This is a genomic window from Streptomyces sp. NPDC096205 (assembly GCF_044763135.1).
In the GTDB taxonomy this organism is placed as follows: domain Bacteria; phylum Actinomycetota; class Actinomycetes; order Streptomycetales; family Streptomycetaceae; genus Streptomyces.
On record NZ_JBIWFS010000005.1, the window covers coordinates 400,090 to 616,343 of the forward strand.

Consider the following 216,254-nt stretch of genomic DNA (forward strand, 5'->3'; position numbering starts at 1 on the left):
GCTGGCGGCGACCGGCTGTGAGGGCACGCCGGACGCACAGCCGGAGCCGACCGCCGCGCACTCCACGTCCGTGGCCCGGGTGTGCGGCAAGCCCGCCGCCGGGCCGGTGAAGGCGCCGGCGGGCGCGGTGACGGTCGACCCCGCGGTGGTCGGGGACCTGGCGGCGAAGACCCGGAACAGCCCTCCGCACACCACGTTCTGGCTGCGGCCGGGCAGGCACACGCTCGCGCCGGACCGCTACGCCCAGGTCATCCCCAAGGAGGGGAACAGCTATCTCGGCGCGCCGGGCGCGGTGTTCGACGGCCGCAGGACCAACCAGTACGCGTTCGGCGGCACCGCCCGGGGCGTCACCGTCCGCCACCTGACCGTGCAGGGGTTCGTCGCCCCGCACGACGAGGGCGTGGTCAACCATGACTCGGCCGACGGGTGGGCGATCGAGCACACGACGATCCAGCAGAACTCCGGCGCCGGACTGATGGCCGGTGCCGGCCAGCAGGTGCGCGCCAACTGCCTGCGCGGCAACGGCCAGTACGGCATGAACGCGTACAAGGCCACCGGCCGTATCAGCGGTCTGGTGGTCGAGGGCAACGAGATCGTGGGCAACAACACGGACGACTGGGAGCGGCGGCGGCCGGGCTGCGGCTGCGCCGGAGGCGTCAAGTTCTGGGCCGTGGACGGCGCCGACGTACGCCGCAACTGGGTGCACGACAACCGCGGAGCGGGGTTGTGGGCGGACACCAACAACAACGACTTCCGCATCGAGGACAACCTGCTCGAGGACAACGACGGTGCCGCGCTGATCTACGAGACCAGCTACAACGCGGTCATCCGGAAGAACACGATCCGGCGGAACAACTGGGTCGAGGGCCGCAGGTACGCCGACAGCGGCGACACCTTCCCGTTCGCGACCATCTATGTGTCCGAGTCCGGCGGCGAACCGCGGATCCGGGCCCGTACGGACAAGATCGAGATCTACCGGAACGTGCTGGAGAACAACTGGTCCGGGATCACCCTGTGGGAGAACGCCGACCGGTTCTGCAACAGCCCGGCCAACACCTCCTCCGGCGCCTGCACGTTGCTGGTGAAGGACACCGGCCGCTGCGCCCGGCCGGCGATCGCCCGTGCCCCGCTGTACGCCGACTGCCGGTGGAAGACCCAGCGGGTGGACATCCACGACAACCGCTTCGTGCTGGACAAGTCCGTCCTCGACTGCACGGTGAAGTGCGACCGTATGGCGGTGCTGGCCAACTACGGCACCTATCCGGACTGGTCGCCGTACCAGGGCGAGCGGGTGGCCGAGGCGATCACGCGGGCGCAGCACAACCGCTGGCACGACAACGTCTACCTCGGACCGTGGAGCTTCGTCGCCCACGACCCGGGCCGGCTGCTCGACTCCTGGCAGTGGCAGGGCGCGCCGTACCGGCAGGACGCGGGCAGTGTCTTCCGCGCACGGGACGGTGGTTGAGATGGGCGAGGACCGCACGCCGAAGAGCGTCGGGACGGTCTGGGGGCTGCTGGTCCTCAACACGCTCGGCTCCGCCGGGGCGAAGACCATCGTCCCGCTGCCCCGTTCCCTCATCCAGATGGTCACCATGGGCGCGCTGGTCGCCGCGTTCGCGCTGGCGCTCGCGCTCAATCTGCGGCTGCGTATCCGGGCCAGCGCCTTTCTGCTGCTGCTCACTCTGCTGCTGGTGCCGAGCGTGATCTCCAGCGTGCATCTGGAGTCCGGGTTCGGCGCGCTGTTCCGCTGCGCCCGGCTGGCTCTCTTCGTCGGCACGCTGTGGCTGCTCAGCCGCTGGTGGGACGGCGGTGCGACGTTCGTCCGGCACCACATCCGGATGTACTTCGCGGTGCTCGGCTCGGTGGCCGCCGGTCTGGTCGTCTCCCCGGGCGCGGCCCTGCCCGACCTCTACGGCGGACGGCTGGTCGGCGCGTTGTGGCCGCTCACCCCGCCGCAGATCGGGCAGTACGCCGCGGTGATCATCGGGCTCACCGTGCTGCTTCTGATGGGCCGCCGCACCGACCGGGTGAGCGCGGCGGTGGTCGTCGTGCCGTCGCTCGTCCTGCTCGCGCTGACCCATACGCGGACGGCCACGCTCGGCCTGCTCGTCGGGCTGGTGCTGGCGATCGGCTCACTCATCCTGACGAGCGCCGCCGCCCGCCGGTTCTTCGCCTGGGCGGTGCTGTGCGCCGCCGTGGCCGCGGTGGGGCTGGGCTCCGCGCTCCAGGCGTGGTTCCTGCGCGGGCAGAGCAAGGAGAACTTCACCAGCCTCACCGGTCGGGCGAAGGTCTGGGACGCCCTGCTGGCGGCACCCCGGACGACCTCGGAGCAGTTGTTCGGCGTGGGCCTGGGCGACAAGTCGTTCGGGGGGCTGCCGATCGACAACAGCTGGCTGGCCGTCTACCACGAGCAGGGGATGACCGGCGTCGCGCTGGTGGCGGCGGTCGTCATCGTGCTGGGTGGTGTCGCGTTGCTGCGGCCGCCTTCGCTGTCCAGGGCCTGCGCAATCTTCCTGATCAGCTACTGCGCGATCGCGTCGTACACCGAGGCCGGACTCGGCGACGCCTCGCCCTATCTGCTGCATCTCGCCGTGGCGGCCTCGCTGCTGGCGGCACCTGCCGCGGCCCCTCCCCTTCCGGCGCCCGCTGTGCCTCGACGACGTGTCCCTCGATGGGCCAGAACGGAGGTGACCTGAGCATGCACGTCCTCGTGGTGCACAACCGCTACGCCTCGGCGCAGCCGAGCGGGGAGAACAAGGTCGTCGACCAGGAGGTGGCGCTGCTGCGTGCGGCCGGCCACCGGGTCGAGGTGTTCGAGCGGCGCAGCGACGACATCGCCGCCCGGTCCCTGCTCGGCAAGGTGGCCGTGCCTCTGCTCGTGCCGTGGAACCCTGCGGTCCGCACGGAGCTCGCCGCCCGGCTGCGCGCCGAGCGGCCGGACGTGGTGCACGTCCACAACGTGTTCCCGCTGCTGTCGCCCGCGGTGCTGGCCGCCTGCGCCGACGCCGGGGTGCCCGCCGTGGCCACGCTGCACAACTACACCCAGGTCTGCCCGCCCGGCACGCTGCAGCGGGACGGCCGGCCGTGCACCGAGTGCGTGGGGTCGACGCCGCTGCCCGCGGTCCGGCACGGCTGCTACCGCGGCTCCCGCCTGGCGTCGGTGCCGCTCGCGGTCAGCCTGTCGGTCAACCGGCGGCGGTGGTGGTCCGGCGTGGAGCGGTTCCTCTGCATCTCCGCGGCCCAGCGCGACGTCCTGGTGCGGTCCGGCATGCCGGCCGAACGCCTGGCGGTGAAGCACAACTTCGTGCCCGACCCGGACACTCGCCGAGTCGGCACGGGTGAGCAACTGCTCTACCTCGGCCGGCTCGCCGAGGCCAAGGGCGTACGGCTGCTCATGGCCGCGTGGGACGAGATCGCCGCCGACGGCGGTGTGGGCGTGCCGCTCGTGATCGCCGGCGCGGGGCCGTTGGAGCGAGAGGTGGCCGCCTGGGCGGACGGCCGGGACGACGTGCGCTGCGTCGGCCTGCTGGACCCGGCACAGTGCCGTGAGGCCATCGCGCGGTCGGTCGCCGTGGTGGCTCCCTCGACCTGGCTGGAGGCGTTCGGCCTGGTGGTCGTGGAGGCGATGGCGGCGGGGGTCCCGGCCGTCGCCGCCGGTCACGGGGCCTTCGTCGAGCTCGTCGAGGACGGGGTGACCGGGCTGCTGCACACGCCGGGCGATTCCGCCTCGCTCGCGTCCCGCATACGCCGGATCGCGGCCGAGCCGGACCTGGGCCGGGAGATGGGCCAGGCGGCCCGGCTCCGTTACGAACAGGGTTTCAGCCCGGCTGTCGGGCTGGAGCGCCTGGTGGAGGAGTACCGCACCGCGATCGCGGCTCGGACGGAATCAATGGGGGGCAGTAGATGACACGATGCCGACTCTGCGGCTCGGAGGCGATGGCGAGCGTCGTCGACCTCGGGGCGACACCGCCATGTGAGAGCTTTCTCGCCGCGGACCAACTGGACCGGCCGGAGCCGGCCTACCCGCTGCATCTGCGGGTCTGCACCGACTGCTGGCTCGCGCAGATCCCACCGCTGATCACGCCGGAGGAGACGTTCAAGGAGTACGCGTACTTCTCCTCCTTCTCGACCTCGTGGGTGGAGCACGCGCGCACGTTCGTCGCCGGCGCCGTGCGGCGCCTCGGGCTCGACAGCGACGCCTTCGTGGTCGAGGTCGCGAGCAACGACGGCTACCTGCTGAGGCATGTGGTGGACCGAGGGATCCGCTGCCTGGGCATCGAGCCGTCCGTGAACGTCGGCGCCGCCGCGCGGGACGCGGGTGTGCCCACGGTCACGGAGTTCCTGAGCCCGGACACCGGCGCGGCCGTCCGTGCCGAGCACGGTCCGGCGGACCTGGTCGTGGCCAACAACGTGTACGCGCACATCCCCGACGTGGTCGGGTTCACCCAGGGGCTGCGCGCCCTGGTCGCCGACGACGGCTGGGTCTCCATCGAGGTGCAGCACCTGCTGACGCTGATCGAGGAGAACCAGTACGACACGATCTACCACGAGCACTTCCAGTACTACACGGTCGCGTCCGCGATCCGGGCGCTGGCCAGCGGCGGACTCGCGCTCGTGGACGTCGAGCTGCTGCCCACGCACGGCGGCTCCATCCGGTTGTGGGCCCGGCCGGCCGAGGTGGCGGGCGAGCCGACGCAGCGGGTGGCCGACGTACTGGACCGGGAGAAGGCCGCCGGACTGCAGGAGCTGGCCGGGTACACCGAGTTCTCCGCCCGGGTGGCCAAGGTGCGCCGGGACCTGCTCAAGTTCCTCATCGAGGCGGCCGAGCGCGGCGAGACGGTCGTCGGCTACGGCGCCCCCGGCAAGGGCAACACCCTGCTCAACCACTGCGGCATCCGGCCCGACCTGCTCGCGTACACGGTCGACCGCAACCCGTACAAGCACGGCCGGTACACCCCGGGCACCCGCATCCCGATCCTGCCGCCCGAGCAGATCGCCGCCGACAAGCCGGACTACGTGCTCGTCCTGCCGTGGAACCTGCGGGCGGAGCTGGTCGAGCAGTTGTCCTTCGTGCACGACTGGGGCGGCCGGCTGGTCTTCCCCATTCCGGAACTGAGCATTGTCGAGGTCGAGTCGTGAAGGTCGTTCTGTTCTGCGGCGGTTACGGGATGCGGATGCGCAACGGCGCCTCCGACGACGTGCCCAAGCCGATGGCGATGGTCGGCCCGAGGCCGCTGATCTGGCACGTCATGCGCTACTACGCGCACTTCGGGCACACGGAGTTCATCCTGTGTCTCGGGTACGGGGCGCACCACATCAAGGACTTCTTCCTCAACTACGAGGAGACGACGTCCAACGACTTCGTGCTGCGGGGCGGGCGGACCGAGCTGTTGTCCACCGACATCGCCTCCTGGACGATCACGTTCGTGCAGACCGGCATCGAGTCGCCGATCGGTGAGCGGCTGCGCCGGGTGCGGCACCATCTGGACGGCGACGAGATGTTCCTCGCCAACTACGCCGACGTGCTCACCGACGCCCCGCTGCCGGAGATGATCGACCGGTTCGCCCGGCGCGACGCCGGTGCGTCGATGATGGTGGTGCCGCCGCAGTCGTCGTTCCACTGCGTGGACCTGGGCGACGACGGCCTGGTGGGGGGCATCACCGCGGTGAGCGAACTGCCGCTGTGGGAGAACGGCGGCTACTTCGTGCTGCGCCAGGAGATCTTCGACCACATCCCGGAGAACGGGGACCTGGTCGCCGACGGATGCGGCGAACTCGCCAAGCGCGGGCGGCTGGTGGCGTACCAGCACCGCGGCTTCTGGAAGCCGACCGACACCGTGAAGGAACGGGCCGCGCTCGACGACGCCTACGCGCGGGGCGACCGCCCGTGGGCCGTGTGGGAGCACGACCGTGCGGGAGCGAGGGCGTGATCCGGCTCGGCGCCGGGCGCCTGGACCGGGTCGTCGCGGTGGGCGCGCACTGCGACGACATCGCCATCGGCGCCGGCGGCACCCTGCTGACGCTGTGCCACGCGCGGCCGGGCATCCGCGTCGACGCGCTGGTGCTCTCCGGTGGCGGCAGCGAGCGGGAGCAGGAGGAGCAGGCCGCGCTCGACGCGTTCTGCCCGGGCGCCGACCTGCGGCTGACCGTGCTCAAGCTGCCGGACGGCCGGATGCCGGTGCACTGGGACGAGGCCAAGGCCGCCGTCGAGGAGCTGCGCGAGCGGACCGAGCCGGATCTGATCCTCGCCCCGCGCACCGACGACGCGCACCAGGACCACCGCGGCCTGGCGCAGCTGATACCCACCGCGTTCCGCGACCACCTCGTGCTCGGCTACGAGATCGTCAAGTGGGACGGAGATCTCGGCCGTCCGACCGCGTATCAACCGCTGTCGCCGGAGATCGCCGAGGAGAAGGTGCGGCTGCTGCAGGAGCACTACGCCTCGCAGCGGCACCGGCCCTGGTACGACCGGGAGGCCTTCCTCGGTCTCGCGCGGATCCGCGGCATCGAATGTCACGCGCGCTACGCCGAGGCGTTCGCCGTCACCAAACTCACGCTCACTCTGGGGGGATGAACCTTGCGCGTACTGCTGACCGGACACCAGGGCTACCTGGGCACCGTCATGGCCCCGGTCCTCAAGGCCGCCGGACACGAGGTCGTCGGTCTCGACGCCGGCCTGTTCGCCGACTGCGTGCTGGGCCCGCGGCCCGCGGACCCGCCCGGCCACCGGGTGGACCTGCGCGACGTCACGGCCGAACACGTGGCCGGGGTCGACGCCGTGATCCACCTGGCGGCGCTGTCCAACGACCCGCTGGGCTCACTCGCACCCGAGCTCACCTACGACATCAACCACCACGCGTCCGTACGGCTGGCCCGGCTGGCCCGCGACGCCGGAGTGCAGCGCTTCCTGTACGCCTCGACGTGCTCGGTCTACGGTGCCGCAGGCGGTGACGACCTGGTGACCGAGGACGCCCCGCTGCGCCCGGTGACGCCGTACGCGGAGTCCAAGGTGCGGGTGGAGGACGACCTGCACGCGCTGTCCGACGGCGACTTCAGCCCGGTGTACATGCGCAACGCCACCGCCTTCGGCTACTCGCCCCGGCTGCGCGCCGACATCGTGCTGAACAACCTGGTGGGTCACGCGCTGCTGTCCGGTGAGGTGCTGGTGCTCTCCGACGGCACGCCGTGGCGGCCGCTGGTGCACGCCGCCGACATCGCACGGGCCTTTGCGGCGGCGCTGGTCGCGCCGCGGGAAGCGGTGCACGACCGGGCGTTCAACATCGGCAGCGAGACCAACAACGTGACGGTCGCCGAGATCGCCGGGCAGGTCGCCGAGGCGGTGGCCGGCTCCGAGGTGGTGATCACCGGGGAGACGGGGGCCGATCCGCGGTCGTACCGGGTGGACTTCTCCCGGTTCCGCGCCGCGGTGCCCGGCTTCGACTGCGAGTGGACGGTGAAGCAGGGCGCGCTCGAACTCGCCGACGCCTACCGCGAACACGGGCTGACCCGCGAGGACTTCACACAGCGCTTCACCCGCCTCGCCGTGCTGCGCGCGGCGTCCGAGGCCGGCGCGGTCGATGACACCCTGCGGTGGCGCCGGTGACCACGGACGGCTTCGGCGGGCAGATGTACGCGCTGGTGGAGCGGCTGTACCCGCTGTGCCGCAGCATCACCGGCGACGGGGTGCGCGCCACCTTGGACATCGTCGGCGAGTACGTCCCGCTCCAGGTGCACGAGGTGCCCACCGGGACTCAGGTGCTCGACTGGACGGTGCCGCAGGAGTGGAACATCCGCGACGCGTACATCGCGGACTCCACCGGCCGCCGGGTCGTCGACTTCGCCGCGTCCAGCCTGCATGTGCTCGGCTACAGCGTGCCGGTGTCGGCGACCATGCCCCTGTCCGAGCTGCGCGCACACCTGCACACCCTGCCGGACCACCCGTCCTGGGTGCCGTACCGCACGAGCTACTACAAGCCCGAGTGGGGGTTCTGCCTGGCCCAGGAGACCCTGGGCGCGCTGCCGGACGGCGAGTACGAGGTGCGCATCGACTCCACGCTCGCCGACGGCCATCTCACCTACGCCGAGCACGTGGTCCCCGGGCAGGTCAGCGACGAGGTGATCGTCTCCTGCCATGTCTGCCACCCGTCGCTGGCCAACGACAACCTGGCCGGCATCGCAGTGGCGACCTTCCTGGCCCGGGCACTGGCGGAGCGGACGCCGTACTACACCTACCGGTTCCTGTTCGCGCCCGGCACCATCGGGGCGATCACCTGGCTGGCCCGCAACGCGGAGCGGGTGGAGCGGGTCAAGCACGGGCTTGTGCTGGCCTGCGCGGGCGACCCGGGCTCCTTGACGTACAAGCGCAGCAGGCGCGGCGACGCCGAGATCGACCAGGTGATGCGGCACGTGCTGACCGACTCCGAACGCCCGCACCGGATCACCGAGTTCACTCCGTACGGCTATGACGAGCGGCAGTTCTGCTCGCCGGGGTTCGACCTCGGCGTGGGCTCCCTCAGCCGGACCCCGTACGCCGGTTACCCCGAGTACCACACCTCGGCGGACGACCTGTACTTCGTCTCCCCCGAGGCGATGGCGGACACCCTCGCCGTCTGCCGCGAGGCGTTCGCCGTCCTCGACCGCAACCGGCGGTACGTCAACCTCAGCCCGTACGGCGAACCGCAGCTCGGCCGGCGCGGGCTGTACGACGCGCTCGGCGGGCGCAGCGACACCCAGCAGGCCCAGATGGCCATGCTCTGGGTGCTCAGCCTCTCCGACGGAGAGCACAGTCTGCTGGAGGTCGCCGAGCGGTCCGGGCTGCCGTTCGACACGGTCGCCGCGGCGGCCGACGCCCTGCGCGGCGCGGAACTGATCAAGGCCTGACGCCGATGACCACCGAGGAGGAGAAGCCGCCGGCAACGGCGCCACCGGCCGGGTCCGCCCAGCGGGCCCTCGTGGGCCGGCTGTCCTGGGGACTGGCCGACCAGGCGGTCTCCAGCATGACCAACTTCGCGGTGGGGATCTATGTGGCCCGCTCGCTCGGACTGGCCGCGTTCGGCGTGTTCAGCCTCGCCTGGGTGACCTACGGCGTGGTGCTCAACGTCTCCCGCGGGCTGGCCACCGACCCGCTCGTGGTGCGCTTCAGCGGCGTGCCGGACGCGTCCTGGCGCGGGGCGGTGGCCCGGTCCTCGGGTACCGCACTCGGTGTCGGGGTTGCCATCGGCGCGGCCTGCCTGGTGGCCGGGCCGGCCCTCGGCGGCCGGGTGGGGCCCGCGTTCGTCTGCCTCGGCGTCATGCTGCCGGGGCTGCTGCTCCAGGACGCCTGGCGGTTCTCGTTCTTCGCCGCCGGCGCCGGGCGGAAGGCGTTCGTCAACGACGTCGTGTGGGGCGTCGCGCTCGTCCCGGCCCTGGTCGTGGCGGCCCACGTGGGCAGCGTGGCCGCCTTCGTGCTCGCCTGGGGCGCGTCCGCCACGGTGGCCGCGGCGTACGGCTGCGTCCAGTCGGGCATCCGGCCCCGGCCGGCCGGGGCGCGCGGATGGCTGCGCGAACAGCGCGACCTCGGCTACCGGTACCTGGTCGAGAACACGTGCCTCAGCGGCGCGAGCCAGCTGCGGGCGTACGGGCTCGGTGCGATCGTCGGGGTCGGCGCCGTGGGCGCGGTGCGCGGCGCCGAGCTGCTGCTCGGCCCGTTCCTCGCCGTGCTGATGGGCCTTTCGCTGGTCACCGTCCCGGAGGCGGCAAGGGTGCTGCGGCAGGCCCCGCACCGCCTCGGCGCGTTCTGCCTCCTGCTGGGCGGCGGGCAGGCCGGCGCCGCGCTGCTCTGGGGCGGGGCGCTGCTGCTGATGCCGGACCGGCTCGGCGAGCTGGTGCTCGGCGGCGTCTGGCACTCCGCCTCGCAGCTCATCATGCCGGTCACCCTCGGTGTCGCGGGCGCCGGCCTCGGCACCGGCGCGGCGGCCGGGCTGCGCGCGCTGGGCGCGGCCCGGCGCAGTCTGCGCTCCCAACTGTTCGCCTCCGTCGCTTACGTCGGCGGCGGGCTCGGCGGGGCGGCCGTCGCCGGCACGGTCGGCTCGGCCTGGGGCGTCGCCGCCGCGACCGTCGGCGGCTCGGCCGTGTGGTGGCTGCAGTTGCGGTCCGCCCTGCGCGAGCACCGCCAGAACTCCATCCCCGAAGTGAGGACCCCATGACCGCCCATCCCAGGCTGAGCATCGGCCTGCCCGTGTACAACGGCGAGGAGTACCTGGCCGAGTCGCTCGACGCCCTGCTCGGCCAGACGTACGAGGACTTCGAGCTGGTCGTCTCCGACAACGCCTCGACCGACGGGACCGAGGAGATCTGCCGCAAGTACGCCGCGCAGGACGCGCGCATCCGGTACATCAGGCTGCCCCGCAACATCGGCGCCACCCCGAACCACAACTACGTGTTCACCGAGAGCCGCGGCGAGCTGTTCAAGTGGGCCTCGCACGACGACCTGTACGCCCGGGACCTGCTGCGGCGCTGCGTCGAGGCGCTGGACGAGCGGCCGGACGTGATCCTCGCGCACGCCGACCAGGCCGTCATCGACGGCGACGGCCAGGTGAAGGTGCCGTACGAGTACACGCTCGCCACCGGCTCGCCGCACGCGCCGGAGCGCTTCCGCAGCCTGCTGTTCGAGCCCGGCGGGGACGACTTCTACGGGGTGATCCGGGCCGACGTGCTGCGCCGGGTGAAGCCGATGGACAGCTACCACCACGCGGACCGCACGTACGTCGCCGAGATCGTCCTGCACGGGCCCTTCCACCAGGTGCCGGAGCTGCTGTACTTCCGCCGCGACCACCCGACCCGCGCCGAGCGCGCGAACCCGTCCAAGCGTTCCCGGTGCGTCAACCTGGACCCGCGCCGGGCGGGCGCGCTGCATCCGACGCCCCGGCTGCTCGCCGAGTACGTCTGGGGGTTCGTCTCGGCGGTCCGGCGGGCGCCGCTGTCCCCCGCCGACCGGCGCGCGTGCTACCGCCACCTGGCCGCGTGGATGACCAGCCGGGTCCGGCCGGGCGCCGGTGAGCGGGTCGAGGACCGCGCCCCGGTCGACCCGGCCGAGCTCACCGTCTCCGTCGACGCCCTGGTAGCCGGCCGTGAGGGGAGGCAGGCGTGAGCGGCGTCCGCGTCGGGGTGTTCGGGCTGCTGGGCTCGGGCAACCTCGGCAACGACGGGTCGCTCGAAGCCGTCCTCGGGTACCTCCGCGACGCCCACCCGGAGGCGGTCGTCGACGCGCTGTGCGGCGGACCCGAGGTCGTCACGGCCCGGTACGGCATCCCCGCGACACGGATGCACTGGTACCGCGGCGAGTACCGGACCGCCTCGCGAGCCGGCGCGATCGCGGGCAAGGGTCTGGGCAAACTCGTCGACGCGTTCCGCACCGCTGCCTGGGTGCGCCGGCACGACGTGGTGATCGTGCCGGGCATGGGCGTCCTGGAGGCCACGCTGCCGCTGCGGCCGTGGGGTTTCCCGTACGCGCTGTTCCTGCTGTGCGCGAGTGGCCGGCTGTTCGGCACGCGGGTCGCGCTGGTCGGTGTCGGCGCCGCCCCGATCGGCAACCGGCCGACCCGGGCCCTGGTGCGCTGGTCGGCGCGGCTGGCCGCGTACCGGTCGTACCGGGACGCCCCGTCCCGCGACGCGCTGCGGGAGATGGGCGTCGACACCGCGCGCGACGAGGTCTACCCGGACCTGGCGTTCTCCCTGCCGGCACCGCAGGCGAGCGCCCCCTCCGGGCCGCCGGGCCAGGTCTGCGTCGGCGTCATGGACTTCCACGGCGGCAACGACGACCGCGCGCGGGCCGAGGAGATCCACCGGCGCTACCTCGACGGGACGATCCGGTTCGTCCGCGCGCTGGTCGAGGACGGCCGGCCGGTCCGGCTGCTCACCGGCGACCAGGTCGACGCGGCGGTGGTCGCCGCGATCCTCGACGCGGTGGACTCAGCCCTGGTCACCGCCGCCGAGGCGGCCTCGCTGGCCGACCTGATGAAGGAGACGGCGGCGGCCGACACCGTGGTGGCGATCCGCTACCACAACCTGATCTGCGCGCTGAAGGCCGGCACTCCGACGCTCGCGGTCAGCTACGCGAGGAAGAGCGACGCGCTCATGGACCGGATGGGCCTCGGCGCATACTGCCACCCGGCCCGCGAGGTCGACGCCGACCGGCTGCTGGAGCAGTTCCGGGAGCTGGAGCGGCGATCGGCCGACCTGCGGCGGACCCTCACCGAGCGGAACCTGGCCGCTGTGCGGCAACTCCAGGACCAGTTCGCCGCGTTGACAGCCGTCCTGTATCCGGCGACCGACCGTACCCGAGCCCACGCCCTGCGGGAGACTCCATGAAAGCGACCGAAGTCCCGGAGATCGCCGGGGCGTACCTGTTCCGGCCGACGCCGTACGCCGACGAACGCGGCTTCTTCTGCCGCACCTTCGACGCCGACGTGGTCCGCTCGGTAGGCCTCGACCCGGACGCCTTCGTCCAGGACAGCGTCTCCCGCTCGGTCCGGGGCGTGCTGCGCGGCCTGCATCTGCGCTCCGGCGCAGGCGAGGCCAAGCTGGTGCGGTGCTCGTACGGGAAGATCTTCGACGTCGTCGTGGACCTGCGGCCGGACTCGCCGACCTACCTGGGCTGGGCCTCCTTCGAGCTGTCCGACGAGACGCAGCTGAGCCTCTACATCCCGGCGGGGTGCGCGCACGGCTTCCAGGCGCTGACCGACACCGCCGACACGTCGTACCGGATCGACCGCCCGCACGATCCGGCCGAGGACGTGACGATCGCCTTCGACGACCCGGAGCTCGCCATCGCCTGGCCGCTGCCGGTCACATCGATGTCCCAGCGGGACCGGGAGGCACCGGGCCTCGCTCAGGTTCTGAAGCAATTGGAGAGGTGAGTCGGCGTGGACTACTCAGGCGAAGAGTTCCAACTGCCCCGGTCCCGGCTGGCGAACGAGCGGCTGCACGCCCTGATCCCCGGGGGCGCGCACACCTACGCCAAGGGCGACGACCAGTACCCCGAGAACCTGGCCCCGGTCATCAGCCACGGCCGCGGCGCCCACGTCTGGGACGTCGACGGCAACCGCTACATCGAGTACGGCTCCGGCCTGCGCTCGGTCAGCCTCGGCCATGCCCACCCGCGCGTGACCGAGGCGGTGCGACGGGAGATCGACCGCGGCAGCAACTTCGTCCGGCCGTCCATCGTGGAGTTGGAAGCCGCGGAACGCTTCCTGGCCACCGTGCCGACCGCCGAGATGGTGAAGTTCGCGAAGAACGGCTCCGACGCCACGACGGCGGCGGTACGCCTGGCCCGCGCGGCCACGGGACGCACCCGGGTGGCGCTCTGCGCCGACCACCCGTTCTTCTCGGTCGACGACTGGTTCATCGGCACGACACCGATGTCGGCGGGAATCCCGGCCACGGACCTGACGGTGACGTTCCCGTACGGAGATCTGCCCGCCACGGAGGAGCTGCTCACCCGCTACCAGGGCGAGATCGCCTGCCTGATCCTCGAACCCGCCACCCACACCGAGCCGCCGCCCGGCTACCTCGCGGGGCTGCGCGAACTCGCGGACCAGCATGGCTGCGTCCTGGTCTTCGACGAGATGATCACCGGCTTCCGCTGGTCCGAGGCGGGCGCCCAGGGCCTGTACGGCGTCGTCCCCGACCTCTCCACGTTCGGCAAGGCGCTCGGCAACGGGTTCGCCGTCTCCGCGCTGGCGGGCCGCCGCGACCTGATGGAGCGGGGCGGGCTGCGTCACTCGGACGACCGGGTGTTCCTCCTCTCCACCACGCACGGCGCGGAGACGCACTCCCTGGCAGCCGCGATGGCCGTGCAGACCGCGTACGTCGAGGAGGGCATCACCGCCCGGCTGCACGCCCTCGGCGAGCGGTTGGCCGCCGGTGTCCGCGACGCCGCGGCGAGCATGGGCGTCGGCGACCATGTCGTCGTCCGGGGCCGGGCCAGCAACCTGGTCTTCGCCACCCTCGACGAGAACCTGCAGCCGTCGCAGGAGTACCGCACCCTGTTCCTGCGCCGGCTCCTCGCGGGCGGGGTGCTGGCCCCGTCGTTCGTGGTGAGCAGCGCCCTCGGCGACGCCGACATCGAGCTCACCGTCGACGTGGTCGCGCAGGCGTGTGCCGTGTACCGCAAGGCACTGGACGCCGGTGACCCGGCCCCTTGGCTGGCCGGACGCCCGGTGAAGCCGGTGTTCCGCCGCCTGGCATGAGGTGAGGTGAGGTGAGGTCAGCGGGGCTTGCGCAGACGGCCGTCGGCCACCCGGTCGACGAGCCAGGCCGTCACGGGAACCAACGCCAGCGCGGTACACCAGCCGCCCAGGACGTCGGTCGGATAGTGCGCGCCCAGAGCGACCTGCGCCCAGCCCATGGCGGCACCGGCAGCCACCGCCGCACCCAGCACGAGAAGCGTGCCGGCCGCCCTGCCGAGACCGAGCCGGCCGGTCGCGAGCAGCGCCACCACGAGGGCGAGCGCGGTGGCGAACGCGGTGTGCCCGCTTGGATAGGAGAGGTTGTCGTCGCCGTGGATGGTGCGTCCCACCAGGTGCTTGAGCACCGTGGTCGCCCCCACGGCCAGGCCTGGCCCGGCGACCCCTGACACCGCCGCTCGAGGCCACCGAAGCAGCAGACAGCCCATCACGACACCCGCGACCAGCACCGCCGCTCCCACGGGCTCCCCCAGGAAGTCCGTACCCAACGCGACACCCCGCCACGGCGGCCCCACACTGTCCGCCGTCGGCTCCTGGATCCACCTGTCCACCCTGCCGGGCTCGCCGTGGCCGGCGTACACGACGCCGAGTACCACGACCAGCAGTGCGGCGAGCGCCCCGATCAGGCCGAGGGACGCGCGCAGCGACCGGGGGAACACCGGGGGGACTTGCGGCTTGTGCCGGCGCCACTCCCCCAACGCGCCCCCGTCATATCGTCCGTCGCCCTGGTCACGGGCATCGAAATCAGTGTCTGCTCGCCAGCCTAACCAACAACGCGGTCGCCCGTCGTACAAGAAGGTCAACGGCAGCGGGGACCTGCCCGGCTACGCCGATGTGGCAGGCACCTGGCGGACAAAGGTGAACGTCATCCCACCACTGCCGCCGACTTCCCCTCCGCTCCCCAGGAGGCTCACGGTGCCCTTCGCGTTGATCTCCACCGCCACCTCGACCTGCTCCAGGCGGTAGTTCCCGATCCTTTCCTCGGCCCGTGAGAGCGTTTCCCCCAGGGCTTCCACAAACGCGTTGATCTGATCCCTCAGAACACTGACCGGGACTTTCTCCCGCACCAGTTCCACATCACCGCGCCACCTGAAGGACCGCTCTTCTCCGGCGGCACCGAGGACTGAGATGCCTTCTTCGTCGGTCACCCTGGGATCTCCTCCGACACTGGTTGGGCCACACGGATGTCACCGTCGGCATAGGCCACATAGATGAGCCCGAGCGGATTCTTGTACTGATACAGCAAGGCTCTCCTGCTGTTTCTGAGGGCCTCACCGAGTGACTGTCCCGCCAGGAAGCACCGGTAGAACTCCTTGGAGAAGGCCGCCGCCACCGCGTCGGGCACAGGTGCCTCCGTCCCGATGAAGCCGATGTATCCCTGGTCCTGGAAGAAGTTGGGGAGTGAGGCTCCGGTGAGGGGCTCCACGACGGCGCTGGAGCAGGCGTTGAGGAACACCAGGGGAAGGATCGGCGCTGCCGATGCCGCTCCTGCGTTTCGCATCAGGCTGAGGATCGCGGATCTCGCCTCAAGATTTCCGAGGGTCACCTCGATGCGGTCCGTCTGCGTGCCCCTCAGCCGGATCGTGATGTCCGCCGGGGATTCCACGTCGCTCATACAGTGGCAGGCGAAGTGCAGTACATGAGCATCCAACTGACCGGGCGGGCAGCTCTCCCTCAGGATCTCGGCAATGATCTTCTCCAGACTGCCGACGTCGCCGGACGGCCAGGGTCCGAGCAGACTCAGCCGGGACCCGTGGCGTTGCAGGTCCAGTTTCTCCGCCGCCGTTTCGGTCAGTGAGGCCTCGTGGAAGAGCGCCACCTTCAGACCTGACTCGTTCGGCAGGCAGCTGACCTTGAGGTCACCTCGCCGGCAAACCGGCGGGGCTGTGACGGGTGCGCCTCTGATGTGGCGGCGTACGTTCGTGGCGAACCCCAGGTATCTCCCGACGTTTTCGTCGAGCGACTGGTCGTTCACGATGGGCGGCCGCGGTTCCATGAGCCGGAAGACCGGAAGGAGTTCGATGGGAAACACAGCGTCTTTGTCGCAGTGGAATTGAATGCTGGGGACGTCCTCCAGGTCCACGCCGGCGGCCGGCATGAGTTGCTGCATGGTTGTCACGAACTCCGGCATCTGCCCACCGAACAAGGCGCCGAGGGCCCCCAGACCGGCCTCGTACAACCCGGACAGACCGGCTTCGACGTCGTCCCATCCGGGCTCCAGCGCGAACCGCAGGCTTCTGCGCAACCGATTCACGGCCACTTGGAGCCGCGTGCGTGTCTCCGGCAGCGCGCCGGGCCTCAGCAGAAATTCGCCGATCTCACGATATTCACCACCGAGACTGCTGCGCAGGAAGAGCATCGGTTCCGCCCTGGAGCGGACTTCCAGCGACACCGAGGGCCCGGTGGGCGCGGGCGCGCTCATGCCTCGGCGCCGATGAGGAGACGGAATCGAACGACGTGGACCAGTCGCGTGTGCTGGTAGACGGCCACCCACCCCGGACATGCGCGGGTTCCTCCGTGCTCACTCGAACGCGCAGGGTGTAGTCGCTGTCGGGTGCGAGCGTCGGCCCGGCGTGGCCGGCCTCCGCGCTCGACCCGTCCGGGTGGTGCAGGGTCACCTCGACGAAGCCACTGAACGCGATGATCTCCGGCCCCCGCAGGGAGCGCTGCACGCCGACGCCGACAGCGGTGGTGATGGCGCCCACGAGGGCCGCGGCTGCCGGCCCGCGCAGGTTCCGGCGAATCCTGTCCTGCACGAGATCGCCGACCGTCGCGGTGACATTCGCCTCCACCTCCCTCAGCCGCTGGTCCAGGAGGTCGTCCCACTGGTCGTCGAGGCGGCTTCTGTGCAGTGCTTCGTTGAACCGTTCCCGGCGTGGATCAGCGGGCGGAAGCTTGGTGCGCACCCGGTGAGCGATCTCGGGCAGGTAGTCGGCGAACTGCTCATCGCTGGCCACCCGAAGGAGCAGGACCTCCGCGGCATCCGTGTGCGCCGACGTCTCGGCCGCCGGCCGGCGCCCTGCCTCGACCACACCCTCGGCCTCGGCGAGATGCATGTGCGCCCGCGAGAGCAGCTCGCGGGCGTCCTTGCCTGCTGCTGGTTCTCCCTCGATCGCCGCAGCCAGATCCTTCAGCGCGGCGATCCTGCTCCGCGCCACCACCTGCCACACTTCAGCGGATCCTGGCATGCAGTGCCTGTCCCACTGCCACGAGTTGCGGAACCGCTTCCTGCGTGACGTACCACGATCGGCCGACAGCGGAAGGGTTCTGCCGATGGCTAAGTCCCGGCCCGACCGGGCTCGACCATCACTACAGTCCGGACGCATGACGAAGGTCACCACACGCACAGTCGCATACCCGGCAGACGGCCTCACGATGGTCGGGCACCTCGCGCTGCCCGCCGGTGACGACCGCCGGCCCGCCGTCCTGATCGGGCCCGAAGGTCCGGGCCTGAACGACTTCCAGCGCCGCAGGGCCGACGCCCTCGCCGAACTGGGATACGTCGCGCTGGCCTTCGACATCAACGGCGGGCGCTGGTTCACCGACCCACAGGAGATGCTGGCGTATGTGACTCCCCTGCTCGCCGACCCCGACCGGATGCGGGGCATCGGCCGTGCGGCGCTCGATGTGCTGCGCGCGCAACCGCGGACCGACCCGGACCGGATCGCCGGCATCGGCTACGGCACCGGGGGCGCGATCGTGCTCGAACTCGGCCGCGCCGGCGTCGATCTGCGCGCCATCGGGACGGTCAACGCACTCGCCACAGGGCGACCGGGCGAGGCGGCACGCATCCGCTGCCCTGTGTGGGCCGGGGTCGGATCGGAGGACCCGATCATGCCCGCCGAGCAACGGGACGCGTTCGCCACGGAGATGCAGACCGCCGGAGTCGACTGGCGCCTCACGGTCTACGGCGGAGCCCTGCACGCCTTCCATCACCCGTCGGTCGAGCACGCCGTGCTCCCCGGCGTCGGCCACCACCCGCAACACGCACAGCGGGCCTGGCGCGACATCGTCGACCTGCTCACGGAGTGCGTGCCTGTGACGGAGTGACGCGGAGCGTCAGGACCGCCCCTCACCATGTCTTGCCGGCCTTCCTGGCAGATCTCCCCCTCCCCCACCCAAAACCCCAGGTCAGCCCCCCATCCACCGCCCCGTCAAGTGGCGCAACACTCCAGCAACACCACTATCCCTACCGGATAGCTATGGTTCCAGCCATGCCACCCACCGACCGCATCCGGGACCACGCCGGACAAGGCGCGCCCACCGTCGCGGCGCAGCGCACGCGGCGTCGGCTGCGTGCGGACCAGGCACGGCAGCTCGCGGACCTGCTGCGTCACCAGGTACTGAGCGGGGGCTTTCCCGCCGGGGCGCTGCCGCACGAATCGGTCCTCGCCGCCGACTACCGGGCCTCTCGCAACACCGTGCGTCAGGCGCTGGACCTGCTGCGCGCGGAGGGGCTGGTGGAGCGTCTTCCCGGGGTCGGCACAGTGGTGGTGGCCGAGAAGTACCCGCACGGGCTCGACCGGCTGATGGGTCTCGCGGAGACGCTGCGCGAGCACGGCCGGGTCACCAATGAGGTGCGCACCATGGGACCGGCCCCGGCACCCGCTCCCGTGGCCGAGCGCCTCAGGGTCCCGCCCGGCGCCGACGTCCTGTACATCGAACGCCTGCGCCGCCTGAACGGCCTCCCCCTTTCCCTGGACCTGACCTACATCCCCCTCGACATCGGCACCGCTCTGCTCGGCGCCGACCTGGAGAACACCGATGTCTTCCGCCTGCTGGAGGCCGTCACCGGCAGGCGGCTGGGCCATGCCGAGATCACCTTGGAGGCGGTGAACGCGGACGCGCACTCCGCCGGCGTCCTGCAAGCCCCCCGCGGTGCGGCCGTCCTGATGCTGGAACGGCTCACGCACCTCGCGGACGGCCGCCCGGTCGACCTGGAGTTCATCCGGTTCCGCGGCGACCGCATCACGATGAGCGGACTGCTGCACCGCTCCCTGTAGACACCACCACCCGCTCCCCACCGCACGACCTTCCCGGAGACAGCCATGCCCTTGGTGCCCCAGCGTGCCGACGTGCCCGTGACCATCGACGAGTCGAAGTGCATCGACGGCTGCACGCTCTGTGTGGACATGTGCCCGCTGGACTCGCTCGCCATCGACGAGACCAACGGCAAGGCGTACATGCACGTCGACGAGTGCTGGTACTGCGGCCCGTGCGCGGCCCGCTGTCCCACCGGAGCCGTCACGGTCAACATGCCCTATCTGCTCCGCTGAGAGGCCCCAACTCCCATGAAACGCACGGCAGTCGCACTCGCCACGTCCACTCTGCTGCTCCCCCTGACCGCCTGCGGCGGCAGCGCCGAGGCGGGCGGCGGTTCCACGGTCACCGTCACCGTCGGATACCAGTCCAAGACCATCAACACCGTGACGGCCGGGACGCTGCTGCGCTCGCTCGGCTCCTTCGAGAAGCAGTTGAACGCCCTGCACGACGGCAGGACCTACAAGGTCGACTGGCAGGACTACGCCACCGGCGCGCCCATCACCGCGCAGATGACCGCCGGGAAGATCGACATCGGGTCGATGGGCGACTTCCCGCTGCTCATCAACGCGGCCCGCGGCAAGCAGTTGGGCAAGCCCACCCACCTGGTGTCGGTCACCGGCTACAACCTCAAGGGCGGGCTCAACACGATCGTCGTCGCTCCGGAGTCGAAGCTCGCCGACCTGAAGGACCTCAAGGGCAAGAAGGTCTCCACGAGCGTCGGCTCCGCCGCCGACGGCACTCTCGTACGGGCCCTGCAGCGAGCGGGCCTCGACCCGGACGAGGACGTCGAAAAGCTCAACCAGCAGCCCGCGGTGGGCGCTTCGGCCCTCTCGGCCGGCAGCGCGGACGCCCTGTCGCAGTTCGTCGCCTGGCCGGGCCTGCTCGCCCACCAGGGCAAGGCGAAGGCGCTGTACGACGGTGCCCAGCTGAACCTGCCGACATTCCACGGCGTCACCGTCCGCGAGGACTTCGCCGAGCAGCACCCCGCCGTACTGGAGGCGTTCCTGAAGGCCCAGGCCGAGGCGACCGACTACCTCGACGCCCATCCGGTCAAGGCCGCCGAGCAGGTCGCGGAGGCGACCGGGCTGCCGGCCGAGGTCGTCTACCTCTACAACGGCGCCCACGGTATCTCCACCTTCGACCCGGCGATCAAACCGCAGCTCGTCGCCGCGCTCGAGCAGGACGTGCCCGTCCTCGAGGCCGCCGGGCTGACCGGTGACATCGACGTGGACTCCTTCGTCGACGACCGGTACGTCAAGAAGGCCCTCGGCACCGGGTACGCGCGGCGGCTCGCCGCCTCCCCGCCCGCCACCGCGAGCGAGGTCTGGCCCAAGGGCAGCACGAAGACCCGGAGCTTCTCCTCCCCGAACCAGCTCCTCGCGTACGTCGCCGAGCACGAGGGCGGCATGCGCGCGGCCTACGTCCCCGACGCCACCACCGGCACCCTCTGGTTCGCCGACAAGGCCGTCTGGGTCGCGGACGGCAAGCAGTTGCTGCCCTTCGTCGCCCCGGCCACCGCACGGGCGTACGTGGCCGGTCACAGCGACGCCCGGGTGGTCACGTACGAGGACGCCCTGGGACGGGTCTCGTGAGCCGCTACCCCGGGCGGGCCGGCCGGCTCGCGCTGCGGGCCGGTTCGGCGGCCGCCGCTCTCGGGCTGTGGCAGGCGCTGACCGCCTTCGACGTGGACCTGTGGGTGCGCTTCTCCCAGTTCCCCACGGTGACCGACGTGGCGCGGGCCTTCACCGACCGGCTGTCAGGCCCCGACTACTGGACCGACCTCACCGACAGCCTCATCCGGATCGTGACCGGCTTCCTGCTCGCCGCCGTCCTGGGCGTGGCCACCGGCGTGCTCGTGGCCCGCTCGCGGCTCGCCGAGGACCTGCTCGGCCCGGTCCTGGAGGTGGTGCGGCCCATCCCCGCGATCGCCCTGGTCCCCGTCGCGATCCTGCTGTTCCCCTCCAACGAACAGGGCATCGTCTTCATCACCTTCACCGCCGCCTTCTTCCCCGTCCTGGTCTCCACCCGGCACGCGGTGCGCGCCCTGACCCCCGTGTGGGAGGAGGCGGTGCGCACCATGGGCGGCAACCGGTGGCGCATCCTCGGCTCGGTCGTCCTGCCGGGCGCGCTGCCCGGCATCTTCGGCGGCCTGTCGGTCGGCATCGGCGTGTCCTGGATCTGTGTGATCTCCGCCGAGATGATCTCCGGCCAGTACGGCGTCGGCTACCGCACCTGGCAGGACTACACGATCGTCGACTATCCGGGGGTCTTCGTCGGCATGGTCACCATCGGCCTGCTCGGCCGGCTGACCTCCACCGCCGTCGAACTGGCCGGCCGCCGCCTGACCCGCTGGCTGCCGCGTACGTCGTACGACCCCGCCCGGCCCCGGCCCCGGCCCGCACGACGCACCCCGGCGCCCACCGTCGAACCCGCCAAGGCCGAGGAGGCACGCGATGAGCACCTCGTCTGAGACCAGGCCGGCCGAGGCGAGGACCGCCGCCGCGGCCCCGCGCGGCACCCGCCTCACCCTGCGCGGCGCCACCCTCGGTCGGCCGGACGCCCCGGCCGTGGCGGACGTACACCTGGACGTCGCACCGGGCCAGATCCTCACCGTGGTCGGCGCCTCCGGCTGCGGCAAGTCGACCCTGCTGCGCACCTTCGCCGGTCTGCTGCCCGTGCTGGACGGGGCCGTGGAACAGGACGGCCGGCCGGTCACCGGCCCGGGAGCGGACCGTGCGCTGGTCTTCCAGGAGGACGCCCTGCTGCCCTGGCGCACCCTTCGCGCCAATGTCGAACTGCCCCTCGCCATCCAGGGACTGCCGCGCGCGCAGCGCAGGGAACAGGCCGAGGCCTGGCTGGAGCGGGTCGAACTCGCCGAACTGGCCGGGCAGTTGCCGCACCGGGTCTCCGGCGGGCAACGCCAACGCGCCCAACTGGCCCGGGTCCTGGCCGGCCGGCCGCGTGCCGTCCTCATGGACGAACCCTTCGGCGCGCTCGACGCCCAGACCCGCGCCGGCATGCAGGACCTGCTGGTGGAGGTGCTGCACGGCACCGGCGCGACCGTCGTCTTCGTCACCCACGACGTCGACGAGGCCCTGTTCCTCGGCGACCGGGTCGCCCTCCTCGGCTCCGGCCGGCTGACCGCCGTACGCGACGTACCGCGTCCGCGTGAACGCTCGGCGCACGACGATCCGGCGCGCCTCGCCCTGCGGCGCGAAGTCCTCACCTCACTCGGTTCTTGAAAGGCACCCTGGTGGACACCCCCCTGCAGATCCCGGCCCTGGCCGACGCGTCGGAACTGAGCTGTGACGTCCTCGTCATCGGCGGCGGCACCGCCGGCACCATGGCGGCCCTGACCGCCGCCGAGTGCGGTGCGGACGTCCTGCTGCTGGAGAAGGCCCACGTCCGCCACTCCGGCGCGCTCGCGATGGGCATGGACGGCGTCAACAACGCGGTGATCCCCGGCCGGGCCGAGCCCGACGACTACGTCGCCGAGATCACCCGTGCCAACGACGGCATCGTCGACCAGAGCACCGTCCGCCAGACCGCCACCCGCGGCTTCGCCATGGTGCAGCGCCTGGAGTCGTACGGAGTGAAGTTCGAGAAGGACGAGCACGGCGAGTACGCCGTACGCCAGGTCCACCGCTCGGGCTCGTACGTGCTGCCGATGCCGGAGGGCAAGGACGTCAAGAAGGTCCTGTACCGGCAGTTGCGGCGGCGCGAGATGCGCGAGCGGATCCGGATCGAGAACCGGGTGATGCCGGTGCGGGTGCTGACGGCCGAGGGGCGTGCCGTGGGGGCGGCCGGCTTCGACACCCGCACGGGGCGGTTCGTCACCGTCCGGGCGGGCGCGGTGATCCTGGCGACCGGCGCCTGCGGCCGGCTCGGCCTGCCCGCCTCCGGATACCTGTACGGCACGTACGAGAACCCGACCAACGCCGGTGACGGCTACGCCATGGCGTACCACGCGGGCGCCGAGCTCACCGGCATCGAGTGCTTCCAGATCAACCCGCTGATCAAGGACTACAACGGCCCTGCCTGCGCCTATGTCGCCAACCCCTTCGGCGGCTACCAGGTCAACCGGCACGGCGAACGCTTCGTCGACTCCGACTACTGGTCGGGGCAGATGATGGCCGAGTTCGCGGCGGAGGTGGCCGGCGACCGGGGTCCGGTGTACCTGAAGCTGAGCCATCTGCCGGAGGAGTCGATCTCGGCGCTGGAGACGATCCTGCACTCCACCGAGCGCCCGACGCGCGGCACCTTCCACGCGGGCCGCGGCCACGACTACCGCACCCACGACGTGGAGATGCACATCTCCGAGATCGGCCTGTGCGGCGGCCATTCCGCCTCGGGTGTACGGGTGGACGACCACGCCCGTACGACGGTCCCCCGGCTGTACGCCGCCGGAGACCTGGCCTGCGTCCCCCACAACTACATGATCGGCGCGTTCGTCTTCGGGGACCTGGCGGGCGCCGACGCCGCGCAGTTCCGGTCGTACGAAGGGGAGTTGCCGACCGATCAGCTTCGCGAGGCGCACGAGCTGATCTACCGGCCGCTGCGCCACCCCGAGGGTCCGCCGCAGCCCCAGGTCGAGTACAAGCTGCGCCGCTTCGTCAACGACTACGTCACCCCGCCGAAGTCCGGTGCCCGGCTCTCGCTGGCGCTGGAGGCGTTCGAGCGGATGCGCGCGGACATCGCGTCGATGGGTGCTCGCACCCCGCACGAGCTGATGCGCTGTGCGGAAGTGTCCTTCATCCGGGACTGCGCGGAGATGGCCGCGCGGGCTTCCCTGGCCCGTACGGAGTCCCGCTGGGGCCTCTACCACGAGCGTCTCGACCACCCTCGGCGCGACGACGCCTCCTGGTTCCACCACCTCGATCTGCGCAAGTCGCCCGCGGGCACCATGGAGTTCACGGCCCGTCCGGTGGCTCCCTATCTGGTCCCGGTCGACGGCTTCAACGCGGTCGGCGGCCCCTCCCGGCACCTCGGCGAGATCCGGCCGGAACAGGTGGCGACCGCCGGGGCCCGGGAAGCGGCACCCGTCGCGCTGCGGCAAGCGGCGCCCGCCTCGCGCGGCTCCGACACGGGCGCCGGCAGGGACGCTCCGGCCACGCCGCGCCTGCTGGAGCTGCTCGCCCTCGCGGAGGCCGAGCCGCCGCTCAGCGATCTCGCCGCCTACCTCACCGACCCCGACCCCGGCGTCCGCCGTACGGCCGTCACCGTCCTGACCGAGACCGTGCCCTCGGGCACCGGACCGGCCCTGGCGGCCGCGCTCACCGACACCGACGCCGGCGTCCGGGCCGCCGCGGCCGCCTCACTGCGGGAACTGGTCGAGACACTGACCCCGGAACCGGCCCTGCGGGAAAGCCTCGTCTCGGCCGTGTCCTCGGCCGACCCCGTCGCCCGCGCCACCGCGCTGGACGCCCTGCGCGTCCTGCGTCTCGGTGACACCGCGCTGTTCACGCGGTCCCTCAGGGACCCCGACACCGCCGTCCGGATCGCCGCGGTACGCGCCCTCGTGTCGGTCGACGCCACCGAAGAACTGGCTCGCGCGGCAACCGCCGACACCTCCCGCGAGGTCCGCGTCGCCCTCGCCAAGGCCTTGGCCACTGTGTCCGGGGGGCGGCTCGACGACACCGCGCCGGCCGGCCCCGACACAGTGCTCCCGGCCCTCGCCGAGCTCACCGCCGACCCGGACGCCCTGGTCCGCGCGGCGGCCTACGCGGCACTGGGCACCACCGGCTGCCCGCCCCCGCTGACCGCACGCGCCGAGGCCGCCCTGTCCGACCCGACCTGGCAGGTACGCGCCGGCGCCGCGACCGCCCTGTCCACCGCAGACCCCGGCCAGGCCGTACCGGCCCTCGCCAAGACGCTCGCCGACCCCAACGCCGACGTCCGGAAGGCCGCTGTGACGGCACTGACCCGCCACAGCGCCGTCGCCGAAGCCCGGCAGGCCCTGGCCACCGCGACGACGGACCCGGACGCGGACGTCAGGGCCTACGCGGCCCGGGCGCTGTGACGGGGGGGGCCGAGCAGTCGGCCCCGCCGACTCAAAGCGCTGTCGGCCGATGCCCAGTGCGCAGGGGTCACCTCGTGTCGTCGCGTGGGACGACCCGGAAATCGAAGGGAACAGTCCCGGGGTCCACGGCGGTCGCGCCTCCGTCCACGGTCAGTACGGCTCCGTTGACGAAGGACGCGGCCGGTGAGAGCAGCCAGGCGATGGCCTCGGCCACCTCCTGGGGTTGTCCGGGGCGGCGGGCCGGCAGCAGCCGGGTGGCCTCCTCGTACGCTTCGTCCAGCTCGCCGGAGACCAGTCCGGCGTCCTCGACGAAGCGGGCCATGCGGCGGTCGGCCATCTCGGTGCGCACCCAGCTGGGGCAGACGGTGTTGGCCCGCAGGCCCTGCGGGCCGTAGTCGACGGACAGGGACCGGCACAACTGCAGCAGTGCCGCCTTGGACGTGGCGTAGGCGGCGTTGCCCACTCCGTTGCGCAGAGCGGAGACCGAAGCGACGGCGACGACGGAGCCCCGGGCGCGGAGCAGGTGGGGCAGTGCCGCCCGCATCAGGAGGAACGGGCCGGTGAGATTGGTGCGGAGCACCAGCTCCCAGTCCTCGTCGGACAGTTCCCCGACTCCCCCGCCGCGGCCCACGCCCGCGTTGACGACCAGACCGTCGAGCCGGCCGAATCGCTCGACGGCGGTTTCCACCAGGCGGAGCACGTCATCCGGGTCAGTGGTGTCGGCCGGGCAGGCCAGCGCTCCGGTCTCCTCGGCGATGCGGTGCAGCGGTTCCGGCCGTCGGCCGGAGACGACGACATCGTGCCCGGCCGCCCGGAGCAGGCGTGCGGTCGCCGCGCCGATCCCCGTCCCTGCGCCGGTCACCACCACAACACGCTGATCCACCATGCGCGTTCGGCCTCCTGTCGCTCTCGGGTCCGGAGACGTGATCATATGCGCTGCGAACCGGCGACCAAGATCGGCGAAATCAACTCGCCGCGACGGCGGCGTGGCGGGGCAGTGGATCGTCCAGGCCGGCGAGCGCCGCCAGACCGGCGCGGGGTCCGTCCGCCTCCGCGACGGCGACCGCGCGGTTCAGCCGGATGACCGGACTATCGGTCAGGCGTTCGAGTTGCGTCACGCCACGAGCCCGGTGTCCTCGCTCCGTAAGGTCTGCTCGCAGGATCCGCGCGTAGCGTGGACATACGACGCAGCACTCACCCGGGTGTACCGGAGCCGCCCCGACGGAGGGAGCGATCATGTCGATCCCGGAGGCACAGCAGGTACCGCTGGACACGGCCAAACAGGAGGCGTTCGCGGGGAGGGTCGTCGGTGTGCTGAACGACGCCACACTGGCCCTGCTGATCAGCGTCGGGCATCAGTGCGGGCTGTTCGACCGGCTGGCGGCGCTTCCTCCTTCGACGAGCGCCGAGGTCGCCGAGGCGGCGGGCCTCGACGAGCGGTACGTCCGTGAGTGGCTGGGCGGCATGGTCGTCGGCGGGTTCCTGGAGTACGAGCCGGAGAGCCGGACCTACGTCCTGCCGCCCGAGCACGCGGCCTCGCTGACGACCGCCGCGGGCCCGGACAACCTCGCCGGCATGATGCCGTACATCGCTCTGCTGGGCGAGGTCGAACAGCAGATCGTGCGCTGCTTCCACGACGGCGGCGGAGTGCCGTACTCCGCCTATCCCCGGTTCCAGGCCCTGCAGGCGCAGGAGACCGCCCGCGTCTACGACGCCGCACTCGTGGACACGATCGTCCCGCTGGCGCCGGGACTGACCGAACGACTGCGTGCCGGCATCGACGCGCTCGACGTGGGAACCGGCCAGGGGCATGCCCCGCTGGTGCTGGCGAAGGCGTTCCCCGCCAGCCACTTCCGTGGTCTGGACCAGTCGGAGACCGGCATCGCGGCGGCCCGTGAGAAGGCCGAGCGCTCCGGTGTCGGCAACGTCGACTACGTCCTCGCCGACTCCACGGAGATCTCCGGCGAGTACGACCTGATCACCGCCTTCGACGTGATCCACGACCTTGCCCGCCCGGCCGAGACCCTCGCGGCCGTCGCCACGGCGTTGCGCGACGGCGGCACCTTCCTGATGGGAGACATCGCCGCCTCCAGCAGGCTGGAGGAGAACATCGGCCATCCGCTCGGGCCCGCCCTCTACGGCTTCTCCGTCTTCTACTGCATGACGACCTCGCTCAGCACCGGCGGCGCCGGCCTGGGCACCGTCTGGGGGCAGGAGACAGCCGAGCGGATGCTCCGGGAAGCGGGCTTCACGGACATCGAGGTCAAGTCCGTGGAGGGCGATCCGGTCAACGCCTACTACGTCGCGACCAAGGGCTGACCGTCCGGCTCGGCCGTCCAACGTGCCCAGCCGCACCCGCGATCGAGCAAGATCATCCCTTTGTTAGGGTGACCCAATGGCATCGGTCAAAAAGGTCCAGGTCACCTTCGACTGCGCAGAGCCTGAGCGCGTCGGTCGCTTCTGGTGCGAGGTGTTGGGGTATGTCGCACCGCCGCCGCCGGACGGGTTCGCCACGTGGGACGACTTCAATCGCTCGCTGCCCGCCGAGGAGCGGGGTTCGTGGTTCGCGTGCAGTGATCCCACGGGGGTGGGCCCGCGGCTGTACTTCCAGCGCGTCCCCGAGGGCAAGGTCGCCAAGAACCGGGTGCATCTCGATGTGCGGGTCGGTACCGGCCTCGTGGGTGACGAGCGCCTGGCCACGCTCCAGGCCGAAAGTGAGCGGCTGGTGGCACTCGGTGCGGTGCAGGTGCAGGTGCTCCTTGCCGACGAGGAGAACGAGTCCTGCATCGTGATGCAGGACGTCGAGGGCAACGAGTTCTGTCTCGACTGACCGCCCTCCGCTCAGGCGGCCCCCGCCTCGGCCAGACCCGCCAGGGCACGCGCCGTGATGTCCTCGACCGGCCCGACCGCGGGAACCGTGACCAGGATGCCCGCGTAGTGGGCGAGGAGGGGCGCGGTCTGGCTCTCGTACACCCGCTGCCGGTGTCGTACGACGTCCTCGGTGTCGTCCGGGCGGCCTCGGCTCAACAGCCGTTCCACCACGACGTCTTCGGGAGCCGTGAGCTCCAGCACCGCGTCCAGCGCGGCGCCGGTGGCGGCCAGTACGGTGGTGAGTTCCCGGGCCTGCGGCACCGTACGGGTGCGCTAGCCGATGAGGCGGCCCAGTTCGATGCGGTGGATGTCCGGGGCCCATGCGCTCGCGTTGCCAGGTTCGGTGCGAGCGCCTCGGCCTGCGGCTCGGCGGAGGGACGGCGGTCAGCCGTCGCTCTCCTCCGCACCCCCATGCAGGTCGAGGGTCCAGTTCTGGCCGACGAGATCATAGCCGAAGCTGTGGTGGCGTTCCTCGTCGGCGAGGGTGAAGCCGAAGCTCTGGTAGATCCTGCGCGCCGCCACCAGCACGTCGTTGGTCCACAGCGTGACCTGCTCGTAGCCCGCCTCACGGGCGAAGGCCAGGCACTCGGCGACCAGGCGCGTCCCGAGCCGGAGGCCCCTGCCCTCCGGAGTGACGAGCAGCAGCCGTAGCCTGGCCACTTTCGGCCGGTCGCCGGCGACCAGGAAGACGCAGCCCACGCGCCGGCCGTCGAACTCGGCGATCCAGGCCGCCTCGCGGGCCGGGTCGGGCCCGGCTGCGTAGTCGGCGACGATCTTGGCGACCAGGACCTCGAAGTCGGTGTCCCAGCCGAACTGCCGGTGATAGCTCTCGCCATGGGCCATCACCACCCACCCCAGGTCACCGGGACGGTCGGCGCGACGCACGACGGCTCGCTTCTGCTCCTGCTGCGACATGGCTGCCCTCCTGGCCCGCGATCGTCAGCCCCACTCAAACAGAGACGTGCGAAAACCGGTGGAACGGCGCCACCGTGTGCCCGTACCGTGCTGCCGGACCAAGTCGCCCAGGCAAGGACGTGCCGTTGTACACCGTGTGAGACACCCCGAGCGCTGATCGGTCGCGCGTCGCATCTGTGCGCCGCGCTGCTTTTTGCTGCGGACTTCTCACTGGAACCGGTGTACTTCTGTGCTCAATACCTGGGTGGTCGCACCCACCTGCCTCCCGCTCGTTCTCCGTCGCTGCCCCGCGTGCGCGTCCACGCGCTTCCGGGCGCCCGGCAAATTCCGCGTCAACGCGAACCACAAGGCCATCGACGCCTGGCTCCTCGTCCTCTGTACGGGTTGCGGGGACACGGCGAAGCTCACGGTCTTCGAGCGCAGGAACGTGCGCTCCGTACGACCTGAGCTGCTGGACCTGCTGCACGACAACGACCTCGGCCTGACGGCCGAGTTGCTCCAGGACCCGGTCCTGCAACGACGTAATCGCGTCGCTCTGGACTGGGCCGACGCCTGGCGTCTCGACACCGGCGGATCGGATCACCTGGACCAGGAGGTGATCGACGTCTCGGTCCGCTTCGCGGCGCGGATTCCGGTCCGGCCTGTACGGCTGATCGCCGAAGGGTGCGGTCTGTCGCGGGCCGAGGTGGAGAGGCTGGTCGAGGAAGGGAAACTCGTCTCGGCGGTCCGGCTGAGCGGCAAGCTCTCCGGGGACTTCACCTTCACGCTCAAGCGCTGAGGCCTCCTCGCGACCGGGGCCTGTCCGGGGCATTCGCCGGACAGGCCCCGGTGGCTCGTCCGAGTCGGGCGTCTCTCCGTCACTGCGTGCTGGTGCTGCATGAGACGACGCCTACGGCGCGCCCGGCAGCCGGACCGTGACGAGGAGACCGCCGGTGGGGCGGGGAGCGAGGTCGAGGGTCCCGCCGTGGGCTCGGACGACGCTGTGCACGATGGCCAGGCCGAGCCCGACGCCGGCGTGTTCGTCGGTGCGTGCGCGGTCCGTTCCGCGCTGGAAGGGTTCGGTGAGGGTCGGCAGCAGTTCCGGTGCCACGGGCGGCCCCGTGTTCTCGACCCGTAGCACGCTCGTGTCGCCGTACGCCTCCGTGTGGACCGTCACGGTGCCACCGACGGGGAGGTTGTGGACGACGGCGTTCTGGACGAGGTTCGCCGCCATCCGCAGCAGGAGTTCCGCGGAGCCGCTGGCCGGGGCCGGCCCGCCGGTGACGTCGAGCGTGATCCGGCGCTGTTCGGCGAGGGGAAGCAGCGTTTCGGCGGCTTCTTCGGCGACGAGGGAGAGGTCGACGCTCTCGCGGGTGAAGTGTCCGCGGTCGCTGCGGCTGAGCAGCAGGAGGGCCTCGGTGAGGCCGATCGCGCGCGTGTTGACACTCTGCAGGCGTGCGAGGAGTTCTTCGCGGTCCCGGGTGGGGTCCTTGCGGGCGACGTCGAGCAGTGTCTGCGAGATGGCCAGTGGGGTGCGCAGTTCGTGAGAGGCGTTCGCGGCGAACCTCTGCTGCTCGGCGACGTGCGACTCGAGTTGTCCGAGCATGGTGTCGAACGCGTCGGCGAGTTCACGGAATTCGTCCTGGCGGCCCTCCATGCGGATGCGGTGGGACAGCGATCCGTTGCCGACCGTCCGTGCCGCCGCCGTGATCTGTGTGAGCGGTGCGAGCATCCGGCCTGCGAGGAACCACCCTCCGACGAGGCCGAACACCAGCAGGAAGGCCATCGCCACGGCCGCGGCGGGGGCGAAGGTGTGCACGAGCAGGTAGCGGTTGGGCGAGATCCCGAGGAGGCCCTGCGAGTTGTCGGGGACGTAGCGCAGGATGAACCCCCACACCACGGCCAGCAGAAGAGCGCCGGCGACCGCGAGGAACCCGGCGTAGCTGAGGGTCAGTTTCAGTCGGGCGCTGAGCCCTGGGCGTCTATGCATGTGCGCTGCCCGGGCCGGTGTCGATGCGGTAGCCGACCCCCGGCACCGTGGCGATGACCCATGGCTCGCCGAGCCGTTTGCGCAGGGCGGAGACAGTGATGCGCACGGCGTTGGTGAGGGGATCGGCGTTCTCGTCCCAGGCCCGTTCCAGCAGCTCCTCGGCGCTGACGACCCCGCCCTCGGCGGCGACGAGGACCTCCAGCACGGCGAACTGCTTGCGGGTGAGCGCGACGTAGCGTCCGTCGCGGAAGACCTCCCGGCGGAAGGGGTCGACCCGCAGGCCCGCGATCTCGCGGACCGGGGGCCGGGCGTACGCGCGTCTGCGGTCGAGCGCCCGCAACCGCAGGACGAGCTCCCGCAGCTCGAACGGCTTGGTGAGATAGTCGTCGGCGCCGAGCTCGAACCCGGAGGCCTTGTCGTCGATCCGGTCGGCGGCGGTGAGCATGAGGATCGGGATGCCGCTGCCGGAGGCCACGATGCGCCGCGCGACCTCGTCGCCGGACGGGCCGGGGATGTCGCGGTCGAGGACCGCGAGGTCGTAGGAGTGGACACTGAGCAGTTCCAGGGCACAGTCGCCGTCGCCCGCGATGTCGGCGGCGATCGCCTCCAGCCGCAGACCGTCCCGGACGGCTTCGGCCAGGTAGGGCTCGTCCTCCACGATCAGTACGCGCATGTCCGAAGGGTAAGCAGCACCGCATATCGGCGACGTATGCGGTGAGGTGAGGCGTGAGCAGCGCCCCCTGGCTCCGACATGTGCGGACCGGTGTCCACACCGGCCCGCACCTCAGGCCACCGGAGCCGGCGCGGGTCAGGCCACCGGTGCCCGCGCGGGTCAGGCCACCGGTGCCGGCGCGGGGCGAGTCCGCTCCGGCGGCGCTTCTGCCGTGGTGCGCCACCAGCGGCGCGACGCCAGCGCGGCCAGCACGGCGCCGACGGCGTTGACCAGGACGTCGTCCACGGAGGACACCCGGTCCAGTTGCAGGACGTACTGCGCGGTCTCGACCAGGACCGAGCAGCCCGCTCCGAGGGCCAGGACGCGCGGCAAGGACGCCGCCGCCGCGAACCGTATCGGGGCGAAGAACCCCAGGGCCGCGAAGACCAGCAGGTTGCCGACGATCCCGAGCGACCCCATCGTGACCAGGTCCCGCAGCGGTACCAGGCTCACCCGGGCCGGGACGGTGCCGGCTCCGGCGCCCGGCATCAGGGTCAGCCACAGGAACGGCACCGTCCCGTGGACCATGCCCACCTCGGCCAGCGAGATCCGCCCCGCCGATGCGACACCGGCGGCCCGCCGACGGCGCGCCAGCGCCCACGCCACCAGCGCGGCCAGGGGCAGCGTGACCAGCGTCATGAGCACCACGCCGTTGAACGTGTCGAGGCAGCCGTGCCACCGCCCCGCCATGCACCGCGGGGCGGACATCATGAGCGGCCGGCGCATGACGTACGCGGCGTACGCCAGGCCGAGCGTCACCACGCCGAGGAGCACGATCCTGCGCGTGGGGCGGGGCGGTGCCGACTGGGATGCGTCGTGATTCATGCCTCCATGGGAGACGAAGGGCCGTTGCGGAGGCGTATCCGGTTTTCGATACGCCCTCGATACATGCGAGCCAAAGGCTTAAGTCAAGTTGAAAGGAAAGTGCGTCCATCGTCTTGACCGTGACATGACCTGAGGGCATGGTGTGGCTCGGAGAGCGCTCTCCCACAGAGGTTTCTCGGCAACGACCGGCAACGACTCCCTTCGCCCGCCCGCCCCGTCAGGAGCTCCCGTGCCCAGACCCCCCTCCCCGCCCCGCCCGGCCCCTCGCCGCGCGGGCGCGACTCTGCTCGCCCTCGGCGCCCTCCTCGCGTCCTCGCTCACCGTCGCCACCGCTCCGAACGCACAGGCGGCCGACACCCTCCTGTCACAGGGCAGGCCGGCCACCGCCTCCTCGCAGGAGGGCGACGGCTTCGCGCCCTCCGCGGCGGTGGACGGCAACCTGACCGGCACCCGGTGGGCCAGCCGGTGGAGCGACCAGCAGTGGCTCCAGGTCGACCTGGGCCAGGCGTCGAACATCAGCCGCGTCGTCCTGACCTGGGAGTCGGCCTACGGCAAGGACTACGAGATCCAGGCGTCCGACAACGGCACCGACTGGCGCCCCTTGAGGAAGGTGACCGGCGGCGACGGCGGCACCGACGACCTCACCGTGTCCGGAGCCGGCCGCTACGTCCGTATGCAGGGCCTGGCCCGGTCCGGCGGATACGGGTACTCGCTGTGGGAGTTCCAGGTCTACGGTTCCGCCGGTGACACCACGCCGCCCGCCTCGGGCGCCGTCAAGGTCCAGGGCACGCAGGGCGACTGGCGTCTGACCGTGGGCGGCCAGCCGTACACCGTCAAGGGCGTGACCTGGGGTCCGGCGATCTCCGAGGCGCCCAAGTACCTGCCGGATGTCAGGGCCATGGGCGCCAACACGATCCGCACCTGGGGAACCGACGCGTCGAGCAGGGCGCTGCTGGACAGCGCGGCGGCCAACGGCATCCGTGTGATCAACGGCTTCTGGCTGCAGCCGGGCGGCGGGCCGGGGGCCGGCGGCTGCGTCAACTATGTGACGGACACGGCCTACAAGAGCAACGCGCTCACCGAGTTCGCCAAGTGGGTGGACGCCTACAAAGGTCATCCGGCGACGCTGATGTGGAACGTCGGCAACGAGTCGGTCCTCGGACTGCAGAACTGCTACAGCGGCACCGAGCTGGAGGCCCAGCGCAACGCCTACACCGGCTTCGTCAACGACGTCGCCAGGAAGATCCACGGCATCGACCCGGACCACCCGGTCACCTCCACGGACGCGTGGACGGGGGCCTGGCCGTACTACAAGCGCAACGCGCCCGACCTCGACCTGTACGCGATGAACAGCTACAGCAACGTGTGCAAGGTCCGTCAGGACTGGATCGACGGGGGCTACACCAAGCCCTACATCGTCACCGAGACCGGGCCGCCCGGCGAGTGGGAAGTGCCCGACGACGCCAACGGCATCCCCGACGAGCCGACGGACGTGCAGAAGGCGGACGGGTACACCGCCGCATGGAACTGCGTGACCGGCCACCGGGGCGTGGCCCTGGGCGCCACCCTCTTCCACTACGGCACCGAGCACGACTTCGGCGGCGTCTGGTTCAACCTGGTGCCGGACGGGCTGAAGCGGCTGTCGTACTACGCGGTGAAGAGGGCGTACACCGGCTCCACGGGCGGTGCGAACACTCCCCCGGTCATCAGCGGCATGACCGTCTCCCCGGCCTCCTCCGCCGCGGCCGGCGGCGAGTTCACCGTGCGCGCCGACGTCCGCGACCCGGAGGGCGACCCGCTCAGGTACAAGGTCTTCCTCAGCGGCAACTACGCGAGCGGGGACAAGCGGCTCGTCGAGGCGCAGTGGCGCTCGACGGGCAACGGGACCTTCGCCGTCAGCGCGCCCCAGAAGCTCGGCGTGTGGAAGGTGTACCTCCAGGCGGAGGACGGCCACGGCAACGCCGGTATCGAGACGGAGTCCGTCAGAGTCGTAGCCCCGCCCGTGACTGGCACCAACCTGGCGTTGAACCGGCCCGCGACCGCCTCCTCCTTCCAGCAGTCCTACGGCGACTGCCCCTGCGCCCCCGGGCTGGCCGTCGACGGCCGCGCCGAGACCCGCTGGGCCAGCGACTGGAGCGACCCGCAGTGGCTCCAGGTGGACCTGGGCGCGCCGAAAGCCCTGCGCACGCTGCAACTGGTCTGGGATCCGGCCTATGCCCGGTCCTACGAGGTACGGGTCTCGGACGACGGCACCAACTGGCGTCCGGTGTACTCGACGGCCGCCGGGGACGGTGACGTCGACACCGTCGACGTCTCGGCCACAGCCCGCTATGTGCGCCTGCAGCTGACCCAGCGCGGCACGGGCTGGGGCTACTCCCTTCACGAGCTGGGGATCTACAGCTGACGCTGCGCCCCCTACGCGTGGCGGAACCCATGACGGGTCTCGCCGCCCCCGCACGATCCCACCGCACCTTCCCACCTCACGGGCAGGAGATCCCATGAGATCGAGTCCGAAACCGCTCTCCGCACTCCTCCTCTGCAGCGCGCTGCTGGCCAGTGCCCTCGGCGTCGGGACCATCGCCCACGCCGGCACCGACAGCGGTGTCGCGGCGCCCGCGGCGTCGGCCGTCGGGCACAGCGGGCACACGGCTGCCGCGTCCACCCTGGCATCGGGCGACGACCCGGACGGCGACGGCTACATCCCGGCGGTACCCCAGGTCACCGGCGTCACACCGTCCACGGCCACGCCGCCCACGCGCTACTTCCACGAATTCCAGGCCAACTGCTCGGTGACGCACACCGCCCCGGACGACCCGATCGTGTACCCCGGCCAGCCGGGCAAGTCCCACGACCACACCTTCATGGGCAACACCTCGACCCACGCCGGCAGCACCACCGCCTCCCTCTACGGCGGTGCCACGACCTGCAAGGCACCCGCCGACGCCTCCGGCTACTGGATGCCCTCGCTGTACAAGGGCGACCAGAAGATCCTGCCCGTCGGCCCGCAGACCATCTACTACAAGGCCGGTGTCACCGACTACACCAGCGTGCGGCCCTTCCCCAAGGGCCTGCGGTTCGTCGTGGGTGATCCGATGCAGAGCGCCGACGCGTTCCGCCGTCACCGCGGCTTCGTCGAGGGCTGGGAGTGCGGTGACAGCTACTTCAACACCGACTTCCCGGCGACCTGCCCGAACCGGCCCGACGTACAGCTCAACATCCGCTTCCAGGCGCCCAGTTGCTGGGACGGCAAGTACCTCGACACTCCCGACCACAAGAGCCACATGGCCTACCCGGTCGTCAAGCCCGGCACCAACGACAACATGTGCCCCGCCGACCACCCGGTCGCCCTGCCGATGATCGAGTTCAAGATGGCCTTCCCGGTCAACGGCGACATGAGCCAGGTGCGCCTGGCAAGTGGCCGCGGCTACTCCTTCCACTACGACTTCTTCAACGCGTGGGAGGAGCGCACGCTCAAGGCCCTGGTGGACCACTGTGTCGTGGGCGGGCTTCAGTGCGACGCCCGTGGCTACGACCAGACACACCCGGAGGCGGGCGCGGCCCTGAACACGGACTACCGACTGCCCTGACCGACGCCCTGATCCGTCAGCCCGGCCTCTCCCCCTCCATCGGGGAGCGGCCGGGCTCTCACCTGTCGATCAGGGCGTTCACCACGGCCTGGGCCACGCGGCGGGTGCGTTCCTCTGTCCAGTGGGCCGGCTCCTCCATGGTGGAGACGTAGTAGCCGCGGGTCAGCAGGGAGAGGACGTCCGCGGCGAGATCGGCGTCGGCCACCCCCGCGGCGATGGACGCGTCGAGGAACTCCTCGCGTGCCTCACGCGGTTCGTCGCGGTCGACGCCGTTGGGGTCGACGTGCGCCGACGAGAGCATCTCGACCCACAGGGCGCGCAGCAGCAGGTCCTCGGGTTCGGTGCTGAGGTGCCATTCCACCGTGGCCCGCAGCCGGTCGGCGCCGATCAGGTCGCCCAGGTGGGCTTCCAGGTCGGTCCGCCACCGCGATTCGGCGGCGCGGACGGCGTTGGTGATCAGCGCTGTCCGCGTCGGCACGTAGTTGGTGACCATCGCGGTGGATCCACCGAGTTCTTTGGCCACGGCACGGATGGTGATGGCGCGAGCCCCGTCCCGGGCGGCGACGGCGAGGGTCGCCTCGGCGATTGCCTTGCGGCGCTGGACTTCGTCGACGTCGATCGGCATGGAAGCAACCTAGCTCAGAGGGGGGTTGACGCTGAACTCGCGGAGATGCAACGCTGTTATATCACAGTGTTGTTTCTCGCGACTCGCCTCCGTGGAGGGCCCATGAGCCTTGCCGTCCGACGCGTCACACCGGAGCCCGTCCCTCCGCAAGCACAGGAACACAGGGTGCGCATGCGTGACGGCGTGCTGCTGGCCACCGATGTGTACGGCGCCGACCCGGGAGTGCCGGCGCCCACCGTGCTGGCCCGGGTGCCCTACGACAAGAACAGCCGGTACGTGTTCTTCGACCGGATCGCGGAGCGGTTCACGGCCCGCGGCTATGTGGTGGTGGTCCAGGACGTCCGCGGCAAGTTCCGCTCGCAGGGCCGGACGCTGGGCTGGACCGGAGAGGTGGACGACGGGTACGACACCATCGAGTGGATCACCCGTCAGCCCTGGTCCGACGGGATCGTGGGCATGTTCGGCGACTCGTACTACGGCTTCACCCAGTGGTCGGCGGTGGCCGCCCAGCACCCCGCCCTGCGCGCCATCGTCCCCCGGGTGACCTGCACCAACAACGGCCCGGGCATCGCGAGTTACGACCCCGGCTCCGGCCCGCAGCCCCCGTGGCTGGAGGGGACGACGTATCAGGCGCAGGTCTGGACGGACCACGACAGCTTCGAGTTCGACGTCGACCTGACCCGGCGGCCTGTCCTCGCGGCGTACGAGGAGGCGTTCACCGCGATCGGCAAGCGCTCGGCCGGCTTCGACCTCATCGTCGGTGGCATCCCGCTCGCCCCGTACAACGGCCCCCACCCCTACGACGCGCGGCCGGTACCCGTCCTGCACTGCGTCGGCTGGTTCGACAATCTCGGCATCGCCCATATGCGCGACGTCACCGAGCTGGCCCGGCGCCCCGGCTGGGCGGCCGTGCAGTATCTGATCGCCGACACGATCGACCACGAGAACTACTTCCTGGAGGACGCCCCGGTCCCGCCGGACGCCGACCACCAGCTCGACGACACCGCCCTGGAGCGCATGCTCGACTCCTACACGGGCCCCGCCGTCGAGTTCTTCGACGTCTTCCTCAAGGGCGTCGCACGGCCCGAGTCGCTGCCCCGGGTGCGGTGGAAGCTCGGCCACGTGGGCTGGCGCACGGCGTCCGCCTGGCCGCCGCCCGAGGCCACGCCGACCGAGCTGTACCTCGCTCAGGCGTCCGCCGCGGCCGGCCCGGTCCCCGGCGGAACGCTCGCCCGGCACCCGGCCGACGGCACGGAGTCGGTGCGATGGCGCTACGACCCGGACGATCTCGTGCCGTCCGCGGCGGCCGACACCTTCGCGCAACTGCGCGACCACGCCGACGAGCGCCGCACCCTCGACCGGGACGACGTCCTGGTGTTCACCGGCCCTGTCCCGGACGGGCCGCTCGACCTCGCCGGCCCGATCCACGCGATGCTGCACGTGGAGAGCACGACACCGACGTACGACGTCTTCGTCCGCCTCCTGGACCTGGCGCCGGACGGGACGGCGCGGCTGATCGTGCGCGGCTGCGCCCAGGCCGACAGGCCCGGGGAGGTGCGGATCGCCCTCGGCCACACCGGTTACCGCCTGCGACCGGGCCACCGTCTCGCGCTGATGATCGCGTCCAGCGACTTCCCCAACCACCTGCCCAACTCCGGCTCCACCCAGAGCCCATGGCTGACCACCACCCCGAAGGCCGGCCTGCAGACACTGCGGACCGGCTCCTCCCACCCCTCCCGTCTGAGTCTGACCGTGCTGCCCGCGAGCGGCGAAGAGCCGGGGAAGTGATCCGCGATGAGCCTTCGCTACGTCGCCACCCGGGCGGGCATGCTCGTCGTGACCGTGCTCATGTCCAGCCTGGCCATCTACGGCGCGATGTTCCTGACGCCCGGTGACCCCGCCACGCTGCTCGTCGGCGGCAGCCGCGACCCCGACCCCGCTGTACTGGCGCAGATCCACCGGGAGTACCACCTGGACGATCCGTTCGTGCAGGGCTACTGGCACTGGCTCGGCAACTGTCTGCGGGGCGACTTCGGGAAGTCGCTGGTCTACCGCGACTCCGTCGCCGGCCTCATCGGCGCCCGCGCGGGAGACACCCTCGCGCTCGTCGCCTACGCGGCCGTGCTCGTCCTCGCCGTCGGCACCGTCATCGGGACCGTCGCCGCTCTGCGCGGCGGCCGGATCGAGGCGCTGGCCACGACCGTGACCGCGGGGGCGATGGCGGTGCCGACCTTCGTCATGTCCGTGCTGCTCATCTGGCTCTTCGCCGTCAAGCTGCCCTGGTTCCCGGTCTACGGCTCAGGCGAGGGCTTCACCGGCACCCTGACGCATCTGACACTGCCCGCCGTCGCCCTGGCGATGACCTGGATCGGATACGTCGCCCAGGTGACCAGGACCGCGGTGCGAGCGGAGATGCGCTCGGAGCACGTGGAGACGGCACGCAGTCGCGGCGTACCCGAATGGACGGTGATCAGGAGGCATGTGCTGCACAACGCCTCAGGACCCGTCTTCGCGGTCTCCGGCGTCGGCATCGCGGGCCTCATCGCCACCGCGGCCGTTGCCGAGCAGGCGTTCGGCACGGGAGGGCTCGGCGCCCTGATGATCGAGGCCGCCGCCAAGCAGGACATGGCCGTGGTCCAGGCCGTGTCGCTGATCTTCGTGGTCGTGTTCGTCGTCATCAACACCACCGTCGACCTGGTCAGCGCCGTCCTCGACCCGCGAACCGCACAGAAGGGGGGCCTGCGATGACCGCCGCCCTGTTCTCCCGTTTCTCCCGTACCGCGCGCGAGCGGCGGACCACACGCCCCCGCGACCACCTGACGCTCGGTGCGGGTTGTGTCGTCGGCGTGTTCGTCCTGCTCGCCGTGCTCGGTCCGCTGCTCGCCCCGCACGACCCGCACGCCGTCGACCCGCTGAACGTGAACGCCGGGCCGACCGCCTCCCATCTCCTGGGGACGGACGACACGGGGCGCGACCTGCTGTCCCGGCTGATCGCCGGCACCCGTGCGAGCCTCGCCGCCCCCGCTGTGGTGATCGCCGTGTCCACCACGCTCGGCACCTTCCTGGCGCTGGCCGGGGCATGGTTCGGCGGCCGGCTCGACCGGCTGGTCTCGGGCGCCCTGGACATCGTGTTCGGCTTCCCCGGGCTGATCATGGCCGTCCTCGTCGCCGCCGTCTTCGGCGCCGGGCTCACCGCACCGGTCGTCGCCCTGTCGATCGCCTACCTCCCCCTGATCACCCGGGTCGTCCGCGCCGCCGCGGTCAAGGAACGGCACCTGCCCTACGTCTCCGCGCTCCAGCTCCTCGGCGCGCCCACCGCCCGCATCTGGCTCCGGCATCTGCTGCCGAACCTGCTGCCGCTCGTCCTCGTCCAGGCCACCATCGGCTTCGGATACGCCCTGCTCGACGTGGCCGCGATCTCGTTCCTCGGCCTCGGCAGTCAGCCTCCGGACCCGGAGTGGGGGCTGATGGTGGCCAACGGAGCCCCGTCCATCCTGGCCGGCCGGCCGCAGCAGTCGCTGTACGCGGGCCTCGCCGTCCTGACCGTCGTCGTCGCGTTCAACCTGCTCGGTACGGGACTGTCCCGACGTCTGCTCGGAGAGCACGCATGAGCCCGACTCCCCTGCTCCACATCGACGCACTGCGCATCGACCTGCCCCTCGACGGGGCCCTGCGGACCGTCGTCCACCGCGCCGACGTGAGCATCCCCGAGGGATCGGCAATCGCCCTGGTGGGCGAGTCCGGGTCCGGCAAGTCCCTGACGGCACGCTCCGTGATGGGCCTGCTGCCCGGCAGCGCCCGTATCGGCGGGGACGTGCTGTTCGCCGGGGAGTCCGTCCCGGCGATGCGGCCCGAACGCCTGCGTGCCTTCCGCGCCTCCGAGGTCGCCATGGTGTTCCAGGACCCCCGGGCCCACATCAATCCGGCCCGCAGCGTCGGGGACTTCCTCATCGAGGGGCTGACCACCGCACGCGGTGTCCCTGCCGCCGAGGCGACCCGGAAGGTCGTGGGCATCCTGCGGGAAGTCGGCATCCCCGACGCCGACCGGCGTATGCGGCAGCGGCCGCACGAACTGTCGGGCGGCCTGCTCCAACGCGTCATGATCGCCGCCGCGCTGGCCGCCGAGCCGCGCCTGCTGCTCGCCGACGAACCGACCACCGCGCTCGACGTGACCACGCAGGAGGAGGTGATGGCCATCATCACAGAAGCCCGCGAAGCCCGAGGGCTCGCCCTGCTGTTCATCACCCACGACCTGGAACTCGCGGCCGCCGTGTGCGACCGGGTGGCCGTGATGTACGCGGGCACGACCGTGGAGGAACTCCCCGCGGACCGACTGCGCCGAGGTGCCGCCCATCCGTACGCGCGCGCCCTGCTCGCCTCACGGCCTTCGCTCTCCGACAAGGGCGCGACGCTGCGGTCCATCCCCGGCAGGCCCCTGTCGGGATTCGAGGTGCCCGAGGGATGCGCGTTCGGCGACCGATGTCCCCGCGTCCAGGATCTGTGCCGCACCGACCGGCCGCAGCCGACTTCCACCGGTGACGCGACGGCGGCCTGTCACTTCCCCCATGCCGTCACCCCCGAGGAGGCCGGAAAGCATGCTTGAGATACGCAATCTGCGCAAGGAGTTCGGTGACTTCGTCGCCGTGGAGGACGTGACGTTCTCGCTGCCGGCGCGGGGATCCCTGGCGATCGTCGGGGAGTCGGGGTCCGGCAAGACGACCACCGCCCGCATGATCGCCGGACTGGAGAAGCCCAGCGGCGGACACATCGTCGTCGCGGGCGAAGAGCGCGGGCCCCGGCGGTCGAAGCCGGGCGAGCGCCGCGCCCGGGGCCAGCAGATCCAGATGGTCTTCCAGGACCCCTACTCCTCCCTCGACCGGCGTCAGCGCGTCGGTGACGCCGTCGCCGAGGCGGTCGCGCTGCACCGGCGACTGCCCGCGGACCGGCTCCGGGCCCGCGTGGCCGAACTGCTCGACATGGTGGGGCTGGACGACCGGCAGGCGCGTTCCCTGCCCAGGGCGCTGTCCGGCGGACAGCGCCAGCGCGTCGCCATCGCCCGCGCTCTGGCCACCGAACCGCGGGTGCTGATCCTCGACGAGGCCATCGCGGCCCTGGACGTGTCCATCCAGGCCCAGATCCTGGCCCTGCTCGCCCGCATCCGCGCGGACACCGGAACCGCCCTGCTGTTCATCACCCACGACCTCGGGGCCGTCCGGCACATCAGCGACGACGTGCTGGTGATGCGGGCCGGAAGAGTCGTCGAACACGGCCCGGTCGGGAGCGTCCTCGACGACCCCCAGGACCCCTACACCCAGCGCCTCATCGCCGCCATACCCAAGCCGGGGTGGACACCGCGCAGAAGGGCGAATACGGCTGCCGCCTGAGGCCCGTTGGGCGAAGCCGCCCCAGGCCGGGCAGAGCGAAACGGCGTGCCCCGGCAGTCTGTCGAGACTGCCGGGGCACGCCATCGATGCGTTCGGGAGCGGGTGGTCAGCCGGTGCGGGCCCAGGAGAGGGTCGGCCGGCTGCGCGGGGCGCGGGACTCGATCGCGGTGGCGACGTGCAGCAGCAGGTCCTCCTGGAAGCGTCCGCCGATCAGCTGCACGCCCGACGGCAGCCCGTCGCGCAGCCCGGTGGGCACGGAGACGGCCGGGAACCCGAGCACCGGGACCGCCTGCATCGGCCACTGCGCGGCCAACAGCTCACCGACACGGGTGTCGCCGGCGAGGTCCGCGTCCTGCTCGAACGGCGGCTCGGCGGTGACCGGCGTCAGCACGATCCGGTCATGGCCCAGGAACTGCTGGAGGCGGCTGATGAGGGTGCCACGGCGGGCGTAGCCGCGGATGTAGTCGGTGAGGGTGGGGTGTTCGCCCCAGATCTCCGCGGCGGCGGCGAAGGAGGAGGTGAGGGAGACGCGTACGCCGTCGTCACCGAACTGGTCGATCTCGGACATCATCGTCTTCAGCTCCTGGTAGAGCAGGAGCGACCACAGCCGGGCCGCCTCGCCGAGCAGGGGAAGCTCGACCTCCTCCACCTCGTGGCCGGCCTCGGCGAGCCAGCGGGCCGCGTCGTCGACGGCGGCGTCCACGGTGGGGTGGGGCTTGGCCGTTCCGGCGGCGCGCACGAGGGCGACCTTCACCCGGCGCGGCTCCCCCAGCGGCGGGCGCACCGGAAGGCCCACGGGGTCGGTCAGATCGGGCGTCACCATGGCGTGCAGACCGAGGCGTACGTCGTCGACGGTCCAGCCGATCGGTCCGTGGACCGCCATGGTCTGGAACGACAGGGGGCTGTCGAACTCGACGGCGCCGCGCGGTTCGACCCCGGAGACGAGGCCCATGGTGGGGCGGAGCCCCACGGCGCCGCAGCAGTAGGCCGGGAAGCGGACGGAACCGCCGATGTCGTTGCCCTGGGCGAGGGGGGTCATGCCGGCGGCGACGGCCGCGGCGGCACCGCCGGAGGAGCCGCCGGGCGTGTGGCCGGGATGCCACGGGTTGAGGGTCCTGCCGTGCAGGTCGTTGGCGGTGAACCAGCGCACGGCGAAGGCGGGGCTGTTGCTGCGGCCCATCAGGGTCGCTCCGGCCTCGCGCAGTGCGGCGACGCAGACGGCGTCCTCCTGGGCGACGGCGCCGGCCCAGGCCGGGACGCCGTGCGAGCTGGCGTATCCGCGCTGCGAGGTGTTGATCTTCGTGGAGACCGGGACGCCGAGCAGCGGCGGCAGGTCCCCGCCCGCGACGACCGCGGCGTCGGCGGCCGCGGCCTGGGCGAGGGCTTCCTCGGGCCGGATGTCCACGAGGGCGTTGAGCGCCGGGTTGGTCGCCTCGATGCGCGCGAGGAACGCCTCTGCGACCTCGGTCGCCGAGAAGGCTTTGGCGCGGATTCCGGCGGCCAGGTCGGCGGCCGGGCGGTCCCACAGCGGGGTGTCGGCCGGGGCGTCGGTCATCGTCGTCTCCTGATGCGAAGGGGTCGCGGTCACTTGTCGGTACCGCCGAGGTGGGCGGCCCACGGCATGCCCATGTAGGCGAAGGAGGCCGGGGCGCCGCTGAGGCGCTTGTTCATGAACATCCGCTCGTGCGTGGTGGCGAGGTACACCGCGGGGACGGTGGGGGTGAAGAGGGCCTGGGCCTCGCCGTACGCCTGGGCGGACGCCACGGGGTCGGAGGAGGTGCGGGCCCGGTCGAGCAGCCGGGTCACCTCGGGGTTGTCGTAGTGGGTCCAGTTGAAGATGCCACGCGGGTCGACCATCTCGGCGACGTAGGACGACGGGTCCGGCATGGTGACGTATCCGAAGGTGAGGATGAGGTCGAGTCCCTCGCGGACGGAGGGGTCGTAGAAGAGCGAGGACATCTCGGCGGGCTGGAGCTGCTTGATCTCGATGGCGACACCGATCCTGTCGGCCGCGGCCTGGATGAACGTCAGTGCCTGGAGTCCGCGCTGGTCACCGGCGGGGATGGCGGCCACCAGCGGACGCGGGACGGGACCGGCCTCGGCGACCAGTCGCTTCGCCTTCCGCTCGTCCGGCTCGGGGACGGCGGGCAGGGCCGCGTAGGCGGCGTCGAACTGGGCGGCGGCCCTGTCCCCGCGCCAGGTCAGCGGCGGGACGAGCGACTTCAGGGTGGTGGCGTCACCGCCGAAGACGTTCCTGATCAGGGCGTCGCGGTCGATGACCAGGGACAGGGCGTCCAGCAGTCTGCGGTCGGCGGCGGGCGAGTCGGCGTGGCCGGGGATCAGCAGAACGTTCTGCGTCGAGGGGCCGAGATACACGGTGCCGCTGTCGGCCTTGCCGAGCGCGGTCGCGCTGCTGGGCGGCAGTTCGTAGGTGCCGTCCACCTCACCGGACAGCAGCGCGCCGGTCAGTGTGTTGTTGTCGGTGATGAACCGGAACTCGACCTGGCGCGCCTTGGGCTTCAGCCCGGTGTCCCAGTAGGCGTCGTTGCGTTCCAGCGTGATGCTGCCGCCGGACTTCCATGACCCGAGCTTGAAGGGGCCCGTGCACATGAGGCCGCCCTTCGCCGTTCCGTAGGCGGGGCCGGCCTTCTCGGTGTACGTCTTCTCGCTGACCGCGCCGAACGACGTGGACAGGGCCTTGGTGAGTGTCTGGTCGTAGCCCTTGGTGCGCAGGGTGACCTGGTGGGGGCCGGTGGCCCGGATCGACGTCACGGAGGCCAGGTAGTTGCCGTACAGGGCCTGGGTTCTGGGGTTCCGCTGCCGCTCCAGGCTGTGGATCACGTCCTGGGGTGTCATGGGCTCGCCGTCCCAGAACTCGACGTCGGAGCGCAGGTCGAGCACGAGGGTGCGGTCGTCGGTCCAGGTGACCTTCCGGGCGAGCCCGGGGCTCAGGGAGAAGTCCGCGTTCATCCGGGTCAGGGTGTCGCAGAGGTTGGCCTCGACCGTCTGGGGCGAGTAGTCGCCGATCTTGGCGGGGTCCAGCGTCGTCGGCTCTCCGTAGGGCAGTGCCCAGGTCACGCGGTCCAGCTCGGAGCTGCCGGGGGTGGTGGAGGTGGTGAGACGGCCGGGCGTGGGTGCCCGGCCGCTGCCGTTCGACGAGCCGGTGCAGGCCGTGGCGGCCAGCAGTCCCACGCTCGTGAGCACCGTCAGCACCGATTTTTTCGCAGCCATGGCTGATGCTCCTTGCCGAGAGGAGTGAGAAGGAGGAGGGGTGGGGGTGGGGGACGCTCGACATGGGGGAACGCCTGAGAACGCCTGGGAGGCCTGAGAACGTCGACGAGCTGTCGTAAACGAACGTCATATAACGCTGTTGCATCTCACGCTGGCATCTGGTGAGCTAACGCGTCAAGAGCAAGACGTGACCGTCTCGCGCATCAACCCTCACCGAAGCGGAGAACCGCCATGCCTTTCACACCCGCCCTCGAGTTCGTCTTCGAGATCCGCGCCGAGGTGTCCGACACCCTGCACATCGGCCACGGTGACGGCGAGGTCACCGAGTTCACCCCCATCGTCGGGGGCAGCGTGGACGGCCCCCGGCTGCGCGGGACGGTCCTTCCCGGCGGAGGCGACTGGAGCAGCACCCGCGGGGAGGTCTGCGAGCTGGAGGCCCGCTATCTGATCCAGGCGGAGGACGGCGCCGTGATCGACATCGTCAACCGCGGCTACTACCGGCCCAGGCCGGACGCCCCGGACCAGTTCGACGGGGACGTGCAGGTCTCCGAGGCCGGTCACTACTACCGCACGTCCCCGGTCTTCCGCACGGACGCCCCCGCCCACCGCTGGCTCGCGGAGACGGTCTTCGTCGGCCTCGCCCGCCCGGACGGCGACGACGCCGTCGTCATCCGCATGTACGCGCTGAAGTAGCGCCCCCCGAACCGCCCACCTAGGACAGCGATCGCCACGCCGCGTTCAGCGCCTCGCGGAACGTGGCGATCTGCTCCGGGTTCAGGTCGGCGACCATCGACTCCTCGAGCCGGCGCGCCGGTTCGGCGTACTCGGCGAGCAGCCGCCGCCCCGGGGCGGCGAGCAGGATGAGGCGTTCGCGGCGATTGGCGGGGTTGGGCTCGCGGTGGATCAGGCCGCGGCTATCCAGCGCGCGGACCATGTCGGCCATGGACTGGGCGGTGACGAAGGAGTCCCGGGCGAGCTGCGCCGCGGAGATGCCGTCGTGCCGCTCCAGCACGGTGAGGGCGGTGTACTGCAGCGCCGTGATGCCGGCGGGCTTGAGCAGCTCGTCCAGGCGGGCGCGCACCGCCAGCTCCGTTCTCTTGACCAGGTAGAGCAGTGAGGCGCTCACGTTCAGCCTTTCGCGACGGCGGATGTCCGCAGGGTGCGTGACCCTGCGCCGGGCGCCGCCGGGTGGCGGCCCGGCCCACTCTAGGCCGTTGACAGGAATCCTGTTGATCCCCAGACTGCATTCATCAGGATTCCTGTCGATCCCGGCATGTGCCGGCCCGTCGACACCCCCTTTTCCCTCTTTCTCGCACCTACGAGAGGCACCTCTCATGGACCTTCAGGGCAAAGTCGCCGTCGTCACCGGCAGTGGACGCGGTCTCGGCCTTGCGTACGCCCGGGCCCTCGCCGCGGCCGGCGCGGCCGTCGTCGTCAACGACGTCGACCGGGCCGTCGTCGACGCCGCCGTCGACTCGATCACGTCGCTGGGCGGCACGGCGACCGGTGTGGTCGCGGCGGTGGGCGACAGCGAGACGGCCCAGCGGCTGGTGGACACGGCGGTGGGTGAGTTCGGGCGGCTGGACGTGCTCGTCACCAACGCGGGCATCCTGCGCGACCGTGTGCTGTGGAAGATGACCGACGACGACTTCGACGCCGTCGTCCGCGTCCATCTGCGCGGCACGTTCACCTGCGCCCGGGCGGCGGCCGTCCGTATGCGGGAGCAGGGCACGGGTGGCCGGCTCGTGCTGATCTCCTCGCCGGCCGGCCAGCGCGGCAACTTCGGCCAGACCAACTACGCCGCGGCCAAGGCGGGCATCGTCGCCATGGCCCGGACCTGGGCCATGGAGCTGGGCCGCGCGGGCATCACCGTCAACGCCGTCGTGCCCGTCGCAGCCACCGAGATGACCAAGACCATCCCGGCGTTCGCGCCCGTCATCGAGGAGGCCGAGCGCACCGGCAAGCCGCTGCCGGACTGGCTGCGCAAGGACGAGGGCCTCGGCACCGTCGAGGACGTCGCCTCCCTGATCACCTTCCTGGCCTCCGACGCCTCCGCATCGGTGACCGGCCAGGCGATCGGCATCGGCGGCGACAGGCTGGCGCTGTGGGCGCACCCGAAGGAGAAGGCGGTCGCCTTCGCCGACGGCGGCTGGAGCGCCGACGCGATCGCCGATCACTGGCCGGGTGGTGTCGGCGCCGAGCCCGAGACCTACGGCATCCCCGCGCCCAAGGCCCCGGAGGCGTGAGATGGGCGACCTCGCGCTCGACCTCGACCGGCTGACCGCCATCGACGTGCACACCCACGCGGAGATCTCCAAGGACGGTCACGGGGCGCTGAGCCCGGAGTTGTTCGGCGCCTCGGAGAAGTACTTCAAGGCCCACGGTCACCGGCAGCCGACCATCGACGAGATGGCCGACCACTACCGCGAACGCCGCATGGCGGCCGTGGTGTTCACCGTCGACGCCGAACACGCCACCGGGCACCCGCGGATCTCCAACGAGGAGATAGCGGAGAACTGCGCGGCCCACGCCGACGTCCTGATCCCGTTCGCCGGCATCGACCCGCACAAGGGACGCGCGGGGGTCCGGGAGGCCCGGCGCCTGGTAGCGGACCACGGCGTACGCGGGTTCAAGTTCCACCCCAGCATCCAGGCGTTCTCCCCCGACGACCGGCTCGCCTATCCGCTGTACGAGGCCATCGAGGAACTCGGCGTCCCCGCGCTGTTCCACACCGGCCAGACCGGCATCGGCGCAGGTGTCCCGGGCGGCGGCGGCATCCGGCTGAAGTACTCCGACCCCATGCTGGTCGACGACGTCGCCGTCGACTTCCCCGAGCTGCGGATCATCCTCGCCCACCCGTCCTTCCCCTGGCAGGACGAGGCCCTGGCGGTGGCCACGCACAAACCGCACGTGTACATCGACCTGTCCGGCTGGTCGCCGAAGTACTTCCCGCCGCAGCTCGTGCGCTACGCCAACACCCTGCTCAAGGACAAGGTCCTCTTCGGCTCCGACTACCCCGTCATCACGCCCGACCGGTGGCTGGCGGACTTCGACGGGCTCGACATCAAGCCCGAGGTCCGGCCGAAGATCCTCAAGGAGAACGCCGCCCGATTGCTCGGTCTGCTCACGGACTGAAGGAGCCGTTCGTGTTGAACCAAGGCATCGGTTCGTGGCCGGCCCGCCGGGCCCGCAAGACGCCCCACCGCGTCGCCGTCGTCCACGACGAACACACCCTGACCTACGGCGAGTTGCACCGGCGCGTGCTGCGCCTCGCCCACGCCCTGCGCGCCCTGGGCATCGGACACGGGGACCGGGTCGCGTATCTGGGCCCCAACCATCCGGCGTTCCTGGAGACGCTGTTCGCCGCCGGGGCGCTCGGGGCGGTCTTCGTCCCGCTGAACACCCGGCTCGCCGCCCCGGAGCTGGCGTACAACCTGGTCGACTCGGGCAGCACCGTGCTCGTCCACGCGCCGGAGCAGGCCCAGGCCGCCCGCGCCGCGGCCGAGGAGGCCCGGGTTCCGCACCGCATCGCGCTCGACGGGCCCGGCGAAGGCGCCCTCGGCTACGAGGAGTTGCTCGCCCACGGAGCGACCGGACCACTGGACGAGACCGTGGCGCCGGAGGACCCCTGCATGATCATGTACACCTCCGGCACCACGGGCCGCCCCAAGGGCGCGGTCCTCTCCCACGCCAACATCACCTGGAACAGCGTCAACGTCCTGGTCGACACCGATCTGGCCGGCGACGAGGTGACTTTGGTCGTGGCGCCGCTGTTCCACACCGCCGGCCTCAACATGACGTGCCTGCCCACCCTCCTCAAGGGCGGCCGGGTGGTGCTGCTCGGCGCCTTCGACGCCGAGCGCGTACTGGAGACCGTCGAGCGCAAGCGCGTGACGTACATGTTCGGCGTCCCCACCATGTACGACGCCATGGCCGCACAGCCCCGGTGGGCGACGACGGACCTGTCCAGCCTGCGCACCCTCAACTGCGGCGGCGCACCCGTGCCCGCGCGCACCATCGCCACGTACCTCGCCCGCGGGCTGGCCTTCAGCCAGGGGTACGGCATGACCGAGGCGTCCCCCGGGGTGCTCTACCTGGACCGGGAGCAGACCTCGGCCAAGGCCGGTTCCGCGGGGGTGCCGCACTTCTTCACCGACACGCGTGTGGTGCTGCCCGACGGCAGCGAGGCCGGACCCGGAGAGCGCGGCGAGATCCTCGTCCACGGCCCCCACGTCATGACCGGCTACTGGGGCCGGCCCGAGGACACCGAGGCCGCCTTCACCGACGGCTGGCTGCGCACCGGCGACATCGCCCGCACCGACGCCGACGGGTACGCCTACCTGGTCGACCGGGCCAAGGACATGTTCGTCTCGGGCGGCGAGAACGTCTACCCGGCCGAGGTCGAGGACGCGCTCCTCACCCACGGGGCCGTCGCCGAGTGCGCGGTCATCGGTGTGCCCGACCCGGTCTGGGGGGAGGTCGGCCGTGCCGTCGTCGTCCTTCGGCCCGACGCCCGCGCGGACGAGGAGGACATCCTCGGGCATCTGCGGGGCCGGCTCGCCAAGTACAAGATCCCCAGGTCCCTCGTCGTGACGGAGTCCCTGCCCCGTACGGCTTCCGGGAAGATCATCAAGCCCGCCGTGCGCGACACCTACGGCACCGGTCCGGCCGAGCGCCCCCACCGGTGACAGACGACTCAGACACGACCGATCGCTGCCTGTCCCCTCGAAAGGAACCCTCATGCCCACCGTCGCCCACGGCCTCGACGGCCTCATGTCCCTCAGCGGTGCCGACCTCGGCCGCACCGAATGGCGGGAGATCACCCAGGACCGGGTGAACACCTTCGCCGACGCCACCGACGACCACCAGTGGATCCACACAGACCCGGAGAAGGCCAAGGACGGGCCCTTCGGCGGCCCCATCGCCCACGGCTACCTCACGCTCTCCCTCATCATCCCGCTCTTCGGCGAGCTGCTCGGCATCACCGGCATGCGGATGAGCGTCAACTACGGCCTGGACAAGGTCCGTTTCCCCAGCCCCGTCCCCGTCGGCGCGAAGATCCGCCTCCACGGCGTCGTCGGCACGGTGGAGGAGGTCAAGGGCAACGGCGTGCAGATGCCCCTGACGTTCACCGTCGAGGTCGAGGGCAGCGACAAGCCGGCCTGCGTGGCCGAGGCCGTCTACCGCCACTACGCCTGACGTGAGTCAAGAGCTGAGGCACCGTCACCTGCCGTGGCGGTGCCTCAGCTCTTGATCAGGGCACGCCTGAAAGTCAGCCCGCACGGCCGCAGCGTTCGGTGTCGATCTCGGTGAGGGTGGCCTCGGGGTAGCGGGCTCCGTGGACGGTGGTGGCGTTCAGCACCCGTCCTGCCGCGGCGAGAGCCTCGCCAGGTACGTCGATGTCCAGGGTCGCCAGGTTCTCCCGCAGGTGGGCGGCCGACCGGGTCCCGGGAAGGGCGACCACGTGCGGCCCTCGGGAGAGGACCCAGGCCAGGGCCAGCTGCGGGAGGGTGAGGCCGGTAGTGGCGGGCGTCGAAGCGGGGCATGGCCCGGCGGATGTCCCCCGCGGGAAGGGCGTCGAGGTCCGGGGGCGCCGAGGTGAGGAAGCCGCGGGCCAGCGGGCTGAACGCCACCAGGGCGACGCCGAGTTCGCGGGACGCCGCCAGGGTGCCCTCCTCGGGATTGCGCGACCAGAGGCTGTACTCGTTCTGCAGCGCGGCGATCGGATGCACGGCGTGCGCCCGGCGCAGCGTACGGGCGGACACCTCGGACAGACCGAGGGCCCGCACCTTCCCGGCCCCGACGAGCTCGGCCATCGCCCCGACGCTCTCCTCGACGGGGACCTGCCGGTCCAGGCGGTGCAGATAGTAGAGGTCGATGACGTCGGTGCGCAGCCGGGCCAGCGCCTCGTCGGCCGTACGCCGGATCGTCTCCGGCCGGCCGTCGATGACGCGCTTGCCGTCGACCCCGGTCATCCCGCACTTGCTGGCCAGCACGATCCGGTCCCGGTGGCCGGCGAGCACCCGGCCGACCAGCTCCTCGTTGGCGCCGAAGCCGTAGAGGGCGGCGGTGTCGAAGAGCGTGACGCCCTCCTCCACCGCCGTCAGGAGCAGTTGGCGTGCCGCCTGCGGCGCAGGCGGGACGCCGTAGGCGTGGCTGAGGTTCATGCAGCCCAGGCCGATCGCCGGTACCTCGAACGGCCCGATCCGGCGCGGCGGCCGGCCCGGACCGGCCGCCGGTGCCGTGCTCACGCGCCCGACGCAGCCTGGAGCTGCTTCTCGAGGTCGGCCAGCGTCCGGTAGCAGGGCATCACCTGGGCGATGGAGGAGTTCGGCTCGCGGCCTTCCCGGATGGCGGCGACGAACTCGCGGTCCTGCAGTTCGATGCCGTCCATCGAGACATCGACTCCGCTCACGTCGATCGGCTCGTCCTTGCCGGTGACCAGGTCGTCGTACCGGGCGATGTAGGTGCCGGTGTCGCCGATGTAGCGGAAGAAGGTGCCGAGCGGGCCGTCGTTGTTGAAGGACAGCGACAGGGTGCAGATCGCGCCGTTCTCCGCGCGCAGCTGGACGGACATGTCCATCGCGATGCCGAGCTCGGGGTGGATCGGGCCCTGGAGGGCGTTGGCCTGCACGATGGGCGAGCCGGTCTGGTGGGCGAAGAGGTCGACGGTGTGCGCGGCATGGTGCCACAGAAGGTGGTCGGTCCAGGAGCGGGGCCGGCCGAGGGCGTTGAGGTTGGTGCGGCGGAAGAAGTAGGTCTGCACGTCCATCTGCTGGATGCGGTACTCGCCGGCCTGGATCCGCTGCCGTACCCACTGGTGGCTGGGGTTGAAGCGGCGGGTGTGTCCCACCATCGCGACCAGGCCGGTGCGCTGCTGTGCCGCCAGGCACGCCTCGGCGTCGGCGAGGGATGCGGCCAGGGGGATCTCGACCTGGACGTGCTTGCCCGCGTCGAGGCAGGCCAGGGTCTGCGCGGCGTGCATCGGCGTGGGGGTGGCGAGGACGACGGCGTCGATGTCGTCCATCGCCAGCACCTCCTCCAGGGTCGCGACGCCGCGGCCGACGCCCTGTTCCGCGGCGAACTTCCGCGCGCTGTCGAGGTCCCCGCTCACGACGGCGGCGACCTCGACGCCCTCGATCCGCTGGAGCGCGGCGGCGTGCTTGGCGCCGAAGGCGCCGCCTCCGGCCAGGGCGATGCGGACGGTCTGCTGGTCAGTCATGTCACTCCTTCACGGCGGGTTCCGGGTCCCGCGGCTGGTTCTCCAGGATCAGATGCCCGACGGCCGTGTTGGACGCCGGCACATGGTAGAAGCGGTGCTTGACCTCGATGTCTCCCGAGCCGTCGAGGTCGCTCAGCGCCCCGCGGGCGATCAGCCACATCACCAGCTCGATACCCTCCGAGCCCGCCTCCTCGACGTACTCCAGGTGCGGCACCTGCGCCAGACCGGCCGGGTCCTCGATCAGCCGGTCGAGGAAGGCGTTGTCCCATGCGCGGTTGATGAGGCCGGCGCGCGGGCCCTGCAACTGGTGGCTCATGCCGCCGGTCCCCCACACCTGGACCTTGAGCGGTTTGTCGTAGGACTCGATCGCTCTGCGCAGCGCCCTGCCGAGGTGGAAGCACCGGGCGCCCGAGGGCACCGGGTACTGCACCACGTTGACGTGGAACGGGATGACCTTGCACGGCCACTTCTCGACGTCCCCGAACATCAGCGACAGCGGGACGGTCAGGCCGTGGTCGACGGCCATCTCGTTGACGAGGGTGAGGTCGAAGTCGTCCCTGATGAGCGAGTGGGCGATGTGCGCGGCCAAGTCGGGATCGCCCTCGATGCCGGGGACGGGCCGGGGTCCGTAGCCCTCGTCGGCGGCGGGGTAGGCGGCGCCGGTGCCGAGCACGAAGGTCGGGATCAGCGACAGGTCGAAGGACGTGGCGTGGTCGTTGTAGACCAGGAAGATCACATCGGGGAGGTTCTCCTTCTCCCACTCCTTGGAGAACTCGTACCCCTCGAAGACCGGCCGCCAGTACGGTTCGTCGGTCTTGTCGTGGTCCATCGCCGCGCCGATCGCCGGTACGTGCGAGGTGAAGACCGCGCCGGTGATCGTGGCGTGCTCGGCCGGCGGTGCCGGGTCGGCGTACGCCGCTTCGAGTACGGCGTGGTCGATGCGGTTGCCCTCGACCGAGCGGCCGCCGCCGGCCATCATGGCGCGGTACTCCTGTTCGGTCATGCCGGTCATCGAGCCCGCCATCTGCTGGAACGAAAGTCCCAGCGTGGCACCCCACTTGGCGAGGAAGTAGATGTTGCCGCCCTCACGCATGGCGGCGTTCAGGTCACGGTCGAGGAGCGCCCGCTTCTGCTCCTCCCGCAGTGGCCACGCGTCCAGGTAGGCCCGCTCGTCGGCGAGGTAGAGCGCGCGGTTCTCCGCGGTCATCAGCGACATGCAGAACTGGTTGAGGTGATAGCCCTTGGCGGACTGCTCGGCGTCGAAGACGGTCGTCCCGGGGACGAGTTTGTAGGTCTTGTCCAGTGACATGGTGGAACTCCGATCGGGAGGCGGTCAGCGGACGTCCGGCCAGTACAGGCGCATCGGGTTGGTGACGAGGAGCTTCTCCTGCAGCTCGGGGGTCGGCGCGATGTGCGGGACGAAGTCGACGAGCAGGCCGTCGTCGGGCATGTGGGCGGTGAGGTTCGGGTGCGGCCAGTCGGTGCCCCACAGCACCCGGTCGGGGAACTCCTGGACCACGCGCCGGGCGAAGGGCACCACGTCGCGGTAGGCGTGCTGTTCGCCGTCGAGGGCCGGCGGGCCGCTGACCGACAGCCGCTCCGGGCAGGTCACCTTGCACCAGATGTCCGGCCTGGCCCGCAGGAAGTCCAGGAACGCCTCGAACTCAGGGCCGTGCAAGTCCTTGGTGACATCGGGCCGGCCCATGTGGTCGACGACCAGCGGCAGCGGGATCGACAGGAGGAAGTCGCGCAGGCCGGCGAGGTCGGCCGCCTCGAAGTAGACGACGACGTGCCATCCGTACGGCGCGATCCGCTCGACGACGTCCCACAGGTCCTGCCGCGGTGCCGCGTCGACGAGCCGCTTGACGAAGTTGAACCGCACGCCGCGGACACCGGCCTCGTGCAGTTCCTTCACCTGGGTGTCCGAGATCCCCGGCCGCACGGTCGCGACTCCCCTGGCCAGGCCGCCCGAGGCCCGCAGGGCGTCGAGCATGGCACTGTTGTCGGCGCCGTGGCAGGTCGCCTGGACGACGACGTTGCGGGCGAAGCCCAAGTGGTCGCGCAGCGCGAAGAGTTGTTCCCTGGACGCGTCGCAGGGGGTGTACTTCCGCTCGGGGGCGTACGGGAACTCGGCGCCCGGGCCGAAGACATGGCAGTGCGCGTCGACCGCGCCCTCGGGCACCTGGAAGCGGGGTCGGCTCGGATCGGCGTACCAGTCCAGCCAGCCGGGGGTCTTCTCGAAGTCCGTCATCGTCAGTCCTCGTAGCGCAGGCCGAGCTCGGCCAGCGGGCCACGCATGCCGTACAGGTCCAGGCCGAGCTCGCCCGCGCGGAACCGCGCGCGCTTGGCCTCCTCTTTGGCCTCGCGCCTGGCCGCCTCCTCGGCGACCTCGGCGGCCCGCTCGCGGGGTACCACCACGACGCCGTCGCGGTCCGCCACTACGACGTCGCCGGGCCTGACCAGGGCGTTGGCGCACACCACCGGTACGTTGACCGAGCCGAGGGTGGCCTTCACCGTGCCCTTGGCGTGGACGGCCCGGGCGAAGACAGGGAAGTCCATCTCCTCCAGCTCGGCGACGTCCCGCACACCGCCGTCGATGACCAGGCCTGCGCATCCCCGGGCGCGGAACGAGGTGGCGAGCAGTTCGCCGAAGAAGCCGTCCTCGCTCTCGGTCGTGCAGGCCGCGACCACGATGTCGCCCTCCTGGATCTGCTCGGCGGCGACATGCAGCATCCAGTTGTCGCCGGGCTGCAGCAGGACGGTCACCGCCGTGCCGCACAGGCGGGCCTTCGGGTGGACGGGGCGCAGGTAGGGGCGCATCAGGCCCGCCCGGCCCATGGCCTCATGGATCGTCGCCACACCGAACGCCGACAGGGCGGCCACGGCCTCGGGGGCGGCGCGGGTGATCGACGTATGGACGACACCGATCTCGGCGTGCTCCATGGTTGTTCTCCTGGGGGTCAGTGGCGTACGGCGCCGCGGCGGGCGGCGAGTCGGTCGGCGAGTCGGGGGTAGACGCGCAGGGCGTTGTCGCAGTAGACGGCGGCTCGTTGCTCGTCGGAGAGGTTCGCGGTGGCCGCGACGTACCGCTTGGTGTCGTCGAAGTGGTGGCCGGTGCCCGGGTCGATGTCCCGGACCGCGCCGATCATCTCGCTGGCGAACAGCAGGGAGCGGCTGGGGATCACCTGGGTGAGCAGGTCGATGCCGGGCTGGTGGTAGACGCAGGTGTCGAAGAAGACGTTGTCCAGCAGCGTCTCGGGGTCCGGCCGGCCCAGTGCCATGGCCAGTCCGCGGAACCGGCCCCAGTGGTAGGGCACCGCGCCGCCGCCGTGCGGGATCACGAACCGCAGCGTCGGGAAGTCGGCGAACAGGTCGCCCTGGAGCAGCTGCATGAACGCCGTGGTGTCGGCGTTGAGGTAGTGCGCGCCGGTGGTGTGGAAGGCCGGGTTGCAGGACGTGCTGACGTGGATCATCGCGGGGATGTCGTACTCGGCCATGGCCTCGTAGACCGGGTACCAGCTGCGGTCGGTCAGCGGCGGCGCCGTCCAACTGCCGCCCGACGGGTCGGGGTTGAGGTTGATCGTCACCGCGCCGAGTTCCTCGACCGCACGGCGCAGCTCGGGCAGACAGGTCGCGGGGTCGACGCCCGGGGACTGCGGCAGCATCGCACCCATCGCGAAGCGGTCGGGGTACAGCGTGCTGACGCGGTGGACGAGGTCGTTGCAGATCCGCGCCCACGCCGAGGACACCGCGAAGTCACCGATGTGGTGGGCCATGAAGCTGGCCCGCGGCGAGAAGACGGTCAGGTCGCTGCCGCGCTCGTCCATGAGCCGCAGCTGGTTGTCCTCCACGGCCTGACGCAGGTCGTCGTCCGTGATGACCAGGTCGTCCGGGTCGGGCGCGTCCTCGGGGTGGCCGACCGCCGCCACCTGACGGTCCCGCCACTGTGCCAACTGGGGCGGTGCGGTGGTGAAATGCCCGTGGCAGTCGATGATCACGTGTTCTCTCCTGGTGGGTCGCCGTCGTCGGAGGCGGAGCCGGTGGGTCGCGGGCCTAGTGGTTCGACGGGGTCAGGGGCGGGAGTTGGTGGCCCGGCTCCCCAACGTCAGCCGCGAGACCCCACAGGCCACCCCGTGTACTGCTCGGACAGATAGGTGCGCCCGGCGCGCGTGCCCACCACGTTGTCCAGCTCGCCCAGTTGGCGTCTGAGGTCGAACGGCGTGCTGCCGGGCGCGGTGTGCAGCAGTTGGGTCATCCAGTAGGAGAAGTTCTGGGCCCGCCAGATCCGCTGGAGGGCGCGCGGCTGGTAGTCGTCCAGCGCGGCCTCGCCCGCGCTGCCGAGCGCGCGCAGCAGCACGTCGGCGAGGACCTTCACGTCGTGCAGCGCGAGGTTGAGCCCTCGGGCGCCGGTCGGCGGCACGGTGTGCGCGGCGTCGCCCGCGAGCGTCATCGCGCCCCAGCGCATCGGCTCCTGGACGAACGAGCGGAACCTCAGCACGGTCTTCTCAAGAACCGGCCCCTCCTGGAGCCGGAAGCCGTCCTGCCCGGCCACCCTGGCCTGCAGCGTCTCCCAGATGCGGTCGTCCGGCCAGGCGTCGACGGACTCGTCGGGGCCGCACTGGAAGTACATCCGCTGTACGGCCTCGGTGCGCCGGCTGATCAGCGCGAACCCGTGCTCGGAGTGGGCGTAGACCAGCTCGGGCGCGCTCATCGGTGCCTCGGCCAGGATGCCGAACCACGCGAAGGGGTACTCCTTGCCGTAGCGCACGCGCCGGTCCTCGGGCACCAGATCGCGGCACATGCTGCGCGACCCGTCGGCCCCGACGACGTACCGTGCCCGTATCTCGTGGCGGGTTCCGTCGGGCGCGGTCCAGCGGACTCGGGGGTCACCGGTGGTGATGCCGAGCACCTCGGTGTCCTTGACGCCGAAGTGGACCGTGCCGCCGTCCCGGTCCCGGGCGTCGGCCAGGTCGATGAACACGTCGGTCTGCGGGTAGAGCCACACCGATTCGCCCACCAGCTGCTTGAAGTGGATGCGGTGCGGCCGGCCGCCGAACCGCAGCTCGATGCCCTCGTGTTCGTGGCCGTCGCGCAGGACCCGGTCGGAGACGCCGGTCTCGACCAGGTCCCGCGCCGCGTCGGCCTCCAGGATGCCGGCCCGCTGCGTCGTCTCGATCTCCCGCCGGGTGCGGGTGTCGACCACGATCGTCTCGACTCCCGCCCGCCCGAGCAGGTGCGCCAGCATCAGGCCGGCGGGACCGGCACCGATGACGGCGACGGGAACCGAGGCAACAGTGTCGACGGCGGCGTCGGCCATGGGCATCTCCTGAGCAGCTGCGAACCTTCCGGACACCCCGAACGTTGGCACCCGGGACCCGCACCGGTCGCCGCTGTTTCCGTCAGGCGGAAGCCCGCAGGAGAGGTCAGGCTGTCGTACGCGTACGCCAGGTCAAGCTGTCGTACGCGTACGTCGGCCGAGCTCGTCGGAGATCGCGTACGCGGCCCTCAGCAGCGGCTCGCGCAGCCCGCGGGCACGGCTCGCGCCACGTGCGGCCACGACGATCCCGAGCGCGGCGCTGACCGGCCCGGTCCGGCCGATGCGCACGGGGGCGGCCACCGCGACGGTGTCCTCCGAGAGCTGCCGGTCGCTGACGAAGACCCGTTCGCGGCGGATGCGGTCCAGCTGGGTGCGCAGTGTCTTCGGGTCGGTGACGGTGTGCGGGGTCCAGGCGCGCAGCGGGGACTGGAGGACCTCCTCCTGGAGCTCCCTCGGCGCGTGTGCCAGCAGCACCCGGCCCATTCCGGTGGAGCCGATGGGGAAGCGGGAGCCGACCATCGTCAGCAGCTCCACCGAGCGATGGCCGGCGATCCGCTCGACGAAGACGAGCTCGGTGCCCTCGCGCACGGCGAGCTGGATGTTCTCGTGGGTCGCCTCGTAGAGGTCCTGCATGAACGGCAGCGCCACATCCCGCAGGATCCTGGTGCGGGGGCACCCGGAGGCGATCTCCCAGAGCCTCAGCCCCACATGCCACGACCCGTCCTCGTCGCGCTCCAGCACTCCCCAGCCCGCCAGCTCCGCGACGACCCGGTGCGCGGTGCTCAGAGCCAGGCCCGTGCGCTGAGCGATCTCCGACAGGGTCTGCGACGGGTGCTCACGGTCGAAGGCCGAGAGGACCTGAAGGACTTTTCCTGCCGCCGTGCTCCGGGTTGTGCTCACGCGGCCAGTCTGGCAGACCGGCCGGTGGCTCCCCCTGGCAGCATCGGGCCTCATGGGCGCTCTCGCGGCACCGGCGTGCGGGGCGTCCCCGGGCGTGCCAGCATCGAGACAGGAGCGTCCGGCGGCCGGCTGCGCCGTTGCCGCCGTCCGGAAGCCGGGCCCGAGTCCGGCCGAATCCCGGGAGCCGCGCATGGGACTCTTTCCCGATGCCAAGCCCGAACTGATCGACCCCGATCCCGATCTCCAGCTGGCCTTCGACGCCGCGATGGCGGCCTTCGGACAGGGGCTGGAGAAGACGCCGATCGTCCTGGTGGCTCTGGAGGAGATCGAGCCGCACGATTTCGCGGGCCAGTTGGTGGAGGAGGTGCACTATTCGGCGAGCCTGTTGAAGGCCACCGCGATGTGGGCCGCGTTCGAACTCCGCCGGGCCGCCAACGAGCTCGTCGCGACCGCCGGTCCCGCACCGGCCGACACCCTCACGCTGTTGCGCGACACCTTCGGCAGAGAGATCGACGAGAACCGTGTCGCGCAGCTCGACGGCAAGAACCTCTCGGGTTTCCTGCTGCCCCGGTGGGACAAGGTGTTCCAGGTCCAGCCCGATGCCACGGTCAACTTCACGTCCGACTTCTTCGGGAAGCTCTTCGACGCGATCGTCGACGGCAACAACAGCGCCGCGGGCGAGGTGGTCCACGGGCTGGGCTTCGGCTATCTCACGAAGGCCGCCGCCACGGCCGGGTTCTTCGACGACGGTGCCGTCGAGCCACCGCAGACCGCGGACGGGATGTGGCTGTGCGGCGACTTCGGCAACGGCTTCCCGCCCCAGCGCATTCCGTGCGTCAACGACACGCCGGTGGCCCAGGCGACGTCCGCCTTCCAGATGGCCCGGCTGTTCACCTTCCTGGCCGCCGGTCCCGGCGCGGCGGCCGCTCCGGGTGTCGACCCCGGCCAGGCCCCCGACCCGGAGAACACACCGCTGGTCGACGCGTCGTCCGACGAGGCCATGCTCAAGCTCTTGTTCAACGCCGTGAACGTGCCCCGGCTGCACCTGTTCCTCAACCGGGACACCTCGGTGCAGTTCGTCACCTTCCAGTCGAAGATCGGTCTGGGGCCGCTGAACAACGGCACCAACGTGGCCTCGGAGGCGGCGATCATCAAGGAGGCCACGGCCGGCCGGCGTTTCGTCGCGGTCTTCCAGAACCGGACGTTCGTGAACGACGCGTCGATCGTCCCGGTGTCCCAGGTCATCGACGCGACCATCGCCAACTTCCTCTTCCCCTGACGACTTTCCCTGACGACTCCTCCTGACGACGTTTCACGCCGACGTCGATGCCGTGACCGGGCGCTCGGCGCCGACGGGCTCCGTCGCACCGGCGGGGTGAGCGTGAGGCACGCCCCGCCGCCCCGCCAGGCGGCACCCCAGGCAGCCGGGGTGCCCCGCTCGCGCGCCGGTGTCCCGGACGCGCCAGTCCCACTGCCCGGCCGGGCGCGGCCCGCTCGGCTTGCCCCAGCCCGCCAGGTGGAGCGCCCAGGTGGTCAGGAGCGCCAGGGCGAGTACGCCGACCCCGGCGCACACGAGCGGCCCCGAGGTCATGATCAGGCCGAGGCCGCACAGCGCGGACCCCAGGGTCGCCACGGCCACGCCGCTCCAGCCGGCGACCGTGTGCCCCATGTCGTACGCGTCGTCTCCGTGGATGAACATGATCGGGCTCCTCGAGAGCTGTGAAGATGAGGGGACGGCGACGGCCGCGAGCCGCCCCCGGAGAGAATTTATCTCACGAGCTAAGCAACTTAGATGCTAAGGGGAATTTGTGGAGCACCGCAAGGCGCGCCCGGCCGCGACGGGCGACCAGGCGCTCTACGCCATGGACCGGATGATCGCGACGGCACAGTTCGGTCAGCAGGACATCGCGCGCAGGCTCGGCCTCAACGTCACGGACCTCACCTGCCTGGGCTTCCTCATCGAGGCGTCCATGGCCGGCGAGAACCTGGTCGCAGGTGACCTGGCGGAGCGGGCGAGGCTGACAACCGGGGCGGTGACAGGTGTACTGAACCGGCTGGAGAAGGCCGGCTACATCCGCCGCGCCCCGGACCCGGGCGACCGCCGACGCGTGGTCGTGGTGATGGAGGAGACGGCGCAGGCACGCATCCTGGCGGTCTACGGCCCCGTGTACGAGCGCCTGGGCGCCCTCTTCGCCGACTACGGGGAGGAGGAGATCGCTGTGCTGACCGACTGGTTCACCCGCGCCCGCGGGCTGTTGGAGGAGGCGCTGCACGAGATCCGGGAACAGTCGCCGGACTCGTAGGGACAGAACGGCCGCGGCTCCGCGAGGGGCGCCAGGGTGCGGCTCAGCCGGGCTGCTCGCGGCGATCGAGCACCTCGTAGTGCGTCGATCGCCTGTCGAAGTCCAGGAGCACCGCCTGAGCCGCCGCCGGCACGTGCGCGCTCTCGTAGTCCTCGCCCATGAACGTCCGCACGGAGTCGATCGCGTCGAACCACATCAGGGTCATGAACTCGACGTCGTCCTCCCGCTCACGGCGGACGAGGTCGATCGACTGGAAGCCGGGAATGCGCCGCGCCTCGATCCCGGGAATCACCTGTCCCCGGACGATGCGCTCGTACGCGTCGGCGTTCTCCTTCGTGGTCCAGCCCCGCCACAGACGACAGATCATGCGCCGAGTGTAGGTGTGCCGGCGGGGCCGGACCAGGCAGGAAAGGCCGGCTTCGGCAGTGCCCTGCGCTCCCCCGTCCGCGGTCGCGGGGCGCGCTGCGCGAACACGGCCAGGCGCAGCACGAGATAGCGGCCGATCCCGACGAGGGCGGTGGCCGTCAGGTACACCGCCTGTTGCGGGACGAGACCGGCGTCGGGGCGGAGTGCGGCCAGCGCGGCGACCGCCGCGGAGGTGACCAGCCAGCCCGCGGCGATGGTGGCCCCGCTCTTCAGGTGCCCGGCCAGGCCGGGGCGTCCGTGGCCGAACGAGACGCGGGCGTGCAGTTCGGTGGTGACGACGGAGGAGGCCACGGTGGTCAAGGCGTTCGCCGCCACCCACGGCATCCACTGCGCGAGCACGACCAGTGCCGCGGAGGCGGCCAGGGTGACCCCGCAGCCGAGGGCGGCGAACCGGCCGAAGGCCGCCATGTGGTGGCGGATCAGCTGCGGACCCTGCATGGTGTTCCCCTCCCGGGTCGCGGCCCCTTCGTCCGGAGCCGGCGTCGTCGTATGCCGCGGAGCGTGCCCGGCGGACGATTCAGCGCGGCTTCAACGGGTTTTCAGGAGGGCGGGGTCGGTGAAACCGCCGCTGGTGGACCACGGCCCGGCCGGGTGGCAAGGGGGCAGGGCCCACCGCCCGATGGGGGTCAGCACCCCGGGCCGCCGTGGGGGTAGGCCCCCGTACGGGACGGGGACTGGCAGGCTGTTCCGGCCGGGCGGGGGTGCGCAGACTCGAGGGTATGACCATCTCTCAGCAGACCGTGGTGGCGGTCGCAGCGCCCGCCGCCCGATCCCGTACCTCCGACTCCCGAGCCGGAAGTGACTTCTCGCGGCTGTCCCGTCGTATCGCCGAGGCAGGACTGATGAGGCGCCGGCCCGGCTACTACACGGCACGGCTCGGTCTGGTGATCGGGCTGACTGCGGCCGCCTGGGGAGTGTTCCTCGCGCTCGGCGACAGCTGGTGGCAGTTGGCGGTGGCCGCCTTCCTTGCCCTGATGTTCGGTCAGATCGCCTTGGTGGCCCATGACTTGGCGCACCGTCAGGTGTTCGGGGGCGCGCGGACGAGCGCGACGTGGGGCCGGCTGTTCGGCAATCTCGGCATCGGCATGAGCTACGGCTGGTGGATGAACAAGCACACCCGCCATCACGCCAACCCCAACCACGAGGAACTCGACCCGGACGTCGCTCCGGACATCCTGGTGTGGTCCACCGAGCAGGCGCGCGACAGCCGGGGCCTGGCCCGCTTCATCGGCGGCCACCAGGCGTGGCTGTTCTTCCCGTTGCTGACGCTGGAGGGCTTCAACCTGCATGTCGCGAGCCTGCGGGCGCTGCGCTCGCCGTCCGTGAAGAACCGGCCGCTGGAGGCCGCGCTTCTGCTGCTCCACCTCGCGGTCTATCTGTCCGCGCTGTTCCTTGTGCTCTCGCCCGGCAAGGCGGTGGCGTTCCTCGCCGTGCACCAGTGCCTCTTCGGCGTCTATCTCGGCTGCACCTTCGCACCGAACCACAAGGGCATGCCCACGTTCCGCGGCGACGAACGGCCCGACTTCCTGCGCCGCCAGGTCCTCACCTCCCGCAACGTCCGCGGCGGCCGGCTCACCGATGTGCTGCTCGGCGGACTCAACTACCAGATCGAGCACCACCTGTTCCCGAGCATGCCCACCCCCCACCTGCGGCGCGCCCGGACCATCGTGCGGGCCTACTGCGCGGAGATCGGCGTGCCCTATCACGAGACCGGTCTCGTACGGTCCTACCGCGAGGCCCTCACCCACCTGCACCGCGTGGGAGAGCCGATCAGGCGCCGGCGCGGGGCAACGGCCTGACGCCGTACGGCGGTTGAGTCGCGGGCCGGTCAGCCGGCGGAGGTGGCGACCATGAGGCCGAAGCCGATGAGGACGACGCCCGTGGTCCGGCCGAGCGCGCGGCGGGTCCGCGGATGCCGGAGGACGTGTCCGGCCCTGGCCAGCAGGAGCACGTAACCGCTCAGCCAGGCAAGGGTGAGGACGGCATGGAGAAGGACCAGGAGCGTCATGGCCAGGGCCGCGGGCAGGCGGGGCGGGGCGAGCGTGGGCAGCAGGCCGGTGTAGAAGACGGCGATCTTCGGGTTGAGGACGTTGCCGACCAGGCCGGTCCGCCAGGGGCTGCCGGTGGTGGGGCGGGCATCGGAGTCCGCCGGGGCCTGGGCGGCACTGCGGTTCTGCCACAGTGCCTGTGCGCCCAGGAACACCAGGTAGCCGGCCCCGATCAGCTTGACCGCGAGGTAGGCCCCCGGCGACGCGGCGAGCACGGAGGCGAGTCCGGCCACGGTCAGCGCGCCCCAGAGCAGCAGCCCGGTCGCGATCCCGGCCACCGTCCGCAGCGCGTCCCCGGGGCCGGCCATGAGGGCCCGCCGGGTCACCACCGCCATGTCCGGGCCGGGCACGATCGTCAGCAGGCCGAGGACACCGAGCGCGGCGACGAGATGGGTCAGCACGCTGCCGGCCCCCTCCTGAGGGAGCCGGCCGAACCGGTCTCGGTCGTCGCATGCGGGTTGGCCGCGGCGCCCTCGGTGCTCAGCAGCACGACCACCGAGCCGGGTCCGAGACCCCATGCCGTACGACGTTCCCCGGCGCCTGCGCCGGTGAGCGCTGCCCGTGCACCGGCGAGTGCCGCGGCTCCGCAAGGGCCCGAAGAGACACCGGCCGCGGCCAGATCACCGGCCGCGCGGGCGCTGTCGGTGTCCGTGACGGCGACCGCCGCGTCCAGCCCGCCGCGCAGATGGGGCCAGGCGATGCTGGACGGGGTGCCACAGTTCAGCCCCGCCATCGTGGTCTCGCTCGTGCTGACGCTGACGGGTTCGCCGCGGACGAGGCTCTCCAGCACGCAGGGCGCGGCCTCGGGCTCCACGGCCAGCAGCGCAGGGGCGTGCCCGGAGGGGCGGCTGCGGTAGTGGGTGATCACGGCCTGGGCCAAGGAGCCGACCCCCACCGGTACGGCGACGAGGTCGGGGCCGCCGACGCACCCCGCGGCTGTCAGTTGTTCGTCGATCTCGGCGCAGAGGGTGGAGTAGCCCTCGACGATCCACCCCGGGATCCGCTCATATCCGGGCCAGGCGGTGTCCTGGAGCAGGATCGCGTCCGGCGCGGCAGCCGCCTCGGCCGCACGGCGCACTGCCTCGTCGTACGAGCCCGGGACCTCGGTGACCTGCGCCCCTTCGGCGACGATGGCCGCCACGGCCTGGGGATGCGGGCCCTGCGGAACGAAGACGTGGGCGCGCTGCCCGAAACGGTGTGCCATACGGGCCACGGCGCGGCCGTGGTTGCCGTCGGTGGCCGTCACCAGGGTGACCGGGCCGTCCACCGGGCAGTCCACCGGGCCGTCCACCGGGCCGTCCACCGGATCGGCCCCCGCGCCGTTCGCCACCCCCTTCGCCGCTCGTTCGGCAAGCGCGCGGTGGGTCGCCCAGGACGCGCCCAGCGCCTTGAACGCGGGCAGCCCCAGACGGCACGACTCGTCCTTGACGAAGACCTGGCCGACGCCCCACTCCCGCGCGAGCGACGGGACTTCGGTCAGCGGGGTGGGCGCGTGGTCGGGCAGCGAGGCGTGGAAGGCCCGCACCTCGGCGGGCGGCGGTGCACACCGCCAGGCGCGGGCACCGGGTTGCGCCCACCACGGCAACGTACGGGAGGAGGAAGGTCTCTCGGGCATGCGATCAGCGTGCCCGCGCTTTCTATAATCGGTCCAGCGAATGTTTTCGACCGATACCCATCGGAGAACGCGACCATTGCCGATCGCTTCGCGAGGGTGAGGAGAGCGGGCCTCCCATGTTCGATCTGCACCGACTGCGCCTGCTGCGGGAACTCAAGCACCGCGGCACCCTGGCAGCCGTCGCCGCCGCCCTGTCCTACGCCCCCTCCTCCGTCTCCCAGCAGCTCTCCCAGTTGGAGGCCGAGGTCGGTGTCCCGCTGCTGGAACCGGTCGGACGGCGGGTGCGGCTGACCGAGCAGGCGGAGATCCTCGTCGCCCACACCGAAGCCGTCCTCGAACGGCTGGAGCGGGCGGAGGCGGACATCGCCGCCTCTCTGACCGACCTGACCGGCACGCTGCGCATCGCCTCGTTCCAGACGGCCGCCCTGGCGCTGGTGCCGGCCGCGCTCGGCCTGCTGCGTGACCGGCACCCGCGCCTGCGCGTCCACCTCACGCAGATGGAGCCGGAAAGGGCCCTGCCCGCTCTCCAGGCCCGGGACTTCGACCTGGTCCTCGCCGAGGAGTACCCCGGCAACCCCAACCCTCGGTCCGCCGAACTCGAACAGGAGGACCTGCTCGACGACCCCCTGCACCTCGCGCTGCCGCAGCCGGTCGAGGCGGCCCCGACGGCCGCGCTGCGCTCGCTGGCGGAGCACCCCTGGGTGATGGAACCCGAGGGCACGGCCGCACGGCACTGGGCCATGACCCTGTGCCGCAACGCCGGTTTCGAGCCCGACGTACGGTTCGAGACCACCGACCTCCTGCTCCACCTGCGGCTCGTCGAACACAAGCAGGCCGCGGCGTTCCTGCCCGGCCTCGTCTGGAGCGGACAGCCCACGACCGTGGCCCTGGCGCAGCTCCCCCGAGGGCAGCGCACCCGCCGCATCTTCACCGTCGTACGGCGTGGCCGTGGGCGGCACCCTGCCGTGCGGGCGTGCCGTGAGGCCCTGCTTGAGGCGGTCGCCCTGAGCGACTCCCGGGCAGGTCGTCGGTGACCGTCAGCAAGCCTCTCCCAGGTGGCGCAGGGCCTCTCGGAAGTCGTCGAGGGCGGGGCCGAACTCACCGACAGCGGCGCGGAAAGTCGACCGGTCGACGAGGACCGCGGCCAGGAGCCGCGCTCCACGCCCCGGATCGTGCTCGTGCAACCGGCGGGCCAGACCGACTCCTTCGCCGAACAAGGGACTGACTCGCTCCGCGAACAGATGGGTGCGCTCCACCCAGTGGACGACGGAACGGACGGTCAGCACCCGCTGGAGCCGGACCAGTTCGGCCAGGTGCCGGTCCGGGTCCGCGTCGGCCCGCGCGGCGAGGGCGTCCACCTCCGCGCGGAGGGTGGCGCGGCTGTCGGCGTAGCGCCGCTTGACGTCGGGCGACCATCCCATGGGCGTGGCGCCGAAGGGCGGACGCGGCTCTCCGGCGGCGGGTCGCTCGCTGTCGGCGCCGGAGCAGGAGAGCAGGACCGCCCAGAACGAAGCCTGGTAGCCGCTCCAGGACTTACGCTCCCCGGTGGCGTCCAGCTCGGTCAGGACGGCGAGCGCCTCCTGCCGCACGGCGGCGGCCTGTGAGCCCCGGTCGTAGGTGTCGAGCAACTGCGCGTACCCGATCAGCGAGTAGAGGTGGCAGACGATCGAGCCGCGGTCGCCGACGGCCTCGTCCGCTTCCATGCCGACGAGTGTCCGGTACGCGGCGAGCGCTTCGTCGGGCCGGCCGGCGTCGTGGAGCGCGGCGATCCACTCCACCAGTGACCAGGCAAGACTGCCGTCACTTGGCCCGTCGGGGAGGATCGCCGCGACCCACTCGGTCAGGGCGTCGGCGGCCTCGGCGTACCGGCCCTCCTCGGAGCAGCCGGCCGCCCAGTCACGCAGTCCCCTGACCACAGGGCTGCCCGAACGCTCGGCCTGCGCACGGCCGATGGAGAGCATCTCGGCACGCAGGGCGAGTCCTTCGGCGCGCCGGCCCACGTCGTACAGCTCTCTCTGGCACGCGTCGAGCGCTCGGTACAGCAGGTCGGTCCGGGCGGGTTCGGCCGGGTCGACGGTCCTGGCGACGGCGACCGCCTCCTCGCACAGTGCCAGAGAGGCCGGGTGCCGCCGGCCCGAGTCGGTGTCGTACGTCAGGCGCAGGAGCGCGTTGACCAGCCGGGGCAGATAGGAGGCGGGGCTGACCCGGGCGAGTACCCGGTAGGCGTCGACCTCCTCTCGTGGGGTGCGGCGTCCCGAGGCGAGCAGTATGTTCCGTGCCCGGATGATCGTGTCCTGATCGACTTTCCCCCTGTGATCCATAGCGAGGATTCTGGGCGCCCCGGGAAAGGCCGGACAAGCCTGGCGGGCTGTGCCGTTCGTCCTACGCAAACGGCCTCTGACCTGTCATGATGGGTGTGTCTTCACTCCCCTCTCCACTCCCCCGCCCGGTCGATGAACTCAACCTCCGGGAAGGCGGGTGAGGGGCCGTCGAAGAGGCCGTGGTCCGGGCGGTGCCGCAGGTGCGAGTCGAGGAAGGCGCCGAGGTAGGTGCGCTGGACGTGCAGGCTGCGGGCGGCAGCCACCGTGCCGACGGCTTCGCGGAGCCTTTCTGTCGGCATCGCGCCCGCCTCCGCGATCCGGGGAAGCTGGGCCTGCAGGTCCGTGTAGGAGTAGTGGCTCGCCGAGAGCATCTGGATGTTGCAGCGCCAGCCCCGCAGGTGCTGCCAGAACGTGGCGAGGGCGGGGTGGCGGCTGTTCCCCAGGATGCTGCTCATCAGCAGGAAGGGGCGGTCGAGGCCGTCGTCGACGACGGTGCCCACGGAATCGGGGCCCGAGCCCGTCCCGCCGTCGAGGTTCGCCCCGGCGACGATCCGTTGGTCGTCGTGCATCACCTGCGCGGTGGTGGCCCCGCCGAGCGAGTGGCCGAACATGCCGATCGCGGACAGGTCCAGGCTCCGGGCCAGCCGCGCCGGCAGCGGCCGCCGGGACGCGTCCGGGGCGGCGCCCGCGTTCAGTGCCTCCAGGCAGTCGAGGACGAACCGTACGTCGGCCACGCGCACGTCCACCAGCGCGCGCAGTCCCCGTGTCTCCGTCGCGGGCTGCTTCTCCTCCAGCCGGCCACCGGGGAACTCCACCGCAAGTGACTCGTGGGTGTGGTCCACGGCCACCACGACGTAGCCCCGGCTCGCGAGGTCCTCCGCCAGGACCGTGCCGAAGCCGCGCGGCACGTCCTTGCCCGGCGAGTACAGCACGACGGGCAGGCCGCCGCGCTGCCGCAGCACCGGCGCGCCGACGACACTGTGCGTGGGGGTGGGCGCCCAGTCGACGCCACCCGCCCGGATGGAGAACTCCTTCTCCGCCAGCGCCCCGAACCGCGCCGCCGTCCCGGCGGGCAACTGCGGTGCCACGCCCTTCCCGTGCCCCGGCCGGGCCGGGTACCAGAGGCTGACCATCAGCTCCCGCCTGCGCGTCGGCGACACCCAGGGGTCGCTGCGTGAGGCGTCCACCAGGTGCATCGACGTCGTACCGACGCTGTACGGTCCGGTGGGCGCGGGCAGGACCAGGGTGAGGGGCGCGCGGTCCCTCCCCGGGTGTCTGCGGGCCGTCGCCGCCTGTGCGGTGCCGGCGCCTACGGCGGGAGTCAGCAGGGCGAGGCCGAGCGCGCCGGCGACGCGGCGACGCGTGGGGTTCTGGGACTGGTCGTTGTCGTCCATGGCTCGACGCTACGGACGGGCCCACCGGCCCCACATCGTCCCCGGCGCGCGGCCGGCTCCCCCGCGCGGCGGAGCCGGCCGTCAGCCCCTCGCCGGATCTCAGATCGTCAGTTCCTCACCGAGCCGGGGTGTGAGGACCTCGTACGTCTCGTCGGAGGCGGCGTCGAGGAAGCGGGCCAGTTCGTCCGGCTGGGTGCTGTAGAAGCCGTCGAGGTGGAATCCGTCGTAGTGGATGGGTATCGCGGCCCTGGCCCCCAGCAACCGGGCGGCGAGCGCCGCGTGTTGCGCGTCGAGCGTCGCGGGACGAGGACTCGGCGGCCGGCAGTGCGGGAAGCAGACGGTGGGGCCGTTGATGGGGGTCAGCACCGCGTCGAACGGGCCGTAGCGATGGGCGGCGCGCCACCAGTAGCCGTGGAACATGCTGTCGCCGAGGTGGATCACCCGCTTGCCTCCGGCCTCGATCGCCCAGGACACCTGGGGATCTCCGATGGCGTCGACAGCGGGCACGGCGGCGATGGTGAAGGGCCCGATCGTGCGGGTCTCCCATATCGCCATCGCACGCCTGGGCAGCTCGTGCGCGTCGAGTTCGCCGTCCGCCTTGAGGGTCCACAGGTTCTCGTGGTCGTCACCGCCGAACGACTGCGGGTGCAGGACCTCCGCGCCGGGACGCAGGGCTCGGGCGAGCGCGCCGGCGTCCGTGTGGTCGCGGTGGAGATGTGTGCAGAGCCCCGCGCTCACGTTCCCTTCCGTGCGTGGACGGACGACCTTCGGCAGGGGTGCCGAGAGCGGGGTTCCCTCCAGGACTCCCTCAGGTCGGCCGAGGAGGTCGACGACCACGCTCTCGCCCTCGGCTTCGAGTTCCACTCCGGCCCAGCCCAGCCAACGGACATGCATCGGTCCACCCACTCCTCGCTTTAGCGTACGGTCGTTCGCCAAAAATTAGCACACGGACGTTCGCTAAACTGGGCTGCATGAGGAGATCGGCCGACGAGGCCCAACGCACCCGTGACCGCATCGTCAGCACCGCCGTGACCCAGGCGTCCGGCGCGGGCCTGTCCGGTCTGACCATCGGCTCCCTCGCGGAGGCGCTGGGCATGAGCAAGGCCGGAGTGGTGGGCCCCTTCGGGTCCCGGGCGGAGCTGCAACTCGCCGCGCTGGCCAAAGCGGTGGAGATGTTCACCGAAGCCGTCGTCACGCCGGGCCTCGCGGCCGAGCCCGGCCTGGCACGCCTGCACACGGTGATCGACCACTGGTGCGACTACCTCGCCGACAGCCCTTTCCCCAACGGCTGCTTCGTGACGGCCGCCTCCTGCGAACTGGACGGCCGGCCGGGCGAGCTGCGCACCTACCTCCGGGACGTCGTCGTCCGCTGGCGGCTCTTCCTGCGCGAGCAGATCGCGACCGCCCAGTCCGCCGGGGACCTCCGCACGGACCTCGACCCGGACGACCTCGTCTCCGGGCTGGCGGGCCTCGCCATGTCGGTCAACCAGGAGATCCAGCTGCTCGGCGACGACAGGGCGGCGGCACGCGGACGCGGCCTGATGTACGCCCTCGTCGGCGGAGAGCGGCGCCCCTGAGGCGCCGTCGGTCGCCCGACCCGACGTGACGAGGCGGTCAGCGGACGTCGTACGTCAGGTGCGTCGCGGTAGTCGTCGCGATCACGGTCCGCTGCACCAGGGCGCGTGGCGCCCGGCCGGTGAACAGGGGTGTCCCGGCGCCCAGCACGACGGGTGCGAGGTGCAGCGACAGCGTGTCGACCAGCCCGGCGTCGAGCGCCGAGCCGACCGTGGCGCCGCCGCCCATCAGGACGACGTCCAGGTCCCTGCCACTGTCCGACGACGCCGCCTCTGCGCGTTCGCGCGCGGCGGCGACGGCGTCGGCCAGGCCCGTGGTGACGAACGTCCAGTCGAGGTCGCTGAGCCGCACCGACTCCGGCGGTGAACTCGTCACCACGACGAACGCGGGCTTGCCCACCTCGCCGGCGCCGTAGCCGGTGGTGTCGTCCCAGCCGTGCGGCCCGTCGACCACGTCGAAGAGCCTGCGCCCCAGGACGACGGCCCCCGAGCGGGCCGTCGCCTCACGCAGGACCCGGCGGTCGTCCGGGTCGTCGGAGAACGCCCAGGTGTGCAGGGCCTCACCGCCCGTGCCCAGGCCGTTGTCCGGCCCGGGGTCGGGCCCGGTGACGTAGCCGTCGAGGGAGACCGAGATGTCGGCGACAATGCGAGTCATACCAGGGCAGACTCTCCCGGCCGCCCAAACTCATCGCGGCTGCCGGCGGTCACCGGCCGGTGCGACACGCCCCAGCCGTTGCGCCAGGAACGCCAGGATCTCGTCGCGGGCCCGCACCGTGGGGTGCCCCTCCTGGTCGACGAGGTGGGCCGTGACGACGCTGTGGGCGCAGCCGACGATGTCGCGGAAGAACGGAGGCGGGTCCGTGTTCGCGGCCTCGGCGGGCAGGACCCGGCCGTCGAAGGCGTCGCCGAGGAGCGCCCGGTAGGCCGCGAAGCGCCGGCCGGTGCACCACTTGTCGTTCTCGAAGCGGTAGGCGAGCACCGTCAGCCCGTCGCGTCGGACCCGTTCGGCCACCGCGGCGGCGTCCTCGTCGTCCATCTCCAGGCCGCCGGGATCGTCCAGCGGCAGGGACGGATGGTTCACCACCGGAGCGACGACGGCCGGTTCGAGGGCCATCGTCAGGGCGAAGTTCCCGGTGAAGCACAGTCCGACGGCGCCGACACCGGGCCCGCCGCACTCCGCGTGCGCCAGCCGCGCCAGGCCGCGCAGCCAGGTGACCACGGGGCTGGTCCCGCCACCCGCGAACGCGCGGAACTCGGCGCTCACGCAGGCCCTCCGCACCACGGTCTCGAACGCCTCCGCACGGGGACAGGCCCCGTCGACGCCGAACAGCGACGGCACGTACACACGAAAGCCCGCCTCCCTCGTCCAGCGGGCGAACCGGGCGACGTCGGGACTGATGCCGGGCATCTCCGGCATGAGGACGACAGCCGGGCCCGTACCGGTGACGTAGACGCGTTTCCCGACGCCGTCCACCTCGACGGACCTGCGCTCGAAGTCGTCCAGAGGGTCGTCGTACTGCCCTTGCTCGGTTGTCATGACCGGCAGCTTGGCGGCAGGCTGTGGCCGTCGAGAAGCGGCGATATCGCCAGTGAGCCTGGCTGTATCGCCATGCGTCGTCCAACGGGGGTGCGGCATGGGGCCGTTGCGGGTGAGCGTGCTGGCCTATCCCGGCTGCTTCGCGTCGGAGGTGTACGGCGTCCTGGACCTGCTCACGATGGCCGGACATGTCGCCGCCGCCCAGGGGGCGACCGAGCCGTCCTACGCGGCTTCGGTGGTGTCGCCGCGCCGGCGGGTCGTCGCGTCCGGCGGCTCCCCGCTCCACTGCTCGGCGCTCCGCCCGGCGGACGTGCTGATCGTCCCGGGGTTCGAGACGCCCCCCGGCGGGGACCTCGACGCCACGCTCGCGCGCCTGGCGCCCGAGACCGCCGCGATCCGGGAGCAGGCGGGAGCGGGGACCGCGGTGGTGTCGATCTGCGTCGGGGCCTTCCTGGTCGCGGACGCCGGACTGCTCCAGGGCCGCCGCGCGACGACGTCGTGGCTGTACGCGGACGGGTTCGCGCGCCGCTACCCCGACGTGTGCCTGCGCCCCGAGCAACTGGTCGTGACCGACCGGGGCGTGACTACCACGGCCGCCTTCAGCGCCATGTACGACTTCGCCCTGCGCTTCGTCCGTGAGCACGACGGCCCGCGCGTCGCCCGCGGCACCGCCCGCATCGCCCTCCTCGACGAGACCCGGTCCACGCAGGCGCCGTACGTGGACACGGATCTGCTGCCGACCGTCGGGCACGGCTTCTCACTGGACGTCATGCGGCGCCTCGACCAGGACCTCGCCGCTCACTACGACCTGCCCGCGCTGTCCCGGGAGTTCGGCGTCAGCTCCCGGACCATGCTCCGGCGCTTCAAGGGCGAGACCGGCCGGACTCCCCTCTCGTACCTGCACACCGCGCGGGTGCGCCGGGCCCGGCACCTGCTGGAGACGACCGACCGGACCGTCGCCGCCGTCGCCGCCGACGTCGGCTACCGCGATCCGGGCACGTTCACCCGCATCTTCGTCCGCCACACCGGTCGACGGCCGAGCGCGTACCGCAGCTCGTTCCGCCGCCGCGACTGACGCGACGCGCACGCTCCTCGGGGCGCGGAACCGGTCACGCCGACGCCACGACCGGCGGCAGCGGTTCGCGGGCCGCGTGCCAGGCGGCGGGCAGGGCGGTGACGCCGGTGCGCGCGGCGATCACCCCGCCCGCGATGGCGCAGGTGGTGTCGATGTCACCGCGGCCGGCGACCGTGAACCACAGGCCCTCGTGCAGATCGTCGAGGTGACCGGCCGCGCACCACAGGGCGTACGGGACCGTGTCGGGCCCCGACATCCGGTAGCCGGAGCCCAGGACCTCCGCCGCATGCCGGACCGAGGTGCGCTCCGGCATGCGGGCGGCCATCCGCAGCCCTGATCGGACGTCGCTGTCGGGCAGCCGTTCGGCGACGGCCCGGAGGAAGCCCGGCCGTGCCGGGGCCGGGCCGCCCCGGCTGCGGGTGGCCAGCGCGGCGGCGAGGGCGACCGCCACCGCCCCTGCGACCGCCTCCGGGTGGTGGTGCGAGACCGCGCCCTGGCGGGCGGCCTGCTCGGCGACCGCGTCGAGGTCGCCGGCGTGCCAGGCGCCGAGCGGGGCGACGCGCATGGCCGCGCCGTTCCCCCAGGAGCCCTGGCCCCCGAACTGTCCCCCGACCACTTCCCGCCAGGGCTCCCCCGCACCGATCCGCCGGAGCACGTCATGCATCGAGGCGCCGTAGCCACGGTGCGTGTCGTCGGCGTACGCCTGCGCGAAGCGCAGGGCCAGGCGGTCCTGGTCGACGACGCCGCCGCCCTCGACGAGTTCCCGGACGAGGACGACCGCCTGCGCGGTGTCGTCGCTCCACCGCCACAGCTGCTCGGGCGGCAGCGTCCGCGCTTCGAGCCATGCCGAGCCGTCCCGGCGCAGGATGCCGAACCAGCGGTCGCCGAAGGCGTCACCGAAGGCGAGACCGTGCAGCGAGTCGAGTGCGGCGGCGGGCACGTTGATCATCGGAGCAGTATCTCAGCGGACGGTGTGAACGGGCCGGGGTGAATGGCCGGAGTTCCCCCTGGGCGCATTCCAGGCGGCTTTCTACGATGCGACCGCCCCGGTTCTTCACAGCAACTTCATTGATTCTTCACGGAATTGAGCTGAGGAGCTGCCGGGCACATCCACCCCCCACCGATCCGAGCGAAGGGGAGAGACCATGACAGGTGGGCTGCTCCTGGGCGGCGCTGTCGCCGTTCTCGTCGCCAACGTCCTGCCGGCACACAACCCGTCCACCGGGTTCGTCGACCCGCCCCCGGACAAGATCGTCATCAACGTCGCCACCGTGAACGGCTCGGGCTGCCCGGCGGGCACCGCCGCCGTCGCCGTCTCCGAGGACAACACCGCCTTCACGGTGACCTACAGCGACTACCTCGCCCAGGCCGGAGGCAACTCCGACCCCACGGCGTTCCGCAAGAACTGCCAGCTGAACCTGATCGTCCACGTCCCCCAGGGCTTCACGTACGCCATCGCCAGCGCCGACTACCGCGGCTTCGCCTCGCTCCAGCCCGGCGCCACCGCCATCCAGCGGGCCTCGTACTACTTCCAGGGCTCGTCGCAGACGGCGTTCATCAACCACCCCTTCTCCGGCGCCTACAACGACAACTGGCAGGCCACGGACGTCACCGACTGGGCGCAGCTGGTCTGGGCGCCGTGCGGGGTCCAGCGCAACTTCAACATCAACACGGAGATCCGCGTCAACGCGGGTACGTCCGCCCCGGGCAGGGTCAGCTTCATGACGATGGACTCGACCGACGGCGACATCAACACCGTGTACCACATGGCATGGAAGGAGTGCCCGGGCAGGTGAAGGGAGAGGGCCGCTCGCCGAGCGGGCGGCCCTGCTCGGTTCCGCGCTGGGCCGGTGTCAGGATGCCGGTATGACGATCATACTCAAGGGGGCCAACACCCCCTTGCCCAAGGGCCCGTTCCGTATCACCGTGGCCCGCGAGGACCGGCCGGGCACTCCCCTGGTGGCCGCCGCGGCGGTACTGCTGGACGCGATGGGCCGGGTCCGCGGGGAAGCCGATGTGGTGTGGGGGGACCGGCCCTCGCACCCCTCGGGCGCCGTACGGCATCTGGGCGGGGCGGCTCAGGACGGACTCCTCGTCCAGCGGCTCGAGGTGGACGAGGAGGCGGTGGAGGCCGCCGTGCAGCGGGTCCTGGTCGTCGTGTTCGCGGCGGGCGGGACGTTCGGCGAGGTCGCCGGGCTGTTCGTGGAGGTGTCCGGCGGAGAGGGCCGGCGGGTGGCGCGGTACGAGGTCGCGAACGCCGACGGGGAGAGCGCGCTGGTGCTCGGCGAGTGCTACCGCCGCGAGGGAGCCTGGCGCTTCCGTGCCGTGGGTCAGGGGTACAGCGCCGGCCCGGCCGCGCTCGCCGCCGACCACGGCATACCCGCGCAGGCCCTCCCGACCGCACCGGTACCGGGCCCGGCGATGACCGAGGTCCACAAGGGGGCTGCCCTGGCCCCGGGTGAGGTCCTGGGTCCGGCCACGGGCGACACCCCGCCGCCGAGGTACGAGAAGACGCCCGCGCAGGAGCACCACCGCACGCCGCAGCACGCCCAGTCCCTGGACACCGTCGTCCACGAGGGGCACGGCAAGCAGGAACTGACCCTGGTGAACCCCGAACCCGGCCGGCCGGCGGTGGTGGAGTTCGAGCGGACCCGGGTGCCCGAGCCGCACAGCTGGTTCTGGCTCTGGCGGCTCGACGACAAGGGCGAGGTGGACGAGCTGAGCATCTTCTCCAGCACCAGGGACGCGCGGGGGCAGCTGCTGGTGTTCGCCAAGGGCGAGCCAGAGGTGCGGCTGAGGGTCGAGAGCTCGGGCGACTGGCGGCTGCGGGTCCGTCCGTTCGACTCGGTGCAGACCCTGACCGGGCACGCCGCGGGACGGGGACAGGCCGTCCTGCGTTACGAGGGGCCGCCCGCCCTGCTCCGGGTCACCTGCGAAGGTCCCGAGAACATCATCAGCTACGTGCACACCGTCCACCCGGACGGCACCAGCGACCGGGCCGGGGCGATCGGCACCCGGCGGTCGATGACCGGCCCGCTCGCCGTGGGGCCCGAGGGCTGGTGCCACGTGGTCGTGAAGCTGGACCACGCGGCCTCCTGGAAGCTGGAGGTACTGCCCCTGGACGACGTACGCGAGGTGAGGCGGGAGCTGTCCGGTTACGGCTGGGAGCTGGTGCGGCTGACCGGCTCCGCCGCCGCCAAGGTGAAGGTCCGCCTCGACTCCGAGGCCGAGTCCGACACCATCGTGCTGGCCACCGTGGACGCCCACCTGCGCCCGCAGAAGCAGTTGTGCGGCAAGCCCGGCGTCTACACGGTCCCGCCCGGCCTGATCGCGGTCCGCGCCCACGAGAAGTGGAGTCTGAAGGTCCGCCGCTGACCGGTGGTCGCCGTCCGGGGCCCTTGTCGCGAGCCCCGGCGACGTACTGATGGCCCAAGTGGCCTGATCAGGCGAGGAACTTGGCGATCGTCGCCGTCTTCTTCTGGAGCCTCTCGGGGCTCACAGAGGCCAGCTCGCTGGCGATCCTGTCGGCGTGGTTCCTCAGCTGCGTCACCACGGTGGTGTCGGTGTCACCCTCACCCGCCGTCCCGACCTCGGCGAGTCGGGAGGCCTGGACACAGAGCTCGGCTCGCGGCTCCAGGATGGTCAGCAGGGCGTAGAACTTGGCGAGTTCCTCGGTGGTCATTCAGGGCTCCTTGGTTCGAAAGGGGACCGAGCGTCACACACCGTAGCAAGCTCGCGACTGTACGTTGCGTTGGCTGGGCCGTACATCGACGGCGCTCGACCATGAGGGCGAGCGCCCCCGCCGCACTGCTTCACCTCTCACCGGCCCCTTTCGGTCAGTAGCTGGCCGACCGCCGCTGTGAAATTCTCTGAACGCCTTGGGGGAAATAGCGGAGATTTCTGGGGGGACTCACATCCGGGTCGGCGGCTTTCCGCTGCCTTGCCGCGCTGACGCGCGCGTATCGGCACAGCCGCGCCTCTGCCGTTCTCACCCTCCATTGCCCGTCTTCGGCGAAAAGGGGAAGAGATGACCACGACAACAACCGGCAGGGCCGCACGGTGGCCGGCCCGTATGCTGCGCGTCCTGATGACGCTCGCGCTCACCGCGGGCGTCTTCGCCCTCGCGCCGTCCACCGCTCTCGCCGCCGCGACCCGCGGTTTCGCCTACGTATGGGCGAACCAGCCGTCCGCGTCGCTCAACACGCCCTACACGCCGTCCGGTTACTACAGCCGCAACTCCACCGGCGCGGTGAACTCGGTCGTCCGCACGGGCGTCGGCCAGTACACGGTGCGCATGCCCCGGCTGGGCCTGCTGGGCGGCACGATGCACGTCACCGCGTACGGGGCGACCAACCACTCGTGCAGCGTGGCGTACTGGTCCCCGGTCGGTGACCGGCTCGACGTGCACGTACGGTGTCGCACGGCCGCCGGGTACCTCGCCGACACGTACTTCACCGCGAGCTATGTGAACACCGCCTACCTCGGCGGCAGGTTCGGCTATGTGTGGGCCGACCAGCCGTCCACGGGCTCCTACACACCCTCCACGACGTACCAGTTCAACTCCGCCGGTGTCCGCAACACCATCACCCGCAGCGGTGTCGGCCGGTACACGGTGCGGCTGCCCTCGATCGGCTCCGCGGCCGGACACGTGCAGGTGACGGCGTACGGCGATGTCGCGGCGCGCTGCAAGGTCGTCAACTGGTACCCCTCCGGGACCGCCCAGATGGTCAACGTCCGCTGCTTCACTCTCGGCGGCGCCCTGCGCGACACCCGCTTCACGCTCACGTACACACGCGGCACCGGCCTGCTGCGGACCACGCCCGCCGCGTACGCCTGGGCGAACCAGCCGACCACGGCCTCGTACGTGCCCTCGGCGGCGTACCGCTACAACTCCGCCGGACACACCAACCGGATCACCCGCCAGGGCGTCGGCGTCTACCGCGTCTCGACCCCGGGCATGCCCCTGGGCTACGGCGATGTCCAGGTGACCGCCTACGGCTCCGACTCGCGGTACTGCAAGGTCGATCACTGGACCCCGAGCACCGGCATCCAGGTCCGCTGCCTCACCGCCTCCGGGACGGCGGCCGACACCTACTTCGACGTGTCGTTCGTCCGCTGAGCAGGGCTGACGGGCGTCAGGGGGCCGCCATCCCCTGATGCCTGTCAGGCGGCGAAGCCGATGTTGGTGACGTACTCGTACTGGCCCCATTCGGAACCGAGGTCCACCACGGCGTCGTTGACCCAGGCGTCGTCCAGGGCCGCCTCGTCGTCGGCGGCCCAGGCCTCGACGATGCGGTCCCAGTGGCGGACGTTGAGGGTGCGGAAGGACAGGGCGCGCTGGTGGGGGCGGGTGACCTGGGACTGGTTGAGCGGGTGGAACTCGACGCGGGTGCCGCGGCCTTCGCGGTTGAGGCGGGCGAGGAGGTACTTGGCCACGTTGTGGCGGCGGACCGTGAGGTATGCGGCCTCGATGGTCCGCAGGTTCTTCTTCGACGGGTTGCGCCTGCCGTCCAGCCAGGCCTTGATCGTCCGGTCGGTGACGGTGAGTCCGGCCGCGCGGGCCGCCTCGCGGGCGTGGCCGGTTCGCGTGAGGTAGTGCAGCCGGGCGAGGAGGCCGCGCCGGTGCGTGACGGGGGTGGCGACGAAGTTGGCGAGAGCGTTCAGCTGACGGGCCACGGCTTCATGTCCCTTGACACCGCGCGCCCCGAATTTCCCGAATTCGATATTCCTCTCGGGCACCTTCGTCTCCTCGCCCTGCGGATAATTCGACGAACCGTCATGAGCGTTCGTGGCAAACCGGGCCAACCTTACAGGATTTCCCTGGCGGGAAAGCCAACAGGCTCATCGGCATTTTGCGTTCCGACGGTGTAGACGTCCTTGACCTTCACCTCGGTGACCCCGCGGCCCTCGGTGAAGACCGCGCGCCAGTCGCCGATGACGTGGAGTTCGTCGGTTCCCATGGCGCGCACGACCATCAGGCCCTCGTCGTAGGCGCGGTGGGCCTTCCACCAGAGGTTGGCGAAGGCCTGGCTGCGGATGAGGTGCATCCAGTCGGTGCGGTACAGCTCGCGGTTGTAGTTGGATTCGCCCAGTGTGGAGACGAACTTCGAGTACATCGCCTTGACGTACTCCAGTGTCACCTCGTCGTCCTCGGCGATCGCCCGGTCCCGGGCGTCCTTGAGCGCCACCCGGAACTTCTCCAGCAGGCCCTCGGTGGCGCCGGACGTCCACGACTCGTGGATCTCCGGAGGGTCGCACAGCCCGTACTTGGGCCCCGAGATCCGCAGCAGCAGGCGCAACGTCGCCTCGGTCACCCACAGCGGGCCCGGCTCGTCCCGGCTGCCGATCGGGTTGGGCAGGTAGGCGTCGTGGTCCCAGTCGGACGGGGTGATCAGATGGACGCCGGAGCGGCGCGGGTTGTGTTGGTTGCCGGTGGAGTGCTCCAACTGGCCGAGCGGCAGATGGGTCTTCAACGCGCTCAGATACGCGCCGTTGACGTCGAGCGCGGTCACCTCGTGCTCGCCCGGCGGCAGTTCGGAACGGGCCCACTTGGGGCGGGCCTCCCAGATCAGGTCCGGACCCCGGGAGGACTGCTTGCGCAGTACGTCGGGCAGCCAGGGGTGGGCGACCACCTCGTAGCGGCCGCCCTTGCGGCTGTGGTCCAGCAGCGCCATGGCGTCCGGGATCGCCCGCTTCACCAGCGCCTTGGTCGCCGCCTCCACGTCACCGGAGTGCTCGGCGAGCGCACCGGCGACCGCGGAGCCGATGAGGTCCGGGGTGTCGGCGGTCTTCAGGCGACGGCCGACGGGCACGACCTTCACCCCGCCTCCCGCCTGCCCCTGCCGGCCGGAAAGCCGAAGACGCCCGGGACTCTGTGGACCCTGGGGGCCCTGGGGGCCCTGGGGGCCCTGGGGCTCCACGCGCGCGGGCACCGCGGGCTCGGCCGTCCGCGTGGGCTCGCCGGTGCCGCACTCGGCCGGATCGAGGTGCTGCGGAAAGCCCGCGACCTGATGGCGGGCGGGCTGCCCGCACAGCACACAGGGCCGGGGCGTGGCGAGCGTGTCGACGTCGTCGTCCTGATCGGCCGTCGGCTCGGCGTCCGGCTCTTCGGGCGAGACCTCAGCGGTTGATTCGGCTGACTCGGCGGACTCGACGGACTCGACGGACTCGACGGACTCGACGGCCAGTTTGGCCTTCGCTCCCTCGAGAAAGTACGCGTACTTCTCCCGCACCTCGCCGCTCGGGTCTCGCCCGGACTCCCAGCCACCGACCGTGGAGGGGCTCACCCCCAGGGCCTGAGCCAGCTGCGTACGCGAGAGGTTCAGCTCCTCGCGCAGGGTGCGCCGCTCCTCGGCGGGCGGCAGCGGGACCTCTTTGCGGGCCTGGGCGAGCAGGGCGTCGATCGCGCCGAAGTCCGTCATCACGCGCCTTTCTCGACGGCTGCGGGCCGCTGGTGGCCGGACTGGCGGCCGGGGGCGCGGCGGCGTCCGGTGGGCAGTGCCTCTGTGGCCCGGGTGGGGCCCGCCAGGAGTTCGAGTACGTCGATGCCGTAGTGCACGGCGACCGCCTCGCAGTCGACCAGGCTCCAGGCCGCGGCGCCCGACTGACGGCGGCTCACCTGCGCCTGACTCACACCGAGGGCGGCGGCGAGCTCGGTCTGCGACTCACCGGCGGCGTGGAGCAGTGCCGCCACCGCCGATCGCACCCGTTCTTCGAGGCTCATACCCATGGCGAGAAAGCTACTACGGATTGCTCATCGCCCATACGTATCCCGCATTCCCTGGGCTTTGAGTCAGCCCGGGCGCAGGGCGAGCAGGGCGACGTCGTCGTCGTTGCCGGCGGGGCGGACGCGGTCCAGCAGGTGGTCGGTGAAGGAGGGCAGGGGCCGGTGGGCGAGGGCGGCGGCGTGCCGGCTGAGGCGGTTCAGGCCCTCGTCCAGGGAGTGGCCCGGTTCCTCGATGAGGCCGTCGGTGTAGAGCAGCAGGGTGGATCCGGGTGCCAGGAGCGCGACCGCGTCGGGGCGTGAACTGTGCTCCCCCACGCCCAGGAGGATGCCCTGACCGCCGGTGAGGTAGGTGACCCGGCCGTCGCGGCTGATCAGCAGCGGGGGCGGGTGGCCGGCGTTGCACCAGGACAGCTCCCAGTGGCCTTCGGCCGCCTCCTCGATCCGGCCGAAGATCATGGTGGCCATGGAGATGTCGGTGAGGTGGGTGACCGCCGCGTCGAGCCGCTCGACGATCCGGCTGGGGGACTCCTGCTGGGCCCAGGCGTAGGCGCGGAGCATGTTGCGCACCTGCGCCATGCCGGCCGCCGCCTCCAGGTCGTGGCCGACGACGTCGCCGATGGCGAGCGCCGTGGAACCGTCGGGCAGGGGAAAGGTGTCGTACCAGTCGCCGCCGACCTGCGAGGCGTGCGGGGCGGGCAGATAACGGGCGATCATCCGCAGCCCCGGCACGCGCGGCATCTGGGGCAGCAGGTGGTTCTGCATGGTCTCGGCGACCTTGCGCTGACGCTGGTAGAGGCGCGCGTTGTCCAGAGCGAGGCCGGCGCGGCTGGCGATGTCCTCCAGCAGCGGGAGGTCCGCGGTGGTGAAGTCCCCCGGTCTCTGCGCGCGGCCGAGGGTCAGGGCGCCCAGGACCGCGCGGGCGCTGCGGAGGGGGACAATGGCCGCGGAGCGGATGCCGGTGACCTCGAAGAGACGGCTCTGCTCGACCGCGATACCGGAGTCCGGGGCCCGCCGGTAGGTCTCCGGGCCGGTCACCGTCGAGGCCACCCCGCGCAGGGCCCGTGACAGGGGCATCGGCGACTCGTCCAGGACGGGCGGCATCGGCCCCTGCAGATCCTCGTGGTGCACCAGGCCGGCGTCCTCGGCGTGCACCACGGCGGTGCGCCACACCTCGTCGCGCTCCGTGATCAGGTCGACGATCGCCCAGTCGGCCAGCCGTGGCACCACCAACGAGATCAGCCGGCGCACCGCCTCCTCGGCGTCGAGGGTCGAGGCCAGCTGCGTGGTGGTCTGTGCCAGCAGGGCCAGGCGTTCGAGTTCCGTCAGCGGCGCGGCTGCCTGCTCCGACGGCTCATAGAACTCCGGCTGCTGGTCGTTGAGGTGGAACACCACCAGCGTGCCGAGCCCGGAGCCGTCGATGCCGTACGGGGTGACCAGCCAGGACACCGTCAGCAGGGCGCCGTCTCCGCGTGCGAAGTAGTCCCGCTGCTCCTGGGCGGTGCGCCCGGCGTGGAACGCCTGCCGCATCCGACAGCGGCTCGCCGGCAGCGGCTGACCGTGCCGGTCGCGGTGCAGCAGGTCATGGGCGTCGTGGCCGAGAAGGTCCTCGGCGGGCCGGGCGAGCAACCGCTCGGCGTGCGCGTTGACGGCAACGACGCGGCCCCGCTCGTCGACCACGTACGCCCCGGTGCCGATCGCGGCCAGGGCCGCGGACAGTGCGGCATCCGTCTCCAGGGGCCGCGCCTCGAGCCCGTCCGTGCCTTCCGGCCTCGCCATACCCGCGCCTCCTCGGTGCCCGCCCGGCACACCGCCCGCTCGTGGCCGTGTCATGCCTGTCCTGCCGTCCCTCTACGGTGTGCCCCGCGACCGGCGCACCACATCATGCGCCTCGCCCGGATCAGCGGCAGGCTGGGGCCATGGCCACCGATCAGCCCGTCGTCGTCTACCCGCCCACCTCCGACGGCGGCCGGCGTGTCCGTATCGACGGCCGGTTCGTGGGCATCGCCTACGGCCTTCTCGATCTCGTCGCCTTCGTGCAGGAGGCGGGGCTCCAGGACTGGGACGAGATGGATGTCGCGCGGGCCTCGCTGATCGAGTGGCGCGGGGGCGGCCCGGACGCCTGGTCGCCCGAGGAGTGAGCCGGCCCCGGCCGTGAGGCGCACACCGGCCGCCGTACGACGAATGAGTGAGCCCCTGCCGCCGGGGGAAACGGCAGGGGCTGTGGCCCCCCTTCCACCGGGGAGTGGGAAGGGGACACGGCACCGCCCCCGGGGAGGTGTCGGACCGCCACGGGGAGCACCGACGGGGCGGTGGCGATCACAATGCGCCAGGTTGGCTGAAACACACAAGGGTCTCGACGCCTCCACTTGTACTACTTCTCGGTTCCGTTCTCCTTCTCGCTTCTCTTCTCCTTCTCGCTTACGCCCGGCGGCGTTCATCGGCGCCCGAAGCAGCCCAGCCACTCCCGGTAGGCCGGCGCCTCACGGGCCACCGCCCAGTAGGCCTCCTCCAGAGCCGGGTAGACGTCGTCCAGTTCGGTCTCCGTGCGGGCCGCCAGCAGCAGGCGTACGCCGATCGGGTCGCCCTCCAGCGGGCGGATCGCGAGGCCGTGGCGCGGGTGGGCCGTGGGCTGGCTGACCGTGACCACCTCGCCGATGGCGGCGAGCGAGTACGCCGTGAGGTAGTCGCCGTGCAGCATCTGCGGGCGCAGACCTGCGGCGCGCAGCACCCGGCTCAGGCCCTCCCACTCGCCGTCGACCGTGGAGTCGACCATCCACCGGTCGCCGGCCAGGTCGGCGAGCCGCACCCGGCTCCGGGACGCCGCCGGATGGTCCGCGGCGAGCGTCACGAACTGCGGCTCGCGCTCGACGAGGACACGCAGGCGAAGGCCCGGCGGGATGCGCAGCGGGCTGCCCTCGACCTCGTGCACGAAGGCCATGTCGAGCCGGCCCGCGGCGACCATGTCCAGCAGGGCCTTGGCGGAGACGTTCATCTGCAGGACCGGTTCGATCCGCGGTTCCCGTGCGCGCAGCCGGCGCAGCCAGCCCGGGATGGCCCGGCTCGCCGTGGCACCGATGCGCGGGTGGAAGCCGTCGGCGGCACGGGCGGCCGATGCCCTGGCCTCGGTGACGATCGCCTCGAACTCCGCCACCAGGGGCCTGGCCCGGCCCAGGACGGCCAGCCCCAGCGGCGTCGGCCGGCAGCCGGTGCGGACCCGTACGAAGAGCGGGGCGCCGAGCGCGTTCTCGATGCGCCGTAGCTGGGTGCTCAACGAGGGCTGGGCCAGGCCGAGTTCCCGAGCCGCTTTGTGCAGGCTGCCGGTGTCGGCGATGGCGCAGAGCACGCGCAGGTGCCTCACCTCGAGCTCCATGGGGGGAGAGCGTAGGGCGGCGCACGGCACCGCACCAGATGTTCAACTTCCAACGAAACGGGACGAGTTGGCCGCCGATAGCACGGCGCTATCCCCAAATGCCATCATCCTCAGGCTCGTTCGTCTGGCCGAGACTCAGGGGCGACCCATCGTTCAACCCCACAGGACGAGTAGGAGCCCCCCACATGTCGCAGTTCCGTACGAGGAGACTTCTGTCCCTCGCGCTCGGCCTCGGTCTGGCGTCCGCCGCGCTCGGCACCGCGAGCCCGGCGAGCGCCGGCACTCCCGCCGAGGTCCCGGCCCGCACCGCGACCGCCGGCTACGTCGGCTCGGCCGGTGAAACCGGCAACAAGGCGTTCTTCGACGCCGTGCTCAAGTCGGTCGCGAAGAGGCAGGCCGCCCAGGCGACACCGCTCGCGGTCACGGTCTACTACAACGCGACCCGAGCCCCGAGCTTCCGCTCCCAGATATCGAGCGCCGCCTCCATATGGAACAGCTCGGTGTCGAACGTCAAACTCCAGGCGACGTCGGGCGGCGCCGACTTCGCCTTCTACGAGGGCAACGACCCGCGTGGGTCCTACGCCTCCACCGACGGGCACGGCAGCGGGTACATCTTCCTGGACTACGCCCAGAACCGGCAGTACGACTCGATCCGGGTCACCGCGCACGAGACCGGCCATGTGCTGGGGCTGCCCGACCACTACAGCGGCCCGTGCAGCGAACTGATGTCGGGCGGCGGTCCCGGCCCGTCCTGCACCAACCGCTACCCCGACGCCACCGAGCGCTCGCGGGTCAACCAGCTCTGGGCCAACGGCCTCGCCAAGGCTCTCGCCGAGGTGAGCGCTACGCGCTGACGGCGCCGGACAAGCTGACCTGCCCTGCGGCGGGCGAGGACCGGGAATCGGGCCTCGCCCGCCGCTTCTGGTCCGGCATCTCCGTACCCGTGCGGCACCTCCGTACCCGTCCGGCACCCCCGTACCCGTTCGGCATCCCCGCGCCAAGGACCCGCTGCCGCCATCGCGAGGGCCGGGGAGACAGGCGCCGCGGCGATGCGCCGGGCAGAATCGAGGGGAGGAGAGCGGGATGGAGGTGCCGTGGGCGAACGACAGCGGGCCGGCGCCGTGGCGGGTCCGGTCCAACGGTTCCTCAAGGGGCACCGGGCGCTGCGCGACGTCCTGTCGCCGGTGACCGAGGCCCTGGCCGCGCGGCACCGGCTGACCTGGCTGAACGCAGCGGGCGTGCGGATCGGCACCACTCTGGACCTGCGCCGCACCGCCGAGGAACTGGCCGACTTCACGGTGCCCGAGCTCGCGGACGGCTGCGCGGTGGACCTGCTGGACTCGGTGCTCCGCTTCGAGCGGGACGACCGCGACGGGCATGGGGCGCCGCCCCTGCTGCGGGCCATGGCGGTGTCCCAGGTGGAGGGTCTGGAGCTGGCCCCGGATCCCGTGGGAGAGCTGTCCGTGCACACCCCGCAGCGTCTCGGCGCCCGGTGCCTGAAGTCCCGCAGGCCGGTCCTGCTCGGCCGGATGCGCCCGGCCGACTACGACGCCGTGGCGCCCGGCCCGGAGGCGGCGGAGCTGCTGCGCCGGGCGGGCGTGCACTCGTACATGGCGGTCCCGCTGATAGCCCGGGGCATGCTGCTCGGGCTCGCCGACTTCATCCGGGCCGGCCGGCGTCCCTCGTTCACCCGCGCCGACCTGGCGCTGGCCACCGAGCTCGCGTCGAAGGCGGCCGTCTACATCGACAACGCCCGCCTGTACGGGCGCGAGCGCCTCCAGGTCGTCACCCTGCAGCGGACGCTGCTGCCGCGGGCCACGCCCAGCACCCCCGGCCTCGAGGTCTCCTCGTGCTACACCCCCACCGCGGACCCGGCCGGGGTCGGCGGCGACTGGTTCGACGTGGTGGCGCTGCCCAGCGGCCGCACGGCGGTCATGGTCGGCGATGTGATGGGGCGCGGTCTGGCCGCTGCGGCGACCATGGGCCGGGTGCGCACGGCGGCCCGCACACTGATGGCCCTCGACATCGCGCCCGAGCGGGTGCTGGCCCGCCTCGACCTCGCCGTCCGGGACCTGGAGGAGGACCAGGTCGCCACCTGTCTGTGCGCCGTGTACGACCCGTGCGGCAGCACCTTCCGCATCGCCAGCGCCGGCCATCTGCCGCCTCTGCTGACCTCCGTGGACGGCACGGCGTCGTTCGTGGATCTGCCGGTCGGCGCGCCGCTGGGCACCGGGATGATCCCCTACGACCCGATCGAGTGGCCGGTGGCGCCGGGCGGGCGGCTGATGCTGTACACCGACGGACTGATCAGGTCGCGTACGGCGGACGTCGACGAGCAGCTGGCCGGCCTGCTGCGGACGGCCCGCTCCGCCCTCCCGCAGGCGGCGGCGGTGTGCGACGCGGTCAGGGCGGACGTGGGCGGGGACCCCACGGACGACGCCATCGTGCTCGTCGCCGGCACGGTGCCGCTCAGCCCGGACGGCGAGGCGTACGTGTGCACGCTGCCCCCCGACGGGTCGGCCGCGTCGCAGGCCCGGCGTACCGTGCGCGGCCTGCTGGTGAAGTGGGGACTGCAGGACCTGGTCGACAGCACCGAGCTGGTGGTGAGCGAGTTGGTGGGAAACGCCCTGCGCTACGGACATGCCCCGGGCGAGCTGCGGCTGGTGCGGCACGAGCGGCTGTCGGTCGAGGTGTCCGACACGGGCCCGGACCTGCCGCAGATCCAGCATGCCGGCCTCAGCGACGAGGGAGGGCGCGGACTGCAGCTGATCAACATGATGTGCCGGCGCTGGGGCGCCTGCCGCACCCCGACCGGGAAAGTTGTCTGGGCGGAGCAGGATCTGCCGTCGTGACGCGGATGCAATGACGCATGGGCAGACGCATCGGCTGGGCCGTGAAAAGCGCGCTCATGTGCCGGCGGGGTGACCATGGTGATGTGGAAGCGAGGCTGCAAGCCGCTCCGGCGTGGTCGTCCGGCCCCTGGGCCGACGGGGCGGTGAGCGACGCGGACCGCTTCGGCCGCTGCGGGTCGTACGAGGTGCGGGCGGAGCACGGGACGGGCGGCGCGGGTCCCACCCGCGTGCGCCCCGACGCTCCCGCGGGCCGGCGACGGCGAGGAGGCGGCCGGTGAGCGAGCCGGTGGAGGAGCTGATCAGCGGCGCCGCCCGGGAGGCCGGCGGGTGGATGGGCGCGCTGGCGATGGCGCAGGTGGCCACCAGCGCCGACGGCATCGTCGTGCGGTGGAACCGGGCCGCGCAGGAGCTGCTGGGCCACACCCCGCAGCAGGTGGTGGGGCGGCACATCGCCGAGCTGCTCCATCCCGGTGTGGACCGCAGTCTGGGCCGGTCGTTGTGGGAGGCGGCGGCCGGCGGCCGCAGCGTGATGGGAACCGTCACCGCATGGCACGCCGACGGGCATCCGGTCGAGCTGGAGATCTGGGCCAGTCCCGTCGTCGACCGCCACAAGGACACCGCCGCGATGATCGTGTTCGCCGCCGACGCGCACGCGGCCCGCCGCATCCGGGGCTCCTCGGCGGTGTGGGACGGCCTCTTCGACCGCTCGCCGGTCGGCATCGGGGTGCTGGACACGGAGCTGCGGTTCCTGCGCGTCAATCCGGCCCTGGAGCGGATGAACGGCCTGCCGGAGTCCGCCCATGTCGGGCAGCGGCTGTCGCAGTTGCTGCCGGAGGTCAACGCGCAGGACATGGAAGCGGCCATGCGCAGCGTCATCGACAGCGGGGAGCCGGTCCTCGACCGCCGCCGGGTCGGCCGCACCCCGGCGGACCCCGACCGCGACCGGGTGTGGTCGTGCTCCTATGTCCGGGTGCAGGATCCGGCGGGCCGGCCGATCGGTGTCATCGCCTCGCTGCTCGACATCACCGACCAGCAGCGCGCCCATATCGAGGCCGAAGCGGGCCGGCGCCGTCTGGCGCTGCTCAGCGAGGCGTCGATCCGGGTCGGCTCCAGCCTGGAGCTGGAGCGCACCGCGCAGGAACTGGCCGATCTCGCCGTGCCGCGCCTGGCCGACGCCGCCACCGTCGATGTGCTGGACACCCTCGCCCGCGGTGACGAGCCCGGTCCGGGACTCGCCGGCGGTGTCGGGCTGCGCCGCCTGGGCAAGGCCCCGCTGACCGGCTCGCCGATCACCGAGATCCTGGCCCCGCTCGGCCGCACCCTGGTCTTCCCCGCCACGGCGCCCTACACCCATGTCCTCGCCGGACGGCATCCGTTCCTGCTGTCCCACATGGACGCCGGGGCCATCGCGGGCGCCGCCCGCCACACCAGACGGCCCGCCCTGTTGCTGGGGATGGGGGTGCACTCGCTCATGATGGTTCCGCTCGTGGCCCGGGACCTGGTGCTGGGCATGGCGACCTTCTACCGCGCCGGCCAGGTCGGCCCCTTCGACGGCGACGACGTCGCCCTCGCCACCCAGCTCGCCGCGCGCGCCGCGATCAGCATCGACAACGCCCGCCTGTACCACCGTGAGCACGACACCGCCGTCACCCTTCAGCGCAGCATGCTGCCGCAGCACATCACCCCGCCGGCGGACCTCGAGGTGGCCCACCGCTATCTGCCCGCCAGCGACGCCAACGAGGTCGGCGGCGACTGGTACGACGTGCTGCATCTGCCCGGCGGCAGAACCGCCCTGCTCATCGGGGACGTCATGGGCCACGGCATCGCCGCCGCGGCCGTCATGGGCCGGCTCTCCTCCAGCGTCCGTGCGCTGGCCCGCCTGGACCTCGAACCTCGGGATATCCTCGGCCAGTTGGAGGCCGCCCTGGACGACCTGGCCGAGCCGATGATCGCGACCCTGCTGTACGCCGTCGTCGACCCGGCGACCGGTCAGTGCCGCCTCACCCGCGCCGGGCATCCCCCGCCCGCCCTCGTCGCCCCAGACGGCACCGTACGCCTTCTCGACCTGCCGCCGGGGACGCCCCTGGGGGTCGGCGGTGAGCGCTACACCACGACCGACCTCATCCTGGAGCCCGGCAGCCTTCTCGTGCTGTACACCGACGGCCTCATCGAGTCCCGCGGCAGCGACATCGACGAGCGCCTCGCCGAACTCACGCACGCGCTCGCCGAGCCGTCCCCCTCCCTGGACGCGTTGTGCGACGGTCTGCTGGCCCGCCTGGTGCCGGCTTCCGCGGACGACGACATCGCCCTGCTGGTCGCCCGCACGCCGCGGGACAAGGCACGCGGACGGGGCGGGCCACCGGGCTGAGCCGTCGGGTCAGCGGCGGATCAGGCCCAGGTCGGTGGCGGTGGCCACGGCGGCGGTACGGGAGTCCACGCCGAGCTTCGTGTAGATGCGGGCGAGGTGGGACTTGACGGTGCCTTCGGTGAGGTGGAGGCGCCGGCCGACGGCCTGGTTGGACAGACCGTCGGCGACGAGGGTGAGAACCTCCGTCTCGCGCCGGGTCAGGGCGGTGCCGGGGGTGCGCAGCCGGTTCATGAGCCGCTCGGCCACGGTCGGGGCGAGGGTGGTGCGCCCGGTGGCGGCGGTGCGTACGGCGGCGGCCAGCTCCTCGGGCGGGGCGTCCTTGAGGAGGTAGCCGGTGGCGCCCGCTTCGATGGCGGGCAGGGTGTCGGCGTCGGAGTCGTACGTGGTGACGATCAGCACGCGCGGCGCGTCCGGCCGCGCGGTGATCCGGGCGGTGGCCTCGGCGCCTCCCATGCCCTTGCCGAACCGCAGGTCCATGAGCACGACGTCGATGTCGCCGGCCGCGGCGCGCTCGACGGCGTCCTCGGCGGTGGCGGCTTCGGCCACGATGACCAGCCCGGTTTCGGTCTCCAGCACGGCACGCAGTCCGGCGCGCACCACCGGATGGTCGTCGGCCAGGAGGAGGCGGATGGGGGTGTCGGTCACGGGCGGGCCTCGGGTTCGGAATCGGTCGGGGTGTCGATGGGCGAGGTCAGGGGCAGCCGGGCGGCCAGGGCCGTGCCGCGGCCGGGGGCGGAGGCGATGGTCAGGCTGCCGCCGAGGGCATGCAGGCGTACGCGCATGGCGGCCAGGCCGAAGCCGCCGCTCTCGGAGTCGGGGGCGGGCACCCGGGCGGGGTCGAAGCCGGTGCCGTCGTCGACGATGTCGAGGGCGATGTGGTCGCCGCGGTAGCCGAGGGTGATGTCGGCGGTGGTGGCGTGGGCGTGGCTGACGGTGTTACCGAGGGCGGACTGGGCGACGCGCAGCAGGGCGACCTCGTGCGCGGTCGGCAGCGGGGCCGGGTCGCCGGTGAGGTGGAAGCGGGCGGTGAGCCGGTGGCGGGCGCCGGCGGTGGCGCACAGGCGCTCCAGTGCGCCGGCCAGGGTGGTGCCGTCCAGGGCGGGCGGGCTGAGGGCGGCGACGAAGCGGCGGGCCTCGGCGAGGTTGTCGGCGGCGGCCTGGCGAGCGGCCTCGACATGGCGGGCGGCGGCATCGGGCCGGGCGGGCAGCGCGCGTTCGGCGGCCCGCAGCAGCAGCTGGATGCTGGTGAGGCCCTGGGCGAGCGTGTCGTGGATCTCGTGGGCCAGGCGTTCCCGTTCGGCCAGCACTCCGGCGGTGTGCTGGGCCTCGGCGAGGCCGGCACGGGTGGCGCCGAGTTCCTCGATCAGACGCCTGCGCTGTTCGCTCTCCCGGTACAGCGCCTGGTATCCCCGTACGACGGCGACGGCGACGGCCGCGCCGAGGGCCGGGCCGATCGCCATGGCCGCGCTGAAGGAGTGCTGGTGGGCGGCGAAGCCCGCGACGGCCAGGGCCGCGGTGGCGGCGACGGCGAGCGGTCCGGCCCGGCGGGGCAGCAGGTGGAGCTGGAGGAAGTACAGCGGGAAGGCGACCCATACGCCGTCGGGGGTCAGGGCCAGCAGGACCAGCCAGGCACTGCCCACGGCGGCCAGCCACCAGGCGGCGGCCCGCCGGGAGCGGCGGATCCGGGGCAGCAGCGGACCGGCCGCGTACACGGCGGCGCATGCGGCCGCCGCGGCGACGGTCCATCCGGTGTGGGGCCGGTCGTCGGCCACGGCGCGGGCGCCGGACAGGGCGAGCAGGCCGAGGATCAGCAGGTGCAGGCACCAGGTCAGGGCGCGGGTGGTCGGGGTCGGGGCGGGGGCGGCAGCGTTCACGGTGCCTTACAGGCTACGGAGTGGGGCGCCGGGCGGCCTCTGTCGAAAGGTGGAAGCGGCCCGCCGTCTTTCGGTCCGTGAAGTGCGGTCCCCCGTCAGATGCCCGTGCGGGGGGCGGAGGGCGACGGTGGAGGCACATCGGCGGAGGCACCTCGCTTCCACCCCACTGACCCCGTTCACCCCGTTCACCCCGGAAAGGACAGGCCGAGGCCGTGTTCGTCGCGTGGAGAGACCTGCGGTTCGCCAAGGGGCGGTTCGCCCTGATGGGAACCGTCGTCGTGCTGATCACCCTGCTGGTCGGGCTGCTGTCCGGGCTGACGGCGGGCCTGGGCCGGCAGAACGTCTCGGCGATCACCGGCCTGCCGGCCGACAGGATCGCCTTCCAGCGGGTCGGCGGCGGAGGGGAGCTGTCGTACGCCGACTCCACCGTCACCGAGCGGCAGTGGCAGCACTGGTCCGCGGCCCCGGGCGTCACCGGCGCCGAGCCCCTGGGCATCACCACCACCAAGGCCACCGCCGCGGACCGGAGCGCCGGGGTCTCCGCCTTCGGCGTCCGGCCCGGTTCCCGGCTCGCTCCGGACAGCGACCGGCTCAGCGACCGTACGGTCGTGCTGTCCGCCCCGGCCGCCGACGAGCTCGGCCTGCGGCGGGGCGACTCCCTCACCCTCGCCGGGCGGCGGCTGACGGTGGCCGCCGTACGGGGCGATGCGTACTTCAGCCACACGCCGGTCGTCTGGACGACTCTCGTCACCTGGCGCACGGTCGCGCCGCCCACCGGGCCCGACGACGAGCCGACCGCCACAGTCATCGCCCTGAACACCACGTCCGAGGCCGAGGTGGCGGCCGTCGACCGGCGGGCCGGCACCAGGACGGTCGCTCTCGGCGACTCGCTGTCGGCGATCGGCTCCTACGCCTCCGAGAACGGCTCGCTGCAGCTCATGCGCGGTTTCCTGTTCGCCATCTCCGCTCTGGTCGTCGGTGCCTTCTTCACCGTGTGGACCATCCAGCGCAGCGCCGATGTCGCCGTCCTCAAGGCCCTGGGCGCTCCCACCGCCCATCTCCTGAAGGACGCCCTCGGGCAGGCCGTCGTGCTGCTGGCCGGCGGCACCCTGGTCGGCACCGGGCTCGCCGCGGCTCTCGGCGCCTTCGTCGTCGGGGGTGCCGTGCCCTTCGTCCTCAGCCCCGGCACCGTGCTGATCCCGACGGGCGTGATGATCGCGCTCGGTGTCGTCGGGGCCGCGCTGTCCGTCCGCCGTATCACCTCCGTGGACCCGCTGACCGCTCTGGGGAGTGCCCGATGAGCCTGCGCCTGAACGACATCACGCTCACCTACCCGGACGGCGAGACGCGGCTGACCGCGCTCGACCACGTCACGCTGGATGTGCCCCGGGGCTGTCTGACCGCCGTGGTGGGGCCTTCCGGTTCCGGCAAGTCCAGCCTGCTGGCCGTGGCCGCCACCCTGGTCGCTCCGGACAGCGGCACCGTCACCGTCGACGGCACGGACACCAGCGGCATGTCCCGCGGGGAGCTCACCGAGCTGCGCCGCCGCAGGATCGGCATCGTCTTCCAGCAGCCCCATCTGCTGGCGTCGCTCACCGCCGTCGAACAGCTCCAGGTCATGGCGCACATCGACGGCCGGTCCCCGGCCGGGGCGCGCGGCCGCGCCATGGAGCTGCTCGACGCCGTCGGCCTCGCGGACCAGGCGCACCGGCGCCCTCATCAGCTCTCCGGGGGCCAGCGTCAGCGGGTCAACATCGCCCGCGCGCTGATGAACGATCCCACCGTCCTGCTGGTCGACGAGCCCACCAGCGCCCTCGACCACGAACGCGGCGCCGCCGTCGTCGACCTGCTGGCGCGGCTCACCCGCCGCCGGGCCACCGCCACCGTCCTGGTCACGCACGACCGGACCCACCTGGCCGTGGCGGACCGTACGGCCGAGGTCCACGACGGCTGCCTCCGCTGCACGGAAGCGGAGGCAGGCTGCTGAGTGCGCCTCGCCCGCTCAGGACCCGAGGCGGCGGTGGTCCTCCTCGTCCCACTTGCGGGTGTCGCGCGGCTGTACGTAGGGCTCCTCGTCGGCCGGGTGGCCGCCCGCGACGGCGCGTCGGCGGGCCAGCTCCGCGTCGAACTCCAGGCCCAGCAGGATCGCCAGGTTCGTGATCCACAGCCAGACCAGGAAGATGATCACGCCTGCGAAGGTGCCGTAGGTCTTGTTGTACGACGCGAAGTTGGCGACGTAGAGGGCGAACCCGGCAGAGGCCACCATCCAGATCAGCAGGGCCAGGAAGCTGCCCGGCGTGATCCAGCGGAAGCCCCGGATCTTCGCGTTCGGCGTCGCCCAGTACAGGAGCGCGATCATGACCGTGACCAGGACGACCAGCACCGGCCACTTGGCGATCGACCACACGGTCAGCGCCGTGTCACCGACTCCGAGGGTGGAGCCGACCTGCTTGGCCAGGGCACCGGTGAACACGACGATCACCGCGCTGATCACGGCCAGGACCATCAGCACCACGGTCACCCCGACGCGGACCGGCAGCACCTTCCACACCGGGCGTCCCTCGGGGATGTCGTACACCGCGTTGGCGCTCCTGATGAAGGCGGCGACATAGCCGGACGCCGCCCAGATCGCGAGCAGCAGGCCCACGATCGCCATCACCGAGCCGATACCGGCCTTGCCCTGCATCTGCTGCACCGCGTTGCGCAGGACGTCCTGCGCGGCACCCGGCGCCAGTTTCTGGATGTTGTCCAGCACCTCCTGCGTGGTGGACCGCCCGAGAACCCCGAGCAGGGAGATCAGCGCCAGCAGGGCCGGGAACAGCGCGAGGATCCCGTAGTAGGTCAGCGCTGCGGACCGGTCGGTCAGCTCGTCCCTCTTGAACTCCTTCAAGGTGCCTTTCAGCACCGCCGTCCAGGAGCCGCGGGGCAGGGCGGCCGGACTGTCCGGCGCCCTGCCTTCCACCTGTTCGTCCGGCCCGGCCGGGGAGCTCCGCGCCTGCTCGGCCGTCGGGCCGGGCGCGGGCGCGGTGGACCCGCCGTGCCTTCCATGCCGTTTCACCGTCCGTACCATGCCGCACGAGTATCCGGACATGGCACATCAATAACGGAATTCCGGCACCCGGCTGTGGACGCCGTGATCACCAGCGGTACCAGCGCCCCCGGCGTCCTCCGGTCCCGGCGGGCCGCACGACGAAACCGAGCAGCCAGACCACCAGGACGGCGACGGCGATCCACCACAGCGCCTTCAGCGCGAAGCCGGCGCCGAACAGCAGCAGAGCGAGCAACAGAACGAGCAGAACGGGAATCACAGTATCTCCACCTCCGCTCCACCGAGTGCCCCGCCCTCGGACTCTTATGCACACGCACGTACCGGAACGATCACTGGGCATAGGAGCCGCGCACCGGGGCAGACGCTCGCTCGGACCACCTGATCCGCAGTCACCACACAGATGGAGGAGACCACCACCATGACGGCGACGTCCGTGGGAGAGACGACGGCCGCACCCGTGAACCGCTGCGACAGCGGGCCCGCGGCGCCCGAACTGCCGTGCGTCCAGGACGCGTCGGCGGTTCCCCCGCGGGACGCGCGGGAGCTGACCCGGCTGTTCCTGGAGCGCCTCGCGGTACTGGAGGAAGGCACGCCCGAGTACCAGTACGCGCGCAACACGCTCATCGAGATGAACCTCTCCCTGGTGCGCTACGCCGCGAAGAGCTTCCGGCACAGCGGTGACCTGGAGGACATCGTGCAGGTCGGCACGATCGGCCTGATCAAGGCCATCGACCGCTTCGACCTCTCCCGCGAGGTGGAGTTCTCCACCTTCGCCGTCCCCTACCTCACCGGCGAGATCAAGCGCTTCTTCCGCGACACGACCTGGGCCGTGCACGTGCCCCGCCGGCTCCAGGAGCTGCGCGTACGGCTGGCCAGGGCCCGCGAGGACCTGTCCGCCCGGCTCGGCCGGGAACCCTCGGTCGGGGAACTCGCCGAGGAACTGGGCATCAGCGAGGAGGAGACCGTCGAGGGCCTCGTCGCCGCCAACGGCTACACCGCCAACTCCCTGGACCTGCCCACGGACGGGGACGACTCGCAGGGTTCGACGACCTACGCCGATCTGCTGGGGGACGAGGATCCCGCCCTGGAGATGGTGGAGAACGTGCACTCCCTCGCCCCGCTCCTGAAGGAGCTCGACGAACGGGACCGCGCCGTCATCGAGATGCGCTTCGGGCGGGAGATGACCCAGGCGGAGATCGGGGCCGCGGTCGGCTGCTCCCAGATGCACGTGTCACGGATCCTGTCCCGGGTGCTGCGCAGGCTCAGGGAGAACATGCTCGTCTGACGGGTGCCGACGAGCGGCGGTGACGGCGGCGCGCCGTCACCGCCGCTCGTCCACGTGACACAGCAACAGGCATACGTCGTCGTCGTGTTCGGAGTCGTCGAGGAGCGGCGGCAGGAACCGGTCGGCGGACGCGTCGAGGTCGTCGGCGAGATCGGCCGCGGGCACGGCGGCGAGGGCGTCGGCCAGACGCCGGATGCCCGGGTCGATGCCCTGGGCGCGGCGTTCGACGAGCCCGTCGGTGTACAGGGCGAGCGTGGAGCCGGGGGGCAGCGGCACGGTGTGGTCGGCGATCTCCTGGTCCAGCGGGATGCCGAGCATCGCGCCGGGTCTGGCGTCCAGGGTGTGCACCTGTCCGTCGGGGGTGCGCAGCACCGGGGGCGGATGTCCGGCGGCCGCCCAGGTGAGTTCGGGCACGCCGGGCTGGAACCGGGCGATGACCGCCGTGGCGTACAGATCGAGCCTCAAGTGGTGCAGGAACTGGTGCAGTTGGGTCAGCAGCGTGCCGGGGCTCGCGCCCTGGACGGCGTAGGCCCGCAGGGCGGTGCGCAGCTGGCTCATCATCACGGCCGCGTGCAGGCCGTGGCCGGTGACGTCGCCGACGACGGCGATCAGGCTGCCGTCGGGCTGGCGGAAGGCGTCGTACCAGTCGCCGCCGATGTTCATGCCGCTGGTCGCGGGGAGGTAGCGGGCGGCGAGGCCCAGGCCAGGGATCACGGGCAGTTCGGTGAGCAGGGCGCGCTGGAGGGTCTCGGCGATGTCGCGGTTGTGCTCGTAGCGCCGAGCGTTCTCCAGGGCGATGCCCGCGCGTCTGGTCAGCTCGATGAGCATGACGGCGTCGTCGGGGTCCCAGCGCTCGCCCGGCGGGGTGAGGGTGAGCACGCCCTGCGGTGCCCGGTGGGTGAGCAGCGGGATGCACAGGAGGGGCCGGTCGGGGGCGAGCGCCGACGGGGGCCGGTCCTCGACACCGGGAAGCCCGCCGGGGTGGTCGGCGGCGTACTGGGGCCGGCCGCGCCGCGCGGCGACGACGGCGGCGGCCGGACGCGCGGGCGTGCGCCGCCTGTCGTCCGGCGTGTCGAACAGCCATACGTCGACGCTGCGGGCGTAGCGGGGCACCAGCAGGTCCGGCAGCAGCCGCACGATGGCGTCGGGGTCCAGGGAGGCGGTGAGGGCGGCGCTGGCGTCGGCGAGGAAGGTCAGTCTCCCCCGGGCGCTCTCCGCCTCGCGCCGCGCTTTCTGCTCGGCGGAGAACAGCTCGCGCTGCCGCTGTCCGGCGGCGTCCAGCTCGGCGTGCAGGGCGACGACGCCCTGGTTCGTCTGATGGAGCTCCTCCCGGTGGAAGGCGACCAGGGCCTGCTGCTCGTCGAGCTTGTCCAGCAGCAGCCCGGCGTCCTCGTCGGCGGAGAACAGCGCCTCGGCGAGGGTTCCCGTGTCGTCCGCGACGGGCTCGGCGGGGGCGGCTTCGGTGTCCGGGGTGCGGGCGGCGGAGGCGTGCCACACCGTACGGCCGTCCTCGGGGCGTACGTCGACGGTGAACCGGTCGGCCCGGGGCGGCTCGTCCGACAGCGCGGTCACGACCCAGGTGCCGCCTTTGGTGAGGCACTGTCTGAGCTGGGCGGTGAGCGCGACCACCAGCCGGGTGCGCTCGACGGGACTCACTCCGCACGCCCCGGCGAGCCGGGCGGTCGCGATGCGGGCCCGGGCGGCGTCGGTGGCGGTGCGGACGTACCAGGTGTGGTTCATGACAGGCGATCCGGCGAGGAGGGGCTCAGCACGACGACGGCCGTGTCGTCGCGCACCGGGCGGGCGGGGCTGCTGGCGTCGCGCACGATCGTGGCGGCGACGACAGCGGGGTCGAGGGAGCTGTCGAGGTCGAGGGGGCCGGCGGACCAGCGGCTGGGCAGGCCGTCGCTGTGCAGCACGAGCAGGCAGTCGTCGGACCACTCCTCGGTGTGCCAGGGGAGCCGGCCGGGCAGGTGGGCGCCGACGATGCCGGGGTGGGACAGCAGGGGCCGCCAGCGGTTGCCGCGGCGCAGCCTGGCTCCTATGTTGCCGACGCCGGTGAAGGACAGCCGTCCGCTGGAGACGTCGAGCTGGGCGACCGCCAGGGCCGCTCCTCGGGTGCCGCGCAGGGCCGTGTGCAGGGCGTGCAGCAGCCGGTCCGCGGGCAGATGGGCGCAGCGGTGCACCTCCGCCACCGCCGTGGAGGAGGCCCGTGCGGCGTGCTCGCCGTGGCCGAGGCCGTCGGCGAGCATCAGGGTCAGCCGGTCGCCCGAGCGCACCCAGGCCCAGGCGTCGCCGGAGAACTCGGCTCCGGCGAAGGGGTGGTTGATGCCGCCGGCCCGGGCCGGACCGGGATCGGCCAGGGGGCGGCTCGTGCCGCGGGGGGCGATCCGGGCCAGGGCGATCGTGCCCCTGCCGGGTGCGCTGTGCAGCGCGAAGTCGTCGGCGGTGCGCCGGCAGGTGCCGAGGCCCGCGCCGAGGGAGCCGGCGGTCGAGTGGCCGTCGCGCATCGCGGCCGCCACGTCGGCGATGCCCGGACCGTGGTCGACGGCGAGGATCTGCACGACACCGGCCCGCTCGTCGCCGTGGGCGGGCGCGGGCGGGCTCGTGATCTCCAGCAGGACCTGGCCGCCGCCCCCGTGTTTGAGCAGGTTGGTGGCGAGCTCGGTGGCCACCAGGGCGGCCCCGGCCGTGCGGTCGTCCTCGAGCCCGGCCCACTGTGCGGCGGCCTCGGCGGCCACGCGTACGTCACGGACCCGGGTCGAGTCGTGCACCGGCACCTCCCACACGCGCGGCATCAGCGCGCCTCGCGGGGCCGGGGCGGGCGGGTCACCCACGAGGTGACGGTCACGGTGGTGCCGGAGCCGGGGCGGCTGTCGATCTCGAAGTCGTGGACGAGGCGTCTGGCGCCGCCCAGCCCCATGCCGAGCCCGCCGCCGGAGGTGTAGCCGTCGCTCAGCGCCTGTTCCACATCGGCGATCCCCGGGCCTTCGTCGGTGAAGGTCAGCCGCAGCCCCGGCACCCCGGACCTGGTGACCTGAGCACACTCCACCCGACCGCCGCCGCCGTAGACGAGCGCGTTGCGCGCCAACTCGCTGGCCGCGGTGACCAGTTTGGTCTGGTCGACCAGGCCGAACCCGACAGCGACGGCGAGTTGGCGCACCTGCTGGCGCACCAGGACCAGGTCGAGGTCCGAGTGGATCGGCAGACGGACGGAAGTTTCGCCCGCGGTGTGGGTCACGGACGCTCCCGGCGTTCGTGACCGTCGCGGACGCCGTACGCGGCCTCGGCGCCGAGCACCCGCATCGCCTCCTCCGTGCTGAGCGCCGTACGCAGTCCCGGCAGGGTCAGTCCCAGCTCCACCAGAGTGATGGCCACCGCGGGACGCATCCCGGCCACCACCGTCTCCGCGGCCAGCAGCTGCGACTGCGCGGCGATGTCGCTGAGCACGCGGCCCATGAACGAGTCGATGATCTCGACACCCGACAGGTCGATGACGACGCCGGAGACACGGCTGGCGGCGACGGTCTCGCCGATGTCCTGCTGGAGTTGTTCCGCCGTGCCGTCGTGCAGGTCGCCCTGCAGCGTCACCAGCAGCATGCCACCGAGCTTGAGGACGGGTACGCGCCCTTCGTGGGGCGAGGTGAACACTGCGCTCACCGCGGTTCCGTGCCGTGTGCGGCGTGCGGCACGATGTCGGTGCCCAACTGCCGCAGGGCGTAGGCCAGCGCGTCCTCGAGGCTGGACCGGGTGAGCACGGAGCTCAGGTCGATGCCCAGGTGCACGATGGTCTGCGCGATGGGCGGCCGGATGCCGGAGACGATGCACTCCGCTCCCATCAGGCGCGCCGCGGCCACGGTCTTCATCAGATGCTGGGCCACCAGGGAGTCGACGGTCGGGACCCCGGTGATGTCGAGGATCGCGAAGCGTGCCTGCTGGTCGACGACGGCGTTCAGCAGCGTCTCCATGACCACCTGGCTGCGGGCGCTGTCGAGGGTGCCGATCAGCGGTACGGCGACGACGCCCTCCCACAGCCTGATCACCGGCGTGGCGACCTCCATGAGCTGCATCCGCTGCCGGTTGATGAGCTCCTCCCCCGCGCTGATGAGCGTGTCCTGGACGACCAGGCGGAGCGTGCCCATCAGGACCGTCAGCGCGGTGGCGCACTCCAGGACGTGCTCGGCCGGCGCTCCCGGCAGTTCGGCGACGAGGAGTTCGGCGACGGGCGGCCGCAACGCGTCCACCTCGGACGAGATCTGGGCCGCGGCCGCACCGGCCCGGGACCGGGCGTCGGCGGTGCGGGCCAGTTCCTCGCGCACGACGGCGAACGCGCCGGCGTCCGGGTCGTCGACCCGCCCTTCCGCGGCGACCGCCGCGAGGGCCTCCACCACGGCCCGGGCCACCTCCACCGCCTCGTCCCGGGACACCGTGAAGACCGTGCGGAAGAACGTGGCGTCGGCCCAGCGTTGGGCGATCTGCTCCCGCCGTCGCCGAAGCAGTTCGGCGACCTCCTCCGTCGGCGGCGTCGGGTGCGCTGACGTCTGTTCCTCCGGCACGTACTTCTCTCCTCACCTGTCGGGCCGGCCCCGTGCCCCCGCGGAGCACGATGCGAGCCGGTTCCGTGCGGGCCGCAACCCACTGTAAGAACACCTTGATCCGTTGCAACCCTTACGAGGAAGAAACCCCTCCTCCGGGTACACGGTCCCACGGGCCGCTCAACTGGCCGCCGCGAGTGCTTCGTCGACGCTGTCGAGCATCGGAACGGTGAGGCTCACCCCGGTCAGGTCCAGGATGCGCCGGACCGCGGGGGTCGGTGAGATGACGTAGACGCCGCCCGCGCAGTCGCGCACCTCCTTGTACACCCGCAGGATGATGTTCATCCCTGACGAGTCCATGAACGGGACGCCTGCTATGTCCAGCAGGAAGTGCCGCCTGCCCAGGCGGAGTTGTTCGGTGAGGTGGCGCTGCAACGCGACCGCGGTCGCCGAGTCCAGGTCTCCCTCGACCGTGAGCAGCACGGCGTCCTCGCGCGGCAGTTCCACCCTGACGGACAGAGAGTTCTGGGTGTCGGACACATGACCTCCCACAGTCGCTGGCGATCGGGACGGGTGCCCCGTCGGACGGATTCCATGCGTGAGCGCGCCCATGCGCCCAGCGAGCGATTTCCTCTGACACTTGGTCGGCCGGCTCGGACGGAACCGACGGGTGCCGACCTCCCTGAGCCGTGACCGAGTGTCATCACCCATCTGCCCGGCTTCCCGCGGATCACTCCCCCGACCTGGTCGCCTTCACCGCAGGAGGCCGTATCGCCGGACGGCCGCGGATCTCCACGGATTCACCTTTCGCCCCTCATGGCCCGGCGCCGAGCGGGTAGACGAGACTCGAAATCGTTCACGAGGATGCGTGACAGAGGGGTGAAGGCTGTTGGTCACGGAAGAGGCAAAGCGATGACGTCCGCCGAGTACCGTCCGGCCGGGCACCGGGAGCAGGCAGGGGTGCGTCCCGTCGCGATCACGAGCGCGGCCGCGGCGCGGCAGTATGTGCAGACCCTGGTGCGGGAACAGTGGCGCGGCCCCTCGGGCCCGGCGGGCGAGGAGTCCGTGATCGACCTGCTGCTGGTGGTGTCGGAGCTCGTCAGCAATGCCATCCGGCACGGGGGCGGCCTGGCCCGGTTCGAGGTGACGCTCGTCCCCGAGGGCGTACGGCTGGGTGTCCACGACCACAGCGACGTCGTGCCCGCGGCCGCGTTCGGCCGGGGCACGTTTCCCCGCCCGCGGGAGAACGGCGGCTACGGATGGCCGCTGATCCTCCGGCTGGCCCGCGAGGTCGGCGTGCAGCGCCGCCGGGAGGGCGGCAAGGCGATCAGCGTCCTGGTCCCGCTGGCCTGACCGAAGAGTGTCACCAGGGCAGGAAGACGTGCACGTCCTTGCCGTCCTCCCGCACGACGACGCTGACCTGCTCGGCCAGCGTCTGGATCAGGTACCAGCCGATGCCGCCGGCGCCCGTGGCGGGGCGGAAGACGCGCGGAGCGGGCGGGCTGGTGCTCGTGTCGGCGAGCGTCACATGGACGCCGTCGAAGGTCCTGCGCAGGGTCAGCCGGAACGGGCCGGGCGCGTACTGCACGGCATTCGCCGCGAGTTCCGCCACCACCAGCAGGATGTCGTCCCAGGGCTCCGGGGCCGACGGCGGGTCCGACCGGCTGAGGTCGGCCAGAAAGGCCTCCGCCGCCAGCCGGGCGTCCGTCACATCCTCCAGCCGCCCCTCGAACGCGGCGACGCACTCCCGCATGTACTCGTACGACGGTTTCCTGCTCCACCGCGGTTCGGTCGACATCGCACCTTCCCGGCCGCTCCACTGCGAACTCTGTGACCTCTGGTCCCTCTTTCTCCTGCTCCTGGTTCCCCGAGCGAGGAGGTCTACGCGCGGGGAACATCAGGGGCATGGTCAGCGGGCCCGGAGCAGGAGCGGTCGGCTTCGGTGACGCCGGCGATCTGAGTCGGCGTCAGGTCAGCCGCGTATCAGACGGGTGAGGCCTCCGCGGGTGTTCCGGCCGGCGCGGCGGCCCATCGCGTACGACCCGGCGCTGAGTGCGGTGACTCCCGCGCCGACGCCGGCGGCCAGCAGCTTGCGGTGGGCGATCGCCGTCCAGGCAGTCCGGGCGACGCCGGCGACCTGGCCCGATGCCGTGATCAGGGCCTGGCGCCCCGACTCGACGCCCTCGGCCGCCGTACGGGCCGCACCGCTCGCCGTCTCGGCCGCTCGCTGGGCGCCGCCCTTCGCTGCCGACGCGGCGTCATCCGCCGAGGCTGCGGCCTTCTTCGCCGCGTGGCCGGCGGGTGCCGTCGCCTTGTCGGCCGTCTGCCGGGCCTTCGCCGCGGACTTCTGCTCGGAGGCGGAGCCCTGCTCGGGGACGGACTTCCGGCTTGTGTCGTTCTTCTGTTCAGTCATGGGGCTTCGCGTTGCCCTCCAACGCCCCGCCAAACGTAACGGGGTTGCGCACGCCTCTTGACCACCGATACCTACCGGCCAGTACGCTCTCGCCACCCCTCGACGACACCCACGTACTCCCCCATGCGGCTGCGGCGAACCGCCCCTCGGGCCCGCCCCCGCATGCCCGCAGGTGCTGCTCCCGCGACCCGGGAAGCGCCCCGCGCCATGCCGTCGGACCGCGCCGTCGACCGCTCCCCGTATCCCACCTGTGAGGTCCCCTCGTGAAGAGACCCGTTCCGGCAGCGGCCGTCGCCGCGGCCGGTGTTCTTCTTGCCATGCAGGCGTCAGGTCACGCCCAGGCCTCCGGCGGTTCCGCCTTCGGCCCGGCCAGCAATCCCGTCCTCTTCGTGCACGGCTACAACGGTGATCCCGGCAACTGGAACACCATGGCCGACCGCTTCACGACGGACGGCTGGCCGTCCTCCCACCTCGACCGGTGGTCGTACGACTCGCGCCAGTCGAACGCCACCACCGCCCAGCAGCTCTCCGCCGAGGTCGACCGTCTCCTCGCGGCCACCGGTGCCACGAAGGTCGACATCGTCAGCCACTCCATGGGAGGGCTCTCCTCGCGCTACTACCTGAAGAACCTCGGCGGAACCGCCAAGGTCGACGCCTGGGTGTCGCTGGGAGGGCCCAACCACGGGACCGACAGCGCCAACAGCTGCTTCGACGCGTCCTGCACCGAGATGCGCATCGGTTCCGACTTCCTCGCCGCGCTCAACTCCGGTGACGAGAGCCCGGGTTCGCCCCGTTACGCGACCTGGTGGTCGCCCTGCGACACGGTGATCAACCCCGACAGCTCCGTGTCCGTGTCCGGCGCGGCCAACACCCGGACCGCCTGCCTCGGCCACATGGCCCTGCTCACCGACGCGACCGTCTACGCCCAGACCCGGGACATGATCAACCGCTGAGGTGTCCTTCGGACCGCCGGTGGAGGACGAGGCCGTCATCGGCGGTTCAGCGCGCCCTCCACCGGCGGTACACCCGCACCGCGGCCGCAGGCGTCAGGCGCCCGTCCCCGCCTGAGTGCCTCCGGCGCGGGCCACACTGCGGGCCCACAGCACGAGCGGCAGCTGAAGCGGCAGTCGTCCCAGGGCGGCGGCGCGCTGCGGGGCGGGGCGGTCGCTCCAGTCCTTGGCCATCTTCACGTTGGCCGGAAAGACGCCGACGAAGAACCCGGCCGCGGCCAGAGCCGCGATCCGCCGGGTGCGCGGCAGGGCTATGCCGGCCGCGAGCGCGAGTTCGGCGGCGCCGCTGACGTACGTCCAGGTCCGGGGCGAGCCGGGCAGCGAGCGCGGCACGATCGCGTCGAACTGCCGCGGCGCGGCGAAGTGGGCGGCGCCGGCGGTGGCCAGCAGACCGGCGAGCAGCATGGGCGAGCGTTGGGGCACGGTTCCTCCTGGAGCGACGATCCGGTCGCGCGATATTACTGGAAAGTAGCTTCGCACGCCGGGGAACCGGTTACGCCTGCTCGCGCGTGCACGGGGAGGGCGCGACGCATCGGCCGCCTGTGCGGAATACGTCGCGGGCGTCCAGCGCTGCGCCGATCGGTGACCTTGCCCGCCCGTCGCTCACCGACGGGCTCCGGCCGCAGAACGGAGACGCCATGACCGACGCCCCACCCCCGCCCTCGCCCTTCCTGCGTGCCGTCCTGCGCGCCGACGCCTTCGCCGTGTCCGCGGCCGGGACGATGACACTGACCATCGTCCTTCTCACGCTCCTCTTCATCGACACCGTCGTGGCCGTCGTCGCCGCGGTCGTCGTCTTCGCGGCCTGGATCGCCGTCGGCTGGACCGGCCGCCGGTATGAGCGGATGAACCGCTGACGCCCACGGCCTGGGACGTCCTTTTCTCACCGGTCGGGCCGATGGTGAATCGCACGTCCACTCCGGGGAACTGCGCAAGGTGAGGACAACTGCGAACCGGAGTGTGCCAGGGCCCCGGGTTCGGCAGAGCAGCCCGCCCCGGCGCACTCCTTGAGCGGTTGCCGCGTCATCTCTCCGAGCAGTTGCCGCGTCATCCGCGGGCGGCCGGGTACCCGCGCAGTCACCGGACGGCAGACGACCGTTTTCTTCAGGAACGGGCAGGTGAACGAGCATGGGCTCCGTCGATCCGTACAACAGCGCTCACAACGGCGGGCCACGGCCCCGCTCCGAGGACTCCGTGAGCGATCTCGTCCAGCAGGCGTCACGGCAGCTGTCCCAGCTGGTGCGGGACGAGATGCGCCTCGCGCAGGCGGAAATGGCGCAGAAGGGCAAGCGATACGGGCGCGGCGGAGGTCTGTTCGGCGGCGCCGGCCTGTTCGGGGTGCTCACCCTCCAGGCCCTGGCGGCCACCGCGATCGCCGCGCTGTCGCTGGTCCTGGACGTGTGGCTGGCGGCGCTGATCGTCACCGCACTGCTGGGCGTGATCACGGCCGTGATGGCGGCGACCGGCAAGAAGGAGATCACCAAGGCGGGGTCTCCCACGCCGCAGGAGACCGTCGGCAGCGTGAAGGCCGACGTGAACGAGATCAAGGAGAGGGTGAAGCGATGACCCGGTCCCACGACAAGCCCCAGGGCAGCGAGACCCAGGCGCCCGAGGAACTGCGCGCGCAGGTGGAACGCACACGCCAGGAGCTGGGCGAGACCGTCGAGGCCCTCGCCGACAAGGCGGACGTCAAGGCCAGGGCGCAGGAGAAGGCCGCCGCTGTGAAGGGGCAGGCGGGCGACATGGTGACCCAGATGCGGGAGAAGGCGGGCCACACGGCCGCGCAGGTCCGCGAGAAGGCCGGCCACACGGCTGCGCAGGTCCGCGAGAAGGCCGGCCACGCCGGGCACGCGGTCCAGGAGAAGGCCCCCGAACCCCTGAGGCACAGGGCGGGCCAGGGTACCCGCCTCGCACGGAAGAACCGCCCGGCACTGCTGGCCGCCGGGGCCGGCGTGATGACCCTGGTCCTGATGCGCCGCCGCCACAGGAAGGGACGCCGCTGAGGGCCGGCGGGGTCGCCTGCGAGTCGGCCGGTCACCGGCCCGGCTCACCCCTCCCCGCCCCACCAGGCTGTTGATGAAGGGAGCCGAGGAATGACATCTCCCGCCGGCCCGTACGCCGTGAGCGCCGCCGCTGTCACCGTCTTCGTCCTGCTGGCCCGCTGGGTGGCCACGCCGCCGCGAAGCCGACGGCGTGGCTCCGGCACTCCTCCACCGCCGCCCGCACCTGAGCAGGACCGCGTCACCACGCCGCCGGGTCCGCCGCTGTGGGAGAACCGGTATCTGCGCGAGACCGACGCCCAGCTCCAGCGCTACTGGAATCTGCTGAGCCCCCTGTACCCGCAGGCGCACGACGCGGGCGAACGGTCCTTCCACCGGCTGTGACCACGGTCGGCCGCCGGGCGCTCACACGCGCCCGCTCGTGACCCTCGCTCGCGTCGGTGCCATGGCCCAGCGGATTCCGGCGGTCATCGCCGTGCCGAGGGGCCGCACGAGCAGGTCCTCGGCCATGGGGATGCGGGGCAGGCGCAGCTCACGGGAGGCCCAGCCCGGCAGCAGGGACACGGCGTTGGCGGCGACGACGGCGTACGGCAGGCGTGCCGGCCAGGGGATCGGCGGTCGCAGCAGCAGGAGCCGGGCGGTGTCCCGGGCCTCGGGTGTGGCCCGCAGCTCGCCGCGGTAGGCGGCCAGGCAGCCGGCGAGTCCGGCCCGGTCCGTCGGAGGGTCGGGCACGCCCAGCGCGGTGGCGATCCGGGCCGTGTCGGCGATGTACCCGTCGCAGCCCGCGGCGTCCAGCGGGTGGGCGCCGTAGCGCTGGTGGGCGCGCAGGAAGCAGTCGGTCTCGGCGATGTGCACCCAGCACAGCAGGTGCGGGTCCGACGCGGAGTAGGCCCGGCCGTCGGAGGCCGTGCCGCGGACGGACTCGTGGACGGCCCTGACCTGGTCGCAGGCCCGCTGGGCGCTGTCGGCGGGGCCGTATGTGGTGACCGCGAGGAAGGTGCTGGTCCGCTGGAGCCGGCCCCAGGGGTCGCCGCGGAAGCCGGAGTGTCCTGCGACGGCGGCCATGGCCAGGGGGTGCAGTGACTGGAGCAGCAGGGCGGCCAGCCCGCCGGTGAACATCGCGGCATCGCCGTGCACCCTGCGGACGGGCCGGTCGGGGCCGAACCAGCGCGGTCCGGGTGCGCCGTGGATGCGGGCCCGGTTCGCCGGGCCCTCGGGTCCGGCCACCCGGGAGAGGATCGCCTCGCCCACACGGTCGCGCGCGGGGCCGAGGTCCGGCAGGAGTCTCATCAGGGACCGCCTCCTTCCCGTCCGCCCGCGTGTGTCCATTGTCCCCGTGGGCCGGAGAGAAGAGGCACCTGCTACGGCCGCCATGTCTGCCGCGCGGGGCGGGTCCGTTCATTGCACTCTGGAGGCATGAGCTGCCGTGTCGCGGTCACCCGCAGGGTGAGGGCCGTGCCACGGCAGGGCACGGACCGGTGCGGGAAGACGGAGGCCAGTGGATGATCAGGACCGCCGACATCCGGGAGTGGCGTGACCACGACGTCGTCGACGACAACGGCAAGAAGATCGGCACGCTCGAATCGGTCTATGTCGACACGGCGACGGACGAGCCCGCGTTCGCGACCGTCACCGTCGGCCTGCCCACGCGGCATCGCCTGGTCTTCGTCCCCCTGGCCGACGCCACTGTGGGCCCCGGCTATGTGAAGGTCGCCCACCCCAAGGCACTCGTCAGGGAAGCCCCGTCCATCGACACCGACGGAGTCCTGGCGGCCGAGGAGGAAGCTCCGGTCTTCGCCCACTACGACATGACGTACGTACCCGGCGCGGGCGGCGAACGCCGTCTCGCCCGCCGCTGACACGAGGGAGGCGCGCCGTGGCCTGGGTGCTGTTCCTGATCCTGGTGGCTGTCGTCCTGGGCCTCATCGGTGCCGTGGCCGAGGGGCTGGCGTATCTGCTGGCGATCGGCATCGTCGTGTTCATCACCGCCCTCGTGCTCGCCGTCGCCCTGCTGCGCCGCGGGGGCCGACGCCCGGTCCGCTGACCCGGCACGGCGCAGGGCGGCTGACGTCGTCGGCGAGAAGCAGGCGGGGAGCTCGGCGCCCTCGGGGCACAACGCGCGGTGGTCGACGGAGTCGAAGTCCTCCCGGGACGGGTGGAACATGTGGTGGACGATCACGCCCCAGTCGCCGAGTGCCGTCAGCTCCGCAGCGCCACTGTGAGGCCGTTCAGCCGCAGGCGGGTGGCGCCGCGCAGGTGCGGCAGGTCGTGCTCCGGCACGGCTGAGGCGGCGAGGAAGGCCGCCTGTTCGGTCCAGCGCAGGTGGGTGCCGCCGGAGTCGGGGTGGAGTTCGACCGTCACCAGCGAGCTCCACCGCGGGATGTCGTCGACGACGGACGTGTAGGCGTAGACGATGCGGGAGGCCGGGGTGATGTCGAGGTAGCGGGAGGTGTAGGCGAGCCGCTCCGGTGCGGCGCCCGGGACCGGGAAGACACTCGACGCCGTCTCGCCCCCGCCGACCGAGAAGTGGTGGTCGTACGTCGCGTCGCGGCCTGGCAGCTTGAACCACCGGCGCCGCACCGACGGGTCGGCGAAGGCCTCGAAGACGGCGCTCGGGGGTGCGTCCAGGTGGAGTTCGACGGCGAAGGTCTCGTGCCGTACGCCAGGAGCGGGGCTGCCGTCCTGCCCGTCGGCTGCCGGGTCGGGGGCGGTGGCTCCCGTGGTGGCCATGTTCACCTCACGTGACATCGTGGTGGAATCGGGGGCGGGCGCCCGGTGCTCGTCCTCCGTATGAAACGTGGGTGCGGCCGTCGCGATCAAGGCCCGCCCCATACGCACTTCGACGTCAGCTACGTGCGAGAGGGGAAGCACAGGCATGGGTTCCGAGCTGCGCTCCCGGCTGGCCGCCGCCGGGGTGGCTCCGGAGTGCGCGGCGACCATCGAACTCGTGCGGGATGTGCTCGCGCGGGTCGGGGACAAGTGGACCGTCCTGGTCGTCACCGCGCTCGCCGACGGCCCGTTGCGCTTCACGGCCCTGCACCAGCGGATCGACGGGATCTCCGAGCGGATGCTGGGCCACACGCTCCGCTCGCTCACCCGCGACGGCCTGGTCACGCGCACGGCGTACGCCGAGGTCCCGCCGCGCGTCGAGTACGCGCTCACCCCGCTGGGCCGCTCGCTCAGCGACGCCGTGGGGCATGTCGTGCGCTGGGTGCAGAGGCACAAGACGGAGATCGTCCGGAGCAGGGAGGCGTTCGACGGAGACGACCCCGCGGCGCGGTGAGGCGCTCCCCCGGGCTCCGGCCCGTTCTCCTTGCGCGGCGGGTAAGTTGGGCGAATGTCCGATCTTCCGATGATCCTGCTCCTGTCGGGGAGCCTGCGAACCGGCTCCACCAACGAGGCCGTGCTGCGCACCGCGCACTCCCTGGCGCCGTCCGTGAAGGTGCGTCCCGTCCTGTACGGCGGTCTCGCGGACCTGCCGCACTTCAACCCCGATGACGACATCGACCCGCTGCCCGCGCCCGTGACCGAGCTGCGCGCGGCGATCGACGCGGCGGCCGGGATCCTGATCTGCACGCCGGAGTACGCCGGCACGCTGCCGGGCTCGTTCAAGAACCTCCTCGACTGGACGGTCGGCGGCACCGAGATCTGCGACAAGCCGACCGCCTGGATCAACGCGGCCGCCCCCGGCCGGGGCCAGGGAGCCGAGGCCACCCTGCGGACCGTACTGGGCTACACCGGCGCCGCCGTGGTGGAGGAGGCCTGCCTGAAGATCCCGGTGGACCGGGCGACGATCGACGAGGCCGGTCTCATCACGGACCCGGATGTACGGCGTCAACTCGCGGACGTGCTCAGCCTGTTGGCGACTACCGAGGCGCGGGAGGCCCTGTCGGAGGAGGCGTGACGCCTCGCGGGCGTCGCCTTCCCTCGGCCGAGGCCGTCAGGGATCATAAGGCATGCACCCGGACGACTGGCACCTCACCGACGACGTCGACGGCTTTCTCGCCCGAGCCGGAGACTTCCTGCGCTCGCGCCCCGTACTGCACAACACGCCGCTGACCGTGTTCGAGAAGCTGCGCACCCACGGAGTGCGGGCCCACGGCGACCAGCCGCCCGTCTTCGGGCGGCTGGAGCGGGCGGGTGAGGTGCAGGCCGTCTTCTACCGCTTTCCGCCCCGGGGACTGAGCGTCACCGCCCTCACCGGCGAGCAGGCCGATGCCCTCGCCGCACACCTGGCCGGACTCGGGCACGCCCTCCCGTCCGTGAGCGGGGACGAGGAGACCGCCGCCGCTTTCGCCGAGGCATGGCAGCGGCACACGGGCGCGACGCCGACGCAGCGCGTGCGACTCCACCTCTACCGCCTCGGCACGCTCACCCCTCCGGAGCCGTTCCCGGCGGGACGGGGCCGGCTGGTGGGTGAGGAGGAGCACGAGCACCTCATGCGGTGGTGCCGGGAGTTCGCCGCGGACGTCGGGGAGGACGTCACCATCGACACCGGCACCTGGGCGGACACCCGCTTCGCCGAGAAGAGCTACACCTTCTGGGAGACCCCGGACGGCACGCCCGTCGCCATGGCGGGTGTGAACCCGATGGTCGCCGGCATGGTCCGGGTGGACCCCGTCTACACACCGGCTCCTCTGCGCGGTCGCGGCTACGCGGGTGCCGTGACGGTGGAGGTGAGCCGGGCCGCGCTGGCCGCAGGCGCGAAAGAGGTCGTGCTGTACACGAACGCGGCGAACCCCACCAGCAACGCCCTCTATCAGCGCCTCGGTTATGTCCGGGTCACCGACTGGGCGGCGTACGACTTCAAGTAGCCCGTGATCGAAGGGCAGTTGAGCCCACCTGGGCGCTGTGACATTCCTGTGGCACGAGTGAGACTTGGAGCGCACACAACTCCCCCACATCTGGCTAGTGTTAACCGAGTTCACAGCACGAACTCCGTGTTGACGGTTAACAAGAGGGGGTCAGGTGTCTCAGCACCTGCACATGAACAGCCGTACGCGACGCGCCCGCCGCACCACCACCGCCGCCGCGTCCACCGCCACCGCGACCGCCGCGTCCGCCACGGTCGCGGCCGCCGTCGCCGTCGTGCTCGCCGCGGGGATGACCGGTGTCCTGCCGGGCACGGCGTACGCGGCGGGCGCAGCGGAGGCGACGGCGGCGCGCGAGGTCCTCATTCCCGCGCCCGACGCCTACAGCGAGGGCACCGAGACCGTACTGGCGACCGGCAGCCAGGGCGTCCTGCACCGCGAGGACGGTGCATACCTCTGGACGACCACGTACAACAGCACCACCAGGACCGTCCCGGCCCTGGACGGCGTCCCGGAGGACGCCGTCGTCCGCACCCACGACGAGTTCAACCGCGTGATCTACACCAGGACGCGTGAGGACGGCGGCACCGACGTGGTGCGGGTCGGCATCGAGGACCCCGCCTTCACCAGCACCATCAGCGTCCCCGCCGGGTATCTCAACCCGCGTGTGGCCAACGGCTGGGTGCTGGCCACCGTCGACCAGGGCGACGACACGTACCAGCTCCGGGTCGCGCGGGGCGGCGACCCGTCCGTCGACCCGGTCGTGCAACTGCCCGCCGGAGCCTCCACCGGCGCCGAGCCCGTGCTGCTCGGGGCGTACTCCAACCAGCTCGTCATCGGCTACCGCACCGCCGAGGGCACCCCCGGATACGGCATCCTCACCGCGTACAACGGCCGTGTCGTCCCGCTGCCCGTGACCGGTGAGGCGAGCAGCTTCCGGATCACCCAGACCACCGTCAGCTGGTTCCAGCGCGGCAGCGACCCGGGCGTGCGGATACGGCCGCTGGGCAGCACGGCCGCGCCGCGTGTCGTGCCGCTCGCCACCGAGTCCTCCGACAGCCGCGTCACCTCGTTCGTGGTGGGCGACAACGTCCTGTGGTACGAGGGCGACGGCGGCCCGCTGCACCTCACCCCCTTCGCGGGGGCGGAGTCCGACCGGATCCTGCTGAGCGACGTGGAGCAGGCGTTCCTGCGCTCGGAGGGCACCGGTTCGTTGGTCGCGCTGGGCAGGGACGCCGACGGCAAGCGCGCGATCCACCACTTCAGCGTGGACGGGCTCGGACTCGTCTTCGATCTGCCGCTGCGTCAGGTGCCCCGGGTCAGGACGGCCGACGGCGCCATCCAGGCGCTGAGCCTGGACCGGGGACGGCTGCGGTACGTCAACTCCCTCGCCGGGACGCGCACGTTGCACGGCAAGGACATCGGCACCGGCCTCGACCCGGCCGACGGCGCGGCGCTCGCCGACTTCCCCGGCCTGGAGGCGGGCCGCTTCGCCGACGGCACCGACGAGGGACTGGCCAGACTCGTCGCCGACCCCGACACGGGCACCGATGTGCTGGTGACCGGGGACGATCCGGAGCACCCGGCGGACAGCTTCCCGCTGCCGGGTACGAACGGCCGAATCCTCGATGTGGCACCGGAGTTCGTGCTGTACGAGGCGTCGGGCCGGCAGTACGTCGTGGACACCGCGCGCGATCTCGTCGTACGCGAACAGCAGGCGCAGGCTGCCGCGCTGGACCAGAAGTGGCTCTTCAAGCCGGTACAGAAGGACCCCGGCACGGTGAGGACGATCAACGTGCGCACCGGTGTGGTCAAGGCGACCACCGACCTCGGCACGTCCTGTGTGCCCGACGAACTGCAGTACAGCGGAGGGCTGTTGTACTGGAGTTGCGTCTCGCAGGGCCTGGCGGGGGTGCGTGACCTGGCGACGGGCCGCACCTACCCCGCCCCGGCGTCCGGTGTCCTGCTCGGCGACCGGTTCCTGGCCGAGCGCGAGACGTCCGGCGGGCTGCGCCTGACCGGCCTGGAGGCGGACGGCACCACGTCCGGCCTGGGCACGGTCACCGGTCTGAAGCAGCCCGCCGACGGCGACGGGCGCGGCACCACCTGGACCCTCGACGCGGGCGCGGGCAAGCTCGTGTGGGTCGGCGCGGACGACACGGTCCATGTGACCGCACCGCAGCACGCGGTGTCGCCGCTGAGCGTCGCCCGTACCGCGGCCCCGCGGGAGACGACCGGTGCCTGGACCGCGACTTGGTGGATGTCCAAGCCCGCCGCCTCCTGGCAGCTCACACTCACCCGCCGCTCGACCGGTGAGATCGTCCGCACATGGACGGGCGAGGCCACGCGCAGCGCCGTCCGCGTGACCTGGGACGGCACCTCCGACTCGGGCACACCGGTGCCGACCGGCGGCTGCACCTGGCGCCTGACCGCCACCCCGGCGGACGGCTCGGGCGCGGACGCGACCGCCTCGGGGGTCGTCAAGGTCACCGGCTGAGTCCCGAGCGAGCGCCCGGCCCCTCGGCAAAGGGGGCCGGGCGCCCCGTCATCCCTGCGCGGGCGTGCGTGCGAGGACCCAGTAGCCCGACGTGCCGGCCGAGACGGTGTAACGGGCCTCGGGATGAAGCTCCTTGGCGTACGCGAGCACGGCCGCGCTGTCCCAGGCGGGGTCGTAGTAGGCGATGAAGTCGGGGACGAGGCCATGGGTGTTGCCCACCCAGAACAGACGGCAGCGGTCCGCGAGATGGGCGCTGGGGACGATGTTGGCCTCCACGGTGGCCCCGTCGGGTATCGCGGCCAGGGCCCGCCGGCCGGCCGTGGCGTGTGCGCCGGTGCGGTAGGTGTCGGGCTCGGTGAGGGTGGCGAACGGCAGGGTCGTGCTCAGGGCCAGGGCCGAGGCCGCCGCGGCGGCCGGCAGATGACGGGCGTACGAGCGCAAGGTCGGCCTGCGTGCCGCGCGCAGCCGGGGCAGGGCGTCGACCAGGGCGAGTGCGGTGATGGGCATGAGGACGGCGCTGTAGTGCCAGTCGGTGCTCCAGTAGTGCTCGTCGTTGGAGAGCATCCGCCAGGCCAGGGTGGGCAGGGCGGCGAACAGCAGGGGTGAGCGCAGGGCGGTGAGGCCGGTGGTGGGGATCAGCGTCCACAGCAGCGTGCGCAGCTTCTCGCCGGCCCCGGCGGAGAAGGCCTCGGTCAGCGCGCCTGATCCCGTGCCGAGTTTGTTCCAGTAGTCGTAGCCCTGCGGGTTGACCGCGGGGATGACCACGGTCATGACGACCACGCAGAGGACCACCCCCAGAGCCGCGGTCGCGAGCGCGGGCAGCACGTGGCGCGGGCTGTCGCGGCGGCATCGCCAGGCGACGACGACGGCGATGGCGGCACAGGTCAGGCCCAGGTCCTCCTTGACCAGGACGAGCGGCAGCGCCCACAGCAGCGCGGCCCGCCAGCGCCGGGTCGCGGTGGCGGCCAGGGAGGCGGCGACGAGGGGGACGGCGAAGGCGATCTCGTGGAAATCGAAGTCGGCCGCCCTCTGTATCCCCCAGGACAGTCCGTAGGCGGTGCCGAGCAGCAGGCCTGTCCGCCTGCCCAGGAGGCGTGCGGCGGCGCTGGTGACGGGCTGCACCGACCAGCCCAGCAGGGCGGACTGGGCGAGCAGCAGCGTCATGGGGCTCGGCCAGAGCCGGTAGAACGGCGCGAGCAGCACGAGGACGGGGCTGAAGTGGTCGCCCAGGATGCCGAAGCCGGGTCCCTTCAGGTCGGCCACGGGGGCGCGGGCATGCGCGTAGGAGTCGACGACCTGCACGAAGATGCCGAGGTCCCAGGACATCGTCTCGTAGCGCGTCCATCGCGACACCGCCAGGACCGCGTACAGCACGGCGAAGACGGCGGCGAGTACGGCGCCGTCGGCCCGGCCCGGCCGTGGCGGTTCCCGCCGTGAGCGCGTCACCACCGACGGGACGGCGGGACGTCGGATGCGTATGTCGGCGAGGGTCATGGGCTGATCCCGGGGTCGGCGCTGGAGGGAAATTCGGAGGACGGGGAGGACGGGGGTGCCGTCGTGGGGGTGGTCGAGGAGCGGCTGGGCGGGGCCGCGGGCGGTGCGGGAGAGGAGGAGAGGGCGGAGACGGCGGCGGCCACCGCGCCGGAGGTCACGATCACCGCGGTGGCCGCCCACATGGCCAGGCGGCGCCTGCGCCGGGCCGCACCCAGCACGCCGATGCGCGTGCCGGCGGGCGGCAGCGCGGCCTGCGCGGCGGCTGTCGCGGCGGTGTCGAAGAGGGTGCGCAGTTCGGCGTCGGGGTCGGGACCGGATGGGGAGTTCGGCAGACGGTCAGGCATGGGGTGCGCCTCCCTCGGTGTCGTGCAGCAGCCCGGCCATCGCGGCGCGGCCGCGGGACAGATGGGTCTTGACGGTGCCGGTGCTCAGGCCCGCCTCGGCGGCGACCTGCTCCACCGTCATGTCGCAGAGGTAGAACATGACCATCGCCAGGCGCTGCCTGCGGGGCAGTTGCCCGAGCGCCTGCGCGAGGGCCGTGCTCTGCTCGTCGGGTCCGGCGACCTCGGTGGGCCGGCCGGCGAGCTCGCGCCGCCAGGCCTCCCTGCCGCGCCGCATGCGCCGGAACCGGCTCACGGCGAGCCGGAAGGCGACGGTGCGCACCCATGCCTCGGGGGCGCCTTCTCTGTCGATGGAGCGTCTTCGCGTCCAGCAGCGGACGAAGGCGTCCTGGACGACGTCTTCCGCTTCCGGCAGGTCCCCGGTCAGCAGGTACACCTGTCCGATCAGGCGTCTGACGCAGGACGCGTAGAACTCCGCATACTCCTCGTCGGTCAACCGCGCATCTCCTTGGGCTGTGCTGTCACCATCCGTACGCACCTCGGCCCGAGGTCGGTTGACATACAGCCCAAAGAATTACGTTGTGTGATCGACAGTGATCATTCGGTGTCCCGCTCGTGGGGCGTGGGCGCGCGGCCGAACGACCGTGGGGGCGCGAGGCCGGCGACCACCTCGGTGAGGACGGTGCAGGCCTCCTCGATCTTGCGGTAGGTGGTCTCGCGCTCGGCGACGACGGCCACCAGCAGCAGGGTGCTGAGCGCGGCGGCCCCGTTGAGGCCCTGCAGCACGACCATGTTCTCGACGATGCTGCGGTCGGCGAACGGTCCGAGATCGTGGACGGACGCCACCACCGTGAGCACCGACAGCACCAGCACGCACGCGGCGGCGTCGACCAGGCGGGTGCGCAGCGCCGCCCAGATCAGCAGCGGGAAGACCAGGAACAGCAGGTGGAGCGGGCTGTGGGTGACGGTGGTCGTCACGGCTGCCGTGGCGGCCACCAGCACCGCCGCCTCCATCCACTCCCGCAGGCCGGTCTCCCGCAGCGGCAGGGCGGCACGCGCGCCGAGCAGCAGGGGCGTGACCACGAGGACGCCCATCACGTCGCCGGTCCACCAGGCAGACCACACCGACCAGAACTCGTCCGAGGCGAGTCCGCCGGTGACGAGCAGCGTCGTGCTGCCCACCCCGGAGCTGATCAGCATCCCGGCGAAGGCTCCGCCGAAGACCAGCGCCAGGCCGTCTCTGAGCCGGTCGAGCTCGACCCCGAAGCCGAGACGCCGCAGGAGCAGGCAGGAGAAGAGCGGCCCTGCCGTGTTCCCGGCGGCGATCGCCAGGGCGGCCCAGGTGAGCGGGCCGAGGCTCGCCATGACCAGCAGGGCCCCCAGGGCGATGCCCGGCCAGATCCGCACCCCGAAGAGCAGCAACGCGGCCAGCGCCACACCGGTGGGCGGCCACAGCGGGGTGATGCGCGCGCCCTCGACGACGACCTGGGCCAGCAGGCCGAGTTTTCCGGTGACGGCGTACACGAGCGCGACGGCGAGGATCGTGAACCCCGTCGCAGCCGGGCGCCGCAGGCCCACGAAACGCACCACGCAGCCCATCACACGCCCTTCCGGGCCCGGAGCGGGGCGTGACACGCCTGGGGCGCGCCGCTCGTCACCCCGTCGCCGGTCCCCTCACGAGGCGCCCAGCACCAGCACCGCCGCGTCGTCGGTGTGGCCGGTCAGCTCGGCCACCTCGATGATCCGCGCCGCGAGCACATCGGGATCGCTGCCCGCGCCTGCCCGGGCGATGGCCAGCACTTGCTGCAGTCCGGACTCGATCGGGAAGGCCGGTCCTTCCAGCACACCGTCGGTGACCATGACGATCACGCCCTGTGCGGGCAGCCGGTGGCAGGTGACCGGGAAGCTCGCGCCGGCCACCACGCCCAGCGGGACGCCCCCTTCGTCCTCGATGATGCCGCCGCGCCCGTCGACCGCCGCCCAGACGGTGGGGACATGTCCGGCCCGGGCGGTCAGGACCTCGCCCGTGGCCGGGTCGAAGCGCAGGAAGCTGCAGGTCGCGAAGAGACCGCAGTCCATCGACATCAGCAGGTCGTTCGTGCGGCTGAGCACCTCTCCGGGGTCGGTGGTGAACGCGGCCACCGCGCGCAGTCCTATGCGTATCTGCCCCATGAAGGCCGCCGCCTCCACGTCGTGGCCCTGGACATCCCCCACGGAGAACGCCAGCGACCCGTCCGGCAGTCGGAACGCGTCGTACCAGTCGCCGCCGATGTCCAGTCCGGACCGGGCGGGCGCGTAGCGGGCGGCCGCCCGCAGTCCGGGCACCTCGGGGAGGCAGCCGGGCAGCATCTCGCGTTGCAGCACCTCGGCCAGCTCGAGCCTGGCCCGGTGCAGCTCCGTCCGCTCCAGCGCCTGCGTGGTGAGCCGGTTCAGCTCGCTCAGCAGGGTGTCGGCTTTCAGCGGCCGACGGAAACGATGACGGAACATGGGCCCTCCGAGGCGCTCCGGCCATGAGCCACCGCGCGAGGACCACGCGACCGGCCGAGGACCACCTTTCCTCCACAGCCGATCGTAGTGCCGGGACCCGCCCGGGCGCCTATCGAGACGTGGGTGCCAGGGGGCCGGCCTCCGGGGAGCAGGACGGCTCCGGCCGCCCGCCTCGCGGGTCCGGGGCGGGCGCCTCGCGGGTCCGGGGCGGGCGCCTCGCGGGTCCGGGGCGGGCGCCGTACCGATCCATACGGACAGCGGCCCTACGACCGTCCCGCCCGTTCCACCAGGAACCAGCCCGCGAGGCCCATCGCGACGGCCGCCGGGGCGGACACCTGGACGGCGACGAGGGTGGCCGTGTGGCCCTCCAGGAGGCCGCCGAAGCCGGTCATCGACAGGCCGAGGACACCGAACAGCGCCAGGGTGATGCCGAGCGCGGCGAGATGCCGGTTCCCCCCGCCGGAGCCGGAGGCACCCGCGCGGGCCGCCGCGGCGGCGGGCGGCTGCTCGAAGCGGCGGAAGAGGGTCACCAGCAGCGCGGTCAGGGCGGCCGCGGCGGCGAGCCGGACGGGGACCTGGGCCCACCAGGCGGCCGACGCGGGCTGCGGGAGCCGTATGCCGAGGGCGAGCAGCGTGCCGTACACACCGAGCATCGCGGTCAGGTGCCACAGGAACGCGGTCATCGCGACCCCGTTCGCGGCGACGACGGCGCGCCACACGCGTGCCCGGGCGGTGAACCGGGCGCCTGGGCGCTTCAGCAGCTCGACCGCGCCGACCAGCCACAGGCCGTGGCAGAGCAGTGCGAGCGTCGGCGGGGCCATGTTGGAGACCTTCTCGCCGGGCATGCCGACCATGGACAGCGGGTACGGCCCGAACCCGACGAGCAGCCCCGCGCCCACGAGGCCGACGGCGGCGAGGAGGCCGGGGCGGCGGATGAGGCCGTCGGCGCGCAGGAACCCCAGCTGGTGGATCGCCAGCCAGACCAGGCCGAAGTTCAGGAACGCGACGTACGGCACACCGGCCGCGAACCGCAGCACGTCCACCAGGGCCGCGCCCGCGACCAGGGCGGCGAAGGCGCCCCACCCCCAGCGGCCGTGCAGCCGCAGCAGCGGCGGGGTGAAGGCGACCATCGCGAGGTAGATGCCGATGAACCACAGCGGCTGGGCGACGAGCCGGAGGGCGACGCCGGTCAGACCGTCGTCGGCGCCGAGGAGTTGGACGGCGAGCGCGAGGGCGCTCCAGGTGCCGATGAAGACCATCGTGGGCCGCAGCAGCCGCTGCAGCCGGGCGCGCAGGAACACCGCGTACTGCGGCCGCGACCGGTGGGCGAGCGCGTGCGAGAAGCCGCCGACGAAGAAGAAGACCGGCATGACCTGGAGGGCCCAGGTGAGGATCTGCAGGCCGGGGACGACGGCGAGCAGATTGCCGACCTCCCCGTCGGGGGTGACGGCGGCCATCAGCCAGTGCCCGAGGACGACGACCGTGAGCGAGGCGACCCGCAGCAGGTCGACATAGCGGTCCCGTGACGCGGGGGTGGCGGCGGCCAGCTCCCGGACACTGCTGCCATGGCTCGCGCGGCTTGCGATGATTCCCATGCGAGGACGGTGCCGCGCGCCCGGTGGCCGCCGTCAGCGCTCGGATACTCAACTCGCGTCTGAGTACGTCGCCGTCGGCGTCCGGGGCATATCGTGACTGGGGGTCATCTCCCCTTCCCACGCGACCACTTGAGAGGTCTGGATGCCTGAACTCGCGGATGCCGTCGAATCGGTGGAGCAGCTCGCCGTCGTGTGGCGCGCCATGGTGCTCGACCGGGATGCCGCCGCGGATGTGCGCGACCTTCCGGGCATCGCCGTGCGGTGGGCCGACTCCCGGTTCGCGTTCTGGAACTGCCTCACGCTGACCGAGGTCGGCGCGGACGCGGGGGTGGTGGAGCGGCGTCTGGGCGAGGCGGCGGACATCATGCGCGCGAAACGCCGTCCCGGGTTCCTGTGGGTCTTCGACGACCTCCTCGAACGCGAGGCACGCGCGGAGCTGGACGCGGCGGCCGAGCGGGCGGGCCTGGTGTACGCCTTCCCAGGGACCGGCATGGCGGGAGATCTGCTGCCGCTGCCCGAGCCGGCGCATCCCGAGCTGACGTTCGTCCGCGTGAGCACCGACGCCCACCTGCGCGCGTACGCCGACCTGAACTCGCGTGCGTACGGCTTCCCGCTGGAGGACGGCCGGGACGGACTCGCGGGCTCCGCGCTGTGGAAGGAGCAGGTGCATGCCTACCTGGGCCTGCGCGACGGCGTTCCCGTGACCTGCGCGGCGACGGTCGAGGCGGAGGGCCGGCTGTTCGTCGTGCTGGTCGCGACCGACCCGGACTTCGAACGCCGGGGCTACGGCGAGGCGGTGACCCGCAAGGCCCTGTACGAGGGGGCCCGGGCGACCGGCCTGACCCGCGCCACCCTCCACGCGACCGCGGCCGGGGCGCCGGTGTACCCGCGCATCGGTTTCGTACCGAACTCGCCGATCCGCTTCTACGGCCTCAAGTCCTGACCCCGAGTGCGGGAAGGGCGGAGCCGACCGGATTCGAACCGGCGTCCTCACGGTTTTGGAGACCGCGCGCGACGACCTCTGCGCTACGGCCCCGCCCGGTCGGCCACCCTACCGTCGCTCACACCTTGCGCCACTTGGCCTGCCCGAAGGAGAACGCGCCGAACAGCGCGAGTCCGGCGGCGAGGGCGACGAGGAGCCAGGGGCCGGCCGGGGTGTGGGCGAAGGAGCGGATCGTGTCGTCCATGCCCTTGGCCTTGTCCGGGTCGAAGGCGACGGCCGCCTGCAGGCCGAAGACTCCGACCGCGGCGACGACGAGCCCGCGGGCGACGCCGCCGGCCACGCCCGTGAGGTCCATGAAGCGGCGCTGGCTGCGGGACATGCCGGTCCACGCCAGGTGTTTGCGGTACTTGCGCAGGACGGCCCGGCCTCCGATCCACACGCCCGCGGCGATGACGCCCGCGGCCACCAGCCCGACCCACCAGGGTCCGCCCGGCAGGCCGAGCAGGCGGCGGGTGATGTCCTGGCTCTGCCGGTCGGTCGAGCCCGCGCCGCTGCCCCGGCCGCCTGCCGCGAAGGACAGCACGAGGAAGGACGTGACGCCGTAGAAGACGCATCGGGCTGCGGCCATGAGGCGCTTCGCCACGCGCTCGCCCTTGGGTCCGCCGGTGCCGAGGACGGCTTCCGACAGCCGCCACAGGGCCATTCCGGCCAAGCCGATGCCGAGGGCCCACAGGAGTCCGGCTCCGAACGGCGTCGCGGCGACATCCGCCAGGGCTCCGCCCCGGTCGGCCTGCTCGTGGGTGTCCGTCAGGGCGATGCGTACGGCCAGCGCCGCGACGAGCAGGTACAGCACGCCCCGCGCGACGAAGCCCGCCCGGGCGCCTGCCCGGACGGCGTCTCCTCGGGCCGCTCGTCTCGCCACGGCCGTGGACGTCCCCGCTGTGGTCATGTGTGGTCACTCCCCTCGGCTCCGGCCAGCCGGGTGCCCGCGTCCCGGCCTGCCGAACCCTCGCCTGCGTGGGTGCTCTCACGTGTCAGGAAGTCAGCAGGCGCTCCCGCAGGTGCTCCAGGACCCGGTCGAGGGCCTGGCGGGTGGGCTGGCCGGGCTCGTCGACGAGGTGCTCGGTCAGAGCCGAGTGCGGAGGTGTGGCGGCGTCCGGTGCGGCGGCGCTGTCGTCGAGCTCGATGCCGACGAACGCCTCGCCGAGCTGCTCCCGCAGCAGCGCGAAGCGGTCGCCCGGGACGAGCCGGTCGCCACGGAAGCGCACGCCGAGCACGGTCAGGCCGGCCTCGCAGCGCTGCCGTACGGCCCGCAGGTCGGCCGGGGAGATGTCCAGGGAGCGGCGGTTGCGGGCGGTGACGGCGAGCGGGAGGGACGGCTGGCAGAGCACCGGCGCGAGGAGGCGTTCGTCGGTGGCCATCGCGAGGGCGTAGCCGCCGGTGAAGCACATGCCGACGGCGCCGACGCCGGGGCCGCCGCACCGCTTGTGCTCGTGCACCGCGAGCGCGCGCAGCCAGGTGACGACGGGAGAGGTCCGCCCGGCCGCGAACACGGTGAACTCTCTGCTGACGCAGATCCGGCCGACGGCGCGCAGGCCCGTCAGCGCGGTGCCGGCCCAGCCGTGCGCGGCCGGGTCCGGATCGCGTCCGGCGACGCCGAACAGGTCCGGCAGGACCACCGTGCAGCCCAGGTCGCGGACCCGGCGGGCGAAGCGGGCCACTTTCGGGGTGATGCCCGGGATCTCGGCCATGACGATCACCGCGGGTCCCGCCCCGGACCGCAGCACCCCGTGCGAGCGGCCCGCGTGCGTGAACCGCTCCCGGGTGAAGTCCTTCAGTGGATCGTCGGCCACGGGTCCTCCTGGCTCCGGCCTCGCCCGGTCGTCCTCTACGGCGACCTGGATCCTACTGCCAAGTAACCGACGGGACAGAGGCTTTGGCGCAACGCGCGGGGCCGAGGCGTCGCGCCCGCATCGCTCACCGGCGTGTGATGTACTCGATCTTCCTTGGTGTCTACAGCCGTCCTCAGGAGGTCTGTACATGCGCGCGGTCACGTACGACGCCTACGCCCCGGACAACTCCCGGCTGCGCCTCCAAGAGGTGCCCGACCCCAAGGTCGCTCCCGGACAGGTGCTCATCCAGGTCCGGGCGGCCGGGGTCAATCCCGTGGACTGGAAGATCATGACGGGCGGGCTCGACGGCATGATGGACACGGTCTTCCCCGCCATCCCGGGCTGGGACGTCGCCGGAGTCGTCACCGGGACGGGCCCGGACGCACCGGAGTTCGCCGTCGGGGCGGAGGTGATGGCGTACGCCCGTAAGCACGTCGTCCACGCGGGAACGTTCGCGGAGTACGTCGCCGTCGACGCGTCGGCGGTGGCCCACAAGCCGGCCGGGCTGGACTGGGCGCAGGCCGGCGGGCTGCCGCTGGCGGGGCTGACCGCGCTGCGCACGCTGGACCGGATGGACGTCGGCGCGGACGACACGCTGCTGGTGCACGGGGCCTCGGGCGGTGTGGGCAGCCTGGGCGTGCAGCTCGCCGTGGACCGGGGCGCGCGGGTGATCGGCACGGCGTCCGAGCGCAATCACGACTTTCTACGGGGTCTGGGCGCGGAGCCGGTCGCGCACGGCGACGGTCTGGCCGAGCGGGTGCGCGCGCTGGCGCCCGACGGGGTGTCGGCCGTCGCCGACTTCGTCGGCGGGCAGCTGGAGGCGACCCTGGCGGTGCTGGCGCCGGCCGGCCGCCACGCCTCGGTGGCGGACCCCTCGGTGCAGCAGCACGGCGGCTCGTGGATCTGGGTGCGCCCCGACGGCGAGAAGCTGGCGGAGCTGGCGGCCCTGGTCGAGCGGGGCGCGTTGACGGTGGAGGTCGCCGAGACCTTTCCGCTGGAGGCCGTGGGGGCCGCGTTCGACGCGAGCCGGACCGGCCGCACCCGGGGGAAGCTGGTGATCACGCCCTGAGTCCCGCTCGGCGGGGGCGTTCAGTCCTTGGCGCCAGGGTCGGGGGCGCAGGGCATCGGGGGCAGGGCGGAGTCCGCTGAGCCGAGGGTGTCGCGCAGCCACTGTTCGACGCCGGCGAGGTGCACGGTGGCCCAGGCCTGGGCGAGTTCGGGCCGACGGGCGGCGATGGCGTCGCAGATGGCGCGATGCTGTTCCACGGTCCGGGCCACGGCGCCCTCCTCCGTCAGACCCCGCCAGATCCGGGCCCGGACGGTCGGGCCGCTCAGGCCTTCGAGCAGGGAGCACAGCACCGTGTTGCCTGCGCCGGCGGCCAGCGTGCGGTGGAACTCCAGGTCGTTGGCGATCAGTTCGTCGAGTCCCGCGTCGGCGGGGAGGCTGTCGAGGACCGCACGCAGCCGCGCGATCTCCTCGTCGGGCATCACCCGGGCGGCCACGCCCGCGGCGTGCGTCTCCAGGACGCGGCGGACCTCCAGGAACTCCAGCACGGTGTCGTCCTGGTGGAAGTCGACGACGAATCCGAGGGCCTCCAGCAGCAGCCCGGGCTCCAGGCTCGTCACATAGGTGCCGTCGCCCTGGCGGACGTCCAGGACCCGGATCAGCGACAGCGCCTTCACCGCCTCCCGCAGCGAGTTGCGGGACAGCCCCAGCCGCTCGGCGAGGTCGGCCTCCTTCGGCAGCCGCGTACCGGGGCGCAGTTCGCCGCCGACGATCATCTCCTTGATCTTCTCGATCGCCTCGTCGGTGACCGGCATCTTGGCCTCCTTATGGTTTCAAGTCATCGGATGTCTTTCCTTGAACTCCCTTCTTGCCTCCCCGTGTTGCCCAACCCTAAAGTCCTTCCGCAGAAGATACATCGGATCTATCGGCTGTCCGGGAAGTGTCCGCACCTCTCAAGGAGAAGGCCCGTGACCGCGCGGATCACCACACTCGACACCTACGACATCCGCTTCCCCACGTCCCGCGAACTCGACGGCTCGGACGCCATGAACCCCGACCCCGACTACTCGGCGGCCTATGTGGTGCTGCGCACCGACGAGCCCGGGGGCCCCGAGGGGCACGGCTTCACGTTCACCATCGGCCGGGGCAACGACGTGCAGGTCGCCGCCATCGAGGCCCTGCGCGAGCATGTGATCGGCCGGAGCGTGGCCGAGGTGTGCGCCGACCCGGGCACGCTGAACCGCGCGATGACCGGTGACAGCCAGTTGCGCTGGCTCGGCCCCGAGAAGGGCGTGATGCACATGGCGATCGGGGCCGTCGTCAACGCCCTGTGGGACCTGGCCGCCAAGCGCGAGGGCAAGCCGCTGTGGCTGCTCCTGGCGGACGCCGATCCCGAGTGGCTGGTCTCGCAGGTGGACTTCCGCTACCTCACGGACGCGCTCTCCGAGTCGGAGGCCCTGGAGCTGCTGCGGGCCGGCCGTGCGGGCCGCGCCGAGCGGGAGGAACTCCTGCGTGGGCGTGGCTATCCCGCGTACACGACCTCGCCCGGCTGGCTCGGCTACTCCGACGAGAAGCTGACCCGCCTCGCCCATGAGGCTCTCGCGGACGGCTTCACGCAGATCAAGCTGAAGGTCGGGGCCGACCTCGGCGACGACGTCCGGCGCTGCCGGGCGGCCCGGGGGGCGATCGGCCCGGACATCCGGATGGCGCTGGACGCCAACCAGCGCTGGGGCGTTGCCGAGGCCGTCGAGTGGACGAAGGCGCTCAGCGAGTTCGACCCGTACTGGATCGAGGAGCCGACCAGCCCCGACGACGTGCTGGGACACGCGGCGGTACGGCGGGCGGTGGCCCCGGTGAAGGTGGCCACGGGCGAGCATGTGCACAACCGTGTCGTCTTCAAGCAGTTGCTCCAGGCGGAGGCGATCGACGTCCTCCAGCTGGACGCCACCCGGGTCGGCGGGGTCAACGAGAACCTGGCGATCCTGCTGCTGGCCGCCAGATTCGGCGTGCCGGTGTGCCCGCACGCGGGAGGGGTCGGCCTGTGCGAACTGGTCCAGCATCTGGCCATGTTCGACCATCTCGCCCTGTCGGGCACCACCGAGGACCGCGTCATCGAGTACGTCGACCATCTGCACGAGCACTTCGTGACCCCGGTGGTCGTCGAGGGCGGCCATTACCGGGCGCCTCTCACGCCCGGCTTCTCTGCCGAGATGCACCCGGCGTCACTCGCCAAGTACCGCTACCCGGACGGGGAGTTCTGGGTCGCTTCCGGGGAAGGACGGACGGCATGACGACGGAGGACCTGCGGGGCCTGCGGGCCCTCGTCACCGGCGGCGGCTCGGGCATCGGCCGCGCCACCACCGCACTTCTGCTCGCCCGCGGGGCACGGGTGGCCGTGCTCGACCTGGACCCGGCCGGCGCGGCACTCGGCTTCACCGCCGACCTCGACCCGGACCCGGCCGGCGCCGCACTCGGCTTCACCGCCGACCTTGCCGACGACACCTCTGTACGCCAGGCCGTCGCCGCGGCCGGGGACGCGCTCGGCGGACTGGACATCCTGGTCAACAACGCGGGCATCGGCGCGGCCGGCACCGTCGAGGACAACCCGGACGAGCAGTGGCACCGGGTGCTCGACGTGAACCTCCTCGGCGTCGTCCGCACCACCCGTGCCGCGCTGCCGCTGCTGCGCCGCTCGCGGCAGGCCGCGATCGTCAACACCTGCTCCATCGCCGCGACGGCGGGGCTGCCGCAGCGGGCGCTGTACTCGGCGAGCAAGGGCGCGGTGCTCTCGCTGACCCTGGCGATGGCGGCCGACCACATCGGCGAGGGCATCCGCGTGAACTGCGTCAACCCCGGGACCGTGGACACGCCTTGGGTGGGCCGGCTGCTCGACGCCGCCGAGGACCCCGCGTCCGAGCGGGCCGCGCTCGAAGCCCGGCAGCCCACCGGGCGCCTGGTCAGTGCCGAGGAGGTCGCCGCCGCCATCGTCTACCTGGCCGGACCGGCGGCCGGTTCGGTGACCGGCACCGCGCTCGCCGTGGACGGCGGAATGGCCGGGCTGCGGCTGCGGCCCCGGGCCGTCTCGAGCTGACGCCCCGGGGAGCTGTGCGCGTATGCGGATGATCGACGCCCACCACCATGTCTGGGACCTCGCCGTCAGGGACCAGGACTGGATCACCGGTCCCGAACTGGCCCCGCTGCGGCGCGACTTCTCGCTGGCCGACCTGGCCCCCGAGGCGGCGGCGGCCGGGGTGTCCGCGAGCGTGCTGGTGCAGACGGTGACGGTGGCGCAGGAGACCCCGGAGCTCCTGCGGCTCGCCGCCGGCAGCGCGCTCGTGGCGGGGGTGGTCGGCTGGACGGACCTGACCGATCCCGCCGTCGCCGACCGGCTGGCCGAGCTGCGTGAACTGCCGGGCGGGGACGCGCTGGTGGGCGTACGCCACCAGGTGCAGTCGGAGCCGGACCCACGCTGGCTGCTGCGGCCGGACGTGCTGCGCGGCCTGCGGGCGGTGGCCGCGGCCGGACTCGTCCACGACCTGGTGGTGCTGCCCCACCAGTTGCCCGCGGTGGTCGACGCGGCACGCGCCGTACCGGACCTCGTCTTCGTCCTCGACCACCTCGGCAAGCCGCCCGTCGCCACCGGCGTCCTCGAACCCTGGGCCACCTGGCTGCGCGCACTCGCCGCCCTGCCCAACACCGCGGCCAAGCCGTCCGGCCTGGTCACCGAGGCCGACCTGGCGCACTGGACCACCGCCGACCTGCGCCCGTACGCCCGGCTCGCCCTGGAGCACTTCGGCGCCGAGCGGCTGATGTTCGGCTCGGACTGGCCGGTGTGCACCCTGGCCGCCGACTACTGCCGGGTCGTCGCCACCACCCGCGAACTGACCGACGGCCTCGGCCCCATGGAGCGCGCAGCGATCTTCGGCGACACGGCAGCCCGCGTCTACGGCCTCGCTCCCCTGCCCCCGCGGCCTACGGCGGTGTGACGGCCGACGAAGTCGCGTCTACGACCTCGCTCCCCCGCCCTGCGGCCTACGGCGGTGTGACGGCCGACGAAGTCGCGTCCACTGCCTCCCTCCCCCCCCCCCAGTACCTACGGCAGCGTGACGGCCGACGAATCCGCGTCTACGGCCTCACTCCCCAGCCCCCGCCACCTCCGCCGGCATGAAGGCCGACAAGGCCGTCAGGCCGACTCCCGCACCACCAGCACCGGTTCGAACAGCACCGACGTCTCGGCGGCACCCCGCAGTTGATCGAGCAGCAGCCGCGCCATCGCCGCGGCCATCTCCTCCACCGGCTGGCGTACGGTGGTCAGCGGTGGCCGGCACTCCGTCGCGGCGGCGGAGTCGTCGAAGCCCACCACGGCCACCTCTCCGGGCACGGAGACCCCCTGCTCGCGCAGGTACTGGCAGGCACCCTGGGCCATCAGGTCGTTCGCGGCGAACACCCCGTCGAGTCCGGGGTGTTCCCGCAGGAGGCGGGCCATCGCCTGGCGGCCGCTCGCCATGGTGAACAGCCCTCTCACGACGGGCACGTCCTCGATGCCCGCCGCCGCCAGAGCGGCACGGAAGCCGGCCAGGCGTTCCCGGGCGGCCGGCGCCGACACGGGCGCGGCGATGGTGGCCGGGCGGCGTCGGCCGAGGGCGAGCAGATGCCCGGCGGCCAGCCGCGCGCCCGCCTCGTTGTCGAGGTCCACGAACCCGGTGCGCACCCCGTCCCGCGGGCGGCCGAAGAGCACGGTCGGGACGCCCGCCGTCACCAGCATCGACGGCAGCGGGTCGCCCACGTCGAGGGACACCACCAGCGCCCCGTCGGCGGCGCCCTGCCGCAGGTACTCCAGCACCTGCCCCCGGGCGTCCTCCGACTCCGCCACCAGCAGGACCGGCTGGACGCCCCGCTCGCGCAGCGAGGCCACCGCGCCGTCGACCACCCGCCCGAAGAAGGGGTCGGCGAAGACCCGGGCGGCGAAGGCCTCGCCGACGGCGGAGAGCACGAGGGCCACCGCGCCGGTGCGGCGCGTCACCAGCGACCTGGCGGCCCGGTTGGGGGTGTACCCGGTCCGGTCGATGGCCTGGCGCACCGCCCGCTGGATCTCCGGGTCCACATTGCGGACACCGTTGACCACGCGCGAGACGGTCGCACGGGACACCCCGGCCTGCCGCGCGACGTCCTCCAGGGTCGGTCCCCTCTTCGTCACGCAGGCACCCTAACGGGCTGTCGCCGGACGAGTACGCGCAGGTGCCCGCCCTCGATCTCTGGCGACTTAAGCCAAGTCAAAAGAAAAGTACGACACGACGCTTGACCGTTCATCAACAAGGCGGGCAAGGTGCCGGAGAGCGCTCTCCAGTTCCCGCACGGTCAACACCTAGGAGCCCCCATGCCTTCAGTCGGGACACCGCCGGTCCTCCGGCGTTCCACCCCGGCAACCAGACGCGCCACCGCCGGCGCGCTGGTCTCCTCCCTGATCGGCACCCTGCTCGCCCTCGGCCCGGCCGGCGCGGCACACGCCGACCCCGTCCTGCTCTCCCAGGGCCGTACCGCCACCGCCTCCTCCACCGAGGGCGCGGCCTTCGCCGCCTCCGCCGCCGTCGACGGCAACCTCACAAGCACCCGCTGGGCCAGCCAGTGGACCGACAACCAGTGGTTCCAGGTCGACCTCGGCAGGTCCGTCGACATCAGCCGAGTCGTCCTCACCTGGGAGGCCGCGTACGGCAAGGCGTACGACATCCAGCTCTCCGACAACGGCACCGACTGGCGCACCGTCAGGTCGGTCACCGCAGGCGACGGAGGCGCCGACGACCTCACCCTGACCGGCACCGGCCGCTACGTCCGCCTCCAGGGCATCACCCGCGGGACGGGGTACGGCTACTCCCTGTGGGAGTTCCAGGTCTACGGCGGCGGGGACACCGCCCAACTACCGGGCGGCGGCGACCTCGGACCCAACGTCCATGTCATCGACCCGTCGACGCCGGACATCCAGGGCAAGCTGGACGCGGTGTTCCGCGAGCAGGAGTCGGCCCAGTTCGGCACCGGACGGCACGCGTTCCTGTTCAAGCCGGGCACCTACAACAACCTCAACGCCCAGATCGGCTTCTACACCCAGATCGCGGGCCTCGGCCTCAAGCCCGACGACACGCTGATCAACGGCGACGTCACCGTCGACGCGGGCTGGTTCAACGGCAACGCCACGCAGAACTTCTGGCGTTCGGCGGAGAACCTCGCGGTCAACCCGGTCAACGGCACCGACCGCTGGGCCGTCTCCCAGGCCTCCTCCTTCCGCCGGATGCACATCAAGGGCGGCCTGAACCTCGCCCCGAACGGCTACGGCTGGGCCAGCGGCGGCTACATCGCCGACTCGAAGATCGACGGACAGATCGGCAACTACTCGCAGCAGCAGTGGTACACCCGGGACAGCTCCATCGGCGGCTGGTCCAACTCGGTCTGGAACCAGGTCTTCTCGGGCGTCGCGGGCGCCCCGGCCACCGGCTTCCCCGAGCCGCGCTACACCACACTGAACAACACCCCCGTCTCGCGCGAGAAGCCCTTCCTCTACCTCGACGGCAACGAGTACAAGGTCTTCGCCCCCGCGCTGCGCACCAACGCCCGTGGCACCACCTGGGAGTCGGGCACCCCACAGGGCCAGTCCATCCCCCTCAGCAGCTTCTACGTGGTCAAGCCCGGCACCACCGCGGCCACCATCAACCAGGCTCTCGCGCAGGGACTGCACCTGCTGTTCACGCCCGGCGTCTATCACGTCGACCGGACGATCGAGGTCAACCGGCCCGGCACCGTCGTCCTGGGCCTCGGCCTCGCGACGATCGTCCCGGACAACGGCGTGACCGCGCTGCGCGTCGCCGACGTCGACGGAGTGCGCCTGGCGGGTCTGCTGATCGACGCGGGCACGGTCAACTCGCCCACACTTCTGGAGGTCGGCCCGCAGAACGCGTCCGCCGACCATGCCGCCAACCCCACGACCGTCCAGGACGTGTACATCCGCATCGGCGGCGCGGGCCCCGGCAAGGCCACCACCAGCATGGTCGTCAACAGCGACGACACCATCGTCGACCACACCTGGGTCTGGCGCGCCGACCACGGCCAGGGCGTCGGCTGGGACACCAACCGCGCGGACTACGGCGTCCGCGTCAACGGCGACGACGTCCTGGCCACCGGCCTGTTCGTGGAGCACTTCAACAAGTACGACGTGGAGTGGTACGGCGAGCGCGGCCGCACGATCTTCTTCCAGAACGAGAAGGCGTACGACGCCCCGAACCAGGCCGCCATCCAGAACGGCAGCACCAAGGGCTATGCGGCCTACCGGGTGGACGACGCGGTCAACACCCATGAGGGCTGGGGCATGGGCAGCTACTGCTACTACAACGTGGACCCGACGATCCGTCAGGACCACGGCTTCAAGGCGCCGGTGAAGCCCGGCGTGAAGTTCCACAGCCTGCTGACCGTCTCACTGGGCGGCAACGGCCAGTTCAACCACGTCATCAACGACACCGGCGCCCCCACCGAGGGCACCGCGACCGTCCCGTCGACCGTCGTCTCCTACCCCTGACGGTCCCGGTCGGGTCACGCGCCCCACTCGCGTGACCCGGCCCCCGTGGAGCGGGCCGTCAGTCGCCGCCGCCCCCACCGTCACCGCCGCCGTCGCCCCCGCCGGAGTCACCGCCGTCGCCGCCGTCCGAACCCCAGCCGTCGCCTCCGCCGGATTCGTTGTCCTCCCCGCCGCTGCCGAGGTTGCTGAACCAGGGCCGGTCCCACCACTCGTCGACGGCGACCGGCTCGCCGCCGTTCGACCGGCGCCGCTCCGTGCGGAACCGCGCCGTGCCCGTGGTGTCCCCGAGCCCGAAGGTGACGGCGAACGCCTGTGCCAGCACGGCATCGAGCGGGTCCGCGCTCTCGTACCGCACGGGCGTCAGCGGCAGCAGGACGCTGTCCGGCTCCAGGTCGGGCCTGCGGGGCGGACGGGTCAGCAGGGCGACCCGCCGGTCGTCCCGCAGCAGCCACGAACTGCGCGCGTTCTCCCGCCGCAGCACCCACAGCCGGCCGGACATCCGCAGCTGCGCATAGCTCTTGGACTTGCGCAGCTTCCGCTGCAGGCCGAGCTGAGCCGGCTCCTCCCCGACGGTCGCCCGCAGTCCCAGCGACGGATCGGAGGCCTGGCCGTGGAAACCGTACGGCGCCCGGATGCGTACGACGGGAGCCCCGGGCCCCCATACGTCGACCCGCACCAGATGCCGGTCGACGGCGACGGCGATCGGCCCGGCAGGGCCCGGCGCGAACCGGCGCGCGATCCACAGCGGGACCCCCTCGGCCCGGGCCCTGGCCCCGAGGGCGGCCACCTGTTCGGGGCCGCCGCAGACGCGGACCGCCAACTCCCCCAGTTCGCGGGCGAATCCGGCGGCGTCACGCACCTTCACCGGTCGGGCGGTGCCGGTGGCGCGGGTCACCGGCACGACGCCGGGGCCGTCCGCCAGCCTCTCCAGCGCGCGTTCCGAACCACCGCCGCCGAGCCACTGGCCACGCCGGTACGCCTCGGCCATGGCGCCGAGGTTCAGCTCGCTCAGCGGTGTGGTTCTGCCGCCCCTGCGCAGACCGTCCTCGGTCAACTCCACCGTGCGGGCCAGCGGATTCCACGACCGCTCGCCATAGAGCACCCGGCTCACGACGCCCCCCATGTCCTGTGCGAGTCAGCCCTGGCGGGCCGGCCCCCTACAACTACCAGCACCTCGTCGAGCCGCTCGGGCGGGGGCCTGCCGGTGTCAGCCGACGCGGGTGAGGTGCTGCTCGTCGCCCCTCTCGGCGCCCGGCCGAATCGTGTCGGGGGCCGGCATGAGGATGGAGCGCTGGATGCGGCGCAGTGCGGCGGAGGGTTCGAGGCCGAGTTCCCTGGAGAGGGTGGTGCGCAGGCGCTGGTAGACCTGGAGGGCCTCGCTGCGCCGGCCGGAGCGGTGCAGGGCCAGCATGAACTGGCCGTGCAGGCTCTCATGCGTGCGGTAGTGGCTGACCAGGACGCTCATCTCGCCCAGCAGTTCGCGGTGCCGGCCGAGCCGCAGGTCGGCGTCGATGCGCCGGTCGAGGGCGCACAGGCGTATCTCCTCGAGCCGTCTGGCCTCCGTCTGGAGCTGCGCTCCGCAGCGGACGTCGGCGAAGACGGGGCCCCGCCACAGGGCGAGGGCCTCATGCAGCCGACGTGCCCCGTCGGCGTGGTCACCGGCGTCCATGGCGCGGTAGCCGAGGCCCGCCAGCCGCTCGAACTCGGCGGCGTCGCTGGTGCCGCCGAGGGTGTTCAGCAGATACCCGCCCGGTTCGGTGACGAGCACGTCCTTGGCGACGGCCCGCGCGTCCTCGCCGCTCTCCTGCCCGAGGGCCGACGCGATCAGCTCCCGCAGCTGCAGCACGTACGTCTGCAGGGTGGTGCGGGCGCTGCGGGGCGGTCTGTCACCCCACAGCTCCTCGGTCAGCGCGCTGACGGGCACGACCTGACCGGCCCGGACCGCGAGCAGCGCCAGCACCTGCCGCGGCTTGGGCGCGGTCGGAGTCACCGACGCGCCGTTCTCCGTCACGCTCAGCGCGCCCAGTACTCCGATGTCCACTGCCGTCTCCCCAGTCCGCGCATGCGCACTCTCCTGTGCTGCGTGACGCCTTCGGCGTCCCGGCCTCGGCCGTGCACAGCCTTACCCCGACCTCAGTAATACAAAACAGGGCGGTCGGTTTGTCAACATGAAACCGGCTACGCTGTTTTCTTTCCACCCCTGCCGAAGCCGCGCCTCCCCAGAGGCGCCGCCCGGCCGGCCCTCACATCCGGGCGGGTTCCCGCATCCCCGCAGTGGCCGTCTCATGCCCCGGGCCGGGACGTGCAGCCGGCCCACCCGCGCGCAGCACCGCTGCCGCGCGGGCTCCCCGGCCGGCACCCACCGAGACGTGCTGCTCGCTCAGCCGTGGCAGCAACAGGCCCCAGAAGCCCCTGACCCGCTCCATCGACAGCCACGCCCGATGCTCACCGGCGAGGACCTGGAAGCCGGTCGTCGCGGCGACCACCGCGGCCGCGGCATCCTCCGGGGACACGCCCCGGGCGAGTCCGCCCTCCCGGCCGGCCCGGCGCATGGTCTCCTCCACCCAGCACTGCCACTCCCGCCTGGGCGCCGACATCGTCGCGCAGCCCGGGTCGGCGCCCAGCACGAAGCCCGCGCGCAGCACCACGTCGTCGGCGAGGCGGCCGACCAGGCCGTAGGTGGCCTCGACCACGATCGCGAGCGGCCTGATCTCCCGCTCGGACGCCAGCCGCACCACCTCGCGCACCATGTCCAGCGCCTCGGCCTCGACGGCTTCGGCGAGCGCCCGCTTGCTCTCGAAGTGGAAGTGCAGCGCGCCGTTGCTCACCCCCGCCTGCCGGCTGATCGACGACAGCGAGGCCGCCACGAACCCTTCTCTGGCGAACACCTCGGCCCCGGCACGCACCAGTGCCCGGCGGGTACGAACCGCACGCTCCTGCTTGACCATCAGTCGCCTCCTGGTCGCCGGCCCGGTTCCACGGCGTTCACCGACCGGGCGCCGCGCAGTCCCCATCTCTGCACGACTCCTTGAGAGTAACAAACCGCATCGACGGTTTGGTTGACGTCTCTGGGTGCCCGGTACACGCGGGCTCGTGGCGCGAGGACGGGAGGGCTTGCTACGCATCCCCACCGATCAGTTCCAGCCTGATGCCGCGAAGCCGGCCGACGGCCGGCGGTTCGCGCCGGAAGCGCGGACTCCGTCACCTTCGGCGCTGTCGGCGGCGCCGCGACTGTGCCGGTACGAGCGCCGCGGGCATGCTCTGCGCCCGGCTCCGGCGGCGCGACATCCCTGCGGCCGCGGCTCTTCCTCAGGGGGTGTTCACACCCTGGGCGACCGGGCGTCCATAATTGTCCGCATCCGTCTGCGCGGGGCGTCGTCCGAAGTCACAAAAGGCGGCCCGACCTGGCCCACCGGCCGGGGTCGGCCCCCGACCCGAGGGCGGCGGACCGGCGTCTCGCAAAGAGGGTCACCGGGGCACGCACGGCGTCGCCGCCGACGCCCGCCACCGCTTCGGGGCAGGCGAGTACCGGCCACCGCTGGAAATAAAACCGGTTGGTATGTATCTTCGGGGCGTTGAGGGGCTGACGTACGGTCCACTCCCACGATCGGCTGCCAAGGGGGATCGATGACGGCAAGCACGTTCCGGGCCGAACACACCACGGCAGGCCTGGCACCGGCGCGGAGCACCTTCGGGGCGCCGGCCACTCCCAGCGGATTCCGCTACCCGTCCCTCACCACCACGGTCCCCAAGGAGCTGGTGCACCGGGCCGCCGTCGCGGAGGTCATCCTCACCGACTGGTGGCGCGAGGGCGAGACGCGGTTCGCCATGCAGGGGCAGTGGCCCCGCGGGCACAGCTTCTTCACCCCGATCGCGGGCCACCACGATCCGCTCATCGCGGTGGAGACGATCCGTCAGGCAGGCCTGCTGCTCGCGCACGCCGAGTTCGGAGTGCCGCTGGGCCACCACTTCCTCGTCTCCGACCTGGAGGTCACGGTGGATCCCCGGCACATGCCGGTCGGCGACACTCCCGCCTCCCTGGACATGACGGTGACCTGCCCCGACATCCGGCTGCGCGGCAGCAGCCTGGCCGGGCTGCGCATCGCGGTGGAGATACGTCGCGACGGCGAACTCGCCGCGCGCGGCGGCGGGTCCCTCACCACGATCGTCCCGGCGGTGTACCGGCGTCTGCGGGCCGCCCGCTCCGACTCCAGACAACGGGTGCTGCCGCTCACCGCACCGGCCGCCCCGCAGCTCGTGGGCCGTATGTCGCCCACGGACGTCACCCTCACACCCGTCGGGGAGCCCGACCGCTGGCAGTTGCGGGTCGACACACGCAACCCCGTGCTGTTCGACCACCCGCTCGACCATGTGCCCGGCATGCTGCTGATGGAAGCCGCCCGCCAGGCCACCGCCGCGACGCTGCGGCACCCGACGCTGCTCCCGCTGAGCATCAGCAGCGAATTCCTTCACTACGTCGAGCTGGACAAACCCTGCATGATCGAGGCACGCCCCGACCGGTCACGCGGCGACCGTGTCACGGTGAACGCCTACCAGGACGGCGCGGTCGTCTCCCGCTCCACCGTCGTCGCGGCGCAGATCGGCTGAACGCCCCGGCGTCGCGGTCGCCCTGACGCGGACCGACGGGACCCCGAGCGCCGGTCAGCGGTCGCCCCGGGGCGCGTGCACGGTGAAGTCGTCGAGGTGGTCCTCGGCCCACCGGGCGAAGGAGCGGGCGGGCCGGCCCGTGAGCCGGCGCACCGTGTCCGTCACACCGGTCTTGGCGCCCGCCCGCTGTCTGTGTGCGCTGTGCAGCAGCGCCTCGACGACCGGCTCGGGATAACGCCTGCCCATGGCCGCACGCGCCTGGTCGGCCGCCAGTTCCTCCAGGCGCAGCGGGACATGGAGCAGGCGGGCCAGCTCGGCCGTCTGGTCGGCCGCGCTGATCGCCCGAGGGCCGGTCAGGACGTAGGCCCGGCCGTCGTGGCCGTCCTCGGTCAGGGCGCGCACCGCCACCTCGGCGACGTCCCGGGGGTCCACGCACGCGTTGAGCGAGCTGCCGTACAGCGCCCGCACGACCTGTTCGGAGCGGATGGAGGGCGCCCAGGACAGGCAGTTGGACATGAACGAGCGGGGCCGCAGCAGCGTCCACTCCATCCCCGAGTCGCGCAGCAGGGCCTCGCTGTCCCGCTGCCACGTGGTGATCAGGTCGTCGGCGCCGGGATCGGTGACGGCCGCCGCCGACAGCTTCACCACGTGCCGTACGCCGGCCGCCCGTGCCGCGCCCAGGAAGCGGACGTCGTCCTCGCCCGTGACCCGGGTCGTGACCAGCAGGGCCCGGTCCACCCCGCGCAGGGCCCGGCCGAGCGCGGCCTCGTCGCCGTAGTCTGCCGTGACGACCTCGGCGGTGCGGGACGCGGCGGGGTCCAGACGCGCCGGGTCCCGCACCAACACCCGTACTCTGTCGGCGGCAAAGCCGGGTCCGGCGGGGTCGGCGAGCTGACGCAGCACCTGACGTCCGACGGTTCCGGTGGCGCCCGTCACGAGAATCACTGACACTCCTTGCCTGGCCGACGGGGGTCCGTAGCAACCGCGTTCCACCAGGTGGCGGGTTTCGCTCGGCGGGGGTCCGCGTCTCGGCCTGTAAGATACGAACTAGACGGTTTTTTTAGAGGGCCGTTCCGGGCTCCAGGCCGTGGACATGGAGGGCGAGACCCATGGCGAAGCAGGAGCGGGCCATCCGCACCCGCCATTCGATCCTGATGGCTGCCGCCAGAGTCTTCGAGGAGCGCGGTTACCAGGCGGCCACCATCAACGAGATCCTCGCCGTCGCCGGTGTCACCAAGGGCGCCCTGTACTTCCACTTCCAGTCCAAGGAAGACCTCGCCGAAGGCGTCCTCGCCGGACAGGACCAGCACCTCGCCGTGCCCTCCCGCGCCTGCAAGGTACAGGAACTCGTCGACGCCGTGCTGCTGCACGCCTACCGGCTGCAGACCGATCCCATGGTCCGCGCGGGCGTACGTCTCACCCTCGACCAGCGCGCGCAGGGGCTGGACCGCAGTGGCCCCTTCCTGCGCTGGCGCGATGTCGGCATCGACCTCCTGGAGCGCGCCCGGGCGCAGGGCGAGCTGCTTCCCCATGTCACCCCCGCCGAGACGGCCGGCGTCATGGTCGGCTCCTTCGCCGGTATCCAGGCCATGTCGCAGGCCCTCACCGACTACCAGGACCTGACCCAGCGCGTCAGCGAACTCATGTGCCATCTGCTGCCGAGCATCACCATGCCGTCCGTCCTCACCGCCCTCGACCTCACCCCTGAGCGCGGTGAGAAGGTCTGCAACGAGCTGCTCGAGCGGCAGCGACTGGCGGAGGCCGCCTCCGAGGAACAGGACACCTCTCAGGAGCCCGCCGCCCTCGGCTGACCGGCGTCACCGGCTCCGCCCTTCGGGCGCTGGCCGAAGCAGGCCTCCAGCGCCGCTTCGAGGTCCGCCCCGCCGGGTGCCCAGCCGACATAGCCGTCCGGGCGCAGCAGCACCGCCTCGCACGGCACCGACGCGACAGTCTCCGCCCGCACCACCCGTACGACATCCGCCCAGGGACCGGCCTGCTCCTCGATCCGAAGGGTGTCCGGTCCGCCGAACAGCACCAGCAGCGGCCCCCCTTCCCCCAACAGCCCGATCAGATCCGTCTCACCCTGCGGCGTACGCAGCGCGACGTTGGGCAGGAAGCGCCCTTCCCAGGGCGACGGCCCGAACCTCGGCGGCAGCACGGTGTCCTGGGCGCTGACCAGATCACCGACACGGCTGCCCGGCCCCTCCGAAGCGAGCATCTCGGCGAACACCGACCGCAGCGCGTCGACCTCCACGCCGGGCCGCATCAGGGCCAGCTGGGCCTGCGTGTTGTCGATCACCCGCCGGGCGGCCGGCCGGCGCTCCAGGTCGTAGCTGTCCAGCAGTCCGTCGCCCGCCTGCCCCTGTACCGTCAGCGCCAGCTTCCAGCCCAGGTCGATCGCGTCCTGCAACCCGGTGCTCAGGCCCTGCCCGCCGATCGGGAAGTGGACGTGCGCGGCATCGCCCACCAGCAGCACGCGTCCGGCCCGGTAGCGGTCGGCGAGCCGGGAGAAGTCGCTGAACCGGGTCAGCCAGCGCCCCCGCTCCATGTCCACGTGCCGCCCCGCGAGCCAGGACACCTCCTCCCGCAGCTCCTGGAGCGTCAAGGGCTCGTCGCGGCGGGCGTGCGTGCGCGAGCAGTTCAGGGTCCGCAGGTGCGTGCCGCCTCCGGGTTCGTGCTTCACCACGAGCCAGCCCCGGGCCGTACGGTGCCAGCCCGCCTCCAGCGCCTTGTCCTCCGCCAGCTCCACCAGCCCCGCCATCGCCGACACCGTGGCGGGCCACTCCTGGCTGCCGATGCCCGCCAGGTCACGGACCGTGCTGCGCGCCCCGTCGGCCCCGACCAGGAACTCCCCCGTGACGGTGAGCATGCCCTCGGGGCCCTCGGCGACGGCCCGTACCCCGTCGGCGTCCTGCGTCACCTCGGTCACCCGGTGCCGGCGCAGGATCCGCGCGCCCGCCGCAACCGCCCGCTCCTCGAGCATCCGCTCCAGATCCGCCTGCGCACGCTTGAGCAGCGGGCCCGGCTCCCCCGCCGGGACGGACAGCGGAAGTCCCTCGACGCCCCCGAAGTGGAACGGCGCAGTCGACTCCGCGCCACCCATGGCGCGGGGCCGCAGCTCGGGGAGATACCCCCGCCTGACCAGGCACTGCAGGGCACGCGCGTGCAGGGTGGTCGCCCGCGGCCGCATCGACACCTCGGCCGCGGCTTCCAGTACGACGGTGTCCACCCCGAAGGCACCGAGCTCGGCCGCCACCAGCAGGCCCACCGGCCCGCCGCCGACCACCACGACCCGCGTCCGCACATGCCCCGTCATCAACCCGCCCCACCCGGTTGTCGATCTCCCACCTGAGCGCAAAAATATACCGGTCGGACGGTTCCCTATCGCGGCGCCCCCGGTGCCCCCGGCCAGGCGGGAGATAGCGTGGCGCCATGCGCCATGAAGTGACCCCCGCCGACACCGCGGCCGCGCTGGGCAGCGGTGATGTGCCCGTCCTCGCGACACCGCGGCTGATCGCATGGCTGGAGGCCGCGACCGTGCGGGCCGCCCGGCCGCTGGTCGGGGCCGGGTCGACCACCGTAGGGACCGCGGTTCGCGTGCGGCATCTGCGTGCCACCGCGGTGGGCGATGCGGTGGAGGTGTCCGCATCGGCGCCCGCCGACCCGACCGGACGACGGCTCACCTTCCAGGTACGGGCGGTCGACGACTCGGGGGAACTGGTCGCGACCGGTGAGATCGAACGGGCCGTCGTCGACCGGGACCGCTTTGTCGCGGCCGCGTCGGGCAAGGCGGCGGGCCGCTGAAGAAGGGCCGTGGGACCGGGTCGCTCACACGGGCCGGTGCCCCAGCAGATAGGTCCGTACGGCTTCCGGGAGGCCGGTGCCGGCGGCCTGCTCTATCGCCGTCCAGCGGATCTGTTCCGGTGCGAGGGCGGCGCCGCCGGACGGGGACTCGGTCAGCAGTTGGCACACCACGGCGGCCGGGGCGGTGTCCCGCAGGGTCTGGGAGCCGTCCACGAGGTAGCCGGTGAGTTCGTAGACGACCCGGGCTGCCGTGGCCTCCGGTGTCTCCGCCGGTTCCGGGGTGCCTGCGGGCAGACTCCAGTCGCCCTGGCGCCGCACGAGCAGCACCTGTCCGTCGTACACGGTGACCGCCTGCACGGAGGACGGGGACGCGTCTGCCTGATCGATCGTCATGGGCCTCTTCTACCCAGGGAGTGGGCCCCGCACCCGGGGCGCGGCGCCGCGTGACTGCCCGGGGCTCCCCGGCCGTGTGCCGGGGAGCCCTGGGCGGTCGGTGGGTGACGGTGCGGGGATCAGAGGCGGTCGAGGATCTTCCCGAGCCTGTCGACCTCGGCGGACTGGTTCGTCACGACGTCGGCGGCGAGCCGCCTGGCCGTGGCGTTGCGGCCGTTCTTCTGCTCGGCCCGCGCCATGGTGATCGCGCCCTCGTGGTGCTCGATCATCATCTGCGCGAACATCCGGTCGAACGCGGTGCCCTTGGCGGCCCGGAGCTTCTCCATGGCGTCGGCGGACATCATCCCGGACATGCCCGAGTGGTCCGTGGCGCCGGAGCCGTGGTGCATGCCGGGCATCTCCTCGGCGGACTCGGGCCTGCCCCAGGCCTCGAGCCAGGACTTCATGGTCCGGATCTCGGGGTCCTGGGCCTTCTCGACGGCGGCGGCCAGGGTCTTGACCTCCGCGTCGGAGGCCCGCCCGGCGGCGAGCCGGGACATCTCGACGGCCTGCTCGTGGTGCGGGATCATCCCCTGCGCGAACGCGACGTCCGCGTCGTCGAACGCGCCGGGTGCCGGGTTGCCCCCCGGCGTCCGCGGGGATGTGGCGGAGGCGGTGCTGCCGCTTCCGTGGTCGCTGCCCTCGCCGTGGCCCCCGCCGCAGGCGGCGAGCAGCAGTGCGGCTGCCGCTACGGCGCTGACGATCGCGCTACGACGACGAAGACGGCGGGCAGGGTTGTGTGCGGTCATGTGCGGACTACCTCGCTTGTACGGTGCTGTCGGTGTGGGTCGGGACCGGGCGCGGCGGGCGCGGGCATGACGAACCCGCGCCACGGCCCGGCCTATATCCGCAGCACCGACAGTCGGGCGAGGAGTGGTTCAGGGGGTGGCGAGCCGGGACGCAGCACGGCCATCGCCCGGGCGAGCAGGGCGGGCAGCCGCTCCTTGCGCAGGGCTGCCGCGCAGAGGAACACCCACAGCAGCCATCCGCTGAGCACCGCCACGCACACGGACAGCACGTCCATGCCGATCACGGGCGCGTCAGCCGACGGGCCGGATGCGGGTGATGCCGAGAGGCCGGCGGCTTCCCCGGCCATGCCGCCGTGGTGCGCACCGGCGGCGGCATGCGCGACGGTTTCGGCCGCCCGGCCGGTGGAGTGCTCCGGGTGGCCCATGGTGTGCATGGCGAACACGCCGAGGGCGAGCACGGCGACCAGCAGGAGGTGCCCCCAGGCTCCACCCGCACGCAGTCGCGCGTTCCTGACCAACTCGACCACCCGAGACGTTCGTTCCTGTCGTCCCGGGCATGCTACTCGGCGGCCGGTGTCGGACGGTGTCACGCGTCGGCGCGGCGGAACGCGCCGGCCACGTCCAGGGCGACCCGTGCCGCCCGCCGCGCGGCCTCGGTCTGCTTGGTCTTCTTGTCCACGGTCATCTCCTCGTCGCCGAGGTCGCTGACGCACTTGAGCATCGCGCCGCCGATGAACGCCTTCGCCTTGAACGTCTCCCAGATCGCGTGCAGCACGCCGTGCGCCTCGGTCTCCACCCCGCCGATGTCGGCGGACAGTCCGAGCAGTTGGGCGCGCAGTGCGGAGTCCCGCCAGGCGATCACCTTCTCCCCGCTGGCGAAGTCCTTCACGAGGAGGTCGCCGTCGCCGAGCGAGGCGTCGAGTCTGCCCCGGGTGTGGAGCCTGTCGACGAGCCGCAGGGCCTGTTCGTCCGTCCGGTACACCTGCGGCCGCAGGCCCCCGCCTTCCGGTCGTACCTTCTCCGGGCCGTGGTCGAACACCTCCCGCGCGAACAGCACGTCGCCCAGGGACACCCCGCGCTCGCCGAAGCCGCCGCACACCCCGACGAGGAAGACCAGGTTCGGCCGGAACGTGGACAGCAGGTCGCGCGTCACGGCCGCCGCCGACTGGCCACCCTGGTCGGTTGCCTGTGTGGTGACCACACGTACCGGGGGCTGCCCTGCGGTGACCAGCTCGAAGACGTCGTAGTAGCGGCCGTCGCGCTGCATCTCGGTCGTGGTGAGGCGGCGCTCGTCGAGTACGTGGAAGAGCGCCTTCGTCTCCACGGGCACGGCCGTCAGCAGGGCGACGTGGTACTCGTCGTCGGTGGTGGGTGCGGTCACTTCGAACCTCGACTTCCGTTGTTCGCGGAACCCCGCGAGCACCGCCTCGGGGTTGCGGGTGAACGACTCGACATCGGCCTGCACCCGTTCGCGCTCGGCCAGGGACTCCCGTTCGGCGGCCAGTTCCGGCTCGAGGTGCGGGTTCTCCGGCGCGCTGTCGCCCTTGAGTTCCACGATGCGGGCGAAGACCCGCTGCGCGACGGGCAGGGGGAGCAGGCGCAGTTGGGTGAGCGAGGAGACCGTCGCCCAGTGGATGTTCTTCTGCAGGAGCAGCCGGACGACGCTGGGGAGCAGCGACTCGGTGTAGGCCGGGCGGTCGGCGGCGGCGCGCAGGACGGCGGACGCCGCGACGCACAGAACGCCCGCGTCGCTGTCCCGGGGCCGCTTGTCCGGCCGAGGGCGCTTGGGCTCGATGACGAACCTGATCAGGTCCGTGTCCGCCTGACCGGCGCGGGCCAGCCCTTCGAGGGCGGTCGTGCGGTTCAGCGGGTCTTTGTCTCCGCGGACCACGCTGACCAGCCAGTCCTTCGTCGTCGGCGTGATCTCCCGGCGGGCCACCAGGTCGACGATGGCTCCGCGCAGGGCGCGGCCGTGCCGGTCGCGGGCGGTGAACTTGAGCGCGTCGGCGACCTTCGTGATCCACGCCTCGTCGCCGGTGTCCAGGTGGGTGAGGGACCCGACGGCGGCCCGCCGGGTCAGATACGTCTCCTTGGGGTTGGCGATGGTGGCCCGCAGCACCTCCGCCGCGGCCGTGTCCCCCTGGTGTCCGAGGGCGTTGGCGGCCGAGCCGCGTACTTTGGCGTCGCGGTCGTGGAGCAGTGCGTGGGTGAGCGGTTCCAGCGCACCGGGGGCGTTGACGCGGCCGAGGGCGTTGGCGGCCGAGCCGCGGACCTTGTCGTCGCGGTCGTGGAGCAGCGCGTGGGTGAGCGGTTCCAGCGCACCGGGGGCGTTGACGCGGCCGAGGGCGTTGGCGGCGGCCCCCTTGGTGTGGGAGTCGCTGTCCTTCGCGAGGGCCCTGGCGAGCGCGTCCAGGGCGCTGGGGTCGCCTATGCGGCCCAGGGCGTTGGCGGCCGAGGTGCGGACGAAGGCGTCGGGGTCGCGGGTGAGCGAGGTGGCGAGGGCGGGGACGGCGCCGGGGTGTCCGATACGGCCGAGAGCCTCGGCGGCCGAGCCCCTGGTGCGGCTGTCGTCGTCGGCGGCGAGGGCGACGGTGAGCGCGTCGAGAGCGCCGGGGTCGCCCGCGCGGCCGAGGGCGTTGGCGGCGGACCCGCGGACGACGGCGTCGGGGTCGGTGAGCGCCGCGGTGAGGTCGGGGACGGTCTGAGGGTGGCCGATGTGACCGAGGGCGAGGGCGGCCGCTCCTCGGACGACGGGCGCGGTGTCGGTGAGCGCGGTGGTCAGCACGGGGACCGCCTGAGGATGGCCGATGCGGCCGAGCGCGGTGGCGGCCGCTCCTCGGATGCTGCCCTCGATGTCGGTGTCGCGGAGCGCGTCGGTCAGTGCGGGCACCGCCTGGCGGTCGCCGATGCGGCCGAGGGCGGTGGCCGCCGCCCCACGGACGCTGACCTCGCTCTCGGGGCCGCCGAGCAGGGTGGTCAGTGCGGGCACCGCCTGGGCATGTCCGATGTTCCCGAGGGCGGTGGCCGCCGCGCCGCGGACACTGCCCTCGGTGTCGGTGAGCGCGATGACGAGGGCGGGGACCGCCTGGCGGTCGCCGATGTTCCCGAGGGCGTTGGCCGCCGAGCCTCGGACAACGGGGTCGTCGTCGGTGAGCGCGGCGGCGAGGGCCGGGACGGCACGGGTGTGGCCGATGTGGCCGAGGGCGGTGGCGGCCGCTCCTCGGACGATGGCGTCGCGGTCACAGAGCGTGGCAGTGAGCCCGGGAACCGCCTGGCGGTCGCCGATGTTCCCGAGGGCGGTGGCGGCCGACCCGCGGACGGTGGGCTCGATGTCGTCCTTGGCGGCTCGCAGGAGGGCGGGGACGGCCCGGGGTGCGCCGATGCGTCCGAGGGCGGTGGCGGAGGCGCCGCGGACCGTGGCCTCGGGGTCCTCCAGCATCGCCGCCCGCAGGTCGTCCACGTCCGGCTCGCCGCCATTGACGCTGAGCCAGTTCGCGCTGCGGCGGCGGGCATCCGGGTCTTCGTGCTCGCGCAGGGCTGCGAGCCGCTTGGCTGCGAGGGCGGGGTCGCGACCGGATCCTCTCGGTGCCGGCTCCTTCTTGTTCCGCTCGTAGGTGCGGCGCAGTCGCTGGAGGGACTGCGCGTCCAGCGACCCGTTCCACAGTGCGGCGAAGATGTCGTCCGCGAGTTCCGGTGCCTTGGCGTTGAGGGTCCGCAGCAGTCCGCGCTGGAGTCCGTCGCGCAGCACGGTCGGGGGCAGACCGGCCAGCGCCACGGCCAGGCGGTCGCGGATCTGGCGGCCCTGCTGGAAGCAGCTGCCCAGGCGTCGCCAGAGCACCCCGCGCACCTCGTCGCCGAGCACACCGCGGTTGGCGAGCAGGACGTCCACCATCAGTTCCGGCGGCAGCGGTTTGGCGCCGATGGCGAGCAGGTCGATCACGGCGCTGTCCGGGTCGGGCTGCAGGCCGACCCAGTCGCCCAGGCACTGGTCCAGGTAGACGGGGTCGAGTACGACGGGTGGCAGGCCGGTGTTCTGCCAGGCGAGGGCCAGGCCGAAGTCCACGAAGGCCGGGTGCATGAGGCTGTACTGGCCGTCCAGGGCGTCACCGACCGGCTGCACCATCTGTGTGTCCAGGAACGCCTGCACCGCGCGGGCGATCTCGTCCCTGTCGTCCCACACCCGGCCGAGCAGCGCCTCCACGTCCCGGGCGAGGAAGTCGGCGTTGCCCTTGCCCGTGGTGATCGCGGCCAGTGCGGCCGCGCACAGCGCCGCCTCCATGCCGAGCCCGCGTTTCGCCGCGTCCTTCTCCGCTGTGGCGAACCGGCCTTCGGTGCGGGGCCGGACCACGGTCGCCCGCAGCAGGTCCGCGCGGCTGCGCGGGATCGCCCGGTCCTTGACGGACCGCGTCCCGAGCAGCCAGTCGGTCAGCAGCGACAGCATGAACGGGTTGGACGCCACGCCCAGCATGTCGCCGGACCTGATCTCGGCCAGCGCGTCGGTCGCCGACCCGTCGCGCATCTCCAGGTAGGTCTCGATGTCCTGCTCGCCCAACGGCTCGATGGACAGGGTCTCGACACCGCGCAGCGAGGTCCCGGCCAGGTCGTCGGTCTCGGTGCGGGACGTCGCCAGCACGGTGAAGCCGTTCGACCCGGCGACCAGGCGCCAGATGAACTTCCAGGCGGCGGAGCCGTGGAACTCGCGCTCCAGTTCGTTCAGCGCGTCGACCAGGAACACCAGCTGGTGGTGCTTGACGCGCGTCTTCCACAACTTCTCGGCGACGTCGGAGGGGCGTAACGCCTTGGCGAACTCCTCGATGGTCATGCCGTCGACGTACCACTCCCTGATCGCGCGGTTGTCGACGATGACGGACGGGGTCTCGCGGTCCAGGAGGGCGATCGCGTACTGCAGGACGGCGGTGCTCTTGCCGCTGCCCGCGCCGCCGGTCACCAGCCATGTCTTGGGTCTGGGCTCGTGCTTGGCCTGGTGCGACGGCAGTTGGTCGAGGAGGGCGTCGAAGCGGAGGCGCTCGCCGGAGTCGTCCGCGGAACCGCGGACCCGGAAGGTGGGGCGGAGGTAGTGCCGGACGGTTCTGCTCACCAGTCTGGCGCGCAACTCGCTGTACGGCGAACCGCTCATCCGTCCCTCGTGTCCGCTTCATCCCACCCCGAAAAAGTGATCCAAGCTACCACGCACGAAAGCCCGTCGGAACGAAACGCCCACGGCCCGATCAGGGCTCCCACCTGCGCCGGTGACGGTCCCCCCACAGCACACCGGGACCCGTCGGGCGCGCCCCCGACGGGTCCCGGTGTGGTGTTGTGCGGATCAGGCGGCCGGTGCCGTCACGTGGCCGGAAACCGGGCGCCGTTGCAGGGCACGTTCGGCCAAGTACCCGAAGAGCAGGCCGAATCCGGCCCACAGCACCGCCTGGATGCCGATGGAGGCGAGCCGGAACTCCCACAGGTCCGTGGCGGGGAAGTCCTTGGGGACGGCGTCCCCGGACGGCAGGAACACCATGGCGACCGTCACGGCGGCCACGAACGCCAGGCCGGCGGCGACGGAGGCGTTGCCCACACCCCAGCGGGGCGTGAGGCGGTGGCCGAGCAGGACGGCCGCGGTGCCCAGGAGCACGGTGAGCACGATCATCAGGAAGAACAGCGCGGTGCGCTGCCCGATCGTGTCCGGGTCGCCGACCGCGGGCGGGTCGGCGGGGTACTTCAGCATCGGCACCAGGTACACCAGGAGGAACCCGGCCAGTGCCGTCAGAGCCGCGGTGGCCCGGGCCGACAGCCGGCCCAGGCGGCCCAGCGCGAAGCAGAAGGCGAGGGCGGCGATGCCGCCGATCGCCACACCGAAGACGAGGACTCCGGTGGCAAGGCCGGCGGTCGACTGCACCGTCCGGCTGACCAGTTCCTCGCCGTGCTCGTGGGAGTGGGCCGACTCGAACGCGATCGCCGCGTCCACGGGGCCCTCACCGACCAGGTAGGCGAAGACGAGCGCGGGGACGGCGGCCCCGAGCCCGGCGAGCATGCCGCGTACCAGCAAGGCACGCACGATGGCGGAATTCATGTGTGGTCCCGACCCGTCTTCAGTGGCAGGGGAAGCCGAGCAGATGGCGGGCGTCGTGCACCCACTCGTGCACGCCCTCGCCGGAGACGGCGGAGACGGCGCCCTGCTCGGCGCCGACGAAGTAGAGCAGCACCAGCATCAGGACGCCGAAGAACACCGCCCAGGGGGCGATCGTCTTCAGGGGCAGGGGTGCGACAACGGGCTGGGTGGTGGGGGCAGGGGCGGCGGTGGACTGCGCCATGGCGAGACCTCCTCGGGAACATCGCGTCCCGCATCGTGTGGAGCACGCGACGACGGCGTTGGGTCTGACTCACCACCGCCTCCGCGGGGAGGGGTGGCACACAGTGGCGCGACCGTGCCGGATTTGCACCGGACTTCCGTGGCGCCGTCGTCCTTGTCACGCACAGAGTAGGGGCAAGAGGGAAGTCGGCCAACATGGCGTACGCCACCTACGATGGCGCCGACCGTGGTGAATCGGCCCAGGGGGGGCGCATGACTGTCCGGCTCACGCTCGTGTGCGCCGCCGCGCCGACCGGGCGCGAGGTGCGGTTCGGGGGCGCCTCGCTCGACGAGCAGGCGCTGCTGCGGGCCCGTACGGCGGGACCGGCCGTGTCCGGGGGCGGCGTACGGTACCGCGGGCCGTCGCAGCGGTGCCGCGCGACGGCCGCGGCGCTGGCCTGGGACGGGACCGTCGTGGAACCGGCGCTGCGGGATCTCGACATGGGCCGCTGGGACGGCAGGACCCTGGACGAGGTGGCCGCCGGCGAGCCCGCCGCGCTGGCCGCCTGGGCGGTCGATCCCGAGGCCGCGCCGCACGGCGGTGAGTCGGTGGCCGAGCTGTGCCGGCGGATCGCCGCGTGGCTCGACGCGCTGCCGGAGGACGCCGGGCGGGTCGCGGCGGTGGTGGAGCAGGCCGTGGTGCGGGCCGCCGTGCTGGGTGCGCTGTCCGCGCCGTACGCGTCGTTCTGGCGCGTCGATGTGGCGCCGCTGGCCGCCGTGGAGCTGACGGGCCGGGCCGGCCGGTGGAACCTGCGGTGGGGCGCCGCAGGTTCCTGACCGGCGTCGCTCAGCGGCGCGGCTGTCGCTCAGTGGCGCGGCTGGAGCAGCAGCCGCGTACCGGCGTTGCGTTCGATCGCCTCCTCGGTGTACAGCAGCGGGAAGGAGCCGCCCGTGCTCCACTCGTCGTGCAGGTCCGTGAAGTGCTCGCTGCGCTCGTCGCCCGACTGGCCGGGGGCGTTGACCGCCCGGGAGTTGTCCCACTCCCCCACGTCCAGGGCCATCTTGAACGTCGGGCCGAGCACCTCCGAGTACGGGTAGGCGCGGTAGTAGTAGTACGAGGAGCGGACCGTGGCGAAGGTGCCGCCGCGCTCGACCGGGCCCACCATGGGCGAGCCGAGCGGGTGGACGAACATGTGCAGATGCATCGCGCCCCACCGCCAGCGGCTGTCGTCGGCGCCGAGCTTGGAGGCCACCTCGGTGTAGGCCTTCGCCAGGGTGCCGAGGATCAGTTCGTCGCGCCTGCGGGCGCCGTCCGTGCCGAACCAGTCGTCGGGGCGTACGAAGGAGTCGTGCACGATCCGCAGGTCGAGGTCGATGCTGACGCCCACCAGCTGGTCTGCGGCCTGCTTGGGCAGCAGGAGCTGGGCCCAGGCGGGGTACAGGAACCGCATCATCCAGGTCTCGAACAGCGCCGCGCCCGCCGAGTCCTTGTGCGTGACACCGTCGTAACCGGCGAGCAGCCGCAGCGCCTTGGCCGTCGTGGCGTCGGAGGAGCTCAGTCGGGTGACGTACGGCAGGAACTGCCGGGCGACGCCCGAGCGTTCGTCGTTCTGCAGGGCGAGGGTGTCGGCGAGGGACGTCCTGCGCTGCCGGGCGAGGACCTCGTGGATGCGGTCCTTGCGGTAGGCGGGCTGCCACTCGTGGGCGGGGATCGGGTGGCCGGGCGGGAAGTTGAACTCGTTGGCCGACACGAAGAACCCGGCGCGCGGGTTGTGCACGCGCGGCAGGTCGGCGGGGTCGTGGAAACCGTCCCACTCGAAGCGCCCGTCGCCGGGGACCGGCAGCAGTCCGTCGTACCCCTTGCCGGTGCGCCGGGGGACGAGCGCGCCGGGCACCCAGCCGATGTCGCCGGAGGTGTCGGCGTACACCAGGTTCGACCCGGGGGTGCGCCAGACGTCCGCGGCCCGCACGAACTGCCGGGAGTCCCTGGCGCGCAGGAAGTTGAGGCTGCCGAGGTAGGGCGAGGTGCCCGGCTCGGTCCACACCGTGCGCACCGCGTACGCCTTGTGGTGCTGCTCGTCGATCTTCACCACGGGCCCGTGCCGGGTGAACTGCAGCTCCGCCGCGCGGGGTTCGCCGCCCTCGACCGCGATCTCCTCGGTGACGGTGGTCAGGGTCTCCCAGCCGTCGCGGTAGCGGTACCTGCTGTGGTCGGCCGGGTCGAGGTCGTAGACGTACAGGTCGGCCTGGTCGGCGGGCAGATTGGTCAGGCCGAAGGCGACATGGCCGTTGTGGCCCATGCTGATGCCCGGGTTCCAGGGCTCTCCGGCGCCGATGATGTCCAGGCCGGGGGCGCTGAGGTGGACGATGTAGCGGTTGGCGGGCAGTCCGTAGTTCTCGCGGTGCGGGTCTCCGGCCAGGATCGGTCGGCCTGTTTCCGTGCGGGAGGGTGCCACCGCCCAGGCGTTGCTGCCGGTGGTGGTCTCGCGCAGGAGGTGTGTGTCGTCGGACAGCCGGCGCAGGGTGCCGTTGGTGAAGATCATGGGCGCGGTGGCGAGGCTGTAGACGCGCGTCACGTCGGCGGGGATGAGGCCCAGCTCGAGCCCGTCCGGCACTGTGGGGGTGCGGGCGGGCTCGAGCTTGCGGAAGCACGCGCTTGCCTGCGCGCCCGCCAGATGCATCAGGCGGGCGCGTGCAACCTCGGATCCGAGGTTGTTGCCGATGCCGTGGCTGCGGATCAGCACCACGTCCTCCGGCTCCCAGCGCGCGGGCTGGTAACCCAGCTTCCTGAACTCCACCGGCAGGGCGTCGGGGTGGTCGCCCAGCCAGTCGACGTAGGCGTTGATCCCGGCCGCGAACCGGGTCGCCGCCTCACGGGCGAGGGGGCCGTAACTCGCCCACTCGTCCGCCATGTCGCCTCGGTAGAGGAACAGCCTTGCGGCACGGTCCTGTTCGACGTACGACGGCCCCAGTACCTCGCTGAAGCGGCCGAGGCCGCGCCGGCGCCAGGTGTCGATCTGGAACAGCCGCTCCCTGGCGATGTTGAAGCCCTGCGCCAGGAACAGGTCGCCGACGGTGCGTGCGTAGATGTGCGGCACGCCCCAGCGGTCGACCGTCATCCGCACCGGGCGCCGTAGGCCCGGCACGGAATACGTCTGCCCCTCGTCCGGCTCCCACCGCGTGTCCGCCTCGCCGGCGGCCGCCGTGGCGGACGGCACGCCGCCCGCGAGCGCGGCCGCGGCACCCGCGACCGAGGAACCCAGAACGACCCGCCGACTAGGCCGAGTTGACATGACACTCCTGAAGGTTTCGAGGGACAGCGACGTCGGTCCCCCTGCGCCGGCACGAAGCTAGCCAGCGCGCCGTGCGCCAGGACACCCGTACCGGCCCCCTAACCGGCCACCCCTACGGGGCTCTACGGTGCTGCCCTCAGGTGCAGGCGTGCGCTCGTCGACGGACACGAACCGGCCGGGACAGGCGTGTTCGGGCGGGTTCGTCGACGGCTGGGGATCGTCTTGTCCGGCGGTGACTCAGGGCTGAAGGATCGGTTCCGGAGAGCGACGTCGGCGTCGAGGGGAAAGAACGCGTGAGCAACAAGCTGCTGGAACCGGACGGCTGGCTGGTGCTGGGGCTGCCCTGGCCGGAGCATGCGCGGGACGGGTGGGCGGAGTGCGCGCTCGCGCTCGCGCCGCAGACGATTCCGCGCGGTCTCGTCGAGGAGGGCACGGGTATCGCGCTCGACCTCGCGGGCGGGCTGGCCCGTGATCCCGGGCAGGGGCCGGGCAGGGCGGTGTTCTTCTCGGACGTCACCGTCTGGCTGGACCGACAGGGCCAGGACTGGGGCATGCTGGGCGTCGACCACGAGGCCGTCATCGACGAACTCACCCACGCCCCTGTCCCCCAGCTCTACCTGACGCTGTCGCAGAAGGCGCACGCCGTGCTGTGCGACGCCAGCCGCGAGGGCCTGCGTCTGCACTACGCCAACGGCGACGTCGAACGCGTCAGCCCGCAGGTGCGCGCCGACGTCCACGCCGCCATCACCTCGACCCTGGAGCGGGACTGGCGTCCCTATGTCCAAGGGCTCATCGACGGCGGCGCGATCCGGATCGGATAGGGTCGCGCGCTCAGGCGTCCTCGACCTTCGCGGTGACCGGCGTGCCGATCTCGACGGTCCTGCTCACCGTGCAGAGCCGGTCGTGCGAGGTCTTGACCGCCCTGGGCAGGATCGCCCGGGCGCGGTCGGCCCCCTCGCCGTCCGGGAAGGACACGGAGAAGGTGACCTGGAGGTCGGTGAGCCGGTTGCCGAGGTCGTCGCTGATCTTGTGGCCGCTCACCGCGACACTGAACCGGTCGGGCTCGGCATGGCGGCCGGTGGCGATGTCCACGTCCACCGCCGTGCAGCCGGCGAGCGCGGCGAGCAGCAGCTCGACCGGGGTGAACTCGGTGTCCGTGTCGGAGCCGCTGCCGAAGGAGAGGGTGCCGCCGCGGGCGTTGGTCGCGACGAAGTGGCCGGTGCTGGTGCGCTCCACGGTGACGGAGCGCAGGGTGTTGTCGGTCATGCCGAGACAGTAACTCCGCGCGCGGCCGGCGGGAGGCATACACCTGTTCGCTCCGTCCGGAGTGCGGGCCGCGCCGCCCCCTCGGAGACTCGGGACAAAAGGCCGTCCACGGCCGCCCTCGCGTGCAGGAAGGGACTCCCGTGACTCCCGAGGAACTGGCTGCGGCCGCCGACCCGACGACCCTCGGGAACTACCTGGCGGGACTGCCCGGACAAGTGCACCACCACGGCCCCCTGACGACCGTCCGCGAGGACGAGTTCCAGGGCCACCACATCGTCATCAGAACGACGTACGAGGTGACGGTCGACGGTGAGCCGCTCACGGCTCCGCTCAACGTCTCCAACGACGGCCAGGTCGACTGCCACGCCCTGCCCACCTACCAGTTCCGGTCCGCGACGGACACCATCCGGGCGCTGATCGAGAACTTCCCCGACGACTTCCCGAGCGGGGGCCATGGTGGGGGTCATGGAGGCGGCCATGGTGGTGGCGGACACGGCGGTCATGGCGGCGCGCCCCACGCAGGACACGCCGAGCCCTCCGGGCCCTCCGGGCACGCCGGTCGTCCCGGGCATCACACCGGCCTCGAGGGGAGCGTCTGACATGGCTGTCGTCCGCAGGAACATCGTCGTCAACCCGGCCGACCGCGACGCCTACATCAAGGGGGTCCTGCGGCTGAAGCGGGAGGACTCGACCCTCACGACGGCCGCGTTCGGCATTCCCGGACCGCCCGCGCCGGTGAGCACGTACGACCTCTTCGTCATCTGGCACTTCAAAGCGATGATGACGCCCGTGCCGCCCACCGGGGACGTCGGTCAGCGCAACGCGGCCCATCGGGGCCCGGTCTTCCTGCCGTGGCACCGGTTCATGCTGAATCTGCTGGAGGCCCATCTCCAGCGCGTGCTGGACGACCCCGCCTTCGGGCTGCCGTACTGGGACTGGGCGATCGACGGCTCGCTGCCCGCTCCGGAGACCGCGCTGATCTGGAAGCCGGAGTTCATGGGCGGCGCGGGCGACCCGGTGACCGACGGGCCGTTCGCGTTCCGGCCCGACGACCCGGACAGTTTCCGGGTCCGGGTGGAGGGGAGCCCCCAGGTCACGCTCCGTCAGACGGACCGGGGGCTGCGCCGCGCCTTCCCGAACGCCTTCCCCTCGCTGCCGAACGCCCTGGACGTGGGGGCGGCCTTCAATGTGCTGCCGCCGCCGCTCGGGGACCCGGACCTCGCCACGTACGACTTCGCTCCCTGGCTGGCGGCCTCGCGGGGGTTCCGCAGCCGGCTGGAGGGGTTCACCGGGACGGGGCTGCACAACCAGGTGCACCGGTGGATCGGCGGGGACATGGCCCCGGCCACGTCCCCGAACGACCCCGTCTTCTTCCTTCACCACTGCAACGTGGACCGGCTGTGGGAGGCGTGGATGAACCGCAACGGGCGCACCTACCTGCCCGGCATGGACGAGTCGGAGGACCTGCTGGGCCATCGGATCGACGACCCGCTGGTCTCCCCGCTGGGCGCGGGCGCCACGCCGCGGTCGACCCTCGACAGCACCGGCCTGTTCGTCTACGACCTCGTGCCCTGAGCAGGTCGTCTCGTACGGTCGGGACTGTAGTGGTCATCGCGCGGGCTCAGGCCACCGCGGGCCCCAGCAGGCCGGTGCGCAGACGCTTGATGAGGCGGCTGATGAGCCGTGAGACATGCATCTGGGAGACGTCGAGCCGGGCGGCGATCTGGGACTGGGTCAGTTCCTCGACGAAGCGCATATGGATGATCTGCCGGTCCCGTTCCTCGAGTCCGGCGATCAGCGGGGCGAGCGACCTGAAGTCCACCACGAGCTCCAGCGACGGGTCCTCCTCGCCGAGGCGGTCGGCCAGCGCGGTCTCCGTGCCCTCGTCCTCGGTGGTCAGGGCGGCGTCCAGGGAGGACGTCCGGTAGCAGTTGGCGGCCTTGCGGGCCTCGATGACCTCCTCCTCCGTCAGGGACATCAACTCGGCCAGTTCCCGGGTGGTCGGGGTGCGGCCCAGCCGGGAGCGCAGCTCCTCGGTCGCCTTCGCCAGCTCGGCCCGTGCCTCCTGGAGCCGGCGCGGCACATGGACGGCCCAACTCGTGTCCCGGAAGAAGCGCTTGATCTCGCCCACGATGTACGGCACGGCGAAGGTGGTGAACTCCACCTCCCGGGACAGCTCGAACCGGTCGATGGCCTTGATCAGGCCGATGGTGCCGACCTGGACCACGTCCTCCTGCGAGTCGCCGCGGGTGCGCATCCGGGAGGCGGCGTACCGCACCAGGGACAGGTTCATCTCGATGAGGGTGTTGCGTACGTACTGGTGTTCGTGTGTGCCTTCGTCCAGCATGGCCAGTCGCTGGAAGAACACGCGGGACAGCTCTCGCGCGTCCTTCGGGCGGATCCGGGCCGGGTCCGAGATGAGCGGCAGCTCCGCTTCGTTCGTCGTGACCGTCGCCTCTGCCGTGGCTGTTGCGTGTGCCGCCGTCACGGCTGCCATGCCGCCCTCCCCTGCGTCGGAACCTGATGTCCTCCCCCCGACTTCCCGGCTTCTCGCACTTCACTCCCCCGTCCGGCCCACGAATCCGAAGCAGGCCGAATGGCGCTGTCCGGATCCGCTCCTTCGGGTGATGTATCGGCCAGGACGGGGGGTCGCGTTGTTTGCGGGGCGAGTCGTGGGGCAGGCGGGTCATCGTGCTTCGGACCAGAGGCACACCACGGGGTGCGTGTCCGCTGCGGACCGTTCGCAGCCCCGCCCCGTTTCCCACGGCAACTCCTTGACACCTTCGTTCAGGAGCTCTTTCGCATGCTGGTCGAGACATCCGCACAGTCCTCCGACGCCCCGTCCGCCCCCCGCAGGCACCCCCACGACGACGCCCCCGACACCGCGGCCGACTTCGCACGGCTGGCGGCACTGCCGGAAGGCCCCGAACGCGACGCCGTACGCGAGGCGCTGACCGAGGCCTGGCTGCCCATGGCCCACCGCATCGCGGGCCGCTTCCGCAACCGCGGGGAGTCGTTGGAGGACCTCCGCCAGGTCGCGGCACTGGGGCTGGTCAAGGCCATCGACAGGTACGAACCCGGGCGCGGCGCCTTCGAGAGTTACGCCGTGCCCACCATCACCGGCGAGATCAAGCGGCACTTCCGTGACCGTACATGGGCCCTGCGGGTCCCCCGCCGGGTGCAGGAACTGCGCAACAAGGTGCGCGTCGCCCGCCGCGAACTCCTCCAGACCTCCGGCGGCGCGGAACCCTCCGCCGCCGAGATCGCCGCCCTGGCGGGCCTCACCGAGCACGAGGTCGCGGTCGGCACCGAGGCGCTGGACAGCTACAGCACCCTCTCCCTCGACGCCGAGGTGTCCCGCGAGGACGACGGCTACAGCCTCGCCGACACCCTCGGGGTGCGCGAGGAGGCGTACGACGTCGTCGTCGACCGCGAGGCCGCCAAGGAGGGCCTGCGACGGCTGCCCGAGCGCGAGCGCGCCATCCTGTACATGCGGTTCTTCGAGGACATGACACAGAGCCGCATCGCCGACCAGCTCGGCATCTCGCAGATGCACGTCTCGCGCCTCATCAGCCGCTGCTGCGCCAAGGTACGGGCGGAAGCACTGGACGCCGCCCACGGCACGGACGAGGACTGAGGGCGGTCGGACGTGGTGACGCAAGCCTTTCAGCCACGGGTGCGTACCGGAGCGTCTCAGCCGGCTGCCCCTGAGCCAGGCGCACGTACCGGCGGCACGCAGCGATGAGCCGCGCCGGACACCCCGGGCGGGCACCGGACAGGCCGCCGGCCGTCGCCAGTCCCTCGGCCGCGCGGGCGTATGTGCGCTCGCTGGTGCGGGAGCACTGGCGCGGGCCGTCCGGGCGACCGCGCGAGGAGGCCGTCGTCGATCTGCTGCTCGTCGTGTCCGAGCTGGTCACCAACGCCATCCGGCACGGCGGCGGCCTGGCCCGCTTCGAGGCGACCCTCGTGCCCGAGGGCGTACGGCTGGGCGTGCACGACCACAGCGAGGTCGTGCCGCCGGCCGCGTACGGGCGCGGCACGCCGCCCAGCCCTGGCGGGGGCGGCGGCTACGGCTGGCCGCTGATCGTCCGGCTGGCCCGGGAGATCAGGGTGGAGCGGCGCCGGGAGGGCGGCAAGGCGATCGGCGTCCTGGTGCCGCTGAGCTGAGCCGGGCGCCCCGGTGTCACCAGGGCAGGAACACGTGCACGTCCTTGCCGTCCTCCCGCGCCACCACGCTGACCTGCTCCGCAAGCGTCTGGATCAGATACCAGCCTATTCCGCCGCCCGTGCCCGGCCGGAAGGAGCGCGGGGCGGGCTTGGTGCGGCTGGTGTCCCCCAGGACCACGTGCACGCCGTCGTAGGTTCTGCGCAGGATCAGCCGGAAGGGGCCCGGGGCGTACTGCACCGCGTTCGCGGCGAGCTCCGCGACCACGAGCAGGATGTCGTCCCAGTGCTCGGCGGAGGCAGGGGGCGCGGTTCGGGCCAGCCGGGCGAGGAAGGTCTCCGCAGTCAGCCGGGCGTCTGTCACGTCCTCCAGCCGTCCGTCGAACGTGGCCTCGCACGCCTGCACACCCTCGGAGGACGGTGTTCCGTCCCCACGCGGTTCGGTCGACATCACACCTTCCCGGCGTTGCACCGCACACTGCGGTCGCCTTGTGTCCCTCGTTCCTTTCCGCTGCTGGTTCCCCGAGCGGGAGCTGCTACGCGCGCTGCATCGTCGCGGACGTGACGGGTTCGTGCAATGGCGCCTGTCGGGGCGGGACCGGCGGCGTGCGGCGGCGGCCGGCCCGGTAGGTTCGCGGGCAGGACGTCCCCGCGGCTGCCCGACAGCGGGCAGCGCGGGCCCCGCGAAGGAGGGTCATGTCGTTTCCCGCGCTGCCTCGGTCCGCGCCCGGAGAAGTGCTGCTGATCGGCACCTGCTACGAGGACGGGAAGGTCCTGTGGGGCGGGCTGCTCGGCGAGATCGGCGGGCACGCGGAGGGTGACGTGCGCGTCCTCGACGGCGGGGTGCGGCTCCGCACGGTCACCGACAGCGCCTGGCACCACCTGCACGGCGGCACCATACCGGCGCTGGTCCCCGCCGACGGCGTGCTGCCGCCGGTGGCCGTCCTGGCGGACATCTCCGTGGTGTACGGCGGAGACGGGCCGCTGCTGGTGGATCTGGCGGCGACGCCCGGGCGGGGGGTGCGGGTCCCGGCGGCCCGGCTCGGCGAGATCCTGGCCGAGGTGCTCGGCGGGCGGCTGGCGTTCGACGACCTGGTCGGCGCCATGGACAGGTACGGCATGTACCAGGGCGAGGGCGGCCGGCCCGCCCACCCGGCCTCGACGGCACTGCCGCGCCGCGCCTTCCCGACGCTGCCTGCCACGGAGGGGGCCCTGCTGGTCCGCACGTCGTTCGACGACGAGCCGGGCTGGCGCGCCCTGCTCGGCGAGCTGGGCGGGATCGACGAGGACGGCTGGGTGGACGCGGACCCCGACCTGGACGACATCGACCCGGACCACTACCCGTTGCAGGCACTGGTCGTCGACGACCGCGCCTTCGAGGGCCTCCTGCCCGGCCAGGTCCCCGCGCTGGTCCCGTCCGACGAGCACACCACACTCGTCGCGCTCGCCGACGCCCGGACGTTCGCCGAGCCCGGCCGGCCGCTGACCGTCGTCGACCTGTACGACGTCCCGGGGCACTGCGCCGTTCTGCCGTGCCGCCAGGTCGGCTCGATGGCGTGCAACCTGGAGATCGCCAACATGGACTTCGACGACTTCGTGGCGGTGGAAGGCCAGAAACCGTGGTGGGACGCGTGAAAGTCCCTTGTAGCGTGTCTCTTCGATCTTGATCGTCCTGATCGCCGACAGAACGGGAGCCTTCGGCATGGCCGTGATCCACCACACCACCCTCAAGCCGACCAAGCTGGAGCTGCTCACCGACTGGCTGCCGTCCCGCCCCTGGTACCGCGGCGGCCCGGCGGCACCGCAGCTCAGCAAGGCCGGCGGCTTCCGCCTGGACGACCCGCAGGGCGAGGTCGGCATCGAGTTCATGGTGGTCACCGACGCGTCGGCGCACTACCTCGTGCCGCTCACCTATCGCGGCGCCCCCCTCGACGGGGCGGAGCACGCCCTCGTCGGCACGATGGAGCACGGGGTCCTCGGAAAGCGCTGGGTCTACGACGCCTGCCACGACCCGGTCGCGATCGCCCAGCTGCTGTCCCTGATCGAGGGCCGCGCGCAGGCCCAGGACCAGAACGCCAGCGAGGCCCCGGACCGGGAGGTCGTGGCGGCGTACACCGGTGAAGCACCGCTCACTGCCACGGACATCACCACGACCGACGACACGTCGGGCACCGCGCTCGCCACGCCGAACGGCACAACGGTCCGCCTGCAACGGGCACTTGAGCCCTCCGCCGCCGCCCCCGAGGAAGCAATCGGCCAGGTGACGGGCTCCTGGCAGCTCCCGGACGACAGCCGTGCCAGGGGACTGTTCGCCGTGGTGCTCTCCGCCTGAACATCCCGCGGCACCGGGCGACTTGAGGAAGGTCAGTTGCCCCAGCGGCCGTTGCTGGTGGCCGTCTCCAGGGAGGTCGTGTGGGGCGGGGTGGCGCGTTCGCGGAGGAAGTCGGCGGTGAGGGAGTGGAGCGGAGCCTTCTCGGGGCGGTGGAGGGCCTGGGCGGTGATCTCGTCGATGAGGGTGGTGGCCATGTTCAGGCGGGGGTAGGCGGCGTGGATGGCGGCGCCTGTGGTGTCGTCGACGAAGTGGGTGGCGATGCCGAAGTCCATACCGATCCCGGTGCGGACGAGGGCGGACAGGGTGCTGCGGCGTTCGGCGATGCCGGGTGAGGTGTGCAGGGCGATGGCCTCCCAGACGGCGTCTACGGCATCCGCCGACAGGCCCTGGGCGGTGAGGAACTCCGCGGCGAGGTCGGCGCCGTCGACCTCGAACCGCTGGTCGCGGTCGCCGGCCTCCGTCAGGCCGATGTCGTGCAGCACGCAGGCGAGGAACAGCAGGTCCGGGTCGTAGTCATGGCCGGGCCGCGCGCCTCGGTGATCCGCGCAGAGGCGGGCGAACAGGGCGCTGCGGATGCTGTGATGGGCGGTCGCGGGGGATTCGGTGTCCTTCACCAGGGCCAGCGCCCGCCGGGCGACGGGGGTGTCCGGCAGAGTCATGAGGTCGATCACCGTTTCGGTCATGTGTCCATGGTCGGGACCTCGCACCTCGCCCGACAGTGGCAAGATTGCCGACATGCGAGAGGAAACTGCCAGCCCTTCGACCGACGCCCGTGCGGCGCACCGGGTGGCCGTCCTCGCCCTCGACGGTGTGCTGCCCCTCGATCTGGGCATCCCCGCCCAGGTGTTCACGTCCGTGCCGGGTGCGCCGTACGCGATGACGTTGTGCGGGCGTACGGCGGGATCGGTGACCACGGCCGCGGGGTTCGAGCTGACCGTGACCGCGGGTCTCGAGGCGCTGGGCGGCGCCGACACCGTGGTGGTCCCGGGCTACGCGGACCATCTCGCCGAGCTGGACGCGGCGGTGCTCGACGCCCTGGCGGAGTGTCATGTGCGGGGGCAGCGGCTGGTGTCCATCTGCACGGGCGCGTTCGCGCTGGCGGCCGCCGGAGTGTTGGACGGACGTACCGCCACCACCCACTGGCGGTACGCCGGTGAACTGGCGGCCCGTCACCCGCGGATCACCGTGGACCCACAGGTGCTGTACGTGGACGAGGGCAGCGTGCTCACCCGGCGGGTGTCGCGGCCGGGATCGATCTGTGTCTGCATCTGGTGCGCCGCGATCTGGGAGCGGGGACGGCGAACGAGGTGGCGCGCACCCTCGTCGCGGCCCCGCACCGCGACGGCGGGCAGGCGCAGTACATCAGGCGCCCGCTGGCGGCGGCCGCCGACGGCACCACGCTGGCCGCCACCAGGACCTGGGCCCTGGCCAGGCTGCACGAGCCGCTGACCGTCCAGCGGCTCCCCGCTCACGCGCATCTGGCGCCGCGCACCCTCGCCCGCCGCTTCGTCGCGGAGACCGGCACCACGCCGTTGCAGTGGCTGCTGGCCGCCCGTCTCGACCGGGCCCGGGAGCTGCTGGAGAGCACGGACCTCGCGGTCGAGCAGGTGGCCGAGCGGTGCGGGCTGGGCAGCCCGTCCAATCTGCGGCTCCACTTCCGGCGGGCCCTGGGCACCTCGCCGTCGGCCTACCGCGCCGCCTTCGCTCCCACGGGGGCTCAGAGCAGGTGACTTCAGCTGTCCGCCGGCTCCGAGGTCAGCACCACGCGGGGGTCCGACGGAGGATCGTAGGGGACGTACGTCTTCTCGAACTGCCCGGGCGGCACGCCTCGGTAGCCGCCCAGGCTGTACGTGATCCACGTGCCGGGCCGGAAGTCCTGCCCCTTGTTTCCCGGGAGGTGGAGCACGTCGGGGTCCTTCGGCGGCAGGCGCCTGCCGAGGAAGGCGCAGACCTCGACGAGGTTGGCCTGGCCCTGCCACTGGAGGGCCAGAACGGGCCAGGGGCGACGGCGGAAGCGCTGGGGCCGGGTCCAGCGGGCGGGGTGGCCGAGGGGGCCGCTGCCGGGCGGGAGCACGAGGTCGTACCAGCGTTCCATGTGGCCGCTGAACTCGTAGGCCTCCGGGCGCCGGTCGCGGTGGTCGCGGACGATCCAGGTGCCGGGGAAGCAGGTCCTGTACTCCGAGACGCGCAGCTCGCCGCGGTCGGCCGGGGCGTCCTGTTCCGCCGCGCCGACGAACGCGCGCACCTCGTCGTAGTTGCCCTCGCCGTTCCAGTACAGGGCGTCCGCGAAGGTGATGTCGTCCTTCTCGTGGTAGTGGGCCACGCCGTCGAGGAGGGTGTCCGTCGGGTCGACGGGGTCGTACCGCTCGATGAGGAAGAGGGAGTCCACCGCGAGGAACAGGTCGGGGGACCAGCGCAGGATCCACTGCCCCAGGGCGGCCGTGCGCCGCTCGTGCGAGTAGCTCGGCATCGGCAGCGGTAACTTGGTGCGGCCGGGGGCGAGTTGGTCCATCGGGGTGCCGATGAAGGCCTGAAGTTCGTCGAGTTGGGCCATGGAGCGCCAGTGGAAGGCGTCGACGGGCCGGGGCCTGCTGCGGTAGCGGGACACGCCGGGGCGGTGGAAGGGAAAGTCCCTGCGGGCGGCCTCGGGCACGCCCTGCTGGTCGTACTCCCGGGTGAAGTGCTCGCGTGACGCCCGGAAACAGTCGCCGACCATGTCGTGCCGCAGGATCCAGTCACCGGGTGTGGCGACCCATTCGTACCGGCCGGGGAGGTAGATACGGCGTCGGCCGACGCCCTCCTGGTGCGGCGAGACGCCGATGAAGTCGCAGACGTCCTGGAAGGCGGAGTCCCCGTGCCAGTGAATGGCGTCCACGTACTCGTACTTGGCCCGAACACGCATGCGCATCCCCCCGAAGTGCAGGATGCCGCGCGCTGGGGCGGCGCGCCATACCGCGGCGAGGGGCGGCTCGTTCGGCCGCCGTCCTCGCCGCGGGCGCCGGGGCCGACTGGATCGGCGTACTGCGGCGGTGCGGTCGTGTCAGGCGAGCTGCGGCAGCACCTCGGCGGCGATCCACTCGGTCGCCTTCTCCACATGCTCGGCGGCCACGGGCAGCCACAGGGTGCACGCGGACAGGCCCGCCTCGGCGAGCCGGCCGAGGTCGTCGACGACGCTCGCCGCGGTCGGCGAGGCGCCACCGACCGGTCGGCCCGGGGGCTGGATCAGGGCGGGGATGCCGGGCGGGGTGAAGAACTCCATCGAGTTGAGCGTCAGCCGGTCGGCGTCCTGCGAGGCGTCGGCCAGGTCGCGCAGCCGCCGGCGTACGTCGGTGACGGTCGCGGCGTCCGCGCCGGAGCCGTACCAGCCGTCGCCGAACCGCAGCGCGCGGCGCAGGGCGACATCGCTGTGGCCGCCGACCCACACCGGCGGGCCACCGGGCGTCACGGGCGTGACGCCCAGGCTGGCGCCCTGCAGCGTGGTGAACCGGCCCTCGAAGTCGGCGGGACGCCCCGTCCACAGGGCCTTCGCGGCGGCGAGGTGGTCGTCGGTGCGGGCGCCGCGCTCACGGACCGGCACACCGGCGGCGGCGAACTCGCCCGGGTTCCAGCCGGTGCCGACGCCCAGCAGCAGCCGGCCGCCGGACACCACGTCCAGGGTGGCGGCCTGATTGGCGAGCAGCACCGCCGGATAGTACGGCGCGACGAGCACGGACGTCAGCAGGCGCAGGCGCGTCGTCGCGCCGGCCACGGCCGACAGGAGCACGAAGGGGTCGGTGTCCAGGCCGAACCCGCTGTCGAGGAGGCGGTTGCCGACCGCCACATGGTCCAGGCCCAGCTCCTCGGCATGGACGGCGGCACGCAGTACGGCGCTTCCGTCGTCCAGCGGCCAGCGCGGCTGGAGAGAGACACCCAGGCGTAACTGGGGCATGAGCACTACCTTTCCCTCGCGGTGACAGGCAGGGCCTGCCACCCTGCCGCCCTGTCAACGACACCAAGCTACCGACAGCACGGGGCGCGGCGGTGCGTCGCCCGGTGTTCATTCGGAGGTCGGGCGGCCCCGGCTCACTCGGCGGTGTCCCGGCCGGGCGCGAAGATCAGCGCCACCAGCGCCAGACCCACCGCGGCGCCGAGGAGTTGCATGCCGATGAACGCGGCGAGGGAGCCGGGCGCGATGCCCGCGAAGGTGTCGGTGAAGGCGCGGCCGATCGTCACGGCGGGGTTGGCGAAGGAGGTGGAGGAGGTGAACCAGTACGCGGCGCCGATGTAGGAGGCGACGGCGACAGGAGCGAAGCGCAGCCGGTCGGTGCGGGCCAAGCCGAAGATCAGCAGGATCAGGCCGGCGGTGGCGACGACCTCGCCGAGGAGCAGGTGTCCGGCCGAGCGGTCGTGGGTGGACCACTTCACCAGCGGTTCGCCGAACATGGCGTCGGCCATCACCGCGCCCCCGACGGCGCCCACGATCTGCGCCGGGATGTACGCGGCCGCCTCGCGCCGGGTGACACCCGAGCCGGTCCACCACTCGGCGAGGGTGACGGCGGGGTTGAAGTGCGCGCCGGAGACCGGGCCGAGCAGCAGGATCAGCACGCCGAGGCCGAAGACGGTGGCGATCGAGTTGGCCAGCAGCTGCAGGCCCACGTCCTGGGTGAGCCGGGTGGCCTGGATGCCGGAGCCGACGACGACCGCGACCAGGGCCGCGGTGCCGACGAGCTCGGCCGCGACCCGGCGGGCGAGGGGCGGGCGGGCCGGGACGGCGAGGGAGATGGTGACGGCGGGGACCGCGGGCGTCTCCGGGAGCGTGGTCACTGGGTTCCTCAGGGGGTCAGGGGCAGGAGCGTTTGACGTTCGCCGCGGCGGTCAGACGCGCGAGCTGGGCGAGGTCGGCGAACTGGCCGGCCAGCGACTCGATGACCTCGGGCTTCAGCCGGTAGTACGTGAACCGGCCGCACGGCTCCGTCTCGACGACCCCGGCCTCGCGCAGCACCTTGAGGTGGTTGGAGAGGTTGGTCTGCCTCGCTCCGGTCTCCTCGACGAGGTGGGTGGTGCACAGGGTCTCGCGGGCGAGCAGGGTCACGATCCGGAGCCGCAGCGGGTCGGCGAGGACCCTCAACAGCTCAGTGTCGACTGACGTCAGCATGGACTGATACTGTCACATCAGTGAGGGCTGATACCAGCCAGGCTGCGCGCCCTGCCTGCCGCGAAGGAAAGAACCGATGACCGAGACCCCGCTCGCCTCCGTGCTGTTCGTCTGCGTCCACAACGCCGGACGCTCCCAGATGGCCGCCGGCTTCCTCCGTCATCTGGCCGGCGACCGTATCGAGGTGCGTTCCGCGGGTTCGCTCCCGGGCGACCGGGTCAATCCCGCCGCCGTCGCCGCCATGGCCGAGCTGGGCATCGACATCTCCGACCAGAAGCCGAAGGTCCTCACGACCGAGGCCGTCCAGGCCTCCGACTACGTCATCACCATGGGCTGCGGCGACACCTGCCCGGTCTTCCCCGGCAAGCACTACCTGGACTGGACCCTGGACGACCCGGCCGGCCAGGGCGTCGACGCCGTCCGCCCGATCCGCGACGAGATCAGGACGCTGGTCGAGGGGCTGATCGAGGAGATCACCCGGGAGAAGACCGCGTAGGCCGCCTCCCGAGCGGACTCCCCCGGTTCCCTACGGCGTGTCGGCCGGGGCGACCTGGACGCAGCCGTTGCCGGAGCACAGCGGGGCCGCCGTCGCGGCGGCCGAGGCTCCGAGCGGCAGCGCGACGGCCAGGGCAGCCACGGCCGTGGTCACACACAGCCGGATGAGACGCTTCATGACACTCCCCCTTGTTCTTCGGCTTCTTGCCCGAGGCGGGATTGTAGGCCCGGCGCATGGTCGGGCCCACCCTGCCGCCAGGTCCTCGGTGGACGTGTGCTCCTCGCGCGGGCAGGGTAGAACTTGCCATCGGTGTCAGGTTCAAGGCGTCGTACGAGGTGAGGCAGAGGCATGCGGATCGGTGAACTGGCCCGGCGCAGCGGGGTGAGTGAGCGTTCCCTGCGCTATTACGAGGCTCAGGGGCTGCTGCGGTCGGAACGCACGCCCGGCGGGCACCGGGAGTACGGCGACTGGGCGGTCGACCGGGTCGTACGCATCCAGACCCTCTACGCCGCGGGCCTGCACAGCAGGACGATCGCCCAGCTCCTGCCGTGCATGCGGGACACGGACGGCCGCCCGAACGAGATCGCCACGCCCGAGCTGGTGCACAAGCTCGCCGCGGAACGCGACCGCATCGACAGCCTGATCACGGACCTGATCCGCTCCCGCGACGTCCTCGACGAGGTCATCGACACGGCGTCGGACGACGCGACCACCACGGCTGGTCGAGGCGCGTGACGGACCGTCGCACCAGGGCCGTGGCGCTCACCTCGGCAGCTCGTCGAGTGCGGCGCTGGCCTCGCTCCGGCGGGGGCTCTTCAGCTCGGTGAGGGCGTCGCGGGCGGCGAGGAGGGTGTCCCGGGCCTCGGGGTGGCCCAGGGCGCGCAGGACCTGGCCCAGGTCGAGCCGGGCCGGTTCGCTCCAGGCGGGCATCTGTGCGTCCTCGAAGTGGGCCAGGGCGTGGCGCAGGGGTGCCTCGGCATCGGCCCAGCGGCCCAGTGCGGCCAGGTCGTTGCCGATCTGCTGCTGGGCGACCGCGTGGTACATCGCGATCAGTTCCTCGGGCTGCCCCGGGATGCCGGCGCCGCAGATCTCGGCGCTGCGGCGGTGGATGGCCAGGGCCTCCTCCGGCCGGTCGGCCTGGCGCAGGTAGGTGCCGAGGGAGTTGAGCATGGTCAGCTCAGGCAGCCGGGCCTGCGGGGCGTCCTGGGCGGCGAGGAGGCGGGCCGCCCGGTGGAGCCGGTCGTGGGCCTCCTCCGCCCGGCCCAGCCGGTGCAGTGCCGCCGCGCCGTAGCCCAGCGCCCAGCCCACCTGGAGCTGGTCGTCGCTCTCGCGGGCCGCGACCAACGCGGTGTCGGCGGTCGACAGGGCGGCCCGGGGGTCGTGGACACAGAGGTTGTAGGCCCAGGCGAGGTAGTTGAGGTGGACGGCCTCCTCCTGCCTGCTGCCGAGGGCGCGGGCCGCGTCGGCGGAGCGCCGGAACACCTCCACCCACAGCTCCCAGTGCTGGTTGAGGTCGGAGAACCAGTGCATGGCCTCCGCCATGTCCAGGACCTGCCGGTGCCGTCCGGTGTCGTGGGCGCGGCGCAGCGCGGCCAGCCACTGGGCGCGTTCCGCCTCCAGCCAGACCCGCGCCTCCTCACGGCCGGCGGGCGCGCTCGCGGGATCGGGGTCGCCGTGCGGTGCGCTCCGGTGGTGCTCGACGTCGAAGCGGAGCCCGGCGGCGGTGGCCCGGCGCAGCATCCACTCGGCGGCCCGGTCCAGCGCGGCTTCCCGCACCTCGGGGCCGTCCTCGGCCGCCGACTGCTCGGCGGCGTAGAGCTTGAGCAGGTCGTGGAAGCGGTAGCGGTCGGCGGCGGGGTCGCTCTGCAGCAGCCCGGCGTCCGTCAGCTCCTCCGCGCAGGCCGCCGCTTCGTCGTAGGGGAGGTCGGCGAGCAGCGCGACGGTCTCGGGGCTGAAGTCCGGTCCCGCGGCCAGGGCGGCCCGCCGCAGGAAGGTGCGGGTGTCCGGGGGAAGTTGGCGGTACGACAGCGCGAACGCGGCGCGCACGCCCAGGCTGCCGGCCTGAAGTCCGTCCAGGCGCCGGCCCTCGGCGGTGAGCCGGGCGACGAGCTTGCCGAGGCGTTCATGGGGCCTGCCGTGCAGCCGCTGGCCCGCGATCCGCACGGCCAGCGGCAGATGTCCGCACAGGTCGGCGAGGTCCCGGGCGGCCTGCGCCTCGGCGGCGACCCGCTCCGGGCCGACGATACGGGTGAGGAGTTCGACCGCTTCCTCGCGCCGCAGCAGCGCCAGGTCGGTGCGGTGGACCGACTCGAGTCCCGCCAGGGTGTGCCTGCTGGTGACGAGGGTCAGGGACGGGCCGGTGCCGGGCAGCAGGGGTCGTACCTGCGCCTCGTCGGCGGCGTTGTCCAGCAGCAGGAGCACCCGCCGGTCGCGGACCACGGACCGCCACAGGCCGGCCCGGTCGTCGGTGCCGGGCGGGACGGCCGTGTCGGCGACGCCCATCGCCCGCAGCAGCCGGGCCAGTGCGTCGCGCGGGGTCGTCGGTTCGGGGTCCATGCCGTGCAGGTCGAGGGCGAACTGCCCGTCGGGGAAGTACGGGGCGAGGCGGTGTGCGGCGTGCACGGCGAACGCGGTCTTGCCCAGGCCGGGCTGTCCGGAGACCACGCTCACGGCCGGCCGCGCCGGGGCGGCGTCCGCGGCCAGCTCCAGCAGCCGGGCCAGGGCCGGGCCGCGGGCGGTGAAGTCCTGGATGTCGCGCGGCAGGGCCAGGGCGGAGTGGGCGCCCGGCCCGGTGGCGGCCCGGGGGCGGGGCCGGCCCAGCGCGGCGGCCTTCTCCAGCCGCCCGGCGGTCTCCTCGTCGAGTCCCAGCCCCTCGGCGAGGGACTCCACGGTGCGGCGCTGCGGGCCGCGGGTCCGTCCGCGTTCCATGTCCGCCAGCGCCCGCACGCTCACCCCGCAGGCATGCGCGAGCGCCTCCTGGCTGAGCCCGGCACGTGTCCGCAGTGCGCGGAGCTGCTGCCCGAAGTCCTCCGTGCCGGGCGTGCCGCTGCACACAGTCGTCGTCCCCGTTCGCCCGGCCCGTACGACTGCGAGCCCCCGGCAGAAGTATGGCGGACGGTACTTCTGCCGGGAGAACCGCCTGGGACGCCGACCCCCGGGATGGTCGACTGAGGCCAGGTGGGGGACGGCACCACGACCAGCCCCTCACCTGCGCGTCCGCCGCCATGCGGACCATCGACCACCATCACGGGGAAGCACACATGAACACCCTTCGTCACCGTTCCGCCTTCTTCGCCGCCGGGAGCGTGGCGGCCCTCGCTCTGTCCCTCACCGCGTGCCAGGGCGACTCGGACACGACGTCGTCGCCGACGGGGGCCGCTTCGGCCTCGACGGGGTCGTCCGGTTCCACCGGTTCGACCGGGTCGGCCGGCTCCGACTCCGGCACCAGCGGCTCCACGGGTTCGGCCGACCCCGGCTCCGACTCCGGCTCCGGCTCCGGCTCCGGCTCCGGCTCCGGCACGAGTGGCTCCACGGGTTCCTCCGGCGCGGACGGTCAGCAGGCCTCCGCCGACACCCCGGCCTGCACCGCGGGCGACGTCGCCGTCACCGCCGCCACCCAGGACGGGCCGCCCTACACCCACCTCGTCCTCACGGCGAAGAACACCTCCGGCCACTCCTGCCGCCTGGCGGGCTTCCCGCACATCCAGTTCCTGGAGAGCCACAAGCAGGATGTCCCGGCGGTCGCCGAGAGCAAGCCGGCCACGCCGACGGTGCTGGCCGCGGGTGCCCCGGCCTACGCCCTGGTGAAGCTGTCGGACGGCGGCACCGACGAGGAGAACGAGCCCGTGTCGGCGTTCTCCGTCATGCTGGAGGGCGACTCGACCGTCATCGCCGTCACCGCGCCCGGCAGCGGCGGGGTCGCCGTCGACCCGGCGAAGGCGCTCACCGGCTACTGGACGCCCGAACTGCGCAACGGCGCCGACGACTTCTGAGCCGAAGTCGCCCGCAGGGCCGGGAGGAGCGCGGCCAGCCGTTCCAACTGGTCCCGCTGCGAGGGGAGATCCAGGGCGGCGAGCCGGATCACGACATGCCGCGCGCCGGCATCGGCGTAGCGCTGCAGGCCTTGCAGGACCTGGTCGGCGGAGCCGGTGACGACGGCCTGGATCTCCTCCAGTCGATCGAGCGGCATGCCGTAGACAGCCCGGGCGTAGTCGTCCAGGGCGCGGCGGCCGCTCTCGGTGTCGTCGTCGACGCGGACGGAGACGAAGAGGGCGGGGGTCACGTCCTCGGGGGCGCGGCCCGCGTCGGCTGCCGCGCCGCGGACGGCGTGCAGGCCGGACGCGTAGTCGGCGGGGTCGGGCGGGTAGGGCAGCCATCCGTCGTACGTCCGCCCCGTACGGGCCAGTGCCGCCGGCGTCGCGCCGCCGAGCCAGATGGGCGGGTGGCCCCGGGCGGGCCTGGTCGTGGGCGGGAGGTCGTCGAAGTGGAGAAGGTCGCCGTGGAAGGAGTCGGCGCCGTCCCACAGGGCCCGCCACAGCGCGACCGTCTCGTCCAGGCGGGCGAAGCGCCTCTCCCAGGGCAGCTCGGACAGGGTGTAGAGGGGGCGTCCGAAGCGGCCGGGGAAACCGGCGCCGACGGTCACGGTGAGCCGGCCGCCGCTGAGCAGGTCGACCGATGCCAGTGACTGCGCGGCCTGGACCGGCCGGCGCAGGAACGGCAGCAGGGCGGCCGTCCCCAGGGTCACCGTGTCGGTGACCGGGGCCAGCGCCGCCAGCATCGTGAGGGCCTCGATGCGGGGGCTGATCAGGGAGTCGCCCACGAAGAGCGAGGAGAAACCCGCGCGTTCGGCCTCGCGGCCGAGGGCGATCAGCTCGCGCGGATCGTCTGCCGGGCCCCACTGTGCGGTCGCGGTCGGAAGCAGTACACCGATGTCCATGCCGGTGATCGTCGTGCCCGCCGCGGGCACGCCTCAATTCCCTGCGGGGAATGGCCCGTATGCCGCGAGGCCGGTACAACAAGGCTCGTGGACTTCCCGAGAGCGCTCCGCGCATGCCGTGCCCGCCGTCATCTCAGCCAGCTCGACCTGGCCTCACGGGCGGGCACCACGCAACGGCACCTGAGTTTCATCGAGTCGGGCCGGTCGGTGCCGGGCCGGAACATGGTCGTACGTCTGGCGGAGTCGCTGGAGCTGTCGCTGCGGGAGCGCAACGAGCTGCTGCTGTCGGCCGGTTACGCAGCCGCCTACGCCGAGAGCGCGCTGGACTCGGCGGAGCTGGCGCCGGTGCGTACGGCGATCGACAGCATCCTCCGCGGGCATCTGCCGTATCCGGCGCTGGTCGTGGACCGGGGCGGGGATCTGGTCGCCGCGAACTCCGCGATGGACGTCATCACCGAGGGGGCGGACCCCGAGCTGGTCGGCCCGGGCACCAATGTCTACCGTCTCGCCCTGCATCCGAAGGGCGTGGCGCCGCGCATCCTCAACCTGGCGGAGTGGGCGCGCCACATCCTGGCGGCCCTCGGCCATCTGCCGGAGCTGCGCGACGAACTCGCCGCGTACATACCGGCGTTGGACCCATCGGCCGGACAGCTCGGCTTCGCCGTCCCGCTGCGGCTGCGGTCGTCGTACGGCGAGCTGCGGCTGATGACGACCGTGACGACCTTCGCCACGGCGGTGGATGTGACGCTGGCCGAGCTCAGGCTGGAGGCGTTCCTGCCGGCCGATCCGGCGACGGCGGAGGCGCTCGCGGCGGCCGCCGCCGCGGCCGGGGCGATTCCTGCGGCGGACGGTCAGGGGCCGGGGTACATGTAGTCGGACTTGATCCGGCCGTCGTCGTCGAGGACGACGAACTCCACGCCTCCGCCGAGCACTTCGCCGGTCTCGGCCGACACCGCCTCCCAGCCGAACTTCACCACGCCGTGGAGGCGGACGGCGTCGGCACGCGGCCGGAAGGTGAGGCCCTGCTTCGCCACGAACTCCTCGTAGCTGCGCGCGACCCGCCGTTCGATGGCGTCGTGCCCCTGCGCCTCCAGTGTCGTGTGGCTGAAGCCGAGCCCCTCGGCGACCTCGCGGATCTCCGCGGGCGGGTGCAGGGTGTGGGTGCCGTCCTCGGCCCAGAGCCGCTCGATGGCCGCACGCCGTTCGCCGGCGTCCGAGGTGTTCCACTGGGCGGTGTAGCGGTGGGCCAGGTCCTGCGGGTCGATCTCGATCACGTGGATCTCCTTGCCGGGCGGGTCACTTGGCACCCGATCCTGCGGCGCGCGGCGGGGACCGGCAATTCCCTGCGGGGAATCGGCTTCAGCTACCGGGACGGTGGGGAATGGGGGTGCGCCGAACGGTGCGTGGTCGGGGCGGGATGCCCGACGTCCGTCGGCTGAAGTAGGGGCGGGCGGTCGGAAGGATGGCCGTCATGAACAGGCCGTTGCCGACCGGAAGCGCTCGGGCCGCCCGCCCACAGGCCGCTCCGTTGCCGGCCGACGCCTTCCACCACCGCAGAAGGGAAGCCCTGGCATGACTGTCACTCCGATCGACCTCTTCGCCTCCTTCATCCACCTCGACGAGGGCGGCCAAGTGCGCGCCGCACAGCCGGTGTTCGAATTCGAGCGGGAGGGCTGGCAGCTGATGACCTTCCATGTGGAGTCCGACGCCGACGTCCACGCCGATCACTGGGAGGTCCACACCGACGCGGACGAGATCGTGTCGTGCCTCAGCGGCGGCATCCGCCTCCATCTGCGCCCGGAGCAGCCTGGTCAGGAGGCCGAGGAAATCGCGCTGCGCGCCGGCACCGCGGCCATCGTCCCCCGTGGCCGCTGGCACCGCCTCGCCCTGGACGCCCCCAGCGACATCATGTCCGTCACCGTGCCCCGGGGCAGCCGCCTGGAGAAGCGGACCGACGTCTGACCGCCCGGCAGCACCGGGTCACAGGGCGATCAGCCCCGCCGCCGTCTCCCTGAAGCCGCAGGCGTCGAAGTAGAACGCGCGCAGATGCGGCTCGAAGTCGACATGCAGCCACGCACACCCGGCGGCGCGGGCCGCGTCGACGGCCTCGGCGACGAGTGCGGTCCCGACGCCTGACGACCGACGGTGGCGGGCGACGACGGTGTCAGCAGGAACGCGTGAGTGCCGCCGTCCCAGGCCACGTTGACGAACCCGACCAGATCGGCGCCTTCCCGGGCGCAGACCCAGCCGAGACTGTGCCGCTCGACCCGCGCCCGCCAGTCGGTCCGGCCGGCCGGGCCCCCGAAACCGTCGGCGTGCAACGCGTTGAGGGCGGCGTTGTCGAAGTCGCCCCGCCACTCGTACGTGATCGTCATGCGGGGATCGTACGAGGACCGGGCCCGGCCCTGCGGGGCACGTCGGCGTGACCGGTCTCAGACCAGGCTCGGTGGTGTCCAGTCGGCGTGGCGGAGGATGGCTCGCAGGGCGACGCCCGAGGGGGCCAGGCGGAGGGCGGCGTTGCGGGCGGCGACGGCGAGGGGGTGGGTGAGTTGCTGGCCGAGGCGGCCGGCCTGGCGGGCGGCGCGGGTGATGGCCTGGGTGCGGGGGCGGCGTTCGGCGTCGTAGCGGGTCAGGGCCGCGGCGAGGGTGGGCTCGGTGGCCAGGGCGGCGGTCAGGGACGCCGCGTCCTCCAGGGCCTGGCAGGCGCCCTGGCCGAGGTTGGGGGTCATGGCATGGGCGGCGTCGCCGAGGAGGGCGATGCGGCCGACGGTGAAGCCGGGCAGGGGGTCGGTCAGTTCGTGGATGTCGTGGTGGAGGACGGCCTCGGGGCGGCTCGCGTCCAGGAGGGCGGGGATCGGGGCGTGCCAGTGGCCGAAGCGGCGGCGGAGCTCGGTCAGGGGGTCCGAGTGGCGCACGCCCGCCGGTGAGTTGACGACCGCGTGCCATTCGGCCCTGCCGTCGGTGAAGGCGATGTGGCCGAACTCCGCGCCTTTGCCCCAGGTGAGTTCGAAGTCGGTGCGCAGGTCCACGGGGTCTTCGGTGATCGCGCGCAGGACCGTGGAGCCGCTGTAGCGGGGGCCGGGGTGCTCGGGGAAGAGGCGGGTGCGCAGCCGGCTGCGTACGCCGTCGGCGGCCACCACCAAGTCCGCTTCCAGGATGGACTGTTCGCAGTGGATGCGAAGGCGGCCGTCCCCGGAGTCCTCCACCGAGCGCACCTCCCGGCCCACCGTGAGGCACTCGGGCGGCAGGGCCTCGCGCAGCAGGCGGTGCAGGACGGCTCGGGGGATGCCGACGATCGGCGTGCCCAGGGTGCGTTCCAGTGCGGCTCCGTCCATGCGGGCCAGCCAGCGGCCATCGGGGGTGCGGGTGCCGCCGGTGTACTGCGGGCGGGCCGCCGCACGGACCGGCTCGCCGGCGCCGAGGACATCGAGGGCGCGAAGTCCGTTGGCGTGCAGGGAGATTCCGGCGCCCGCGTCCTCCAGGACCAGGGCGCGTTCGACGACCGTGACCTCCCAGCCGATCCGCCGCAGGCCGATCGCCACGGCCAGCCCGCCGATGCCCCCGCCGACCACTACCGCGCTGCTGCCCATACCCGGTCCTTCCTCGTCCCGACCGCACTCACGGCTTCTACAGATGTAGAAGAACAGATGCCGCGGGAAGCGTACTCCTGGCCTCTACAGGTGTAGAAATAGGGGGTGCCCACCGATCGACGCACCCTCCTCGCCGACGCCGCCATCACCGTGCTCACCGAGTCCGGCATGCGCGGACTCACCCACCGTGCCGTGGACCGGGCCGCGGGCCTGCCGCCCGGTACCACCTCCGCCTATCTGCGCACCCGCACGGCACTCCTGACCGCGCTGGTGCGGCGGCTGGTCGCCCTGGACCAGGCGGAGCTGGAGGAGATCGGCGGCCGGACGCCGGTGCCGCGCGACGCCGAGGAACTGGCGGCCGGCCTCGTCGCCTTCGTCGAGCGACGGCTCACGGGGGACGGCCGGCGGCGCTCGCTCGCCCGCTACGCGTGCGCCCTCGAGAGCGTGCACCACCCCGAACTGCGCGAGATCCTCGTGCCCCGCGCGAACACGGCACGGCAGGCGGTCCAGGACTTCCTCGCCGCGCAGGGCCTGCCCGACGCGGCGGAACGCACCGTCACCCTGCTGACCTGCGTGGACGGCCTCGTCTTCGACCGTCTCGTCAACGGCGGCACGGTGAGCGCCCAGGAGGTGCGCCGCCTGGTGACGGCCGCCGTACGCTGACGCCCCGCGCCTGGCCACGCGGCGGGAGGCCCCCTGCCACGCCGTACTCCGGGCACAAGAAAGGCAAGGACGGTGAACCCGTTCCTTGCCACTCTCAACTTATAGCGCACAGGGGGACTTGCGGCAAGGCCCCGGGTATCCCGCAGAATCACAGGCTCACGGCCACAACCTGCGGAAATGGTGATCGCTGAAGTGCCTGCCCGTTCCCTGCCCACCAGCCCGTTCGACCTGTCCGACCGACTGTCCGCCAAGGCCGACCCGGCGCTGATCGCCGAGGACGAGAAGCACTTCGCCGCCGTCGCGGAGAGCCTCGAGCTGGCCATCGCCGAGGTGTCCGACAGCCTCGACGCCGCACTGAAGGCGCCCGGCGGGGTCGGCCGCGCGGCGATGGACCGGGACGCGGAGGTGCACCGGCTGACCGGCCGGCTGCGCGCCCTGCGCCGCTTCGGTCTCGACCTGTGCCTCGGGCGCGTGGTCGGTGCGGACGACGCCGAGCCCCTGTACATCGGCCGGCTCGGCCTCACCGACAGCTCGGGGCGCCGGCTGCTCGTCGACTGGCGCTCCCCCGCGGCCGAGCCGTTCTTCGCGGCGACCCACGCCCACCCGATGGGGCTGGCCAGCCGCCGCAGATACCGCTGGAGCGACGGCCGGATCAGCGACTACTGGGACGAGGTGTTCACCGCCGACGGCCTGGAGGGGCACGCCGCGCTCGACGACCAGTCGGCGTTCATCGCGGGCCTCGGCAGCAGCCGCTCCGCCCGGATGCGGGACGTGCTCGCCACCATCCAGGCCGACCAGGACGCCATCGTCCGTGCCGGATCGCGCGGCGCGCTCGTCGTGGACGGCGGCCCCGGCACCGGCAAGACCGTCGTCGCCCTGCACCGCACCGCCTACCTGCTGTACGCCGACCCGCGCCTGAGGCATCGCCGCGGCGGTGTGCTGTTCGTCGGCCCGCACCAGCCGTACCTGGACTACGTCTCCGACGTGCTGCCCAGCCTCGGCGAGGAGGGCGTGCGCACCTGCACCGTGCGCGACCTCGTCGTGGAGGGGGAGGGCGCGCCGCCCGAGTCCGACCCGGAGGTGGCCCGGCTGAAGGCGTCCGCGCGGATGGTGCGGGCGATCGAGACGGGCGTGCGGTTCTACGAGGAGCCGCCCACCGAGGGCCTGCGGGTCACGACGCCGTGGGCCGAGGTGTGGCTGAGCGCCGACGACTGGGCGGACGCCTTCCGCGCGCCCGGGCCCGGCACGCCGCACAACGAGGGGCGGGACGTGGTCTGGGAGGAGCTGGTGACGATCCTGCTGGACAAGGCCGTCGGCGAGGTCCCGGAGGAGCTGTTCCGCAGGGCGCTGCTGCACGACAAGGAGCTGGTCGGCGCCCTGGAGCGGGCGTGGCCGCTGATCGACGCGGCCGACCTGGTCGCGGACCTGTGGTCGGTACCGGCGTATCTGAGGCTGTGCGCTCCCTGGCTCACCCCCGAGGAGGTACGTACGCTCCAGCGCAAGGCGGCCCCGCAGGCCTGGACCGAGTCCGACCTGCCGCTTCTGGACGCGGCGCGGCAGCGGCTCGGGGACCCGGCGGCGGCGCGGCGCAAGCGGCGGCACGACGCCGCCGTCGCCGCCGAGCGCGAGCGGATGGGCCGTGTCATCGACAACGTGCTGGCCGCACAGGACGACGGCGAGAGCGCGGTGACGATGCTCAGCGGGCGCGACCTGCAGGACGCGCTCGTCGACGGCAGCGCCCTGCCCGCCGCCGAGGCGGACCGGCTCGCCGGTCCCTTCGCGCACATCGTGGTGGACGAGGCGCAGGAACTCACCGATGCCGAATGGCAGATGCTGCTGCAGCGCTGCCCATCGCGGAGCTTCACGATCGTCGGGGACCGCGCCCAGGCGCGGCACGGGTTCGCCGAGTCGTGGCGGGAACGCCTGGAACGGATCGGGCTCGACCGTGTCGAGGTGGCGTCGCTGAGCATCAACTACCGCACGCCGGAGGAGGTGATGACCGAGGCCGAGCCGGTCATCCGGGCCGTGCTCCCGGACGCCAATGTGCCGACGTCCATCCGCAGCAGCGGCGTTCCCGTCGTGCACGGCTCCGTCACCCGGCGGGACGAGATCCTCGACGCCTGGCTCGCCGAGCACGCCGACGGCGTCGCCTGTGTCATCGGCGATCCCACGTTCCAGGAGACCGCCCGAGTCCGGTCGCTCACCCCGCAGTTGTCGAAGGGGCTGGAGTTCGACCTGGTCGTGCTCGTCGACCCGGAGGAGTTCGGCGCGGGCGTGGAGGGGGCGGTCGACCGGTATGTGGCGATGACTCGGGCGACGCAGCAGTTGGTGGTGCTCACGAGCCGCTGACGGGTCGAACGTTCCAAGGGCGGACGGGTCGAACGTTCCGGGGGCGGTCGGCGTCACAGGTGCAGTCGTGATCGAAGGGACCATCACCATGAGCACCTCCATGACCACCACCGTGACCGCCGTACGCCGTACCCGTGGCCGTGCCGTGGCCGCCGTCGCGCTGATCGCCGGGATGCTGGGCGCGACGGCCGCCTGCGGCACCGAGACGGAGGCCGCCTCCCCCACGGGCTCCGAGGCCGTCGCGGCGCAGAGCCGTACGACGTGGAAGGAGCCGGCCTCGTACGTCTACACACTGGAGTCGACCGAGGGGGAACGGGCCCTGATCGGGACCTTCCGGATCACCGTGCGGGACCACGAGGTGACGCGGGCCCGCGGCCTCGACGAGAGCGGCCGGCGCGTCGTGAAGGCTTTCCCCGACCAGGTGCCCACCATCGGCGCCCTGCTCGGGGAACTGGAACAGGCCCGCAGCGAGGACGCGGACAAGGCCGAGGCCTCCTACGCCCCCGACGGACACCCGGAGCGGATCGTCCTCGACTGGGACACGAACGCGCTGGACGACGAGTCGCACTACGTCATCAGCGGCTACGCCCCCGGCTCTTGACGCTCCGTCAGTCGAACCGGAGGTGGCGCAGGACGCGGGAGTGGGCCTTGGCCGCGTCGATGCCCAGGGCCTCGCCGACCGTCTCCGGGGACAGGGCCTCGTCGTCGATGACGTACGCGGCGTCCCGGCCGGCGTCCCGGGTCAGGCGCTCCAGCCGGGCGACCGCCCGCAGCGCCGCCAGGGGCGCCTCCTCGGCGAGCGAGCAGAGCCGGGTCTCCAGCCGGTCGAGCAGCTCGGTGACGTCCGCGGGGAGGGGCACCGTCCGCCGTTGCACGTCGCGCAGGTGCTCGCACCAGTCGGCGTGGGCGGCGGAGACGTCCAGGTCGCTCGGCCGGCCGGCGGGCTCCGCCGAGGGGACCGGGTGGCCGGGGCCGCGCCAGCCGCAGGCGCAGGCCGCGCGGTACGCCGCTGCCGTGGGGCGGTTCATGAACCCGTCGTACGCCCACCACTCGCGGGTCTCGTGGATTTCGCCGCCGCTGCCCAGGTCCAGGTACACGGGCCCGGGCTCGCTGCCGTCGGCGAGGACCGCCCCGGCGTACCCCTCGTGGGACTCCCCGAACTCCTCGGTCAGCTACCGCACGGCATCCCCTTTCGTCCTTGCCTGTCTGCGCCCGAGGATGCCGTGGCGAGGTCGCGCCGGCGGGCGGTCGATGTCAACCGTGCCAAGTGTGGGACCGGCACGTCAGCCGGTGAAGGTCTCGGGGCCGAAGCGGCCCCAGGCGATGAACACCGCGATGGCGAGGTAGACGAAGTTCACGGCGACGAGCGCGTTCTCGCCGCGGCGGCCGTGGGTGGCCATCGCGCCCACCATCAGCAGGACCCAGCACACGGCGGTCACCGGCACCATGACGGGCGCGATGTCGAGCACGGCGGGCAGGATCAGGCCCACGGCGGCCAGGACCTCGAGTATGCCGAGCCCCTTGATGAAGCCCTCGCTCTTCCCGTCGGTCCACCCGCCGCCGTGGGCCGCCGCCAGCTTCTCCTTCGGCACGAACGTCTTGACCATGCCGCCGAACAGGGCCACCGCGGCCAGCAGTCCGGCAGCGATCCACAGGGCGAGGTTCATCATCTGCTCCTTGATCGAAAGTGTCTTCACTCCCTACGACGAGACAGCCCGCCGGGCTGTGACATCCCTGGCGCACCGATGCCGAGCAGGGCGTGCGCGACGACGTCGGTGTGGGTCCACAGCAGACTGCCGCCGGCGTCGGGGAGCAGGGTGGCGGGTCGCTGGGGGGAATCGTGCGGGCGAGGCGGGCCGGGTCTGTCGCCTCGTAGAGCATGGTCGTCCATTGTCGACGGCTTCAGGCTCGGCGACTTGGCAGGGCCTCGGCCTTTCACCCCTGTCGGCCGATGCCCAACGGCGTAAGGGCTGGGGCCAGTTCACGCCACTGCAGCAGGGGCAGTTCGGTGGGGGACGCGGTGAGGACCTGTACGGCGACGTGGTCGGCGCCCGCCTGGAGGTGTTCCTCCACCCGACGCCGGATCGCGTCGATGTCGCCGTGGGCGACGATCGCGTCGACCAGCCGCTCGCTCGGCCCGCCGATGACGTCCTCGTCGCCGAAGCCCAGTCTGCGCACGTTGGCGAGCTGGTGGGGGGCGCTCTCGACGTACATCGCCACGTGGGCGGTGGCCAGCTCACGGGCCCGCGCCGCGTCGGTGTCGAGCACGACGGCGAGTTCCACGCCGAGGAACGCCTCGGGGCCCATGATGCGGCGGGCCTGCGCGGTGTGCTCGACCGGCACGAAGTACGAGTGCGCGCCCCAGGTGCGTTCCGCCGCCAGGCCGAGCATCTTGGGGCCCAGGGCCGCGAGCACGCGCCGCGGTGCCGGGTCGGGGCGTGGGCCGTGCTCGGGGACCGCGTCCATCGAGTCGAGGTAGGCGCGCATGGTGTGCACCGCCCGGCCGCGCGCCGGCATCGGGTAGCCGTCGAGGTGGTGGACGGTGTCGTCGACCCGGTGCCCGCCGAGCCCGAGCACATAGCGGCCCGGGAACGCGTCGCCCAGGGTGCGGGTGGCCGTCGCCGCCGCGATCGGGTCGCGGAAGGCGATGTTGGCGATGCCGGAGGCGACCGTCAGCCGGCGGGTCGCCGACAGCAACAGCCACGCCTGGCCGAAGCTCTCCCGGCCGAACGCCTCACCGACCCAGATCGCCCCATAGCCCAACTCCTCTATTTCCGCGGCGGCTTCACGGACCAGGCCAGCCGGGTGCGCATCGAAGGCGAACGTCCAGATGCCTGCCGGCCCGAGGGCGGCGTGTGCGTCGTCGTGCATGTGCGCTCCTCCTCCACCAAACGGAGAACCTCTCCGCTTGGCTGTGCGGGCTACCATACGGAGAAGTTCTCCGGATCGCCAGCGTGAAAGGCGGCATCATGACGACACCCGGCCCGGCCGCACAGCCGCCCGTCTCGCGCGCGGACGCGCGGGTCAACCGCGAGCGCATCCTCGGCGTGGCCCGCGAGGTGTTCGCCGAGAGCGGCCCCGAGGCGTCGCTCAACGCGATCGCCCGCCGGGCCGGCGTCGGCCCCGGCACCCTCTACCGGCACTTCCCCAACCGCCAGGCCCTGGTGGTCGCCCTCGTCCGGGACCGCGTCCTCGCGCTGCAGGCGTTGGCGGAGGAACTGCCCACCTCCCACTCCCCCGACGACGCCCTCGCCGTCTGGCTCACGGCCCTGCTCGCCCACGCCCGGCTCCATCAGGGCACGGGCGTCGCGGCGCTGCTCGACGAGACGGCCGACCTCGGCATCGACTGCCACCGCCTCGTCCTGGACAGCGCCGCCGCCGTCCTGTCCCGCGCCCAGCACGAGGGCACGGCACGGGCCGACCTCGACGTCGGCGACCTGGTCCGACTCGTCGCCGGAATCGCCCTCACCACGACCCGCGACGACGAACCGGGGCTGCCGGAACGGCTGCTGGGGCTGGTGCTGGACGCCGTACGCCGGGGTGGCGGCGGTGGGACCAAGGGCTAGCCCTCGTTAGGCGCGCGGTTCGCGCCACATGCCCCACAGGGTCGGGCCGTCGCCGGGGAGGGGCAGTTCCTCGCGGACGGTGAAGCCGAAGTGTTCGTAGAAGGGGATGTTGGAGGACTTGGAGGACTCCAGGTAGACGGGGAGGCCGGCGGCGTCGGCCTGGGCGAGGCCCGAACGGAGGAGGGCGGCGCCGTGGCCCTGGCCGCGTGCGGCGGGGTCGGCGCCGATCAGGGCGAGGGACCAGTGGGGTTCGCGCGGGGTGTGCCGGGCGGCCGTCTCGACGGCGTCCCGGAACAGCGGGGCGCGGTCGCCGAGTATGTCCTGGAGCTGCTGGATGGTGTCCGGCTCGGGCACGGCCTGCGCACCCGCGGCGACCCAGAACGCGGCGGCCGCGTCGGTGCGTTCGCACACGCCGTGGTGGACGTACTGCCCCGTGAAGAGGGTGGTGAAGTAGCGGACCAGCGACGCCTCGCGCGAGGCGTCGTCGGGGAAGAACCAGCGCATCATCGGGTCGTCGTCGAAGGCGCGGGCAAGGGTGCCGCTGATCAGCGGGGTGTCGTCGAGCGTGGCCGGTTTCGGCGTGTTCGTCATCGGCATACGGGCCATTCTGCACTTGATGATCTTCGTGGGCGGACATGGGGTACCGATATCCGAACACCCTTGCCGGACACGCCTGTCGGCCCACTTGAACTAAACCGTGCAGTTCAGAGGGTGCTAGGGTCGGCTCCCATGAGCACGGACAGCGGCAAGCAGCGGCCGAGCGGACCCCGGGCGGAGCTCAAGCGGCAGGCCATCGTGCGGGCCGCGCGCGAGCTGTTCCTGCGGGAGGGCTTCGGCGTGGGCATGGACGCCATCGCCGCCGAGGCGGGCGTGTCCAAGGTGACCGTCTACAACCACTTCGGCAGCAAGGAAGCCCTGTTCACGGCCGTCATCACCCACGCGCTCGACGAACCGCTCGCCGGCGAGTCCGCGGCCGCGCTGGAGGGCCTGGCCGAGGCCGAGGACCTGCGCACGGCCCTCGTCGACGCGGCCCGCGCCTGGGTGCACGCCGTCCGCACCAACGACGAGGTCACCGCCCTGCGCAACCTCGTCGCCGCCGAGCTCCACCGCTTCCCCGAGCTGGGCGAGGCCTGGCGCCACCACGGCACGGAGAGCCACCACCCGGCCGTGGCGAACGCCCTGCGCGGCCTCGCCGAACAGGGCCGCCTGGACATCCCCGACCTCGAGGTCGCCGTCCTGCAGTTCTACGGGCTGCTGGTCTTCCCCCACATGGTCTTCAGCTCGTACGGCACCCGGATCGACGACGGCCTGACGGAGCGTCTGGTCACCGGCGGGGTCGACATGTTCCTGGCACACTACGGCCCGCGGGGCACCCAGCCGTAGCGGCAGGAGGCAACCTCCTGGCGGACCCGCTGCGGCGCCGGATCAGGGCGTCAACGGGCCCCGCAGTAGGGCCAGTCCGGCCTCCTGGTCGCCCGTCCAGGTCACGGCCTCACCGGTGTGCGGTGCACGGCCCCACAGCAGGAGCAGCAGGTGTTCCGCGGGCGCGGCGAGTGTCGCCACGGGGTCGCCCGGGCCGTAGGTCCAGCCGGCTCCGGTGTCGGTGGCCAGGAGGCGAAGGGCCTGCGCGGGCGGGTGCGTTCGGCCCCGGGCGACCTGGCGCGGTGCCATGGTGTCGAAGACCTCGGCCACGCCCTCCCCCGCGAGGTGGGGGTCGAGCGGGTGCGGGGTGCCCAGCGCCCGCTCGGCGTCCCAGCGGTGCACGAGCGCCTCCACGCAGCGGCGGCGCTGCCAGAAGCCCACCGTGTGGGGCGGGTGGAACGTCCAGGCGGGTGTCGCCGGGTCCGTGTCCAGGGCCTTGAGCAGGGTCCGTGCCGTCTCGTCGAACCATGGCAGCAGTTCCTCGGGCGCCCGGGCAGCCGAGGGGGGTTCGTCGTCACAGCGTCGCTCGGTCACCGCGGCCGCGGCCCACAGGTTGGAGGTGCCGAGGTGTTCCGCCAGATCCCGCAGCGTCCAGGAGCCGCAGTGCTCGACGCCCAGGGACAGATCGCCGTCGAGGCAGACGCGGAAGGCGGCCAACTCGTCACGCAGGTGCTGAAGCAGGGTTGCCGGGTCCATGACCGGCCAGCCTATCGGCCCCCGTGACAAGGGAGTTGAGCACCCTCAGCCGCCCACCCCCGCGACCGTGCCCGTCATCCGCAAGGCGTCCTCGGTGTCCATGCCGAGCCGGGCCGCCCAGGCGAGGGCGTCGTCGAACGTCGCCTCCGTGTCGGTGAGGTGCGCGGCGGCGAGCGTGGCAGGCGCCTTGCCCTCGTCGAGGACAGCGGTCCACTGGCGGCCGGTCAGGGCGAGGTAACGCAGCTCCGCCAGGTCGGCCACGACGGTCGGGTCCAGCACGTCGGCCTCCGAGACATCGAGGCCCCGCAGGTGCGGAATCGTCCGCAGGGGTCTCAGATCCGCCGGGGCGCCGGTGGTCAGGTCGAGGGCGGCGAGGTGCGGGTGGTCGGCGAGCGCGGTGAGGTCGCCGTGGGCGAGGGTGACGCGCAGGGACTCGACCGGCAGGTCCCGCACCGGTGTCAGGTCGGTGGTGGTGGAACGGTTGAGGTGCAGTCGGCGCAGATGCGGGGCGGCGGCGAGCGGGGCGAGGTCCACCGGGCCGGGGGCGTTGTTGATGTGGATGGCCTGGAGCGTGGGCGGAACCTCGTCCGGGACGGCGCCGATGATCTGCCGTGGGCCGGAGTCGCTGTCGCGGGGGTGGAGGGACAGGTGGTCGCCGTGTATCTCGTAGGCGCCCCGTTCCAGCAGGTCCAGTTGGTGGCCGAGGAGGGAGGTCACCGAGTCGGCGACGTAGGCGGGGCCGTCGTCGTAGTCGCGGCCGGTGCGGATGATCTGGCCGGGGTGTCCCAGGCGGGCCGGTGCCGTGTCGACGGCGAGGAAGTTGCCGTCCTCGCTGGTGGCGAACCGCAGCCAGCCGGGGTGCCCGCCGCAGCGGCGTACGGTCTCTGCCGGCGTGGTGTCGAAGACGACGGCCTCCCACTCCAGGTCCCAGCCGTACCAGGGCCGCTCCCCCGCCTGCCACTCGGTGTGCTCCGCGACCAGGCTCTTCAGCGACAGCCAGGCGCAGTTGCTGAACAGGTAGTGGTGCTCGTAGCCGATGCCGTCGCCGTCCGCGATCAGGTACAGGGCGCGCAGGTCGGCGGGCAGACGGCGGCCCAGGCGCCGTTCGGCCTCGTCGAGCTCGGCGGCGGTGGCGGGCGGGGGCAGTTCGAGCCGGCGCCCGAGGAGCGCGGCCCGCCGCGACACGTACGTGTGGAAGCGGGACACGGCCAGCTCCGGGTCCCCCGCGGGCGGGGCGGTGCCGGCCTCCTGGCGCAGGCCGGGCTGCGGCAATCGGTAGTCGGCGTCCAGGACGGCCTCCCAGCCGCTCATACCGCCGCTCACCCGGGCGACCGCGTCCCGGAAGGCGGTGAGGCGGTACGCCCCGGACGGCTCGCACCGTATCTCCAGGCTGACCGGCTCCCAGCCGCGGTCCTTCCGCAGCGTCTCGGCCAGGGCCATCAGTTCCTGGTACGGATTGGGCACACTCGGGCCCCAGGGGCCGCTGCGCGGGCTGTAGCCGCCGGTCACCGAGGTGCCGCCACCGCCCGCCCGCGCGTACATGACCGCGTCCGTCCAACCTTGCGGCGCCTGGGCGAGGATCGCCTCGACGACCGGTCGTACCGCCTGCTCAACCATGGCCTGCTCCCGTGCTGTTGCTCCTGCCGGAAATCATGACAGGCCCCACTGACAACGCCGTGAGCACCGGCAATGCTGTGCGCGGCCGGACCCGGGAGGCGCTGGGCGACGAGCGGTACGAGGAGTGCCCACGCCTCGGCGGTCGGCTGGAGCGGCGGGCGGTGGTGGCCCGGGCGCTGGGCCAGGCAATGTCCACCGGGGCGGCTGTCCCCGGCGACGGTCCGGGGGTTCCGGCACCCCCCGGCGGCCCCAGAGAAACGCCATACCCGCCGTACGCCCCGACTCAGACTCAGGCCAGCCGCCGCTCGAACTCAGGGCAGCCGCTGCTCGAACCAGACGATCTTGCCGCCGCTCACCCGGGTGGCCCCCCAGCTCTGTGCCAGCTGGTCGACGAGGAACAGTCCCCGGCCGCCTTCGTCGTCGAGCTGGGCGTGGCCGAGGCGCGGGAGTTGGACGGAGTCGTCGCGGACCTCGACGCGCAGGACGTCGGTGCGCAGCATGCGCAGGGTGAGGGGCCGGGTGGTGACGCGTACGGCGTTCGCGACCACCTCGCTGACCAGGAGCTCGGTGGTGTCGGCGAGCTCGGCCAGGCCCCAGCGGCGCAGGGTGCGGCGGACCAACCGGCGGGCCTGGCCCGCGGTGCGCGGATGCGGGGTCAGGTACCAGTTGGCGGCGGTCTCCGGCAGGAGGCCCTCGAAGCGGGCGGCGAGCAGTGCGACGTCGTCCTCGCGCTCGACCTCGTCCAGGGTGCCGAGCGCCACCTCGCACAGCGGCTCCAGCGCAGGCAGGCCCGCCGAGCCGAGGGCCCGCAGCCGGTGGCGCAGCCGGGTCATGCCGGTCTGGATGTCGGAGCCGCGGGACTCGACCAGGCCGTCGGTGTAGAGCAGCAGGGTGGCGCCGGTGGGCGCGGGCATCTCGGTGGTCTCGAAGACGCCGCCGCCGACGCCGATGGGCACTCCGGAGGGCAGGGTGAGGGCCTCCGCCGAGCCGTCGGGGCGCAGCAGGAACGGGGGCGGGTGGCCGGCGTTGGCCATCAGCAGGCGTCGGGAGACCGGGTCGTACACGGCGTACAGGCAGGTGGCGAGGTGCTGGCTGCCGAGCCGGCCGGCCTGTTCGTCGAGGTGGTGCAGGACCTCGTGGGGCGGGAGGTCCAGGCCGGCCAGGGTCTGTACGACGGTGCGGAGCTGGCCCATGATCGCGGCCGAGGTGAGGGAGTGGCCCATCACGTCGCCGATGACGAGGGCGACCCGGTTGCCGGGCAGCGGGATCGCGTCGTACCAGTCGCCGCCCACTTCGGCGGTGCGGGAGGCGGGCAGATAGCGGCTGGCCAGCCGGACACCGGCGAGGGCGGGCAGGGACGGCGGCAGCATGGTGCGTTGCAGGGTGTCGGCCACGGACGACTCGTGGCCGTGGGTGAGCGCCTTGTCGACGCCGAGCGCGGCGTGCGTGGCGAGCTGGGAGGCGACGAGCAGGTCGTCGCCGGTGAAGGCGCGGCGGCCGCGGTCGCGCACGAGGGTGATGGAGCCCAGGACGTGGTGGCGGCCGCGCAGCGGGGCGATGATCACGCGCCGTCCGGGCGGCACCTCCCCGGGCAGTCCGGCCGACGCGAGCAGCTCCGCCGCAGCGGCTGCGGCCTCCCCGGTGGTGGCGAACAGGGGCCGCCCGGAGCGCAGCAGCTTCGCCGGGGCTCCCTTGACGGCTTGAAGGGAGGCCTGAGGGGCCGGGACCGGCTCCCGGTGGACGCTGTGCAGCCTGAGCAGGACGGGGTCGGCGGAGCTTCCGTCGCCGACCGGCAGCGGATCGTACAGATGGACGACCGCCAGGTCGGCGAAGAGCGGCACCGCCGCCCGGCACAGCTCGGCCAGCGTCTCGTCCAGGTTCATGCCGCGCGCGATGCGCCGGGTGGCGCTGTCGAGGTACCGCAGCCGGTCCGTCCCGGCGTCACGCAGGGCGCGGAGGTCCCGCAGGGCTCCTGTGTCGCGCGTGGCACCGCCACCGCGTAGGGCACGGGCATCACGCAGGGCCCGGGCATCGCCGCGTGCGAACCGGGCGCCGCGCACCCGGCGGCCCCGGCCGCGCTCGGAGCCGCCCCGTGCCCCGATCACGGGGTCACCACGGCGCGCAGTGCCCCTCGGGTCCGTGCGCCACTTGCTCGGCGCACCGGCCCGCACACTCGAGGGCACTCACGTATCACGACGCGCACAGGGCTGAGGCCGGCGCCCTGCTCGCCTCCGGCCGCTTCTGCTGACATGGGTCTGGCTCCCGCACCCCGCTCTGCTCGACGGCCCTCTCAGGCCTGGCCTGGGCGGACCCCAGGCCCCGCTCGACCGGCCCGAATCGCACTGTCTCCTACAGCCCGCCTGATCCGGAGGGCAGGCCCTAGTCGAGTTTCGTACAGCGCAGGAAGATCTGCTCCTCCGGCGGGACGTCCGAGCTCTCCGGCGCGTACGTGTAGGAGGACTCCCCGTCGATGGAGAAGCCCGCCGCCTCGACGACCTCGCGGAGGGTGTCGCGGAGATAGCCCGTGACGCGGATGGTGCTGCCGAGGAAGGGGATCGCGAAGTCGTCGACGTCGGCCTCGACCATCGACAGGACGAGCAGACCACCCGGTTCGAGCAGCCCGTGGATCGTCTTCAGAGCGAGGGGGATCTCGGCGCGCGGCAGCATCAGCAGCGAGAAGAAGGCCGCGACCGCGTCGAATCGGCCCAGGTCGAGGGGACCGTCGGGGCGCAGGTCCGCGATGTCCGCCCGGTGGAACTCCGCCTCGGGCACATTGCGCCGGGCCAGTTCCACCATGCCGTCGGACAGGTCGACGCCCACGACCGCGCACCCGCCGTCGGCGAGCTGCCGCGCGGTCGGCAGTCCGGTGCCGCAGCCGAGGTCGAGCACCCGCGCGCCGGGCGAGAGGCTCTTCAGCAGCCAGTCGGCGGCCTGGACCTGCCCTTCCTTGTGCGGGAAGGCCTCGTCGTAGCGGTCGCCGATGGCGTCGAAGGCCTCCGCCTGACCCGATCGGTCGACCCGCAGGCCGTCGTAGTCGACTCCCTCACCAGCACCGCTCACGCTGCGTCTCCCTCAGGCTAAGGCTTCGATCATCCTTGCACAGGAGGACCGGCCGTGACGGGGCGTCCACAGAGAAACTGCCTCAACCACCGTGGATCACCAGGGCGATGAGCGCGATCAGGGCCGCCGTCACCGCGAACACCGTACGGGTGAGGACCCGTACGTGTCGCTCGCTGCCGGCGCGAACGGACCACGGCTGGGCGAGAGTCGCGGCCGACGCCTCCTCGACGCGGGTGCGCAGCGCCTGCCGTGCCGCCTCCGGGGTCGCGCCGAGGACGGCACGCGCGTGCCGCAGTCTGCCGCGTACGGCATGGCTGCTGGCCTCCGTCTCGGCGGCGGCCTCCGACACGCCGAGCCCGAGTCCGTCGCAGAGCACGGCGGTACGGCGGTGACGCGGGGGAAGGTCCAGCAGCGCGCGCAGGAGCGGATCGGCGGGCGGCGGGCCCGGACGGGTGACGAGCCGCCGGAAGCGGTGCCAGGGCGACAGGGCGTACTCGTGGGTCTGCATCCGCACCCAGCCCACCGGGTCGGGGTCGCGGGCGACCTCGGGCCAGCGTTCCCAGGCCTTGCGGAAGGCGTACTCGGCGGACTCGAAGGCGCGGCGGCGGCAGCCGGTCAGCAGGTGCGCCTGGTGTATCAGGCCGGGGGCGGCGTAGACGTACAGCGCGTCGAAGGCGGCCTCGGGGGTGAGCGCGGCGGGCCCGGGGGGCACGGTGCCGGCGCGGTCGTCCAGGGCGCGTATCAGGGTCGTACGGGCGGTGGTCGCGGCGCTGCCGCCCCGCTCGTGGGCTGGGTTGCGGTACATCGGGGCTTCCTGTGTGACCTGCGCGGGTCGTCGGGACCCTGCGCAGGTCACCGATCGGGTGCGGCCGCGCCCGCAGCCCCCGCGGAAGCGTCCCCGCAGGGGCTGTGGGTGTGCCACGGCATCCCCAACGCCCGGCCGGCACGCCAGGTGGCGCCGAGCATCACTTGATCACACTGTCCGACGAACCCTCGAACCCACGTCCCGTCGGCGCGACCCGCATCCGACGCTCGTCCCCGTCGCACCGATGCGCGGCATCACCGCATCCGATGTGTGACCCCATGTGGATACCCGCTCATCACGGGTACCCGGCGCGACGAGCCCTGACCTGCGCGGTGGCCGACGGGCCGCCGCCGAACAAGGCACGTACACGGAGGTAGACACGATGAGCACGGTCAAGGAGACGGTGGAGGTCGGCGTTCCGCTGCACACCGCGTACAACCAGTGGACGCAGTTCGAGGACTTCCCGAACTTCATGGAGGGCGTCGAACAGGTCACTCAGCTGGACGACCGCCACAATCACTGGACCACCAAGATCGCCGGGGTCAAGCGCGAGTTCGACACCGAGATCGTCGACCAGCTGCCCGACGAGCGCATCACCTGGCGCACCACCTCGGGCGACACCAGCCAGAAGGGCTCCGTCCGCTTCGAGCGCGTGGACGACACGCACACCCGGGTGGAGCTGGTGATGGACGTGGAGCCCAGCGGGGCCGCCGAGAAGGTCGGCGATGTGCTCGGCACGATCGACCGGCGCGTGAAGGGGGACATGAAGCGGTTCAAGGAGTTCATCGAGGAGCGCGGCGGCGAGAGCGGGGCCTGGCGCGGACGCATCCGGCCGGGCGAGACGGGCGGCCCTACGCCGCTCTGACGGCACCCCTGCGAGCCGTACGAGCACCCCTGCGAGCCGTACGAGCGGCCGTACGAGCCGTACGAGCCGTACGAGCCTACGAGCCGTCTGACGGCCCCTACGAACCGTAGGAGTCGCCGCCGTTCAGGACAGGACAGGGGCCCGGGCACTGCCGTCCGGGCCCCGTCCGCGCCCTGTGCGGGGGTACGCCGGTTCAGCCGAGCACCAGCGGCAGTCGCGCGCCGAGGTCGCCCAGTGCCGCCCGCTCCGCGTCGGTCGGCGTCCGGCGCCCCGTGCCGATGCGCAGGGCGTCCGTATCGGAGAAGGAGGCCGGGAACGGGGCCCCGGCGATCTTCTCCAGGGCCGCACGGGCCGCGGCGAGGGTCTCGCCGGGCGGTTCCGGGGCCGACGGCCGATACGCGATCAGGTCCAGGTGGTGCAGGGTCCACTCCAGCACATACGCCGAGAGGTAGTCCCCGACCGTCAGCACCTCGCCCTTGGTGCTCACCCGCAGCGCCGGGGCGGCGAGCGTGGCGGCGCGGCCCGCGGCGGAGCCGACGTCGTCGAGATGGAACTTCAGCAGTCCTGGTTCGCCGTACGCGGCCGCCAGCCGGGGGATCAGCGCGTCGAGCGGGTCCTCGCCGGTCGGCGGCTCGACGAGCTCCCAGTAGGTGACGGCGTCCACGGTCGGCTCGGAGTCGGCGGGCGTGGCCAGGGTGATCAGGACGTCCTGGGCGTCGATGACGAGGTGGCACACCAGGTCCCGTACGAGCCACCCGGCGCAGCCGGAGGGCCGCTCGAAGTCCTCGTCCGGGGTGTCGGCGACGGCCGTGAGCAGGGCGGTCCAGGCGGGAGAGAAGAGGTCCACGCGCGGCACCGTAGTGCGGTGGCGGGCGGGCGGACAACCACGTTCCGGGCGGGCCCGGCCGGCCGAGCCGCTTCAGCCGCGGCCGAAATAGTCCTGGGGTTCCGTCGGTCTTCGGCCCGTCAACTCCTTGTGGCACCCGGGCACTTCACGCCCCGCCGCGCGCCACTGCTTCACGAGCTCCTCGTAGATCGGTGTGCCCGTGTCCCGAGGCGCGTGCCCGTGCGGGGTCCGCCCGTCCGGGTGGCCGACTCCTGACGACGTCATCCCTGTCTCTCACGCCTTCCTATGACTGAACGTTTCCCCGTTCACCCGCCCCTTCGTCGAGCAGCGTCAGCAGCGCCCGGGCGGCCTCCGCCATGTCCTGCGGGGAGTACGCCGGACGGGCCGGGGTGCCGTGCGGGGCCTGGCCGACGAGGTGGGCGGCGTGGGCCAGGACGTGTATCGCGGCACTGCGCCACTCCCCCTCCATGCGGGACGCCTGCGCGGCGACCGTGGGGAGCAGAGCCCGGACGTCACCGGCGAGCCGGCCGCCGAGTGCCTCGGCCGCCGCCTGGTCGGGCAGCCCGTCCAGGATCGCTCCATAGGCTCTGCGAATCGCTGCAGAATCGATTTGCTCCACGGCGCTCATGCCTGCCCACCCCGACCGGTGCGCACCCTCCCCCCACGGGGTGAACCGGCGCATCGCGGGAGCCCACGGAGGCACAACGAGAAGTCCGCGCGCCCCCTGAGGGGCCGTCAGGACAGGCAGTTGGCGTCGGGACCCAGGCCTGAGCAGCGGGCCGTTGAGCCCTTGAGCCCTTTCGTCGTACGGAAGGCGGCCACCACCGCCGACGACCTGGAAGGCTGAGGGGATGAGCACCGAACCCGTGTACGTGGCCGCGGTCCGGGAGTCGTACGACACCGTCGCCGCCGCCTACGCCGCACTCGTCAAGTCCCCTGCCGAACTGGACCCGTTGTCGCGGGGGATGCTGGCCGCCTTCGCGGAGTCCGTACGGGCCGACGGGCGGGGGCCGGTCGCGGATGTGGGGTGCGGGCCGGGAAAGGTCACGGCGCATCTGGCCGCGCTCGGCCTGACCGTGTTCGGCGTCGACGTGTCGCCGAGGATGATCGAGCTGGCGCGGGCGGCCCATCCGGGACTGCGGTTCGAGGTGGGGTCCATGACCGCGCTGGACCTGGCGGACAGCTCGCTCGGCGGTCTCCTCGCGTACTACTCCACGCATCACACGCCGCCGGAGGTCCTGCCGCGCGTGTTCGCCGAGTTCCGGCGCACCCTGACGCCCGGCGGCCGTCTGATGCTCGCCGGACACGCGGGCGACGGCGAGCGACGCCGCCCCACGCACGCCTACGGCGGGCTCCCGGTGTCCTACGAGTCCCATCTGCTCCCCCCGGACCGGCTCGCCGCCCTGCTCGACGAGGCCGGCTTCGACCTCACGGCACGGCTGACGCAGGAGCCCGAGGAGGGCAGGAGGACGACGATCGCCACGTTCCTCGCCCGTCGGCGGCCGTGAGCCGGGGCCGAGGCGGCACCCTCCGACAACCACGGCGGGGTTTCAGGGGCTCGGAGGACTGCGCGAGCGACCACAGACGGCCCGCAGCCGCGATCGAACGGCCCTCGCCCCGGGCCGGACGCGGCGTCCCGAGTGTACGTTCGTACGCTTTGGAGTGTACGATCGTACGCATGGTGACCGACTACTTCGCGGGCGACCCGCGCACGCACCTCGAGCGCATGCTGGCGGGCGATCTCTACATCGCGGACGACCCGGAGATCGCGCGGCGGCAGCAGGAGGCCGTGCGGCTGGCCGCGCGGTATCAGGCGGCCTACGCGGAGGACGCCGAGGCGGCGCGGGAGGTGCTCGCTGAGCTGCTCGGGGCGCTGGGTGAAGAGGCGCATGTGCGGCCGCCGTTGTACGTCGACTACGGCAGCAACATCCGCATCGGTGCGCGGACGTTCGTGAACTACAACCTGACCGCGCTGGACGTCGCGGCCGTCACGATCGGCGAGGACTGCCAGATCGGGCCCAACGTCCAGCTGCTCACCCCGACCCACCCGCTGGAGCCGCAGCCGCGGCGCGACAAGCTGGAGGCGGCGCAGCCGATCACCATCGGGGACAACGTGTGGCTCGGCGGCGGTGCGATCGTGCTGCCCGGCGTGAGTATCGGGGACAACTCGGTGATCGGCGCGGGCTCGGTCGTCACCAAGGACGTGCCCGCGAACGTCGTGGCCGTCGGCAACCCCGCCCGCGTGGTGCGCGAGCTCTGACGCCATGGCCACCGGACACACCGACCCGCAGCGCCGCGAGCGCATCCTCGACGCGACCCTGGACCTGATCGCCGAGGAGGGCGTCGCGGGCGTGTCGCACCGCAAGATCGCCGGGCGCGCGGGCGTGCCGCTGGGGTCGATGACGTACCACTTCAGCGGGATCGACGAGCTGCTGCGGGAGGCGTTCGGACGGTTCGTCGAGCATTTCGTCGCGGTCTTCGACGCCCGTCTGTCCGCGCCGGCCGGCCGCGAGGAGGCCCGTGAGGCGGTGGCGGATCTGGTGCACGTGCTGTCCGAGGGCAGCCGGCGCGACCTCGTGCTCACCCAGGAGCTGTACACGCTCGCCGCGCGCCGGCCGGAGTACCGGGAGCTGACCCATGAGTGGATGCGGCGCAGCCGGGTCCATCTGGAGAAGCACTTCGATCCGGACACCGCGCGTCAACTCGACGCGCTGATCGAGGGTCTGACGCTCCATCGGGCCCTGGCGCAGGAGCCTCATGGGCGTGAGCTGACCCTGGAGGCGATCTCCCGCATCACCGAGACCGGTCGGCGGGAGGGCTGAGCCGCCCGTGCGGCACGGACCTGACGCCGTGCCGCACGGGCCTTTCACTCGAGGTCCGTTCAGGCGCCGACGTACTCCGCGAGGTGCTCGCCGGTGAGGGTGGAGCGCGCGGCGACCAGGTCGGCGGGTGTGCCCTCGAAGACGACGCGGCCGCCGTCGTGACCGGCGCCGGGGCCGAGGTCGATGATCCAGTCGGCGTGCGCCATGACCGCCGGGTGGTGCTCGATGACGACGACCGACTTGCCGGAGTCGACCAACCGGTCGAGCAGGCCCAGGAGTTGGGCGACATCGGCCAGGTGGAGTCCGGTGGTCGGCTCGTCGAGGACGTACACGCCGCCCTTGTCGGCCATGTGGGTGGCGAGCTTGAGCCGCTGGCGCTCACCGCCGGAGAGGGTGGTGAGCGGCTGGCCGAGGGTGAGGTAGCCGAGGCCGACGTCCGCGAGCCGCTGGAGGATCTTGTGCGCGGCCGGGATCCGGGCCTCGCCCTCGGCGAAGAACTCCTCCGCCTCGGTCACCGGCATCCCGAGCACCTCGCTGATGTCGCGGCCGCCGAGGTGGTACTCCAGGACGGAGGCGTCGTAGCGCTTGCCCTCGCAGTCCTCGCAGACCGTGGACACGTCGGCCATCATCGCCAGGTCGGTGTAGATGACCCCGGCGCCGTTGCAGGTGGGGCAGGCGCCCTCGGAGTTGGCGCTGAACAGGGCGGGCTTGACGCCGTTGGCCTTGGCGAAGGCCTTGCGGATCGGCTCCAGGAGCCCGGTGTACGTGGCAGGGTTGCTGCGCCGGGAGCCTCGGATGGGGCCCTGGTCGACCGAGACGACGCCCTCCTCGGCGGGGATCGAGCCGTGCACCAGCGAGCTCTTGCCGGAGCCGGCCACGCCGGTGACGACCGTCAGCACACCGAGGGGGATGTCGACGTCGACGTCCTGGAGGTTGTGGGCGCTCGCCCCGCGGATCGGGAGCTTGCCGGTCGGCTTGCGCACCGACTCCTTCAGCGCGGCCCGGTCGTCGAGGTGGCGTCCGGTGACCGTGTCGCCGGCCCGCAGACCCTCGACCGTGCCCTCGTAGCAGACGGTGCCGCCGCCCGTGCCGGCGCCGGGGCCGAGGTCGACGACGTGGTCGGCGATGGCGATCGTCTGCGGCTTGTGCTCGACGACGAGGACGGTGTTGCCCTTGTCGCGAAGACGCAGCAGCAGGTCGTTCATCCGCTGGATGTCGTGCGGGTGCAGGCCGGTGGTGGGCTCGTCGAAGACGTACGTCACGTCGGTGAGGGAGGAGCCGAGGTGGCGGATCATCTTCACGCGCTGCGCCTCGCCGCCGGACAGCGTGCCGGCCGGGCGGTCCAGGGAGAGATAGCCGAGACCGATCTCCGTGAAGGACTCCAGAGTGTGCCGCAGCGACTGGAGCAGCGGAGCCACGGAGGGCTCCTCGATTCCGGCGACCCACTCGGCGAGGTCGCTGATCTGCATCGCGCACGCGTCGGCGATGGAGACGCCCTTGATCTTCGAGACCCGGGCGCCCTCGGCGAGGCGGGTGCCGTCGCACTCGGGGCAGGTCTGGAAGGTCGTCGCGCGCTCGACGAAGGCACGGACATGCGGCTGGAGCGCGTCGATGTCCTTGGACAGCATGGACTTCTGGATCTTCGGGATCAGCCCTTCGTACGTCAGGTTGATGCCCTCGACCTTGATCTTGGTCGGCTCCTTGTGGAGGAGGTCGTGCAGCTCCTTCTTGGTGTACTTGCGGATCGGCTTGTCCGGGTCGAAGAAGCCGCAGCCCCGGTAGATCCGGCCGTACCAGCCGTCCATGGTGTAGCCGGGGATGGTCAGGGCGCCCTCGTTGAGCGACTTGGTGTCGTCGTACAGCTGGGTGAGGTCGATGTCGGAGACCGTGCCGCGGCCCTCGCAGCGCGGGCACATGCCGCCGGTGCGGCTGTAGGTCGCCTTCACGGCCTTCTTGTCGCCGACGGCGATCGCGCCGCTGCCGCGGACCGACGGCACATTGAAGGCGTACGCGCTGGGCGGGCCGATGTGCGGGTCGCCGAGGCGGCTGAAGAGGATGCGCAGCATCGCGTTGGCGTCGGTGGCGGTGCCGACGGTGGAGCGGGGGTCGGCGCCCATCCGCTTCTGGTCGACGATGATCGCGGTGGTCAGACCGTCGAGGACGTCGACCTCCGGCCGCGACAGCGAGGGCATGAAGCCCTGCACGAAGGCGCTGTACGTCTCGTTGATCAGCCGCTGCGACTCGGCCGCGATCGTGTCGAACACCAGCGAGCTCTTGCCCGAGCCGGACACGCCGGTGAACACGGTCAGCCGCCGCTTGGGGATCTCGACGCTGACGTCCTTGAGGTTGTTCTCACGTGCCCCGATGACCCGGATCAGCTCGTGGCTGTCGGCGAGGTGCGGCGCCGCCGGCGCGTCCGGCTGCCTGTCCGTCCTGGTGGCCCTGCTCATCCTGTCTCCATGTGCCGTCGGTGCCGTCGCGCGTCCGTACGACGTCACCCTAGACGCGGCTCGCCCGCGGGGCTTCTCCATTCCTGACCGGACCCGCGCTGCGAAGCTAGAAGCTGCCGTCCGCCTTCAGAGGGCTGCCGTCCATGGAGGTGTCGGTGAGCGTGGTGCGGACCTCGGTGACAACCTCGGTGCGGCTGATCGCGAAGCAGGTCATCGCGTTCAGCAGGAACCCGGCGCGGTGCTGCCCCCGGATTCCGCCGGAGCCGGCCACGTCGGTCAGGCCTTGGCCGAGCCATTCGTAGACGCCCTGGAGGTCCTCGTCCCGCCAGCCCTTCAGCTCGGCCGCGCCGATGCCCAGCGCCAGCTTCTCGGCGAGGTACTCCGGGTCGAGGACGCTGCGGAAGTGGAGGGTGAGCCGCTCGAACTGATGCCCCTCGGAGAATTCCCAGTGCCCCCACACCTCACCGATGCCCTGCGCCACGGGCCGGGCGTCGACGATCCACTCGTACCTGTCCAGGTAGGGCGCGTGGTCCCGCAGCCACTGCCGCTGCTGCCGGGGCAGGACGATCCAGGAAGCTGGCGTGTCCTCCACCGGAGACCATTCGACCTCGGGAATCTCCCAACGCCCCGGCCAGGCCCGCACCTTGTCGCGGTTCGCCTCGAACCTCGCCCGCAGCTCGTCCGCTTCGCGCCGTCGCCCCGCGCCGCGTGAGAACATCCGCCCGCGCCTCCCCGTGTCGGCTCCGGTCCAGCGTATCGACGTCAACTCCGGTCGGCCATGGGGGCTTTCGGATGCGACGCCGTACTCCGGAGAGACGCGCGCGGCATCGCGGGGCCGACGCGTTCTCCTCACCACGGCGGTGCTGCTGGTACGACTGGGTGTTCACCACGCCGAACGAGGGGCCGCGTCCGGCGGGGACGGACGTGGTGCACCTGCGCCGCCATCTGATCGACCGGATGATCGTGTTCGCCGGGGTCATCAAGCCGTTCCCCTGAGCACTGACAGCCGGGCGCATATCCGGATGCGGCCGTGATCGCCGCTCTGCCAGCATGGCCGGATGGATCACCGTCTCGCTTCCCTGGTCGTACGGCACACTCGTCGCGTCCCCGTCGCATCGGCCGACGTGACTTGGCGCCAGAGTCTCACCGTCGCCAGGCAGTTGGACGGCGCTCTGATGTCCGTCGGGTTCAAGCTGTCGGCGGAGCTGCTGGAGCACCTGGCGGGCCTGCCGGAGGCGACGGTCGTCGAGACGGCGCGCCACACTCTGGACACCGTGCGGGAGATGGTCGGTGATCACGTCCGGCACAACACCTACTTCCGCGACTTCCCGGCCAACGTGCCCGACACCTACGACTTCTGGATGCGCTGCATCACGGAGGCCCTCGCCGACGAGGCCTCCCGCGCCGGGACGCTCGACCAGCTGAGCGAGGGCGTCGTCGACCTGCTGACGCTGCCGTCGTACGGCAGGTACCAGCACACGTACGAGGACATGCTCGCCGCCCACGCCGAGCTGATCCCCGCCGCGGGAGACCGGGTCACGGTGCTGCACCTCGGCGGCACCCTGGAGTCCGAGGCGACCGCGCTGTATCTGGCGCTGGCCGGGAGTGTCACGCCGCTCGGCGAGGAGCACCTCGGGGACCTGCGGACACTGGCCGGGGCGTGCGCCGAGGGGCCGCAGCCGGCGGAGATCCCCGTGCGGGAGAACCGGGCGATCGTGAACGCGGCCCGCCTCAAGGCCGGTTGCCCGCTGCTGCTGGACACGGTGACGGACGTGCTGCGCCTGGCGTGCGCGCTGTCGGACGGCGATGTCACGCTGCGGGAGCCGACGCGGTTCGCCCGGCTGTCCCGGCCGGCGCGGCGCGCTCTGATCGACGGCCTGGACGCGGTGGTGGAGGCCTCCCCCGCCAAGCTCGCCGATGTGGCGGTGCACCGGGAGCGGTGGAAGCGGCTCGGTGAGCGGCTGCACCCGCACGAGTACCCTCGCCGGCCGCACGCGGCCGCCGTGTTCGAGGTCGCGCGCGGCGAACGCCGGGTGCCGTCCCTGGACAGCCGTGTGGAGGAGCTGCTGGCCCACGGCGACGTGGCCGGGGCGGCGGAGCTGCTGGCGACCGCGCCGGGCAGGCTCTACCGCTCCCTGGACCGGCTGCTGCGCACGGCGTCCGACGAGGAGCAGAGCGACGCCGTCGTCGCCGCGGCGCGGCGCACCGCCGGCCAGGTGTCCGGCCGGGTCCTGCTGTCCGTGCGCGAGCATCTGCACAATCGTTCCGCCGAGGTCGAGAACGACCAGCAGCGTTTCGCCGAGGTCGAGAACGGCCGGCTGCCTCCCGCCGCAAGCGCCCCGCAGCGGCCAGCCACACCCGCCCCACGGCGCGTCTTCGTCAACCGTGCGGGCGGCGCATGGGTGGCGGCCGACGGCCGTCCGCCGGTGCCCGACAGCGCGCGGAAGGCGCTCGTCGCCGCACTGGACGCGGAGACCGCGCGGCGGCTGCCGGACCCCGGCCATCTGCTGGTCGAGCCCGAGATGCTGGACGTGGCCCTTCCGCTGAGCGGCCGCGCGGCCGCGTCGGGGTTCGGGGTGCTGCCGCGCGGCTCGGTGTCGCGGGTCGAGGGCGAGCTGCTGCGGTTCTTCATGTACTGGAAGCAGAGTCGCCGCACCACCGACTACGACCTCTCGGCGCTTCTGCTCTCCGCCGACCACACCACCATGTCCTGGCTGTCGTGGACCGCGCTGACGGCCGTCGAGGGCGTGCACTCCGGAGACATCACCGAAGCACCCGACGGGGCCTCGGAGTTCATCGATCTGCGGCTGGGCGCGGTGCGGGGTGCGTACATCGTGCCCCAGGTCAACGTCTACTCGGGCGAGGACTTCGAGGAGGTGGAGGAGTCGTTCTTCGGGTTCATGCTCCGCGACGCCGAGCAGCAGGGCCGTCCCTTCGAACCGCGCACCGTACGGCTGAAATCGGAGCTGCGCGGGCCCGGACGGGTGGCGCTGCCGCTGGTGTTCGCCCGCGACGCGGACGGCCGCTGGCACGCGAAGTGGCTGCACGTGTATCTGAAGGGCCACCCGTCGGCGAACCGCGTGGAGGGCAACCGGGTGACGGTGGCCGCGCTGCTGCGGGGCGTCATGGAGCACGAGAGCCTGACGGTCCGTCACCTGGTGGATCTGCTGGCCGAGCGGGCGTCTTCCGTGACGCTGTGGGACGGTACGACCGTGCCGCCGGGCCCGGTCACCTTCCTGGGCCTCACCCGGCCCGAGGGGCTGCACCCCAACTCGCGGGTCGTGACCCCGGAAAACCTGCGGGACATGATCCCCGCATGACTGTTAGCGTGGGTCCACGGCGAGGCCATGAGGGGGCTTCCTTCTCACCACTCCTTGATGTAGTCCTCTCGCTCTCCTCGCCGACCACGTGAGATGCGGGGCGGCCGTGCGCCCCCCGCGCTCGCGTGCCTCCCCCCGCAGCACCGCCCGCCAGGGCGTGCGACGCGTCAGTCCCGTTCCCGGTCCCGGCGGCTGGTGATCGCGCGGCGGCTGGTGGTGAGGTGCGCGAGGACGAGGGCCTCGACGCGGTCGACGTCGCGGGCGGCGATGGCGTCGTAGAGGGACTCGTGCTCCCGCGCGATGCCGAGCAGGTCGTCGTGCTGGCCGAGGAGCCAGCGCATACGGCTGCGCAGGACGCGTTCCATTTCGTTGAGCAGCTCGTTGGCGGCGAGCGAGGTGACGGTCTGGTGGAAGTCGGCGGCGGCGCGGCGGGCGCGTACGGCGTCACCGGCGCGGGCGGCGTCCAGTTCCGCGTCCAGGTCGGCCCGCAGCCGTTCCAGGCCGGCCCGGGTGTGCCGCTGGGCGGCGAGCCGGAAGGCGAGGGTCTCCAGGGCGGAGCGGACCTCGTCGAGGTCGGCGACGTCGCTGGGGCTGAACTCGCGGACCACGGCCCAGCTGCGGGGCCTCGGAGTGACCAGGCCCTCGGCGACGAGCGCCTTGAGGGCGTCGCGGACCGGGAGGCGGCTGACCCCCAGGTGTTCGGCGACCTCCCGCTCGACCAGCCGGCTGCCGGGGCGGCGTACTCCGTCCAGGATCTCGTCGCGCAGTTGCCGCGTCACCCGCTCCGACTCAGGGGTGAAGTCCCCAGACGCAGTCATGCTCGCCCTTCTCCCGTACGGACCGCTGTGCCGCGGCGGTCACACGCGGCACAGCGACCCTAGCGCCCGGGGAACGCGGCTACAGCAGGCGCCCGTCCCGCGCCACGATCTCGCCCGCGTGGACGACGTAGTCCCGGGGCGGCATGTCGACGAGGACCTGGGGCAGGCACTCGCCGCGGACGAGGACGAAGTCGGCGGGGCTGCCCGGGGTGAGGTCGGCGCGGGGCAGGCCCATGACGTCGGCACCGCCGTGGGCGGCGGCGTCGTAGCAGGCGCGCAGTTCGTCGTCGAGGCGTACGTCGGTGACCCAGCCGAGGAGGTGGGCGCGGTGCACCATGTCGGCGTTGCCGAACGGGCTCCAGGAGTCACGGACGCCGTCGGAGCCGAGGCCGACCGTCACCCCGTGCTCGCGGAGCTTCGCGATGGGCAGGACGAGGTCGCGGCTGGGCGCCACGGTCGTCAGGGAGATGTCCAGTTCGGCCAGGTCGCCCGCGAGGCCGGCGAGTTCGGCGTCGGGCAGGAAGGGCAGGCAGAAGACGTGGCTGACGGTGACCCGGCCACGCAGGGACAGCGCCCGGGTGCGGTCGACGATGGCGCGCAGCACGGCCACGCCGCCCGCGTCGGAGTCGTGCAGGTGGATGTCGAGGTCGGTGCCGTAGCGGTCGGCGAGGCCGAAGACCAGGTCGAGCTGTTCGTCCATGGCCCCGTCGAAGCTGCTGGGGTCGATGCCGCCGATGGCGTCGACGGCGCCGCTGCGGGCGGCCTCGGTGAGCAGGTCGGCGGTGCCCGGGGTACGGACGACGCCGTGCTGCGGGAAGGCGACGATCTGGACGTCCAGCGCGTGTGCGAGGCGGTCGCGGGCGGCGGCGACGCCCTCCACCCCGGCGAGCCCGTAGGCCGGGGCGACGTCCGCGTGCGCCCGCATGGCCCGGGTGCCGCGGGTGACGGCGTGCGCCATCAGCCCGTAGGCCCGCTCGGCGACGGACCGGTCCTGGCTGCGGAAGAGTTCGACGTCCTGCTCGACGTACTCGGCGATGGTGCTCGCGGGCCTGCGCGACACCCAGGGGCCGCCCCAGGTGGTCTTGTCGGGGTGGATGTGCGCGTCGACGGGCGCCGGGAGGGCGATGCGCCCGCCGCCGTCGACGACCCTCGCGCCCCTGGGGGCGGGGCCTGCGCTGATGCGTCCGTCGACGACGGTGAGGTCGACGGGGGTGCCCGCGCCGAGGGGCCGTACGTCACGGTAGACGACAGCCCTTCGGGGGGCGGCCGCTGCGGGCTGGGTCAGCGCGCCGGCGGCCGTCACGGAGGCGGCCCCGGCGAGGACGGTGCGCCGGGAGAGCGGAGGAGGCGTCATGGCTTCCCTTCGGTGAGGTGGCTGTTCAGCGGAGGCGGCCGGAACGCACCACGTGCGTGGGGCGGGTGAGGACCGACAGGTCGGCCAGCGGGTCGCCGGGCAGGACGACGGCGTCGCCGGCGTGTCCGGGGGCCAGCCGGCCGACGGTGGAGGCGAGGCCGAGGAGGCGGGCCGCGCCGGTGGTGGCGGTGCGGATGGCCTCCAGGGGCGTGAGCCCGGCCGCGTGCATGAGTTCGACCTCCCGGCCGACGGGGGTGACCTCGCCGCCGGAGGAGTCGGTGCCCGCGGCGAGCGGCACACCGAGCTCGTGCGCGGCCCGTACCGCCTGCTTGAGGATCGGCAGGTAGGTGCGGCCGCGTTCGGCGAGGACCGGGTCGGGGTCGTCGGCCAGCCCGGCGATGGCGGTCAGGGTCGGGGTGAACCACGTCTGCCTGCGGCGCATCTCGTGCAGGGTGCGCTCGCCGACGAACACGCCGTGTTCCAGGGAGCGGATGCCGGCCCGGACGGCGTCGTCGCAGCCCTTCTCGCTGTAGCTGTGGCACAGCACTCCCTTGCCGCCGCGGCGGGCCGCGGCCACGATCTCGGCGAGCTGGTCGTGGGAGTACACCTGCGTCAGCGGGTCCTGTTCCGGCAGCCCGGCGCGTTCGTTGACCCGGGTCTTGATGACGTCGGCCCCGCGCGCGAGGTTGACGCCCACGACGTGCCGCAGGGCCTCGGCCGAGCGCACTCCGTCCGGCAGGACGGCGAGCGGGGCCAGTTCGGGGTCGGCGAGCACGGAGTCGCCGAGGTGCGGGGTGACGAAGACGCCTGCGGCCACCAGGCGCGGGGCCTGGTCGGGGAGCCTGCGGGCCAGTTCCCGGACAGCGATGTCCTGGTAGAAGGTCGTGGAGCCGCTGCGCGCGGTGGTGGCCCCGCCGGCCAGCGCCCGGCGGGCCTCGGCGACGGTGCTGAGGTGGATATGGGCGTCCACGAGACCCGGCAGCACCCAGCCCCCGTGCGCGTCGAGCCGGGTGACGCCCGCGGGGACGCGCACCTTCCCCCGGGGTCCGGCGCCGTGCACCTTCCCGGCGCGGATCACGACGACGGCGTCCTCGGTCACCTCGCCCGTGGCCGGGTCGAGCAGGGTGCCGCCGTCGATGACCAGGTCACTCTCGGCGGCGGGCTCCCGCGGCGCGGCGGCCGCGTGCCCGGCCGTGGACAGGACGCCCCCGGTGCCGGCCAGCACGGCGGCACCGGCGAGCACGCCGCGGCGCGTGATCCGGTGCGAGGGGGGCGGGGTGGATGCCAGACACATGACGGCTCCCGGGGGACGGAGGTGCGGGGTACTGGGCGGCAGTTTTGTATACCAAAACTCGGCTGTCCATCGACTGCACACCATCTCCTCAGACACCACGGCTGCTTTTGGTATCCCATTTTGCGGGACATCTGTCGATGTCAGACGCCTCCGGTACTGTCGCAGCGTGAAACTGACCATCCTGGGCGGCGGGGGTTTCCGCGTACCGCTCGTGTACGGCGCTCTGCTCGGCGACCACGCCGAGGGCCGGGTCACGCACGTGACCCTGTTCGACCTCGACGCGGCGCGGCTGTCCGCGATCGCCCGGGTGCTGGCCGAACAGGCCGCGGGGCACTCGGACGCGCCACGGGTGTCGGTCACCACCGACCTCGACGAGGCCCTGAAGGGTGCGGACTTCGTGTTCTCCGCGATCCGGGTCGGCGGTCTGGAGGGCCGGGCGGCGGACGAACGCGTGGCGCTCGCCGAGGGCGTGCTCGGCCAGGAGACGGTCGGCGCGGGCGGCATCGCGTACGGGCTGCGCACGCTGCCGGTCGTGGACCACATCGCCCGGCGGGTCGCCGCGCTCGCCCCTCAGGCGTGGTTCATCAACTTCACCAACCCGGCCGGACTGGTCACCGAGGCCATGTCCCGGCGCCTCGGCGACCGGGTCATCGGCATCTGCGACTCCCCCGTGGGCCTCGGCCGCCGGGTGGCCCGGGCACTGGGGGCGCCCCGGCCCGAGGAGGCGTGGCTCGACTACGTCGGCCTCAACCACCTGGGCTGGCTGCGGGGTCTGCGCATCGACGGCCGCGACGAACTCCCGCGACTGCTCGCGGACCGCGAACTGCTCGGCAGCTTCGAGGAGGGCAAGCTCTTCGGCCCGGAGTGGATCCAGTCGCTGGGCGCGATCCCCAACGAGTATCTGCACTACTACTACTTCAACCGCGAGACGGTGAAGGCGTATCAGGAGGTCCCGCAGACGCGCGGGGCGTTCCTGCGCGAGCAGCAGGCCCGTTTCTACGACCGGATGCGCGACCCGGCCGCGCCCGCGCTGGCGACCTGGGACGCCACCCGGGCCGAGCGGGAGGCGACGTACATGGCGGAGAACCGGGAGGCGGCGGGCGCCGGCGAGCGCGACGAGGCGTCGCTGACGGAGTCCGGCGGCTACGAGCAGGTGGCGCTCGCGCTGATGCGGGCCATCGCCCGGGACGAGCGCACGACGCTGATCCTCAACGTCCGCAACCGCTCGACGCTGTCCGTCCTCGACGAAGACGCGGTCATCGAGGTGCCCTGTCTGGTCGACGGCAACGGCGCCCACCCGGTGGCCGTCTCGCCGCTGCCCACGCATGCGACGGGCCTGGTGTGCGCGGTGAAGGCGGTCGAGCGCGAGGCGCTGGCGGCGGCCGCGTCGGGTTCACGGGCCGCGGCTGTGAAGGCCTTCGCCCTGCACCCGCTGGTCGACTCGGTGGAGGTGGCGCGGCGGCTGGTCGACTCCTACCGCGCGGTGCATCCGGGGCTGGCCTACCTGAGCTGAGATCCGGGGGTGCGTGGGCCTCGTACGCTGGGCGTGTGTCGTCCTCCTCCCGTCTGCGTCGTGTCGCCGTCCTCGTGCTCGAAGGGGCCAAGCCGCTGGACGTGGGCATCCCGGCGCAGGTGTTCACGACCCGGGCGAGCATGCCGTACGAGGTGCGGGTGTGCGGGGCGGAGCCGGGTCTGGTCACCGGCGGGGACGGGCTGTCGTACCACGTGGCGGACGGGCTGGACGCGCTCGGCTGGGCCGATGTGGTGTTCGTGCCGGGCTACCGGTTCCCGGACCGCGAGGACCCTCCGGCGGCGGTGGTGGAGGCGCTGATCGCGGCGCACGAGCGGGGCGCGCGGCTCGCGGCGATCTCCACGGGCGCGTTCGCGCTGGCCGCGACGGGGCTGCTGGACGGGCGGCGGGCCACGACGCACTGGCACTACACGCGGGCGCTCGCCGAACGGCATCCGCTGATCGAGGTCGACGAGAACGTGCTGTTCGTGGACGAGGGCAGCGTGCTGACCTCGGCGGGGGCCGCCTCCGGCATCGATCTGTGCCTGCACATCCTGCGCGGCGACCTCGGGGTGGCCGCCTCCAACCACGCGGCCCGGCGCCTGGTCGCGGCGCCGTACCGCAGCGGCGGGCAGGCGCAGTACGTGCCGCGGACGGTGCCCGAGCCGCTCGGGGAGAAGTTCGCCGCCACCCGCGAGTGGGCGCTGCGCCGGCTGGACGAGCCGCTCACTCTGGAGACCCTCGCCCGGCACGCGGCGGTGTCGGCGCGGACGTTCTCCCGGCGGTTCGTCGAGGACACCGGGTACACGCCGATGCAGTGGGTGATGCGCGCCCGGATCGACCGGGCGCGGGAGCTGCTGGAGCGCTCCGGGCGCAGTGTGGAGCAGATCGCGGGCGACGTGGGGCTGGGGACCGGGGCCAATCTGCGGATGCACTTCCAGCGGGTGCTCGGGACGACGCCGAGCGAGTACCGGCGGACCTTCACCCAGGGCGAGTGACGCCGCCCCGCAGGCGTTGGCGCGATCCTTGCGGACCATGGCGCTCTCGCCCGGGTCATGGGCGGGCGCCGCGCGGGAGGCTGGTGACGCACCAAGGGACGAGACAAGGACCGAGGGACACCACTCATGACCCGCATCGCCATCAACGGTTTCGGCCGCATCGGCCGCAATGTGCTGCGCGCCCTGCTGGAGCGCGACAGCGCCCTGGAGATCGTCGCCGTCAACGACCTGACCGAGCCCGCCACGCTGGCGCGGCTGCTCGCCTTCGACACCACGGCGGGGCGCCTGGGCCGTCCGGTGAGCGTCGACGGCGACACCCTCGTCGTGGACGGCCGGCGCATCAAGGTGCTGGCCGAGCGTGAGCCGGCGCAGCTGCCGTGGTCCGAGCTGGGCGTGGATCTAGTGCTGGAGGCGACGGGCCGGTTCACCTCGGCGAAGGCGGCCCGGGCGCACATCGACGCGGGCGCGAAGAAGGTGCTGGTGGGCGCACCGTCGGACGGTGCCGACGTGACGCTGGCGTACGGGGTGAACACGGACGCGTACGACGCCGAGCTGCACACCGTCGTCTCCAACGCCTCCTGCACGACGAACGCGCTCGCCCCGCTGGCCGCGGTGCTGGACGAGCTGGCGGGCATCGAGCACGGCTTCATGACGACCGTGCACGCCTACACCCAGGAGCAGAACCTCCAGGACGGCCCGCACCGCGACCCGCGCCGCGCCCGCGCCGCCGGTGTGAACATCGTGCCCACCACGACGGGCGCCGCGAAGGCGATCGGCCTGGTGCTGCCGGGCCTGGACGGCAAGCTGTCCGGCGACTCGATCCGGGTGCCGGTGCCGGTGGGCTCGATCGTCGAGCTGAACACGACCGTCGCCCGGGACGTCACGCGCGAGGAGGTGCTGGACGCGTACCGCAAGGCCGCCGAGGGGCCGCTGGCGGGCATCCTGGAGTACTCGGAGGACCCGCTGGTGTCGGCCGACATCACCGGCAACCCGGCCTCCTCGATCTTCGACTCCGAGCTCACCCGGGTCGACGGGCGCCACGTCAAGGTGGTCGCCTGGTACGACAACGAGTGGGGCTTCTCCAACCGCGTCATCGACACGCTGGAGCTGCTCGCCGCAGGCTGAGCCGCTGTCGGCCGAACTCCCCGTCCAGGGTTGCCCGGGCGGGGAGTTCGGCTGTCCGGGGGCACGCTTTCGGGGGTGATCGTCCGGAATCACCCCCGACCGCCGCACAAGCGCGGCTTTCCCGGATTACACGCCAATACCCGCCAATACACCGAAGCAGCAAGGGTATTGACGGATCGTCATTACTTCTTGTGGTGATACGATCACCCCGCACTTGCGGAGTGCGGTTCAGATAGGCGCACCGCTGGTTCACCCCCGCATTGGCGGAGATTCAACCATCTGACCGTCAGGCCTGAAGAGAGTCTTATGACGTACATACAGAACCCACTGGTGTGGGCTCTCCTCGTCGCCACCCTCGTCGCGGTCGCCGCCTTTGTCCGCCAGCGCAGAGCGGCCAAGTCCCTGCGGCAGGACGTCGACGGACTGAGGGTCCATTACTCCGAGCTGGAGACCGACTACGCGAAATCCGTCCAGGCGGCTCAGGAGCAGGCCGAGGAAGCGACGAAGACGGTTCTGAAATCCGCGATGCGCACCCTTCAGGGTCTCGCCGCGGAACAGCAACTGGTCATCTCGGGACTGCAGAACAAGTACGGCGAATCGGCGATTCTCCAGGACCTCCTGGAAATCGACCACACCAATTCCCAGTTCGGCCGCCGCGCCCAGTCCATCGCGGTGCTCTGCGACGGCTGGCTCGGCCGGCAGCGCGATGTCGCCTCGGTTTACGACGTGGTCCGCAGCGCACAGGGCCGGATCCGCCACTACCGGCGGGTGGAAATTCTGTCGCAGGTGGACTTCGCCCTCACCAGCCGCGCCGTGGAACCGGTCGCCCTGGCCCTCGCCGAACTCCTCGACAACGCCACCAGTTATTCCAGCCCGGACAGCGTCGTCGAGATCAACATCAGGACCGTGCCGAAGGGCATCTGCATCGTCGTCGACGACGCGGGCGTCGGCATGAACGACGAGGAGCGGGCCCGGGCGACCAAGCTGCTGTCGACCGAGCGGGTCTCCGGCGTCTCCGCGCTCGGCAACCCGCCGCAGTTCGGCTTCGCGGTGGTCGGCGTGCTCGCCGAGCGCTTCGGCTTCGAGGTGTCGGTGGACTCCAGCTCCCCCTACGGCGGTGTCCGCGCCGTCCTCCTCCTCCCCCACGAACTGCTCACCAGCACACCGGAGAAGCGCGTGCCCGCGGCGGGCGCCCCGGCCGCCACCGGGCTCGCCCGCGGTGGCCCCGAGCCCGCCGCGCCCCTCGCCTCGACGGCCGACGGTCTGCCCAAGCGGCGCCGCAAGCGGCCGATGACGATCGTGCCGGGCAGCGCCCCGGCTTCCCCCGCCCCGGCCCGCTCGCACGCGGAGACCGCGGCGATCATGGGTGCGTTCCAGCGGGGTACGCAGTCCGGTCGCGCCACGACCCCGGACGCGGATCCCGCGGAGCAGACGAACGGCACACCTGGTGCAGGCACTGAAGGACATGAGGTCTCGTGAACGACGATCTGGCATGGATGCTCGACAGCGCCCTGGAGATTCCCGGCGCCCTGCACGCGGTCCTGATCTCCGCCGACGGTCTGTTGATGGCGCGTACGAAGGACTTCGACAAGGACAACGCGGACCGGGTGGCCGCCGCGATGAGCGGGGTGCAGTCGCTCAGCCGGTCGCTGGGGTTCTTCTGCGAGGGTGACAACCAGAAGTGGCGGCAGACGCTGGTGGAGTTCGACGGCGGCTGGGTGTTCCTGATATCCGCCGGCGAAGGCGCCTACCTCGGCGTCTCGGCCACCCCTGACGTCGACATGGCCGACATCACCTTCCGGATGCAGCAGCTCGTCGGCCAGCTGGGCAAGGCGCTGACGACGCCGCCCCGCGAGAACCTCGGTGCCTCGTCATGAGCGGGGCGGACGCGTGGGAGCCGGAGGCCGCCGAACTCGTCCGGCCGTATGTGATCACCCGTGGTCGGGGTTTACCCGATGAACAGCAGCTCTCGCTGATCACTTTGGTCACGGCGGCCGAGGACCACCAGCAGCGGCCCACCCGCCTGTCGCCCGAGGAGCAGCAGCTTCTCGACATCTGCTCCGCCGGCTATCTCTCGGTCGCCGAGATCGCGGGGCACACCCGTTTCCCCCTGGGTGTCGTGAAGATCGTCCTGTCCTCGCTCGTCGAGGGCGGCTATCTCCTCACCCGCCCGCCGGTCGAGCGCGCTCCCGTCGCCGACCTGCAGATCCTGGAGGAGGTGCTGCATGGTCTCAGGGCCAAGTTTGGATGAACGGGCCTACGTCCGCGGCGGAGCGCAGCAGACGGCCGTGAAGATCCTGGTCGTCGGGCATTTCGCGGTGGGCAAGACCACGTTCATCGGCTCGATCTCGGAGATCGTCCCGCTCACCACCGAGGAGACGATGACCCGGGCCGCCGAGTCCGTCGACGACCTCAAGGGAGTCTCCGGCAAGACCACCACCACGGTCGCCATGGACTTCGGGCGCCTCACCATCAGCGACCGGGTCGTGCTGTACCTGTTCGGCACACCCGGCCAGCAGCGCTTCGTGCAGATGTGGGAGGACATGGCCCGGGGCGCGCTGGGAGCCCTGGTGCTGGTGGACCCCGAGCGGCTCGCGGACTCCTTCCCGGTGATCGACCTGATCGAGAGCTACGGCCTGGACTACGCCATCGCCGTCAACCACTTCGACACCACGCCCCTGCGAGAGGAGCGCGCCCTGCGCGAGGCGCTGGACCTGCTCGACGACACCCCGGTCGTCACCTGCGACGCGCGCGACGAGCAATCGTCGGCCCAAGCACTGATCACCCTGGTCCGCTATCTGCTGGACCGCGCCTCCTAGGAGCAAGCACATGGACGACCGTTCCCCCGCCCCCGTGCCGCCGCCCGGGTGCCCGGCGCACGGCTCCGGTGGCCGAGTGCCCCTGTACGGGCCTGAGTTCGCGGCCGATCCGCAGGCGTACTACACGTATCTGCGCCACTACGGGCCCGCCGCGCCCGTCGAACTCGCTCCGGGGGTGGAGGCGACCCTCGTCACCGACTACCAGTCGGCGCTCCAGCTCCTGCAGGACTCCGGCTCGTTCCGCAAGGACGCGCGCCGCTGGCGGGACCTCAACGACGGCAAGATCCCCGCCGACAGCCCGGTCGTGCCGGTGCTCGCCTACCGCAGCAACTGCATGTTCACCGACGGCGCCGAGCATCTGCGGCTGCGGCAGGCCGTCACGGACAGCATGGCGCGCGTCGACGCACGCAAGCTGGGCCAGAGCACCGAGCGCGTCTCGGACTACCTGCTCGGACAGTTCGGCCCGCGCGGCTCGGTCGACCTGCTCGGCGACTACGCCCGGCAGTTGCCGCTGTTCGTGTTCAACGAACTCTTCGGCTGCCCGGCGGAGATCGGCGACCGCGTGCTGTTCGGCGCGACCGGCATGTTCGACGGGGTCAACGCCGAGAAGGCGGCCGAGGTGATGTTCGGGGCCATCGGCGAGCTGGTGGCGCTGAAGCGGTCCCGGCCCGGCGAGGACGTCGCCTCCTGGATGATGCAGCACCAGTCCGGGCTGGACGACGGGGAGATGGTGCATCAGCTGGCGCTGCTGATGGTCGCGGGCAACGAGCCGCTGCGCAACCTCATCGGCAACACCCTGCACCGGCTGCTCACCGATGACGCGTACGCCCATCGCGGCGGGCTCATCGACGAGGCGATGGACGACACGCTGTGGGAGAACCCGCCCATGCAGAACCTCGCCGCGCACTACCCGGCCGCCGACATGGAGTTCGCCGGGCAGCAGCTCGCGGCGGGCGACCTGGTGCTGGTCAGCTTCGCCGCCGCCAACACCGGCCCGGCGCTCGCGGCCGCGCGGCAGGCCGGCAGCAACCGGGCGCACCTCGCCTGGAGCGCGGGCCCGCACGCCTGCCCGTCCAAGGAGATCGCCCGCCAGATCACCGTCACGGCCGTCGAGCACCTGCTCAACCGGCTGCCCGACATCGAACTCGCCGTCCCCGAGGACAGCCTGATGTGGCGCCCGGGCCCGTTCAACCGGGGCCTGGTCACGCTGCCCGCGCGCTTCACCCCCGTACAGCCGGTCCGGCGGCCGGCCGAGCAGGCTGCGCAGCAGGCGTCGGAGGCGGCGCCCAAGGCCGAACGCACGGGCCTGTGGAGCCAGTTCCTCTCCTGGCTCGCGAAGTGAGCCCGGAGAGGACACGTGAGTCACGGCGGACACCCGAGAAACGGAAGACACGCAAGAAGCGGACGAAGTGATTCACGCAACACCCTCCGGAATCACCGGTACCGCATGAACCATCCGGCACTCGGGTAATCAACTGCGCGACCTTGCATCGGTTATCAGCCAAAGGACGGGTCGTGCATCGAATACCCAGCGGCGCCATGCCGCTCCACCTCCACGCTCGGAAGATACCCGCCTCCGCAGGCGGGTATCTTCTTGCGGCCACCGCTCCCAGACGTGGGGGGCGCCGGTGACGGGCCGTCGTGTCACCCCTTCCGCCGCGCCGGCGCTCGGCGCCTTCACCGCCGGGCAGTTGCTGCGGCTGTGCGACATAGCGGGCCTGTCGTCCGGCGACGCCGCGGCCTACGCGGACGTACTGCTCGAGGCGCTCGGTCCGGTGGCCGCCCGGCCTCTGAACGAGCCGCCGCCCGCGCTGAGTTTCCTGTCCGACGACCACACACCGGTGGAGTTCTCCCTGTCGTTCACCGCGGGCGCGGCGCCCGTACTGCGCGTGCTGCTGGAGCCGGGGTGCGGCGCGGGTCGCCCGGCGCTCAGTGGCCGCGCGGGCCTGGACGCCGTACAGGCCATGGGGCGGCGCTGGGGCTTCTCGACCGGGCGGCTCGACGAGCTGGCGGACCTGTTCCTGCCGCCCGACGCCGAGGGGCCGCTGGCCCTGTGGTGCGCGCTGGAGCTGCTGCCCGGCGGGGTGCCCAAGGTGAAGGTGTATCTGAACCCCGCCGCCTCCGGTCCCGAGCACGCCGCGGCCACCGTACGGGAGGCGCTGCACCGGCTCGGTCACCGGGAGGCGTTCGCCGCGCTGCCGCAGAGCGGGCGGCATCTGTTCTTCGCCCTGGACCTCGGCGACTGGGAGGTACCGCGGGTCAAGGTCTACCTCGCCCACCAGGGCCTCACCGCCCGGCAGGCGGCCGGCCTGTCGCGGATGGCGCCCGCACCGGACCGGGCGGAGATCCAGGAGTTCTTCCGTACGGCCACCGGCTGCGCCGACGGCGTGCCCGTACGGCTCGACCGGCGGCCCGGGCAGTCCTGCCATGTGCTGACCGACTCGACGACCGGTACGCCCGACGGGTTCACCCTGTACATCCCCGTCCGTGACTACGCCCCGCACGACGGGGAGGCCCTGGAGCGGGCCACAGCCCTGCTGAACCGTTACGGCATGGACCCCGAGCCGCTGGTCCGGGCCCTGCCCGCGGTCACCGGGCGCCGCCTGGAGGACGGCGTGGGGCTCATCGCCTACCTGGCGCTCGCCCACCAGCGCGGCAAGGCGCCGCGGGTGACGGTCTACATCTCGTCGGAGGCGTACGCCGTGCGGCGCCCGACGGGCGTCCCGCCGCAGCGGAACGCACTGGTCCACTAGGCTGCCAGGTACCTGCCGAGAGGGTGCGGTCAGTGTCGCCCGCACCCTGTCCCCCGTGGCTCCGGCTCAGTCGTCCGCGCCCAGTTGACGCAGATAGGGCACCACGTCGACCTGGAGGGAGGAGCCCTCGCTCTCCCCGTACCGCTCGGCGATCACCCCGAGATGCGCGTCGATCTCCTTGCGCATGACCTCCGGCGCCGGAAGCCGGGCGTCACCGGCCACGACCCGGGCCACCCACTCGCTCTGCGCCTCCACGAGCCGGGTGATCGTCCCCACCGGCCGCACCAGGCCAACGAAGTACAGACCGGGCCGGTCGGGCGCCACGACACGCTTGTACAGCTCGACCGACCCGCGCTGCCCGGCCGGGCAGCCGGCCGGGAGGAACGGGAACGCCATGCGGTAGCCGGTGCAGTAGACGATCGCGTCCGTCTCCTCGTGGCTGCCGTCGGTGAAGCGGACCTGGTTGCCGGACAGGGAGGCGATCGCCGGGCGGGGCGTCACCGACCCGTGGCGTATTCGGCTGAGGATCTCGTCGGAGATGGTCACGGCCGAGGCGAAGATGGGGTGGTCGGGCTCGGGAAGGCCGTAGTCGGCCAGTCTGCCCCGGGCCACGAACAGGGCCTGCTCGATGAAGCGGCGCTGCTCCGGCAGCGACATCCGGGTCCACCACGAGGCGTTGGCGATGTGGTCCAGGGCCATGCCGAAGAGCTGCTTGGGCAGGATGTGCAGCCCCCGCCGCACCGACAGCACCGTCCGTGCCGCGTGCCGGGACAGATCGGCCGCGATGTCCACGGCCGACGCGCCGAGTCCCACGACGACCACGCGCTGCCCGTCGAAGTCGCGGCCGTCGTGGTAGTCGAGGGCGTGCAGGATCTTGCCGCCGAAGGAGTCGGCGCCGGAGGGCAGCGGATCGGGCAGGTGGGGCTCGGTGTTGTGTCCCGAGGCGACGATCACGTGATCGAACTGCCGCGTCGTCTCGACGCCTTCGGCGTCCCGACTGACCACCGACCAGCGCAGGTCGGCGTTCTGACGCACCGACAGCACCTCGGTGCGCAGCTCGATCCGGTTCTGCACGCCGGCCCATGCGGCGAAGGAGCGCAGATACGCCGCCATGTCGCTGTGCCGGGGGTAGAGAGGCAGGGAGTCCGGCATCGGGAAGCCGGTGTAGGCGGTGAGTTCCTTGGCCGAGTTCAGGTGCAGGGCCAGGTAGCCGGGCCCGCGCTCACCCGCCTGCGGCTGCCGCCAGATCCCGCCCACGTCCGAGGCCTTCTCGAGGCACACATGGTCGATGCCCCGTTCCTGAAGGGACCGCATGACGGCCAGCCCGGACAGCCCGGCACCGATCACACACACGCTCAAGGATTCCCCCACAAGTGTCATTTGCACAGCAGGGAACATCCTTGCCCCACCCACTCCTCCCTCACACGGTGATCTGGAACACCGGAGTCCGGGAGTCCGTCAGCCCGCCACGGGGGTGAGGTCGGCGGCGCCGAAGGAGACCGAGAAGCGCTTGCACCACAGCACCGCGCTGCGGAACCCGGACAGGTCCGTACCGGCCGGGACGGTGTAGTTCTGGTCGCCCAGGTTGCCCTTGAGCTCCCCGAGCTCGACCGCCCCGTCACCGAGCCCCGAGCGCACCTCGTCGGCGTCCCGGGTGGAGAGGTAGACGCGTACGTCGGGGCCGTCGGAGGTCCTGAGGTCCTCCAGGCGCAGCAGCCGGGCGCCGTCGGCGAGCCGGACCGTGCGGGCGGTGCCGCTGGTGTCGTGCTCGTGGGTGACGAAGGTGCCCTCGGCGAGGTTCTCGGGCGTCCTGTCCTGCTTCGGCGCCGCGTCCTGCCTCGTGGGGCCGGCCGCCGTCGGCAGTGCCTCCTCCACCCTGGTGTCGGTGAACGCCTTCCAGGGCTGGAAGAGATACAGCACGACGGCGGCGGCGACCGCGGTCACCAGGGCGGCGAAGACGGCCGTACGACGGGACACGCGGGACACCGGGAACCTCCTGCGGGGACTGGGCGGGAAGGCCGTGCGTCGGCCACTCCCCCGATGCGCCCAGCCAACACGCCGCCGCGCCCGCGCGAAACCGCCGCGGCGGCGCCGTAAGACTCCGGTAATCAGGGCCGGGTGAGGTCGTCCACCGTGCGGGCGACCGTGCCGAAGAGGTCGCCGATGGTGGTGAGGGCGGCGGTGTGGAGGTCGGCCGCGGGGACGACGGTGCCGTCGGGGGCGGCCAGCGACCGGGTGGCGCAGGCCTCGGCGACGACGGCGGGCCGGTAGCCCTGGGCGAACGCGCCCTGGGCGGTGAAGGTGACGCACATGTGGGTCATGAAGCCGGCCAGCACCAGGTCCTCGCCCGCGCCGAGTTCGCGCAGCGTCTTCTCCAGGTCGGTGTCGCGGAAGGCGTCAGGGAACTGCTTGACCACCACGGGTTCGCCGTCGGCGGGGGCGACCTCGGGGCTGATGGCGCCGATCTCGGCGCGGATGTCGTAAGGCGTGTCCGGGCCGCCGTCGTTGACGACATGGACGACCCGGGCACCGGCCGCGCGGGCGGCAGCCAGCAGCCGGGCACCGGCGGCGAGGGCCTCGTCCGCGCCTTCGAGGGCCATCACGCCGGTGCGGTAGGTGTTCTGGTAGTCGATCAGGACGACGGTGGCGTCGGCCAGCCGGGGCAGCCGGCCGTCGAGGCCGATGACGTCACGCAGGGTGCTGGAAACGGGCATGGCAAAGCTCCTTGCTTGTGATGGGTGTTGAGAGAACGGGCATGGTGAGCGCCCGTGTGGAGTGGGGGCCGCCGCCGCTCAGGCGTTGGTGCGGAAGCGGCGGCGATAGGCGGCCGGGGTCGTGCCGAGCTGCTTGCGCAGCGCCCGGTGGAGGGTCTCCACCGAGCCCAGTCCGCAGGCGGCGGCGACCTCGTCGAGGGGCTGGTCGGTGCTCTCCAGCAGCCGGCGGGCCGCCTCGACCCGGGCGGCCTCGACGTAGGCGGCCGGTGTGGTGCCGGTCTCCTGGCGGAAGACCCGGGCGAAGTGACGTTCGCTCAGGCACATCCGCGCCGCGAGCGCCGGGGTCGACAGGTCGCCGTCGAGGTGGTCGGCGATGTGCAGGCGCAGTTCGTCGATGTCCCGGCGGGCGGCCGGGGGCCGGCTCAGCGGGACGGAGAACTGGCTCTGCCCGCCCTGGCGTTTGAGGTACATCACCAACTGCCGGGCCACGGCGAGCGCGACCTCCTCGCCGAGGTCCTCGGCGACCAGCGCCAGCGCGAGGTCCATGCAGGCGCTGATGCCCGCCCCGGTCCACACCGACCCGCTCCGTACGAAGATGGGGTCGGGGTCGACGGTCACCTCCGGGTGCTCGGCGGCCAGTTGAGCGGCCGTCGACCAGTGCGTGGTGGCGGTCCGGCCGTCCAGCAGTCCGGCCGCGGCCAGCAGGTGCGCGCCCACGCACACCGACGCCACCCGCCGTGCCTCGGGCGCGATCCGCTTGACCCACGCGACGACGTCCTCGTCGATCCGCGCGACCGGCCCTTCCGGCAGTACGTCCACCGCGCCGGGCACCAGGAGGGTGTCCAGCACACCGTCGACGTCGTCGAAGGCCACGTCCGCGACCAGCCGTACGCCCGCCGAGGTTGTCACCGGGCCGCAGGTGGGCGCCGCGAGCTGTACGGCGTAGCCCGCCCGGCCGCCGGTCTCCCGGTTGGCCAGCGCGAACACCTCGGCCGGGCCGGTGACGTCGAGGAGGTCGACATCGGGGAAGACGGCGATGACGACTCGGCGGTGCGTGGACATGTCTCCATGGTCGGCCGCCCCGCCCACGACCGCAATGACGGTCTTCTGTCACATCCGGACACCACATCCCCGGGTAGGGTCCTGCCATGACCGTCCTGCATGGCACCCACGTCGTCCTGCGTCCCGCGACCGAGGACGACGTCCCCGCCCTGGCGGCCATCCGCGCAACCCCCGAGGTTCGCGCCCGGTGGCGAGGCGGCGACGACCTGGCGGCGGAGGTCGCCGAGGATCTGGCCGACCCCGGCACGCACGTCCTGACCATCGAGACCGAGGGCCGGATCGCGGGCCTGATCCAGTGGTACGCCGAGGACGACCCGGAGTACCGGCACGCCGGCATCGACCTCTTCCTCGACCCCTCCGTCCATGGCCGAGGCCTGGGCACCGACGCGGTCCGCACCCTGGCCCGCCATCTCGTCGACGACCACGGCCACCATCGGCTCGTCATCGACCCGGCCGCCGACAACGCCCCGGCGATCCGCTGCTACACCAAGGTCGGCTTCCGCCCCGTCGGCATCATGCGCCAGTACGAACGCGGCGCCGACGGCACCTGGCACGACGGCCTGCTGATGGACCTCCTGGCGGACGAACTCGTGCGCTGAAGCCGCCTCGGCGCAACCGACTGACACTCAACTCGCCTCGATCTACGCTGGGTTGCCAGACAGCGACGTTGAGCGGCACGGGGGTGTGGGGCATGGATCCGAGTACGGTCGCACAGCTGGCGGGGTCGGCGCTGGTCGCCGCGATGGCCACGGACGCGTGGCAGCAGGCACGCACCGGGGTGGTCTCGGTGTGGCGGCGGGTCCGCCCCGAGGAGGCATCGGCGGTGGACGCCGAGCTGGCCGAGGCCCGCACGGGCCTGCTGGCGGACGACGCCACGGCGGCCGCCGGTGAGCTGACCGCTCTGTGGCAGCGCAGGCTGCTGGAACTGCTGCTCGCCGACACCGCGCGCACCGAGGAACTGGCCCGGGAACTGCACCGGCTGACACAGCGCCTCGACTCCGCGCCGCCCGCGCCGGCGGTCGGCACGGTCCGGATGCACGCCCGGGCGACCGACGGGGGCCGTGTCTACCAGTCGGGCCGCGACATCAACATCACCGAGCGCTGACGGAGCGGCCGGTGCCGTCGCCCGACAGATCCGACGGCCGTACACACGCCGACGCGGTACGGCTGTCCGCGCTCGCGACCTCGGGCGGCAGGGTCGTCCAGGCCGGGCACGACGTGCGGATCACCGAGGTGCACCACCATGCGCAGGTGCCGGACGCGGTGGTCGTGGTCGAGCGCGTGCGGCCGGCCGCGGAGGCGGTCGGGGAGGTCTTCGTCGGCCGGGACACCGAGGTGGAGTCCGTCCTCGGTGTGCTGGACCCCACGCACGAGGCGTCCGCGATGGTGGTGGTGTCGGCCGTGGCGGGGCTCGCCGGGATCGGCAAGACCGCGCTGGCCCGGGTCGGCGCCGCCGAGGCGGTGTCCCGCGGCTGGTTCCCCGGCGGCGCGGTCTTCATCGACCTCAACGGCTACGCCCTCCAGCCCGAGCAGCGGGTGCGGCCGGAGCAGATGTACGGCCCCCTGCTGCACGCGCTGGAGGACGGAGCCGCGGAGACGGTCGCCCCGCAGCACCAGGCGGTGCAGTACCACCGGTTGCTCGACGACCTCGCGGAGCGGGGCCGCAGCGTCCTGCTCGTCCTGGACAACGCCTCCACGAGCGAGCAGATCGCCGCCCTGCTGCCGCGGTCCCGTCGGCACCGGGTGCTGATCACGTCACGGCACACGCTGGCCGTACGGGGCTCGCGCACGCTGGACCTCAGGACGCTGGCGGGCGCCGACTCGCTGAGGCTGGTCAGGCAGCAGTTGGAGCAGTTGTCGGCGTGGGACTCCCGCGTCCACGACGACCGGGCGGGCCTGGTGCGGCTGTGCGACCTGTGCGGGCATCTGCCGCTGGCGCTGCACATCGCCACGGCCCTGCTGGCGGGTGCCCCCGGGCTGGGGCCCGGCGAGCTGGCGGACGACCTGGAGCGGGCGCACAGCAGGCTCGACGTGCTCGATGACGGGGAGCGCGCCGTGCGGGCCGCCTTCGACCTGTCGTACCACCGGTTGCCGCCCGGCCCGGCCCGTCTGTTCCGGCTGCTGCCGCTCAACCCCGGCCCGCACTTCGGGATCGAGACGGCCGCCCTGCTCCTCGGTCTCGCCGGGCCCGAGGCGCGTCCCCTGCTGCACGAGCTGGGCCGGGCCCACATGATCGAGCATGTCGGCGCGGGCGCCTGGCGGCAGCACGACCTCATCCGCGACTACGCCATCGAGCTGATGGCGAGGAACGGGGACGACCAGCACCAGCCCGCCGAGCGGTTGCTGGACCACTACGCGGTCAAGGCGGCGGCCGCCGCCCAGGTGCTGGACAGCGCCCGGGCCCCCGACTCCCCGGCGGTGCAGGACGCGTTGGCGTGGTTCGATCGCGAACAGCCCAATCTTCAGGCGGCGGTCGGGGTGGGAGTGACCTTCGACGACGTGGACGCCGCGCTGCGCATCCTGGAAGGCTTCGTCCAACTGCACCGCCATCGCGGCCAGACGGCCGAGCTCGGGGAGACGGCCCGCCGGATCGCCGACGTGGCGTCCGCGTCGTCCGACGCCGACAGCACGCTGTGGTCCCTGGCGGGGCGGGCCTGGGAGCTGGGGGCACAGGTCAGCGGGGCGGAGCCGGCCACGGCGGCGGAGCTGCTCCTGGACCTGGACGTGGACGCGCTGCAATGGACACTGGAGAACGATCTGGGCGCGGCTCACGACGAGCTCACCGAACTGTGGCGGACGGCCCAGCAGGTCTCGTCCGGTCCGGCGGGGGCGGAGCCGCTCGCCGTGGTTCCGCTCCTGCACGAGCTCGCCGGTACGGCGTCCGCGGCGGACCTCGACCAGTTCCTGGTGACGGAGCCCCTGAAGGACGCGCTGCGGCTGGCGCGGCTGCACGGTGACGCCCTGCTGGAGGCCCACACCCACCTCGTCAAGGCCCGGCACTGGGTGCGGCGGGAGCGGGTCGTCGCCGTTCTCGATCGCATCGAGGCCGCCCTGGAACCGTTGGAGCGCTCCGCGGGCGCCGAGCGGTCGCGGCGCGAGCAGGTCTGCCGTGTCCTGACGGCGATCGCGTTCGACACGGCCAACACGGTGGTGTCCCTGCGCCGGCAACTGCGCGCTCCGGCGGAGCATCTCGCACGGGCGCAGCGCCTCTCCCTGACGGCGTGGCGACTCCTCGACTCGCCCGAGCACGTCGCGGCGACGCTCAGCCGTTTCGCCGAGCTGCGTCACAAATCAGGTCACTACCAGCCGGCGGTCCACCTCTATCAGGAGGCGATCAGCGTCTATCGGGGCGTGCACCGACGCAGGGATCTCGCGCGTACGCATGTGAACCTCTCCGCGGCGCACACGGCACTGCACCACCATCACCTGGCCGCGGACGAGGCGCGGCGGGCGGCCGAGCTGTTCGCGGCGGACCTCGATCTGCCCGGGGTGTCCCGGGCCAAGACGCTCCTCACCTACAGCCTGCTGGCCATCGGCGACGTGTCGGAGGCGCTGGACGTCGCCACCGAGGCGAAGGAGGCTGCCGTCGACGCGGGCGACGAGGAGGGTCAGGTGTCCGCCGGGGTGGCGCTCGCCCTGGCTCTCAAGGAGTACGGGCTGGGCCAGGACGCCAGGAGCGAGGCGCGAGGCGCCGTGCGCATCTCCGCCCGTGTCGGCCGCGAGCTGCACTGGCCGACGCGCGCCCGGCTCCGGGAGGCCGGCCTGCTGTAGACCCCCTGGTCCGCACCAACCCCTTGCCGTCGTCCCGTTCACGCTTCAAGCTCCCCCACTGAGCGGGAGGGACAAGGCAGAAACGGGCGGGGGGGGGGGGGGGGGGGGGGGGGGGGGGGGGGCCCCCCCGCCCCCGCCCCCCCCCGGGGGGGGGGGGGGGGCCGGCCGCCGGGGGGGCGGGGCCCCGCGCCCCGCGGCCCCCGCCCCGCGCCGCCGG

General features: G+C 72.3%; 215 protein-coding genes, 1 tRNA gene, 5 pseudogenes and 1 riboswitch (1 of these 222 running past the window's edge). Of the genes and pseudogenes, 109 read left to right on the forward strand and 112 right to left on the reverse strand.

Annotated features, from left to right (window positions below; all coding sequences use genetic code 11):
* The 13 genes in view from ACIQ6Y_RS20980 to ACIQ6Y_RS21040 are tightly spaced (at most 6 nt apart) and all read left to right on the forward strand, a layout consistent with a single transcriptional unit that may run on beyond the window.
* Nucleotides 1-1,465: the 3' portion of a right-handed parallel beta-helix repeat-containing protein gene (locus tag ACIQ6Y_RS20980; RefSeq protein ID WP_404040978.1), read on the forward strand. The gene continues 56 nt to the left of window position 1, outside the view; 1,465 of the gene's 1,521 nt are visible here — the last part of the coding sequence; its start codon lies beyond the left edge, outside the window; the stop codon is at nucleotides 1,463-1,465.
* Between the two features lies 1 nt (nucleotide 1,466).
* Nucleotides 1,467-2,696 (forward strand): O-antigen ligase domain-containing protein, encoded by a 1,230-nt coding sequence (locus ACIQ6Y_RS20985; protein WP_404040981.1) that lies wholly within the window; start codon nucleotides 1,467-1,469, stop codon nucleotides 2,694-2,696.
* A 2-nt stretch (nucleotides 2,697-2,698) separates the two neighbouring features.
* Nucleotides 2,699-3,907, forward strand: coding sequence for a glycosyltransferase (locus ACIQ6Y_RS20990; protein ID WP_404040984.1), 1,209 nt, complete (start codon nucleotides 2,699-2,701; stop codon nucleotides 3,905-3,907).
* Nucleotides 3,904-5,139, forward strand: coding sequence for a methyltransferase domain-containing protein (locus tag ACIQ6Y_RS20995; protein ID WP_404040986.1), 1,236 nt, complete (start codon nucleotides 3,904-3,906; stop codon nucleotides 5,137-5,139). The genes ACIQ6Y_RS20990 and ACIQ6Y_RS20995 overlap by 4 nt, the downstream gene beginning before the upstream one ends.
* Nucleotides 5,136-5,930 carry a glucose-1-phosphate cytidylyltransferase gene (locus ACIQ6Y_RS21000; protein WP_404040989.1) on the forward strand — a complete coding sequence of 265 codons (795 nt, stop codon included), beginning with the start codon at nucleotides 5,136-5,138 and terminating at the stop codon, nucleotides 5,928-5,930. The genes ACIQ6Y_RS20995 and ACIQ6Y_RS21000 overlap by 4 nt, the downstream gene beginning before the upstream one ends.
* Nucleotides 5,927-6,574 (forward strand): PIG-L deacetylase family protein, encoded by a 648-nt coding sequence (locus ACIQ6Y_RS21005; protein WP_404040992.1) that lies wholly within the window; start codon nucleotides 5,927-5,929, stop codon nucleotides 6,572-6,574. The genes ACIQ6Y_RS21000 and ACIQ6Y_RS21005 overlap by 4 nt, the downstream gene beginning before the upstream one ends.
* A 3-nt stretch (nucleotides 6,575-6,577) precedes the next feature.
* The gene (locus ACIQ6Y_RS21010) at nucleotides 6,578-7,603 is read left to right on the forward strand and encodes an NAD-dependent epimerase/dehydratase family protein (protein WP_404040994.1); all 1,026 of its coding nucleotides are present in this window, start codon (nucleotides 6,578-6,580) and stop codon (nucleotides 7,601-7,603) included.
* Nucleotides 7,591-8,880, forward strand: a complete 1,290-nt coding sequence (locus ACIQ6Y_RS21015) for a DUF4910 domain-containing protein (protein WP_404040997.1) — start codon at nucleotides 7,591-7,593, stop codon at nucleotides 8,878-8,880. Before ACIQ6Y_RS21010 ends, ACIQ6Y_RS21015 begins: the two co-directional genes overlap by 13 nt.
* Nucleotides 8,881-8,885: 5 nt before the next feature.
* Entirely contained in the window at nucleotides 8,886-10,184 is a 1,299-nt protein-coding gene (locus ACIQ6Y_RS21020; protein WP_404041000.1) for a hypothetical protein, read from the forward strand.
* Nucleotides 10,181-11,128 carry a glycosyltransferase family 2 protein gene (locus tag ACIQ6Y_RS21025; RefSeq protein WP_404041003.1) on the forward strand — a complete coding sequence of 316 codons (948 nt, stop codon included), beginning with the start codon at nucleotides 10,181-10,183 and terminating at the stop codon, nucleotides 11,126-11,128. The genes ACIQ6Y_RS21020 and ACIQ6Y_RS21025 overlap by 4 nt, the downstream gene beginning before the upstream one ends.
* On the forward strand, nucleotides 11,125-12,348 hold the full coding sequence (locus ACIQ6Y_RS21030; RefSeq protein WP_404041005.1) for a polysaccharide pyruvyl transferase family protein: 1,224 nt from the start codon (nucleotides 11,125-11,127) through the stop codon (nucleotides 12,346-12,348). Before ACIQ6Y_RS21025 ends, ACIQ6Y_RS21030 begins: the two co-directional genes overlap by 4 nt.
* Nucleotides 12,345-12,896, forward strand: a complete 552-nt coding sequence (rfbC, locus tag ACIQ6Y_RS21035; RefSeq protein ID WP_404041008.1) for a dTDP-4-dehydrorhamnose 3,5-epimerase — start codon at nucleotides 12,345-12,347, stop codon at nucleotides 12,894-12,896. Before ACIQ6Y_RS21030 ends, rfbC begins: the two co-directional genes overlap by 4 nt.
* Before the next feature lie 6 nt (nucleotides 12,897-12,902).
* A complete protein-coding gene (locus ACIQ6Y_RS21040) occupies nucleotides 12,903-14,228 on the forward strand; it encodes a glutamate-1-semialdehyde 2,1-aminomutase (protein ID WP_404041011.1) in 1,326 nt (441 codons plus the stop codon).
* Nucleotides 14,229-14,245: 17 nt separating this feature from the next.
* On the opposite strand, the gene ACIQ6Y_RS21045 is transcribed toward ACIQ6Y_RS21040, so the two are convergent.
* The 4 genes from ACIQ6Y_RS21045 to ACIQ6Y_RS21060 form a co-directional block, all read right to left on the reverse strand.
* Entirely contained in the window at nucleotides 14,246-14,884 is a 639-nt protein-coding gene (locus tag ACIQ6Y_RS21045; RefSeq protein WP_404041014.1) for a phosphatase PAP2 family protein, read from the reverse strand.
* A 165-nt stretch (nucleotides 14,885-15,049) separates the two neighbouring features.
* Nucleotides 15,050-15,373, reverse strand: a complete 324-nt coding sequence (locus ACIQ6Y_RS21050) for a hypothetical protein (RefSeq protein WP_404041017.1) — start codon at nucleotides 15,371-15,373, stop codon at nucleotides 15,050-15,052.
* Nucleotides 15,370-16,584, reverse strand: a complete 1,215-nt coding sequence (locus ACIQ6Y_RS21055) for a CHAT domain-containing protein (RefSeq protein ID WP_404041019.1) — start codon at nucleotides 16,582-16,584, stop codon at nucleotides 15,370-15,372. Before ACIQ6Y_RS21055 ends, ACIQ6Y_RS21050 begins: the two co-directional genes overlap by 4 nt.
* A complete protein-coding gene (locus tag ACIQ6Y_RS21060) occupies nucleotides 16,553-17,563 on the reverse strand; it encodes a hypothetical protein (RefSeq protein WP_404041022.1) in 1,011 nt (336 codons plus the stop codon). Before ACIQ6Y_RS21060 ends, ACIQ6Y_RS21055 begins: the two co-directional genes overlap by 32 nt.
* Here ACIQ6Y_RS21060 and ACIQ6Y_RS21065 point away from each other — a divergent pair.
* From ACIQ6Y_RS21065 to ACIQ6Y_RS21095, 7 genes are all read left to right on the forward strand, one after another.
* A complete protein-coding gene (locus tag ACIQ6Y_RS21065) occupies nucleotides 17,550-18,275 on the forward strand; it encodes a dienelactone hydrolase family protein (protein ID WP_404041025.1) in 726 nt (241 codons plus the stop codon). The two genes, ACIQ6Y_RS21060 and ACIQ6Y_RS21065, sit on opposite strands and share 14 nt — an antisense overlap.
* A 164-nt stretch (nucleotides 18,276-18,439) precedes the next feature.
* Nucleotides 18,440-19,228, forward strand: coding sequence for a GntR family transcriptional regulator (locus ACIQ6Y_RS21070; RefSeq protein ID WP_404041028.1), 789 nt, complete (start codon nucleotides 18,440-18,442; stop codon nucleotides 19,226-19,228).
* A 45-nt stretch (nucleotides 19,229-19,273) separates the two neighbouring features.
* Nucleotides 19,274-19,501: a ferredoxin family protein gene (locus ACIQ6Y_RS21075; protein WP_351802318.1), complete on the forward strand. Its 228-nt coding sequence runs from the start codon at nucleotides 19,274-19,276 to the stop codon at nucleotides 19,499-19,501.
* Between the two features lie 15 nt (nucleotides 19,502-19,516).
* Nucleotides 19,517-20,860: an ABC transporter substrate-binding protein gene (locus ACIQ6Y_RS21080; RefSeq protein ID WP_404041032.1), complete on the forward strand. Its 1,344-nt coding sequence runs from the start codon at nucleotides 19,517-19,519 to the stop codon at nucleotides 20,858-20,860.
* A complete protein-coding gene (locus ACIQ6Y_RS21085; RefSeq protein ID WP_404041035.1) occupies nucleotides 20,857-21,738 on the forward strand; it encodes an ABC transporter permease in 882 nt (293 codons plus the stop codon). The genes ACIQ6Y_RS21080 and ACIQ6Y_RS21085 overlap by 4 nt, the downstream gene beginning before the upstream one ends.
* Nucleotides 21,722-22,510 (forward strand): ABC transporter ATP-binding protein, encoded by a 789-nt coding sequence (locus tag ACIQ6Y_RS21090; RefSeq protein WP_404041038.1) that lies wholly within the window; start codon nucleotides 21,722-21,724, stop codon nucleotides 22,508-22,510. The genes ACIQ6Y_RS21085 and ACIQ6Y_RS21090 overlap by 17 nt, the downstream gene beginning before the upstream one ends.
* An 11-nt stretch (nucleotides 22,511-22,521) precedes the next feature.
* A complete protein-coding gene (locus ACIQ6Y_RS21095) occupies nucleotides 22,522-25,287 on the forward strand; it encodes a fumarate reductase/succinate dehydrogenase flavoprotein subunit (RefSeq protein ID WP_404041041.1) in 2,766 nt (921 codons plus the stop codon).
* 67 nt (nucleotides 25,288-25,354) lie between these two features.
* Here the strand turns inward: ACIQ6Y_RS21095 and ACIQ6Y_RS21100 are convergent, their stop codons facing one another.
* The gene (locus ACIQ6Y_RS21100) at nucleotides 25,355-26,173 is read right to left on the reverse strand and encodes an SDR family NAD(P)-dependent oxidoreductase (protein ID WP_404041044.1); all 819 of its coding nucleotides are present in this window, start codon (nucleotides 26,171-26,173) and stop codon (nucleotides 25,355-25,357) included.
* 85 nt (nucleotides 26,174-26,258) lie between these two features.
* Nucleotides 26,259-26,399 (reverse strand): annotated as a pseudogene (locus ACIQ6Y_RS21105) (RNA polymerase subunit sigma-24); the annotation flags it as partial.
* Nucleotides 26,400-26,523: 124 nt separating this feature from the next.
* On the opposite strand from ACIQ6Y_RS21105, the gene ACIQ6Y_RS21110 reads away from it, so the two are divergent.
* Together ACIQ6Y_RS21110 and ACIQ6Y_RS21115 are read left to right on the forward strand one after the other, a co-directional pair.
* On the forward strand, nucleotides 26,524-27,606 hold the full coding sequence (locus ACIQ6Y_RS21110) for a class I SAM-dependent methyltransferase (protein WP_404041047.1): 1,083 nt from the start codon (nucleotides 26,524-26,526) through the stop codon (nucleotides 27,604-27,606).
* Between the two features lie 76 nt (nucleotides 27,607-27,682).
* Nucleotides 27,683-28,117: a VOC family protein gene (locus ACIQ6Y_RS21115; RefSeq protein ID WP_404041050.1), complete on the forward strand. Its 435-nt coding sequence runs from the start codon at nucleotides 27,683-27,685 to the stop codon at nucleotides 28,115-28,117.
* 11 nt (nucleotides 28,118-28,128) lie between these two features.
* Here the strand turns inward: ACIQ6Y_RS21115 and ACIQ6Y_RS21120 are convergent, their stop codons facing one another.
* On the reverse strand, nucleotides 28,129-28,419 hold the full coding sequence (locus ACIQ6Y_RS21120; protein WP_404041053.1) for a nucleoside monophosphate kinase: 291 nt from the start codon (nucleotides 28,417-28,419) through the stop codon (nucleotides 28,129-28,131).
* A 123-nt stretch (nucleotides 28,420-28,542) separates the two neighbouring features.
* Nucleotides 28,543-29,073 (reverse strand): GNAT family N-acetyltransferase, encoded by a 531-nt coding sequence (locus ACIQ6Y_RS21125; RefSeq protein ID WP_404041055.1) that lies wholly within the window; start codon nucleotides 29,071-29,073, stop codon nucleotides 28,543-28,545.
* Nucleotides 29,074-29,302: 229 nt separating this feature from the next.
* Here ACIQ6Y_RS21125 and ACIQ6Y_RS21130 point away from each other — a divergent pair, with 229 nt between their 5' ends.
* Entirely contained in the window at nucleotides 29,303-29,851 is a 549-nt protein-coding gene (locus ACIQ6Y_RS21130; RefSeq protein ID WP_404041058.1) for a DUF1062 domain-containing protein, read from the forward strand.
* 111 nt (nucleotides 29,852-29,962) lie between these two features.
* Here ACIQ6Y_RS21130 and ACIQ6Y_RS21135 read toward each other — a convergent pair whose 3' ends face one another.
* From ACIQ6Y_RS21135 to ACIQ6Y_RS21145, 3 genes are all read right to left on the reverse strand, one after another.
* Nucleotides 29,963-31,042, reverse strand: coding sequence for a sensor histidine kinase (locus ACIQ6Y_RS21135; protein WP_404041060.1), 1,080 nt, complete (start codon nucleotides 31,040-31,042; stop codon nucleotides 29,963-29,965).
* Nucleotides 31,035-31,715 (reverse strand): response regulator transcription factor, encoded by a 681-nt coding sequence (locus ACIQ6Y_RS21140; RefSeq protein ID WP_404041063.1) that lies wholly within the window; start codon nucleotides 31,713-31,715, stop codon nucleotides 31,035-31,037. The genes ACIQ6Y_RS21135 and ACIQ6Y_RS21140 overlap by 8 nt, the downstream gene beginning before the upstream one ends.
* A 159-nt stretch (nucleotides 31,716-31,874) precedes the next feature.
* Nucleotides 31,875-32,579 carry a VanZ family protein gene (locus ACIQ6Y_RS21145; protein ID WP_404041066.1) on the reverse strand — a complete coding sequence of 235 codons (705 nt, stop codon included), beginning with the start codon at nucleotides 32,577-32,579 and terminating at the stop codon, nucleotides 31,875-31,877.
* Nucleotides 32,580-32,808: 229 nt separating this feature from the next.
* Here ACIQ6Y_RS21145 and ACIQ6Y_RS21150 point away from each other — a divergent pair, with 229 nt between their 5' ends.
* Nucleotides 32,809-34,983 (forward strand): discoidin domain-containing protein, encoded by a 2,175-nt coding sequence (locus tag ACIQ6Y_RS21150; RefSeq protein ID WP_404041069.1) that lies wholly within the window; start codon nucleotides 32,809-32,811, stop codon nucleotides 34,981-34,983.
* Nucleotides 34,984-35,077: 94 nt separating this feature from the next.
* Nucleotides 35,078-36,166, forward strand: coding sequence for a DUF1996 domain-containing protein (locus ACIQ6Y_RS21155; RefSeq protein WP_404041072.1), 1,089 nt, complete (start codon nucleotides 35,078-35,080; stop codon nucleotides 36,164-36,166).
* Nucleotides 36,167-36,224: 58 nt separating this feature from the next.
* Here the strand turns inward: ACIQ6Y_RS21155 and ACIQ6Y_RS21160 are convergent, their stop codons facing one another.
* The gene (locus ACIQ6Y_RS21160) at nucleotides 36,225-36,791 is read right to left on the reverse strand and encodes a TetR/AcrR family transcriptional regulator (protein ID WP_404041075.1); all 567 of its coding nucleotides are present in this window, start codon (nucleotides 36,789-36,791) and stop codon (nucleotides 36,225-36,227) included.
* Nucleotides 36,792-36,962: 171 nt separating this feature from the next.
* Between ACIQ6Y_RS21160 and ACIQ6Y_RS21165 the strand changes: the two genes are divergently transcribed.
* From ACIQ6Y_RS21165 to ACIQ6Y_RS21185, 5 genes are read left to right on the forward strand one after another with little or no spacing between them, the layout of a single operon-like run.
* The gene (locus tag ACIQ6Y_RS21165) at nucleotides 36,963-38,579 is read left to right on the forward strand and encodes a CocE/NonD family hydrolase (protein WP_404041543.1); all 1,617 of its coding nucleotides are present in this window, start codon (nucleotides 36,963-36,965) and stop codon (nucleotides 38,577-38,579) included.
* Nucleotides 38,580-38,585: 6 nt separating this feature from the next.
* Nucleotides 38,586-39,539, forward strand: a complete 954-nt coding sequence (locus tag ACIQ6Y_RS21170) for an ABC transporter permease (RefSeq protein WP_404041078.1) — start codon at nucleotides 38,586-38,588, stop codon at nucleotides 39,537-39,539.
* The gene (locus tag ACIQ6Y_RS21175) at nucleotides 39,536-40,402 is read left to right on the forward strand and encodes an ABC transporter permease (RefSeq protein ID WP_404041082.1); all 867 of its coding nucleotides are present in this window, start codon (nucleotides 39,536-39,538) and stop codon (nucleotides 40,400-40,402) included. Before ACIQ6Y_RS21170 ends, ACIQ6Y_RS21175 begins: the two co-directional genes overlap by 4 nt.
* Nucleotides 40,399-41,394, forward strand: coding sequence for an ABC transporter ATP-binding protein (locus tag ACIQ6Y_RS21180; protein ID WP_404041085.1), 996 nt, complete (start codon nucleotides 40,399-40,401; stop codon nucleotides 41,392-41,394). The genes ACIQ6Y_RS21175 and ACIQ6Y_RS21180 overlap by 4 nt, the downstream gene beginning before the upstream one ends.
* Nucleotides 41,387-42,175, forward strand: coding sequence for an ABC transporter ATP-binding protein (locus tag ACIQ6Y_RS21185; RefSeq protein WP_404041088.1), 789 nt, complete (start codon nucleotides 41,387-41,389; stop codon nucleotides 42,173-42,175). Before ACIQ6Y_RS21180 ends, ACIQ6Y_RS21185 begins: the two co-directional genes overlap by 8 nt.
* A gap of 106 nt (nucleotides 42,176-42,281) precedes the next feature.
* On the opposite strand, the gene ACIQ6Y_RS21190 is transcribed toward ACIQ6Y_RS21185, so the two are convergent.
* Both ACIQ6Y_RS21190 and ACIQ6Y_RS21195 read right to left on the reverse strand, forming a co-directional pair.
* Nucleotides 42,282-43,730: an amidase gene (locus tag ACIQ6Y_RS21190; protein WP_404041091.1), complete on the reverse strand. Its 1,449-nt coding sequence runs from the start codon at nucleotides 43,728-43,730 to the stop codon at nucleotides 42,282-42,284.
* Nucleotides 43,731-43,759: 29 nt separating this feature from the next.
* On the reverse strand, nucleotides 43,760-45,406 hold the full coding sequence (locus ACIQ6Y_RS21195) for an ABC transporter substrate-binding protein (RefSeq protein WP_404041093.1): 1,647 nt from the start codon (nucleotides 45,404-45,406) through the stop codon (nucleotides 43,760-43,762).
* Between the two features lie 231 nt (nucleotides 45,407-45,637).
* Between ACIQ6Y_RS21195 and ACIQ6Y_RS21200 the strand changes: the two genes are divergently transcribed.
* Nucleotides 45,638-46,099 (forward strand): DUF3237 domain-containing protein, encoded by a 462-nt coding sequence (locus ACIQ6Y_RS21200; RefSeq protein ID WP_404041096.1) that lies wholly within the window; start codon nucleotides 45,638-45,640, stop codon nucleotides 46,097-46,099.
* 19 nt (nucleotides 46,100-46,118) lie between these two features.
* On the opposite strand, the gene ACIQ6Y_RS21205 is transcribed toward ACIQ6Y_RS21200, so the two are convergent.
* Nucleotides 46,119-46,532, reverse strand: a complete 414-nt coding sequence (locus tag ACIQ6Y_RS21205) for a MarR family winged helix-turn-helix transcriptional regulator (protein ID WP_404041099.1) — start codon at nucleotides 46,530-46,532, stop codon at nucleotides 46,119-46,121.
* A gap of 208 nt (nucleotides 46,533-46,740) precedes the next feature.
* Between ACIQ6Y_RS21205 and ACIQ6Y_RS21210 the strand changes: the two genes are divergently transcribed.
* The 4 genes from ACIQ6Y_RS21210 to ACIQ6Y_RS21225 are packed head-to-tail and all read left to right on the forward strand — an operon-like array spanning nucleotide 46,741 to nucleotide 50,605.
* Nucleotides 46,741-47,652, forward strand: coding sequence for an SDR family oxidoreductase (locus tag ACIQ6Y_RS21210; protein WP_404041102.1), 912 nt, complete (start codon nucleotides 46,741-46,743; stop codon nucleotides 47,650-47,652).
* 1 nt (nucleotide 47,653) lies between these two features.
* A complete protein-coding gene (locus ACIQ6Y_RS21215) occupies nucleotides 47,654-48,541 on the forward strand; it encodes an amidohydrolase family protein (RefSeq protein ID WP_404041105.1) in 888 nt (295 codons plus the stop codon).
* 11 nt (nucleotides 48,542-48,552) lie between these two features.
* Nucleotides 48,553-50,094, forward strand: a complete 1,542-nt coding sequence (locus ACIQ6Y_RS21220) for a long-chain fatty acid--CoA ligase (protein WP_404041108.1) — start codon at nucleotides 48,553-48,555, stop codon at nucleotides 50,092-50,094.
* Nucleotides 50,095-50,146: 52 nt separating this feature from the next.
* Nucleotides 50,147-50,605, forward strand: coding sequence for a MaoC family dehydratase (locus ACIQ6Y_RS21225; RefSeq protein WP_404041111.1), 459 nt, complete (start codon nucleotides 50,147-50,149; stop codon nucleotides 50,603-50,605).
* A 73-nt stretch (nucleotides 50,606-50,678) separates the two neighbouring features.
* Here ACIQ6Y_RS21225 and ACIQ6Y_RS21230 read toward each other — a convergent pair.
* The 8 genes and pseudogenes from ACIQ6Y_RS21230 to ACIQ6Y_RS21265 all read right to left on the reverse strand — a co-directional run bounded on the left by ACIQ6Y_RS21230 (nucleotide 50,679) and on the right by ACIQ6Y_RS21265 (nucleotide 58,845).
* Nucleotides 50,679-51,657, reverse strand: a pseudogene (locus tag ACIQ6Y_RS21230) (aldo/keto reductase).
* Entirely contained in the window at nucleotides 51,654-52,628 is a 975-nt protein-coding gene (locus ACIQ6Y_RS21235; protein ID WP_404041114.1) for a Gfo/Idh/MocA family oxidoreductase, read from the reverse strand. Before ACIQ6Y_RS21235 ends, ACIQ6Y_RS21230 begins: the two are co-directional and overlap by 4 nt.
* A gap of 1 nt (nucleotide 52,629) precedes the next feature.
* On the reverse strand, nucleotides 52,630-53,937 hold the full coding sequence (gene ligA / locus ACIQ6Y_RS21240) for a protocatechuate 4,5-dioxygenase subunit alpha (RefSeq protein ID WP_404041117.1): 1,308 nt from the start codon (nucleotides 53,935-53,937) through the stop codon (nucleotides 52,630-52,632).
* 24 nt (nucleotides 53,938-53,961) lie between these two features.
* Entirely contained in the window at nucleotides 53,962-54,879 is a 918-nt protein-coding gene (locus ACIQ6Y_RS21245; protein WP_404041120.1) for an amidohydrolase family protein, read from the reverse strand.
* Between the two features lie 2 nt (nucleotides 54,880-54,881).
* Nucleotides 54,882-55,571: a 4-carboxy-4-hydroxy-2-oxoadipate aldolase/oxaloacetate decarboxylase gene (ligK, locus tag ACIQ6Y_RS21250; protein ID WP_404041123.1), complete on the reverse strand. Its 690-nt coding sequence runs from the start codon at nucleotides 55,569-55,571 to the stop codon at nucleotides 54,882-54,884.
* Between the two features lie 17 nt (nucleotides 55,572-55,588).
* Nucleotides 55,589-56,626 (reverse strand): amidohydrolase family protein, encoded by a 1,038-nt coding sequence (locus tag ACIQ6Y_RS21255; RefSeq protein WP_404041126.1) that lies wholly within the window; start codon nucleotides 56,624-56,626, stop codon nucleotides 55,589-55,591.
* Nucleotides 56,627-56,733: 107 nt separating this feature from the next.
* Entirely contained in the window at nucleotides 56,734-57,945 is a 1,212-nt protein-coding gene (locus ACIQ6Y_RS21260) for a 4-hydroxybenzoate 3-monooxygenase (RefSeq protein ID WP_404041130.1), read from the reverse strand.
* Between the two features lie 132 nt (nucleotides 57,946-58,077).
* Entirely contained in the window at nucleotides 58,078-58,845 is a 768-nt protein-coding gene (locus ACIQ6Y_RS21265; RefSeq protein WP_404041133.1) for an IclR family transcriptional regulator, read from the reverse strand.
* A 190-nt stretch (nucleotides 58,846-59,035) separates the two neighbouring features.
* On the opposite strand from ACIQ6Y_RS21265, the gene ACIQ6Y_RS21270 reads away from it, so the two are divergent.
* Nucleotides 59,036-60,124, forward strand: coding sequence for a hypothetical protein (locus tag ACIQ6Y_RS21270; RefSeq protein ID WP_404041136.1), 1,089 nt, complete (start codon nucleotides 59,036-59,038; stop codon nucleotides 60,122-60,124).
* 33 nt (nucleotides 60,125-60,157) lie between these two features.
* On the opposite strand, the gene ACIQ6Y_RS21275 is transcribed toward ACIQ6Y_RS21270, so the two are convergent.
* Entirely contained in the window at nucleotides 60,158-60,544 is a 387-nt protein-coding gene (locus ACIQ6Y_RS21275; RefSeq protein ID WP_404041139.1) for an HGxxPAAW family protein, read from the reverse strand.
* Between the two features lie 163 nt (nucleotides 60,545-60,707).
* Here ACIQ6Y_RS21275 and ACIQ6Y_RS21280 point away from each other — a divergent pair, with 163 nt between their 5' ends.
* Nucleotides 60,708-61,148, forward strand: coding sequence for a MarR family winged helix-turn-helix transcriptional regulator (locus tag ACIQ6Y_RS21280; protein ID WP_404041545.1), 441 nt, complete (start codon nucleotides 60,708-60,710; stop codon nucleotides 61,146-61,148).
* A 43-nt stretch (nucleotides 61,149-61,191) separates the two neighbouring features.
* On the opposite strand, the gene ACIQ6Y_RS21285 is transcribed toward ACIQ6Y_RS21280, so the two are convergent.
* Nucleotides 61,192-61,515 carry an antibiotic biosynthesis monooxygenase gene (locus ACIQ6Y_RS21285; protein WP_404041142.1) on the reverse strand — a complete coding sequence of 108 codons (324 nt, stop codon included), beginning with the start codon at nucleotides 61,513-61,515 and terminating at the stop codon, nucleotides 61,192-61,194.
* Nucleotides 61,512-62,012, reverse strand: a complete 501-nt coding sequence (locus ACIQ6Y_RS21290; RefSeq protein ID WP_404041145.1) for a hypothetical protein — start codon at nucleotides 62,010-62,012, stop codon at nucleotides 61,512-61,514. The genes ACIQ6Y_RS21285 and ACIQ6Y_RS21290 overlap by 4 nt, the downstream gene beginning before the upstream one ends.
* Nucleotides 62,013-62,293: 281 nt before the next feature.
* Here ACIQ6Y_RS21290 and ACIQ6Y_RS21295 point away from each other — a divergent pair, with 281 nt between their 5' ends.
* Entirely contained in the window at nucleotides 62,294-63,373 is a 1,080-nt protein-coding gene (locus ACIQ6Y_RS21295; RefSeq protein WP_404041147.1) for a fatty acid desaturase family protein, read from the forward strand.
* Nucleotides 63,374-63,402: 29 nt separating this feature from the next.
* On the opposite strand, the gene ACIQ6Y_RS21300 is transcribed toward ACIQ6Y_RS21295, so the two are convergent.
* Nucleotides 63,403-64,023: a LysE family translocator gene (locus ACIQ6Y_RS21300; protein ID WP_404041150.1), complete on the reverse strand. Its 621-nt coding sequence runs from the start codon at nucleotides 64,021-64,023 to the stop codon at nucleotides 63,403-63,405.
* On the reverse strand, nucleotides 64,017-65,237 hold the full coding sequence (locus ACIQ6Y_RS21305; RefSeq protein WP_404041153.1) for a diaminopropionate ammonia-lyase: 1,221 nt from the start codon (nucleotides 65,235-65,237) through the stop codon (nucleotides 64,017-64,019). The genes ACIQ6Y_RS21300 and ACIQ6Y_RS21305 overlap by 7 nt, the downstream gene beginning before the upstream one ends.
* Before the next feature lie 116 nt (nucleotides 65,238-65,353).
* Here ACIQ6Y_RS21305 and ACIQ6Y_RS21310 point away from each other — a divergent pair, with 116 nt between their 5' ends.
* Nucleotides 65,354-66,271 (forward strand): LysR family transcriptional regulator, encoded by a 918-nt coding sequence (locus ACIQ6Y_RS21310; RefSeq protein WP_404041156.1) that lies wholly within the window; start codon nucleotides 65,354-65,356, stop codon nucleotides 66,269-66,271.
* 3 nt (nucleotides 66,272-66,274) lie between these two features.
* On the opposite strand, the gene ACIQ6Y_RS21315 is transcribed toward ACIQ6Y_RS21310, so the two are convergent.
* The 3 genes from ACIQ6Y_RS21315 to ACIQ6Y_RS21325 form a co-directional block, all read right to left on the reverse strand.
* Nucleotides 66,275-67,558 (reverse strand): hypothetical protein, encoded by a 1,284-nt coding sequence (locus tag ACIQ6Y_RS21315; RefSeq protein WP_404041159.1) that lies wholly within the window; start codon nucleotides 67,556-67,558, stop codon nucleotides 66,275-66,277.
* Nucleotides 67,559-67,659: 101 nt separating this feature from the next.
* The gene (locus ACIQ6Y_RS21320) at nucleotides 67,660-68,952 is read right to left on the reverse strand and encodes an alpha/beta hydrolase family protein (protein ID WP_404041162.1); all 1,293 of its coding nucleotides are present in this window, start codon (nucleotides 68,950-68,952) and stop codon (nucleotides 67,660-67,662) included.
* A 99-nt stretch (nucleotides 68,953-69,051) separates the two neighbouring features.
* Nucleotides 69,052-69,846, reverse strand: coding sequence for an MBL fold metallo-hydrolase (locus tag ACIQ6Y_RS21325; RefSeq protein ID WP_404041165.1), 795 nt, complete (start codon nucleotides 69,844-69,846; stop codon nucleotides 69,052-69,054).
* A 77-nt stretch (nucleotides 69,847-69,923) separates the two neighbouring features.
* Between ACIQ6Y_RS21325 and ACIQ6Y_RS21330 the strand changes: the two genes are divergently transcribed.
* Nucleotides 69,924-70,529, forward strand: coding sequence for a TetR/AcrR family transcriptional regulator (locus tag ACIQ6Y_RS21330; protein WP_404041167.1), 606 nt, complete (start codon nucleotides 69,924-69,926; stop codon nucleotides 70,527-70,529).
* A gap of 37 nt (nucleotides 70,530-70,566) precedes the next feature.
* On the opposite strand, the gene ACIQ6Y_RS21335 is transcribed toward ACIQ6Y_RS21330, so the two are convergent.
* Both ACIQ6Y_RS21335 and ACIQ6Y_RS21340 read right to left on the reverse strand, forming a co-directional pair.
* A complete protein-coding gene (locus tag ACIQ6Y_RS21335) occupies nucleotides 70,567-71,181 on the reverse strand; it encodes a dihydrofolate reductase family protein (RefSeq protein WP_404041170.1) in 615 nt (204 codons plus the stop codon).
* Nucleotides 71,182-71,211: 30 nt separating this feature from the next.
* On the reverse strand, nucleotides 71,212-72,063 hold the full coding sequence (locus ACIQ6Y_RS21340; protein WP_404041173.1) for a dienelactone hydrolase family protein: 852 nt from the start codon (nucleotides 72,061-72,063) through the stop codon (nucleotides 71,212-71,214).
* 97 nt (nucleotides 72,064-72,160) lie between these two features.
* Here ACIQ6Y_RS21340 and ACIQ6Y_RS21345 point away from each other — a divergent pair, with 97 nt between their 5' ends.
* Nucleotides 72,161-73,138: a GlxA family transcriptional regulator gene (locus ACIQ6Y_RS21345; protein ID WP_404041176.1), complete on the forward strand. Its 978-nt coding sequence runs from the start codon at nucleotides 72,161-72,163 to the stop codon at nucleotides 73,136-73,138.
* A 34-nt stretch (nucleotides 73,139-73,172) separates the two neighbouring features.
* Here ACIQ6Y_RS21345 and ACIQ6Y_RS21350 read toward each other — a convergent pair whose 3' ends face one another.
* Nucleotides 73,173-74,087 carry an ADP-ribosylglycohydrolase family protein gene (locus ACIQ6Y_RS21350; protein ID WP_404041179.1) on the reverse strand — a complete coding sequence of 305 codons (915 nt, stop codon included), beginning with the start codon at nucleotides 74,085-74,087 and terminating at the stop codon, nucleotides 73,173-73,175.
* 196 nt (nucleotides 74,088-74,283) lie between these two features.
* On the opposite strand from ACIQ6Y_RS21350, the gene ACIQ6Y_RS21355 reads away from it, so the two are divergent.
* Both ACIQ6Y_RS21355 and ACIQ6Y_RS21360 read left to right on the forward strand, forming a co-directional pair.
* On the forward strand, nucleotides 74,284-74,934 hold the full coding sequence (locus tag ACIQ6Y_RS21355; protein WP_404041181.1) for a DUF4360 domain-containing protein: 651 nt from the start codon (nucleotides 74,284-74,286) through the stop codon (nucleotides 74,932-74,934).
* Between the two features lie 70 nt (nucleotides 74,935-75,004).
* Complete coding sequence (locus tag ACIQ6Y_RS21360) at nucleotides 75,005-76,513, forward strand: TerD family protein (RefSeq protein ID WP_404041184.1); 1,509 nt, start codon at nucleotides 75,005-75,007, stop codon at nucleotides 76,511-76,513.
* Nucleotides 76,514-76,580: 67 nt separating this feature from the next.
* On the opposite strand, the gene ACIQ6Y_RS21365 is transcribed toward ACIQ6Y_RS21360, so the two are convergent.
* The gene (locus tag ACIQ6Y_RS21365) at nucleotides 76,581-76,820 is read right to left on the reverse strand and encodes a hypothetical protein (protein ID WP_404041187.1); all 240 of its coding nucleotides are present in this window, start codon (nucleotides 76,818-76,820) and stop codon (nucleotides 76,581-76,583) included.
* 345 nt (nucleotides 76,821-77,165) lie between these two features.
* On the opposite strand from ACIQ6Y_RS21365, the gene ACIQ6Y_RS21370 reads away from it, so the two are divergent.
* Nucleotides 77,166-78,257: a hypothetical protein gene (locus ACIQ6Y_RS21370; protein WP_404041190.1), complete on the forward strand. Its 1,092-nt coding sequence runs from the start codon at nucleotides 77,166-77,168 to the stop codon at nucleotides 78,255-78,257.
* 44 nt (nucleotides 78,258-78,301) lie between these two features.
* Here ACIQ6Y_RS21370 and ACIQ6Y_RS21375 read toward each other — a convergent pair whose 3' ends face one another.
* The 4 genes from ACIQ6Y_RS21375 to ACIQ6Y_RS21390 all read right to left on the reverse strand — a co-directional run bounded on the left by ACIQ6Y_RS21375 (nucleotide 78,302) and on the right by ACIQ6Y_RS21390 (nucleotide 82,640).
* Nucleotides 78,302-78,877 carry a transcriptional regulator gene (locus ACIQ6Y_RS21375; RefSeq protein WP_404041192.1) on the reverse strand — a complete coding sequence of 192 codons (576 nt, stop codon included), beginning with the start codon at nucleotides 78,875-78,877 and terminating at the stop codon, nucleotides 78,302-78,304.
* A gap of 68 nt (nucleotides 78,878-78,945) precedes the next feature.
* A complete protein-coding gene (locus ACIQ6Y_RS21380; RefSeq protein WP_404041194.1) occupies nucleotides 78,946-80,559 on the reverse strand; it encodes a helix-turn-helix domain-containing protein in 1,614 nt (537 codons plus the stop codon).
* Nucleotides 80,559-80,867 carry a helix-turn-helix domain-containing protein gene (locus ACIQ6Y_RS21385; RefSeq protein WP_404041197.1) on the reverse strand — a complete coding sequence of 103 codons (309 nt, stop codon included), beginning with the start codon at nucleotides 80,865-80,867 and terminating at the stop codon, nucleotides 80,559-80,561. Before ACIQ6Y_RS21385 ends, ACIQ6Y_RS21380 begins: the two co-directional genes overlap by 1 nt.
* 63 nt (nucleotides 80,868-80,930) lie before the next feature.
* On the reverse strand, nucleotides 80,931-82,640 hold the full coding sequence (locus ACIQ6Y_RS21390) for a SpoIIE family protein phosphatase (protein WP_404041200.1): 1,710 nt from the start codon (nucleotides 82,638-82,640) through the stop codon (nucleotides 80,931-80,933).
* Between the two features lie 140 nt (nucleotides 82,641-82,780).
* On the opposite strand from ACIQ6Y_RS21390, the gene ACIQ6Y_RS21395 reads away from it, so the two are divergent.
* Nucleotides 82,781-83,002: a hypothetical protein gene (locus tag ACIQ6Y_RS21395; RefSeq protein WP_404041202.1), complete on the forward strand. Its 222-nt coding sequence runs from the start codon at nucleotides 82,781-82,783 to the stop codon at nucleotides 83,000-83,002.
* Nucleotides 83,003-83,298: 296 nt separating this feature from the next.
* On the opposite strand, the gene ACIQ6Y_RS21400 is transcribed toward ACIQ6Y_RS21395, so the two are convergent.
* On the reverse strand, nucleotides 83,299-84,234 hold the full coding sequence (locus ACIQ6Y_RS21400; RefSeq protein ID WP_404041205.1) for a LysR substrate-binding domain-containing protein: 936 nt from the start codon (nucleotides 84,232-84,234) through the stop codon (nucleotides 83,299-83,301).
* Between the two features lie 185 nt (nucleotides 84,235-84,419).
* On the opposite strand from ACIQ6Y_RS21400, the gene snpA reads away from it, so the two are divergent.
* From snpA to ACIQ6Y_RS21415, 3 genes are all read left to right on the forward strand, one after another.
* Nucleotides 84,420-85,088: a snapalysin gene (gene snpA / locus ACIQ6Y_RS21405; protein ID WP_404041208.1), complete on the forward strand. Its 669-nt coding sequence runs from the start codon at nucleotides 84,420-84,422 to the stop codon at nucleotides 85,086-85,088.
* Nucleotides 85,089-85,328: 240 nt separating this feature from the next.
* The gene (locus ACIQ6Y_RS21410; protein WP_404041211.1) at nucleotides 85,329-87,086 is read left to right on the forward strand and encodes a SpoIIE family protein phosphatase; all 1,758 of its coding nucleotides are present in this window, start codon (nucleotides 85,329-85,331) and stop codon (nucleotides 87,084-87,086) included.
* 274 nt (nucleotides 87,087-87,360) lie between these two features.
* Nucleotides 87,361-89,454 (forward strand): SpoIIE family protein phosphatase, encoded by a 2,094-nt coding sequence (locus ACIQ6Y_RS21415; RefSeq protein ID WP_404041214.1) that lies wholly within the window; start codon nucleotides 87,361-87,363, stop codon nucleotides 89,452-89,454.
* A gap of 9 nt (nucleotides 89,455-89,463) precedes the next feature.
* Here the strand turns inward: ACIQ6Y_RS21415 and ACIQ6Y_RS21420 are convergent, their stop codons facing one another.
* Entirely contained in the window at nucleotides 89,464-90,099 is a 636-nt protein-coding gene (locus ACIQ6Y_RS21420; RefSeq protein WP_404041216.1) for a response regulator, read from the reverse strand.
* On the reverse strand, nucleotides 90,096-91,328 hold the full coding sequence (locus tag ACIQ6Y_RS21425; RefSeq protein ID WP_404041218.1) for a sensor histidine kinase: 1,233 nt from the start codon (nucleotides 91,326-91,328) through the stop codon (nucleotides 90,096-90,098). Before ACIQ6Y_RS21425 ends, ACIQ6Y_RS21420 begins: the two co-directional genes overlap by 4 nt.
* A gap of 212 nt (nucleotides 91,329-91,540) precedes the next feature.
* Between ACIQ6Y_RS21425 and ACIQ6Y_RS21430 the strand changes: the two genes are divergently transcribed.
* Together ACIQ6Y_RS21430 and ACIQ6Y_RS21435 are read left to right on the forward strand one after the other, a co-directional pair.
* Nucleotides 91,541-92,629, forward strand: a complete 1,089-nt coding sequence (locus ACIQ6Y_RS21430; protein WP_404041221.1) for an ABC transporter permease — start codon at nucleotides 91,541-91,543, stop codon at nucleotides 92,627-92,629.
* Nucleotides 92,626-93,315 carry an ABC transporter ATP-binding protein gene (locus ACIQ6Y_RS21435; RefSeq protein ID WP_404041224.1) on the forward strand — a complete coding sequence of 230 codons (690 nt, stop codon included), beginning with the start codon at nucleotides 92,626-92,628 and terminating at the stop codon, nucleotides 93,313-93,315. Before ACIQ6Y_RS21430 ends, ACIQ6Y_RS21435 begins: the two co-directional genes overlap by 4 nt.
* A gap of 15 nt (nucleotides 93,316-93,330) precedes the next feature.
* Here ACIQ6Y_RS21435 and ACIQ6Y_RS21440 read toward each other — a convergent pair whose 3' ends face one another.
* Entirely contained in the window at nucleotides 93,331-94,398 is a 1,068-nt protein-coding gene (locus tag ACIQ6Y_RS21440) for a YihY/virulence factor BrkB family protein (protein ID WP_404041226.1), read from the reverse strand.
* Nucleotides 94,399-94,465: 67 nt separating this feature from the next.
* Nucleotides 94,466-94,636: a hydrophobic protein gene (locus ACIQ6Y_RS21445; RefSeq protein ID WP_404041229.1), complete on the reverse strand. Its 171-nt coding sequence runs from the start codon at nucleotides 94,634-94,636 to the stop codon at nucleotides 94,466-94,468.
* Between the two features lie 159 nt (nucleotides 94,637-94,795).
* Here ACIQ6Y_RS21445 and ACIQ6Y_RS21450 point away from each other — a divergent pair, with 159 nt between their 5' ends.
* Nucleotides 94,796-95,662, forward strand: a complete 867-nt coding sequence (locus ACIQ6Y_RS21450; RefSeq protein WP_404041232.1) for an RNA polymerase sigma factor SigF — start codon at nucleotides 94,796-94,798, stop codon at nucleotides 95,660-95,662.
* A gap of 36 nt (nucleotides 95,663-95,698) precedes the next feature.
* On the opposite strand, the gene ACIQ6Y_RS21455 is transcribed toward ACIQ6Y_RS21450, so the two are convergent.
* The 6 genes from ACIQ6Y_RS21455 to ACIQ6Y_RS21480 all read right to left on the reverse strand — a co-directional run bounded on the left by ACIQ6Y_RS21455 (nucleotide 95,699) and on the right by ACIQ6Y_RS21480 (nucleotide 100,737).
* The gene (locus ACIQ6Y_RS21455) at nucleotides 95,699-97,402 is read right to left on the reverse strand and encodes a PP2C family protein-serine/threonine phosphatase (protein ID WP_404041235.1); all 1,704 of its coding nucleotides are present in this window, start codon (nucleotides 97,400-97,402) and stop codon (nucleotides 95,699-95,701) included.
* Complete coding sequence (locus ACIQ6Y_RS21460; protein ID WP_404041546.1) at nucleotides 97,399-98,460, reverse strand: SpoIIE family protein phosphatase; 1,062 nt, start codon at nucleotides 98,458-98,460, stop codon at nucleotides 97,399-97,401. Before ACIQ6Y_RS21460 ends, ACIQ6Y_RS21455 begins: the two co-directional genes overlap by 4 nt.
* Nucleotides 98,460-98,903 (reverse strand): anti-sigma regulatory factor, encoded by a 444-nt coding sequence (locus ACIQ6Y_RS21465; RefSeq protein ID WP_404041238.1) that lies wholly within the window; start codon nucleotides 98,901-98,903, stop codon nucleotides 98,460-98,462. Before ACIQ6Y_RS21465 ends, ACIQ6Y_RS21460 begins: the two co-directional genes overlap by 1 nt.
* Nucleotides 98,900-99,262, reverse strand: a complete 363-nt coding sequence (locus ACIQ6Y_RS21470) for an STAS domain-containing protein (protein WP_404041548.1) — start codon at nucleotides 99,260-99,262, stop codon at nucleotides 98,900-98,902. Before ACIQ6Y_RS21470 ends, ACIQ6Y_RS21465 begins: the two co-directional genes overlap by 4 nt.
* Nucleotides 99,263-99,318: 56 nt before the next feature.
* Complete coding sequence (locus ACIQ6Y_RS21475; protein ID WP_404041241.1) at nucleotides 99,319-100,218, reverse strand: STAS domain-containing protein; 900 nt, start codon at nucleotides 100,216-100,218, stop codon at nucleotides 99,319-99,321.
* Between the two features lie 159 nt (nucleotides 100,219-100,377).
* Nucleotides 100,378-100,737 carry an STAS domain-containing protein gene (locus ACIQ6Y_RS21480; protein WP_404041243.1) on the reverse strand — a complete coding sequence of 120 codons (360 nt, stop codon included), beginning with the start codon at nucleotides 100,735-100,737 and terminating at the stop codon, nucleotides 100,378-100,380.
* Nucleotides 100,738-101,109: 372 nt separating this feature from the next.
* Between ACIQ6Y_RS21480 and ACIQ6Y_RS21485 the strand changes: the two genes are divergently transcribed.
* Nucleotides 101,110-101,550 carry an ATP-binding protein gene (locus tag ACIQ6Y_RS21485; protein ID WP_404041246.1) on the forward strand — a complete coding sequence of 147 codons (441 nt, stop codon included), beginning with the start codon at nucleotides 101,110-101,112 and terminating at the stop codon, nucleotides 101,548-101,550.
* Nucleotides 101,551-101,560: 10 nt separating this feature from the next.
* On the opposite strand, the gene ACIQ6Y_RS21490 is transcribed toward ACIQ6Y_RS21485, so the two are convergent.
* Both ACIQ6Y_RS21490 and ACIQ6Y_RS21495 read right to left on the reverse strand, forming a co-directional pair.
* Nucleotides 101,561-101,995, reverse strand: a complete 435-nt coding sequence (locus ACIQ6Y_RS21490; protein ID WP_404041249.1) for an ATP-binding protein — start codon at nucleotides 101,993-101,995, stop codon at nucleotides 101,561-101,563.
* Between the two features lie 174 nt (nucleotides 101,996-102,169).
* On the reverse strand, nucleotides 102,170-102,610 hold the full coding sequence (locus ACIQ6Y_RS21495; protein WP_404041252.1) for a hypothetical protein: 441 nt from the start codon (nucleotides 102,608-102,610) through the stop codon (nucleotides 102,170-102,172).
* Nucleotides 102,611-102,927: 317 nt separating this feature from the next.
* Here ACIQ6Y_RS21495 and ACIQ6Y_RS21500 point away from each other — a divergent pair, with 317 nt between their 5' ends.
* Complete coding sequence (locus ACIQ6Y_RS21500; protein WP_404041256.1) at nucleotides 102,928-103,563, forward strand: esterase/lipase family protein; 636 nt, start codon at nucleotides 102,928-102,930, stop codon at nucleotides 103,561-103,563.
* 93 nt (nucleotides 103,564-103,656) lie between these two features.
* Here the strand turns inward: ACIQ6Y_RS21500 and ACIQ6Y_RS21505 are convergent, their stop codons facing one another.
* Nucleotides 103,657-104,025: a DoxX family protein gene (locus ACIQ6Y_RS21505; RefSeq protein ID WP_404041550.1), complete on the reverse strand. Its 369-nt coding sequence runs from the start codon at nucleotides 104,023-104,025 to the stop codon at nucleotides 103,657-103,659.
* A gap of 233 nt (nucleotides 104,026-104,258) precedes the next feature.
* On the opposite strand from ACIQ6Y_RS21505, the gene ACIQ6Y_RS21510 reads away from it, so the two are divergent.
* The 4 genes from ACIQ6Y_RS21510 to ACIQ6Y_RS21525 all read left to right on the forward strand — a co-directional run bounded on the left by ACIQ6Y_RS21510 (nucleotide 104,259) and on the right by ACIQ6Y_RS21525 (nucleotide 106,004).
* The gene (locus ACIQ6Y_RS21510) at nucleotides 104,259-104,477 is read left to right on the forward strand and encodes a hypothetical protein (protein WP_404041259.1); all 219 of its coding nucleotides are present in this window, start codon (nucleotides 104,259-104,261) and stop codon (nucleotides 104,475-104,477) included.
* Between the two features lie 271 nt (nucleotides 104,478-104,748).
* Nucleotides 104,749-105,186, forward strand: a complete 438-nt coding sequence (locus ACIQ6Y_RS21515) for a phage holin family protein (RefSeq protein WP_404041262.1) — start codon at nucleotides 104,749-104,751, stop codon at nucleotides 105,184-105,186.
* Nucleotides 105,183-105,623 carry a DUF3618 domain-containing protein gene (locus ACIQ6Y_RS21520; protein WP_404041265.1) on the forward strand — a complete coding sequence of 147 codons (441 nt, stop codon included), beginning with the start codon at nucleotides 105,183-105,185 and terminating at the stop codon, nucleotides 105,621-105,623. The genes ACIQ6Y_RS21515 and ACIQ6Y_RS21520 overlap by 4 nt, the downstream gene beginning before the upstream one ends.
* A gap of 90 nt (nucleotides 105,624-105,713) precedes the next feature.
* Entirely contained in the window at nucleotides 105,714-106,004 is a 291-nt protein-coding gene (locus tag ACIQ6Y_RS21525; protein WP_404041268.1) for a hypothetical protein, read from the forward strand.
* Between the two features lie 21 nt (nucleotides 106,005-106,025).
* On the opposite strand, the gene ACIQ6Y_RS21530 is transcribed toward ACIQ6Y_RS21525, so the two are convergent.
* Nucleotides 106,026-106,910, reverse strand: a complete 885-nt coding sequence (locus ACIQ6Y_RS21530) for an oxygenase MpaB family protein (protein ID WP_404041271.1) — start codon at nucleotides 106,908-106,910, stop codon at nucleotides 106,026-106,028.
* A 212-nt stretch (nucleotides 106,911-107,122) separates the two neighbouring features.
* On the opposite strand from ACIQ6Y_RS21530, the gene ACIQ6Y_RS21535 reads away from it, so the two are divergent.
* Nucleotides 107,123-107,479 carry a PRC-barrel domain-containing protein gene (locus tag ACIQ6Y_RS21535; RefSeq protein WP_404041274.1) on the forward strand — a complete coding sequence of 119 codons (357 nt, stop codon included), beginning with the start codon at nucleotides 107,123-107,125 and terminating at the stop codon, nucleotides 107,477-107,479.
* 17 nt (nucleotides 107,480-107,496) lie between these two features.
* Entirely contained in the window at nucleotides 107,497-107,664 is a 168-nt protein-coding gene (locus ACIQ6Y_RS21540) for a hypothetical protein (RefSeq protein ID WP_404041275.1), read from the forward strand.
* A gap of 155 nt (nucleotides 107,665-107,819) precedes the next feature.
* On the opposite strand, the gene ACIQ6Y_RS21545 is transcribed toward ACIQ6Y_RS21540, so the two are convergent.
* The gene (locus ACIQ6Y_RS21545; RefSeq protein WP_404041278.1) at nucleotides 107,820-108,350 is read right to left on the reverse strand and encodes an SRPBCC domain-containing protein; all 531 of its coding nucleotides are present in this window, start codon (nucleotides 108,348-108,350) and stop codon (nucleotides 107,820-107,822) included.
* A 145-nt stretch (nucleotides 108,351-108,495) separates the two neighbouring features.
* Here ACIQ6Y_RS21545 and ACIQ6Y_RS21550 point away from each other — a divergent pair, with 145 nt between their 5' ends.
* The 4 genes from ACIQ6Y_RS21550 to ACIQ6Y_RS21565 all read left to right on the forward strand — a co-directional run bounded on the left by ACIQ6Y_RS21550 (nucleotide 108,496) and on the right by ACIQ6Y_RS21565 (nucleotide 112,928).
* Complete coding sequence (locus tag ACIQ6Y_RS21550) at nucleotides 108,496-108,903, forward strand: winged helix-turn-helix transcriptional regulator (protein WP_404041281.1); 408 nt, start codon at nucleotides 108,496-108,498, stop codon at nucleotides 108,901-108,903.
* 54 nt (nucleotides 108,904-108,957) lie between these two features.
* Nucleotides 108,958-109,524 carry an NADPH-dependent FMN reductase gene (locus tag ACIQ6Y_RS21555; RefSeq protein ID WP_404041283.1) on the forward strand — a complete coding sequence of 189 codons (567 nt, stop codon included), beginning with the start codon at nucleotides 108,958-108,960 and terminating at the stop codon, nucleotides 109,522-109,524.
* Between the two features lie 52 nt (nucleotides 109,525-109,576).
* On the forward strand, nucleotides 109,577-110,434 hold the full coding sequence (locus ACIQ6Y_RS21560; RefSeq protein WP_404041286.1) for a GNAT family N-acetyltransferase: 858 nt from the start codon (nucleotides 109,577-109,579) through the stop codon (nucleotides 110,432-110,434).
* Nucleotides 110,435-110,588: 154 nt separating this feature from the next.
* Nucleotides 110,589-112,928 carry a hypothetical protein gene (locus ACIQ6Y_RS21565; RefSeq protein ID WP_404041289.1) on the forward strand — a complete coding sequence of 780 codons (2,340 nt, stop codon included), beginning with the start codon at nucleotides 110,589-110,591 and terminating at the stop codon, nucleotides 112,926-112,928.
* A gap of 48 nt (nucleotides 112,929-112,976) precedes the next feature.
* Here ACIQ6Y_RS21565 and ACIQ6Y_RS21570 read toward each other — a convergent pair whose 3' ends face one another.
* The 6 genes from ACIQ6Y_RS21570 to ACIQ6Y_RS21595 form a co-directional block, all read right to left on the reverse strand.
* Complete coding sequence (locus ACIQ6Y_RS21570; RefSeq protein ID WP_404041292.1) at nucleotides 112,977-114,422, reverse strand: DUF2079 domain-containing protein; 1,446 nt, start codon at nucleotides 114,420-114,422, stop codon at nucleotides 112,977-112,979.
* Nucleotides 114,419-114,766: a hypothetical protein gene (locus tag ACIQ6Y_RS21575; protein WP_404041295.1), complete on the reverse strand. Its 348-nt coding sequence runs from the start codon at nucleotides 114,764-114,766 to the stop codon at nucleotides 114,419-114,421. Before ACIQ6Y_RS21575 ends, ACIQ6Y_RS21570 begins: the two co-directional genes overlap by 4 nt.
* Nucleotides 114,759-115,259, reverse strand: coding sequence for a SigE family RNA polymerase sigma factor (locus ACIQ6Y_RS21580; RefSeq protein WP_404041298.1), 501 nt, complete (start codon nucleotides 115,257-115,259; stop codon nucleotides 114,759-114,761). Before ACIQ6Y_RS21580 ends, ACIQ6Y_RS21575 begins: the two co-directional genes overlap by 8 nt.
* Before the next feature lie 101 nt (nucleotides 115,260-115,360).
* The gene (locus ACIQ6Y_RS21585; RefSeq protein ID WP_404041301.1) at nucleotides 115,361-116,362 is read right to left on the reverse strand and encodes an MASE1 domain-containing protein; all 1,002 of its coding nucleotides are present in this window, start codon (nucleotides 116,360-116,362) and stop codon (nucleotides 115,361-115,363) included.
* Nucleotides 116,363-116,437: 75 nt separating this feature from the next.
* Entirely contained in the window at nucleotides 116,438-117,250 is an 813-nt protein-coding gene (locus ACIQ6Y_RS21590) for a PP2C family protein-serine/threonine phosphatase (protein ID WP_404041304.1), read from the reverse strand.
* 263 nt (nucleotides 117,251-117,513) lie between these two features.
* Nucleotides 117,514-118,845 carry an acyltransferase gene (locus ACIQ6Y_RS21595; RefSeq protein ID WP_404041307.1) on the reverse strand — a complete coding sequence of 444 codons (1,332 nt, stop codon included), beginning with the start codon at nucleotides 118,843-118,845 and terminating at the stop codon, nucleotides 117,514-117,516.
* A 142-nt stretch (nucleotides 118,846-118,987) separates the two neighbouring features.
* Here ACIQ6Y_RS21595 and ACIQ6Y_RS21600 point away from each other — a divergent pair, with 142 nt between their 5' ends.
* Complete coding sequence (locus ACIQ6Y_RS21600) at nucleotides 118,988-119,788, forward strand: GNAT family N-acetyltransferase (protein WP_404041309.1); 801 nt, start codon at nucleotides 118,988-118,990, stop codon at nucleotides 119,786-119,788.
* An 18-nt stretch (nucleotides 119,789-119,806) separates the two neighbouring features.
* Here ACIQ6Y_RS21600 and ACIQ6Y_RS21605 read toward each other — a convergent pair.
* The 3 genes from ACIQ6Y_RS21605 to ACIQ6Y_RS21615 all read right to left on the reverse strand — a co-directional run bounded on the left by ACIQ6Y_RS21605 (nucleotide 119,807) and on the right by ACIQ6Y_RS21615 (nucleotide 121,641).
* Nucleotides 119,807-119,881, reverse strand: a tRNA-Trp gene (locus tag ACIQ6Y_RS21605).
* Nucleotides 119,882-119,906: 25 nt separating this feature from the next.
* The gene (locus tag ACIQ6Y_RS21610) at nucleotides 119,907-120,737 is read right to left on the reverse strand and encodes a DUF1206 domain-containing protein (protein WP_404041311.1); all 831 of its coding nucleotides are present in this window, start codon (nucleotides 120,735-120,737) and stop codon (nucleotides 119,907-119,909) included.
* Between the two features lie 85 nt (nucleotides 120,738-120,822).
* Nucleotides 120,823-121,641 (reverse strand): dienelactone hydrolase family protein, encoded by an 819-nt coding sequence (locus ACIQ6Y_RS21615; protein WP_404041314.1) that lies wholly within the window; start codon nucleotides 121,639-121,641, stop codon nucleotides 120,823-120,825.
* A gap of 187 nt (nucleotides 121,642-121,828) precedes the next feature.
* Here ACIQ6Y_RS21615 and ACIQ6Y_RS21620 point away from each other — a divergent pair, with 187 nt between their 5' ends.
* Nucleotides 121,829-122,749 (forward strand): NADP-dependent oxidoreductase, encoded by a 921-nt coding sequence (locus ACIQ6Y_RS21620; protein ID WP_404041316.1) that lies wholly within the window; start codon nucleotides 121,829-121,831, stop codon nucleotides 122,747-122,749.
* A 20-nt stretch (nucleotides 122,750-122,769) separates the two neighbouring features.
* On the opposite strand, the gene ACIQ6Y_RS21625 is transcribed toward ACIQ6Y_RS21620, so the two are convergent.
* Nucleotides 122,770-123,501, reverse strand: a complete 732-nt coding sequence (locus tag ACIQ6Y_RS21625) for a FadR/GntR family transcriptional regulator (protein ID WP_404041319.1) — start codon at nucleotides 123,499-123,501, stop codon at nucleotides 122,770-122,772.
* Nucleotides 123,502-123,654: 153 nt separating this feature from the next.
* Between ACIQ6Y_RS21625 and ACIQ6Y_RS21630 the strand changes: the two genes are divergently transcribed.
* The 3 genes from ACIQ6Y_RS21630 to ACIQ6Y_RS21640 are packed head-to-tail and all read left to right on the forward strand — an operon-like array spanning nucleotide 123,655 to nucleotide 126,672.
* Complete coding sequence (locus ACIQ6Y_RS21630) at nucleotides 123,655-124,977, forward strand: L-fuconate dehydratase (RefSeq protein WP_404041322.1); 1,323 nt, start codon at nucleotides 123,655-123,657, stop codon at nucleotides 124,975-124,977.
* Nucleotides 124,974-125,777, forward strand: coding sequence for an SDR family NAD(P)-dependent oxidoreductase (locus ACIQ6Y_RS21635; protein ID WP_404041325.1), 804 nt, complete (start codon nucleotides 124,974-124,976; stop codon nucleotides 125,775-125,777). Before ACIQ6Y_RS21630 ends, ACIQ6Y_RS21635 begins: the two co-directional genes overlap by 4 nt.
* Nucleotides 125,778-125,799: 22 nt before the next feature.
* Nucleotides 125,800-126,672 (forward strand): amidohydrolase family protein, encoded by an 873-nt coding sequence (locus ACIQ6Y_RS21640; RefSeq protein ID WP_404041328.1) that lies wholly within the window; start codon nucleotides 125,800-125,802, stop codon nucleotides 126,670-126,672.
* Nucleotides 126,673-126,869: 197 nt separating this feature from the next.
* Here ACIQ6Y_RS21640 and ACIQ6Y_RS21645 read toward each other — a convergent pair whose 3' ends face one another.
* Entirely contained in the window at nucleotides 126,870-127,883 is a 1,014-nt protein-coding gene (locus tag ACIQ6Y_RS21645; RefSeq protein WP_404041331.1) for a LacI family DNA-binding transcriptional regulator, read from the reverse strand.
* 180 nt (nucleotides 127,884-128,063) lie between these two features.
* Here ACIQ6Y_RS21645 and ACIQ6Y_RS21650 point away from each other — a divergent pair, with 180 nt between their 5' ends.
* Nucleotides 128,064-130,247 (forward strand): discoidin domain-containing protein, encoded by a 2,184-nt coding sequence (locus ACIQ6Y_RS21650; protein WP_404041334.1) that lies wholly within the window; start codon nucleotides 128,064-128,066, stop codon nucleotides 130,245-130,247.
* A 58-nt stretch (nucleotides 130,248-130,305) separates the two neighbouring features.
* Here ACIQ6Y_RS21650 and ACIQ6Y_RS21655 read toward each other — a convergent pair whose 3' ends face one another.
* The 3 genes from ACIQ6Y_RS21655 to ACIQ6Y_RS21665 form a co-directional block, all read right to left on the reverse strand.
* Nucleotides 130,306-131,358, reverse strand: a complete 1,053-nt coding sequence (locus tag ACIQ6Y_RS21655; protein ID WP_404041336.1) for a hypothetical protein — start codon at nucleotides 131,356-131,358, stop codon at nucleotides 130,306-130,308.
* A 96-nt stretch (nucleotides 131,359-131,454) separates the two neighbouring features.
* A complete protein-coding gene (locus ACIQ6Y_RS21660; protein ID WP_404041339.1) occupies nucleotides 131,455-132,288 on the reverse strand; it encodes a BTAD domain-containing putative transcriptional regulator in 834 nt (277 codons plus the stop codon).
* Between the two features lie 202 nt (nucleotides 132,289-132,490).
* The gene (locus tag ACIQ6Y_RS21665) at nucleotides 132,491-133,195 is read right to left on the reverse strand and encodes a ScbR family autoregulator-binding transcription factor (RefSeq protein ID WP_404041342.1); all 705 of its coding nucleotides are present in this window, start codon (nucleotides 133,193-133,195) and stop codon (nucleotides 132,491-132,493) included.
* A 679-nt stretch (nucleotides 133,196-133,874) separates the two neighbouring features.
* Here ACIQ6Y_RS21665 and ACIQ6Y_RS21670 point away from each other — a divergent pair.
* Nucleotides 133,875-134,855, forward strand: a complete 981-nt coding sequence (locus tag ACIQ6Y_RS21670; protein WP_404041345.1) for a ScbA/BarX family gamma-butyrolactone biosynthesis protein — start codon at nucleotides 133,875-133,877, stop codon at nucleotides 134,853-134,855.
* Nucleotides 134,856-134,909: 54 nt separating this feature from the next.
* Here the strand turns inward: ACIQ6Y_RS21670 and ACIQ6Y_RS21675 are convergent, their stop codons facing one another.
* Entirely contained in the window at nucleotides 134,910-135,800 is an 891-nt protein-coding gene (locus ACIQ6Y_RS21675) for an SDR family oxidoreductase (protein ID WP_404041348.1), read from the reverse strand.
* Between the two features lie 164 nt (nucleotides 135,801-135,964).
* Between ACIQ6Y_RS21675 and ACIQ6Y_RS21680 the strand changes: the two genes are divergently transcribed.
* Nucleotides 135,965-136,666, forward strand: a complete 702-nt coding sequence (locus tag ACIQ6Y_RS21680) for a ScbR family autoregulator-binding transcription factor (RefSeq protein WP_404041351.1) — start codon at nucleotides 135,965-135,967, stop codon at nucleotides 136,664-136,666.
* Here ACIQ6Y_RS21680 and ACIQ6Y_RS21685 read toward each other — a convergent pair.
* Nucleotides 136,642-138,171, reverse strand: coding sequence for an FAD-dependent monooxygenase (locus tag ACIQ6Y_RS21685; protein WP_404041354.1), 1,530 nt, complete (start codon nucleotides 138,169-138,171; stop codon nucleotides 136,642-136,644). The genes ACIQ6Y_RS21680 and ACIQ6Y_RS21685 overlap by 25 nt on opposite strands.
* A gap of 116 nt (nucleotides 138,172-138,287) precedes the next feature.
* Here ACIQ6Y_RS21685 and ACIQ6Y_RS21690 point away from each other — a divergent pair, with 116 nt between their 5' ends.
* On the forward strand, nucleotides 138,288-138,659 hold the full coding sequence (locus tag ACIQ6Y_RS21690; RefSeq protein WP_404041357.1) for a thioesterase family protein: 372 nt from the start codon (nucleotides 138,288-138,290) through the stop codon (nucleotides 138,657-138,659).
* A gap of 24 nt (nucleotides 138,660-138,683) precedes the next feature.
* On the opposite strand, the gene ACIQ6Y_RS21695 is transcribed toward ACIQ6Y_RS21690, so the two are convergent.
* From ACIQ6Y_RS21695 to ACIQ6Y_RS21720, 6 genes are all read right to left on the reverse strand, one after another.
* Nucleotides 138,684-139,052 carry an NUDIX domain-containing protein gene (locus ACIQ6Y_RS21695; RefSeq protein WP_404041360.1) on the reverse strand — a complete coding sequence of 123 codons (369 nt, stop codon included), beginning with the start codon at nucleotides 139,050-139,052 and terminating at the stop codon, nucleotides 138,684-138,686.
* Nucleotides 139,053-139,171: 119 nt separating this feature from the next.
* The gene (locus tag ACIQ6Y_RS21700; RefSeq protein ID WP_404041363.1) at nucleotides 139,172-139,840 is read right to left on the reverse strand and encodes a DUF305 domain-containing protein; all 669 of its coding nucleotides are present in this window, start codon (nucleotides 139,838-139,840) and stop codon (nucleotides 139,172-139,174) included.
* A gap of 92 nt (nucleotides 139,841-139,932) precedes the next feature.
* The gene (locus tag ACIQ6Y_RS21705) at nucleotides 139,933-140,367 is read right to left on the reverse strand and encodes a hypothetical protein (RefSeq protein WP_404041366.1); all 435 of its coding nucleotides are present in this window, start codon (nucleotides 140,365-140,367) and stop codon (nucleotides 139,933-139,935) included.
* Nucleotides 140,368-140,426: 59 nt separating this feature from the next.
* Nucleotides 140,427-144,977, reverse strand: coding sequence for a HEAT repeat domain-containing protein (locus tag ACIQ6Y_RS21710; protein WP_404041369.1), 4,551 nt, complete (start codon nucleotides 144,975-144,977; stop codon nucleotides 140,427-140,429).
* A 186-nt stretch (nucleotides 144,978-145,163) separates the two neighbouring features.
* Nucleotides 145,164-145,907 carry a CbtA family protein gene (locus ACIQ6Y_RS21715; RefSeq protein WP_404041371.1) on the reverse strand — a complete coding sequence of 248 codons (744 nt, stop codon included), beginning with the start codon at nucleotides 145,905-145,907 and terminating at the stop codon, nucleotides 145,164-145,166.
* Nucleotides 145,908-145,926: 19 nt separating this feature from the next.
* Nucleotides 145,927-146,148, reverse strand: a complete 222-nt coding sequence (locus ACIQ6Y_RS21720) for a CbtB-domain containing protein (RefSeq protein WP_404041374.1) — start codon at nucleotides 146,146-146,148, stop codon at nucleotides 145,927-145,929.
* Between the two features lie 62 nt (nucleotides 146,149-146,210).
* Nucleotides 146,211-146,286: riboswitch (cobalamin riboswitch) on the reverse strand.
* Nucleotides 146,287-146,399: 113 nt separating this feature from the next.
* On the opposite strand from ACIQ6Y_RS21720, the gene ACIQ6Y_RS21725 reads away from it, so the two are divergent.
* The gene (locus ACIQ6Y_RS21725) at nucleotides 146,400-146,963 is read left to right on the forward strand and encodes a histidine phosphatase family protein (RefSeq protein ID WP_404041377.1); all 564 of its coding nucleotides are present in this window, start codon (nucleotides 146,400-146,402) and stop codon (nucleotides 146,961-146,963) included.
* Nucleotides 146,964-146,992: 29 nt separating this feature from the next.
* Here ACIQ6Y_RS21725 and ACIQ6Y_RS21730 read toward each other — a convergent pair whose 3' ends face one another.
* A complete protein-coding gene (locus ACIQ6Y_RS21730) occupies nucleotides 146,993-149,419 on the reverse strand; it encodes a penicillin acylase family protein (protein ID WP_404041380.1) in 2,427 nt (808 codons plus the stop codon).
* A 293-nt stretch (nucleotides 149,420-149,712) separates the two neighbouring features.
* Between ACIQ6Y_RS21730 and ACIQ6Y_RS21735 the strand changes: the two genes are divergently transcribed.
* Entirely contained in the window at nucleotides 149,713-150,240 is a 528-nt protein-coding gene (locus ACIQ6Y_RS21735) for a hypothetical protein (protein ID WP_404041382.1), read from the forward strand.
* A 10-nt stretch (nucleotides 150,241-150,250) separates the two neighbouring features.
* Here ACIQ6Y_RS21735 and ACIQ6Y_RS21740 read toward each other — a convergent pair whose 3' ends face one another.
* Complete coding sequence (locus ACIQ6Y_RS21740; protein WP_404041384.1) at nucleotides 150,251-150,685, reverse strand: OsmC family protein; 435 nt, start codon at nucleotides 150,683-150,685, stop codon at nucleotides 150,251-150,253.
* A gap of 140 nt (nucleotides 150,686-150,825) precedes the next feature.
* Between ACIQ6Y_RS21740 and ACIQ6Y_RS21745 the strand changes: the two genes are divergently transcribed.
* Nucleotides 150,826-151,284, forward strand: a complete 459-nt coding sequence (locus ACIQ6Y_RS21745; protein WP_404041387.1) for a hypothetical protein — start codon at nucleotides 150,826-150,828, stop codon at nucleotides 151,282-151,284.
* Between the two features lies 1 nt (nucleotide 151,285).
* The gene (locus tag ACIQ6Y_RS21750) at nucleotides 151,286-152,260 is read left to right on the forward strand and encodes a tyrosinase family protein (RefSeq protein WP_404041390.1); all 975 of its coding nucleotides are present in this window, start codon (nucleotides 151,286-151,288) and stop codon (nucleotides 152,258-152,260) included.
* 46 nt (nucleotides 152,261-152,306) lie between these two features.
* Here the strand turns inward: ACIQ6Y_RS21750 and ACIQ6Y_RS21755 are convergent, their stop codons facing one another.
* Complete coding sequence (locus ACIQ6Y_RS21755; protein ID WP_404041392.1) at nucleotides 152,307-153,182, reverse strand: SigB/SigF/SigG family RNA polymerase sigma factor; 876 nt, start codon at nucleotides 153,180-153,182, stop codon at nucleotides 152,307-152,309.
* 306 nt (nucleotides 153,183-153,488) lie between these two features.
* On the opposite strand from ACIQ6Y_RS21755, the gene ACIQ6Y_RS21760 reads away from it, so the two are divergent.
* Together ACIQ6Y_RS21760 and ACIQ6Y_RS21765 are read left to right on the forward strand one after the other, a co-directional pair.
* The gene (locus tag ACIQ6Y_RS21760; RefSeq protein ID WP_404041395.1) at nucleotides 153,489-154,322 is read left to right on the forward strand and encodes a SigB/SigF/SigG family RNA polymerase sigma factor; all 834 of its coding nucleotides are present in this window, start codon (nucleotides 153,489-153,491) and stop codon (nucleotides 154,320-154,322) included.
* 104 nt (nucleotides 154,323-154,426) lie between these two features.
* Entirely contained in the window at nucleotides 154,427-154,852 is a 426-nt protein-coding gene (locus ACIQ6Y_RS21765) for an ATP-binding protein (RefSeq protein ID WP_404041397.1), read from the forward strand.
* Between the two features lie 16 nt (nucleotides 154,853-154,868).
* Here ACIQ6Y_RS21765 and ACIQ6Y_RS21770 read toward each other — a convergent pair whose 3' ends face one another.
* Nucleotides 154,869-155,300, reverse strand: coding sequence for an ATP-binding protein (locus ACIQ6Y_RS21770; RefSeq protein WP_404041400.1), 432 nt, complete (start codon nucleotides 155,298-155,300; stop codon nucleotides 154,869-154,871).
* A 245-nt stretch (nucleotides 155,301-155,545) separates the two neighbouring features.
* On the opposite strand from ACIQ6Y_RS21770, the gene ACIQ6Y_RS21775 reads away from it, so the two are divergent.
* Nucleotides 155,546-156,484: a DUF6924 domain-containing protein gene (locus ACIQ6Y_RS21775; protein ID WP_404041402.1), complete on the forward strand. Its 939-nt coding sequence runs from the start codon at nucleotides 155,546-155,548 to the stop codon at nucleotides 156,482-156,484.
* A 67-nt stretch (nucleotides 156,485-156,551) separates the two neighbouring features.
* The gene (locus tag ACIQ6Y_RS21780; protein WP_404041404.1) at nucleotides 156,552-157,181 is read left to right on the forward strand and encodes a 1,4-alpha-glucan branching protein; all 630 of its coding nucleotides are present in this window, start codon (nucleotides 156,552-156,554) and stop codon (nucleotides 157,179-157,181) included.
* A 32-nt stretch (nucleotides 157,182-157,213) separates the two neighbouring features.
* On the opposite strand, the gene ACIQ6Y_RS21785 is transcribed toward ACIQ6Y_RS21780, so the two are convergent.
* A complete protein-coding gene (locus tag ACIQ6Y_RS21785) occupies nucleotides 157,214-157,864 on the reverse strand; it encodes an HD domain-containing protein (protein ID WP_404041406.1) in 651 nt (216 codons plus the stop codon).
* Between the two features lie 52 nt (nucleotides 157,865-157,916).
* On the opposite strand from ACIQ6Y_RS21785, the pseudogene ACIQ6Y_RS21790 reads away from it, so the two are divergent.
* Nucleotides 157,917-158,911, forward strand: a pseudogene (locus ACIQ6Y_RS21790) (GlxA family transcriptional regulator).
* Between the two features lie 2 nt (nucleotides 158,912-158,913).
* On the opposite strand, the gene ACIQ6Y_RS21795 reads toward ACIQ6Y_RS21790, so the two are convergent.
* The 4 genes from ACIQ6Y_RS21795 to ACIQ6Y_RS21810 all read right to left on the reverse strand — a co-directional run bounded on the left by ACIQ6Y_RS21795 (nucleotide 158,914) and on the right by ACIQ6Y_RS21810 (nucleotide 162,315).
* The gene (locus tag ACIQ6Y_RS21795; protein ID WP_404041408.1) at nucleotides 158,914-160,089 is read right to left on the reverse strand and encodes a hypothetical protein; all 1,176 of its coding nucleotides are present in this window, start codon (nucleotides 160,087-160,089) and stop codon (nucleotides 158,914-158,916) included.
* 132 nt (nucleotides 160,090-160,221) lie between these two features.
* Complete coding sequence (locus ACIQ6Y_RS21800; RefSeq protein WP_404041409.1) at nucleotides 160,222-161,109, reverse strand: TIGR03619 family F420-dependent LLM class oxidoreductase; 888 nt, start codon at nucleotides 161,107-161,109, stop codon at nucleotides 160,222-160,224.
* A gap of 134 nt (nucleotides 161,110-161,243) precedes the next feature.
* Nucleotides 161,244-161,984 (reverse strand): aquaporin, encoded by a 741-nt coding sequence (locus ACIQ6Y_RS21805; RefSeq protein WP_404041410.1) that lies wholly within the window; start codon nucleotides 161,982-161,984, stop codon nucleotides 161,244-161,246.
* A gap of 16 nt (nucleotides 161,985-162,000) precedes the next feature.
* A complete protein-coding gene (locus ACIQ6Y_RS21810; protein ID WP_404041412.1) occupies nucleotides 162,001-162,315 on the reverse strand; it encodes an ArsR/SmtB family transcription factor in 315 nt (104 codons plus the stop codon).
* Nucleotides 162,316-162,391: 76 nt separating this feature from the next.
* Here ACIQ6Y_RS21810 and ACIQ6Y_RS21815 point away from each other — a divergent pair, with 76 nt between their 5' ends.
* A complete protein-coding gene (locus ACIQ6Y_RS21815; RefSeq protein WP_404041414.1) occupies nucleotides 162,392-162,811 on the forward strand; it encodes an arsenate reductase ArsC in 420 nt (139 codons plus the stop codon).
* 30 nt (nucleotides 162,812-162,841) lie between these two features.
* Here ACIQ6Y_RS21815 and ACIQ6Y_RS21820 read toward each other — a convergent pair whose 3' ends face one another.
* On the reverse strand, nucleotides 162,842-162,988 hold the full coding sequence (locus tag ACIQ6Y_RS21820; protein WP_404041415.1) for a hypothetical protein: 147 nt from the start codon (nucleotides 162,986-162,988) through the stop codon (nucleotides 162,842-162,844).
* Nucleotides 162,989-163,159: 171 nt separating this feature from the next.
* On the opposite strand from ACIQ6Y_RS21820, the gene ACIQ6Y_RS21825 reads away from it, so the two are divergent.
* Nucleotides 163,160-163,546, forward strand: coding sequence for a MerR family transcriptional regulator (locus tag ACIQ6Y_RS21825; protein WP_404041417.1), 387 nt, complete (start codon nucleotides 163,160-163,162; stop codon nucleotides 163,544-163,546).
* Between the two features lie 27 nt (nucleotides 163,547-163,573).
* On the opposite strand, the gene ACIQ6Y_RS21830 is transcribed toward ACIQ6Y_RS21825, so the two are convergent.
* Nucleotides 163,574-165,865 carry an ATP-binding protein gene (locus ACIQ6Y_RS21830; protein WP_404041419.1) on the reverse strand — a complete coding sequence of 764 codons (2,292 nt, stop codon included), beginning with the start codon at nucleotides 165,863-165,865 and terminating at the stop codon, nucleotides 163,574-163,576.
* Between the two features lie 206 nt (nucleotides 165,866-166,071).
* On the opposite strand from ACIQ6Y_RS21830, the gene ACIQ6Y_RS21835 reads away from it, so the two are divergent.
* On the forward strand, nucleotides 166,072-166,803 hold the full coding sequence (locus ACIQ6Y_RS21835) for a DUF4232 domain-containing protein (protein ID WP_404041420.1): 732 nt from the start codon (nucleotides 166,072-166,074) through the stop codon (nucleotides 166,801-166,803).
* On the opposite strand, the gene ACIQ6Y_RS21840 is transcribed toward ACIQ6Y_RS21835, so the two are convergent.
* Nucleotides 166,761-167,747 (reverse strand): LLM class flavin-dependent oxidoreductase, encoded by a 987-nt coding sequence (locus ACIQ6Y_RS21840; RefSeq protein ID WP_404041552.1) that lies wholly within the window; start codon nucleotides 167,745-167,747, stop codon nucleotides 166,761-166,763. The genes ACIQ6Y_RS21835 and ACIQ6Y_RS21840 overlap by 43 nt on opposite strands.
* 87 nt (nucleotides 167,748-167,834) lie before the next feature.
* Here ACIQ6Y_RS21840 and ACIQ6Y_RS21845 point away from each other — a divergent pair, with 87 nt between their 5' ends.
* Complete coding sequence (locus ACIQ6Y_RS21845; RefSeq protein WP_404041422.1) at nucleotides 167,835-168,620, forward strand: helix-turn-helix domain-containing protein; 786 nt, start codon at nucleotides 167,835-167,837, stop codon at nucleotides 168,618-168,620.
* Here ACIQ6Y_RS21845 and ACIQ6Y_RS21850 read toward each other — a convergent pair.
* On the reverse strand, nucleotides 168,599-169,021 hold the full coding sequence (locus ACIQ6Y_RS21850; protein WP_404041424.1) for a hypothetical protein: 423 nt from the start codon (nucleotides 169,019-169,021) through the stop codon (nucleotides 168,599-168,601). The genes ACIQ6Y_RS21845 and ACIQ6Y_RS21850 overlap by 22 nt on opposite strands.
* A 298-nt stretch (nucleotides 169,022-169,319) precedes the next feature.
* On the opposite strand from ACIQ6Y_RS21850, the gene ACIQ6Y_RS21855 reads away from it, so the two are divergent.
* Nucleotides 169,320-169,709 carry a cupin gene (locus ACIQ6Y_RS21855; RefSeq protein WP_404041426.1) on the forward strand — a complete coding sequence of 130 codons (390 nt, stop codon included), beginning with the start codon at nucleotides 169,320-169,322 and terminating at the stop codon, nucleotides 169,707-169,709.
* Nucleotides 169,710-169,727: 18 nt separating this feature from the next.
* Here the strand turns inward: ACIQ6Y_RS21855 and ACIQ6Y_RS21860 are convergent.
* Together ACIQ6Y_RS21860 and ACIQ6Y_RS21865 are read right to left on the reverse strand one after the other, a co-directional pair.
* Nucleotides 169,728-170,122 (reverse strand): annotated as a pseudogene (locus tag ACIQ6Y_RS21860) (GNAT family N-acetyltransferase).
* A gap of 57 nt (nucleotides 170,123-170,179) precedes the next feature.
* Entirely contained in the window at nucleotides 170,180-171,337 is a 1,158-nt protein-coding gene (locus tag ACIQ6Y_RS21865) for an FAD-dependent monooxygenase (protein WP_404041428.1), read from the reverse strand.
* Between the two features lie 105 nt (nucleotides 171,338-171,442).
* Here ACIQ6Y_RS21865 and ACIQ6Y_RS21870 point away from each other — a divergent pair, with 105 nt between their 5' ends.
* The 3 genes from ACIQ6Y_RS21870 to ACIQ6Y_RS21880 all read left to right on the forward strand — a co-directional run bounded on the left by ACIQ6Y_RS21870 (nucleotide 171,443) and on the right by ACIQ6Y_RS21880 (nucleotide 174,950).
* Nucleotides 171,443-172,000: a TetR/AcrR family transcriptional regulator gene (locus tag ACIQ6Y_RS21870; RefSeq protein WP_404041429.1), complete on the forward strand. Its 558-nt coding sequence runs from the start codon at nucleotides 171,443-171,445 to the stop codon at nucleotides 171,998-172,000.
* A 177-nt stretch (nucleotides 172,001-172,177) separates the two neighbouring features.
* On the forward strand, nucleotides 172,178-174,349 hold the full coding sequence (gene helR, locus ACIQ6Y_RS21875) for an RNA polymerase recycling motor ATPase HelR (RefSeq protein WP_404041431.1): 2,172 nt from the start codon (nucleotides 172,178-172,180) through the stop codon (nucleotides 174,347-174,349).
* Between the two features lie 67 nt (nucleotides 174,350-174,416).
* Complete coding sequence (locus tag ACIQ6Y_RS21880; protein WP_404041433.1) at nucleotides 174,417-174,950, forward strand: DUF6174 domain-containing protein; 534 nt, start codon at nucleotides 174,417-174,419, stop codon at nucleotides 174,948-174,950.
* Nucleotides 174,951-174,957: 7 nt separating this feature from the next.
* Here ACIQ6Y_RS21880 and ACIQ6Y_RS21885 read toward each other — a convergent pair whose 3' ends face one another.
* The 3 genes from ACIQ6Y_RS21885 to ACIQ6Y_RS21895 all read right to left on the reverse strand — a co-directional run bounded on the left by ACIQ6Y_RS21885 (nucleotide 174,958) and on the right by ACIQ6Y_RS21895 (nucleotide 177,220).
* Nucleotides 174,958-175,446: a hypothetical protein gene (locus ACIQ6Y_RS21885; RefSeq protein WP_404041435.1), complete on the reverse strand. Its 489-nt coding sequence runs from the start codon at nucleotides 175,444-175,446 to the stop codon at nucleotides 174,958-174,960.
* A gap of 186 nt (nucleotides 175,447-175,632) precedes the next feature.
* The gene (locus tag ACIQ6Y_RS21890; RefSeq protein ID WP_404041554.1) at nucleotides 175,633-176,016 is read right to left on the reverse strand and encodes a DoxX family protein; all 384 of its coding nucleotides are present in this window, start codon (nucleotides 176,014-176,016) and stop codon (nucleotides 175,633-175,635) included.
* Between the two features lie 268 nt (nucleotides 176,017-176,284).
* Nucleotides 176,285-177,220, reverse strand: a complete 936-nt coding sequence (locus tag ACIQ6Y_RS21895; RefSeq protein WP_404041437.1) for a TIGR03620 family F420-dependent LLM class oxidoreductase — start codon at nucleotides 177,218-177,220, stop codon at nucleotides 176,285-176,287.
* 98 nt (nucleotides 177,221-177,318) lie between these two features.
* Here ACIQ6Y_RS21895 and ACIQ6Y_RS21900 point away from each other — a divergent pair, with 98 nt between their 5' ends.
* The gene (locus ACIQ6Y_RS21900; RefSeq protein ID WP_404041438.1) at nucleotides 177,319-177,915 is read left to right on the forward strand and encodes a TetR/AcrR family transcriptional regulator; all 597 of its coding nucleotides are present in this window, start codon (nucleotides 177,319-177,321) and stop codon (nucleotides 177,913-177,915) included.
* A 6-nt stretch (nucleotides 177,916-177,921) separates the two neighbouring features.
* Here ACIQ6Y_RS21900 and ACIQ6Y_RS21905 read toward each other — a convergent pair whose 3' ends face one another.
* On the reverse strand, nucleotides 177,922-178,512 hold the full coding sequence (locus ACIQ6Y_RS21905) for a GNAT family N-acetyltransferase (RefSeq protein WP_404041440.1): 591 nt from the start codon (nucleotides 178,510-178,512) through the stop codon (nucleotides 177,922-177,924).
* A gap of 132 nt (nucleotides 178,513-178,644) precedes the next feature.
* Here ACIQ6Y_RS21905 and ACIQ6Y_RS21910 point away from each other — a divergent pair, with 132 nt between their 5' ends.
* Nucleotides 178,645-179,298, forward strand: coding sequence for a TetR/AcrR family transcriptional regulator (locus ACIQ6Y_RS21910; protein WP_404041441.1), 654 nt, complete (start codon nucleotides 178,645-178,647; stop codon nucleotides 179,296-179,298).
* A gap of 42 nt (nucleotides 179,299-179,340) precedes the next feature.
* Here ACIQ6Y_RS21910 and ACIQ6Y_RS21915 read toward each other — a convergent pair whose 3' ends face one another.
* The 5 genes from ACIQ6Y_RS21915 to ACIQ6Y_RS21935 all read right to left on the reverse strand — a co-directional run bounded on the left by ACIQ6Y_RS21915 (nucleotide 179,341) and on the right by ACIQ6Y_RS21935 (nucleotide 185,515).
* On the reverse strand, nucleotides 179,341-180,033 hold the full coding sequence (locus ACIQ6Y_RS21915; RefSeq protein WP_404041443.1) for a maleylpyruvate isomerase family mycothiol-dependent enzyme: 693 nt from the start codon (nucleotides 180,031-180,033) through the stop codon (nucleotides 179,341-179,343).
* A 45-nt stretch (nucleotides 180,034-180,078) separates the two neighbouring features.
* Nucleotides 180,079-181,650, reverse strand: a complete 1,572-nt coding sequence (locus tag ACIQ6Y_RS21920) for an SMI1/KNR4 family protein (RefSeq protein WP_404041445.1) — start codon at nucleotides 181,648-181,650, stop codon at nucleotides 180,079-180,081.
* 311 nt (nucleotides 181,651-181,961) lie between these two features.
* Complete coding sequence (locus tag ACIQ6Y_RS21925) at nucleotides 181,962-183,533, reverse strand: SpoIIE family protein phosphatase (RefSeq protein ID WP_404041556.1); 1,572 nt, start codon at nucleotides 183,531-183,533, stop codon at nucleotides 181,962-181,964.
* Nucleotides 183,534-184,029: 496 nt separating this feature from the next.
* Entirely contained in the window at nucleotides 184,030-184,710 is a 681-nt protein-coding gene (locus ACIQ6Y_RS21930; protein WP_404041446.1) for a class I SAM-dependent DNA methyltransferase, read from the reverse strand.
* Between the two features lie 82 nt (nucleotides 184,711-184,792).
* A complete protein-coding gene (locus ACIQ6Y_RS21935) occupies nucleotides 184,793-185,515 on the reverse strand; it encodes a hypothetical protein (protein ID WP_404041447.1) in 723 nt (240 codons plus the stop codon).
* Nucleotides 185,516-185,897: 382 nt separating this feature from the next.
* Here ACIQ6Y_RS21935 and ACIQ6Y_RS21940 point away from each other — a divergent pair, with 382 nt between their 5' ends.
* Nucleotides 185,898-186,380, forward strand: a complete 483-nt coding sequence (locus ACIQ6Y_RS21940; RefSeq protein ID WP_404041449.1) for an SRPBCC family protein — start codon at nucleotides 185,898-185,900, stop codon at nucleotides 186,378-186,380.
* A gap of 193 nt (nucleotides 186,381-186,573) precedes the next feature.
* Here the strand turns inward: ACIQ6Y_RS21940 and ACIQ6Y_RS21945 are convergent, their stop codons facing one another.
* Nucleotides 186,574-187,227 (reverse strand): maleylpyruvate isomerase N-terminal domain-containing protein, encoded by a 654-nt coding sequence (locus ACIQ6Y_RS21945; protein WP_404041451.1) that lies wholly within the window; start codon nucleotides 187,225-187,227, stop codon nucleotides 186,574-186,576.
* Nucleotides 187,228-187,510: 283 nt separating this feature from the next.
* Nucleotides 187,511-187,855 (reverse strand): DUF6415 family natural product biosynthesis protein, encoded by a 345-nt coding sequence (locus tag ACIQ6Y_RS21950; protein ID WP_404041453.1) that lies wholly within the window; start codon nucleotides 187,853-187,855, stop codon nucleotides 187,511-187,513.
* A 223-nt stretch (nucleotides 187,856-188,078) separates the two neighbouring features.
* Here ACIQ6Y_RS21950 and ACIQ6Y_RS21955 point away from each other — a divergent pair, with 223 nt between their 5' ends.
* The 3 genes from ACIQ6Y_RS21955 (at nucleotide 188,079) to ACIQ6Y_RS21965 (ending at nucleotide 190,049) form a co-directional block, all read left to right on the forward strand.
* Nucleotides 188,079-188,735 (forward strand): class I SAM-dependent methyltransferase, encoded by a 657-nt coding sequence (locus tag ACIQ6Y_RS21955; RefSeq protein ID WP_404041455.1) that lies wholly within the window; start codon nucleotides 188,079-188,081, stop codon nucleotides 188,733-188,735.
* A 170-nt stretch (nucleotides 188,736-188,905) separates the two neighbouring features.
* A complete protein-coding gene (locus ACIQ6Y_RS21960) occupies nucleotides 188,906-189,487 on the forward strand; it encodes a sugar O-acetyltransferase (protein ID WP_404041457.1) in 582 nt (193 codons plus the stop codon).
* Between the two features lie 4 nt (nucleotides 189,488-189,491).
* Nucleotides 189,492-190,049 (forward strand): TetR/AcrR family transcriptional regulator, encoded by a 558-nt coding sequence (locus ACIQ6Y_RS21965; protein ID WP_404041459.1) that lies wholly within the window; start codon nucleotides 189,492-189,494, stop codon nucleotides 190,047-190,049.
* 59 nt (nucleotides 190,050-190,108) lie between these two features.
* Here the strand turns inward: ACIQ6Y_RS21965 and ACIQ6Y_RS21970 are convergent, their stop codons facing one another.
* Nucleotides 190,109-192,499: an ATP-binding cassette domain-containing protein gene (locus ACIQ6Y_RS21970; protein WP_404041461.1), complete on the reverse strand. Its 2,391-nt coding sequence runs from the start codon at nucleotides 192,497-192,499 to the stop codon at nucleotides 190,109-190,111.
* Nucleotides 192,500-192,605: 106 nt separating this feature from the next.
* A complete protein-coding gene (locus ACIQ6Y_RS21975) occupies nucleotides 192,606-193,217 on the reverse strand; it encodes a hypothetical protein (protein ID WP_404041463.1) in 612 nt (203 codons plus the stop codon).
* 152 nt (nucleotides 193,218-193,369) lie between these two features.
* Here ACIQ6Y_RS21975 and ACIQ6Y_RS21980 point away from each other — a divergent pair.
* Nucleotides 193,370-193,495: pseudogene (locus ACIQ6Y_RS21980) on the forward strand (nuclear transport factor 2 family protein); the annotation flags it as partial.
* Nucleotides 193,496-193,557: 62 nt separating this feature from the next.
* A complete protein-coding gene (locus ACIQ6Y_RS21985) occupies nucleotides 193,558-195,819 on the forward strand; it encodes a hypothetical protein (protein ID WP_404041465.1) in 2,262 nt (753 codons plus the stop codon).
* Nucleotides 195,820-195,986: 167 nt separating this feature from the next.
* On the opposite strand, the gene ACIQ6Y_RS21990 is transcribed toward ACIQ6Y_RS21985, so the two are convergent.
* From ACIQ6Y_RS21990 to ACIQ6Y_RS22000, 3 genes are all read right to left on the reverse strand, one after another.
* Nucleotides 195,987-196,637: a GntR family transcriptional regulator gene (locus ACIQ6Y_RS21990; RefSeq protein WP_404041467.1), complete on the reverse strand. Its 651-nt coding sequence runs from the start codon at nucleotides 196,635-196,637 to the stop codon at nucleotides 195,987-195,989.
* A 79-nt stretch (nucleotides 196,638-196,716) separates the two neighbouring features.
* Nucleotides 196,717-197,991, reverse strand: a complete 1,275-nt coding sequence (locus ACIQ6Y_RS21995) for an amidohydrolase (RefSeq protein ID WP_404041468.1) — start codon at nucleotides 197,989-197,991, stop codon at nucleotides 196,717-196,719.
* 25 nt (nucleotides 197,992-198,016) lie between these two features.
* Nucleotides 198,017-199,285: an amidohydrolase family protein gene (locus ACIQ6Y_RS22000; protein WP_404041469.1), complete on the reverse strand. Its 1,269-nt coding sequence runs from the start codon at nucleotides 199,283-199,285 to the stop codon at nucleotides 198,017-198,019.
* 166 nt (nucleotides 199,286-199,451) lie between these two features.
* On the opposite strand from ACIQ6Y_RS22000, the gene ACIQ6Y_RS22005 reads away from it, so the two are divergent.
* From ACIQ6Y_RS22005 to ACIQ6Y_RS22045, 9 genes are all read left to right on the forward strand, one after another.
* On the forward strand, nucleotides 199,452-200,798 hold the full coding sequence (locus ACIQ6Y_RS22005; RefSeq protein ID WP_404041471.1) for a 6-phospho-beta-glucosidase: 1,347 nt from the start codon (nucleotides 199,452-199,454) through the stop codon (nucleotides 200,796-200,798).
* 35 nt (nucleotides 200,799-200,833) lie between these two features.
* The gene (locus ACIQ6Y_RS22010) at nucleotides 200,834-201,793 is read left to right on the forward strand and encodes a GlxA family transcriptional regulator (RefSeq protein WP_404041473.1); all 960 of its coding nucleotides are present in this window, start codon (nucleotides 200,834-200,836) and stop codon (nucleotides 201,791-201,793) included.
* 126 nt (nucleotides 201,794-201,919) lie between these two features.
* A complete protein-coding gene (gap, locus tag ACIQ6Y_RS22015; RefSeq protein ID WP_404041474.1) occupies nucleotides 201,920-202,918 on the forward strand; it encodes a type I glyceraldehyde-3-phosphate dehydrogenase in 999 nt (332 codons plus the stop codon).
* Between the two features lie 306 nt (nucleotides 202,919-203,224).
* Entirely contained in the window at nucleotides 203,225-204,397 is a 1,173-nt protein-coding gene (locus ACIQ6Y_RS22020; protein ID WP_404041476.1) for an ATP-binding protein, read from the forward strand.
* A complete protein-coding gene (locus ACIQ6Y_RS22025; protein ID WP_404041478.1) occupies nucleotides 204,394-204,795 on the forward strand; it encodes a roadblock/LC7 domain-containing protein in 402 nt (133 codons plus the stop codon). Before ACIQ6Y_RS22020 ends, ACIQ6Y_RS22025 begins: the two co-directional genes overlap by 4 nt.
* Nucleotides 204,792-205,169, forward strand: coding sequence for a DUF742 domain-containing protein (locus ACIQ6Y_RS22030; RefSeq protein ID WP_404041480.1), 378 nt, complete (start codon nucleotides 204,792-204,794; stop codon nucleotides 205,167-205,169). Before ACIQ6Y_RS22025 ends, ACIQ6Y_RS22030 begins: the two co-directional genes overlap by 4 nt.
* Entirely contained in the window at nucleotides 205,144-205,737 is a 594-nt protein-coding gene (locus ACIQ6Y_RS22035; protein ID WP_404041482.1) for a GTP-binding protein, read from the forward strand. Before ACIQ6Y_RS22030 ends, ACIQ6Y_RS22035 begins: the two co-directional genes overlap by 26 nt.
* A gap of 10 nt (nucleotides 205,738-205,747) precedes the next feature.
* Nucleotides 205,748-207,079 (forward strand): cytochrome P450, encoded by a 1,332-nt coding sequence (locus tag ACIQ6Y_RS22040; RefSeq protein WP_404041484.1) that lies wholly within the window; start codon nucleotides 205,748-205,750, stop codon nucleotides 207,077-207,079.
* A gap of 286 nt (nucleotides 207,080-207,365) precedes the next feature.
* Nucleotides 207,366-208,490 (forward strand): tryptophan dimethylallyltransferase family protein, encoded by a 1,125-nt coding sequence (locus ACIQ6Y_RS22045; protein WP_404041485.1) that lies wholly within the window; start codon nucleotides 207,366-207,368, stop codon nucleotides 208,488-208,490.
* A 66-nt stretch (nucleotides 208,491-208,556) separates the two neighbouring features.
* Here ACIQ6Y_RS22045 and ACIQ6Y_RS22050 read toward each other — a convergent pair whose 3' ends face one another.
* The 4 genes from ACIQ6Y_RS22050 to ACIQ6Y_RS22065 form a co-directional block, all read right to left on the reverse strand.
* A complete protein-coding gene (locus ACIQ6Y_RS22050) occupies nucleotides 208,557-209,849 on the reverse strand; it encodes a flavin-containing monooxygenase (RefSeq protein WP_404041487.1) in 1,293 nt (430 codons plus the stop codon).
* Between the two features lie 99 nt (nucleotides 209,850-209,948).
* The gene (locus ACIQ6Y_RS22055) at nucleotides 209,949-210,476 is read right to left on the reverse strand and encodes a DM13 domain-containing protein (RefSeq protein WP_404041488.1); all 528 of its coding nucleotides are present in this window, start codon (nucleotides 210,474-210,476) and stop codon (nucleotides 209,949-209,951) included.
* A gap of 122 nt (nucleotides 210,477-210,598) precedes the next feature.
* Complete coding sequence (locus tag ACIQ6Y_RS22060; RefSeq protein ID WP_404041490.1) at nucleotides 210,599-211,204, reverse strand: isochorismatase family protein; 606 nt, start codon at nucleotides 211,202-211,204, stop codon at nucleotides 210,599-210,601.
* 78 nt (nucleotides 211,205-211,282) lie between these two features.
* On the reverse strand, nucleotides 211,283-212,266 hold the full coding sequence (locus ACIQ6Y_RS22065) for a GlxA family transcriptional regulator (RefSeq protein ID WP_404041492.1): 984 nt from the start codon (nucleotides 212,264-212,266) through the stop codon (nucleotides 211,283-211,285).
* A gap of 86 nt (nucleotides 212,267-212,352) precedes the next feature.
* Here ACIQ6Y_RS22065 and ACIQ6Y_RS22070 point away from each other — a divergent pair, with 86 nt between their 5' ends.
* From ACIQ6Y_RS22070 to ACIQ6Y_RS22080, 3 genes are all read left to right on the forward strand, one after another.
* Entirely contained in the window at nucleotides 212,353-212,865 is a 513-nt protein-coding gene (locus ACIQ6Y_RS22070; RefSeq protein WP_404041493.1) for a GNAT family N-acetyltransferase, read from the forward strand.
* A gap of 92 nt (nucleotides 212,866-212,957) precedes the next feature.
* Nucleotides 212,958-213,371: a hypothetical protein gene (locus tag ACIQ6Y_RS22075; protein ID WP_404041495.1), complete on the forward strand. Its 414-nt coding sequence runs from the start codon at nucleotides 212,958-212,960 to the stop codon at nucleotides 213,369-213,371.
* Between the two features lie 11 nt (nucleotides 213,372-213,382).
* Entirely contained in the window at nucleotides 213,383-216,037 is a 2,655-nt protein-coding gene (locus ACIQ6Y_RS22080; RefSeq protein ID WP_404041497.1) for an ATP-binding protein, read from the forward strand.
* Nucleotides 216,038-216,254: the final 217 nt, after the last annotated feature.

Bases quoted from the DNA above. Each gene is read 5' to 3' on its own strand.
- ACIQ6Y_RS21915 (WP_404041443.1), bottom strand. From the start codon at position 180,033: ATGGACCCGGCAACCCTGCTTCAGCACCTGCGTGACGAGTTGGCCGCC.
- ACIQ6Y_RS21575 (WP_404041295.1), bottom strand. From the start codon at position 114,766: ATGCCTGACCGTCTGCCGAACTCCCCATCCGGTCCCGACCCCGACGCC.
- ACIQ6Y_RS21955 (WP_404041455.1), top strand. From the start codon at position 188,079: ATGAGCACCGAACCCGTGTACGTGGCCGCGGTCCGGGAGTCGTACGAC.
- ACIQ6Y_RS21905 (WP_404041440.1), bottom strand. From the start codon at position 178,512: ATGCCGATGACGAACACGCCGAAACCGGCCACGCTCGACGACACCCCG.
- ACIQ6Y_RS21285 (WP_404041142.1), bottom strand. From the start codon at position 61,515: ATGATCTGTCGTCTGTGGCGGGGCTGGACCACGAAGGAGAACGCCGAC.
- ACIQ6Y_RS21780 (WP_404041404.1), top strand. From the start codon at position 156,552: ATGGCCGTGATCCACCACACCACCCTCAAGCCGACCAAGCTGGAGCTG.
- ACIQ6Y_RS21330 (WP_404041167.1), top strand. From the start codon at position 69,924: ATGAGGAGATCGGCCGACGAGGCCCAACGCACCCGTGACCGCATCGTC.
- ACIQ6Y_RS22035 (WP_404041482.1), top strand. From the start codon at position 205,144: ATGGTCTCAGGGCCAAGTTTGGATGAACGGGCCTACGTCCGCGGCGGA.
- ACIQ6Y_RS21200 (WP_404041096.1), top strand. From the start codon at position 45,638: ATGCCTTTCACACCCGCCCTCGAGTTCGTCTTCGAGATCCGCGCCGAG.
- ACIQ6Y_RS21555 (WP_404041283.1), top strand. From the start codon at position 108,958: ATGTCCGATCTTCCGATGATCCTGCTCCTGTCGGGGAGCCTGCGAACC.
- ACIQ6Y_RS21890 (WP_404041554.1), bottom strand. From the start codon at position 176,016: ATGAACCTCGCCCTGTGGATCGCTGCCGGACTGCTGGCCGCGGTGGCC.
- ACIQ6Y_RS21295 (WP_404041147.1), top strand. From the start codon at position 62,294: ATGACCATCTCTCAGCAGACCGTGGTGGCGGTCGCAGCGCCCGCCGCC.
- ACIQ6Y_RS21180 (WP_404041085.1), top strand. From the start codon at position 40,399: ATGAGCCCGACTCCCCTGCTCCACATCGACGCACTGCGCATCGACCTG.
- ACIQ6Y_RS21840 (WP_404041552.1), bottom strand. From the start codon at position 167,747: ATGGACATCGGTGTACTGCTTCCGACCGCGACCGCACAGTGGGGCCCG.
- ACIQ6Y_RS21760 (WP_404041395.1), top strand. From the start codon at position 153,489: ATGCTGGTCGAGACATCCGCACAGTCCTCCGACGCCCCGTCCGCCCCC.
- ACIQ6Y_RS21235 (WP_404041114.1), bottom strand. From the start codon at position 52,628: ATGACTGACCAGCAGACCGTCCGCATCGCCCTGGCCGGAGGCGGCGCC.
- ACIQ6Y_RS21595 (WP_404041307.1), bottom strand. From the start codon at position 118,845: ATGGGAATCATCGCAAGCCGCGCGAGCCATGGCAGCAGTGTCCGGGAG.
- ACIQ6Y_RS21260 (WP_404041130.1), bottom strand. From the start codon at position 57,945: ATGGCCGACGCCGCCGTCGACACTGTTGCCTCGGTTCCCGTCGCCGTC.
- ACIQ6Y_RS21695 (WP_404041360.1), bottom strand. From the start codon at position 139,052: ATGACGATCGATCAGGCAGACGCGTCCCCGTCCTCCGTGCAGGCGGTC.
- ACIQ6Y_RS21070 (WP_404041028.1), top strand. From the start codon at position 18,440: ATGCCACCCACCGACCGCATCCGGGACCACGCCGGACAAGGCGCGCCC.
- ACIQ6Y_RS21665 (WP_404041342.1), bottom strand. From the start codon at position 133,195: ATGGTCAAGCAGGAGCGTGCGGTTCGTACCCGCCGGGCACTGGTGCGT.
- ACIQ6Y_RS22000 (WP_404041469.1), bottom strand. From the start codon at position 199,285: ATGTGTCTGGCATCCACCCCGCCCCCCTCGCACCGGATCACGCGCCGC.
- ACIQ6Y_RS21895 (WP_404041437.1), bottom strand. From the start codon at position 177,220: ATGCACGACGACGCACACGCCGCCCTCGGGCCGGCAGGCATCTGGACG.
- ACIQ6Y_RS21770 (WP_404041400.1), bottom strand. From the start codon at position 155,300: ATGTCGACCGAACCGCGTGGGGACGGAACACCGTCCTCCGAGGGTGTG.
- ACIQ6Y_RS21935 (WP_404041447.1), bottom strand. From the start codon at position 185,515: ATGTACCGCAACCCAGCCCACGAGCGGGGCGGCAGCGCCGCGACCACC.
- ACIQ6Y_RS21020 (WP_404041000.1), top strand. From the start codon at position 8,886: ATGACCACCGAGGAGGAGAAGCCGCCGGCAACGGCGCCACCGGCCGGG.
- ligA (WP_404041117.1), bottom strand. From the start codon at position 53,937: ATGTCACTGGACAAGACCTACAAACTCGTCCCCGGGACGACCGTCTTC.
- ACIQ6Y_RS21560 (WP_404041286.1), top strand. From the start codon at position 109,577: ATGCACCCGGACGACTGGCACCTCACCGACGACGTCGACGGCTTTCTC.
- ACIQ6Y_RS21485 (WP_404041246.1), top strand. From the start codon at position 101,110: ATGACGTCCGCCGAGTACCGTCCGGCCGGGCACCGGGAGCAGGCAGGG.
- ACIQ6Y_RS21075 (WP_351802318.1), top strand. From the start codon at position 19,274: ATGCCCTTGGTGCCCCAGCGTGCCGACGTGCCCGTGACCATCGACGAG.
- ACIQ6Y_RS21925 (WP_404041556.1), bottom strand. From the start codon at position 183,533: ATGAACCTGGACGAGACGCTGGCCGAGCTGTGCCGGGCGGCGGTGCCG.
- ACIQ6Y_RS21775 (WP_404041402.1), top strand. From the start codon at position 155,546: ATGTCGTTTCCCGCGCTGCCTCGGTCCGCGCCCGGAGAAGTGCTGCTG.
- ACIQ6Y_RS22020 (WP_404041476.1), top strand. From the start codon at position 203,225: ATGACGTACATACAGAACCCACTGGTGTGGGCTCTCCTCGTCGCCACC.
- ACIQ6Y_RS21320 (WP_404041162.1), bottom strand. From the start codon at position 68,952: ATGGACGACAACGACCAGTCCCAGAACCCCACGCGTCGCCGCGTCGCC.
- ACIQ6Y_RS21510 (WP_404041259.1), top strand. From the start codon at position 104,259: ATGACCGACGCCCCACCCCCGCCCTCGCCCTTCCTGCGTGCCGTCCTG.
- ACIQ6Y_RS21590 (WP_404041304.1), bottom strand. From the start codon at position 117,250: ATGTTCCGTCATCGTTTCCGTCGGCCGCTGAAAGCCGACACCCTGCTG.
- ACIQ6Y_RS21900 (WP_404041438.1), top strand. From the start codon at position 177,319: ATGACGACACCCGGCCCGGCCGCACAGCCGCCCGTCTCGCGCGCGGAC.
- ACIQ6Y_RS21365 (WP_404041187.1), bottom strand. From the start codon at position 76,820: ATGACCACCGAGGAACTCGCCAAGTTCTACGCCCTGCTGACCATCCTG.
- ACIQ6Y_RS21190 (WP_404041091.1), bottom strand. From the start codon at position 43,730: ATGACCGACGCCCCGGCCGACACCCCGCTGTGGGACCGCCCGGCCGCC.
- ACIQ6Y_RS21570 (WP_404041292.1), bottom strand. From the start codon at position 114,422: ATGACCCTCGCCGACATACGCATCCGACGTCCCGCCGTCCCGTCGGTG.
- ACIQ6Y_RS21960 (WP_404041457.1), top strand. From the start codon at position 188,906: ATGGTGACCGACTACTTCGCGGGCGACCCGCGCACGCACCTCGAGCGC.
- ACIQ6Y_RS21670 (WP_404041345.1), top strand. From the start codon at position 133,875: ATGACGGCAAGCACGTTCCGGGCCGAACACACCACGGCAGGCCTGGCA.
- ACIQ6Y_RS22040 (WP_404041484.1), top strand. From the start codon at position 205,748: ATGGACGACCGTTCCCCCGCCCCCGTGCCGCCGCCCGGGTGCCCGGCG.
- ACIQ6Y_RS21740 (WP_404041384.1), bottom strand. From the start codon at position 150,685: ATGACCGACAACACCCTGCGCTCCGTCACCGTGGAGCGCACCAGCACC.
- ACIQ6Y_RS21440 (WP_404041226.1), bottom strand. From the start codon at position 94,398: ATGGTACGGACGGTGAAACGGCATGGAAGGCACGGCGGGTCCACCGCG.
- ACIQ6Y_RS21795 (WP_404041408.1), bottom strand. From the start codon at position 160,089: ATGCGCATGCGTGTTCGGGCCAAGTACGAGTACGTGGACGCCATTCAC.
- ACIQ6Y_RS21145 (WP_404041066.1), bottom strand. From the start codon at position 32,579: ATGAATCACGACGCATCCCAGTCGGCACCGCCCCGCCCCACGCGCAGG.
- ACIQ6Y_RS21370 (WP_404041190.1), top strand. From the start codon at position 77,166: ATGACCACGACAACAACCGGCAGGGCCGCACGGTGGCCGGCCCGTATG.
- gap (WP_404041474.1), top strand. From the start codon at position 201,920: ATGACCCGCATCGCCATCAACGGTTTCGGCCGCATCGGCCGCAATGTG.
- ACIQ6Y_RS21245 (WP_404041120.1), bottom strand. From the start codon at position 54,879: ATGACGGACTTCGAGAAGACCCCCGGCTGGCTGGACTGGTACGCCGAT.
- ACIQ6Y_RS21335 (WP_404041170.1), bottom strand. From the start codon at position 71,181: ATGACTCGCATTGTCGCCGACATCTCGGTCTCCCTCGACGGCTACGTC.
- ACIQ6Y_RS21725 (WP_404041377.1), top strand. From the start codon at position 146,400: ATGACTGTCCGGCTCACGCTCGTGTGCGCCGCCGCGCCGACCGGGCGC.
- ACIQ6Y_RS21500 (WP_404041256.1), top strand. From the start codon at position 102,928: ATGCAGGCGTCAGGTCACGCCCAGGCCTCCGGCGGTTCCGCCTTCGGC.
- ACIQ6Y_RS20995 (WP_404040986.1), top strand. From the start codon at position 3,904: ATGACACGATGCCGACTCTGCGGCTCGGAGGCGATGGCGAGCGTCGTC.
- ACIQ6Y_RS21910 (WP_404041441.1), top strand. From the start codon at position 178,645: ATGAGCACGGACAGCGGCAAGCAGCGGCCGAGCGGACCCCGGGCGGAG.
- ACIQ6Y_RS21640 (WP_404041328.1), top strand. From the start codon at position 125,800: ATGCGGATGATCGACGCCCACCACCATGTCTGGGACCTCGCCGTCAGG.
- ACIQ6Y_RS21175 (WP_404041082.1), top strand. From the start codon at position 39,536: ATGACCGCCGCCCTGTTCTCCCGTTTCTCCCGTACCGCGCGCGAGCGG.
- ACIQ6Y_RS21325 (WP_404041165.1), bottom strand. From the start codon at position 69,846: ATGCATGTCCGTTGGCTGGGCTGGGCCGGAGTGGAACTCGAAGCCGAG.
- helR (WP_404041431.1), top strand. From the start codon at position 172,178: ATGGTGATCGCTGAAGTGCCTGCCCGTTCCCTGCCCACCAGCCCGTTC.
- ACIQ6Y_RS21800 (WP_404041409.1), bottom strand. From the start codon at position 161,109: ATGCCCCAGTTACGCCTGGGTGTCTCTCTCCAGCCGCGCTGGCCGCTG.
- ACIQ6Y_RS21975 (WP_404041463.1), bottom strand. From the start codon at position 193,217: ATGTTCTCACGCGGCGCGGGGCGACGGCGCGAAGCGGACGAGCTGCGG.
- ACIQ6Y_RS21455 (WP_404041235.1), bottom strand. From the start codon at position 97,402: ATGAACCACACCTGGTACGTCCGCACCGCCACCGACGCCGCCCGGGCC.
- ACIQ6Y_RS21820 (WP_404041415.1), bottom strand. From the start codon at position 162,988: ATGAAGCGTCTCATCCGGCTGTGTGTGACCACGGCCGTGGCTGCCCTG.
- ACIQ6Y_RS21715 (WP_404041371.1), bottom strand. From the start codon at position 145,907: ATGAATTCCGCCATCGTGCGTGCCTTGCTGGTACGCGGCATGCTCGCC.
- ACIQ6Y_RS21025 (WP_404041003.1), top strand. From the start codon at position 10,181: ATGACCGCCCATCCCAGGCTGAGCATCGGCCTGCCCGTGTACAACGGC.
- ACIQ6Y_RS21685 (WP_404041354.1), bottom strand. From the start codon at position 138,171: ATGACGGGGCATGTGCGGACGCGGGTCGTGGTGGTCGGCGGCGGGCCG.
- ACIQ6Y_RS21460 (WP_404041546.1), bottom strand. From the start codon at position 98,460: ATGCCGCGCGTGTGGGAGGTGCCGGTGCACGACTCGACCCGGGTCCGT.
- ACIQ6Y_RS21610 (WP_404041311.1), bottom strand. From the start codon at position 120,737: ATGACCACAGCGGGGACGTCCACGGCCGTGGCGAGACGAGCGGCCCGA.
- ACIQ6Y_RS21165 (WP_404041543.1), top strand. From the start codon at position 36,963: ATGCGTGACGGCGTGCTGCTGGCCACCGATGTGTACGGCGCCGACCCG.
- ACIQ6Y_RS21810 (WP_404041412.1), bottom strand. From the start codon at position 162,315: ATGCTGACGTCAGTCGACACTGAGCTGTTGAGGGTCCTCGCCGACCCG.
- ACIQ6Y_RS21600 (WP_404041309.1), top strand. From the start codon at position 118,988: ATGCCTGAACTCGCGGATGCCGTCGAATCGGTGGAGCAGCTCGCCGTC.
- ACIQ6Y_RS21650 (WP_404041334.1), top strand. From the start codon at position 128,064: ATGCCTTCAGTCGGGACACCGCCGGTCCTCCGGCGTTCCACCCCGGCA.
- ACIQ6Y_RS21965 (WP_404041459.1), top strand. From the start codon at position 189,492: ATGGCCACCGGACACACCGACCCGCAGCGCCGCGAGCGCATCCTCGAC.
- ACIQ6Y_RS21160 (WP_404041075.1), bottom strand. From the start codon at position 36,791: ATGCCGATCGACGTCGACGAAGTCCAGCGCCGCAAGGCAATCGCCGAG.
- ACIQ6Y_RS21525 (WP_404041268.1), top strand. From the start codon at position 105,714: ATGACATCTCCCGCCGGCCCGTACGCCGTGAGCGCCGCCGCTGTCACC.
- ACIQ6Y_RS21210 (WP_404041102.1), top strand. From the start codon at position 46,741: ATGGACCTTCAGGGCAAAGTCGCCGTCGTCACCGGCAGTGGACGCGGT.
- ACIQ6Y_RS21495 (WP_404041252.1), bottom strand. From the start codon at position 102,610: ATGACTGAACAGAAGAACGACACAAGCCGGAAGTCCGTCCCCGAGCAG.
- ACIQ6Y_RS21970 (WP_404041461.1), bottom strand. From the start codon at position 192,499: ATGAGCAGGGCCACCAGGACGGACAGGCAGCCGGACGCGCCGGCGGCG.
- ACIQ6Y_RS21385 (WP_404041197.1), bottom strand. From the start codon at position 80,867: ATGGGTATGAGCCTCGAAGAACGGGTGCGATCGGCGGTGGCGGCACTG.
- ACIQ6Y_RS21215 (WP_404041105.1), top strand. From the start codon at position 47,654: ATGGGCGACCTCGCGCTCGACCTCGACCGGCTGACCGCCATCGACGTG.
- ACIQ6Y_RS21530 (WP_404041271.1), bottom strand. From the start codon at position 106,910: ATGAGACTCCTGCCGGACCTCGGCCCCGCGCGCGACCGTGTGGGCGAG.
- ACIQ6Y_RS21195 (WP_404041093.1), bottom strand. From the start codon at position 45,406: ATGGCTGCGAAAAAATCGGTGCTGACGGTGCTCACGAGCGTGGGACTG.
- ACIQ6Y_RS21270 (WP_404041136.1), top strand. From the start codon at position 59,036: ATGGGACTCTTTCCCGATGCCAAGCCCGAACTGATCGACCCCGATCCC.
- ACIQ6Y_RS21950 (WP_404041453.1), bottom strand. From the start codon at position 187,855: ATGAGCGCCGTGGAGCAAATCGATTCTGCAGCGATTCGCAGAGCCTAT.
- ACIQ6Y_RS22065 (WP_404041492.1), bottom strand. From the start codon at position 212,266: ATGTCCACGCACCGCCGAGTCGTCATCGCCGTCTTCCCCGATGTCGAC.
- ACIQ6Y_RS21550 (WP_404041281.1), top strand. From the start codon at position 108,496: ATGGGTTCCGAGCTGCGCTCCCGGCTGGCCGCCGCCGGGGTGGCTCCG.
- ACIQ6Y_RS22070 (WP_404041493.1), top strand. From the start codon at position 212,353: ATGACCGTCCTGCATGGCACCCACGTCGTCCTGCGTCCCGCGACCGAG.
- ACIQ6Y_RS21635 (WP_404041325.1), top strand. From the start codon at position 124,974: ATGACGACGGAGGACCTGCGGGGCCTGCGGGCCCTCGTCACCGGCGGC.
- ACIQ6Y_RS20985 (WP_404040981.1), top strand. From the start codon at position 1,467: ATGGGCGAGGACCGCACGCCGAAGAGCGTCGGGACGGTCTGGGGGCTG.
- ACIQ6Y_RS21720 (WP_404041374.1), bottom strand. From the start codon at position 146,148: ATGGCGCAGTCCACCGCCGCCCCTGCCCCCACCACCCAGCCCGTTGTC.
- ACIQ6Y_RS22060 (WP_404041490.1), bottom strand. From the start codon at position 211,204: ATGCCCGTTTCCAGCACCCTGCGTGACGTCATCGGCCTCGACGGCCGG.
- ACIQ6Y_RS21135 (WP_404041060.1), bottom strand. From the start codon at position 31,042: ATGCATAGACGCCCAGGGCTCAGCGCCCGACTGAAACTGACCCTCAGC.
- ACIQ6Y_RS21065 (WP_404041025.1), top strand. From the start codon at position 17,550: ATGACGAAGGTCACCACACGCACAGTCGCATACCCGGCAGACGGCCTC.
- ACIQ6Y_RS21470 (WP_404041548.1), bottom strand. From the start codon at position 99,262: ATGCTGCTGGTGACGCTGCAGGGCGACCTGCACGACGGCACGGCGGAA.
- ACIQ6Y_RS21515 (WP_404041262.1), top strand. From the start codon at position 104,749: ATGGGCTCCGTCGATCCGTACAACAGCGCTCACAACGGCGGGCCACGG.
- ACIQ6Y_RS21435 (WP_404041224.1), top strand. From the start codon at position 92,626: ATGAGCCTGCGCCTGAACGACATCACGCTCACCTACCCGGACGGCGAG.
- ACIQ6Y_RS21920 (WP_404041445.1), bottom strand. From the start codon at position 181,650: ATGGTTGAGCAGGCGGTACGACCGGTCGTCGAGGCGATCCTCGCCCAG.
- ACIQ6Y_RS21125 (WP_404041055.1), bottom strand. From the start codon at position 29,073: ATGTCGCAGCAGGAGCAGAAGCGAGCCGTCGTGCGTCGCGCCGACCGT.
- ACIQ6Y_RS21625 (WP_404041319.1), bottom strand. From the start codon at position 123,501: ATGCCGGTCACCGACGAGGCGATCGAGAAGATCAAGGAGATGATCGTC.
- ACIQ6Y_RS21985 (WP_404041465.1), top strand. From the start codon at position 193,558: ATGGATCACCGTCTCGCTTCCCTGGTCGTACGGCACACTCGTCGCGTC.
- ACIQ6Y_RS21825 (WP_404041417.1), top strand. From the start codon at position 163,160: ATGCGGATCGGTGAACTGGCCCGGCGCAGCGGGGTGAGTGAGCGTTCC.
- ACIQ6Y_RS21865 (WP_404041428.1), bottom strand. From the start codon at position 171,337: ATGGGCAGCAGCGCGGTAGTGGTCGGCGGGGGCATCGGCGGGCTGGCC.
- ACIQ6Y_RS21730 (WP_404041380.1), bottom strand. From the start codon at position 149,419: ATGTCAACTCGGCCTAGTCGGCGGGTCGTTCTGGGTTCCTCGGTCGCG.
- ACIQ6Y_RS21140 (WP_404041063.1), bottom strand. From the start codon at position 31,715: ATGCGCGTACTGATCGTGGAGGACGAGCCCTACCTGGCCGAAGCCGTC.
- ACIQ6Y_RS21535 (WP_404041274.1), top strand. From the start codon at position 107,123: ATGATCAGGACCGCCGACATCCGGGAGTGGCGTGACCACGACGTCGTC.
- ACIQ6Y_RS22075 (WP_404041495.1), top strand. From the start codon at position 212,958: ATGGATCCGAGTACGGTCGCACAGCTGGCGGGGTCGGCGCTGGTCGCC.
- ACIQ6Y_RS21225 (WP_404041111.1), top strand. From the start codon at position 50,147: ATGCCCACCGTCGCCCACGGCCTCGACGGCCTCATGTCCCTCAGCGGT.
- ACIQ6Y_RS21170 (WP_404041078.1), top strand. From the start codon at position 38,586: ATGAGCCTTCGCTACGTCGCCACCCGGGCGGGCATGCTCGTCGTGACC.
- ACIQ6Y_RS21290 (WP_404041145.1), bottom strand. From the start codon at position 62,012: ATGCAGGGTCCGCAGCTGATCCGCCACCACATGGCGGCCTTCGGCCGG.
- ACIQ6Y_RS21280 (WP_404041545.1), top strand. From the start codon at position 60,708: ATGGACCGGATGATCGCGACGGCACAGTTCGGTCAGCAGGACATCGCG.
- ACIQ6Y_RS21100 (WP_404041044.1), bottom strand. From the start codon at position 26,173: ATGGTGGATCAGCGTGTTGTGGTGGTGACCGGCGCAGGGACGGGGATC.
- ACIQ6Y_RS21585 (WP_404041301.1), bottom strand. From the start codon at position 116,362: ATGGGCTGCGTGGTGCGTTTCGTGGGCCTGCGGCGCCCGGCTGCGACG.
- snpA (WP_404041208.1), top strand. From the start codon at position 84,420: ATGTCGCAGTTCCGTACGAGGAGACTTCTGTCCCTCGCGCTCGGCCTC.
- ACIQ6Y_RS21090 (WP_404041038.1), top strand. From the start codon at position 21,722: ATGAGCACCTCGTCTGAGACCAGGCCGGCCGAGGCGAGGACCGCCGCC.
- ACIQ6Y_RS21815 (WP_404041414.1), top strand. From the start codon at position 162,392: ATGACCGAGACCCCGCTCGCCTCCGTGCTGTTCGTCTGCGTCCACAAC.
- ACIQ6Y_RS21110 (WP_404041047.1), top strand. From the start codon at position 26,524: ATGTCGATCCCGGAGGCACAGCAGGTACCGCTGGACACGGCCAAACAG.
- ACIQ6Y_RS21395 (WP_404041202.1), top strand. From the start codon at position 82,781: ATGGCCACCGATCAGCCCGTCGTCGTCTACCCGCCCACCTCCGACGGC.
- ACIQ6Y_RS21055 (WP_404041019.1), bottom strand. From the start codon at position 16,584: ATGCTCTTCCTGCGCAGCAGTCTCGGTGGTGAATATCGTGAGATCGGC.
- ACIQ6Y_RS21750 (WP_404041390.1), top strand. From the start codon at position 151,286: ATGGCTGTCGTCCGCAGGAACATCGTCGTCAACCCGGCCGACCGCGAC.
- ACIQ6Y_RS21755 (WP_404041392.1), bottom strand. From the start codon at position 153,182: ATGGCAGCCGTGACGGCGGCACACGCAACAGCCACGGCAGAGGCGACG.
- ACIQ6Y_RS21620 (WP_404041316.1), top strand. From the start codon at position 121,829: ATGCGCGCGGTCACGTACGACGCCTACGCCCCGGACAACTCCCGGCTG.
- ACIQ6Y_RS21520 (WP_404041265.1), top strand. From the start codon at position 105,183: ATGACCCGGTCCCACGACAAGCCCCAGGGCAGCGAGACCCAGGCGCCC.
- ACIQ6Y_RS21340 (WP_404041173.1), bottom strand. From the start codon at position 72,063: ATGACAACCGAGCAAGGGCAGTACGACGACCCTCTGGACGACTTCGAG.
- ACIQ6Y_RS21390 (WP_404041200.1), bottom strand. From the start codon at position 82,640: ATGGCGAGGCCGGAAGGCACGGACGGGCTCGAGGCGCGGCCCCTGGAG.
- ACIQ6Y_RS21990 (WP_404041467.1), bottom strand. From the start codon at position 196,637: ATGACTGCGTCTGGGGACTTCACCCCTGAGTCGGAGCGGGTGACGCGG.
- ACIQ6Y_RS21940 (WP_404041449.1), top strand. From the start codon at position 185,898: ATGAGCACGGTCAAGGAGACGGTGGAGGTCGGCGTTCCGCTGCACACC.
- ACIQ6Y_RS21350 (WP_404041179.1), bottom strand. From the start codon at position 74,087: ATGATCAACGTGCCCGCCGCCGCACTCGACTCGCTGCACGGTCTCGCC.
- ACIQ6Y_RS21305 (WP_404041153.1), bottom strand. From the start codon at position 65,237: ATGCCCGAGAGACCTTCCTCCTCCCGTACGTTGCCGTGGTGGGCGCAA.
- ACIQ6Y_RS21115 (WP_404041050.1), top strand. From the start codon at position 27,683: ATGGCATCGGTCAAAAAGGTCCAGGTCACCTTCGACTGCGCAGAGCCT.
- ligK (WP_404041123.1), bottom strand. From the start codon at position 55,571: ATGGAGCACGCCGAGATCGGTGTCGTCCATACGTCGATCACCCGCGCC.
- ACIQ6Y_RS21545 (WP_404041278.1), bottom strand. From the start codon at position 108,350: ATGGCCACCACGGGAGCCACCGCCCCCGACCCGGCAGCCGACGGGCAG.
- ACIQ6Y_RS21710 (WP_404041369.1), bottom strand. From the start codon at position 144,977: ATGAGCGGTTCGCCGTACAGCGAGTTGCGCGCCAGACTGGTGAGCAGA.
- ACIQ6Y_RS21835 (WP_404041420.1), top strand. From the start codon at position 166,072: ATGAACACCCTTCGTCACCGTTCCGCCTTCTTCGCCGCCGGGAGCGTG.
- ACIQ6Y_RS21185 (WP_404041088.1), top strand. From the start codon at position 41,387: ATGCTTGAGATACGCAATCTGCGCAAGGAGTTCGGTGACTTCGTCGCC.
- ACIQ6Y_RS21765 (WP_404041397.1), top strand. From the start codon at position 154,427: ATGAGCCGCGCCGGACACCCCGGGCGGGCACCGGACAGGCCGCCGGCC.
- ACIQ6Y_RS21380 (WP_404041194.1), bottom strand. From the start codon at position 80,559: ATGACGGACTTCGGCGCGATCGACGCCCTGCTCGCCCAGGCCCGCAAA.
- ACIQ6Y_RS20990 (WP_404040984.1), top strand. From the start codon at position 2,699: ATGCACGTCCTCGTGGTGCACAACCGCTACGCCTCGGCGCAGCCGAGC.
- rfbC (WP_404041008.1), top strand. From the start codon at position 12,345: ATGAAAGCGACCGAAGTCCCGGAGATCGCCGGGGCGTACCTGTTCCGG.
- ACIQ6Y_RS21690 (WP_404041357.1), top strand. From the start codon at position 138,288: ATGCGCCATGAAGTGACCCCCGCCGACACCGCGGCCGCGCTGGGCAGC.
- ACIQ6Y_RS21785 (WP_404041406.1), bottom strand. From the start codon at position 157,864: ATGACCGAAACGGTGATCGACCTCATGACTCTGCCGGACACCCCCGTC.
- ACIQ6Y_RS21360 (WP_404041184.1), top strand. From the start codon at position 75,005: ATGACGATCATACTCAAGGGGGCCAACACCCCCTTGCCCAAGGGCCCG.
- ACIQ6Y_RS22030 (WP_404041480.1), top strand. From the start codon at position 204,792: ATGAGCGGGGCGGACGCGTGGGAGCCGGAGGCCGCCGAACTCGTCCGG.
- ACIQ6Y_RS21450 (WP_404041232.1), top strand. From the start codon at position 94,796: ATGACGGCGACGTCCGTGGGAGAGACGACGGCCGCACCCGTGAACCGC.
- ACIQ6Y_RS21400 (WP_404041205.1), bottom strand. From the start codon at position 84,234: ATGGAGCTCGAGGTGAGGCACCTGCGCGTGCTCTGCGCCATCGCCGAC.
- ACIQ6Y_RS21505 (WP_404041550.1), bottom strand. From the start codon at position 104,025: ATGCTGCTCGCCGGTCTGCTGGCCACCGCCGGCGCCGCCCACTTCGCC.
- ACIQ6Y_RS21680 (WP_404041351.1), top strand. From the start codon at position 135,965: ATGGCGAAGCAGGAGCGGGCCATCCGCACCCGCCATTCGATCCTGATG.
- ACIQ6Y_RS21275 (WP_404041139.1), bottom strand. From the start codon at position 60,544: ATGTTCATCCACGGAGACGACGCGTACGACATGGGGCACACGGTCGCC.
- ACIQ6Y_RS21310 (WP_404041156.1), top strand. From the start codon at position 65,354: ATGTTCGATCTGCACCGACTGCGCCTGCTGCGGGAACTCAAGCACCGC.
- ACIQ6Y_RS21155 (WP_404041072.1), top strand. From the start codon at position 35,078: ATGAGATCGAGTCCGAAACCGCTCTCCGCACTCCTCCTCTGCAGCGCG.
- ACIQ6Y_RS21995 (WP_404041468.1), bottom strand. From the start codon at position 197,991: ATGACGCCTCCTCCGCTCTCCCGGCGCACCGTCCTCGCCGGGGCCGCC.
- ACIQ6Y_RS21315 (WP_404041159.1), bottom strand. From the start codon at position 67,558: ATGGATCACAGGGGGAAAGTCGATCAGGACACGATCATCCGGGCACGG.
- ACIQ6Y_RS21490 (WP_404041249.1), bottom strand. From the start codon at position 101,995: ATGTCGACCGAACCGCGGTGGAGCAGGAAACCGTCGTACGAGTACATG.
- ACIQ6Y_RS21345 (WP_404041176.1), top strand. From the start codon at position 72,161: ATGGGGCCGTTGCGGGTGAGCGTGCTGGCCTATCCCGGCTGCTTCGCG.
- ACIQ6Y_RS21855 (WP_404041426.1), top strand. From the start codon at position 169,320: ATGACTGTCACTCCGATCGACCTCTTCGCCTCCTTCATCCACCTCGAC.
- ACIQ6Y_RS21355 (WP_404041181.1), top strand. From the start codon at position 74,284: ATGACAGGTGGGCTGCTCCTGGGCGGCGCTGTCGCCGTTCTCGTCGCC.
- ACIQ6Y_RS21080 (WP_404041032.1), top strand. From the start codon at position 19,517: ATGAAACGCACGGCAGTCGCACTCGCCACGTCCACTCTGCTGCTCCCC.
- ACIQ6Y_RS21700 (WP_404041363.1), bottom strand. From the start codon at position 139,840: ATGACCGCACACAACCCTGCCCGCCGTCTTCGTCGTCGTAGCGCGATC.